The 230,686-nt window shown below is 58.0% G+C and carries 153 protein-coding genes, 2 tRNA genes and 1 other RNA gene (2 of these 156 cut by a window edge); 101 read left to right on the top strand and 55 right to left on the bottom strand.

Going from position 1 to position 230,686, the window contains the following annotated elements; genetic code table 11:
* A protein-coding gene (locus tag ACFQY0_RS02715; RefSeq protein ID WP_379708830.1) for a hypothetical protein crosses the window boundary here: on the top strand, nucleotides 1–73 show its end. Its footprint begins 377 nt before the window's first position; the window shows 73 of its 450 coding nt (coding positions 378–450); its start codon lies off the left edge, out of view; its stop codon occupies nucleotides 71–73.
* A gap of 53 nt (nucleotides 74–126) precedes the next feature.
* Here the strand turns inward: ACFQY0_RS02715 and ACFQY0_RS02710 are convergent, their stop codons facing one another.
* Both ACFQY0_RS02710 and fabG read right to left on the bottom strand, forming a co-directional pair.
* A complete protein-coding gene (locus ACFQY0_RS02710) occupies nucleotides 127–603 on the bottom strand; it encodes a SixA phosphatase family protein (protein WP_379708828.1) in 477 nt (158 codons plus the stop codon).
* 4 nt (nucleotides 604–607) lie between these two features.
* Nucleotides 608–1,354 (bottom strand): 3-oxoacyl-[acyl-carrier-protein] reductase, encoded by a 747-nt coding sequence (gene fabG / locus ACFQY0_RS02705; protein ID WP_379708826.1) that lies wholly within the window; start codon nucleotides 1,352–1,354, stop codon nucleotides 608–610.
* A gap of 109 nt (nucleotides 1,355–1,463) precedes the next feature.
* Between fabG and ACFQY0_RS02700 the strand changes: the two genes are divergently transcribed.
* Together ACFQY0_RS02700 and ACFQY0_RS02695 are read left to right on the top strand one after the other, a co-directional pair.
* Nucleotides 1,464–2,720, top strand: a complete 1,257-nt coding sequence (locus ACFQY0_RS02700; RefSeq protein ID WP_379708824.1) for a M48 family metallopeptidase — start codon at nucleotides 1,464–1,466, stop codon at nucleotides 2,718–2,720.
* 11 nt (nucleotides 2,721–2,731) lie between these two features.
* Nucleotides 2,732–3,739, top strand: coding sequence for an aldo/keto reductase (locus ACFQY0_RS02695; RefSeq protein ID WP_379708822.1), 1,008 nt, complete (start codon nucleotides 2,732–2,734; stop codon nucleotides 3,737–3,739).
* A gap of 14 nt (nucleotides 3,740–3,753) precedes the next feature.
* On the opposite strand, the gene ACFQY0_RS02690 is transcribed toward ACFQY0_RS02695, so the two are convergent.
* The gene (locus ACFQY0_RS02690) at nucleotides 3,754–4,578 is read right to left on the bottom strand and encodes an LpxI family protein (RefSeq protein WP_379708820.1); all 825 of its coding nucleotides are present in this window, start codon (nucleotides 4,576–4,578) and stop codon (nucleotides 3,754–3,756) included.
* A 29-nt stretch (nucleotides 4,579–4,607) separates the two neighbouring features.
* Nucleotides 4,608–4,687: transfer RNA gene (locus ACFQY0_RS02685), tRNA-Leu, on the bottom strand.
* 314 nt (nucleotides 4,688–5,001) lie between these two features.
* Between ACFQY0_RS02685 and nadD the strand changes: the two genes are divergently transcribed.
* Both nadD and ACFQY0_RS02675 read left to right on the top strand, forming a co-directional pair.
* The gene (gene nadD, locus ACFQY0_RS02680) at nucleotides 5,002–5,580 is read left to right on the top strand and encodes a nicotinate (nicotinamide) nucleotide adenylyltransferase (protein WP_379708818.1); all 579 of its coding nucleotides are present in this window, start codon (nucleotides 5,002–5,004) and stop codon (nucleotides 5,578–5,580) included.
* Nucleotides 5,581–5,643: 63 nt separating this feature from the next.
* Complete coding sequence (locus tag ACFQY0_RS02675) at nucleotides 5,644–6,429, top strand: tetratricopeptide repeat protein (RefSeq protein ID WP_379708816.1); 786 nt, start codon at nucleotides 5,644–5,646, stop codon at nucleotides 6,427–6,429.
* 2 nt (nucleotides 6,430–6,431) lie between these two features.
* Here the strand turns inward: ACFQY0_RS02675 and ACFQY0_RS02670 are convergent, their stop codons facing one another.
* The 5 genes from ACFQY0_RS02670 to ACFQY0_RS02650 form a co-directional block, all read right to left on the bottom strand.
* Nucleotides 6,432–6,842, bottom strand: coding sequence for a cytidine/deoxycytidylate deaminase family protein (locus ACFQY0_RS02670; protein ID WP_379708814.1), 411 nt, complete (start codon nucleotides 6,840–6,842; stop codon nucleotides 6,432–6,434).
* A 61-nt stretch (nucleotides 6,843–6,903) separates the two neighbouring features.
* The gene (locus ACFQY0_RS02665) at nucleotides 6,904–8,163 is read right to left on the bottom strand and encodes a VWA domain-containing protein (RefSeq protein WP_379708812.1); all 1,260 of its coding nucleotides are present in this window, start codon (nucleotides 8,161–8,163) and stop codon (nucleotides 6,904–6,906) included.
* 2 nt (nucleotides 8,164–8,165) lie between these two features.
* Complete coding sequence (locus ACFQY0_RS02660) at nucleotides 8,166–8,780, bottom strand: RNA polymerase sigma factor (RefSeq protein WP_379708810.1); 615 nt, start codon at nucleotides 8,778–8,780, stop codon at nucleotides 8,166–8,168.
* Between the two features lie 10 nt (nucleotides 8,781–8,790).
* A complete protein-coding gene (locus tag ACFQY0_RS02655; RefSeq protein WP_379708808.1) occupies nucleotides 8,791–9,411 on the bottom strand; it encodes a redox-sensing transcriptional repressor Rex in 621 nt (206 codons plus the stop codon).
* 144 nt (nucleotides 9,412–9,555) lie between these two features.
* Nucleotides 9,556–9,870, bottom strand: coding sequence for a hypothetical protein (locus tag ACFQY0_RS02650; RefSeq protein WP_379708806.1), 315 nt, complete (start codon nucleotides 9,868–9,870; stop codon nucleotides 9,556–9,558).
* A 514-nt stretch (nucleotides 9,871–10,384) separates the two neighbouring features.
* Between ACFQY0_RS02650 and ACFQY0_RS02645 the strand changes: the two genes are divergently transcribed.
* The 6 genes from ACFQY0_RS02645 (at nucleotide 10,385) to ACFQY0_RS02620 (ending at nucleotide 19,556) form a co-directional block, all read left to right on the top strand.
* Nucleotides 10,385–10,720 carry a hypothetical protein gene (locus ACFQY0_RS02645; protein WP_379708804.1) on the top strand — a complete coding sequence of 112 codons (336 nt, stop codon included), beginning with the start codon at nucleotides 10,385–10,387 and terminating at the stop codon, nucleotides 10,718–10,720.
* Between the two features lie 228 nt (nucleotides 10,721–10,948).
* Nucleotides 10,949–12,535 (top strand): sulfatase family protein, encoded by a 1,587-nt coding sequence (locus tag ACFQY0_RS02640; protein WP_379708802.1) that lies wholly within the window; start codon nucleotides 10,949–10,951, stop codon nucleotides 12,533–12,535.
* Nucleotides 12,536–12,814: 279 nt separating this feature from the next.
* Nucleotides 12,815–15,259 (top strand): beta strand repeat-containing protein, encoded by a 2,445-nt coding sequence (locus ACFQY0_RS02635; protein WP_379708800.1) that lies wholly within the window; start codon nucleotides 12,815–12,817, stop codon nucleotides 15,257–15,259.
* A gap of 130 nt (nucleotides 15,260–15,389) precedes the next feature.
* Nucleotides 15,390–16,946, top strand: coding sequence for a 3-keto-alpha-glucoside-1,2-lyase-like domain-containing protein (locus tag ACFQY0_RS02630; protein ID WP_379708798.1), 1,557 nt, complete (start codon nucleotides 15,390–15,392; stop codon nucleotides 16,944–16,946).
* Nucleotides 16,947–17,043: 97 nt separating this feature from the next.
* Nucleotides 17,044–17,913, top strand: a complete 870-nt coding sequence (locus ACFQY0_RS02625; RefSeq protein WP_379708796.1) for a sugar phosphate isomerase/epimerase family protein — start codon at nucleotides 17,044–17,046, stop codon at nucleotides 17,911–17,913.
* A 74-nt stretch (nucleotides 17,914–17,987) separates the two neighbouring features.
* Nucleotides 17,988–19,556, top strand: coding sequence for a sulfatase family protein (locus tag ACFQY0_RS02620; protein ID WP_379708794.1), 1,569 nt, complete (start codon nucleotides 17,988–17,990; stop codon nucleotides 19,554–19,556).
* 48 nt (nucleotides 19,557–19,604) lie between these two features.
* On the opposite strand, the gene ACFQY0_RS02615 is transcribed toward ACFQY0_RS02620, so the two are convergent.
* Entirely contained in the window at nucleotides 19,605–20,699 is a 1,095-nt protein-coding gene (locus ACFQY0_RS02615) for a DUF418 domain-containing protein (RefSeq protein WP_379708792.1), read from the bottom strand.
* Between the two features lie 200 nt (nucleotides 20,700–20,899).
* Nucleotides 20,900–21,379, bottom strand: coding sequence for an SRPBCC family protein (locus tag ACFQY0_RS02610; protein WP_379708790.1), 480 nt, complete (start codon nucleotides 21,377–21,379; stop codon nucleotides 20,900–20,902).
* A gap of 286 nt (nucleotides 21,380–21,665) precedes the next feature.
* Between ACFQY0_RS02610 and ACFQY0_RS02605 the strand changes: the two genes are divergently transcribed.
* The 10 genes from ACFQY0_RS02605 to ACFQY0_RS02560 all read left to right on the top strand — a co-directional run bounded on the left by ACFQY0_RS02605 (nucleotide 21,666) and on the right by ACFQY0_RS02560 (nucleotide 39,245).
* A complete protein-coding gene (locus ACFQY0_RS02605) occupies nucleotides 21,666–22,655 on the top strand; it encodes a hypothetical protein (RefSeq protein ID WP_379708788.1) in 990 nt (329 codons plus the stop codon).
* A 40-nt stretch (nucleotides 22,656–22,695) separates the two neighbouring features.
* The gene (locus ACFQY0_RS02600) at nucleotides 22,696–24,087 is read left to right on the top strand and encodes a Gfo/Idh/MocA family oxidoreductase (protein ID WP_379708786.1); all 1,392 of its coding nucleotides are present in this window, start codon (nucleotides 22,696–22,698) and stop codon (nucleotides 24,085–24,087) included.
* A 572-nt stretch (nucleotides 24,088–24,659) separates the two neighbouring features.
* Complete coding sequence (locus ACFQY0_RS02595; protein WP_379708784.1) at nucleotides 24,660–28,019, top strand: hypothetical protein; 3,360 nt, start codon at nucleotides 24,660–24,662, stop codon at nucleotides 28,017–28,019.
* 13 nt (nucleotides 28,020–28,032) lie between these two features.
* A complete protein-coding gene (locus ACFQY0_RS02590) occupies nucleotides 28,033–28,710 on the top strand; it encodes a hypothetical protein (RefSeq protein WP_379708782.1) in 678 nt (225 codons plus the stop codon).
* Between the two features lie 503 nt (nucleotides 28,711–29,213).
* On the top strand, nucleotides 29,214–30,305 hold the full coding sequence (locus tag ACFQY0_RS02585; RefSeq protein ID WP_379708780.1) for a hypothetical protein: 1,092 nt from the start codon (nucleotides 29,214–29,216) through the stop codon (nucleotides 30,303–30,305).
* A 54-nt stretch (nucleotides 30,306–30,359) separates the two neighbouring features.
* On the top strand, nucleotides 30,360–31,706 hold the full coding sequence (locus tag ACFQY0_RS02580) for a hypothetical protein (protein ID WP_379708778.1): 1,347 nt from the start codon (nucleotides 30,360–30,362) through the stop codon (nucleotides 31,704–31,706).
* A 114-nt stretch (nucleotides 31,707–31,820) separates the two neighbouring features.
* A complete protein-coding gene (locus ACFQY0_RS02575; protein WP_379708776.1) occupies nucleotides 31,821–33,761 on the top strand; it encodes a sulfatase-like hydrolase/transferase in 1,941 nt (646 codons plus the stop codon).
* A gap of 192 nt (nucleotides 33,762–33,953) precedes the next feature.
* On the top strand, nucleotides 33,954–34,754 hold the full coding sequence (locus ACFQY0_RS02570; protein ID WP_379708774.1) for a PEP-CTERM sorting domain-containing protein: 801 nt from the start codon (nucleotides 33,954–33,956) through the stop codon (nucleotides 34,752–34,754).
* Between the two features lie 79 nt (nucleotides 34,755–34,833).
* Nucleotides 34,834–37,794 (top strand): arylsulfatase, encoded by a 2,961-nt coding sequence (locus tag ACFQY0_RS02565; RefSeq protein ID WP_379708772.1) that lies wholly within the window; start codon nucleotides 34,834–34,836, stop codon nucleotides 37,792–37,794.
* Between the two features lie 227 nt (nucleotides 37,795–38,021).
* A complete protein-coding gene (locus tag ACFQY0_RS02560) occupies nucleotides 38,022–39,245 on the top strand; it encodes a SpoIIE family protein phosphatase (RefSeq protein ID WP_379708770.1) in 1,224 nt (407 codons plus the stop codon).
* 24 nt (nucleotides 39,246–39,269) lie between these two features.
* Here ACFQY0_RS02560 and ACFQY0_RS02555 read toward each other — a convergent pair whose 3' ends face one another.
* The 8 genes from ACFQY0_RS02555 to ACFQY0_RS02520 all read right to left on the bottom strand — a co-directional run bounded on the left by ACFQY0_RS02555 (nucleotide 39,270) and on the right by ACFQY0_RS02520 (nucleotide 49,876).
* On the bottom strand, nucleotides 39,270–40,019 hold the full coding sequence (locus tag ACFQY0_RS02555) for a 3-keto-disaccharide hydrolase (RefSeq protein ID WP_379708768.1): 750 nt from the start codon (nucleotides 40,017–40,019) through the stop codon (nucleotides 39,270–39,272).
* Between the two features lie 39 nt (nucleotides 40,020–40,058).
* Nucleotides 40,059–41,465, bottom strand: coding sequence for a sulfatase family protein (locus ACFQY0_RS02550; protein ID WP_379708766.1), 1,407 nt, complete (start codon nucleotides 41,463–41,465; stop codon nucleotides 40,059–40,061).
* A 623-nt stretch (nucleotides 41,466–42,088) separates the two neighbouring features.
* Entirely contained in the window at nucleotides 42,089–42,424 is a 336-nt protein-coding gene (locus tag ACFQY0_RS02545) for a PEP-CTERM sorting domain-containing protein (RefSeq protein WP_379708764.1), read from the bottom strand.
* Between the two features lie 49 nt (nucleotides 42,425–42,473).
* Nucleotides 42,474–44,285: a DUF5060 domain-containing protein gene (locus tag ACFQY0_RS02540; RefSeq protein WP_379708762.1), complete on the bottom strand. Its 1,812-nt coding sequence runs from the start codon at nucleotides 44,283–44,285 to the stop codon at nucleotides 42,474–42,476.
* A gap of 511 nt (nucleotides 44,286–44,796) precedes the next feature.
* Entirely contained in the window at nucleotides 44,797–46,275 is a 1,479-nt protein-coding gene (locus tag ACFQY0_RS02535) for a hypothetical protein (RefSeq protein WP_379708760.1), read from the bottom strand.
* A 73-nt stretch (nucleotides 46,276–46,348) separates the two neighbouring features.
* On the bottom strand, nucleotides 46,349–48,037 hold the full coding sequence (locus tag ACFQY0_RS02530) for a hypothetical protein (protein WP_379708758.1): 1,689 nt from the start codon (nucleotides 48,035–48,037) through the stop codon (nucleotides 46,349–46,351).
* Between the two features lie 28 nt (nucleotides 48,038–48,065).
* Nucleotides 48,066–49,352 carry a FecR domain-containing protein gene (locus ACFQY0_RS02525; protein ID WP_379708756.1) on the bottom strand — a complete coding sequence of 429 codons (1,287 nt, stop codon included), beginning with the start codon at nucleotides 49,350–49,352 and terminating at the stop codon, nucleotides 48,066–48,068.
* A complete protein-coding gene (locus ACFQY0_RS02520; protein WP_379708754.1) occupies nucleotides 49,349–49,876 on the bottom strand; it encodes a sigma-70 family RNA polymerase sigma factor in 528 nt (175 codons plus the stop codon). Before ACFQY0_RS02520 ends, ACFQY0_RS02525 begins: the two co-directional genes overlap by 4 nt.
* Nucleotides 49,877–50,040: 164 nt before the next feature.
* Here ACFQY0_RS02520 and ACFQY0_RS02515 point away from each other — a divergent pair, with 164 nt between their 5' ends.
* From ACFQY0_RS02515 to ACFQY0_RS02450, 14 genes are all read left to right on the top strand, one after another.
* The gene (locus ACFQY0_RS02515; protein ID WP_379708752.1) at nucleotides 50,041–50,190 is read left to right on the top strand and encodes a hypothetical protein; all 150 of its coding nucleotides are present in this window, start codon (nucleotides 50,041–50,043) and stop codon (nucleotides 50,188–50,190) included.
* Between the two features lie 212 nt (nucleotides 50,191–50,402).
* The gene (locus ACFQY0_RS02510; protein ID WP_379708750.1) at nucleotides 50,403–53,252 is read left to right on the top strand and encodes a sulfatase-like hydrolase/transferase; all 2,850 of its coding nucleotides are present in this window, start codon (nucleotides 50,403–50,405) and stop codon (nucleotides 53,250–53,252) included.
* A gap of 29 nt (nucleotides 53,253–53,281) precedes the next feature.
* The gene (locus ACFQY0_RS02505) at nucleotides 53,282–54,034 is read left to right on the top strand and encodes a DUF1559 family PulG-like putative transporter (RefSeq protein ID WP_379708748.1); all 753 of its coding nucleotides are present in this window, start codon (nucleotides 53,282–53,284) and stop codon (nucleotides 54,032–54,034) included.
* A gap of 92 nt (nucleotides 54,035–54,126) precedes the next feature.
* Nucleotides 54,127–54,825, top strand: a complete 699-nt coding sequence (locus ACFQY0_RS02500) for a prepilin-type N-terminal cleavage/methylation domain-containing protein (protein ID WP_379708746.1) — start codon at nucleotides 54,127–54,129, stop codon at nucleotides 54,823–54,825.
* Nucleotides 54,826–55,067: 242 nt separating this feature from the next.
* Nucleotides 55,068–57,137 (top strand): histidine kinase, encoded by a 2,070-nt coding sequence (locus ACFQY0_RS02495; protein ID WP_379708744.1) that lies wholly within the window; start codon nucleotides 55,068–55,070, stop codon nucleotides 57,135–57,137.
* Nucleotides 57,134–57,781, top strand: coding sequence for a response regulator (locus tag ACFQY0_RS02490; protein ID WP_379708742.1), 648 nt, complete (start codon nucleotides 57,134–57,136; stop codon nucleotides 57,779–57,781). The genes ACFQY0_RS02495 and ACFQY0_RS02490 overlap by 4 nt, the downstream gene beginning before the upstream one ends.
* A gap of 545 nt (nucleotides 57,782–58,326) precedes the next feature.
* The gene (locus tag ACFQY0_RS02485) at nucleotides 58,327–60,264 is read left to right on the top strand and encodes a hypothetical protein (RefSeq protein ID WP_379708740.1); all 1,938 of its coding nucleotides are present in this window, start codon (nucleotides 58,327–58,329) and stop codon (nucleotides 60,262–60,264) included.
* 93 nt (nucleotides 60,265–60,357) lie between these two features.
* Entirely contained in the window at nucleotides 60,358–61,971 is a 1,614-nt protein-coding gene (locus tag ACFQY0_RS02480) for a sulfatase family protein (RefSeq protein ID WP_379708738.1), read from the top strand.
* Between the two features lie 50 nt (nucleotides 61,972–62,021).
* Nucleotides 62,022–63,863, top strand: a complete 1,842-nt coding sequence (locus ACFQY0_RS02475; protein WP_379708736.1) for a sulfatase-like hydrolase/transferase — start codon at nucleotides 62,022–62,024, stop codon at nucleotides 63,861–63,863.
* Nucleotides 63,864–63,924: 61 nt separating this feature from the next.
* Complete coding sequence (locus ACFQY0_RS02470) at nucleotides 63,925–65,469, top strand: sulfatase (RefSeq protein WP_379708734.1); 1,545 nt, start codon at nucleotides 63,925–63,927, stop codon at nucleotides 65,467–65,469.
* 2 nt (nucleotides 65,470–65,471) lie between these two features.
* Nucleotides 65,472–66,437 (top strand): hypothetical protein, encoded by a 966-nt coding sequence (locus ACFQY0_RS02465; RefSeq protein ID WP_379708732.1) that lies wholly within the window; start codon nucleotides 65,472–65,474, stop codon nucleotides 66,435–66,437.
* A 516-nt stretch (nucleotides 66,438–66,953) separates the two neighbouring features.
* A complete protein-coding gene (locus ACFQY0_RS02460; RefSeq protein ID WP_379708730.1) occupies nucleotides 66,954–68,579 on the top strand; it encodes an arylsulfatase in 1,626 nt (541 codons plus the stop codon).
* Entirely contained in the window at nucleotides 68,576–70,039 is a 1,464-nt protein-coding gene (locus ACFQY0_RS02455) for a glycoside hydrolase family 28 protein (protein ID WP_379708728.1), read from the top strand. Before ACFQY0_RS02460 ends, ACFQY0_RS02455 begins: the two co-directional genes overlap by 4 nt.
* A 129-nt stretch (nucleotides 70,040–70,168) precedes the next feature.
* The gene (locus ACFQY0_RS02450) at nucleotides 70,169–71,248 is read left to right on the top strand and encodes a vWA domain-containing protein (RefSeq protein WP_379708726.1); all 1,080 of its coding nucleotides are present in this window, start codon (nucleotides 70,169–70,171) and stop codon (nucleotides 71,246–71,248) included.
* An 80-nt stretch (nucleotides 71,249–71,328) separates the two neighbouring features.
* Here the strand turns inward: ACFQY0_RS02450 and ACFQY0_RS02445 are convergent, their stop codons facing one another.
* Nucleotides 71,329–72,288, bottom strand: a complete 960-nt coding sequence (locus ACFQY0_RS02445) for a glycoside hydrolase family 5 protein (protein ID WP_379708724.1) — start codon at nucleotides 72,286–72,288, stop codon at nucleotides 71,329–71,331.
* Between the two features lie 37 nt (nucleotides 72,289–72,325).
* Nucleotides 72,326–73,918 (bottom strand): arylsulfatase, encoded by a 1,593-nt coding sequence (locus ACFQY0_RS02440; RefSeq protein WP_379708722.1) that lies wholly within the window; start codon nucleotides 73,916–73,918, stop codon nucleotides 72,326–72,328.
* A 322-nt stretch (nucleotides 73,919–74,240) separates the two neighbouring features.
* On the opposite strand from ACFQY0_RS02440, the gene ACFQY0_RS02435 reads away from it, so the two are divergent.
* From ACFQY0_RS02435 to ACFQY0_RS02375, 13 genes are all read left to right on the top strand, one after another.
* Nucleotides 74,241–77,819, top strand: a complete 3,579-nt coding sequence (locus tag ACFQY0_RS02435) for a sulfatase-like hydrolase/transferase (RefSeq protein WP_379708720.1) — start codon at nucleotides 74,241–74,243, stop codon at nucleotides 77,817–77,819.
* Between the two features lie 268 nt (nucleotides 77,820–78,087).
* Complete coding sequence (locus tag ACFQY0_RS02430) at nucleotides 78,088–80,568, top strand: sulfatase-like hydrolase/transferase (RefSeq protein WP_379708718.1); 2,481 nt, start codon at nucleotides 78,088–78,090, stop codon at nucleotides 80,566–80,568.
* A 52-nt stretch (nucleotides 80,569–80,620) separates the two neighbouring features.
* Nucleotides 80,621–83,080, top strand: a complete 2,460-nt coding sequence (locus ACFQY0_RS02425; protein ID WP_379708716.1) for a hypothetical protein — start codon at nucleotides 80,621–80,623, stop codon at nucleotides 83,078–83,080.
* 245 nt (nucleotides 83,081–83,325) lie between these two features.
* Nucleotides 83,326–84,066, top strand: a complete 741-nt coding sequence (locus tag ACFQY0_RS02420; RefSeq protein ID WP_379708714.1) for a PEP-CTERM sorting domain-containing protein — start codon at nucleotides 83,326–83,328, stop codon at nucleotides 84,064–84,066.
* Between the two features lie 158 nt (nucleotides 84,067–84,224).
* On the top strand, nucleotides 84,225–84,461 hold the full coding sequence (locus ACFQY0_RS02415) for a hypothetical protein (protein ID WP_379708712.1): 237 nt from the start codon (nucleotides 84,225–84,227) through the stop codon (nucleotides 84,459–84,461).
* Nucleotides 84,462–84,646: 185 nt separating this feature from the next.
* On the top strand, nucleotides 84,647–85,912 hold the full coding sequence (locus ACFQY0_RS02410) for an L-rhamnose isomerase (RefSeq protein WP_379708710.1): 1,266 nt from the start codon (nucleotides 84,647–84,649) through the stop codon (nucleotides 85,910–85,912).
* A 62-nt stretch (nucleotides 85,913–85,974) separates the two neighbouring features.
* Nucleotides 85,975–88,779: a family 78 glycoside hydrolase catalytic domain gene (locus tag ACFQY0_RS02405; RefSeq protein ID WP_379708708.1), complete on the top strand. Its 2,805-nt coding sequence runs from the start codon at nucleotides 85,975–85,977 to the stop codon at nucleotides 88,777–88,779.
* A 5-nt stretch (nucleotides 88,780–88,784) separates the two neighbouring features.
* Nucleotides 88,785–90,725 carry a sulfatase-like hydrolase/transferase gene (locus tag ACFQY0_RS02400; protein WP_379708705.1) on the top strand — a complete coding sequence of 647 codons (1,941 nt, stop codon included), beginning with the start codon at nucleotides 88,785–88,787 and terminating at the stop codon, nucleotides 90,723–90,725.
* Nucleotides 90,726–90,734: 9 nt separating this feature from the next.
* The gene (locus ACFQY0_RS02395) at nucleotides 90,735–93,455 is read left to right on the top strand and encodes a family 78 glycoside hydrolase catalytic domain (protein ID WP_379708703.1); all 2,721 of its coding nucleotides are present in this window, start codon (nucleotides 90,735–90,737) and stop codon (nucleotides 93,453–93,455) included.
* Between the two features lie 11 nt (nucleotides 93,456–93,466).
* A complete protein-coding gene (locus ACFQY0_RS02390; RefSeq protein ID WP_379708701.1) occupies nucleotides 93,467–95,050 on the top strand; it encodes a sulfatase in 1,584 nt (527 codons plus the stop codon).
* 17 nt (nucleotides 95,051–95,067) lie between these two features.
* Nucleotides 95,068–97,104 carry a DUF5722 domain-containing protein gene (locus ACFQY0_RS02385; RefSeq protein WP_379708699.1) on the top strand — a complete coding sequence of 679 codons (2,037 nt, stop codon included), beginning with the start codon at nucleotides 95,068–95,070 and terminating at the stop codon, nucleotides 97,102–97,104.
* A 304-nt stretch (nucleotides 97,105–97,408) separates the two neighbouring features.
* Nucleotides 97,409–98,746, top strand: a complete 1,338-nt coding sequence (locus ACFQY0_RS02380; RefSeq protein ID WP_379708697.1) for a sulfatase family protein — start codon at nucleotides 97,409–97,411, stop codon at nucleotides 98,744–98,746.
* Nucleotides 98,747–98,805: 59 nt separating this feature from the next.
* Nucleotides 98,806–101,721, top strand: a complete 2,916-nt coding sequence (locus tag ACFQY0_RS02375) for a type III restriction-modification system endonuclease (protein WP_379708695.1) — start codon at nucleotides 98,806–98,808, stop codon at nucleotides 101,719–101,721.
* A 171-nt stretch (nucleotides 101,722–101,892) separates the two neighbouring features.
* Here ACFQY0_RS02375 and ACFQY0_RS02370 read toward each other — a convergent pair.
* Nucleotides 101,893–101,969: transfer RNA gene (locus ACFQY0_RS02370), tRNA-Pro, on the bottom strand.
* A gap of 111 nt (nucleotides 101,970–102,080) precedes the next feature.
* Between ACFQY0_RS02370 and ACFQY0_RS02365 the strand changes: the two genes are divergently transcribed.
* Together ACFQY0_RS02365 and ACFQY0_RS02360 are read left to right on the top strand one after the other, a co-directional pair.
* Nucleotides 102,081–102,881 carry an ATP-binding cassette domain-containing protein gene (locus ACFQY0_RS02365; RefSeq protein ID WP_379708692.1) on the top strand — a complete coding sequence of 267 codons (801 nt, stop codon included), beginning with the start codon at nucleotides 102,081–102,083 and terminating at the stop codon, nucleotides 102,879–102,881.
* Nucleotides 102,882–102,894: 13 nt separating this feature from the next.
* A complete protein-coding gene (locus ACFQY0_RS02360; RefSeq protein WP_379708690.1) occupies nucleotides 102,895–103,245 on the top strand; it encodes a hypothetical protein in 351 nt (116 codons plus the stop codon).
* Nucleotides 103,246–103,251: 6 nt separating this feature from the next.
* Here ACFQY0_RS02360 and ACFQY0_RS02355 read toward each other — a convergent pair whose 3' ends face one another.
* On the bottom strand, nucleotides 103,252–103,923 hold the full coding sequence (locus tag ACFQY0_RS02355; protein WP_379708687.1) for a lipoyl protein ligase domain-containing protein: 672 nt from the start codon (nucleotides 103,921–103,923) through the stop codon (nucleotides 103,252–103,254).
* Between the two features lie 64 nt (nucleotides 103,924–103,987).
* Between ACFQY0_RS02355 and ACFQY0_RS02350 the strand changes: the two genes are divergently transcribed.
* Nucleotides 103,988–104,812, top strand: coding sequence for a CbiX/SirB N-terminal domain-containing protein (locus ACFQY0_RS02350; RefSeq protein WP_379708685.1), 825 nt, complete (start codon nucleotides 103,988–103,990; stop codon nucleotides 104,810–104,812).
* Nucleotides 104,809–105,450: a DR2241 family protein gene (locus tag ACFQY0_RS02345; protein WP_379708683.1), complete on the top strand. Its 642-nt coding sequence runs from the start codon at nucleotides 104,809–104,811 to the stop codon at nucleotides 105,448–105,450. Before ACFQY0_RS02350 ends, ACFQY0_RS02345 begins: the two co-directional genes overlap by 4 nt.
* Before the next feature lie 19 nt (nucleotides 105,451–105,469).
* Here the strand turns inward: ACFQY0_RS02345 and ACFQY0_RS02340 are convergent, their stop codons facing one another.
* The 9 genes from ACFQY0_RS02340 to ACFQY0_RS02300 form a co-directional block, all read right to left on the bottom strand.
* The gene (locus ACFQY0_RS02340; protein WP_379708681.1) at nucleotides 105,470–106,201 is read right to left on the bottom strand and encodes a biotin--[acetyl-CoA-carboxylase] ligase; all 732 of its coding nucleotides are present in this window, start codon (nucleotides 106,199–106,201) and stop codon (nucleotides 105,470–105,472) included.
* A complete protein-coding gene (gene nadC / locus ACFQY0_RS02335; protein WP_379708679.1) occupies nucleotides 106,194–107,030 on the bottom strand; it encodes a carboxylating nicotinate-nucleotide diphosphorylase in 837 nt (278 codons plus the stop codon). The genes ACFQY0_RS02340 and nadC overlap by 8 nt, the downstream gene beginning before the upstream one ends.
* Before the next feature lie 59 nt (nucleotides 107,031–107,089).
* Entirely contained in the window at nucleotides 107,090–107,509 is a 420-nt protein-coding gene (locus tag ACFQY0_RS02330; RefSeq protein WP_379708676.1) for a secondary thiamine-phosphate synthase enzyme YjbQ, read from the bottom strand.
* 61 nt (nucleotides 107,510–107,570) lie between these two features.
* The gene (locus ACFQY0_RS02325) at nucleotides 107,571–108,875 is read right to left on the bottom strand and encodes a DUF58 domain-containing protein (protein WP_379708674.1); all 1,305 of its coding nucleotides are present in this window, start codon (nucleotides 108,873–108,875) and stop codon (nucleotides 107,571–107,573) included.
* Nucleotides 108,872–109,888 carry an AAA family ATPase gene (locus ACFQY0_RS02320; RefSeq protein WP_379709398.1) on the bottom strand — a complete coding sequence of 339 codons (1,017 nt, stop codon included), beginning with the start codon at nucleotides 109,886–109,888 and terminating at the stop codon, nucleotides 108,872–108,874. Before ACFQY0_RS02320 ends, ACFQY0_RS02325 begins: the two co-directional genes overlap by 4 nt.
* Before the next feature lie 26 nt (nucleotides 109,889–109,914).
* Entirely contained in the window at nucleotides 109,915–111,054 is a 1,140-nt protein-coding gene (locus ACFQY0_RS02315) for a DUF4350 domain-containing protein (protein ID WP_379708672.1), read from the bottom strand.
* Nucleotides 111,024–112,472, bottom strand: a complete 1,449-nt coding sequence (locus tag ACFQY0_RS02310; RefSeq protein ID WP_379708670.1) for a DUF4129 domain-containing protein — start codon at nucleotides 112,470–112,472, stop codon at nucleotides 111,024–111,026. Before ACFQY0_RS02310 ends, ACFQY0_RS02315 begins: the two co-directional genes overlap by 31 nt.
* Nucleotides 112,473–112,476: 4 nt before the next feature.
* Nucleotides 112,477–113,445 carry a stage II sporulation protein M gene (locus ACFQY0_RS02305; RefSeq protein WP_379708668.1) on the bottom strand — a complete coding sequence of 323 codons (969 nt, stop codon included), beginning with the start codon at nucleotides 113,443–113,445 and terminating at the stop codon, nucleotides 112,477–112,479.
* Nucleotides 113,442–114,173: an RDD family protein gene (locus tag ACFQY0_RS02300; RefSeq protein WP_379708665.1), complete on the bottom strand. Its 732-nt coding sequence runs from the start codon at nucleotides 114,171–114,173 to the stop codon at nucleotides 113,442–113,444. Before ACFQY0_RS02300 ends, ACFQY0_RS02305 begins: the two co-directional genes overlap by 4 nt.
* 133 nt (nucleotides 114,174–114,306) lie before the next feature.
* Between ACFQY0_RS02300 and ssrA the strand changes: the two genes are divergently transcribed.
* From ssrA to ligD, 15 genes are all read left to right on the top strand, one after another.
* Nucleotides 114,307–114,666, top strand: a transfer-messenger RNA (tmRNA) gene (gene ssrA, locus ACFQY0_RS02295).
* A 1,119-nt stretch (nucleotides 114,667–115,785) separates the two neighbouring features.
* Nucleotides 115,786–117,120: a protein kinase domain-containing protein gene (locus ACFQY0_RS02290; protein ID WP_379708663.1), complete on the top strand. Its 1,335-nt coding sequence runs from the start codon at nucleotides 115,786–115,788 to the stop codon at nucleotides 117,118–117,120.
* Nucleotides 117,121–117,126: 6 nt separating this feature from the next.
* Nucleotides 117,127–117,729 carry a tetratricopeptide repeat protein gene (locus ACFQY0_RS02285; protein ID WP_379708661.1) on the top strand — a complete coding sequence of 201 codons (603 nt, stop codon included), beginning with the start codon at nucleotides 117,127–117,129 and terminating at the stop codon, nucleotides 117,727–117,729.
* Nucleotides 117,726–118,472 (top strand): vWA domain-containing protein, encoded by a 747-nt coding sequence (locus tag ACFQY0_RS02280; protein WP_379708659.1) that lies wholly within the window; start codon nucleotides 117,726–117,728, stop codon nucleotides 118,470–118,472. The genes ACFQY0_RS02285 and ACFQY0_RS02280 overlap by 4 nt, the downstream gene beginning before the upstream one ends.
* 29 nt (nucleotides 118,473–118,501) lie before the next feature.
* Nucleotides 118,502–119,641 (top strand): PP2C family serine/threonine-protein phosphatase, encoded by a 1,140-nt coding sequence (locus tag ACFQY0_RS02275; protein ID WP_379708657.1) that lies wholly within the window; start codon nucleotides 118,502–118,504, stop codon nucleotides 119,639–119,641.
* 9 nt (nucleotides 119,642–119,650) lie between these two features.
* On the top strand, nucleotides 119,651–120,439 hold the full coding sequence (locus ACFQY0_RS02270) for a coiled-coil domain-containing protein (RefSeq protein WP_379708655.1): 789 nt from the start codon (nucleotides 119,651–119,653) through the stop codon (nucleotides 120,437–120,439).
* Between the two features lie 46 nt (nucleotides 120,440–120,485).
* Entirely contained in the window at nucleotides 120,486–122,510 is a 2,025-nt protein-coding gene (locus ACFQY0_RS02265) for an AAA family ATPase (RefSeq protein ID WP_379708653.1), read from the top strand.
* Nucleotides 122,511–122,515: 5 nt separating this feature from the next.
* Nucleotides 122,516–124,129, top strand: a complete 1,614-nt coding sequence (locus tag ACFQY0_RS02260) for a DUF2357 domain-containing protein (RefSeq protein WP_379708651.1) — start codon at nucleotides 122,516–122,518, stop codon at nucleotides 124,127–124,129.
* Nucleotides 124,126–126,801: a hypothetical protein gene (locus tag ACFQY0_RS02255; protein ID WP_379708649.1), complete on the top strand. Its 2,676-nt coding sequence runs from the start codon at nucleotides 124,126–124,128 to the stop codon at nucleotides 126,799–126,801. The genes ACFQY0_RS02260 and ACFQY0_RS02255 overlap by 4 nt, the downstream gene beginning before the upstream one ends.
* Before the next feature lie 341 nt (nucleotides 126,802–127,142).
* On the top strand, nucleotides 127,143–128,399 hold the full coding sequence (locus ACFQY0_RS02250; protein ID WP_379708647.1) for a hypothetical protein: 1,257 nt from the start codon (nucleotides 127,143–127,145) through the stop codon (nucleotides 128,397–128,399).
* Between the two features lie 368 nt (nucleotides 128,400–128,767).
* Entirely contained in the window at nucleotides 128,768–129,436 is a 669-nt protein-coding gene (locus ACFQY0_RS02245) for a hypothetical protein (protein ID WP_379708644.1), read from the top strand.
* The gene (locus tag ACFQY0_RS02240; RefSeq protein WP_379708642.1) at nucleotides 129,433–130,467 is read left to right on the top strand and encodes a hypothetical protein; all 1,035 of its coding nucleotides are present in this window, start codon (nucleotides 129,433–129,435) and stop codon (nucleotides 130,465–130,467) included. Before ACFQY0_RS02245 ends, ACFQY0_RS02240 begins: the two co-directional genes overlap by 4 nt.
* A 1,053-nt stretch (nucleotides 130,468–131,520) precedes the next feature.
* Complete coding sequence (locus tag ACFQY0_RS02235; RefSeq protein ID WP_379708640.1) at nucleotides 131,521–132,036, top strand: glycine zipper domain-containing protein; 516 nt, start codon at nucleotides 131,521–131,523, stop codon at nucleotides 132,034–132,036.
* 58 nt (nucleotides 132,037–132,094) lie between these two features.
* A complete protein-coding gene (ku, locus tag ACFQY0_RS02230) occupies nucleotides 132,095–133,027 on the top strand; it encodes a non-homologous end joining protein Ku (protein WP_379708637.1) in 933 nt (310 codons plus the stop codon).
* Nucleotides 132,981–135,305 carry a DNA ligase D gene (ligD, locus tag ACFQY0_RS02225; RefSeq protein ID WP_379708634.1) on the top strand — a complete coding sequence of 775 codons (2,325 nt, stop codon included), beginning with the start codon at nucleotides 132,981–132,983 and terminating at the stop codon, nucleotides 135,303–135,305. The genes ku and ligD overlap by 47 nt, the downstream gene beginning before the upstream one ends.
* Nucleotides 135,306–135,368: 63 nt before the next feature.
* Here ligD and ACFQY0_RS02220 read toward each other — a convergent pair whose 3' ends face one another.
* A complete protein-coding gene (locus ACFQY0_RS02220; RefSeq protein ID WP_379708632.1) occupies nucleotides 135,369–135,797 on the bottom strand; it encodes a YidH family protein in 429 nt (142 codons plus the stop codon).
* Between the two features lie 118 nt (nucleotides 135,798–135,915).
* On the bottom strand, nucleotides 135,916–136,098 hold the full coding sequence (locus ACFQY0_RS02215) for a DUF3008 family protein (protein ID WP_379708629.1): 183 nt from the start codon (nucleotides 136,096–136,098) through the stop codon (nucleotides 135,916–135,918).
* 101 nt (nucleotides 136,099–136,199) lie between these two features.
* Here ACFQY0_RS02215 and ACFQY0_RS02210 point away from each other — a divergent pair, with 101 nt between their 5' ends.
* A complete protein-coding gene (locus ACFQY0_RS02210; protein WP_379708627.1) occupies nucleotides 136,200–137,018 on the top strand; it encodes a TIGR02587 family membrane protein in 819 nt (272 codons plus the stop codon).
* Nucleotides 137,019–137,025: 7 nt separating this feature from the next.
* A complete protein-coding gene (locus tag ACFQY0_RS02205; RefSeq protein ID WP_379708625.1) occupies nucleotides 137,026–137,418 on the top strand; it encodes a hypothetical protein in 393 nt (130 codons plus the stop codon).
* Here the strand turns inward: ACFQY0_RS02205 and ACFQY0_RS02200 are convergent.
* On the bottom strand, nucleotides 137,415–139,217 hold the full coding sequence (locus ACFQY0_RS02200) for an FAD/NAD(P)-binding protein (protein ID WP_379708623.1): 1,803 nt from the start codon (nucleotides 139,215–139,217) through the stop codon (nucleotides 137,415–137,417). The two genes, ACFQY0_RS02205 and ACFQY0_RS02200, sit on opposite strands and share 4 nt — an antisense overlap.
* Nucleotides 139,218–139,330: 113 nt before the next feature.
* Here ACFQY0_RS02200 and ACFQY0_RS02195 point away from each other — a divergent pair, with 113 nt between their 5' ends.
* The 5 genes from ACFQY0_RS02195 (at nucleotide 139,331) to ACFQY0_RS02175 (ending at nucleotide 143,690) form a co-directional block, all read left to right on the top strand.
* On the top strand, nucleotides 139,331–139,825 hold the full coding sequence (locus tag ACFQY0_RS02195; RefSeq protein WP_379708621.1) for an MOSC domain-containing protein: 495 nt from the start codon (nucleotides 139,331–139,333) through the stop codon (nucleotides 139,823–139,825).
* Nucleotides 139,826–139,964: 139 nt separating this feature from the next.
* Nucleotides 139,965–140,465, top strand: coding sequence for a ferritin-like domain-containing protein (locus ACFQY0_RS02190; protein WP_379708619.1), 501 nt, complete (start codon nucleotides 139,965–139,967; stop codon nucleotides 140,463–140,465).
* 119 nt (nucleotides 140,466–140,584) lie between these two features.
* On the top strand, nucleotides 140,585–141,382 hold the full coding sequence (locus tag ACFQY0_RS02185; protein ID WP_379708617.1) for an SDR family oxidoreductase: 798 nt from the start codon (nucleotides 140,585–140,587) through the stop codon (nucleotides 141,380–141,382).
* Nucleotides 141,379–141,867, top strand: a complete 489-nt coding sequence (locus ACFQY0_RS02180; protein ID WP_379708615.1) for a hypothetical protein — start codon at nucleotides 141,379–141,381, stop codon at nucleotides 141,865–141,867. The genes ACFQY0_RS02185 and ACFQY0_RS02180 overlap by 4 nt, the downstream gene beginning before the upstream one ends.
* A 227-nt stretch (nucleotides 141,868–142,094) precedes the next feature.
* Entirely contained in the window at nucleotides 142,095–143,690 is a 1,596-nt protein-coding gene (locus ACFQY0_RS02175; RefSeq protein ID WP_379708612.1) for a glycogen synthase, read from the top strand.
* A gap of 113 nt (nucleotides 143,691–143,803) precedes the next feature.
* Here ACFQY0_RS02175 and ACFQY0_RS02170 read toward each other — a convergent pair whose 3' ends face one another.
* The 3 genes from ACFQY0_RS02170 to ACFQY0_RS02160 form a co-directional block, all read right to left on the bottom strand.
* Nucleotides 143,804–144,460, bottom strand: coding sequence for a 3-keto-disaccharide hydrolase (locus ACFQY0_RS02170; protein WP_379708610.1), 657 nt, complete (start codon nucleotides 144,458–144,460; stop codon nucleotides 143,804–143,806).
* Nucleotides 144,461–144,503: 43 nt separating this feature from the next.
* Nucleotides 144,504–145,859, bottom strand: coding sequence for a Gfo/Idh/MocA family protein (locus tag ACFQY0_RS02165; protein ID WP_379708608.1), 1,356 nt, complete (start codon nucleotides 145,857–145,859; stop codon nucleotides 144,504–144,506).
* 241 nt (nucleotides 145,860–146,100) lie between these two features.
* Nucleotides 146,101–146,256: a hypothetical protein gene (locus tag ACFQY0_RS02160; protein WP_379708606.1), complete on the bottom strand. Its 156-nt coding sequence runs from the start codon at nucleotides 146,254–146,256 to the stop codon at nucleotides 146,101–146,103.
* A 216-nt stretch (nucleotides 146,257–146,472) separates the two neighbouring features.
* On the opposite strand from ACFQY0_RS02160, the gene ACFQY0_RS02155 reads away from it, so the two are divergent.
* The 6 genes from ACFQY0_RS02155 (at nucleotide 146,473) to ACFQY0_RS02130 (ending at nucleotide 161,942) form a co-directional block, all read left to right on the top strand.
* The gene (locus ACFQY0_RS02155; protein ID WP_379708604.1) at nucleotides 146,473–148,284 is read left to right on the top strand and encodes a family 78 glycoside hydrolase catalytic domain; all 1,812 of its coding nucleotides are present in this window, start codon (nucleotides 146,473–146,475) and stop codon (nucleotides 148,282–148,284) included.
* A 262-nt stretch (nucleotides 148,285–148,546) separates the two neighbouring features.
* Nucleotides 148,547–152,596, top strand: a complete 4,050-nt coding sequence (locus tag ACFQY0_RS02150; RefSeq protein WP_379708602.1) for a cadherin domain-containing protein — start codon at nucleotides 148,547–148,549, stop codon at nucleotides 152,594–152,596.
* Between the two features lie 45 nt (nucleotides 152,597–152,641).
* Nucleotides 152,642–154,714, top strand: coding sequence for a hypothetical protein (locus tag ACFQY0_RS02145; RefSeq protein ID WP_379708600.1), 2,073 nt, complete (start codon nucleotides 152,642–152,644; stop codon nucleotides 154,712–154,714).
* A 67-nt stretch (nucleotides 154,715–154,781) separates the two neighbouring features.
* Nucleotides 154,782–155,591, top strand: a complete 810-nt coding sequence (locus ACFQY0_RS02140; RefSeq protein ID WP_379708598.1) for a PEP-CTERM sorting domain-containing protein — start codon at nucleotides 154,782–154,784, stop codon at nucleotides 155,589–155,591.
* Between the two features lie 318 nt (nucleotides 155,592–155,909).
* Nucleotides 155,910–158,273, top strand: coding sequence for a hypothetical protein (locus ACFQY0_RS02135; protein ID WP_379708596.1), 2,364 nt, complete (start codon nucleotides 155,910–155,912; stop codon nucleotides 158,271–158,273).
* A 222-nt stretch (nucleotides 158,274–158,495) separates the two neighbouring features.
* Nucleotides 158,496–161,942 carry a glycosyl hydrolase gene (locus ACFQY0_RS02130; protein ID WP_379708594.1) on the top strand — a complete coding sequence of 1,149 codons (3,447 nt, stop codon included), beginning with the start codon at nucleotides 158,496–158,498 and terminating at the stop codon, nucleotides 161,940–161,942.
* Nucleotides 161,943–161,982: 40 nt separating this feature from the next.
* Here ACFQY0_RS02130 and ACFQY0_RS02125 read toward each other — a convergent pair whose 3' ends face one another.
* Both ACFQY0_RS02125 and ACFQY0_RS02120 read right to left on the bottom strand, forming a co-directional pair.
* Complete coding sequence (locus ACFQY0_RS02125; RefSeq protein WP_379708592.1) at nucleotides 161,983–164,226, bottom strand: LamG-like jellyroll fold domain-containing protein; 2,244 nt, start codon at nucleotides 164,224–164,226, stop codon at nucleotides 161,983–161,985.
* On the bottom strand, nucleotides 164,223–164,759 hold the full coding sequence (locus ACFQY0_RS02120) for a sigma-70 family RNA polymerase sigma factor (protein WP_379708590.1): 537 nt from the start codon (nucleotides 164,757–164,759) through the stop codon (nucleotides 164,223–164,225). Before ACFQY0_RS02120 ends, ACFQY0_RS02125 begins: the two co-directional genes overlap by 4 nt.
* A gap of 348 nt (nucleotides 164,760–165,107) precedes the next feature.
* Here ACFQY0_RS02120 and ACFQY0_RS02115 point away from each other — a divergent pair, with 348 nt between their 5' ends.
* The 12 genes from ACFQY0_RS02115 to ACFQY0_RS02060 all read left to right on the top strand — a co-directional run bounded on the left by ACFQY0_RS02115 (nucleotide 165,108) and on the right by ACFQY0_RS02060 (nucleotide 193,299).
* Nucleotides 165,108–167,792 carry an Ig-like domain-containing protein gene (locus tag ACFQY0_RS02115; protein WP_379708588.1) on the top strand — a complete coding sequence of 895 codons (2,685 nt, stop codon included), beginning with the start codon at nucleotides 165,108–165,110 and terminating at the stop codon, nucleotides 167,790–167,792.
* A 180-nt stretch (nucleotides 167,793–167,972) separates the two neighbouring features.
* Complete coding sequence (locus ACFQY0_RS02110) at nucleotides 167,973–170,738, top strand: sulfatase family protein (protein ID WP_379708586.1); 2,766 nt, start codon at nucleotides 167,973–167,975, stop codon at nucleotides 170,736–170,738.
* Between the two features lie 331 nt (nucleotides 170,739–171,069).
* Nucleotides 171,070–171,843 (top strand): LamG domain-containing protein, encoded by a 774-nt coding sequence (locus ACFQY0_RS02105; protein WP_379708584.1) that lies wholly within the window; start codon nucleotides 171,070–171,072, stop codon nucleotides 171,841–171,843.
* A gap of 235 nt (nucleotides 171,844–172,078) precedes the next feature.
* Complete coding sequence (locus ACFQY0_RS02100) at nucleotides 172,079–174,433, top strand: alpha-L-rhamnosidase-related protein (protein WP_379708582.1); 2,355 nt, start codon at nucleotides 172,079–172,081, stop codon at nucleotides 174,431–174,433.
* Between the two features lie 197 nt (nucleotides 174,434–174,630).
* The gene (locus ACFQY0_RS02095) at nucleotides 174,631–179,259 is read left to right on the top strand and encodes a LamG-like jellyroll fold domain-containing protein (RefSeq protein ID WP_379708580.1); all 4,629 of its coding nucleotides are present in this window, start codon (nucleotides 174,631–174,633) and stop codon (nucleotides 179,257–179,259) included.
* Nucleotides 179,260–179,329: 70 nt separating this feature from the next.
* Nucleotides 179,330–180,421, top strand: a complete 1,092-nt coding sequence (locus tag ACFQY0_RS02090; protein WP_379708578.1) for a hypothetical protein — start codon at nucleotides 179,330–179,332, stop codon at nucleotides 180,419–180,421.
* A gap of 35 nt (nucleotides 180,422–180,456) precedes the next feature.
* Nucleotides 180,457–183,975, top strand: a complete 3,519-nt coding sequence (locus tag ACFQY0_RS02085; protein ID WP_379708576.1) for a LamG domain-containing protein — start codon at nucleotides 180,457–180,459, stop codon at nucleotides 183,973–183,975.
* 403 nt (nucleotides 183,976–184,378) lie between these two features.
* On the top strand, nucleotides 184,379–185,818 hold the full coding sequence (locus ACFQY0_RS02080) for a sulfatase (RefSeq protein WP_379708574.1): 1,440 nt from the start codon (nucleotides 184,379–184,381) through the stop codon (nucleotides 185,816–185,818).
* Nucleotides 185,819–185,950: 132 nt separating this feature from the next.
* A complete protein-coding gene (locus tag ACFQY0_RS02075; RefSeq protein WP_379708572.1) occupies nucleotides 185,951–188,728 on the top strand; it encodes a family 78 glycoside hydrolase catalytic domain in 2,778 nt (925 codons plus the stop codon).
* On the top strand, nucleotides 188,725–189,450 hold the full coding sequence (locus tag ACFQY0_RS02070) for a 3-keto-disaccharide hydrolase (RefSeq protein WP_379708570.1): 726 nt from the start codon (nucleotides 188,725–188,727) through the stop codon (nucleotides 189,448–189,450). Before ACFQY0_RS02075 ends, ACFQY0_RS02070 begins: the two co-directional genes overlap by 4 nt.
* Nucleotides 189,451–189,702: 252 nt before the next feature.
* Nucleotides 189,703–190,641 carry a hypothetical protein gene (locus tag ACFQY0_RS02065; RefSeq protein WP_379708568.1) on the top strand — a complete coding sequence of 313 codons (939 nt, stop codon included), beginning with the start codon at nucleotides 189,703–189,705 and terminating at the stop codon, nucleotides 190,639–190,641.
* Nucleotides 190,642–190,680: 39 nt separating this feature from the next.
* Nucleotides 190,681–193,299, top strand: coding sequence for a family 78 glycoside hydrolase catalytic domain (locus ACFQY0_RS02060; RefSeq protein ID WP_379708566.1), 2,619 nt, complete (start codon nucleotides 190,681–190,683; stop codon nucleotides 193,297–193,299).
* A 197-nt stretch (nucleotides 193,300–193,496) separates the two neighbouring features.
* Here ACFQY0_RS02060 and ACFQY0_RS02055 read toward each other — a convergent pair whose 3' ends face one another.
* The 6 genes from ACFQY0_RS02055 to ACFQY0_RS02030 all read right to left on the bottom strand — a co-directional run bounded on the left by ACFQY0_RS02055 (nucleotide 193,497) and on the right by ACFQY0_RS02030 (nucleotide 205,901).
* On the bottom strand, nucleotides 193,497–194,150 hold the full coding sequence (locus tag ACFQY0_RS02055) for a hypothetical protein (RefSeq protein ID WP_379708564.1): 654 nt from the start codon (nucleotides 194,148–194,150) through the stop codon (nucleotides 193,497–193,499).
* A gap of 113 nt (nucleotides 194,151–194,263) precedes the next feature.
* Nucleotides 194,264–197,644, bottom strand: a complete 3,381-nt coding sequence (locus tag ACFQY0_RS02050) for a hypothetical protein (RefSeq protein WP_379708562.1) — start codon at nucleotides 197,642–197,644, stop codon at nucleotides 194,264–194,266.
* 295 nt (nucleotides 197,645–197,939) lie between these two features.
* The gene (locus ACFQY0_RS02045; RefSeq protein WP_379708560.1) at nucleotides 197,940–200,966 is read right to left on the bottom strand and encodes a glycoside hydrolase family 2 TIM barrel-domain containing protein; all 3,027 of its coding nucleotides are present in this window, start codon (nucleotides 200,964–200,966) and stop codon (nucleotides 197,940–197,942) included.
* Nucleotides 200,967–201,006: 40 nt separating this feature from the next.
* Nucleotides 201,007–202,884, bottom strand: coding sequence for an endo-1,4-beta-xylanase (locus ACFQY0_RS02040; RefSeq protein ID WP_379708558.1), 1,878 nt, complete (start codon nucleotides 202,882–202,884; stop codon nucleotides 201,007–201,009).
* A 6-nt stretch (nucleotides 202,885–202,890) separates the two neighbouring features.
* Nucleotides 202,891–204,369 carry a sulfatase gene (locus ACFQY0_RS02035; RefSeq protein ID WP_379708556.1) on the bottom strand — a complete coding sequence of 493 codons (1,479 nt, stop codon included), beginning with the start codon at nucleotides 204,367–204,369 and terminating at the stop codon, nucleotides 202,891–202,893.
* A 47-nt stretch (nucleotides 204,370–204,416) separates the two neighbouring features.
* Entirely contained in the window at nucleotides 204,417–205,901 is a 1,485-nt protein-coding gene (locus ACFQY0_RS02030) for a sulfatase family protein (RefSeq protein ID WP_379708554.1), read from the bottom strand.
* Nucleotides 205,902–206,261: 360 nt separating this feature from the next.
* On the opposite strand from ACFQY0_RS02030, the gene ACFQY0_RS02025 reads away from it, so the two are divergent.
* Entirely contained in the window at nucleotides 206,262–206,954 is a 693-nt protein-coding gene (locus ACFQY0_RS02025; protein WP_379708552.1) for a PEP-CTERM sorting domain-containing protein, read from the top strand.
* A 461-nt stretch (nucleotides 206,955–207,415) separates the two neighbouring features.
* Here the strand turns inward: ACFQY0_RS02025 and ACFQY0_RS02020 are convergent, their stop codons facing one another.
* The 4 genes from ACFQY0_RS02020 to ACFQY0_RS02005 form a co-directional block, all read right to left on the bottom strand.
* A complete protein-coding gene (locus tag ACFQY0_RS02020; protein WP_379708550.1) occupies nucleotides 207,416–213,154 on the bottom strand; it encodes a PKD domain-containing protein in 5,739 nt (1,912 codons plus the stop codon).
* 165 nt (nucleotides 213,155–213,319) lie between these two features.
* Nucleotides 213,320–217,195 (bottom strand): LamG-like jellyroll fold domain-containing protein, encoded by a 3,876-nt coding sequence (locus tag ACFQY0_RS02015; RefSeq protein WP_379708548.1) that lies wholly within the window; start codon nucleotides 217,193–217,195, stop codon nucleotides 213,320–213,322.
* 13 nt (nucleotides 217,196–217,208) lie between these two features.
* Nucleotides 217,209–218,324 carry a FecR domain-containing protein gene (locus tag ACFQY0_RS02010; RefSeq protein WP_379708546.1) on the bottom strand — a complete coding sequence of 372 codons (1,116 nt, stop codon included), beginning with the start codon at nucleotides 218,322–218,324 and terminating at the stop codon, nucleotides 217,209–217,211.
* On the bottom strand, nucleotides 218,321–218,842 hold the full coding sequence (locus ACFQY0_RS02005; protein WP_379708544.1) for an RNA polymerase sigma factor: 522 nt from the start codon (nucleotides 218,840–218,842) through the stop codon (nucleotides 218,321–218,323). The genes ACFQY0_RS02010 and ACFQY0_RS02005 overlap by 4 nt, the downstream gene beginning before the upstream one ends.
* 390 nt (nucleotides 218,843–219,232) lie before the next feature.
* On the opposite strand from ACFQY0_RS02005, the gene ACFQY0_RS02000 reads away from it, so the two are divergent.
* From ACFQY0_RS02000 to ACFQY0_RS01990, 3 genes are all read left to right on the top strand, one after another.
* Nucleotides 219,233–219,568, top strand: a complete 336-nt coding sequence (locus ACFQY0_RS02000; protein WP_379708542.1) for a hypothetical protein — start codon at nucleotides 219,233–219,235, stop codon at nucleotides 219,566–219,568.
* Between the two features lie 119 nt (nucleotides 219,569–219,687).
* Nucleotides 219,688–220,395 (top strand): succinate dehydrogenase cytochrome b subunit, encoded by a 708-nt coding sequence (locus tag ACFQY0_RS01995; RefSeq protein ID WP_379708540.1) that lies wholly within the window; start codon nucleotides 219,688–219,690, stop codon nucleotides 220,393–220,395.
* A 5-nt stretch (nucleotides 220,396–220,400) separates the two neighbouring features.
* The gene (locus ACFQY0_RS01990) at nucleotides 220,401–222,377 is read left to right on the top strand and encodes a fumarate reductase/succinate dehydrogenase flavoprotein subunit (protein WP_379708538.1); all 1,977 of its coding nucleotides are present in this window, start codon (nucleotides 220,401–220,403) and stop codon (nucleotides 222,375–222,377) included.
* A gap of 12 nt (nucleotides 222,378–222,389) precedes the next feature.
* Here ACFQY0_RS01990 and ACFQY0_RS01985 read toward each other — a convergent pair whose 3' ends face one another.
* Nucleotides 222,390–223,232 (bottom strand): EF-hand domain-containing protein, encoded by an 843-nt coding sequence (locus tag ACFQY0_RS01985; RefSeq protein ID WP_379708536.1) that lies wholly within the window; start codon nucleotides 223,230–223,232, stop codon nucleotides 222,390–222,392.
* Between the two features lie 132 nt (nucleotides 223,233–223,364).
* Between ACFQY0_RS01985 and metF the strand changes: the two genes are divergently transcribed.
* Nucleotides 223,365–224,276 (top strand): methylenetetrahydrofolate reductase [NAD(P)H], encoded by a 912-nt coding sequence (gene metF / locus ACFQY0_RS01980; RefSeq protein WP_379708534.1) that lies wholly within the window; start codon nucleotides 223,365–223,367, stop codon nucleotides 224,274–224,276.
* Here the strand turns inward: metF and ACFQY0_RS01975 are convergent, their stop codons facing one another.
* Entirely contained in the window at nucleotides 224,277–225,902 is a 1,626-nt protein-coding gene (locus tag ACFQY0_RS01975) for a hypothetical protein (RefSeq protein WP_379708532.1), read from the bottom strand. It lies immediately after the preceding gene.
* Nucleotides 225,903–226,013: 111 nt separating this feature from the next.
* On the opposite strand from ACFQY0_RS01975, the gene ACFQY0_RS01970 reads away from it, so the two are divergent.
* Complete coding sequence (locus ACFQY0_RS01970; protein ID WP_379708530.1) at nucleotides 226,014–226,796, top strand: segregation and condensation protein A; 783 nt, start codon at nucleotides 226,014–226,016, stop codon at nucleotides 226,794–226,796.
* A 544-nt stretch (nucleotides 226,797–227,340) separates the two neighbouring features.
* On the opposite strand, the gene infA is transcribed toward ACFQY0_RS01970, so the two are convergent.
* The gene (gene infA / locus ACFQY0_RS01965) at nucleotides 227,341–227,568 is read right to left on the bottom strand and encodes a translation initiation factor IF-1 (protein WP_379708528.1); all 228 of its coding nucleotides are present in this window, start codon (nucleotides 227,566–227,568) and stop codon (nucleotides 227,341–227,343) included.
* A 315-nt stretch (nucleotides 227,569–227,883) separates the two neighbouring features.
* Between infA and rplM the strand changes: the two genes are divergently transcribed.
* From rplM to ACFQY0_RS01950, 3 genes are all read left to right on the top strand, one after another.
* Nucleotides 227,884–228,315 (top strand): 50S ribosomal protein L13, encoded by a 432-nt coding sequence (gene rplM, locus ACFQY0_RS01960; RefSeq protein WP_379708526.1) that lies wholly within the window; start codon nucleotides 227,884–227,886, stop codon nucleotides 228,313–228,315.
* Nucleotides 228,316–228,341: 26 nt separating this feature from the next.
* A complete protein-coding gene (gene rpsI / locus ACFQY0_RS01955) occupies nucleotides 228,342–228,740 on the top strand; it encodes a 30S ribosomal protein S9 (protein WP_379708524.1) in 399 nt (132 codons plus the stop codon).
* 94 nt (nucleotides 228,741–228,834) lie between these two features.
* Entirely contained in the window at nucleotides 228,835–229,596 is a 762-nt protein-coding gene (locus tag ACFQY0_RS01950; protein ID WP_379708522.1) for an exodeoxyribonuclease III, read from the top strand.
* 5 nt (nucleotides 229,597–229,601) lie between these two features.
* On the opposite strand, the gene ACFQY0_RS01945 is transcribed toward ACFQY0_RS01950, so the two are convergent.
* Entirely contained in the window at nucleotides 229,602–230,180 is a 579-nt protein-coding gene (locus tag ACFQY0_RS01945) for a lysophospholipid acyltransferase family protein (protein WP_379708520.1), read from the bottom strand.
* Nucleotides 230,181–230,216: 36 nt separating this feature from the next.
* Nucleotides 230,217–230,686 carry the 3' portion of a (d)CMP kinase gene (gene cmk, locus ACFQY0_RS01940; protein ID WP_379708518.1) on the bottom strand. The gene runs 187 nt beyond the window's last position, so 470 of the gene's 657 nt are visible here — the last part of the coding sequence; its start codon lies off the right edge, out of view; the stop codon is at nucleotides 230,217–230,219.

Below are 230,686 nucleotides of genomic sequence, written 5' to 3'. Positions count from 1 at the left end.
CCGGAACTCAACAGAGTATCGCGTCGTCTTGATGGATGAGAGGATTTTGAAACCGCGCCTGGAGAAACAGTGATCCACGCGACTTCAAGTCGCGTTCCCCATGGCGCTCGAAGCAAGCGCCACTCCCTATCGCTTGCCGATCATCTTCGGCGGAATCACAAACATCAACACAGCATGCCATGCCGGTGGATGGATTTCGATGCCGACGAGCGATCCCTTTTTCACCTCCACCGAACTTCCCGAGCAACCTAACAGCCACTCGACCAGGGAAGAAAAATCAGGTTCATGACCTACGATCATGACGCGATCAAAATCCGAGAAGGCCCGCAATTCCTGCAAGGCCGTTTCCGGGTCCATTCCGCAGTCGAGCCATCCCTGCATGACGGGTCCGGGTATCTCCGCCGCTTCGCAGAAGGTCTCGGCGGTCTCGCGGGCACGGAGCCGCGGACTTGAGAGAACAATATGCGGCAGTCGATCGATGGCATGAAGCAGGCGCGCGGCACGTCTCGCCTGATCATGCCCCTTCTCAACCAATGCCCGCTGCGCATCGCCGCCCGGGTTTGAGTCCTCGGCTTTGCCGTGTCTGAGAAGAATCAATTCCATCATCTCACATGGTCATGCCTCCATCGACCGCCACCACCTGGCCGGTAATGTAGCGGGCGTCGGGACTGGCGAGGAAGAGGGTGACCTTGGCGATGTCGCTGACAGAGCCAAACTCACCGAGAGGAATCGAGCCTTTGACTTCCTCGCGAAGCTTCTCCGGAAGTTCGTCGGTCATGTCGGTGGTGATGAAACCGGGAGCCAGCGCGTTGCATGTCACCTTGCGACCGGCGAGCTCCCGCGCCACCGACTTTGTGAATCCGATCAGTCCCGCTTTGCTGGCGGCGTAATTGGCCTGCCCGGCATTTCCGATCAAACCGATGACCGAGGCGATGTTGATGATTCGGGGGTCCTCCGCCTTCATCAGGACGCGCATGAAGGACTTCACCGTGTTGAAGGCGCCTTTCAAGTTCGTGTCGAGGACCGTCATCCAGTCCTCCTCCTTCATCCGCATCAGCAGACCGTCACGGGTCACTCCGGCGTTGTTGACCAAAATGTTCACCGTCCCGAAGTCCGCGACGATCGTCTTTCCGAGCTCCTGGACCGCAGCGTGATCCGCCACATCGACCGCATAGGCCTTGGCTGCTCCCGGGTACTCGGCGTTGATTTCCTCGGCGGTCTTGCCGCAGCTCGACTCACTCCGGCTGACCACTGCCACCTTCGCGCCTTCGGCTGCGAAGGCCTTGGCAATGGCTCCCCCGATACCCCGGCCACCTCCGGTGACCACCGCGACTTTACCTTCAAAGCGTTGCATGTGCGGCCAGCCTGTCCTCCCGGGCCGCGCCTGCCAAATCCAAATTGCCTCACTGCTTTCTCAGCCCGTCCTTGCCCTGCCCCGATCGCGGTGCATTCTCTCCGTCGACATGGAATGGAACGCCGTAGGACTCACGATTCTCATCGCTCTGGTGATGCTTTGGAACATCGACTTCATCGTCACCTTGCTCAACCTCAAGGCGCTCTCTCCCGAGCTTCCCGAGGAGTTTGCTGACGTCTTTGACGCCGAGACCTACGCCAAATCCCAGCAGTACACGCGGGAGTCCGCCCGGTTTGGCATCATCGAATCGGTGGCCTCCCTCTTCATCCTTCTCGCCTTCTGGCTCATTGGCGGGTTCGGCTGGCTCGATCAGCTGACGCGCTCGTGGACCGACAACGAGCTGCTCGCCGGACTTTACTTTCTCTCCCTGCTCTTTCTCGGCCACTACCTGATCAGCCTGCCGCTTTCCCTTTATTCCACATTCGTCATTGAGGAGAAGTTTGGCTTCAACAAAACCACGCCGGCCACCTTCGCAGGCGACCAGGTGAAATCACTGCTTCTCAGTGCCATTCTTGGTCTGCCGCTGGCAGCCGGTTTGATTTGGATTTTTGGCAATGTGCCCCATGCGTGGCTCTGGGCCTGGGTGCTCTTCACTGCCGTTCAGCTGCTCCTGATGTGGCTCGCCCCGGCCGTCATCCTTCCGATGTTCAACAAGTTCGAAGCGATGAAGGACGGTCCGCTTCGCGAGTCGATCGAACGCATGGCAAGAAAGTGCGAGTTCCCTCTAACAGAGATCTCGGTCATGGATGGTTCCAAGAGATCCACCAAAGCCAACGCCTATTTCACCGGCTTCGGAAAGACCAAGAAGATCGCGCTCTACGACACGCTCGTGGAGGAACAAAGCGAAGACGAACTGGTTGCCGTGCTCGCCCATGAGATCGGGCACTTCAAGTGCAAGCACATCGTCCAGCGGCTCCTCGTCGCGATCGCCCAAAGTGCCGCGCTATTCTTCCTGCTCGGACTCGTGATCGATCCGGACGGCACCTTCGCGCGAATGCTCTTCGATTCGTTCGGCGTCGAAACGATCTCCCCACACGTCGGTCTCGTGCTCTTCGCCATCCTCTTCAGCCCGGCCAGCCGGATCCTGGGCATTTTCTCCAACGCCTGGTCGCGCCGCCACGAATTCGAAGCGGATGCCTACGCGGCGAATGCCATGGAGACCTCCGAGCACCTCATCAGCGCCCTCAAGAAGCTCTCGGCGAAGAACCTTTCCAATCTCACCCCTCATCCCATGCGCGTGATGCTCGATTACTCCCATCCGCCCATGCTTGAGCGCATCCATGCACTCCGCGCCCGCAACCATTGATTCCCGAAACCATGTACGCACCCGATCCCCAGCGCTACGACGGCCGCATGCCCTACCCGCGCTGCGGTGAGTCCGGCTTGAAGCTTCCCGCCATTTCGCTGGGATGCTGGCACAATTTCGGACACATCGACGACCAGGAGGAAGCTCGTGCCATCCTTCGTCGCGCCTTTGACCAGGGCATCACCCACTTCGACCTGGCAAACAACTATGGTCCTCCCCCGGGAAGCGCCGAGGAGAATGTCGGACGCTTTCTGGCGGAAGATTTCGCAGCGCATCGCGACGAGCTCATCATTTCCACGAAGTCAGGCTATCTGATGTGGGACGGCCCCTACGGCAATTGGGGTTCACGGAAGCAGATGCTCTCGTCGCTCGATCAATCGCTGCGTCGGCTTCGGCTCGATTACGTTGATATCTTCTACCATCACCGCCCCGATCCCGAAACACCTCTTGAGGAGAGCATGTCAGCACTCGCGACGGCGGTCCAACAGGGGAAATCCCTCTACGTCGGGCTTTCGAACTACCCCTACAAACAGCTGAAAAAGGCGGTGCGGATGCTCGATGCGATGGGTGTCCCCTGCCTCATCTATCAGCCCTCCTACTCGATCCTCAGAAGGGATCCGGAACCTCGGATTCACCCGTGGCTTGAAGCGAATGGCATTGGTTCGATTCCATTCAGCCCACTCGCACAGGGCATGCTCACCGCAAAGTATCTCGAAGGCATTCCCGCCGGATCACGTGCCGACCGCGAGGAAGGTTTTGTGCAGAAAGAGCAGATCGATGCGCAGATGGAGACACTTCGATCCTTGAACCAGATTGCCGAAGGCCTGGGCATGCCCCTTCATCACCTTGCGCTGCGCTGGGTGATGGACCAGCCTGCCGTGACCTCGGCCCTGATTGGCGCACGCACCGTGGCCCAGCTCGATGACTCGCTTGCGGCCGTCGAGCGTGAGCCGCTCGATCAGCAAACCCTCGTCGCGATCGACAAGGTCGCGCCGCTTCAGAAATTATCAGGAGCCTAAAGCGAGCCGTCTCTTCACTCGGCTTCGACCGCGTGGAGAGTGACTTCAAGTTCTTCGCACAATTCCTGAATGCGCTCGCGCTCGAGCAGCAAGGTTCGCCCTGCCTCCACGGCAATCGCCATGACTCCTGTCTTGGCACAGACCTCGATGGTTTGAGGCCCGATCACCGGAACATCGAAGCGGAAGTCCTGATTCGGCTTGGAAACTTTCACCAGCATCACGTCCTTGCCGTGGCCAAGTTCGCCGCCACGGCGAACGCAGTTGTTCGTTCCCTCGAAGGCTTCCACCGCGAGCACCGTGCCGTGCCGGACGACCACCGTCTGGCCGATATCCAGACGACTGGTTTCCTTGGCGATCCGGAACCCGAAAGCCGCGTCATCGAGCTGTCGTTTCTTGAAAACGGGTCCAAAAACATGCCCCGCAGGAGGGAGCAGATCTTCAAGAAAGGTCGTTGCGGGAAGCAGTTCGATCGACTCCTTCTCAAGCTCGTTCGCCACGGCTCCGAAAAGCGTCTCGGCATTGCGCTCCTTGATCTTCGCGAGAACCATCAGCGTGCGGAGATCAGGTCGGAGGTCGAAGAGGTTCTTCGGCGCCACCTGGCCAACCATGATCACTTCCTGAGCGGCCTGTGATTTGAAAAATTTGATCACCTTCCCGAGCTGCCCGACGCGCAACCACGAAATCGCATCGACCTGATCCGCGAGTTCGGGACTCGCCTCACCCTCCACCGCAGCGGCCACCAGACGGATTCCCGGGGACTTTGCGCGTGCCGCCCGAATGAAAATTTCAGGATAAACTCCCTTTCCCGCAATGATGCCGATCGTCCTCGTGTCGTCCATGCCTCTTCACCTCTTCCAAACATTGAAAATAGCGGCTGTGGGACTCGAACCCACACTCCGAAGAACTCGATTTTGAGTCGAGCGCGTCTACCAATTCCGCCAAGCCGCCTTGGGAATGCGGCGGATACTGCGCACCCATGCGGACTCACGCAAGCGACAATTGAATCCTAATTGTCAAAAGCTGTCCGGGGGCAATTCCGGGCAGAAATGACAAGACCCCGCCCCGGGCAACTCCGGGCTCTCCCCCCAGATCACCTAGAGCCACACCAGAGCGAGGCTCGCGGAGTATGCAAATTCTTCGCGTCTGAGCAATACCGGATCTAAACGATTTGAGAAATCGACTCGGCCGCGATCGATGCCAACTCACCGGCTTTCGATCATTGCTGTCCCCGGTCTCCCCTGATTAGCTGAGTTTAGCGATCGATGAGCAAACCTGGACGCATCGCCCTGTTTGGCGGCACATTTGACCCCATCCACCTCGGGCACCTCAAGATTGCCCAACTGGCGGTTCAGGCCTTGGGTCTCGATGAAGTCCGCTTTCTCCCGTGCCGGATCTCTCCTCATAAAACCGACACCCCCCCGACTCCGGGACATCACCGCCTCGAAATGATTCGGCTCGCCATCCGGGATCTGCCCTGGGCCGTCGCTGACGACTTCGACCTCAAGGCACCCGAGCCCTCCTACTCCCATCTAACTGTCGCTGCGGTGAGGCGAGATCATCCGGACGCGCGGATCTTCTGGATCATGGGTCACGATCAGTGGGAGGCGCTGCCCCGCTGGAAAGAACCGCAAACGCTCGCCTCCGAACTGGAGTTCATCGTCTTCTCGCGCGACGGCAATCCCCGAGCTCGGGAGGGCTGGCAGCTCCATTCGCTCGAAGGCACCCATCCGGCCTCGGCGTCGACGATTCGCGAGTCCTTGCGCGCGGGAGCTCCCTGGACCGAATGGATACCACCGGCCGTCCTGAGTTACATCCGCAAACACCATCTCTATACATCCTGAACGACGGCTTGCAGACGCTGCATTTCGCTCATAAGCTCCGCTAAGCAATCCATTTCCCCACTCATGAAATCCCACCTGATTTTCCTCCTTTCAGCCAGCTTCTGCGTCAGCGGCCTTTACGCCCAGAGCGACTCGAATTCAGCACCTGAAGCCGCGTCGTCCGATCAGGCGATGCTTCCATGGCAGAAGGAATTCCTCAACCTGCCAGAAGATCAGCGGGTGGAATTCGGAAAACACATGAACAAAAGCCGTGAGCTTTTTGGTCAGAAGCGTGTCTTCGAATGCATTGAGGAACTCGGCAAGGCCCAGGCGATTTTCGACAATTCGCCCGATGTGGAAAACCTTCTCGGTGCCTGTCAGGTAGAGTTCCGCGCCTTTGACAAGGCCATGCAGCACTTTGAGCGGGCCAACGAACTTCAGCCCGGCGAGAAGAGCATCCAATTCAACATTGCCGAACTCTACTTCGTCACCAAGCAATGGGAAAAGGCCGAGGAAACGCTGGCGGCCCTCGTCGAGCGCTCAAAGGCCGAAGAGAGCAAGGGGCGCAGCCTGATGATGCAGCGTCTGGTGGAATTCAAGCTAATGCTCACCCGAATCAAGCTCGGCAAAATGGAGGAAGCCAAGCAGATGGCAGAGCTTTACGATCACCTCGATGACTCGCCCTACTGCTACTTCGCTGAGGCCGCGATCGCTTACCAGAATGAGGATGAACTGACCGCCGAAATGGCCATGGCTCGGGCGGGACGAATTTTCCGGGACCCGGCGATCATCTCTCCCTGGCAGGACACCATGATGGAGTTCGGCTACATGAAGAGCTTCTTCGGCGGCGATCTTCCCGAAGAGGAATAAGCTCAGTCTTCCGAAGGGCCCGGCATGAGCGGATAGCTTGTCACCTGCTCAAGGTGGATGCCGTAGAGTTCCGCAATCTCCTGCGCATCCGAAGCGTGGTAGATGTCGCGAAAGTAAATCTCACGCACTCCATAGGCGCAGAGCGTCTGCATGCAGGAGGTGCACGGCATGGTCGTGCACGCCACCAACTTGACCTCACCTCGGCGAAAAAGGCTGCAGAGATTCACCTCCGCATGGAGCATGTATTTTTGCCTCGCATCCCGGTCATCCCAGAAACCTTTGCTGGGATTGAAGCCAGGGGCCAATCCATTGTAGGCGGTCCCGATCACCCGATTGTCGAAATCGAGCGCGGCAGCTCCGACTTTACGATAAGGATCTTCGGATCGGAGCGATGCCACGTGCGCTAAGGCCATGGCATATTCTGGAATGGATAAGCGGGACACGCGCCGACTCAAACCATCCCTCGCCCCGTGGTCAACGCTCTGAGTGGGCGAGTTTGAGCGCCTCGGCCATCATTCGCCGAACCTCCGCTCTTACCGGGTCCTTGTCGGCCGCTGCCGCGGCAAGCATCGAGCGAAGTTGATCGTCGCCCACCCCTTCTCCACGCAGCCACATGCCGAAGCCGGCGAGTCCTGCCGCATGGCGCATTCCGAAGCTCGGCTCCTGCTGGACAGAGGGCACCTGAAACTCCGATTTTTTTCCATCCCGACGAACCACCACCCGACCAGGATCCCCGCTTCCGGCTTTCACCTCCAGCAGACTCAGTGTCCGGCGCTTTGCCGGGAGAACACGCGGGAGCTCGGCGTCACTCTGCTGGGAAAAGGAACCTAACACCCGACGACGGGTGTTCGCTTCATAAGTCATCTCCAGATCCACTGTATCAGCCCCGCCGCCCTTCAGCTGCACGCCAACGAGCCACGAATCCGGATTCCACGGGCACTTCATGGTCTCGATCGAAAGTCTCATCCCTTCGAACTCCATTCCCCCCGGAAGAACGGCGTTGTTGATCAACTCCTCGACCCTAACAGCATCTCTCGGCGGAAGCTGCTGCTTTTCCCGAACCCATCCACTCACCCAGCGAAGACTCGAAAAGCCGAGGACGACCGGCAGTCTCGTCGCAGGCCCCTTTGAAAAGTCGGACTGAGGACCCGTCTTCGGGAGATTCGCGGGTTCAGGCAGTGGAGCTCGATCCAGATGTCTCGCCACCTCACTCAGGAATCCGCCCGGTCGGGCTTCCAGGCTCTTGGCCTGTTCCACCATCGACTGGCTCCGGCTGGCGACGCTCGTCGAGTGCCCCACGACTCCGCTGGGGCCCGGCATCGGTAGGAGAGCAATCTCGTGGGTCACGATCCCGGCCTCGGCGATGCCGCCAGATCGGTCGTGCTCGACTCGACTCATGAGCACGGCGGCAAAGGCGACAGCGGCTGCGGCGCCCAAGCCGGTCAGCCATGGTTTCCAACTCCGCTGAGCCGAAGCGAGGGGCACGATCTTGCCAATCGAGTCGGCATCACGACCTGCCTGACGAATCGCTTCCCGCTGGGCAGGCAAGAGCGTTTCCCCCGCCGCACCACCCAAGACCTTGTTCAGAAATCCCAGGGTCTTTTCCAGTTCGGAAAGACTCATCTTGATGGCAGGATCGGCCGCGGCGGCACGTTTGATCACTGCGGCCTCTTCCGGAGGAAGTTCTCCCAGCAGGTAGGCGCTCAGCCTTGGATCATCGGGTGTTACTTTCATTCTTATTGTCCCTCCATCAAATCTTCAGGCAGTAGCTGTCTTAGCCGCTTGACCCCTTTGTGAATCAGGAAACCCACGTTGCCTCCGGACAATCCGGTCGCCTTGCTGATCTCCTTGTAGCTCATGCCATCTCGAAATTTCATCAAGATGACATCTCGTTGGTTCTCCGGCAGCCTTTCCATATAGCTCAGCACTTGCTCAATGCGTTCGTTGAAATCCACTTCGCTGTCGGGCGCCGCGAGACTTGAAAGCGTGCGTTCGTGGCTTTCCTCCTCCAGCGCTGTCATTCGCGATTCCTTGCGCAAGATATCCAGCGCCCGATTCCGACAGACGGTGAAGAGCCAACTCTTCAGGCCCCCTCGAACTTTCTCGATGTCCTGTCGGCATAAGCGGATGAATGTGTCCTGCACCACGTCCCTGGCGCGATCGAGATCGTGGACGAATCCCATGGCGTATCCGACAAGCGGCGACTCAAAGTCAGCCATCGCTTGTTCGATAAATTGCTCACGGGTCTCAGGCATTCCCTCTGGGTTGGCAGCCGCGCTTTCGGACGTCACGGTTTCCTCTTCAACGTCGCGCCTCCCCTTTTCTTGGGCTTTTCCTCCCTTCTTGCTCATTTTGATCCTCTCAGCGGACAAAAAAGCTCAGATGCTCAAGTTCCAGAGCGAGATCGACATTATTCACCACCACCTCGGCCGGCACTTCCAGCATGACCGGCGAGAAATTGAGAATGCCCTGAACTCCAGCGTCCACGAGCCGGTTTGCCAAGGATTGCGCGATCACCGCCGGAACGCAAAGGATCGCCAATCGCACCTGCTCGGCGATGATCCTCGCCTCCATTTCCTTCTCAGAATACACGGGAACGCTCACGCCCCGCGCCTTGGCCCCTTCCGGATCGGCATCGAAGGCCGCTACGACCTCGAAGCCTTCCTTCTGAAATCCCTGATAATGGAGCAGTGCCGACCCGAGATTACCCGCCCCCACCAGAACCACGGGCTGGAGTTTCTCCCGCCCCAGAGCATCGCGGATCATCGTTGCCAGCGTTTCCACCGGGTAGCCGAGACCACGGGTTCCAAACTGTCCGAAATAGGCCAGATCCTTGCGCAGTTGCGCCGACTTTACTCCAGCCGCTTTGGCTAAGGCGGTGGAACTCACCGTTTTCTGCCCGTTTTCCACCAGCCGCTGCAGGCAGCGGTTGTAAATGGAAAGGCGATAAATTGCCTTCTTGGGGATGTCGATACGTTCCACGGGCGCTGGAGGAAACGCTCGGAACCTTGGCGGGTCAAGCTCGGAGCCTATCTGTGCCCCGTCATAACTCCATTCCCCGAGAGCACATGAAATGGTGTCGATGGCTCTGCCGATCCACCTGCCGATCCACCATCAACGTGGAACTCAGCGGTAACTCACCCGGTAGGCGTTCCCCTTGACGTTCTGATCGTAACCCCAAAATCGTGGTTCCCGATACCACTTGTCGATGACGAGATGAGATGCCCCGAGGGCCTCGGCCTGGAGCATCGCTGAATCGAGCGCTTTCTTATAGGTGTGCTGATAGACGAGAGAGCCCACCCCCTCTTCGGTCGCATATATCCGCCCCAGATCCACCGCCCCCGGAGGTCTCTGATCCACGATTTTTATCGGACCATCGTTCGCCGGCACCGCGCAGGATACCACGAAAGCGCTAAGAAGGATCGAGATGAGACGCACCATGACTTGTTGGAAAACCGAGTTCCTCCAGCGTCGCCAATATCCCCCCCAGGCGCGAACGAAAAAAGCCGGGATTACGAACACGGCGATCAAGCTAGGGAGAAAATCGACGCCTCTCCGTCTATTTGGACCGAGATGCATAGGATGGGTCGGATCGGGACTCCGAAACCCTCGACGGATTCCATTTTGCTTTCAATACGATGCTGGCTGAGATGACTTGTTCCCCTCCCTTCGCGGATAAGTTCATGAAACCCTTGCTCTGGCTCCTTCTGCTCGCCTCCCCGCTTCTGGCGGAGAAACAGCGTCCTGGCACTTACCAGTCGTTTCTGGACGAGCAGGCCGCGGGAACCCTTCGGGAATAGATCGGCATCACCGGGGATCGATCCCTCCGGAGGGCACCCGCCGCACCGGACAACGAATGGGAAAACCGCCACCACTCGTAGAACCGGCACCCCCCCTCCTTTTCCAGCAAACTTCGGCGACAAAACTACCGCCCGTATCCTCCGTTCGCCCGATCTTGCGAACGGTTCCGCCCTCCAGCAACCCACTCGACGTGATCGACGCACGGCAGTCCAACAAGCTACCGAATCCCGCGATCAGTTTCCACGCGGCTTACGCCGGAAACGCCAACTCCGCCGACGTCGCACCCGCAGCGGCGCTTTCATCACCTCCACCTGATGTCCTCTTCCCAGACGACTACGGGAACCAACACCATCACTCTAACAGACGTAGCGATCCTCTCGAATATGTCTGTTTGGATGACGGCAGCGATTCCTCTACATCAAGGCACATATACGTGTGTCTTGATGGGATGCTCGGCGGCGTCGAAAACTTCCTCGTGGCTTCCCATTGAAAGTTGCAGACGCCCAACCGAAGCAAACTTCAGGCGAAATGGCAACGAGGTGGTTGGTTTCAGCTGCCCAGAATCCCCAAGAAGCAGACAGAACCTGCTCCAACGCGAATCAGACGAAAGCAACCCGATAAAAACCAAGATGATGAAAACCCTCTCGGCACCGGTCTTTCTGTTGGATGGAAAGACGAGTGCAAAAGAAGCAGCAACCGGCGGGATCACGAAACTTCCATGAAGACGTTCACCCGCATCCTATCGTTCACCCTTACGCTGCTTCTCGCCGCCATCCCCGTCTGCGCGGACCTCAAGCCCAACGTGATCGTAATTTTCACCGATGACCACGGATACGCGGACCTGAGCTGTCAGGGGATTTTTGACGACGTGAAGACACCCCATATGGATTCACTGGCGACCGGAGGCGTGCGCATGACCGAGGGCTATTCCACCGCTCCCCAGTGCGGCCCGTCACGAGTCGGCCTGATCAGCGGCGGCTATCAGAACAAAATCGGTTATGAGGACAACGGAAGTTTCGCCGACAAGGAGGTGCTCAAGCGTTTCCTGACGATGGAGACCCTCCCCAAGCGATTGAAGAAGGCGGGTTACGCGACCGGCATGGCCGGAAAATCCCATCTCGGCACGGACGAAAGTGATGGCCTCGCCCAACTCGGATTCGACAAGGCCTTCCACAAGAAGAATGGCGGCGCGGGCCACTGGAACATGGACCTGAACGGCAAGGACATCGAGCCGCAGCCGCAGAAAGGCGGTTATCATCTCGACATGGTTTCATCCTTCGCCTGTGCCTTCATTGAGCGCTACAGGAACCAACCCTTTTTCTTCTACGCCGCCTACCGCGCGCCGCACACCCCGCTCGATGCTCCTCCAGAATACCTCAAGCGCTTCCCGGATGTGAAGCCGGAGTCCCGCCGCCAGGCGCTCGCGATGCTTTCCGCTGTGGACGATGGCGTGGGTCGAATCATGGAAACGCTTCGCAGGAACAAGCTCGAGGAGAACACTCTGATTTTCGTAATCGGCGACAACGGCGCACCGCTCAAGAAGCGCCTTCCGGGCTCGATGGAGAAAACCCCCAGTTGGGATGGTTCCCTGAACGATCCCCTGAATGGCGAAAAAGGAACTCTGATCGATGGAGGGATCCGCACCCCCTTCGTGGTCTATTGGAAGGGCACCATCCCCGGCGGTCAGGTCTACCAGCACCCCGTCATTTCACTGGACGTGGCCGCGACTGCGAACGCACTGGCCGGCAATGAGAGTGATCCGTCACTCGATGGCGTCAATCTCCTCCCCTATCTAACAGGCGAGAAAAAGGATGCTCCTCACGAAGCACTGTTCTGGCGATGGAATGGACAAACCGCCGTCCGCGCCGGCAACTGGAAATACATTCGCGGCGGCGACCGGGAGTATCTCTTCGACATGCAGAATGACATCTCGGAATCCAAGAACCTGCTCTCCACAAATCCGGAGATCGCCAGGAACCTCCATGCCCAATTACAAGGTTGGAGCGAAACCCTGCTCCCCCCTGGAATCCCCTCTTCCATGCCGAAGGCCGGAGAAAGCTACTTCGACTGGTATCTCGACGGAAAACGCCGCGGCCCATCCCAGGCGGAGACCGAAGAGTCGAAGAAGAAAAGAGCCGCAACGACGGCGAAGCTCTTCGACAGGTGCGACGCCAACAAGGACGGCGTCGTCACCTTCGAAGAGTATTCCGCGACCCGGCCGGGAGACCGAATCGGCAAGATCAGGCAGGCCTTCAAGAAACTCGTCCCTGAAGGTCATCGTGTCTGGAAGAAATCCGATTTGTGAAAACGGCGATCGTAGACCACCTCGATTGAGCAATAGGAAAGCACAACAGAAATTGCGACGGAATCTGGTTTCCGTCCACGATTCGCTTGACCCCGGATGGTAATGGCGGCGATGCGGATGATCTTCGCGATCCGATGATCACCAATCCCGAGCGGCGGACACATCTTCGTGTCTCATGACAAGTTTCATCGATCTTATTAGGAACTCTTTGAGGTGTTCCGGTTTTGGAGGAATAACCATCCATCCGTCCACCAACCCTAGATTACCCAAAAAAGCCTGATGAAAACCCACCGCTCGAGATCATCACAGTCCCCTACCCCTACCACGCCCCTATTCATTTCCACCACCGCGTCGCTCGCCCTATTCCTTGGTGCCACCAGTCCACTACAGGCAGCGAGTTACTTCTGGGACAGCAATGGAGCCAGCTCTGGAGGATCCGACACGGATGTCGCCGACGGAACCTGGGGTAGCGATCTCTTCTGGTCCTTGGACGCCACCGGCGACACCGATACTACGCCCTTTCTCGCCTCGGTGACCATCGACGACTCCGTTTACTTCAGCGCGGGCACCAATGTGACCGGTGCATCCAGCATCACCGTCGACGGCACGCAGAGTGTCGACCGCATTTACTTTGAAGAGGGCAGCGTCGACCTGAGTGGCGGCACCATCTTGATGAAAGACCTGGGGCGCTTAACCACCAGCGGCAACCCGGTGACGATCAGCTCGATTCTTGATGGCCAGGAAATCCGCAAATTCGGCGCGAGCTCGGTGACCCTCACCGCAGCCAATATCGCCACCGGGAGAATCCAATCCAACGCTGGCACCCTGGTGCTGGCCCGCCCGGGAGGAGGCACCTTCCCGAATACCATCGGCCTCCGCCACATCGACGGCGACATCGAACTCGCCACTGACCAGACCGTCGGCCTTCTCCGCCTCAATGGAAATGGAAGCATCCTCGGTGCCGGCACCTTGACGGTCACGGACGCCATCGAGTCGAATTTCCCTTCAGCCAAGACCGCCACTCTCAGCGCCACGCTTGCAGGCACCTTCACCTCCTTTAAAAAGGACGGTGGCACCCAGATCATTACCGGCGACAACACCTTCAGCGCACCGATCGAGATCTTGGCGGGCTCCATCAGCGTGCCAAGCATCGGTAATGTTGCCGATCTCAGCGGCCCCCTCGGACTTGGCAGCAACGCTATCCAGTTTGGCTCGGCGACGGAAGATGCCGGCGGAAAGATCACCTACACCGGAGCCGGCGAAACGAGCAACCGGATCTTCAATTTCCTGGGAGCGGCGGGAATGGCGGGCATCGAGCAAGCCGGCACCGGACCGCTGGTCCTCAGCGCCAATCTCGCCCAGACCGGCACCGGAGACACCTCCTTCAATCTGAGTGGCTCGTCAGACGCCGACGCGACCTTCTCCGGATCGATCACCGACGGGCTGGGCAAGACCTCGCTCGTCCGTTCGGGCAGTGGAACCGGATCCTGGTTCGTCACCGGAGCCAACACCTTCACCGGCACCACCACGGTTGCCGAGGGACGTCTGGTCGTCGAGACCATCAACAGTGTCAGCGGCGGCTCGGCCTCCAGCCATCTCGGAGCTCCGACAACCATTGCCGACGGCACGATCACCATCGGAACCGGCGGCATCCTGGTCTACGAAGGAACCGGTGAGACCACCGACCGCGTGCTCAGTCTGGACGGCAACCTCGACCGGACCATCGTCCAGAACGGAACTGGATTGCTGAAATTCACCAGTGGCGTCGTATCCTCATCCGGGAACAACCGGAACCTCATTCTCGACGGCTCGACCGCCGGAACCGGAGAAATCGACGGAGAGATCACCGATGCCGACGCCACCAGACAGGTCGGCATCATCAAGAACGGCACCGGCACTTGGACTCTCTCAGGTATCAACACCTACACCCGCAATACCACCGTCAACGACGGGTCGCTGATCCTCGCCGACGGCGCCCAACTTGTGTTCACCACGGGTGACGCCAGCGAAAGCGGACACAATGTCATCAACGGCACGGGAGCGGCCATGATCGACGGCGATTTCCTTATCGATACCACGGTCACCGACGCGAGCGCCCTCGCTGCCGGGTCATGGACGATTGTCAACAACGAGAACGTCGCATTCAGCGACACCTTCAGTGTGGTCGGCTGGAATGACGACGGCGGCGGCATGTGGAGCAACACCGTCGGACCCAATTCCTACACCTTCGACGAAGGCACTGGAATGGTCCTGCTCAACGGCGGCGACCCCTATCTGTTATGGATCGACAGCTTCTTTCTAGGCGAATCCGATCTCGCGATCGTCGGACCTGACGCTGATCCGGACAAGGATGGCGTGAGCAACCGCGTCGAGTATGCGCTCAACGGCAACCCCGATGACGGATCGGATCTCGGGCTCCTAGCAATCATTTCGGAAACCAACCTCTCGCTCGTGGTCGCGGTGCTCGATGGCACCACCTTCACCGACGGCGCGGGCGGCACCCAGACGGCCACCGTCGGGAACATCACCTACAACATCCAGGGGGCGCTCGACCTGGCGACTTTCGACAGCGCGGTGAGCCAGGTGGGCGGGGCCTCCGACACAGCAGCCGATCTTCCGGATCTCACCGGGACCGATTGGGAATACAAGACCTTCAAACTCGATGACTCAGAAGGCCTCTCATCCAAAGGGTTTCTAAGAGTTGAAGTAAGCGCCGTTCCATGATCCGGCCGCTGTGACAACTCCACCACGGAGGTCTATTTAAATCCCCTTCGACCACCGCCTTTTTGATATGCCGACCAGAAAGTAAAACGGCCGACGTCCACAGAAGCAGCCTCTCATGATTCACCGATTAATGCCCTCCTTACTTTCGAACTCCGCCACAATCGCCCTGTCACTCGTCTCCTCCATCAACACGTTCGCTGACCAGTTGGTTTTCACCTCCTTCCGCAGCAATGGCGAAGATGGCCTCCATCTGGCCTTCAGTGAGAACGGTTTGAATTGGAAAGCCCTCAACGGCGACATGCCGCTTCTGAAGCCGGAAGTCGGCGGCAAGCTGATGCGCGACCCCTGCATCATCCAAGGTCCGGACGGATTCTTTCACATGGTCTGGACGACGAGCTGGTCCGACAAGGGGATCGGCTATGCCAACTCCAAGGACCTTATCCACTGGTCGAAACAACAGTTCATCCCGGTGATGGAGCACGAAGCCGGGGCGCGGAACTGTTGGGCGCCGGAGATCACCTGGGATCCGGATGGCCGCCAGTATGTCATCTATTGGGCCACCACCCTGCCGGGAAAATTCACCGAAACCCTCGCAGCGTCGGAAAAGGGCAACAATCATCGAATCTACTGCACCACTACCCGGGACTTCAAAACTTACACGCCGACCGCGCTGTTCTATAACCCCGGATTCAACGTGATCGACTCGACGATTCTCCGGCATGGCGATTCCTGGCTGATGATCACCAAGGACGAAACCCACAAGTCCCCGGCCAAGAACCTCCATCTGGCGAGCAGCGACAAGGTCACCGGCCCATGGGAAAAGATCTCCGAGCCCTTCACACCGGAGAAACTCTGGGTCGAAGGAGCGACCGTTAGCCAGGTCGGCGAATACTGGTATGTCTATTTCGATTGCTACCGGAAGCATCGCTACGGGGCGATGAGGACGACCGACTTCAAGCATTGGGAAGACGTGTCCGACCAACTCGTCGTGCCCGAGGGCATGCGGCACGGCACGGTGGTCTCCGTCCCGGACGAAGTCGTCGCCAGGCTTCGCAAGCTCGGCGAAATACCAGAGCCTCCCGCAGCGATTGAACCGTCGGGCAAGACGCCACTTTTCAACGGCGAGTCGCTCGACGGCTGGATCGAGTTCATGCCCAAGGACGACCAAGGCCTGCCCGCCTCACAGGATGTTTGGTCCGTCCGCGACGGAGTGATCCAATGCACCGGCGTCCCCAACGGCTACATCCGGACGGCGAAGGCTTACACCAACTACAAGCTGCACCTCGAATGGCGCTGGACGGAAACGCCCTCGAACAGCGGCGTCCTCCTCCACATGGTTGGCAAGGACCGCGTCTGGCCCACCTGTGTCGAGGCCCAGCTCGAACAGGAAAAGGCCGGCGACTTCTGGTTGCTGACGAATGGCAGCATCAAAATCGATGGCAAACAGGTCGGACCGGCGAGATGGGTGAACGTCCCAAAGAAGCATCCTTCCTCCGAAAAGCCACCCGGCGAGTGGAACCGCTACGACATCGTCTGTGATGGCGGGAGCATCGAACTGACCGTCAACGGCCAGCTGCAGAACACGGGCACGGACGCCTCACCGTCCCGCGGCTGGATCTGCCTCCAAAGCGAGGGCGGCCCCATCGAATTCCGAAACATCTATCTCGAGCCGATCATTCGGCCCTGAAAACCCAGGAAAAATCGCATCGGCGACATTTCACCCAACCGGTGCTCCGGCACTTCACCGCATCTCATACCTGACGAATACCCAACACTCCAAATTCATGAACCTCGGACTGCGAACACTCATCTGCCTCTTCTGTACCCTAACGAGTACCGGATCCCTCGCCGCTTCACCTCTGGAGAATAATCCTTTCGGTGTCTTCGACTTCAACCTGCGAGGCAAGACCCCCGCCGAACAGATCGCCAGTCTGGATGGCCTCGGCTACGACGGGCTCGCCATGCAGCTCAACACGCCGCAGCGCCTCCGCACCCTCGAGGCCTATCAAGCCGCGCGCCCCGATTTCCCCCTGCTCGTCGGTTTCATGGCCTTCAACTTGGATCAGCCCAAGAAATCCTCGCCCGCACATCTGGACCGCGTGCTCGCCGCTCTCGCCGCACGCGAGGCACCCCTCTGGATCATCGTGCAAGGTCCGAAAGACCGCCGCGACGACATCCTCAAGCTTCTCAGAAAGACCGTCTACCGATGCGAGAAGGCCGGCGTCCAGCCGGTTCTCTACCCCCACGACAACACCGCCATCGAGTCGGCTGAGGAAGCGCTCGAGATTCTCAACGAACTCGATCGCCCCGAAGTAAAGCTCACCTTCCACCTCTGCCATGAACTCCGCGCGGGCAATGGTGACCGGCTCGACGAAATCGCCGAAAAGATCGCGCCCCACCTTGTGCTTGCCTCCATTTCCGGAGCCGATGCGAAGATGCAGGAATCTCCGCCCAAAGGAGACTGGTCCGAAGCCATCAAACCGCTCGACAAGGGCGACTACGATGCCGCCCGCTTCCTCCGCGCCCTTGCCGCCGTCGACTACAAGGGCCCGATCATCCTCCACACCTTCGGTCTTCAGAAGGAACCTGCCAGCCACTACCGCAGATCCGCTGAAGCCTATCGCAAGATGATCGCGAAACTGAACCAGAAATGAATGAGACCCTCATTTTCCTTTCCCAAAAAAAAACCATCGTTGAGGCTTGAAGTCTTCCCTCAAGCACCGCTCTCATGAAACCCATTCTCTGGCTCCTTTTTCTTGCCTCCTCCCTCACTGGAGCGGATAGCCGCCCGAACATCCTGTTGCTCTTCGCCGATGACCTCGGGCGCTACGCTTCCGCCTACGCCGACGAAAACCAGCCGTCCGCCAACGACATCATCTCGACGCCGGTGTTCGACCGAATCGCCCAGGAGGGGGCGCTGTTCGAAAATGCCTTTGTCTCCGCGCCCTCGTGCTCGCCCTCGCGCGCCTCGCTCAACACCGGTCGCCATTTTTTCCGCAACGCCTCCCATTCCCAGCTTCACCTCCCGTGGCAAAAGCGCACGCCAGATCCCTTCGACTCCATCCACGGACTCGCCCCCACCCTGAGGGATGCCGGCTACCACATCGGCTGGTCGCTCAAGACCCACATGCGAATCAGCCTCATCGGCGGCAGAGAATGCCTCTACGACCAGGCGGGGAAAAGCATCAACAACTACTCCCAGGTACTTAGCAAGGCCAACGACAAGGAGGCTGCCAAATGCAAGGTCCTCGACGAGGTCCGTGGCAACTTCCGCAAGTTCACCAGCACCCGGAAATCCGGGCAGCCCTTCTTCTACTCCTTCAATCCCACCAACACCCACCGCCAATGGATCCGCGGTTCCGGAAAGAAGCTCTGGGGCCTCGATCCCGATGCGCTCAAGGGCAAGCTCCCGCCCTTCCTGCCGGACAATGCCCTGATCCGCGAGGACTTCGCCGACTACCTGGGCGAGGCCATGGCCTTCGATGCAGCCTGCGGAGCGCTCATCGAGGAGCTCGAAAAGATGGGCGAGCTGGGCAACACGCTCATCTGCATCTCCGGCGACCACGGTGCGCCTGGATTCCCGATGGGAAAATGCAACGTCAACGATTTCGGTTCGAGCGTGCTGCTGGCGATGCGCTGGCCGAAACACATCGCAGCGAAACGCGAAGTCGAGGTTCCCGTCTCACTCATCGATCTCGCCCCGACCTTCCTCGCCGCCGCCGGCCTGGAGTCGAAGGACGACCCCGATGGCCAGAACCTGCTGCCCGCCTTGGCTGAGAACGGCATGGACGAACAGCTCCGCGGCTGGGCGTTGATCGGTCGCGAAGTCCACGTCGCCGAAGCTCGCGAAGGCCGCTTGCCCTACCCCACGCGCGCACTCCGCACGCCGGACTTCCTCTACATCATCAACTTCAAGCCGGATCGCTGGCCAATGGGCGATCCGCTCGCAGTGAGCGCCGACTCCGCACCGTCCTTCGCGGCGCTTTCTAACAACACCCGCCTCGCCTTCGCCGACATCGACGCCTCGCCGACCAAAGCTTGGATTATCGAAAACCGCAACCAAGAGGACATGGCTCCCTTCATCGGGTTCGCCTGGGGCAAGCGCCCCGAGGAAGAACTCTACGATTTGCGCAAGGACCGCTTCCAGATCCACAATGTCGCCAAAGACCCGTCCTACGCGGAAAGGAGTTCCGTGCTCCGCAAACAACTCCTCGCTGAACTAACGTCGGGAAAGGATCCGCGCCTCGAGAACGACGCCTTCGACCGCCCACCCTATTGTGTCCCCGCGAAGGAATAGTTCTTCCGGGAAGGTTCGTTCCAAATTATTTCTTGCCCAAGCTCTTCGTCAAGCCGCCCTTCGTGGCGCCGTCAGATACGACATGAACATCTCAAGAGGTCCCCGCTTGAATCGGCAGCTCCAGCCCCAGGCGAAGGCGACGCTAGCGGCGAAGAAGCCGAAGGAGAAAAGGAGGGAGAACCCGAGGCTCTGGTTCTCCAGCCTCCCGATCTCCTCAAGGGGCCCCATGCCGACAATCACATGGGCCACATACAGAGTCAGGGACAATTGGCCGGTTGCGACGAAGGGGCGTATCCACCGGCTGTTCCGACAACGGTTGCCGATACCGCCGCACAGCGCGATCACCGCCACCGCCCAAGCTGCACCGGCGAGCATATACAGGGGCATCGGCGGCATTGGCCCCGTCCCAAACATGGCCTCCAGCGCCTCCCGGCCAGCAGGATCGGCCCCGGCGGACAAGGTGTGGATCAACAGTCGGCTGCCCCCCTCGGCGGCGAGTGCAACCAGCAGGCCCGTCAGGAGAAGTCGACGTCGGATTGCGGGATCGGTCACGTCCCACCGCCCGACAACCATCCCGAGGAGAAAGAAGGCAAGCCAGGGTAACACGGGATGAAAGCCGTTGAAGAAGAGGTTCCGAAAGAACCCCTCCGGGGTCCAGTAGCCTGAGTATTCCAAGGTCTTCCAATTCCATTCCCGCTCGTAGTCGAGAGAGAAGAAGGTCGGAACGAAAGCAGTCACGATCAGGAGACCAAGGATCGATAGGGTGCGGGTTGAGCATCCCAGAAAAACCGCCCCAGCCGCAATGTAGACCCCGTAAAAATGGAGAATATCCGCCGGCCACAACGGAGTGTAGAGCATACCGACGACGAACAGAAAGAGAGCCCTCTTGAGAAGGGTGTTCCGGATCGCGGAAATGGCTTTCGGTTCGCCGGACTTCAGGGCCCCGCCGGAAACCAATGAGACGCCAATGCCCGCCAGGACAACAAATGTCGCCGCGGCGCGGCCATCCAGAAGACCCGCTAGGCTGACCAGCCAGGCCGAGCCATTGTTCGCGGCTCCCATCACGAGCTTGTAGTTCACAATGATCATGCCGAGCAGCGCCATTGCCCGGGCGAGATCGAAGCCAATGATCCGGTCCTTCACGGTGTGCTTTATTCGGCATGATCCAATGGCTAACAAGCCGACTAAATCAGCCAGGATTCGAGGATAACTTCAGTGGTCTTGCCGCAAGGCCGCATGCAATGGACGGACCGTAGTTCTCGGACCGCTTCCATACATGAGAGCCTGCTTCCCCCACACCCAAGCTTGTGGACGCCACCCGCTCCTGCTGCGGGCCCGTGACGCTATTTCTTGCTGAGAACCTTCGTCACGCCGTCGAAACAACCCTGATAGATCGCCTTGGCAAGGGCATCGCCTTCTTCATCGCTCGCTCCCTCGACCGTGAACTTGCTGCCCCAGTTCAGACGGCATTTCCCCTCGCCGAGGTCCTCCACCCGCACGAAGGCCTGGTAGTTCCGCAACGGAAAATCGCAATCTATCAATTCGGTGATCTTATAGCTGAACTCCTTCGTCTCGTCGTTGAAGTAAACCAGCCGCTCGACCACGTAGCCGCCGCCCGCGTCCTCGGTCAGGCCGATCTTGCGCACCGTGCCGCCTTCAAGCAGCTCGCTCGTGGTGATCGAGGCGTGATAGTCTGGCAGGGTGTCGAAGCCCGCAATCAACTTCCACACGGCATTTGCCGAAAAATCCAGCTCCGCCGAAGTCGCCACCCGAAGCGGTGCCTTCATCACCTCCATTTGATGTCCTGTTTCTCCCTTTTTCATATCTGCTGTCTCTGCAGGGGCTTCCAATGAAAACATTGTCATGGCTCCGGCGGCTGTAACGATTCTTTTAATCATGCCCAAGCAGTGGAGAGCGGCATGCCCCCTCCCGCAAGGCACATGAACGTGTGCCTTGAAGCGAAATACCGCAGAATTGATCCTCTCACTTTCGTTTGGACTCTCGCACGCATCGATTCCATCGGATCGGACTACAAGAACCATCCCAACATGTCATCCAACAGGATAGGACACTTCACCAACACGACATTTCTAGCAGCCGCATTCATTCATGAGATTCAAAGCTCAGGCCCTCTGCCTTCTGATGTCCTGCGCTTCGGCCGCAGGCTACCAAGTTTACACCGCCCTGCCCTACATGCCGACCGACGCGGCGCAGAACGCCAGCCTTTGGAAAGGCGTCGCCGCGAAGAGCCAGGGCTTGAACCTCAACACCAGCGACACCCAGGCCGCGAAGCGGAACAGCCCCGAGACCTGGAAGGCCACGGTCTCGACCTACCAGAAGGCGAGGACCCGCGGAATGATCGCCATCCCACGGACCTCATGGAACTTCGGCAAGTCGACGAAAAAGGGAACCCTGGAGGATCGGTTGGCTAAGCAGTTCAAACAGGAGAACAAGCTGGATGCGGAAATCCGATGGGTCATGCTCTACGGTTCGCAGCCGGGAGAAGACCGGAGCAAGGATGCCTATGGCTACACACGGCAGGAGATCCAACGGGCACGAGTCTGGCTCGATAAGCTCGAAAAAGGCGGCCACTCACCCGTTCGCCTCTGCTGGAACGTCCGCAACTCCAGCAAGGACGAGAAAGACAAATGCGAGGATCCCAACGTGGATGCGGTCCTGATCGAGGGCTCTCCCGAGAAATGGTACGACAACAAGGGCAAGCGGCAGGAATTCCTCAAATGGGTGACCACCAACCCGAAAACCCGCACCAAGCCCCTCATTTTCCAAGTCCCCTTCAACCGGAGTCCCGGTGAAGAGGACATCTTCCACGAACTCCGTCGCTTCGTCTGGTGGATCAGCAGCGACTGCATGATGGGTAGCGCCGAGCTCCTGCGCCGGAACGATGTGATTATCCTTCCGATCACCTACAACGCCAAGGTGCCATTTCTCCCGGAGACCAACGAGGCTGGAAACCGGTATCAGAACACGCTCGCGGGAGCCGCCCTGTCGCTGATCGAACAAAGACCATTCTTCGAAGGTCGCACCGGCTGGACCCTTGGCGCACAGAACTTGAAAGACCGGAAACGCATCGCCAAGTGAACCTTCCGATCGCCCATCCCAATCTATGATCAATCAATTCATGAAATCTAACACCCGCCGATCCTTCCTCAAGACTTCCACTCTGACCGGAGCCGGTGCGTTCATTCTCCCGCGCATCAGCATCGCCCGTCCCGGCGACTCCGCGTCGAAGCGGGTCAACCTCGCCTTCGTCGGCTGCGGCGGCATCGCCCACACCTACATCGGACAGAAGGACCTGAACGTCGTCGCCATGTGCGACGTCGACTCCGGCATGATCGCCGAGACCAAGAAGAAGTTCCCTTACTTGGAAGCCGCCAGGGAGTTCGCCGACTTCCGCGTGATGCTCGACAAGATGGAGAAGGACATCGACATCGTGGTGATTTCGACACCGGACCACACTCATTTCCCCGCCACCATGGAGGCCATGCAGCGGGGCAAACACGTCTTCACCCAGAAGCCACTTACCCACGACATTTGGCAGGCCCGGACTTTGGTCAAGGCGGCGGAGAAATACGGCGTTCACACCGTCATGGGCAACCAAGGACACACCAGCAATGGCATCCGCCAGATGCGCGACTGGTATGACGGTGGCTTGCTCGGTCAGATCAACCAAGTGAACGCATGGTTTTCAGGCGGGCTGAAGCGGGTGGGCGGAAACCTCTTCCCCCTTCCCAAGCAAGCGGTTCCCGAGGATTTGGACTGGGACCTGTGGCTCGGCCCCGCTCAGCAGACTCCCTACAACAAGGCCTATGCACCTTTTTCCTGGAGACAATTTCAACGCTTCGGCTGCGGCAAGCTCGGCGACTGGTTCTGCCACATCTGCGACGGCCCGGTGTGGACCCTAGACCTCTACGAACCGACCGTCATTGAGGCCGTGAAGCTCGATGAGGAAAGCCCGGGTCGCTATCCGGGAGGGAGCATCATCCAATGGGACTTCCCCGAACGCGGAGATAAGGTCGCCTGCACGCTTCGCTGGCACGATGGCAAGAACCTCCCCACGGCTCCGGCCGATTACAGTTCCGGCAGCCCGAGTGAGAAGGCGGGCAAACCGAAGATCCCGAAATTTGGTTCGTTCTGGGAGGGCGACGGCGACTCGTTCTACCTCGACCACCGCTCCAGCAACCCCCGCTATGCGAGTCGCGATAAGATGATCGAGGCAAAGAAAGCCAACGCCTTTCCGCCGGAGAAACACCCACGTGTGGAAAAGGGCGGACCGCTGCTCGAATTGATCCGCGCTGTCGCCGGAGAAGGCCCCGAACCCGGCTCCAACTTCGCCTACGCCGCCCGCCTAACCGAAGTCGGCTGCCTCGGCATGATCGCCCAGTGCGCTGGTGGCCGCATCGAGTGGGACAGCAAGAACATGAAGATCACCAACCGCCCGGAACTCAATGCCATGGTCAAGCAACCCGTCCGCAAGGGCTGGAAATACGGCGAGGACCTCTGGAAATCCTGATCGCGACACTTGCCCAAAAACTCGCAAGCTGGACCGCCGTGGACGTAGTCTTTCCATCCGCAGTTAAGACCCAAGACTTTACCGACACCCTTCCGGAGGTCGCGACGTCCTATCCTATCGAGATCATCCGGAACTTCTGAGTTCCGGAGACATGCCCGATGACACCGTATCAAGCATAATGTGGTAATGCGGCGCCGACTACGAAAACGACAACGCCCCCGACCTCGCCGCAGCCGCAGCAGACCGCGACCCCTACAGCAACATCGAGTCCACCCTCAACGACCGCCTGTCGGAGGCCTCCTCGTTCGATAAACCGGAGGACATCTGGGACTACTGAGCACCTTCACCGCTGAGCACCTTCACCGATTCGTTCGGTATCATATCCTTTGGGATCCCATTTGGCAATTGCTTCTCCATAGGCTGACAGCCTAACAGGCTAATGATCCCGACTCATCTCAGGACACATAATTGTGTCTCATGACAAGCCTCCTCAGCCCTGCCATGTATTAACCAAGTATATTTCAGATATAACATATTACCCTTTCCGGTCAGACACCCAAGCAACCAATTTCATGAATCAAAAGAAGCTCCTTTCTTCACGCTTCCGCGCATCCAGACCACGAGGCTTCGCCTTGATCATCACTATTTCGATGATGATCCTGCTGGCGCTCCTCGCTGTTGGGCTGCTCACCCTTTCTTCCATCAGCTTGCGGAGTTCCGGCCAGGGAGAAGACCGGCAGATCGCGCAAGCCAATGCCCGCCTGGCCCTCACGCTTGCGCTTGGCGAACTGCAGACCACCCTCGGCCCCGACGCCCGCATGAGCGCCCGCGCCGAAACCCTCGGCAAGGATCCGCGTGCTGGAGGAACGGTCTCTCCGAACACGCCCGAAGCCTGGTGGGTCGGCGTTTCCCATACCGACGGCGAAACCGCGATCGATTCGAAGCGGGACATCGCCTGGCTTGTCTCAGGCCTCAAGGGCACGGCTCCCGACAGCGGCCTCACCGACCCCGTGCCCATGATCGACCAAGGTAGCCTCGACCTCACCCTCACCGGAAACCAGCCTATCCAGGCCGGTCGAGTTTCTGTCGAAAGAGAGGGCAAGACCACCGGTGCCTACGCCTGGTTCGTGGATGACAACGGCATGAAGGCGCAACTCGCCGCCTCCCACCAGTCCGTCCACAACGACAACCCGGAAAATGCTTCCGGAGGTGTGCTCCCCGCATCCTACAAGCCCGATATCCTCGAACAAATGAGCCCCATCGGGGCCGCCTCTGATGAGGAAATCTTCCGTCTCGGATCAAACAAGGACCTTGAGCTCATCGATCTCCCGAGAGCCACCGTCCGCAACAAGTTCTTCAGCTACACCACCTGCTCCCAGGGCGTCCTGTCGGACACCAGGAACGGCGGCCTCAAGAAGGACCTCACCATTGCCTTCGAGAACGACAGCGTCTTCTCCAAGGTCTTCCCATCCAACAGCCCGGACAAGTATCTGCTCATCGATCCGGATAAACGTCCCAAGGAGTTGGACGACAACGGCTACATCCATTGGGCGATTTTCAAGGACTACTACAATCTCAAGAAGAGCATCAAGAAAGTCCAAGGCAAGGATAGCCTCCACATCAACACCTTCGACAAGCGCACCACCGGGTTCCTCAATGGCAACACGGCCATCGCCCGGGGAGAGAGCGGCCCCCACTCCCTGAACCACCGGGGTCTCATCTATGACAAGCCCGACTACTTCTCCGATGGCAACGAATATGGCAACAACCCCATCTTTCCCCTACTCGCCCATCTCCAACAGAACTCCTGGATCCAATACAACGCCGCTGACAGATCGATCGAAACTCACGTCCAGCTCTGGACCTCCCACTACAACCCCTACAACATCGGCATCCGCGTCTTCACGGATAGGAAGAACGGCAGGGATACGGGTCCACGCGTCATCAACTACCCCCTGCCACTCGTCAGCGTCTCCGGCCTTTTCACCCGTGTCGACACGCTGAACCGCAAGCTCCAGGCCCACGCTCCGGGAGACCTCGTAATCCCGCCCGGCCGCAGCCAGGTTTTCGGCTTCAGCACGAACGAGGAAATCGGTCAGGAAATCGACGACCGCCTCTACAGCGAGAAAGTCAAGGACCTCACCGTAGAGAGCGTCAAGGGAACGTATTCGCTCAGATCCTCACCACCCACCACGGTTTCGGTCACCACCGAGTTCTACAGCACCCAGCCTGTCTTCGTTCACGGTTGCGACCATAAGGGAGGCGACTACGAGGCGGCGCAGGCGTTCTACGCTCCCCTCGCTTGGGACAAGATCACCTCAGGTGCCGGGTCCCTCAGCACCAACGTCCGCAAAGCCACCCCCGCCGCCTCCCTCGCCGGAGTCCCGCGGGAAAGTCCGGGCAAGAGAATCGTCCAGTCCCTCAGCCTTTCCGAGCTCAACAGCAACAGCATGGTCTCGCATGCCTTCAGCCTGCGCACGACCCGCGAACCTGGCTCCCGACTCCGCCCGCTCGTCGATGGAAACATCCGCGCCCAATGGAACAACCCGCGCTGGGACTCCCCGCTCAACATCGGCACCCTTGCCACCTACTCCGATAATACCGGAGTCGCCGAGGACAGATTCGTCCCGATGAATAACTCCAACCCGCCACTCGGCTACTCCTTCCTCGGGGCCGGGCGTACCCCTGCAGACGGCACCGATCAACTCATTCTCTTCGATGTGCCGCGCCGGGATCTCGTTTCACTCGGCCAGCTCCAGCACGCGGCCGCCGGCCGTTTCAGCTACGAGCCTTCCTACATCGTCGGGAACTCCTATGCCAACCCGCGCATCCCACTCGATCAATGGGACACATCTGTCAGCGACACCTTCAGCACCGCCGACCGCGGGCTCTCCAACTCGAAAATCTCCGGCAGCTTCAGCCTCTACGACGCCTCCTACCTCGTCAACGAGACCCTCTGGGACTCCTACACCTTCACCACCATCCCGCAGGAGGACGACAACTATGGCGGCGGCGACGTCTCCAGCAGCAACCTCGCCGAACTTCTGGACCGCAGTATCCTGCTGCCCAATCCTCGCTTCATCCCCTACGAGCCCGCCGGGTCCAAGTTCGACACCGCCACCCTCAGTGATGCGGGTACCGCCGACACGGGCTCCTTCTTTCACAACGCTGGCCATCTGCTCGTCGATGGCGCGTTCAATATAAACTCTACCTCCGTGGATGCCTGGGAGGCGTTCCTTACCGGAACCTACAAACTCCCCATCGCCAAGGTCGACGAAAACGGCCGCCTCATCTCCGGATTCACCCCCACCGACGGCGTCCGCTTCCCCCGCTGCGCCCGCACCTATGGCGACGGCATGAAAACCGCCAGCATCGATGAGAACTACTGGATCGGCTTCCGCGAACTCACCCAGACCGAAGTTCGCGACATCGCTACCGCCCTCGTGGATGAAATCAAGGAGCGCGGCCCCTTCCTCACCCTCAGTTCATTCGTCAACCGCAGCCTTGAGAGCAACGATACCGGAAAATCTGGCCCCCTGCAGGCAGCTCTCGACCAGACCGTCAACAAGGACCTCGACAACGACTACGAAGACCCTGCGGACACCACCAAGTTCCCCAATATCGCCGACGGCAGCACCCAAGGCGCGGGTTTCCCTGGCCAACTTCTGCAAGGCGACATCCTGCAGGCCCTCGGACCCTACATGACCGTCCATTCGGACACCTTCACCATCCGCGCCTATGGCGAAGCCCAGGATGCTGCCGGCAATGTCACCGCCTCCGCATGGTGCGAAGCCGTCGTGCAACGCCACCCCGAACCGATGGCGGTGATGGGGGCCAAAAGCGCCAACGAAGAACTCGCCAATCCCACCAGTCCCTTCGGCCGGACATTCCGAGTCATCTCGTTCCGCTGGCTTAATCCCAAGGAAGTCTAATCTCCAACAATCCATGATCTCCCGCATTTTTCCCATCATATTGCTCACCGCCGCCCTCGTCTCCCCTCTTCCGGCCCAGAACGAGAAACTCGACATCCGCACCCTCTCACTCGGCTCCTCCAACTTTCCAGAGCTCTGGGTCATGGAAGATACCGCTCCGGTCGCCGTCAAGTTCTCCAGCATCCAGCCCTCCGAACCGCTCCGCATCCCTCGCAGCAATCCGCTCAGGATCTTCAAGGGCGAACTCGACGAGAAGGGCCTGCCCAAGGACACGACACCTACCTCGGTCAAACTCCCTAACAACTCCTCCATCCTGCTGCTCGCTTGGATGAATGGAGAAGCCCCGCGCTTTCTACCCATCCCCGATCCCTTCAAATCCGCCAAACACGACGACTGGCTCGTCATCAACGGATCCGCCCAACAAGTAGCCATTCAGATCGGAGCCAAGTCAAAGCCCGTCAGCGTGGCCCCGTCCTCGCACTCCCGGGTCCGGGTCACCGCACCGGTGAACGAAGGAGCCGCCGTCACCGTCGCCACCCGGAACAAAAAGGCATGGAAAACCATCTACTCCACTTACTGGCCCATCTATCCGGATAAACGCTGCCTCGTCATCATCGCCCAAGATGGCCGTAAAATGCGCGTCAAGGTCATCTCCGACGAGTATAAGGAACCTGAGGAGGAGAAACCCTAGATTCGAATCCGCGCGCTTTCCCAGCCGATCAGAAACTCATTCTCCAGGAAACAGACGATCATCGCCGCTCGCCAAAGATAACGGAGTCATCGCATTCCAGCGCACGGGCTTCGACTACGGTGAAGGCAAAAGTGGAGTGACCCTGCAGGAAGCGACTGAAAGGAAGTTCCAGGCCGAGAGCAATTTGAGAGCCAGCGTCAAATGGAAACTCTTCGACATCGAGTCCAGCACCACGGACGGCGCAGTCATCCTTACCAACAACCTCTAGGACCAAACAGGCTTCTATCGGATCGAAATTATCTGGGACTACTAGAAACCCCGTCGAATCAACCTCAAGAACAACCTAACAGACTTTCGCTGACACCAAACGGATTCCCCGACGGAAGGTGGACCACCAATGAGTATGCAAGCAGATCGACAGAAAGAAGAGCGGCGGTGCCATACTTCAAAATGAGCCTCCCTACCTCACAGCCCTCCCGCCCGGGATGGCCGACATAAGCCACATGAAAAAGCCGCTCCCCACGATCACCGTCGCATGCGTGCTGTGTCTTGTTGGACTCGGTCTGGTTCTTGCAATCAAGATCACCGGCTCCAAAGACACCCGATCCGGAGAGACTCATGATCCATTCAACAACCCGAACGCGACGGACCGCAGCGGTGGATCCTCGCTGACCAGCCCGAAGCCCCCCCAATCGCTTGAGGAGCGCCGCGCCTCGCTGACCCGGAAACTGGAAGAGGTCTTCGGCCACGAGGATTTCCGGGAGCATCCTGCGATGCTTCACGATCTCCTGTTAGATGCCTCGGTCGCGGACCTCCAGCTGGCCCTTGAGATCAGCCGGGGTCACCCGCAGTTCACCCCAGGCTTCATAGACTCGTTCAGCGCGGCGGTTTACGAGCGCTGGTTTGGAATCGATCCGGTAACCGCCATCTCAGAGGTGGCTCAATCCGACCTAACAGAAAACCGGAAACGCACTCTCATCGAGAATCTTCTGGAGGATTGGGCGAACAGATCGCCGAAAGAGGCGCTGAGCTTCTTCCTGAAAGAGGGGTCGCTCGGAGTCGAATCCGACCATCTCTACGGAGCCATTGCGAGGGGAAGCTCCTCGAAGGGCGATCTGAATGTCCTTGAGCAGATTCTGGATCATATCGCCGACCCGAAGCTCCGTTCCTTTGCCGTCCGGCAGGCCGCCCGCAACCTTCAGCAGCACCACACCGCCAAGTTCGAGGAATGGGTCGGCACCCTTTCCCCAGCAGACCAGCCGCTGGCAATCGGTGAGAGCGCCTGGCTCCTAGCTGCCGGTCAGGATATCGATCAGGCTCTCCACCAGCTCACCCGCCTTGAGGACATGAGCGCGGACAACCATGCCCTCGTCCGCCGCAGGGTTCTGGCCGAGTGGGCGGAGCACCAACCTATCGCCGCCGAGTGGTTACTCCACCAGCGCGTGCAGGGTGAAGAGCGCGAGGTCCTGTTTGCCAATCTCTTGAGTCACTGGCTCTCGCAGGACCGCGGGCTCGCGTCACGCTGGCTCGAGGATCAGGTCGCGGCGGGAGCACTCGATCACGACTTCGTCAACCGCGTCGCGGAGAGACTCTGAACTATTTCCAGGAACCAAAAAACACGAAACACAAAACCTAAAACACAAAACCACATGAGAAAAAATCCAATCATCCTCTGCCTACTGGCGGCGCTCTTCACAGGTGCCGGCCACTGCTATGAAGTCTGGTACGGACTGCCCTACATGGAGAAGGGAGCAGGCGACAGCAGACTGAGTGAATGGGAGCTTACCGCCGGATCCCTGAAGGGCCTGAACCTGAACGACACCGACAACCAACGACCGGACGACGAGCAGAACACCCGGTCCGACTGGCAGGACATCGTTGCGAGCATGCCGCTGGCCAAGGACAACGGGATCATCGCCTTCCAGCGAACGAGCTTCGACTATGGTGAGGGCAAAGTGGGGGTAACACTCGTGGAAGCGGCGGAAAGGAAGTTCCGAGCCGAAAGCAATCTAGGAGCCACGGTCAAATGGGTGATGCCCTTCGGAAACCAACCCGGGGAGAATCGGGATTTGCCGGTCTACAACTGGAGTGATTCCGAGCTTCAGGAACTACGGGACTGGCTCGACTCGACCGGCCGGTCCAACGTCCAGATGATGGCGAATATCCGTAATTTCGGTATCGCCCAGCAGAACCTCGCGAAGAGCAGCTTCATGAGCGGCGTCAGCATCGAAGCCAAGGCCTCGATCTGGTTCGAGAACGGCGGACGTCGCCAGAACTTCCTTCATTGGGCCCTCGAGCAACCGGAGACAATGAACGACCAGTTCGTGTTCCAGATGCCTTTCAAGACCTACGGTGCGCAGACCGAATGCCAGGCCATGCGGTCCTTCGTCCGTTGGCTGAGCACTCCCGAAATGCTCAACAGCACGGATTTCGTCCAGAGGGATGACGTGGCCTTTCTCGTGATCACCTATGAGGATCAGGCCGACCACCTTCCCGAAAAGACAAGCAACGGCCGGCAGTACGTCAACACCCTCACCAGCACCGCCCTCTCGCTGATCGAACAAAGGGACCTGTTCGAGGGCCGGAACGGACTGATCTCGGCGGCGGAGGCGGACAGTGACCGTCGCTTCATCCCCCTTCAGGTCGAAGACAGCGATCCGGGCCTGGTCTATCAGGGAAATTGGTCGACCAAAGGCGGCTCCTCAGACAGCGGCGGCAGCATGACCGTGACCAAGGTTTCCGGCGACAAGGTTTCCTACACCTTCACCGGAGACAGGGTCGCCGTCGGCATGCGCCTGGGCAACTTCGGTGGCCGCTGCAACATCAAGATCGACGGCAAGGTCGAAGGTCGCCAGCTCAGCACTCACGCCAGTGACACCCAGTATCAGACGGTGATCTACGACAGCGGCATCATTGACTACGGAACCCACACCGTGGAGATCGTCGCCAAGGGCGGCGGCAACACCATGTTGGACTTCCTCTACATCGAGCAGTAGCCGCACAACAAGGGCGTAAAACCGAAGGCCTCGCCCCGGTTTGACGCCACTTAGATCCTCCTCCCGACATCTGTCCGATTCGCCCGCCACCCTTCAATGACCTACACCAATCCCATGAAAGCACCGATCCAACGCATGCCCTTCAGGGCAACACCTCAATTGTCCGGCATCCCGGTACTGCGCCTTGCAGCCCTGCTGCTCGCCTCCCTCACCTTACAAGCTTTCGGCGCCAAGCAGCCAAACATCCTCTGGCTGTGCGCCGAGGACATCAGCCCCCACTTCGGATGCTATGGAGATCCGCATGCGATCACGCCCCACGTCGACACGCTGGCCTCGCAGGGAGTGCGTTACAGCCACGCTTTCACCACGGCGGGTGTCTGCGCCCCCAGCCGCAGCGCGATCATCACGGGCATGTACCAGACGACGCTCGGAACGCAGCACATGCGAGGCAACGCCCGGCTTCCCGATTCGGTTAAACCGTTCCCGACCTACCTCCGGAACGCCGGCTACTACTGCTCTAACAACGGCAAGGAGGACTACCAGTTCAAAACCCCGACGAGCACCTGGGACGATTCCAGCGCCAAGGCGCACTGGCGCAAGCGCCCGGACAAAGAGCAGCCCTTCTTCGCGGTCTTCAACTTCACCGGCTGTCACGAGAGCGGGATCGCAAACGAGGGCAAATACAAGTCGGTCACCGCCAAACTCACGCCGGAACAACGCCAGGACGCCAAGGCTCTAACCACTCTTCCCCCCTACTACCCCGACACTCCCGTGGTAAGGGAGGCATGGAAGCGCAACTATGAACTGATCACCGCCATGGATGCCTGGGCTGGCAATCTGATCGACCAGCTAAAAAAGGACGGATTGTATGAGGATACCATCATCTTCTTCTGGTCCGACCATGGCATTGGTCTTCCGCGGGCGAAGCGTTGGCTCTACGATTCGGGAACCCGCGTCCCGCTCGTCATCCGGATTCCGGAGAAATTCAGAGAGAAGGATCAGGCCGCCCCGAACACCGTTTCCGACCGACTGGTCAGCGGGATCGATTTCGGACCCACGGTCCTCAATCTCGCAGGCCTCGACATTCCCGGGACCATGCAAGGCGAACCCTTCCTCGGACCTGATCTTCCGGCAGCGCGGGAGTATGTTTTCGGCGCGCGCGACCGCATGGACGAGCGCTACGACATCATCCGCATGGTACGGGATCACCGGTTCAAATACATCCGCAACTACGAGCCTCTCAAGCCCTACTATCAGTTCATGAACTCGGCCGAAACCGGTGCGACCATGAAAGAACTGCGCAAAGGTCATCTCGCCGGCACCCTCCCTCCCGCAGCCGAGTACTATTTCTCCCCGACCAAGCCGGTCGAGGAACTCTACGACACGGAAACCGACCCTCACGAGATCAACAATCTTGCGGAGAACCCCCGCTACCGGGAAATCCTGCTTCGCCTGAGGAAAACCCATCTCGAATGGGTCAAAGAAACCCGTGATACCGGCCTGATCGCGGAACCTATCCTGGTGGCACGCGAGAAGGAGATCGGAAATCGCTACGAGATCCTGCGGCAAACCAAAGATGAGACACTTCCCGCCCGTCTCTCCCAAACCGCCGATGCCGCGTCCAGCGGCCCGGATCACTTACCCGAACTCCTCAAGGCGCTGGCCGACCGCGATGCGGCCGTCCGCTACTGGGGTGCCACCGGAATCGGAAACATCGGCCCATCAGCCAAGAAAGCGCTGCCCCAGATCCGAGAGCGCCTCAAGGACGACTCGCCGGTGGTCCGAATCGCGGCAGCCCGCGCCCTCGCCCGCCTTGGCCTGCCGCAGGAAGCACTGCCAACACTTACCCAGGAGCTGGACAAAGGCGAGCAATGGGAACGCCTGCATGCCGCCATCGTTCTCGACGAGATGGACGAAGAGGCACGCCCGGTTCTGGAAGAAATGCGCAAGGCCCTCACCCCGAGGAAAGGCCTCTATGCCAACGGCAAATACGTCGTCCGAGTCATCAACCGGGCTCTCAACCAGCTTGAAGGCACCTCAAATCGAGTCCCATGATTCCAAGGGATTTCCGGATCTTTTGATCTTGGCTTCCCTACTCAGACTCCGAATGCATCCGAACGACACACGAACGTGTCTCATGACAGCCTCGCGTTGAACTGTGCAATCTTACACTAAGACAAGCAACGAGAGCCGTCCGGTCACCCTTCCTTCTTGTCCATAAAACCGACTGAAATCCAACCTCTACCTATGAAATCAACGATCAATCGAGCGGGCATCCTGATCCTCTCCGCCATCATCGCCCCATCCGCGTCCTCGGCCATTCTATTCCAGGACACATTTGACCAGTCTGATCCTGCAGACGGAATCAATGACAACCTCGTTGCGCGCCAGGCGGGGGGAACCGTGACTTCCACCTACACGACAATCGGGGCTGTTGCTACTGCTAACCCTACGATCACCGGTAATGTTCTCGAGATCAACGGAACAGGCGCAGGTGACGGCATCCAAACAGACACCAACTTTTACGGCAATCTGGCGGCCACAGATTTTGACCTTTCCGCCAACATCGCGGCTTCGGGGGGCCAATCCTTTCTCTACATCTGGAGCGACGTGTCCGGCACCACTGCTGTCAACAGCGCCTTCAGCCTCGGGGTTGCGTCAGGCGGGATCACCTTCCGAACCGGAACAGCAGGTAGCGCTACCCAGAACAACTACAGCGTGGCCACCATCCAAGGCATCGACGGCTTGGGAGGCTTCGACATCGGGATGGCGAATCTCTACACATTGAGCGCCACCGGAGGCCTGGACAACGGCACAGTGAGCTTCTTCATCAACAATGTCGAAGTCTCGAGTGCTCTTACAAACGAAGGCAACGCCTTCGACTCTACCGTCGATTTCGGTGACACGGATAGCGCCTACCGAATCAGGATCCAGCGTGACGATGCGACCTACGACAACCTTACGCTGGATGTCGTTCCCGAGCCGTCATCGATTGCTCTGCTCGGACTCGCGTCCATGGGCATGGCGTTCCGCCGTCGCAGGGCGTGACGCTACTTCTCCAGATCGTGGAAACAGGCCGACCCTCAGGGGGCGGCCTGTTTCTTTTTGAAACCATTGCCGTCCGATCATGAAACCCGCATTGTTCCTATCCATCGCGTTCCTTCTCGCCACTCCCCTATTGGCCAGCCAGCCGAACATCGTCTTCGTTTTCGTTGACGACATGGGCTACAGCGATATCGGCTGCTTTGGCGGCGAAATCGACACCCCGCGCATCGACAGCCTTGCCGACGCCGGTCTAAGGCTCTCGAACTTCCGGGTCACTCCGATGTGCGTGACCTCGCGAGCCAGCCTGATCAGCGGCATGGAATACAGTGCCGCCGGCTTCGGCAACGTCAGCAACGGACTGAGCTTCGCCCACCTGCTGCGCGACGCGGGCTACCACACCAGTATCACGGGGAAGGTCCATGCCTTCGGGAATCTTTCCACTGGGAATCCCAACACCGATTACGGTTTCGACCGCTTCTTCGGCTTCCGCGACGGCGCCACCAACAACTTCAAGGGCGACGATACCTGGCGTCTCGACAATGCCGACTTCAACAACTTCCCCCCCGGCTTCTACGCCACCGATGCGATCACCGACTACACGATCGATTTCATCGACCAAGCGCTGAGCCAGGGAAAGCCTTTCTTCAGCTGGGTCTGCTACAACGCCCCGCACGGCCCTCATCAGGCGTTCGAGGCGGACATCCGGAAATACTACGACACCGAAGTCTATGCGGCAGGCTGGGACCAGTTGCGGCGGGAACGTTTCGAACGCCAGAAAGCGATGGGACTGGTTCCGGCGGACATGGTGCTCGCGGAAACCGGCGCCGAGGTTCCCGAGTGGAATTCGCTCCCGGAAACATCCACCGACGAGTGGGTCCGCCAGAAGGACTTCGAGGCTCTTTGCATGTCGGCCTACGCCGGAATGGTCGACAGCGTCGATCAAAACGTCGGTCGGATCATCGACCATCTTTCCGATCCCGACGGTGACCCGATGACCGACGACTCGGTCCTCGAAAACACCCTGATCATTTTCTGTTCCGACAACGGTGGATCCTACGCCGGTCAATGGACCGACCGCAGTGCACTTCCCTGGGATCCGAACTCAAATGTGCGCTTCAACACCGGCTACGGCTGGGGTGTGTTGCAGAACACGCCTTTCCGCTCCTACAAGCACTCGAGCTATGGCGGTGGCGTGCGCAGTCCCTTCGTCGCCCACTGGCCGGATGGCATCAGCTTGCCCGCCGGAACGATCCTCCACCAGGCGAGCAACCTCTGGGACTTTTACCCGACCTTCCTCGAACTCGCCGGCGCGACCTACCCCGCCAGCTACGCTGGCAAGTCGACCAAGCCGCTGATGGGAGAGAGCATCGTGCCGCTCTTCACCAATGCCTCCTCCACCGCCGGCAGCGATTTCTTCATCAGCCACTTCACCGACCGCTCGAAAGGCCTGTTCGACGACGGCTGGAAGATCGTGCGCTACTTCGACGGCCCTTGGGAACTCTACAACTTCGACGCCGATCCCGGAGAGCATCACGACCTCGCGGGCGTCCGTCCTGATTTGCGGGATGTGATGGTCGCCCAGTGGGACGCCCACTTCGCCATCAATCCCCCGAGCGGCGGGAACGGAAGCGTCTGGAATCTTCCACCCGGAACCGAACACCGCGGCTGGGGCTTCGACAATATCCGCACCGGACTGGTTTCCTCCGTCCCTGAATACATGTCGGGCGGCGTGCCCACCGACACTCCGCTCACGCTGACCTTCGTGGGGGCGATCGACTTCAACGGCACCGAAGGCAAGAAGATCCGGCTCCAGCGTTTCGGCAATCCCGAGATCCTCTGGGAGGCTGACCCCGACACCTCCCACCCCGCTCAGGGTAGCAACACGATCACCTTCACCGACTTTCCCGAGCTCGAACCGGACGCCCACTACTATATTACCTGGGACACCGGCTGGGCGCGGTACCGCGACGGAAACCTGAAGAATATCAACGCCGTCCTGGAATCTGCATTCGCCTATCGCTTCAAGACTGCTTCGAGCTACGGCAATGAGCTCGAGAAAACCCTGACCGTGCCACCTGGCGGCACCGCCCTGCCGGAAGACGACAACACTGGCAACGGTGTCCCCGATTTGCTCGATCATCTCTTGGGTGCCGGCATGGACTCCGTCGAGCCGCGGATCCGGACCGGCTTCGACCAGACCACCAATCCGCCCACCCCGCTGCTGACCTTCAGCGGCAGGAATGCTTCGAGCGGCTCGACACTTGGAATCGAGTATTCGCCCGACCTCGTCACCCCATTCACCCCCCTGTTCTCGATCAACGGATCGAACCACAACCCCGTCGGCGGAACCGTCACCCAGTTCTTCGAGCGAACCGGCGATGATCGGACCGACTACACTCTGCGACTGGACCCGTCCGCGTTTCCAGACGGTCACGGCTTTTTCCGCGCAGCGGGCACGATTGCCGGTGAGGTTCCCCTTTCAATCTGGACCTTCCGTGAAAGCTCCTTCTCGCCGGTAACTCTCTCAACCCTGGCAACTTCGCAGGATGCCACCATCAATGGCGCGAACTCCGGTATCATCAGCAGCGCCGGAAGCTTCACCTTCGATGATCCTGTCGTCGCATGGAGCGGTGCCCAGCTGCCGGCCAGCGGAATCAGCAATCAACTGCGAACCGCCATCACCGCGACCACCGACATCGAAGTCACCCGCATCACCTACACCGGCTATCTTTGGAGCGACCGCCCGAGCGGCGCGACGACCACCGTCCAGGCCGACGTCGTTGCCTTCCTCAACGGCTCGCTCGACTCCCCGGGAGTCGTCTCGCCTAACAAGACTCTCGTCACCGGAAACGGCGGCAAGCGAATCACCCCCTTTGAGATCTCGCATCCCATCAACGGCAAGACCCTCAACGCCACCGACAACTGGGAGCTCCGCCTGCGTCTCGAGGATGACAACGGAGCGGCTTACTCCCTAGGTAATCCAGGGGACCAGGAGGGCTTCGGCATCGATACCGTGCTCATCTACGGCAAGGCGCTCCCATAGTACCGCCAATTCCCCTGCATCACCGACTGAGGAAGGCGGGGAGCGCCCATTTTTCAGCGCGCGGGAACGGCTCCATCACGTTCAGAAGGATTGCTGAATCGTGGGAGCTGATGCTCCCTCAGCAAACGTCCGGAAGCGGAAATCTGCGTGGGACAGCTTCCAGTATTGCAATCAACGATTGGGCCGCATAAGCATTTCAGATTGCCGGGAATCTCCGGTCTGCCCACATGAAGAAGCCCGAGCCAAGCCTGGAACTCACCCAAAGTGGAATGCTCCGGCAGCTGATGGATCACATTTCCGACAACATCTACTTCATGGATCGTGATGGCCGCATCACCCTCATCAGCCAATGGGGTGCGAAATGGCTGGGTTTCGACTCTCCGGAGGAGGTCATCGGAAAGACGGACTTCGATCTCTTCAGCGAGGAGCACGCCCTCGCCGCATCCGCCGATGAACAGCGCATCATCCGCACCGGAGCCCCGGTCATCGGGATCGAGGAAAAGGAGACCTGGCCCGACGGAAGAGTCACCTGGGTGTCGACCACCAAGATGCCGCTACGGGACGACGACGGAGAGATCATCGGGATCTTTGGAATCTCCCGGGACATCACCGCACACAAGGAAAGTGAGCTCCTGATCAGCCGGATGAAGGAACAAATGGAGTCCGAGCTCAGCCGCGCCAACAAGGTCCAACACTCATTTCTTCCGGCGAAACAGCTCAACTTTCCGAAGATGGCTTCCGAACGATCCGGATCCATCGAGGTTGTCCATGACTATCGCCCCAGCGGACCGGTCGGCGGCGATTTCTTCTGCCTGCTCCCCTTCTCAGATTCGAAGATCGGAATTTTCATCGCGGATGTGATGGGGCACGGCGTCGGCGCGGCGCTCACCATGTCCGCTCTCAACGCGATGGCGCAGAGCAAAGCGGCCCGGCTTTCAAAGCCGGAAGAGTTTCTCGAACGCCTCAACCGGCGCCTGTGCGAGGTGATCTCCCGGGACGACGATTCCGAATTCATCACGGCCTTTTACCTCGTCATCGACACTTCTGACGGCTCCGTCACTTTCGCCACCGCCGGCCACCACTCACCTCTGATCAGAGAACCCGCCACTGGCGCCGTCCGGGAACTCTATGAGCGCGGTGAAGTACGGGGCCCGGCGTTGATGCTGGTCCCAAATCCGGCATTCGTAACCGGCGAGGCCCGTCTAACGAATGGGGAGCGGATCCTGCTTTACACCGACGGCCTGACAGAGATGCCGCCGGAGCCGGGAAGCGGTGAGGAACTCGGCAGCGGCGGATTGAGGCGGATTATCGAAGGTCTGGACCAGATCGAACTCTCAACCTTCGTCGAGAATATCACAGCGAGGGTCCTCTACCAATCAGGCGCACAACGCTTCGAGGATGACGTCTGCCTGATCGGCATCGAGTACCGCGGGACGGAGGAGAATATTTGAAGCGACTGAAATTCCCGGGGGAGCTCAGCCCGCAAATTCCTTTACACGAATGTTCCGGAACCAGACCTCGCCCTTCTTGGCCTTGTGCACCTGCAGGCCGAAGAAGCCTTTCGAATAGCTTCCGTCGTCAACCCAGTGAGCAGCCGGCACGCCATTGAGCCAGGTTTTCACCTGTCCCCCTTTCGCTTGAACGGTGAGCCGGTTCCACTCCTTCGGTTTCAATGCCGACCGGACCTTTTCATGTTCCTTGAGCCAGAGTGGATAGAAGTAACCGCCGCAGGATTGCCCATAGATCCCTCCGGACCATCGCCGATTCCCCTGGACCCCTTCCATCTCGGCCTGAGGACCGAAGACCTCCTCGGTCTTTCCCTTCTCACGTGCAGCGGCACGAAACATCACCCCCGAGTTCAAGTTGACCACCCACTTTAATTCGCAGGTGAAGATGAAGTCCGCATAGTTCCGGTCCGTGCAGAGATAGGTGCTCGGCGTGTCGGCAACGACCGTTCCCACGATCATCCCGTCCCTTGCTTCGAATACCGACTCGCCGCCCTTCACCGACCAGCCGGTGAGATCCCTTCCATTGAACAATGCCACGAATCCGTCCTTCAAGGCGGGCTCCGGGTCCTCATTGAGGAGCATCTCTGCGGGCTTGGGGGCATTTTCCTGCTTCTTGTAGCGCTCGTACCAGCCACCCTGTGCCGGATCGATCGTTCCGGCACTGGCGGCGGCTCCCAGCAGAAGTAGTCCCGCCGCATTCACTATTGCTTTGTTCATCATGATACTCGATTTCACTATTCGATCCTGTTCGACTCCTCACTTGATCCTGGCGTCGAAATACTCGCGATACCACTCGACTTCCTCGTGATCCGCGTCCCCATGTGGAACTCCCGGCGGTTTCAGTTCGGCAGCCCAGCTGGTCGCTTTCTTCTGCAGTTGCTTGAGCACTTCAGGGTTGGCTTCGGCGAGGTTACGCTCCTCGTGAGCCGGATCCTCGAGGTCGAAAAGGAACTCCGCCTGCTTGTTCACGTTCAGATATTTCCAGCGACCGTCACGCACCGCAATCTGCTTCCAGAATCGCCAGAACAGCGGGCGCTCCGCGGCCTTACCTTCCCCGAGCAAGGGCATCAGATCAACGCCATCGAGCCCCGGATCAGCGGGAAGCCCGGCAACACTGCGGGCCGTCGCCGCGATATCGAGAGTCGAGACCGGATGCGGATAGACCATCCCGGCCGGCAACTTCTCCGGCCAGTGGATCAGAAAGGGAACTCGGATGCCGCCTTCGGAAAGCATGCCCTTTTCACCAACCCATGGAGTGTTGAGCGATCCATCCCAGCCTCCCATGTCCTTGTCGAGCGGTGAATCGCGACGTTTGTGGACCGGAGCGCCGTTGTCGCTGGTGAAAAAGACGATCGTGTTGTTGTCGATCCCGTGGCGCTTGAGAGATTCCATCACGCGGCCGACGCCGTGGTCGATGCCGTGGATCATCGCTAGCGCCGCCCGACGGCGGATCGCCATATCCTCTGAGAAGTGATCCGCGTAGGGCTCCGGTGTGACCAGCGGAGTATGAGGCGCATAGTAGGACAAGTAGAGGAAGAAGGGTTTGTCGTGATGCCGATCGATGAAACCGATGGCCGCATCGCTCTGGATATCGACGCGAAACCCCTTCTCGTTGAGGTGCGTCGGTTCGCAGTCCTCGCCATCGCGTCTGAAGTTGGCGCGGTAGTGGTTCATCTCTCCGCAGAAATAGTGATCGAATCCCTGCGACTCCGGCATGTAGGGGATCTTCTTGCCAAACGGAATGGTGACGAACCCCCGCTTGTCGGGCTTGGCCTTGGGAAGGTGTTTACCAATCCAGTCGCGGCAGATGACGTTCGGTTCGAGATGCCACTTGCCGACCATCGCCGTGGTATAACCGGCGGGCTTGAGCATTTCCGGGATGAGGACCTCCTCATTGGCGAGTGGCAGATCCGGGATCGTGTCGATACCGAGTCGCTGCTGGTAACGACCGGTGAGCAGCCCGGCCCGCGACGGCGAACACTGCGGCGCGGTGGCATAGCCTGCGGTGCAACGCACCCCTTCGGCAGCCATTCGGTCGAGATTCGGCGTAAAGAGATCCTTTTCCTGTTCCTGCACCGCAAGGTCCGCATAGCCGAGGTCATCGGCAAAGATGACGATGACGTTTGGCTTTGCCGGTTCAGCCCTGAGCACGGGCCAGAGCATGGCAAATGCTACGAAGGTAACTAGAGTCTGAGCATTTTTCATATCGTTATTAGCCGATCCCCTGAGTGCCGGAGAACCATTTCCTGCAGGGAGGATTGAGGTGAATCAATTATTTGAGGTGAAGATTGCGTTGATGATTGAAGCGGCGTGCCAACCAAATGAGCAAAGAAGCACTTGGTCCCCGAGACCGCTTCCACGGTTCGGAAAACTGCTTTGGCTCTACTCAGTGCTGACCTTGTCGATATTCGATCAAGCCCTGTTCCCATCCAGCTGTCATGAGACACGATGATGTCTCAAACCCCGGTATGGCCAAAATCCGGACTGTGAAGCCTTCCCCAGATTCTCCTCCGCCAGCAATCCGCCGCCTACGGCGCGAATGGCGGATGGGCGTTGGTCACCAGTTCCTCGAACTGCGCCTGGAACCAGCGTTCGGAAGCCGGCGCGTTCGGCAGCCCCCCGGTGAGCTTGTTTCCGCTGAGGGCATTGCCGTGCTGAATCGCCCCCCGTCGGCCAAAGCCCCATGCCAGCCGGATTCTCGTGACCCACGGAGATCAGTAGGTACTATCGGACTGGCCCGATGCACCAAGCCGGGGTGCCGGATCATCCCGTCAACGACCAGGCCGTCAGCGACGACGGCGGCGCAGAAGGAGGGCGGAAAGTCCTCCGAGCGCCAGAACCGATGATGACGGCTCGGGCACGTTGACGGTGACGGTATCGAAGGGGGCGAATGCGAGGGTCAGGTCACTCAGATCGACCAGCAGGTTTCTCGTATTCCAGTTCTCACTGTAGGCACCGGCGTGTGGCCAACCCCAGTCGTCTGCCATGCAGATGAGGATGTTCGGGCGCTCGGTCGGTTTCGCATCCCGGGATCCTCCGTGGGCCGGGACGGCACCGAGGGCGACCTGAAGCGAGACCAAGGTCAGGCCAAGGTGTCGGGCAAACATGGTTGGTTTAGTCATGATCATTTTATTTCGCGAAGCGCGGCGGGACAAAACTCGTCCGCTCAATTCAGCCGCTCTTTCTTACCAACAGGACCCAGTCTTCCCCGCTGTTATCTGGCGGAGGTCCGCAGGGATTGAGTTTGCCGCCCTTGAAGCTGGACGATTCTCCGGCGAACACCCCGTTGCGGGGATCGAACCACCGGCCGGTGAACTTCCCTTCTTCGTCGCGAAGATCCAGATTCCCCGTATCCGTCGCCGTCGGGAAGTAGATCGCATAGACCTCCCCCTTCTTCCGGAACACCTGGGCTTCGAGATCGGACGGTTTTCCTCTCCCGTGACCTACCGGAAGCGTGCTCTCGTCGACCACCAGCTCGTCGGCGGGCTCCATCTCCCAGAAGGGAAGGTTTTCCTCCATGAAGCGGCGGGCGGTCGCGACATGCTTCCAAAGCGCCTGGAGTTTCGGGCTCTTGAACGATTCCACCCACAGCAGGCCCTCGAGAATGAACTCGATCTGGCCACCGGAGAAATAGGTCGGCCAGAGCTTCTGCTTCCGATGCAGATCGGGGCGGTCAAAGGGCTTCCACGATTCCTTCTGTCCGACGTCGAGAATGAACTCATCCATCGAGATCGGCAGCGGCCGGTCGGCTTCGGCGGTCGCCTTGCGAAAGTCCTCTACCAATGTATCAATCCGGCTCTTGTTGAGCTGGATCGAGGTCAGGCTGAAGCGTTCGTCGCCAAAGCTGAACGCGAGTTCCTTCAAGGGATTGCCGGCGGTGTGGACCGAGATCGGGTGGCCGTAGGGATCGACGGCCCGGAAGTAGTCGGCGTAAGCGCGAATCCGATCCGGCCCCAGATCGAAGTCCGCATTGAACTCCTCACAAAGATTCCAAGACAGGGCCAGATGGTGGCCGAAGCGGGCGATCATCTCGCGATAGTAAAGTTTCCGCTCCACTCCGAGTTCGCCGTTGTCGAGCTCGCGCTTGTTCGCCGTCTCGGCCTCGTTGAACACGCAGTGGAGGGCAATTCCCTTCCGCTGGGCGTGGGCGAAGACGGTTTCCCACTGCTCGAGTTTCCCATGGTCGAAATGCAGGTTGTCGTTGTCCGAATGACCCTTCGGGTCTGGAGTTCCGGCAAAGGGCCAGACGTCCTTGCCGTCGCCACCGATGTTCATGACCAGGAAATAGATGCTGTTCACGCCTTGCGCGGCGAGGCTGTTGATTGCCCCAATGATCGGCTTCCCCTTTCCGTCTCCCCAGTCGGGGTCGCCCTCCCGCCAGTCGTCAAGGTGCGCGGCATAGTGGTGCTTCGCCGGTGTGTTGTCGAAACCGGCGAAAGCGAGGAAGTTCTCCGGACTGTCCACACCTCCGCGGATCCAGTGCGGACCATTCCGGAACTTGAGATAGTGCCCGCCGACGTATTCGAGGCGTCCCCATTTGTGAAAACCCGGAGCGTTGGGATCGAGGGGCTGGACCACCATGCTGCCTTTCCGTCCGTCGAACCCAACCGCCGCTCCGGCATCCGGATCGAGAGACACTGCGATCTCATGGCCCTTCCTGAACGAAACCGCGTAGCTCCACTCGCCCGGGCGATCCGGCGTGAAGCGCAGCTTCCACTTTCCCGGTCCGGATTCCCCTACCGGACCATCATAGTATCCAGGCACCTGAAAAACCTCACCCGTCGGGCTTTCGAACCGAACTTGCAGGCGGTAGTCGAGAGACGGGTTGTCTCCCTCTTCGGGCGCTCTTGCCCCGTCGAACTCGAAGGCCATGGTCGACGCCTGCCAGACCACCGCACCAATATCTCCGTCTTCAGCGGAGAGCCCTTGAAATGGCGACCAAAGGGCCGACGCGGCCGCCAACGATAAAATCCCTCTACTCACGCGAACAGACTACCCCGTTTGCCCGAGAGTCGTCTTGAGACACGTTCATGTCTCCACCGCCATTTACGAGGGCCTAACTCCAGACCTAGGGCAACCGGCGCACATTCGTGTGTCATGACAAAAATGGTCGACCCAATGATTGTGATTACCGACATGATCTCGACGCAAAGCCCTTCATCCACCATCGAGCAGATTAGGATGCTGGCCGGTATCGGAACTATCCTTACTCCTTCCGCCCAGAAACTCCTGAAGGAAAGGTGCCGCGACAAGCGCTTGCTCCCGACTCAAAGGGCCAGATCAACCGTACATCCAGAAGTTTCGAAACTCGCGGCTCACCACTGTCGCTTGGAAGCGTTTTTCAAAGATGACCGCCACCTCCCCAATATTCCATAAAGGCCATTTTGCAGCGCGACGAACCGCGCCTCGTCGTCTCCTGCCGCTCGAAAATCGCACGAATGCGAGAAATGAACCAGCCGGTCTTCCACGCCAGCACTTTTCAGCAATGCCAGAATCACCGGATTGGCACACATGTCGTCCGTGTCCCGGTTAAATCATTCAAATCGACCGTGCTATAACGAAAAATGATACGGTCGAGATTGAAGCGCTGCGAGCGCCCGGAGACGATGAAGGTGTAGGTTTCACCTGCGACAAGCTGATAAATCGCTGGCACACGGTGCGCGTCCGCAGAGTCGAGCTTGAGCGCCCATCCCCAGTTATTTTCATTCCCGCCATAGAGCTTGGTATCCACCCGCAGCACATTGACATCGTAATGCGCGGACCCGGACGTGAAGTTACCCTCCATGCGCACGTAGCAGTCATTGGTCCAGTCTGGATCGCCTCCTGCCAATCGCTTGCGAGCGCGCATATTCAGGTGATATTTACCGCTTTGGTTGACCTTGAATTTGTAAACAAGCGGCGAATCCGCCGGCCCACCAGTCTGGCTGTTTCCTCCAAACTCCAAGTGAACGCCACCCGTCGCTCCGGAAACATAATTGGTGTCACCCTCCTCAATCTTGATCCAGTTCCCAAGCGGCGACTGAGTGCTCTCCATCTCCATGATGACGAGTCCTTCCGACTCCTGGAAAACCTTCTCACCATCGGTACCCCCGCCGCCGGAACTATCCGGATCATTGACAATGAACTTGTCCCACACATTCGCGACGCTGCCCTCAGTGGTCGTGTTCATTCCAAGAATCCACCACATTTCAACGGTATCCGTAAAATCAACGCCACCGTTCGCTAGAGTCGTATTCCCAGTAGTCGGGATATGAGGGGCCAACGCCGTTTGCAATGCCTGAAACGCATCCCGCGCATAGGTATTCGGATTACTGGCGGCCGCAGCGGCAGGAAGAAAGTCGGTATTCGTGCTCAAGTATTTCGGTGTGTTACTCCGATCAAAATCCAATTTCCCTTCGCCTATCTTATAGTAGTCGGTGTTGTTCTGGACGAAAGTCAGGTCGGCAGGATCCGTGTTTTTTTCGTTACTGAATCCGTGTTGCACCACGACGACGTGCGAGGTGAGTAGCGAGTTGTTCACCTGCGCGTCATTCTTGAGCATGTTGACCCAATCACGCGTGAAGTCGGAAGTACCCGCTTCGACCACCCAGACACGACCGCCATTGAGCAGGACCGTCTTGACCTTGCCTTTTACGATATCGAGCGATGCGGCCCATTGCGCCTCGGTTTCGGCATCCGTCCAGAGGGGTCCTTTCGCTCCGAACAGTTGGGCCATTAAAGCCCGGCACTCGTCGATCCAACCGAAGTGGCCGCTGTAGAGATTACGCGTTCCAACCACGGCATAGAAGTCGACGTCATCATAGTCGGGATGCTGCAGCATGCAGGCCTCAACAGCCACGGCATTCAAGTCGTCCGGGTCGTTGCCCATGTCATGTTGCAACAACAACAGGTCTTTGGAACGGTTGAAGGGAGCATCCTGTGCCAGAGCTGCATTGGCCAGACAGAAAGTAAAAACCAGCAATAGGGCTTTCATGAGCAAGCGGTTTAAATGATACATAGCTTGGGGTATTCGTTTAATTTTGATCTCGATTAAGGGCGTTTGCACCTTAAGGGGCCTTCATTTCGATATAATCAATCTCGATGGTTCCACCGGCAAACCCTTGGGGATCCAATCGGAGCTTGGAAATCGTTCCGGCATAACCAGGCGCGCCTTCCAAATCGAGGGTTATCGTCTGCCAATCACTATTTGCTGTGACTGCAAAGTCTTGGTAATTCCCCTGGAAGGAACCACCCACGGGTGCGTAGTACAGTCGCCATGAAGTCCCGGAAGTGCCGTTCCTTACACGCAGTTCAATCTGGCTATTACTGGAATCCACATTTGCCTCTTCTAGCACGATGAATGGATCGTTGTTCGCAGCATCCAATGCGAGTGTAATCACCCCATCGCTCACCGATGATGTCATTTGCTTGAGCGTAATCAGTTCGTCCCCGTCATCCCAGGCATACCCCTTCGCGACATCTGACTCCCCACTCTCAACGTAGAAAAAGTCAAACATCGCATAAGAGCGATTCGACGCCGTATTTTTCTGACCGGTCGCTTCGAGACGCACGGTATGTGAGCCTGAGCTGAGGTAGGCTTCGGCAATCACGGCCTGATGAACCTTCTCAGAAGAATAGGTATCCACATCATCCACAACCAAATTGCCATCAATATAGACGTCAACGATACCGCCACTGCCGCCCATACGAACACCGACCTGAACATAATTACCGTCAAACGTCGCTTCGACAAAATCCCCAGCGTCTCCGCTATAGTCCATCGAGCCCGAATAGTCATCGGCATTGTCCTGACGTCTCCAGTTTCCTGAATAGACCACGGAGGCATCTTCATTATCGATGTGACTGACCACTGCAACCGACTCATTTACAATATAGTTATTCCAAACGTTATCAACGGAACCAGCGGGATCGCCCATGTCGAGGATCCACCACATTTCAACCGAATCAGTAAAATCAACCCCACCAGGGTCGAGAGTCGGATTGCCCGTGGCCGTAGTGAGCGCGGTTTCCAGTGCCTGAAACGCATCCCGCGCATAGAAATTGGGATTGCTTGCCGCAGTCGCAACCAGACGATAGCTCGTGCTCCTGCTCAGGTATTTCGGCGTATCACTTCGATCGAAATCCAGTTTTCCTTCGCCGATCTTGTAGTAGTCGGTGTTGTTCTTGACGAAAGTCAGGTCCGCCGGATCCGTATTGTTCTCGTTCGTGCGACCGTGCTGCACCACCACAACATGCGTGTTAAGCAAGGAATTGTTCACCTCCGTGTCACTCTTGAGCCTATTGACCCAGTCACGCGTGAAGTCAGAGGTGCCCGCTTCGACCACCCAAACACGTCCGCCACTGAGCAATGCCGTCTTGGCCTTGCCTTTGACAATATCAAGCGAAGCAGCCCATTGCGACTCAGTCTCGGCATCGGTCCAAAGCGACCCCTTGGCACCGAAAAGCTGAGCCACTAACGGTCGGCATTCTTCGATCCAACCGAAGTGGCCGCTGTAGAGATTACGCGTGCCAACGACTGCATAGAAGTCGACGTCGTCATAATCAGTATGCATTAGCATGCAGGCTTGCACGACGATCGCACATAGGTCGTCGGGGTCATTGCCCATATCGTGCTGCAGCAGTAGCAGATCCTTGGAGCGGTCGAATGGAGCGGGCGGTTCGGCGGCAAAGCCATGCTCAATGGCGATGACTGCCACCAGCAGGGCCGGCAGGATATTCTTGATTAGCTTTTTCATAGCTTGAGGTAGGTTTTTCTGAGGTGGGTCAGTTTCTTAGTTTGAGATTCAGTGCAGGCGGGTGGTCTTTCGGATTCGCCGAAAACCAGAAATCATTGCCTCCCTTATCCAGCGTAATCAGGAATCGGTTCACGCCGGGCCTGAGATCAGAGGCCTTCAAATCAAAATCGAGATTCATCCCGGCGGATACCTGGCCGGTATAGGATGAGATCTGCTCGAGCCTGCGGGTCGGAATCCTTGCTAAAACCCCTTGCTCCCGCTGATCGGCCTTGTACAGGCGGACCGTCCCGCTTCCGCCTCTTTCCGATGCCCCCGACGATTTGACTCGCAGACGCAAGGTGGCATCGAACAGCCGATCGGCATAGTCGACGTCATCCAAATTGAACTCAATGAAGCCCCGCTTGTTACCCACGGGATCGACCTCGATGAAACGTCTCCGGTCAGGGTGTTCCTGATTCAGCGTCTCTGCTCGACCGGACTCATGCTTCCTCTCAGCGAAAGGTCGCGGAGCCTGAAACGAATCTGCCCTCGCTTCCGCGTAGTAACCACCCTTCACCAGCACGCTCTCCTCCCGCTCCAAGGCATTCATCCGTACTTTGCCGGAGACTACCGACAGTCTCGTGCTCTCATCGTCCGAGACCTCGAACACCGTTCCCAGCACGACAATCTCCGAGTCATCCGTAACGATCCTCATCGGAGTTTCGTTCGGCTGCCTCGCGACCTCGGCGCGAAGGCTGCCCTGCTTTAGGCGAAGGCGCTTTCCCTCATCGCCCCCTAACAGCTCGAAGGAAGATCCCCCATCAAATGCCACAAAAGTCTCCTCCGTCCGGTAGCCGATCGTCAGCCGACAACCAGGAGGAACAACAACCACTTCACCGGAGGCCAATTCGGATCCGGACGTGATCGTGCGTTTTTCGCCCCCAATCGTTGCGAAGACCGCAGCATCTTCGACGGAATAGATTTCCGAGACATGTGCCACCTGAGCGGGTCCGCTTTGACTCATGGAGCGGGTTCCCTTCTGGTTCAGGAATACCAGGGTGGCACTGAGAAGAATGAGCGCAGCGACTGCGAACCAGCGCGCAGGATCACTCCGCTTGGATCCAAGCAAACCCATGACCGGCAGGGTGCTGATCCTGCTCTCCCGATGCGCCTGATACAACTGGATCTCATCGTAAGCGGATACCACGAATCCCTTCATCAATTCCTGATCATTCTCGAGAACGTCGTTCAAAACGTCCACATCCTCGCTGGACAGCCTGTCCTGGAAGTATGCTTCCAACAGCTTCTCCGGATCACTCTCCTGCCTATCACTCATCGCGCGACCTCCTTCAGTTGATTACTCACACAGATGCGGAGTCCCTCTTTCGCGCGCTTGATACTCGCGTAGATGCTCTGGACAGATCGGCTGAGAGTTGCAGCGATCGATTCACAATCGACGCCGTCTCCGTACCGAAGATCCATGATGCGCCTCTGATCTTCCGGAAGCTTCCGGAGACAAGAGCGCAAGGCGAGAACACGGTCTGGCTCTTCATTCACCTGTGTCACGAGTTTGTTAGAAAAGGCTTCATCAAGAACATCGAAGCTCACATGGACGGCCTTTCGACCCTTACTCTGGAACCAGCGCAGAATCAGCCGCTTCGCGACCCCGACGAACCACGGCCCCGAGGGCTGGCTGAAATCAAATCCCGAAGCTTTGGTGGCGATGACGATCGCCATCTCCTGAAGGATGTCTTCGGTCGAATGATAGTCGCGAATCGCTGCGAACACGTAGCCCCGAAGCATCTCATGCTCCGCGTAGAACTCGCGCAGCAGTTTCTCCAGTTTTTTCGCGTCAGTCATCTGTGGGCACAAGCAGATCGGCTCGTCTTTTCCCATATCTCTCAGTTGCTGGCGAAATTAGGCAGAAAATCTCATATTCCTATCGAATACCTCGGTATACTCCGCCCTTTGAGACACGATCATGCGTCAAGACAGCCGGGGACGCACCCAGCACGATCTAGAGAATGAGCCCACACAAAAACCCCAGCGATCCGCAGATGGAGAAGCGGAGACTTCTAACATTCTTCTCTCCCTTCCTCTTCGCTGCACTCGCCATCGGTTCAGCTCAGGCTCGTGTCGTCAATTTTGACTTCGCATGGTATCGCTGTTTGTGAATCAGGAGCTCCACCTGGATGCTGGAGAGCGGACTAAACTTTCCGAAAACCCGCATCCATCGGCAACAGAGGCCATGAGACATAAACGTGTGCCATGACAAATTGGGCAAGCCGGAGATCCTTTTAAGGACGTTCCCATCCCATCTTATCTCCACTTGGGTGGTGCGGAGCTCAAAACCTTTCACAAACTGTGCTCATCCAAAGCCCAAACGATGATTTCAACGATTTCCAGAATCTCATTCACCCTCCTGACTGTAACCACTCTTGCTGCTCAAGGAGTCGACGCGAATGAGAACGGAATCAGTGATGTTTGGGAAAACCTCTACCCTAACGCCGCCGCAGACCCGTCGGCGGATGATGACCGCGATGGATTCAACAATCGGGTCGAGGGACATTTCTGGACCAACCCGAATGATCCGACATCTTTTCTCAAACCTGAAAATTTCGAAGCCGGATCCGGAACCGACCGCTTCGATTATCGGACCGAACGCTGGATGCGCGACAGCGTGCACGAATCCAATGATCTCGTCGCGTGGACGCACCAATCCGAACCGGTGCAATCCGATGGCACCACCGCCGGATCCGTAAGCGTAACGACGAGTGGCTCCAAGAAGTTCTACTCCATCGCCCGCTACAAATCTCTGAACTCCGATACCGACTCCCTCACCAACAAAGAGGAAGAAGCTCTGGGAACTGACCCCGAAAAGTGGGACACCGACGGCGACAGGGTGGCTGACGACATCGAATTCCTTAACGGAACCGATCCGCTTGTGCGCACCGATAGCGACGGCGACGGCATCGATGATGATTTCGAGCGCTGGTGTATCCACTCCAAGCTCGATGACGCGGTGACTGACCTCACCCACGTCACTGCCATTACTGATTTCGACGACGACGAGATCAGCGACTTGGACGAGTTCAAGCTCGGCACCTCCCCCGTCACTCCGCTGCGCAACGTCCTCTTCTTTATTACCGAGGATCAGAACATCCATCTCGGCCTTTACGACACCAATCCCGCTGACGGCTATGCCGGGGACAGCCCGAACCCGGACAACAACCGGACCCGCGGGCTCGACACGCCCCATCTCGACACCTTCGGTGAAAGTGGCGTGGTCTTTGATCGCGCCTTCTGCCTCTCACCCGTCTGCAGCCCTAGCAAGATGGCGCTCTACACAGGCACTTTCCCGCACACTAACAGCGCCCACCGCAACGTCATCAACTACGGCATCGACTTTCCTCTCACCGGCCCCGATCCCTCCAAACTTAATAATGGCGGCGTCCATGAGGACCTTCCCACCCTGATCGAAATTTTCCGAGACCGTGGCTGGCACACCGCCGTCTCCTCCAAGAGCCACGTTCAGCCTGTCCGCAAGTTCCCCTACCACGAAGGACACCCCAATCTCAGCACTCCAGCCATCGCCAAGGCCGAGATGAGCAAGGTCATCGACGACGCAGGTGACCGCCCGTTCTTCTTCTGGGCCAACCTCGGTTCGCCCCACCTCCCCTTTAAGAAGGTGCCAACCGAAAACGGCCAATGGACAGGTCCGCAGGACAGCTCCGGAAAAGTCACCAACATCGTCGCCGCCGACATTGATGTCCCGGACTGTTACCCCGATGTTCCCGGCGTTCGGCAGGACTTCGCCGACTACCTTGGCAATATTAGAATCATCGACGGCATCTTCCAAGCCTGTGTCCAGGAACTCGTCGATGAGGGCATCGATGGTGAAACGGTCATCTTTTTCACCTCCGACCACGGCATCGGCCTTCACCGCGCCAAACAGAGTATCTACTCCACCGGTCTGCATATTCCCTTCCTCGTCGCCGGTCCTGGCATCTCGGGAGGCCGCCGCCTGCGCGAACCCGTCAGCCATCTCGACCTCGCCCCCACCCTGCTTGATCTCGTCGGCAGCCCCAAGATGCCCTCCCACCTCGGCAAATCCCTCTGGCCGATCCTTAGCGGAACACAAAATGATTTCCCCGATCGCGACACCATGCTCACCGCCTGCCACCGCTACTACAATGCCCGGGCGGTCTGTGACGGACGCTACTACTATATCAACAACCTCACCCAACCGAGCGGCGGCAGCCTCGCCAATCCCAGCCAGGTTCTCAACGCGGACCAATATACTTCCGGTGCCCCTTGGCACAACCGCACCTACGATGCGACGGTCGCCGCCACTGGCACCCCGCAACACGAGCTCCTCAAGCAGATCGTCGAAGGCGGCCTTCCCTCCGAGGAACTCTTCGACCTCGATGCCGATCTCTGGTGCACCAACAACCTCGCTGATGATCCGAGCCTCGCGGCCATCAAAATGAAGTTAAAGGCGGAACTCGGCAAATGGCGTCGCGACACCGAGGACTACAATCTTGATCCCAGCGAGATGACCCGAAGGACCGAACGCTATGTGCCTTTAGGCCCTGCCACCGGAGTCACCAGCTACAGCAACGATTTCGGCGGCAAATCAGGTCCTCTTGATGCCGATCCCGATTGGTCGCTCGATCTCGCAAGCAAAAATGGTGACGACTTCACCCACGCTTCCAATCGCGTGCGTGCGCCAGGCGGTCCGCTTGCTCTCGTCACTCTGGCCTCCCATCATCTCCCATCCGGGGCCTCATTTGAGGTTTCGGTAAAATCCGGTTTTGATGGGACCGGAGTAGGTTCTGGGATTGCATTCGGAATTATACCTGGTGGTGGCAACTTTAACTTCTGGCAGTTTCTCCTAACCGACGGCCGGAGCAATCCTGGAGGCACCGATAAGGACGTGAGGCTGTATCGAATCGATCAAGGTTCCAAGAATGGAGGAGCCTTGATTGCAGAAGACTCACTTGAGAATTACCCGACATCGGGTTTCGCCGCCGGTGACCTCTTTAGCTTACAGGTGAGCGGCTCAGCTGGCTCCGCCGTGGTCGATCTCCGGATCTTCGACCCTGCAGGTGGACTTTACTTCGAGCGAAAGAGCTTCGACCTTGGCACCCCAATTCCATCTAACAGTATCTTTGGAATGACCTCATGGTCATCTGGTAACTCCATCTTCGACGACTTCGAACTCGATTTTGATTAACCGCACTCCAAAACCCAAACCCACAACAAATGAAACCCAATGCATTAACCACTCGAATCCGGCACCATCTAGGATTCACGCTAACAGAACTCATGGTTGTTATCGTCATCGTTTCCATTCTTGCCACTCTTGCTTTCATGGTAGGAAACAGAGTGAAGGAAAAAGCGACTACGGTCACCTGCACCAACAACCTCCGCCAGATCGGTCTAGGCCTGGCTGCCCACCAAGCGGATTTCAGGCGTTTCCCTGGAAAAAACGACGGGAAGGCCTGGGACCGGGCAATCCTGCCCTATCTTGGCTACGCGGGGAGTGACAACCTTAAAGGCAACAGCGGATTGTCGAAATCAAAGTTTCCCGATCTCGTGGATGCTGCCGCCTACTTCGCCTGCCCTTCAGATAAAAAGATGCGCTCAAGCGACAAATTTCCTCGGAGCTACTCCATCGTTCCGTGGACCACCAACTGGTCCAATGGCACCCAGTTTCGAGGATGGAGGGGCCGACCGTTCAACGAAGGCGTACCCATGTCGATAGTGAAGAACCCGACCACCGCAGCAGTGGTCGTCGAGTGGCATGCGGGAACCGACGACGGCACCGAGAATGTCGTCGGCCAAGGTGGACACGCCTATCATGATCGTGGCGGACCGGACGGACCGGACGACGACCTCCACAACAGAAACCAGATCGTCCTTTTCGCCGACGGGCACACCGAAGTCCTCCCATTCATGAGCAACTCGGACTTCGTTGAGAAATACTGGCCTGGAAAGATCGGCAGCACCGACTGATCCGGGAGGTCCCCGCCCAGAGGCACGGGCTCACGCCCCTTGCCCCGATCTGCTCCGCGAAAAACCAACAAACCAAACCCTACTCCAATTCCATGAAAACTGATTCTCAACGCAAATCCCTCCATCGTCCAAAAGGATTCACCTTGACCGAAGTCATGGTGGTCATCGTGATCGTGGCCGTCCTTGCTTCGATCTCGTTTTTTGTCACCAAGAGGGCTATGGCTTCGGCCAACAAGGCCACCATCACCAACAACATGCGGCAACTCAGCCTCGCAATCCTGTCGAACGTGAGCGACGAAGGGAAGTTCTTCGACCGCAGCAAGGACCCACGCTGGGATCGGTGGATTCTGCCCGCCCTCGGAGCCGGCGAGCTGCCGGAGAACCGGGATGCCCTCAACACGGAGAACGCCAGCGATCTGGCTTCCTTGGCGGAAATGTTCCAGGCACCGGACGACAAACCGAAGGATCTTGAAAAAGGATCCTACAAGTGCAGCTATGGGGTGACCGCTTGGCTTTCCAATGCGAACGGCTTTCCCTACGGCCAGGAGACCAAGGACCTCGGCGTGAGAATGGCTCGGATCAGGAAGCCCTCGAAATGGTGCATGATGTACCAGAACTACAAGTCCGACAATCTGCTGGGCAAGGGATTCAATTCCTACACTCAGGAAGGCACCGGGGTAAACACCCCTTCGATGTTCATCTCCTTCGTGGACGGCCATGTGGAATCGGTCCCAAACAATCTTACTCGGGATGAACTCCGCGAGCGCTACTGGCCCACACGGAATGACTGAAAGGGCTTTGAGCCGACCCTTTCAGACACCGGGAGGCTGATACCTCCCTCCCTTCAGCCATTCCAGAGTACCATGCCGAAGTGTCGATCCCGCGCGAGAGACGCTCAGATGGAAGCAGATCGCGTTTTGTCCGAACTCAACTTGAACGAATCATGCGGGAGCGCCCTATCCCGCCCGGAGCCGCCGCCGGATGATGCTTGCACTCCGCTACTCGCCCCGCGCATCATCCTAGTGCTCGCCTGATGCACACCATCTTTCGCAAAGCCACCGTCTCGGCGACTCTCTTCACCTGCCTCGGCTCGGACCTGGCTTCCTCCGAGTCGCTGGCCGGAACCCACTCTCCGCGACTGAAGGAGATTCGCGCAGAAATCGACCGTATTTGCCACGAACTGTCCCTGCTTCCTGAGATTCCGCTCGAAAACCTGGGAGGCGACGGAGCCTACGGGCGCTTGTTCGCTCTCGAAAGCCGGGACATGAACCTGAAGCTCCGTTTCACTTGGCCGGAAGACGCCCCCGTTGATTTCATTTCCCTGATTCCCGCACGAAAGTTCACCGCAACCGGGCTCGCACCGGAGTACGGCTTTCCTGAGGATTTCTCTATTTCTCTGATTACGTCAGACGACGACCATCTCGTGTCGATCGTCGAGGCGAGGGACACGAGTTCCCATCCCGTTCGGCGGGGCCATCCCTACAATTTCGAACTCGACCTTCCGATCAAGGCGAGGGGCTTGGAGATCAATGTGAGCCGCCTCCGTATCCCCTCGGGTGAGAAAGCCGACATCCTGGTTTTCGCGCTCGCCGAAATCTTCTGCTTCGCAGGCGAGCATAACCTGATGGAAAACGCCTCCATCACCACCAATCCGCGACCGGTCAAATCGGAAACCCCCTACTGGACAACCCAGTTCATGATCGACGGGCATACTCCTCTGGGGCTGCCCGAGATTCCCCTGCCTTACGGCGCGGAATGGAACAACATCGGCTGGGTGTCCCAATCTCATCCTTCCGAAGAGGAAGTCGTTTCAGTTACAATCAAGCTTAAAGAGGCCATGACCCTCGATGGCATGAGCATGTTTCCGGCCCGCCGCCCCTCCGTCGCCGACTTCCCCGGATTCGGTCTTCCCAGCCGCTTTCGGGTCGAAACTTCGATGACCGGTGGGGCGAAGACATTTGAAACCGTCTACAGCACGCGGGACGGAGACATCATTAACCCTGGAAGCAATCCCCTCACGATCCGGTTCGAACCCGTCACCGCCCGAGTCGTCAGGCTGAGCGCCACCAAACTCTGGAAAGACTACGACCACTACCCCGCTTTTCTCGCCCTCAGCGAGATCCAGATCCTCAATGGTCACAGTATTCTCTCGAACGGAGCGAGGGTCGCCACCTCAGAGTTGACAGAGTCCATTCCCGCTCACGGACACAAGAATTGGAGTCCCGCCGCCCTCACGGACCGTCACGGTCCGAGTGGAGAAATCGTAAGCCGCAAGCAGTGGCTCCGATTTTTGGATCGACGGCTCGCGCTACAGGTAAACCTCCACACCCTCAGACTTGAATCCGAGGCGATCGAGAGGAAATGGAGCCGGAGCATCATCATTATGCTGGGGGCCATCGGCATCTCAGGCCTTCTCGCCGCCCTGATCCTTCCATTTCGCTACCGCCGCCTTGAGCGAAAGCGCCTCCGTTCGATCCGCGACCGCATCGCCGGAGACCTTCACGACGATGTCGGCAGCAACCTGGGCAGCATCCAACTCCTCTCCGAGATCGCTAAAAGCAAAACCGAGAGCCAGGAAGAGCTCATCTTGATTAATCAGGTCGCCGCCGAGACCGTCACTTCAGTCCGTGACATCGTCTGGCTGCTCAGACCCCGGAACGGCTACCGTGCATCAACCATCGCCCACCTCCGGGACACTGCATCGATTCTCCTCGAATCAATCGAATGGACCTTCAACGCGGAAACCGAAGAGTTCGCACTCAACGACGAAGACGGGCGCCACCTCGTCCTCTTTTTCCGTGAAGCCCTGCACAACTTGATCCGACACTCGAAGGCCGCTCACGCCTCCATTCGCCTCAGTCGGAAAGACACCCTGATACTACTCGAGATTCGTGACGATGGGCGCGGCATCGCCCCCGAGTTACTGGATCGCCCGGAAACCCTCCGTGCCCTCAAGCAGCGCAGCATCCGGCTCGGAGCCTCGCTCGAGATCAACTCGGAAATCGGTAAGGGAACCTTCCTCCGGCTCGCTTTCACGCCCCAGGCCCTCGACTTCTACAAAGCCCCCCGATATCCTTTCTCAATCAAAACCGGTCACTCATGATTACCCATCGCATCATCCTCATCGAAGACCATGCGATCTATCGAAAAGCCGTCTCGACCACACTTGACAACCATGCCGACTACAACTGTGTCGCTCAGTTCTCCAACATGGAGGATGCGCTTGAAGCCATTGACAAAGGACTGGTAGGAGACATCATCCTGCTTGATCTCGGTCTGCCGGCGATGGGCGGCATTGACGGCATCGGAGCGCTTCGCGGGCAGTTGCCGGATGCCAAGATCATCATTCTCACTGCCCTCACCGATCGGGAAAAAGTCTTTGCAGCCCTAGAGGCCGGTGCTCACGGGTATCTCGTCAAGGCCGGCTCGCCCGCCCGCCTGCTCCAGAACCTCGCGGAGGTGATCGCCGGCGGCACCCCCCTCGACCCACAAATCGCCGGCATGGTCCTCAGGACTTTTCAGAAGCTAAGCCCAATTGCAGAGGAAGACAAACTGGCACCGCGAGAAAAGGAGATCCTCCAACTGGTGGCTCAAGGTCTAACAAAACTACAAGTCGCCGACGAACTGGGCATCAGCCCCCATTCCGTATCCGGCTATCTCCGCCGCGCCTTTGACAAGCTTCACGTTCACAGCCTCCCCGCTGCAGTCAGCGCGGCGATCCGCAGGGGGCTCCTGGACCTTTCCTGAAGCCCTCGTCCGGCCAGGCACTCAGCCCTTCCTGACGTGGTCCCCGTGAGACACGAATGTGCCTCGTGACAACTGGCGTCATGCGGGCCAAACCTTGTTGAGCAAACCACCAAGTGGCCCGGGGTATCCACCGTCCACTCGCTCGTTTCGGATTCCTAATGAGAACTCAATCTTCAGGAGAAAAACGAAAGGCCGGTCCCTTCGAGGTCCTGTTCCTCCCCTGATCCGCTTTCCTTGGGTTAATGGGTTTTCCCAGGGAATCCCAGAGGGACCGCCGATATGGGTTTCGGCGGTCCCTCCACCTTCCTGGCTGCTCACCGGCGCTGGGGATGGCTGGGCAACCTCGTCCACGATTTCCCTCTGGCCCTACCACAGGTCGTAAATTCCGAAGATCACATCAACGCCAGAATCGCTCCATCAATGGCCTCCCCTCCCCGCCATGGGACACGAACGTGTCTCATGACAAAACACTCTCGGAAGCCAAGATTTTGAATCACGAAACGATACATTTCATCGCGTTTCCTCCACAGAAAAACCACCGATCCATGAAAAAGAACCCATCGTTAACCTCCCAGCTTGCGGCGCTGAGCCTGCTGGCCGGAATGAGCTTATTGAACGCGCAAACCATCTACAACGAGGAGTTCGACGGCCTCGGCAACGGCTACAATTCCGACAGCGCCACCGCCGTGGCCGGGGACGACGACTGGGTGGACTTCAACAATCGGATCACCACCGATTTCAGTGGCAACGAGGGATATTTCACGGCAGTCGGTGGGACCGAAACCGTCCTCACCGGAGCCTCCAACGCGCAGAACGACCCGCAGGTCCGCAGCGACTTCTCGCCGGGACTCAACCAAGCGGACATCGGCCGGGTCGAGCTCCGCATCCGAATCGACACCGACCTGGACCTCGACTACGATGCCGATGACAGCATCGCCGCTGAATTCGTCGAGCTCAGCTGGGGTTTCGCAGGCTACGTCAGTCCGGGCGCAGGCAACATCGGCGGCAACAACACCGTATTCGGCCTTCCCGACACGATCGAGGTCCAATCGGACGGCTGGCACCTGCTCATTTGGGATGACAACGGTGGGCTCGGCTTTGGAACCGTAAATTCACTGCGTATCGATCCCACAACGGGAGCCGGAATCAACACCGCCTCTTTTGAGATCGATTACCTGAGGATTGAACAGGCCACTGCCACCCCGGAAGTCGAACTTGATCCCACCACACCAATCGGCGCCGAGTTCACCCTCCGCCAGGAGTGGAACTGGAACACCGACGGAGATCAGGAAGGTTGGACCCCCGGAGGAAATGGCCACTTCACAGTTACCGGTGTCGCAGGAGGCCTTCTCACCGGAGAAAGCAGCGACAACGACGCTCAACTCAACTCGCCCGCTTTCGAAGCTCTCGACGTCGAGACTGGGCGTTTCATCATCGAAATCGGCATCGTCTCCGATGTGAACGACACTTCATCCAAGCGGCTCTTCTGGGGTCTCGACGGTGATGGTGTGACTGCTGACCAATCGCGTGTTATTTCGAACGTTCCAAACGACGGCCTTTCCCACGTCATCCGTCTCAATCTCAACGACGTGATCAACGATCGGCTCACCAGCCTTCGCTATGATCCCAGTTCGACATCCGGTATCACCTCGAACCTCGATTACATCCGAATCTACTCGGAGGGTCCCGAGATCACCCCGATTCCTGATCCGCTCGCGGAGCTGGACCCTGCGACCCTCAGCCCTACCTTCCAACTTCAAGAGGAGTGGACTTTCGAGAATGTCGATGATGCCGAAGGGTGGACAGGCATCCAAGTCGCCATCGCCAATCCAAACGATGGCTTTACGGGTGTCTTCAACGGCAGCCTCTTCGTTGACACCACCGGGACCGACTCGAGAGTCGTCTCTCCGGGCTTCGCGACCAACGCCTCCGCCAGCGGCGTGTTCGTGGTCGAAATCGACTATCCGGCGGATTTCACTCCCGACGACAATGGACAGTTTTTCTGGAGCAATGGAACCGGCGGATTTGGCGGAAATCTCGTCAACACCCCGAACGTGCCGAATGAGGGAGCCCCTCACACGGTTCGAATCACCCTGACCAGCGATCACGTCACGGACGGCGTCCTCACCGGACTGCGCTTCGATTCGACCAACGGCGAGTCCGTCTACTACGGAGTCGAGGCCGTACGCGTCTACACCGATGGCCCGCCGGTCAGCACCGAAGCCCCAAGAATCACTTCGTTCAACTATGATCCCTCGACCGGTAACTCCGAAGCCTCGTTGGTCGGAACCCCGTCGACAGTCTACAGCTTCGTCAGCGCCACCGACCTCGACTTCACCGGATCCTCCACGATCGCACTCACTGGTGCCACCGTTGGCACGCTGTCCGGTGGTGGCGTCCAGACCGACGGCGGTGGCAACGCGACCGTCCAGTTCAATCTGGGAACCACCGCCACGAAAACCTTTGTCCGTGCTGAAGACTGAAATCGCCTAGCCCTTTCCTGCTGAAATAACCGAAAAGCAGGGCCCGTCAGCCTCCTCGGAGGTCGGCGGGCCCGACTCTTGACCATCACACCCATGCTTACCTCTCAAAGTTTCACCGCAGCCTTGTTCTGTTCCGCCGCCATGCTGACTCCGCTGGCATCCAGCGCCGCTAACAAGTCCCCCAACCTGATCGTCATCTACACCGATGATCACGGCTATGCCGACCTGGGTTGCCAAGGCATTCTCGAGGACGTTAAGACACCACACATCGACTCGCTCGCTGCCGGCGGCGTGCGAATGACCGACGGCTATTGCACCGCACCACAATGCGTTCCATCCCGAGGAGGCCTGCTCAGCGGTCAGTATCAGAACAAGTGGGGCCTCGAATCAAATCCCGAGTTCCAGGACGCCTCGATCATGGCGAATTTCGACAAACTCGAAACCCTGCCCGAACGCCTGAAGAAGGCCGGCTATGCAACCGGCATGGCCGGAAAATGGCACCTTGGCCCGAACGAGAAGATCTCAAGCCACGGCTTTGACAAGGTCTTCCACAAGAACAGCAACGGCAAAGGCTTCTGGAACATGGATCTCGCGGGCAAGGACCTTGAGCCCCAGATCCAGAATGGCGGCGGCTACCACCTTGACCTCATTTCCGACTTCACCTGCAGCTTCATCGATCGTTTCAAGGACCAGCCGTTTTTCTTCTACCTCGCCTACCGGGCTCCCCATGTGCCGCTTGATGCCCCGAAAGAATATCTCGATCGTTTTCCGGGTGAAATGCCGGAGCGCCGCCGTCAGGCCCTCGCCATGCTTTCCGCCGTCGATGACGGGGTCGGACGCATCATCAAGACCTTGGAGAAACATGAGCTGAAGAAGGACACCCTGATCTTCGTGATCGGTGACAACGGGGCCCCCTACAAGATCCACAAGGTCGACGCTCCCGGCGGCGGCCCCGGTTGGGACGGCTCCCTCAATGATCCGATGAATGGTGAAAAGGGCATGCTCACCGAGGGCGGCGTTCGCGTTCCCTTCGTCGTCCACTGGGAGGGCACCATCCCTGGCGGCCAGGTCTACCGCCAACCCGTGATCGCCCTCGATGTCGCCGCCACCGCGGTGAAGCTCGCGGGACTTCCTGATGATCCGGTCCTGGATGGCGTGAACCTGATGCCCTATCTAACAGGCAAGGAAAAGGGAGCACCCCACGAAGCTCTCCACTGGCGATGGCTCGGTCAGTCGGCCATCCGCAAGGGCAAGTGGAAGTACCTGCGCAGTAATGAACGCGAGTATCTCTTCGACATGGAAAACGATTTCGAGGAGACCAACGACCTGCTGAAAAGCCACCCCGAGATCGCCGCCGGTCTGCATGCTGAATTGAAGAGTTGGAGCGACACGCTCTCCCCTCCCGGCATTTGGGTCATGAAATCGGAGGGAATGAGCAAAACTGCGGAAAAATACTTCGATTGGTACATCGACGGGAAGCGGAACGTGACTCCTCCGAAACGCGACGAAAAGGGCTCCGAGCCCAAAGAAGACTCCTCGGCTGCCAACTCGAAGTTGTTCAAGCAACGGGACGCCAACCAGGACGGCAAAGTCACCTTGGACGAATTCATCGGAGGGAGAACGAAGAACCGGGACAGGATCGAGCAGAATTTCAAACAGCGCGATGCCAATACCAACGGCATCTGGGAAGCGTCCGAGGCCCGGTAGGTCGAAAACATCTGTCCACGGGCGTGAAGCGGCACCTACAACCCCACTCCATGAGCTCCATCCATTCGCTTGCCAGGATTATTGGAGCAAGCACCCTGCTGATTCAAGGACAGCTCGCTCCAGCACAGTCGTCCCCCGAGAACAACGGGCGCCCGAACCTCCTGATAATCTGCACGGATGACATGGGCTTCAATGACCTCGCTTGCTTCTCCTTCCCCGGGCTTTTCGGCGAGGACCGGAAACCACCGGCTCCCTTTCCCGAGTCCTCGGCCTTCGCCGCGCCCGATCAGGCGGTGGCGACGATCGACGGCAAGTCCGTATCCCTCACCCCCCATATCGACCGGCTCGCCGCCGAGGGTGTGAGGTTCTCGAACTACCACGCGCCGGCGGCCATTTGCACGCCGTCCCGCGGCGGACTTCTCACCGGCATGATCCCGGCACGCCTCGGATTCACCGGCGCCATCTCCCCCAAGCATGACTACGGGCTCAACACCCGCGAGGTGACCCTGGCCGAAGCCCTCAAGGATCACGGCTATGCGACCGCCGCCATCGGCAAGTGGCACCTCGGGAACCATATCCAGCAACTTCCCACCCGTCACGGATTCGACCGCTTCTGGGGCATTACCCGAAGCAACAACCAGAACCCGAAACTCTACGACCAGGAGACGCTCGTGGAGACCGTCAAGGACACCAATCAAGCGGATCTCCTGGAAAGAATGACCGGCGAGGTGCTCGAGTTCCTGGATCAATGCCAGGAAGAACCTTTCTTCATCTACTTCGCCCCCCACGCCCCCCACGCGCCGATGATTCCCCATCCCGATTTCGTGGGCAGCAGCACCAAGCTCCTGGGCAAGCGCAGCTTCCTCAAGGGCAAGGGAAACAGGGAGATCCACGAGATCGGGGAAAGCCCGTTTCATGACGTCATCCACGAGCTTGATTTCCGGGTCGGCCGGATCATGGCGAAACTCAACCAGCTCGGCCTGTCCGAAAACACCATCGTCGTCTTCACCTCCGACAACGGTCCGTGGACCGGCTGGCCGCCGGCCAAGAAGGGCATTGGGGGTGAGATCGGCAGCTCGTTTCCCTTCCAGGGCGGCAAGGCATCCCTGACGGAAGGGGGTACACGGGTTCCCGCCATCATTCGTTTTCCCCGTGAAATCCCGGCAGGCGTCGTTTCCAACGAACTCGTCTCGGGGCTCGACTGGTTCCCGACCTTCGCGACTCGCTGCGGCGGATCGCTTCCGGAGAACCGGGGTACCGATGGTTACGACCTCTGGCCCTTCCTCACCAAATTGCCGGAGGCGAGTTCACCAAGGCCCTACTTCTTCCATGTCAGGGCTCTTCCCGGCAAGGTCCAGACGGTGAGCGACGGATCGCACAAGCTGCATGTCGGCGGGCGCATGGGCAGGGTCGTCGACCTCAACAGCGATTTCGTCGAGGAGACCGATGTATCGAGGTCCCAGCCCCCCCTCTCGAAAGAGCTCTCCAAGCAGGCGGGCAAGACCAACGCGAGCCTGCGCTCGGACCACCGGGGATATGAGAACCTCTCGGATCAGGAGCTGGTCATCGCCGGGGAACTCCATCCCTTCCTTGAACTCGGAACGGAGTCGGAGGCCAGCTTCACTGTCAGACTGAAGAAGGCTCCGAAGGGCGACCTCGAGGTCGAACTGAAGCAGCGCTCCGGATCCGTCGCTCTCGAATGCGAGCCGTCGAAACTCATCTTCAACCCGTCCAACTGGAAGGGTGGGCTCACCATCCGCGTAAAGGCACCATCATCCTCACCCACGGAGCGGACTTCCCACGCGACTCTCGAACTCCGGCCACGGGAATCGATGCCAATCCGCGAGGTCTTCGTTCGCTGCTCTGATGTCAAAGCTGCCGCCAGGCGGTAAATCGGGACCCGCCCGGATACCGGCAACACCAACCGTTCCAATTCACAAAGTCACTCAAATCATGAAGCCACTGCGTTCCATCCTCACCACCCTGCTCATCATCGCTCCGGCCCTACTCCAGGCGAAGGATGCGAAACCCAACATCGTGTTCATCCTGGCCGACGACCTCGGCTGGGCGGATACAACGCTCTACGGCCACACCAAGCTCTACGAGACGCCGAACATCGAGCGCCTCGCCAAACGCGGCATGACCTTCACCCGCGCCTACTCCGACAGCCCGCTCTGCTCCCCCACCCGCTCCGCGATCCTGACCGGCCTGAGCCCGGCGAGGACCGGCTTGACCACCCCCAACTGCCACACCCCGCCAATCGTCCTTAAGGCGACTCCCGGAAAGAAGGCGGCCGCAGGGCACAAGTCGATTCAGCCAACCCCAGTGAGCCGTCTCAACACCAAATATCCGACTCTTTCCAAGACCCTCAAGGCGGCAGGCTACGCCACCGGACACTTCGGGAAATGGCATCTTGGTTCCAAACCCTACTCGGCCCTCGAACATGGATTCGACGTTGACATCCCTCATTGGCCCGGACCCGGCCCGGCCGGCAGCTTTGTCGCGCCCTGGAAGTTCAAGGACTTCGACCATGATCCGGACATTCCCAACGAACACATCGAGGATCGCATGGCCAAGGAAGCCGCTGCGTTCATGGAAGCAAACCGGGACAAACCCTTCTTCCTCAACTACTGGATGTTCAGTGTCCATGCCCCCTTCGATGCGAAGAAGGAGCTGATCGCCAAGTACCGCAAGCGGATCAACCCCGACGAACCTCAGCGATCTGCAATCTACGCCGCCATGATCGAAAGCATGGACGATGCCGTCGGAACCCTGCTTGACACCATCGACCGACTCGGCATCGCCGACAACACCATCATCGTGTTCTACTCCGACAATGGCGGCAACATGTACAATCAGGTCGAGGGCTCGACTCCCACCAGCAACGCCCCGCTGCGCGGCGGAAAGGCCAACGTCTATGAAGGCGGCGTCAGGGTGCCCTGCATCGTCGACTGGCCGGGCCTGGTCAAACCGGAGACTCGGAGCGACTCGTTGATTCAGGGTGCCGACTTCTACCCAACCTTCGTCCAGGCCCTCGGACTACCGGTCGAGCCGAACCAGCAATTCGACGGCGTCAGCATCCTGCCCGCTCTTGAGGGCAAACCGCTCGAACGTGAGACGATTTTCAGCTATTTCCCCCACAGCCCTCCGATTCCCGGCTGGCTGCCTCCCTCGGTCACGGTCTGGCGCGGCGATTGGAAGCTGATCCGTCTCTTCCATCAGGGAGAGGACGGCGCCCATCGCTGGCTACTCTACAACCTTCGCGAGGATATCGGCGAAAAGAACGACCTCTCGCAAAAGGAACCCGAACGAGTGAAAAGCATGGATCTCCTGATCGAGGCCTTCCTCAAGGACACCAATGCGGTGACTCCCGTCCCCAATCCGAATTTCAAACCCTCGGCCTACCACCCGGAACGCGAAGGCGTCGCCAAGCTCAAGCCGATCGCGAAAGGAAAGCCGCCAGCGGACAAGAAGCGGCCCGTGAAACCTAAGTCTTAGAAATGAAGGCATTCCTTCTTCCTGCGGCCGCGATAATCCTCGTGGCGCTGCTCATTTCCTCCCTGCAAGGAGTGGAGGAGCCACCGGCTGTTCCAGATCCCGAGAACATGCTCTTCCTCCAAGACGGTGATCTCCGGATCGGTATCGACAGGAGCAAGGGAGCCTCGATCACCTGGCTCTCCTGGAACGACTACCCGGAAAACACCGTCAACATCTACGATCCCGGCAGACTCATCCAGCAGTCCTACTATGCCGGCCGTAGGATTGACCGCAGGGCCGACGGGCAACACCACGACTGGAGCCCGTGGAGCTGGAATCCCATTCAAGGCGGCGGCGTGGGATCCTGGGCAAGGGTCACCCACTTTGAGAAAGACAACGACGGTGCGCTCTTCGGCGAGACGATTCCCAAACTCTGGGACATGCCGGACGAGGAAGCGACCGCGCTGATGCGCCAGTGGACCACCCTCGAACCAGGGGTGAAGAACGTCGTCACCGTGCGCTGCGAATTGATTTCGAGACGCGGGGAAAGCGATCGTTGGGGAGCCAAGGCCAGAAACCCGCAAGAACTTCCCGCCACCTACTTCACGCGCAACTTCGACACCTTCAAGAGCTACCTCGGAGACGGAAAATGGAAAACCGAGACCACCGCGCCCGGCCCTCCCTGGGGACGCACCAAGATCCAGCGCAAGGCCATGGCTTGCTTCGATGCCTCGGGTCAAGGCATCGCCATTTTCAGTCCCAACGCCGAGTCATGGAACTTCGGCCCCCACGCGAAGTCCGGAACGAGTGATCCACTGGCGGGACCTTGCGTCCACATTGCTCCCGTCGCCTTCGTCCCCCTCGGCCCCCGCTCCACCTTGCGCTACCGCTATTGGCTGGTCGTCGGTACCGATGCTGAGATCGCCAAAAGTCTCGATTTGCTTTGGCAGCGGCACTCTACGGAGCGGCTTCAACTCTCCCCTCCCTAAGCAGCATTCCGCTCCCTCAATCATCGAAGCGGGCTCCTCCTCCGTCCCTCCCGTGAGGCTGTTCGAATGCCGCAGTCCGACCCCTAGGTGAGACACATACGTGTCCCTTGAACCAACCCACTTCCAAACGCACTTTAACCCTATCTAATGAGACGTTTCTTAGATTACTTGGAAATTACACCATTAATCCATAGCCCTCACTCAACCTCAAGGAAGCCAGGCAGTTCCCGTCGGCAGAACGGTTTCGCCCTCATTGCGACGCTATTGATCATAATTCTCCTGTCTTTGCTAGCGGCAGGGCTCCCGAGCTTTTCGAAAACGGACCTGCGAAAGTCGAGTCATTCAAAGGACCAGTCAATCGCGCGAGCCAATGCCCACCTTGCGCTGATGATCGTGCCCGACTGGACGAACTCCAGTGCCGGTATCCCCATCCGATGCATGACTTACAAGGACAACGGCGAAATCCAAGGCCGAGGATCTGAATGATCGCATACCCTCCGACCTCGCACCAAACTCATGACGACCTATCAGCTTTCCATGCTCGCACCGGGGCTATTCGCCTTCGCCGCATCGGTTGCCGCACTTCAAGCCGCACCGAAGTTGGACGCCACATCTTCAAAACCTAACATTCTCCTCATTCTTGCCGATGATATGGGTTACTCCGACCTTGGATGTTACGGCTCCGAGATCTCGACGCCTCATATTGACCAGCTTGCCAATGAGGGAATCCGCTTCACCCAATTCTACAATTCCGCGAAGTGCGAGCCGACCCGGGCCTCGCTCATGAGCGGACAATACTGGCAGACCAGCGGGCTGGGTGTTAGAAACGGTATAACCATGGGTCAAGCCATGAAGCTGGCAGGCTACGACACCTTCGCCGTCGGCAAATGGCACATGCAGGGCAACCCCGTGGACCGTGGCTTCGACCGCTATTTCGGCCATCTCAGCGGCGCCACCGACTACTTCCGGGGCAACAACTCATACCGTCTTGATTCCAAGCCATTCGATGCTGAGAAGGTCGAAGGATTCTACGCGACGGACGCGAACGCGGACTATGCCATCAAGTTCATCGAACAGGCGCACGGCAAGGATCCCCGGAAACCATTCTTCATGTATCTGGCCTTCAACGCCCCCCATTCGCCCCTGCACGCATGGCCCGAGGACATCGCGAAGTATCGTGGCAAGTACCTCAAGGGCTGGGACCGGATTCGTCAGGAACGATTCGATCAGCTGAAGAAACTCGGTCTCGTCAAGCCCGGCTGGACCCTTCCCCCCCGCCCCGCAACCATCCCGGCATGGGATAATCTCAGCGAGGAAGAGAAGGACTTCGAGGACATGCGCATGGCGACCTACGCCGCAATGATGAACCGGATGGACCGCGCCATCGGCAGGATTCTGGCAAAGGTCGAGGAGCACGGTGAGGCCGACAATACGTTCGTCATCTACCTGAGTGACAACGGTGCCAGCCCTTACGACCATGGCCAGCGCTCGGTCGAGCAGTTGGAAAAGGGTGTCGGCAACATCCACGTCGGCCTCGGCTGGGCTCACATGAGTGCCACCCCGTTCAAGCACTACAAGCGGAACATGTACAACGGAGGAAGCTGCTCCCCCTGCGTGATTTCCTGGCCGAACAGAATCAAGGATGCCGGAAGCATCACTGATCAGGCCGGACACATCATCGATCTGATGGCCACCATCCTCGACGCCGGTGGGGGCGAATGGCCAGCCGAGTCCGACGGCCAGACCCTCAAGCCACTCCCCGGGAAAAGCCTGCTCCCGATTCTTGCGGGCGAAGAACGAGAAGGTCACGAAGCGCTCTACTTCCAGCTCTTCGACCACCGGGCGATGATCGCCGGCGACTGGAAACTGGTCTCGGACTGGGAACGACCATGGGCGCTCTACAACCTCAGGGAAGACCGCACGGAAATGCGGGACCTCTCGTCATCCGAACCGGAGCGCTTCAAGCAGATGCTCGCCCAGTGGAAAGTCTGGGAGGATGAACACGTGAGGCAATTCAAGGACGCAGGGGGAGAACCGGTCTATCGACACTTGCAGGACGCCAAGGCGCAATACGTTGGCAAGGATGGGGAATACTTCATCCCCGAGCCGAAGAAAAGACCCGCAAAGCGGAAGAACAAGTGATCTCCAAAATTCAGATAACACCCGCTGAGTTCCGAGTCGCCGCCGTCATCGTCGCGATGGCCATGAGTTCACAGGCCGCTGAATTCTCCCTCGAAAGCGCACGCGATGCCGAAGAGGCGGGGTGGGCCCAGATGGACAAGATCCTCGATCGCATCCAGCCGCCGGTGTTTCCCGACCATTCCGTCGGAATCGCCGACTTCGGTGGTGTGGGCGATGGAGAAACCGACAACCGGAAAGCCATCGCGAAGGCCATCGACTCGGTGAGCCAAAAGGGCGGCAAGATCGTGTTTCCAGAGGGCGACTACTTTGTCGATGGCCCGATCCACCTGAAGAGCAACATTCATCTCCATCTGGAAAAGGGCAGCCGGATATTCTTCAGCTCCAAGGCGGAAAGCTACCTTCCGGCGGTGAAGGTCCGCTGGGAAGGCACCATGTGCTACAATTACTCGCCTCTGATCTACGGCAACGGACTCAAAAACATCGCCATCACCGGCGAGGGCGTCATCGACGGTAATGCCGTCAAATGGAGCAAGACCTGGCGCAATAAGCAAAAGCCGGACAAAGCAGTGCTCCGCCAGATGGGCAACGACACCATCCCAGATGAGCAGCGGGTGTTCGGCAATGGGTTTCTGGATCTGGATGGTGACGGCAAGGATGATGGATACGGCGACGGAAACCCCCATTATCTAAGGCCGTGCCTGTTCGAGGTCCACGAATGCGAGAATGTGTTGCTCGAAGGGCTCACGCTCAAGGACAGCCCGTTCTGGACGATCCACCCGGTCTTTTCGAAGAACATCATCATTCGCAACTTGAACGTCCGGGGAGGCACGCTGAACGACGACGGGATCGATCCGGACAGTTGCGAGGATGTACTGATCGAGGGATGCACGGTGAAGACCCGCGACGATGCGATTTCGATCAAGGCCGGACGCGACCAGGATGCCTGGAAGCGCCCACCCATCCGGAACATCATCGTGCGCAACAACCGTCTGCAGGCTAACACGAATGCCTTTTGTATCGGGTCCGAAATGTCCGGCGGCGTGGAGAACGTGTTCGTTGAGAAGAACGTCATTATTAACGCGAGGTTTGCGGTGAACTTCAAATGCAACCTCGATCGCGGCGGACAGGTGCAGCGTGTCTATATCCGGGAACTGGATATCGAGTCCTGCCGCGACAACATGATCCTGTTCACCATGGACTACCACAGTCATCGGGGGAACGACTTCCCCACCAAGTTCAACGACTTCTACATTTCGGACATCCGTTGTCGAACGGTGGAGAAGAAACCTTTCGAAATCGTCGGAGTCGAGGAAGCGCCGATCCGCCGGATGTTTCTCTCCGACATCCAGATCGATTCCGCCGGAGCAGCCAGCACCCTGAAGCACGCCAAAGACATCGTCGCCGATCGCGTGACGATCGCGGGCAGGGTGTTCGAACCCGAACATCGTGACCCAGGATAAATCGCCTGCCGTAGGCCTGCGAATTCAACTTCAGACCAAGCAGCCCCTGGCATTCTTCATCCAAGAAACTCCATATCGATCCAACACCCTCGCTCACGACAACCGATATCACTAACTAGAAAGTTTCTCATGTCTCACATCTACATCCCACCTTCACCCGAACAGGAAGTAATCCTCAGGAAACAGAGGCGCAATTCCGCGGCCACCAGCATCATTGTTTCGTTTCTGATCATCATCCTCATCGGCCTGATCTTCGTCTTTATCCTGATACCCGGATTCACGAAAGAGACCACGACCATGGTCGCTTACAGTGCTCCCATGAAAAGCGAGGAAAAGATCCAGCAGCAAAAGAAGCTCAACATCTCGAAGAAACCGACGGCACCATCCTCGTCTCAGGCACGCGTCATCGCTGCGAATACCACTTCGGTCACGGCAATCCCGGTACCGGAGCTTGATATGGACCCGGTAGACATCTCCCTTGATTTCGGCAGCGGTGACGACTTTGGTGCGGGCTGGGAAGCCGGAAACGAGAGTGATGCGGGTGGTGGTGCGACCACCTTCTTCAAGCAGGAAGTTGTCGCCCAGCGCGTGGCCTACGTTATCGATGCATCAGGATCCATGAACCAGGATGGCCGCCACAAACTGATGCGTGAGGAACTCACGAAATCCGTCAAACAGCTCAAGGCACCCATGAAGTATCAGATCATCTTTTTCTCGGCACCTGCCTGGGTCGCGGGAAGCGAGGTCAAAATGCGCTACGACGACGGCCGCGCGACGATCAAGGACGATAGTGGCGAGTATGACTGGGTGGGACCAGCGGGCAAAGTCAAAGGGTGGAAGCAAAAAGGAAAGAAGCAAGTGGTGCCGTGGTTGGAATACAGCGCTAAAACCCGGAGGGAATCCATCGATCACATTGAGGAACAAAAGCTGGTCATCGGTACTGATTGGATTCCCCCCCTTCAAATGGCGCTCGAGATGGAACCTCCTCCACAAATCATCTTTTTCATGACCGATGGAGCGAGCGGCAACTCGACGAAGTTCCTTGAGGACATCCGGAGGCTCGCGAAACGCAACAAGACGATCATCAACACCATTGCACTCATGGAGCCCAAGGCCGTCGATAATCTGATCTATCTTGCGAAAGAGACCAAGGGTCAGTTCACCATCGTCGACAAGAACGGCAAAGCCGAGGTTCAGGACATCAAATAGAGTGAACTCAGACGACTTTTCCAACTAGCGAGATTCAGCTGGAAGAGCGGTAAGCGTTCAGTCGCTACGCCCCGGGTCCTTCACTGATTTTCATTCCATGTCGAGATGATCGAACGTTCGAGCTCTCCCGCAGGCCGCAGATCACCAGGTTTCCACCCGCCTTCCGGATCAGCGCCCTTCCTGACGATCGAATAAGGCTCGTCCTTATCGTTCACGGACCACACGCAGTGGGAAATTTTGTTTTTCCGGCACCATGCCATCCATTTCTCGGTCTCGGGATCCTTCCCCCGCTTTCCGACCGGGCCCCATTCCGTGACGAAAAGAGCAATACCCTGAGCCAAGGCCGCATCCGCCCGATCCCTTAGTGATTGGCCGTGCTTGTCGGAGTAGAAGTGAAGCGTGTAGGCGATGTTCGGCCATTGGGTGATCGGATCCGCCGCAGGCTCGTCGACCTCCTGTGACCATTCACCCGTCCCGACGACGATGAGCTTGTCCGGATCGATGCGTCGGATAGCGGCGATCACGGTTTCCGCATACTCCTTGATCTCGGACCACTCCGTCTTCTTCGGTTCGTTGTAGATCTCGTAGATCACGTGATCCAGCCCGCCATAAGACCTCGCCATTCTCTCGAAGAACTCAACCGCCTCCGCCGTCGACTTTTCCGCGTAGTGCGAGTGCCAGTCGATGATCACATAGACCCCTTCGTTCACCGCCGCCTGCACCAGGGTCCGAAGCTTGCGCTCGTTCTCCTCCGGCTTCTCAAGATAGCCACCCGGTTCTTCGACACCCATGGGTGCCCGGATGATCGCACTGTTCCAGTCGTCCACCAGCCAAGCCACGCACTTGGGATTCCAGAATCCGGAATGATCCCACTGGCTCCAGAAGAAGCTGTTTCCGGCCAGCGAAACGGCGGTTCCTTCACGGTTGACGATCCGACTGCCCTTCACGCGAAGAAGGCCGTTTTCGGCCACTACGGACTGCCCGACAAGAGGTGAGAGCAGGAGGGAAAGGACGATGGGAATCAAGTTGGTTGGGCTCATGAAAAGAGAATCTTTCAAGGGTCTATGAAGGCTTCCGTTAGGGTGCGGGAAGCACGTTGGCCCGCTCGGCCCAAGCCTGCCACTTCTTCGTGAGAACCTCGACCTTCTCAGGCTGTTCGGACGCCAGGTTGTGGGTTTCTGTCCCGTCGGTTTCGATGTCGTAGAGTTCCCATTTCCCGGTCTTCAGCTTGCGCACCAGTTTCAGGTTTCCGCTGCGCAGTGCGGCATTGCCTTGGTGCTCCCAGTAAATCTCGTTTCGATCAAGCGACTTGTTAGAAAGAGCAGGGACCAAACTGACGCCCTCCATTGGTTGAACCGCGTGACCTTTGAAGTCTTTCGGATAGGTTGCCCCACAGACATCGACCAGAGTGGGCATGAGATCGATCAAGTGACCGGTCTGCTTCCTCAGCTCTCCTTTCGTGTCGATGCCATCCGGCCAATAGACGATCAAGGGAGTGGCGATACCGCCTTCGTGATTGAAGCGTTTGTGGAGGAAAAACGGAGTGTCCTGAGCATAGGCCCAGCCAGCTCCGCTCAGCCAACGTGAGTTTGCCTTCGTCGGATCGCCCTTGAATGCGCCTTTCGCACCAGACTCGCCGCTGCCGCCGTTGTCGCTCATGAAAAGGATCAGCGTGTTGTTCAACACCCCGCGCTGTTTCAATCCCGCCACCAGATCGCCCACCGACTTGTCGAGCCTCGTCATCACGGCTGCATAGACGGCCATCACATGATCCAATTGATCCCTCTTTTCCTCACTGAGCGAGTCCCATGCCGGAACCTCCTTTGGGCGGGCCGACAGCTCCCAGTTTTCACCAATCACCCCGAGTTCCTTTTGCTTCGCGTAGCGCTTCTTCCGCAATTCGTCCCATCCCATCCGGTATTTTCCCCGGAACGCGGCGATGTCTTCCGCCGGTGCCTGCAGCGGAAAGTGCGGCCCACAGTTCGCCTGATAGAGAAAGAATGGCTTCTTCTCCGAGATCGCCTCGTCGACGAACTTCAATCCATACTCGGTCCACAGGTCGGTGGCGTACCAGTTTTTCGGAAGGCGGTGGTCCTTTCCATCGATCTCCTCGCCATTCAGGTACAATTTCAAACCTTTTGCCGAGCCGAAATAGAATCCACCTGTTGGCGCGTTCAGTCCGCGCTCAAAACCCCTCATCCACGGACCGGGTTCGAGCCCGTCCTCGCCTCCGACATGCCACTTGCCGGTGATTGCTGTTAGATAACCCGCCGGAGCCAGCACTTCCGCCAGGGTCACGCAACGATCATTCAGCCCGCCGCGGTAGCCCGGTAGCTTCTGGTCCTTGACCAGCCGCCCGACGCCCGCCTGATTCGAATAGAGCCCGGTAAGCAGCGAAGCCCGGCTCGGGCTGCAGCGGCCCGCATTATAGAAACGGGTGAAACGCAGCCCTCCCGCCGCAAGCGCGTCGATATTCGGCGTCGGAATCTCACCACCAAAACAGCCGATGTCCGAGAAGCCCATGTCATCCACCAGGATGACCACGACGTTCGGCTTCTCCGGCAACTTGGCGGACAACCCCTGCCCCATCAGCACACCGACGACGCACACGATCGGCATCCAATATTTCGTCAACGTCATCGGGCTTCTCGCCCGGAGATCTTGAATCATGGGAAAGCCTATTCGGAAACTCCCCTCCTCGACCTGACACACAATCGTGTCTCTTGAGATCATCTTAACCTCGGCCCTTAATTCTGAGCAAAGAGGGTCTGGACGGGTAGGGAAGTCCTAGAACAGGGCAGCATGTCCTGTTTCTCAAACCGTTCCACTGATGGAGAGGCTCTCCGGAATCCTGGCTCCTATTTTGGTGTTGCACACGTCTACTGATCTCTCCCTCTCCGCCCCCTAAACCTTCCAGACAATCTCACCACCACTGGCGTGGCTTAGGCCGAAGCCACCGGACGACCAAACCAGTGTGAGAAAAAACCCACCCATGAAGTCCGTCAAAATCATCTATCCGGTAGTGCTTCTTTTACTCAGACTGCAAACCGCTCACGCAACAGACATCGCTCATGAAGACTTCGACTATCCTGCCGGAGCAGCTCTGAACTCACAGAACGGAGGTGCCGGGTGGAGCGGAGCCTGGGCGGCTCCCGCAGGAGTCACCGTGGCAAATCCAGCAGCCGATCTGACCTATCCCAACCTGCCGACCAACGGCAATTCCTTATCGAATCCGGTGGGAGGCAATGTGCAGGGAATCACGCGCGGGTGGAATGCATCTGGATTCACCGATGATGGGGATGAGGTCTGGTTTTCACTGATGGTCAACGCCACCCCAGGTGACTCGAATGGTGACGAATTCCGCTTTCAGCTTTTCCAAGGCGGCGGCGATGCTGTGATTCGCAACAATGGAAGCGACACCATGCTCGTGATCAATGAACTGGGTGGGGTCGAACTCTGGGGTATGTCCGGCACTTCCGCCAACGGCACCACAACCGTTTCCACCGGGGCCAACCACCTGATCGTCGGACAGTATGTCTTTTCCGATACGGCGGGTTCCGATGTGTGGAAGCTCTGGATCGATCCGGATGTCACCGTTGCTCTAGGCGGTGCAAATCTCACGGCCACCGGTGACATTAAGTATGACGGTGGTGCTGCTCTCGCCTCGGAGAACATGGACATGCGCTTTCTGCGCGCCGGCATGAAGGTCGATGAGCTGCGCATCGGAACGACAGCCGCCGATGTCGGAGTGCAGCCCCCCTCCCCGCCATCTCCGCGTCCCAACATCCTCTGGATTACCAGCGAGGACAATGGCCGCTTCCTCGGATGCTACGGCGACCCCGTCGCACGCACCCCCAACCTCGACACTCTCGCCTCCACCGGCGTTCGCTTCACCTCAGCCTTCTCAAATGGAGCCGTCTGTGCAGTGGCGCGCAACTGCTGGCTAACCGGCGTACCCTCGGTTGCACGGGGCAATACGCCCATGCGCAGTCGCTATCGGATCCCCCAGCAGTTCACCGCAGACTACTACCCGAAACGACTCAGCGCAGCGGGATACTACGTGACGAACGACAACAAGGATGATTTCAACATTGCCTTAAGCCAGGTGAATCCGGCGGAAGTCTGGAATGACATGGGCCCTAATGCGCACTATAAGAATCGCCCCACCGCCGACACCCCGTTCTTTTGCATCATCAACATTGGAACAACCCACGAAGGGCAGATCAGCAGCACGCAGAGCGCCTTTAACAATGGGGACGCCCTTCCCACGCAGTCCGCAATCAATGCAGTCCAGCCGCCCTATGAAATGAAGACGACCGCAAGTCTTTCCGACTGGCAACAGATGTATGCCGACTTGGAAGACATGGACGATGAGGTGGGCGCACTTGTCGCGGAATTGACAACAAGGGGCGTGGCGGACAACACCATTGTGGTCTACTGCTCTGATCACGGCGGTGTTCTTACCCGATCGAAGCGCTATCTGTATGATTCCGGCACGCGGGTTCCCATGATCGTATATGTGCCACCTGCCTTGCAGCATCTGGCTCCCGCAATCACCGGCACCGATGCGGACGGCGCCTATACCGACCGGCTGGTGGAGTTTCTCGACATGCCCTACACTTGGTTGACTTTGGCAGGAGTCACTCCTCCGGCAGAAATGACCGGCACAGCCTTTATGGGCGAAACGCCGGGTCCCGCACCCGCAACTGCCTTCCTCTTTATGGATCGCGCTGACGAAGCCATCAATTTGGTTAGAGGTGTCACCGACGGGCAGTACAAATACATCCGCAACTACAATCCGGATCGCCCGATCTTCAAGTTCAACGAATTCTCCCTCTCTCGACAGCCTGGCCAGGAAGGGCAGTGGCACGAATACGCCAAGGGAAACACCTCGCCGGAACATTCCGCACTGTTCGAGCAGCGCCCCTCCGAAGAGCTCTACGATACCAATGCCGACCCGCACGAAGTCAACAACCTCGCAGCCAATCCTGCCTACGCATCCACCTTGTCGTCGATGAGGAGCGCCCTTGACGGCCACATGCTCGCCAACCGTGATACGGGCCTCATCCCCGAACCGATGATGGAGGTCATCGACGGTTCCGGAAGCGATACGATCCATAGCTGGGCGCAGTCCAATGGCAATTTCCCCATCGCCACCATCCTGCCCCTCGCCAATGCCGCCAGCATGCGAAACCCTGCCAATCTTCCTCTATTTGTATCGGCGGTGCAGGATCCAAACGTCCTTATCCGCTACTGGGGCGCCATGGGTTTGCGCATGCTCGGAAGAAATGCGCGTCCGGCCATCGCCGCGGTGGAAACCGCCTTGGCAGATCCTGACCCGAACGTCCGCTTGGCCGCCGCCGTTGCCCTCGCCCGACTGGGCCAACGCGATCGCGCCTTAAACAACTACATCATTCCCGAACTGACGAACGGCGCCTCCCACTTGGAATTGGCGGCTCTCGATGCCATGACGCTGCTGAATGCGAATGAAGAATTCCTCGCATTACCGGCAGGTGATCGTCCAACCGGGGATGTTCAAACCCGGCTGGGCGAGCGCTTGCTTTTCGGCGGAAGCGCCTACAATCAGAAGCTGGTTCAATATACTGCTGATGATTTCTACCCCGGAGGGGAACTCTATCCCGATCATGATGGTGATGGAGTGGTGAGTTACACGGAATATCTGGCACATCGAAACCCCCACGACGCTTCAGACTACGGGTTTGAGTTTCAAACGAATGACAACTTTGAAGGCTGGACCGTCTCGGGAGTCACTGGTCAGCAAGTGAACGGAGGCAAGCTCTCCGGCACCAGTTCATCCGGCTCGGCATATCTTCAGAGAGCACAATTATTCTTCGGTTCCGGAGAATTCAGCCACCTGCTATTACGGATCAACGCCTCGGCAAACGGAACCTGCAAACTGCGGTGGATTACCGATCAGGATGGAACGTATGACATCACCAAGGAGGTGACGGCAACGTATACGAGCGCGGGCTCGGATCAGCTGATTTCCTTTGATTGCGCGGCTGATTCCGACTGGTCCGATTCAATCACCGGAATGCGGATCTACCCCTCCGACCTGTCGGGAGCCTCTTTCCAGCTGGAATGGGTGATTGCCTCCTCCGGGGATCAGGATGGCGACGGTCAGGCTGATGGTGCGGAGGGACTGAATGATCCCGATGGCGATGCCCTTGAGAATCTGCGCGACCCCGATTCCGATGGGAACGGTCTTCCGGATAACATCGAGGTGGAGAACGGCCTCGATCCGTATGTGCTGGAAGCCAACATCGATACCGATGGCGACGGCGTGCTGGATTTTGACGAGATGATTGCAGGCACTTCGATCTTTGACCCGTCGGAATTCTGGAAATTACAGATAAGGGATGAGCGCGAGAACAAAGTTCTCTCCTTCCCCACAGTGAGCGGCCGCTCGTACTTACTGGAAGTCTCCTATGACCTGGACACCTGGTTTCCCCTTGAGGATTTCCTAGCCGACACCTCGGAAACAACTGAGTTGACGGACCCCCTCCCTGCTCCGGGAGGCTCAGGCTTTTATCGAGCGCATGCGAAGTAACCAGTCAATCATGCGATCGTAGAGTGTTCCCCTGAAGAACTGGACAGTGAGTGAGGAACACGCGGAGCGACGGGATGGGCAATGACACCGTTATTCCTACCCGGCCTATGACCCGCCAGCGAATCACCCGCGCGGAGGAAACCTAAGAACCGCCCTTCTCGGGCGAGCTTGCAAGAAGGTGACACATCTTCGTGTGCCGTGACAGCACCCGACAATCGCCGAAGCTTCTGGGCGAAGGCTACGCCCACCAGCCCTAAGAACCCACCAAATGAAGCAAACCCTCCTTAGTCTCTCAGCTGCGCTTTGTTGCAACTGCGCTCTCCATGCGACACCCATCAGCTACAACGGCGATTACAACGAGGGGGCAGTCCTCGGCGTCGATCTTGATCTCGCCGATGACTGGTGGATGAACGGGCCGGACGAGCTTACCGATACCTTTGCAGAAAAAATTGATAGCACCATCGCACTCACGGCGCAGGGCGGTGGCTCGGCACTCGCACAAAACCGGACCGCCCATACCTACACTTGGAGCGATGGAACCGGCACCGTGAACAACCCCAGCGCGCCGACGGCGCATGATCCGGATGACTATCGGCGGAGGGAGTATTCGATCGGTCTTCTCGGAGGAGCTCCCACCCTCGATCTCACGAAAGGCGCCTACTACAGCGTGGATACCACGGTCGGAAGCACGGAGATAAGGCATATGACCGTCTATGGCATGGCACGCCGGAACGACGAAATCTACTGCGAGGCCATCCTGCAGGACGGTACGAAAACCACCACCCGCGCTTCTCTTTCCCCGGTGCTGCTCGGCACACAGGCCAACGATTCCTCTCCAGTCTCCTTCAGCTTCTCGCTGGAGGTCCAGGCCGAGGCCGAGGACGACATCCTGAGCTTCACCATCGCCTCATACAGCGCGGCGGCATCCACCGACCGCTCGCTCGCCATCGATGCCGTCACGGTGGGACCTCCTCCCCTTCCCCCGGAGCCCAAGGTTCCGAATACCACCATTCCCAACGTCATCATCATCTTCACCGATGACCACGGCTACACCGACCTCGGAATCCACGGCGTCGACACCAATGTCCAAACACCCGCCATGGACCTGCTGGCGGCAGGCGGTGCCCTCATGCGGCACGGCTATTGCACGGCCCCCCAGTGCGTTCCATCCCGCGCTGGACTGATGTCAGGACGCATTCAAAATACCTTCGGCACTCGGCAGAATGGACCCATCTGGGGAGCCAACCCGATGCCTCTGGATATCCCCACCATCGCCGAGAGAATCAGCGCCCTCGGAACCTACCAAACCGGCATGATCGGAAAGTGGCATCTGGAACCGCACAATGAGGCCGTTGAAGGCACGGACTTCCCCGGGACCCGATCCGCCTACAATCCGGAGAATCGCGGCTTTCAGGAACACTGGCGGAACTCCATCAGCCCCTATGTCGCCAATTTCGACCTCGCGGGCAACACCGTCGACCCGGTGCAATCCATCGCGGACTCGCGCAACCGCGTGATCGTCCAGGGCGAGGCCGCCGAGGCCTTCATCGAGCGCAACTGCGACCAGCCCTTCTTCCTCTACCTCTCCCTCTACGGCCCACATCTGCCGCGCATGAGCACCAACGACCCCTACTACACCAACTTCCCGGTGCTGAACTATCCCCACTACTCGGCGGAGATGAACGACATCCGCCGCCTCGGTCTCGGACTCGTCCTCGCCATCGACGACGCCGTCGCGGGTGTCATGCAGAAGCTGCGTGAACTGGGTATCGAGGAAAACACCCTGATCCTGTTCTCAGGCGACAATGGTGCCCAACCGAAGTTCTTCAACGGCATGCCCGGCAGCGGCACCCTCGGCGCCTGGACCGGCAACGAGAACCTCCCCCTGCGTGGCGAGAAAGGCTCGCTCTGGGAAGGCGGCATCAAGGTGCCCATGTTCGCCTATTGGAAAGGGACGATCCCCCCGGGACAGGTGATCGATGAACCAGTCTGGACCCTCGATTTCACCGCCACCGCCCTCAAGCTGGCAGGCGGCACCATTCCGCCCGAGTTCGACGGCGTCGATATCCTCCCCCGTCTGAAGGGAGACGAAGCGCTGCTCACCCGACCCCAGCCGATGTTCTGGGACTGGGGCAGTGAAATCGCCATCCGGGACGGCGAGTGGAAGTACTATCGCAATGGATCGCTCGAAGCGCTCTTCAACCTCGCGCGCGATCCGATGGAACTCTACGACGTGAAGGCGGATCACCCCACCAAGTTCGCGGCTCTGAAAGCGGAGATGATGGCCTGGTACAATGCGTTGCCGGCAGAAGGTCAATCCCCGCTCAACGGCGACGGCATCGATTTCTATGTCACCGGCAACCCCTCCACGGAAACGGACGCCCGCTACGTGCTCCCCTTCACCGACGGAGCTCCTGCTGCCTACCCCGCCCCGCTGCAATACGGCACCCCGACCTACAACGGAGATGGCGACCCATTCACCGACTGGGAAGAACTGTTGGCTGGTTCCGACCCGGGCAACCCCTCCGACTTCTTCCAAATCGAGTCAGGAGCCCTGCTCAGCGACGGATCCTATGCGGTAGAATTCCGAACGCTCATCGGCCGACGCTACACCCTCTGGCATTCCGATGACCTGAAGGACTGGGACCCCGTCGACACCACCGGCACGGTGTCGACCGCCGAGCCTGCCTCGCTGATCCACCCCAACAGCAGTTCACCGTCCTTCTACCGCTTGGAGGTCACCGACTAAAGCACCCGTCGACATTCTCCAGGCCTTTCAGCGGTCCGGGCCATCCATTCTCATGAAGATGATCTCTCTAGGACGCGCGATCCTGCCAAGCTTTACGCTACTCCTAATTCTACCTTCCTCCGGCGCAAACTACACTTACCGTGGTGCCGGCTCCGATCCCAACGACTGGCTCGACGGCGCCAACTGGGGCGGCGGCGGGGGTGCCGCCGATTGGCCGACCTCGGAGGACAATGCCTTGTTCCAGTCGGCTCAAGGCATGAGCATCTCTCAGGCGGTTCCGGTGCATGGCCAGTTACAGGTTGGTCGCGGTATCGCCAACGAAGTGAGCATCGTCTCCGGAGGGGTGGTAACAAATACCAACCAAACCATCGTCGGCATCCAGAACAATGGTGAAGGAAGCTTGCTCGTCGACGGCGGCTCACTGGTCACGAAAGCGCTTCGGCTCAACGTGTTCGGCAGCGGATCCGTGCTGAGCCAGAACAGCATCGTCCGGCTGACGGGCGGATCGATCCATGTGGACGCCAGCTTCGGCGGCGACAACGCTGGCGACCTCGACTTGGGTCTGGATGAGTCCGCCACCGTGGAGGTGTCAGGCGGTTCGCTGCTCGTGGATAACAATCTCGATTTCACCGCTGGCACCCTGAAGATCCAGGGGACGGCCGGCACGATCGACATCGGCAACAGCCTCAACCTGGAAAACGAGGCGGGCATTTCATACATCACCAACACCGCCGGGGAAATCACCACCATCACGGCCGATTCCTTCAACTCGTCAGGAACACCCATCATCACGGTCGACGCCAGCCTGGCGGCACCGGAGACGATTCAGAATCTCGTCCTCATCGATCTCGGCAATGATACTTTCTCGGAAGCTGAACTCGCGGCACTATCTAGCAACCTGACACTGGTCAACATCCCGACCGGCTCGCTGTCCCTGAATGCCACGGGCGACCAGCTTCTCTTTACGAACGCTCCACCGCCTCCACCTTCCACCATCGTTTCCAGCGAAGTGATCGGGGAGACGATCCGGCTGGTGATTGATGCCAAGGATCCGCTCGAGGACCTGATGCTGCTCCGCAGTGAGGACCTGAGCGCCGACAGCTGGACTCTAACACCGTTCTCATTGAGCAGTAGCGGCCCGTTTCTTCAGACCAACCTCTCCGCCGCCCTCCCGAATAACGGCTACTACGAGATCTACGTTCCGATCATCGGCGAAAAGAGTTTCTTCACCCTCGACTCTACCCCACAGTCCAGTTGGTTCACCGTCGTCGCGAACTCGGACGAATCGGCGGTCACCCACCGACTCGTCTCGGGAGCCATGACGGTCGGAGTCTCCGAGCTTGGGGGTGGTTTCATCAACGAGATCTCCCTACCCGGTATCGGGGACATCATGGGGCCTCAGGCGGACCGCTTCGGTCGCGGTGGCCAGTCGGCGATGCGCGACCGCCTGCACAACCTGGTCTACAACCCGACCCAAGCCGGCTACAGCGACCCGGCGGGCACCATCTGCCGCGTCGTCCCCTCAGCTGACGGCAAGACCCTGGTCGTGGCACCACGTCCCGCCACCCTCTACAATGGCGACGGTCAGTATGACTTCAACCAGTGGGAAAACCTCGTGGCGGACGCCTACAAGGACGACGGAGGCTTTTCGGACGAGGATGGCATCAACGAGACTACCTTGGACGGCCAGCAAGCAACGGAGCTCACCAGCGAATTCGACTACTACGGAACCTACGAGGACATTCTCGGCACCACCGGCACATCCTATCTCGGCACGTGCGAGATCACCATTCCCGCCGTCCGCCACTACTTCGAATACCGCTACGTCCGCGACCCGGGCCACGCCCTCAGCCAGTTCGGCCCCGGAACCTCCGAGTACAAGCCTAACAACGGCACGGTCACCGACTTTTCCGTCGCTCAGCCTGCCGGCGTCCATGCATCGGGCCCCAACGACATGGGGGTGATGATCTACTCAATATCAGTCCGGTATGACCGCGAGATCTGGGCGCCGCCCTACGTCGGCCTCGTGACCGGACCCGCCATCGGGGACATCAGGATGCTCGAGCGCCCGTCCGACGGAACCGGCCTGACCTTGAGGGACATCCACTACAACACTGTCCTCCAATCACGGATTCCCAATCCGGAGGATGTCCACGCCCCGGTGGCGGTTCCCCTCTTCATGATCGCGGAAAACGATGACATCGATGCTCCCGGCGCGCTAGGCCTCTACTACCCTCATAGTAGAACGAACCAATTCAGCGTGATTGGTGCCGACCGTCAGACCGGCGCGGTCATCTATGAAGACGACCGGCGACTGCAGGTCGACCTGCGCGACGTGTCACGCCGAATTCCATTGATGTCCCTGAGCGGATTCCGCGGCATCCACCTTGGGCTGATGAACCCGACCCGCCTCCCGTCCACCCAGTATGAGGCGATGCGTAGTGAGTTCTACATTCTTTACGGCTCACCTCGGGAGATTTTCGAGAATGCCAAACGCATTCATCCGTTTTGAACTCCTTCCCGCTCCAAAGGCATTCGGAAGCCCGCCCCTGAGCCTAGGTCCGGGCCGATCAGTGACACACAAACGTGTCTCATGACATCCATGTCTGCTTGTTTCACCATCCGACTCATTACTGCAGAAATGACTGCCTTTTTCTACTCCGAATCCCCTGTGTTTGTAGCCTTCTAGTTTTCCCAAAAACGGAGGATTCGAACCGTATTCTTAGCAAAATCCCAACAAATAACCCACCACAGCAAATGAAGATAACTCGCCTCCTCTCAACGGCTTCCTTCGCTACCATTCTCACGGCTTTCTGCCTTACCTCGGTCAACGCCGCGCTCTTCGTCGAGGAATTTGACGGCACCTTCAACTACGAAGCCGACGGCGACGGAGTTGCCGGTGATTGGGTCGACTTCAACGGTGGCACCCGAATCATTGGTGCCACTGTCGGTTCCACCGCCTTCACCGAAGGCTACACCACCGCAGCAGGCGCGAACAACGAGTCGGTTCTTCAAGGTGTCGTCAACCACGGCGATCCTCAGGTCCGCACGAACGGGAGCTTCTCGACAAATTGGGCCACCATTAACCTCGCCGACATCACCACGATCACGCTGCGTCTGAGAATCGACATGAATAAGGATGGCCTGTTTAACGACGCCCTTGCTGCCGGCAATTTCAATGTGTTTTGGGGATCCGCTGCATACGATACCCCTGGGGCGGCGAACCCGGCTGCTGGTAGCTACAACAACAGCCTTGGCGATCCGACCACCCTTGCAGCGGACGGAGCCGGCAATTTCTACCTGGCCACATGGAGCGGCCTGGATCTCGGCACTGGCACTCTGGAGTCCCTCCGCATCGACGTCCGCGATGGTGGCACAGCCGCCGAAAGGATCGGCACCCCCTTTGAACTCGACCGGCTTGAGGTCATCCCGGAACCATCCAGCGCCCTACTGCTGTTGACGGGAGCCGGCACAATGCTCCTTCGCCGACGCCGATAATCGAAGCTGCGTCGATCATTCCAGGTTTTTTGATAGGGGGGCTTGCGTGAAATCTCGCATGCCCCCCTTCTATATTTTTTCTCCGTCGTTCAGTTCGGGCGTCCATGCATCGGGCCCGAACGACATGGGGGTGATGATCTATTCCATATCGGTCCGCTATGACCGCGAGATCTGGGCGCCTCCCTGTCGGCCTCGTGACCATCGATGCTCCCGGCGCGCGAGGCCTCTACTACCCTCATAGTAGGACGAATCGGTTCAGAGTGATTGATGCCGACCAGACGACCGGCGCGGTCATCTATGAAGACGACTGGCGGCTGAAGGTCGACTTGTGCGACGTGTCGCACCGAATTCCATTGATGTCCCTGAGCAGCTTCAGGGGCATCCATCCGTTCTGAGCGGTTCTCGTCAGAGGTGGTGACGCACATTCGTGTCTCAAGACAAGACCAGAAAATCATCAACACTCCCCGTATAGAGCTCTTCATTTAGGTCTTCTGGTTGAGTAGTCCTAAAGTGACTCAGTAGGATTTAGGGGGATGTATGCAGGCGAACCCTCCGATTCCGAAGTCGAAATCTGATCCCCATGTCCAATCCCACACTTAATCCACCGTCCACGATGTACCCCGAAGCCCGCGATGCCTACGCTGCTTGGGGAGTCAACACTGAGGCCGCCCTCGAGCGACTGGCCACCATCCCCATTTCGATCCATTGCTGGCAGGGTGACGACGTCGGCGGCTTCGAAAACACCGACGGCGACCTCGGATCGGGACTCGCGGTCACCGGCAACCACCCCGGCAAGGCCCGCACCCCGGATGAACTGCGCCAGGATCTGGAACAGGCCCTCGACCTGATCCCCGGCAGCCATCGCCTCAATCTCCACGCCATCTACCTCGAATCCGACACGCCTGTCGAACGCGACGCCATCGAGCCCAGGCATTTCCAAGGCTGGATCGACTGGTGCAAGGACCAACACATCGGGCTCGACTTCAATCCCTCCTGCTTCTCCCACCCGCTCGCCGACAACGGCCTGACCCTGTCCTCTCCCGACGAGGGAATCCGTCGATTCTGGATCGACCACTGCAAGGCATCCCGCGTCATTGCCGACGAGATGGGAAAGCAGATCGGTTCAAAAGCCGTGACCAACATCTGGGTTCCCGATGGCTACAAGGATGTCCCCGCCGACCGCATGGCTCCGCGCGAGCGACTCAAGGCCTCGCTCGACGAGATTCTCGCCACCCCCACCCCTAACAACATCGATGCGGTCGAGTCCAAGCTCTTCGGCATCGGTTCGGAAGCCTTTGTCACCGGCTCCCACGAGTTCTACATGGGCTATGCCATCGAAAAGCAGATCGCCCTCTGTCTCGACGCCGGACATTTCCATCCGACCGAGATGATCTCGGAAAAGATCTCGGCCTGCCTCCTTTACGTTCCGGAACTTCTGCTCCACGTCTCACGCGGCGTGCGTTGGGACTCCGATCACGTGGTCACCCTCAACGACGAACTACTCGCCATCACCCGCGAGATCGTCGCCAACAAGGTGGAGGATCGCGTCCACGTCGGACTCGACTTCTTCGATGCCTCCATCAACCGGGTCGCCGCCTGGACGATCGGTGTGCGCAACACGCTGAGGGGATTGCTCACCGGTCTACTTGAGCCCACCGAGGAACTTCGCGCCACCGAACTGGCCGGCGACTACACCACCCGCCTCGCCCTTCAGGAAGAAGCGAAGACCATGCCGATCGGCGCGGTCTGGGATGAGTTCTGCCGACGCCACGACACCCCGGTCGGCCGCGACTGGCTGAAGGATGTCCGGCGCTACGAAAAGGACGTCCTTTCAACCCGGGGCTGAAGCGCCCCGACTAACCCTCTCTAATTAAACCTTCGTGCTTCGAAGGCCGCACTCTATTCTCCATGATCCGCATCCTCTTTGCCGCACTACTGACCTTGCCACTTCAGGCGTACGAAACCACCGGCCTGCAAGTCGAACACCGCAGCAACCCGGTCGGTCTCGACGATTCCGAGCCCAGATTCCAATGGCAATTGACGGGTGACGAGCCCGGCCTCAGCCAAACCGCTTACCAAATCCTCGTTGCAAGCTCAGCGGAAATCCTGGCCGGCGGGAAAGCCGACCTGTGGGACAACGGCAAAGTCGCCTCGCCATTTTCCCATGTCACTTATGCGGGCAAAGTCCTACCATCGACCACCGGAATCCACTGGAAAGTCCGGACCTGGAATGCGGACGGCGAAGCCTCACCCTGGAGCGAGGATCAGCACTTCACCACCGCTCTGATCGGCTCCCAGCCGAGTGCCCCTTGGATCTCCTTCAAGGACACCACCCCATTCCACAAGGATCGTCAGAAGCTCCACCTACCCGCGCCTCGCTACTACCGCAAGCAGCTCAGCACCGACAAGAAGGTAACCCGCGCCATCGCCTATGCCTCCGCGCTTGGCATCTACGAACTCCACCTCAATGGCGAACGGGTCGGCGACGCCTACTTTGCCCCCGGTTGGACGAACTACCGCAAGCGCGCCTACTACAACGCCTACGATCTGACCTCGCAGTTCCAACAGGGTGAGAACACCCTCGGCGCGATCGTCGCCGACGGATGGTATGCGGGCTACGTCGCCTACGGCAAACTGGTCGGCTACGGCCCCTTCAAGACCGGCCGGAACATCTACGGTAAGACCCCGGCACTAATGGTGCAACTTGAGCTCAGCTACGATGACGGCAGTACCGAGACCATCACCACCGATTCCTCCTGGAAAGTCGCTACAGGTCCCGAGTTCGAAGCCGACTTCTTGATGGGCGAGGGCTACGATGCCCGCAAGGAACTGGGCGCATGGTCCGGCAACGGTTACGACGACAGCAAATGGCAGAACGCCATCCCCGCCGCCGACAACGGCTCGCACAAGCAGGTCTTCATCGACCGCTTCAAGAAAGAGGAGCAGGAATTCGGTTTCGTCGAACCGCCCGTCCTCCAGGCCTATCCCGCCCAGCCGGTCCGTATCACCGAAGAGATCCCTGCTGAATCTGTTAGCGAGCTCAAGCCAGGCACCTTCGTCTTCGACCTCGGTCAGAACATCGCCGGATTGATCCGGCTCCAGATCAAGGGAGAGGCCGGCCAGAAGATCACCATCCGCTACGGCGAGATGCTCCATCCCGACGGACGACTGATGACCGAGAACCTCCGCGAGGCCCGCTCGACCGACATCTACATCTGCAAGGGAGATTCCAAAGGTGAAAGCTGGTCTCCTCGCTTCACGTCCCACGGATTCCAGTTCGTCGAGCTCTCAGGATTAAAGGAAAAGCCTCCGCTGACCGCCGTCACCGGCCTCGTCATGCATTCCGACACCCCCTTCTCGTCCGGTTTCGAATGCTCGGATCCACTTGTCACTCAAGTCTACAACAACGCGGTCTGGACCCAGCGCGGGAACTGGATCGACCTGCCGACCGACTGCCCGCAGCGCGACGAGCGCATGGGCTGGACCGGCGACGCGCAGATCTATGCCGCCTCCGCCGCCTACCACGCCGATGTCGCGGCATTCTTCAAGAAGTGGCTGCGCGAGCTCGAGGACGCGATCACCCCAGAAGGTTACTACCCTTCCTACGCCCCCTACCCCTTCGGTCACGGCGGCGCCATCCACGGCACCGCTTGGTCCGATGCCGGCATCATCGTGCCCCACTCCCTTTGGCAGGCCACCGGCAACACGGTCTTTTTCGACGCCCACTGGCCCGCCATGACGCGCTACATGGAGGCGCGGAAAAAACATGATCCCGAACTGGAAGGCTCCGCCTTCGGTGCTCCGTGGGGCGATTGGCTCAACGTCGACGACGAGACGCCCCACGAGTACATTGACCTCTGCTATTTCGCCAAGATCTGCCAGCAGATGGCTGAAATGGCCGAGGCTGGAGGACATGGGGATGAAGCCGCGCGCTACCGCGACTGGCTCGCGACCTTGCGGGCGAACTTCCGCGCCCACCACCTGCAGGAAGACGGATCGATCGAGCCCTCTTCGCAGTCGGCCTACGTCCTCGCCCTTGATTGCAACATGCTCACCGATCCAGCCGAACGACGCGCCACCGCAGATCATCTCGTCAAGCTTCTGGCATCCAAGGCCGGCCCGGAGAACACCGGCATGAGCACCGGATTCCTCGGCACCAAGCCACTCCTTCCCGTCCTCACCGACACCGGACATCACGACCTCGCCCTGAGTCTCATGCAGTCCCGTAAGTTCCCCTCCTGGGGCTACGAAGTGAAGAACGGCGCCACCACCATCTGGGAACGCTGGAACTCCTACACCGAGGAACACGGCTTCGGCGGAGCAGACGGCAAGATGAACGCAGCGATGAACTCCTTCTCCCACTACGCCTTCGGCGCGGTGACCGAGTGGATGATGTCGACCCTCGTCGGCATCGCTCCCGCCGAACCCGGCTACTCGAAAATCCTCCTCCATCCCCATTTCCCGACGAAGTCTTCCGACGACACGGACCAAGAGCCAATCTCGTGGGTGAAGGCCCATCATGATTCCCCGCAGGGTCGCATCGCGGTTTCCTGGAAGCGTCAGGACGACGGCAGTCTCCTCTACGAAGCCAGCGTGCCTCCGAACACCACCGCAGAGCTGATCCTGCCCGAGACCTCGCCTTGGACGTCCGACGAGCCTCAGACCAAGTCGCAGGAGGTCGGGCCGGGGCAGCATCGATTCATCGTCAAATAAGTGTGATGCCTCCAAACGCACCATCCTCTCTCAGAGCTCTAGGCAAGGTCCGTAAAGCAGGTCTCCGACAACATCGATGGGCGGCCCTGCTCACTGGGATCTTGCTATCATTTCCCGCGATCGGCTCCTCGCAAGGGGCCCGTCCCAACATCCTCCTCATCATGGCCGACGACCTCGGCTACTCCGACCTCGGTTGCTACGGGTCCTCGATCGAGACTCCAGCCCTCGACCGCCTCGCCTCCCAAGGCACCCGACTTGCCAACTTCCGCGTCGATCCGATGTGCACGGTCACGCGCACCTCGCTCCTGACAGGACACACCCACACACAGTCCGCCAACTACCGCCGCTCGTTTCCGCTTCCGAAGGCGCTCTCCATTGCCGGCTACCAGACCTCACTTTCCGGAAAATGGCACCAGCCGAAGCATCCTCTCGACCAGGGCTTCGATCATTTCTACGGATTCCTTCAGGGGCAGATCAACAACTTCACCGGCGACGACTCGATCCTTCGCCAACGCAAGAAGGCACCGGTACCCGAGGACTGGTATGCCACCGATTCCTTCACTGATCACACCATCGAATGCATCGACAGGGCGATCGATGACGACAAGCCATTCTTCGCCTTCCTTTCCTACAATGCACCGCACACGCCGCTCCATGTCTCCCGCGAGCTCGTCGAGAAACACCGCGGACGCTTCTCAACCGGATGGGGCGAACTGCGCCAGCAACGCTTCAATCGACTGAAGGAGATCGGCCTGATCGACGAGCGCCATGTCCTCAGCGAACCCGGCCCCGAAGTCCGCAGGTGGGACGAACTTCCGGAAGAGACCCGCACCCTCGAGGACTTCCGCATGGCCACCTACGCCGCGGTGATCGACCGCCTCGATCAGAATGTCGCCCGCCTGCTCCGGCATCTCGACAAGAAGGGCATCGCCGACAACACGCTCGTCATCTTCCTTTCCGACAACGGTGGCGACTACGGAAACGGCAACATCGCGACGGACGCAAAACAGCTCCCCTGGGACAAGAGTTCCCTCCCCTACATGTCGAACGGCTGGGCCTCGCTGAAATGCACGCCATTCAAATACTATAAAACCAGTGCCTATGAAGGAGGCCTGCGGGTTCCCTTCATCATGCGCTGGCCGAAGGGACTGAAGCACCAACCCGGCACGATTCTCTCCCATCAGACCCACGTCACCGACCTCTATCCCACGTTCCTCGAGCTTGCCGGCACCAGCTATCGGCCCACGGGCAAGCAGGCGCCCCTCCACGGCAAGTCGTTCCTTCCCCTCATCCGGGACGCGGACCTTCCCAAGGAAGCGACCCTCCATCCCACCTTCTGGGCGCTTGATTCCACCACCCGGGGCTACCTCGACTACCCGTGGAAGGCGGTCTCCATCCACAACGGACCGTGGCAACTTTACCACTTAGAGAAGGACCCCGCCGAAGCGAACGACCTGGCCGGATCCCACCCCGAGCAACTCGCCGAGATCGATGCCCGCTGGAACCGCTTTGCCGCTGAAGAAACCGCCATGCCTCCGGACTGGCGTCTCCCCTTGAAAGAGACCTCCCAGGGATGGGGATTTCACCGTCTCGTTCGGATCTGGAATGTGGAAGACTCGATTCCGCGCAGTTCCGCCGCCGAGGTTCCCGTCGACACGGAACTGTCGTTCACCTTTCGCCATCCGCTCGACTTCAAGGGCACGGGAAACAAGACCCTTCGCCTCTATCGCGTGCAGGATCCCGACACGCCCGTGTGGACCGCTGATCCCGACGCCAGCCATCCCGCCCAAGGAAAGAAGACCATCACGTTCACGGACCTTCCCAAGCTGAAGCCGGACACCAGCTACTTTCTCCTGAGCGACCCGGGCTGGGCCCGATCTAACAAGAAGCCGCTACCACCACTCAATGACGGTGCCTACTGGTTCCGCTTCCGCACGGCCAAATAGCACGACCCCATGAATCCCCTGCAATCCGTCATTCTCTCCCTCCTCGCCGTCGCTTCCACCAACGCTTCGCCCGTCGAATCGATGCGCGTCGAAGGCCGCGAGGCCTGGGTGGTGACCGACCACTCCGCCCCCCGACTCGAATGGACTCCGGCGACCAGTGACGTCACCAAGTGGGAACTCCAGACCGTGGTGGGCGACGAGGACTACTCCGGACCGAAGTCCTGGAAACCCGAACCTTTCGCCGTCTCAGAGGGACCATGGAAAGTCTGGCAGGGTCCGACCCTCGCCGACGGTGACAAGGCCCGCTGGCGGGTTCGCGCCATCGACAAAAACGGCGAGCCCGGACCATGGAGCGACGAGCAGCGCTTCGAACGCGGTCATCCCGGAAAATGGATCACGCCGTGGATCGGAATGGATCCCAAACTTCGCGGTGCCGCCGCCCCGATGTTCCGCAAGGAATTCAACTGGACCGGCACGACGAAGGACGCACGGCTCTATATCAGCGGACTCGGCTACCACGAAACATGGCTCAATGGCGTGCGCTTGGGCGATGGAGTCCTCGAACCCGGACAAACCGACTACGATCAGCGCGTCTTCTACGTCACTCATGACGTCGAAAAAGTCCTCCACACCGGCGTCAACATCCTCGCGGTGCGCGTCGGCGACGGGTTCTACAACCAAGACAAGGTCTGGGGAACGGATGGAATGAGCTACGGGGAACCTCGTCTGTGCGCCCGGCTGATCGGATCCGGCACCGACGGAGCGCCGATCGAGATCAGAAGCGACAGCAGCTGGAAATGCCGCACGGGTGCCATTCTCTCGTCGAACATCTACCACGGTGAAGTCCACGACGCGCGCTTGAGGGTCGATGGCTGGACCAAAACGGGTTTCGATGACAGCTCCTGGCACCCGGTGGTCGAAGTGCCCGCCCCGGGCGGTGTCATGGAGGCAGAGTCACTTCCTCCCATCGTTCGTCAGCCTGCGCTAGCGGCGAAAAGCATGACTGAACCAGCACCCGGCATCCGGGTTCTCGATTTCGGCCAGAACTTCACCGGCTGGTGTCGCCTGAAAGTCCAGGCCCCCGCCGGAACCAGGATCAACCTGACCTTCGCCGAACGCCTCGGTGACGATGGCCGGGTCGACACACTGAGCACCGGCACAATCCATACGAAAGCGGATCAACGCGACGTCTATATCTGCGCGGGCAGAGGCACGGAGATCTGGGAGCCATCCTTCACTTGGCACGGATTCCAATTCGTCGAAATAGCCGTCGAAAACGGTGAGGCTACATCCTTGGAGCTGGAAGGAATCCCTCTGCACACCCGCCTGCCGATCCGCGGCGAGTTCCAATCCTCCGACCCGCTCGTCAACCGCCTGTTAGACACCGCCCACTGGACCCAGGTGAGCAACGTCCTCGCCCTCCCTATGGACTGCCCGGCCCGCGAACGCTGTGGATGGACCGGCGACGCCCACCTTTGCGTGCCTTTCACCATGTACCGCTACGACTCGATGGCGATGTGGCGGAAATACGTCGAAGACATCAAGACCACCGCCGAACGGACTCAAAAGATGCTCACATTCGGCGCAGGCATGGGGGACCGCAAAGTACGGGCGAAGGTTCGGGGAATTCCGACCATGGTTGCCCCCGGCAAGCGCTTCATCGGCGAAGCGTCTCCCGACTGGGGCTCCGCGATCGTTTTCATTCCCTGGGACCTCTATCAGTTCAGTGGCGACGAGCGGGTTCTCACAGAAAACCTCGAACACATGCGCCTGTGGACCGACCACGTGGCGGCGCTTGCCGACGACAAGGGCATCGTCAATGCCGGCCTCGGCGACTGGTGCCGTCCTCGCCAACCCGGTGAAACGGGGCGCAAGGAACCGCGCGACTACTACGGCGAGGTCATCCCGATGCTCTCCACCGCATGTCTCTTCCGATGTGCCGACATCATGGCTGACACCGAAGCCCTCGTCGGTGATCCCGCCAAGATCGACAAATGGCGCTCGATCGCCTCACAGAGCCGCGAAGGCTTCTTCCTTGCCATGGACCAGCACGAGGGCTGGACCTACCAGACCATCATGGCCATTGCCATCGAATGGGGCGTCGCCCCGCCCAAGCGCCGCAAGGAGATCGCCGACCGCCTCGCCGAGCAGGTGAAGGCCGACGGAAGCCACTTCATGACCGGCGTGTTCGGATCGCCTTCGCTGTGGCCCGCCCTCGCCGACCACGGCCACGAGGACCTCGCCGACAGCGTGCTCCGGATCGAGACCGCACCGGGCTTCAAGTATCTCTTCGCTCAAGGTGCCACCAGTTTCTGGGAAGTCTGGCCAGACGAAGGCGACAAGGGCCAGCGCTGGGAGCGCTCGATGAGCCATCCCTTCCAAGGTGCCTTCGCCCACTGGTTCTACAGCGGTCTGGCCGGCATCCGGATCGAAGAACCCGGATTCAAAAGCTTCCGTCTACAACCGGTCATGACCGGTCATCTCGACAGCGTCGACTGCCGTTTCCGCTCCGCCATGGGTTGGATTGAAAGCTCGTGGAAACGGAACGACGGGACTCTCAACTGGACGATCGAAGTCCCGCCCGGTGCCAGCGCCACGCTCGTCCCGCCGGGAGAAGTCCTCGCCTGGGCCCATGATGAAAAGGAAGCAAAGGTCTCCGGCGGAAACTACACCCTACCCTCCGGCCGCCACAGCTTGCGCATCCGCCTCGATGCCTCGGTCACCGAATAAGCCATTGTCCCATGAAAGCGCTTCTCTGCTCCCTCGTCCTAACAGTCCAGCTTCTCGCGGCTGCGGAACAACCGCCCAACATCGTCTTCATCCTCGCTGATGATTTGGGCATCACCGACATCAATGCCTTCGCCACCCACTTCACCGGCGAAGCTGCGGAGAAGTTGTTTTATGAAACTCCGAACCTCGACAAACTTGCGGCGGACGGCATTCCCTTTTCCCAATCCTACGCCAATCAGCTCTGCTCGCCCACCCGTGCCGCGATCCTGAGCGGCAGGATCGCATCGACCCTCGGCATCACCACCGCCACGCCGAACACCCGCACCTACTACAATCAGGGCATGAAGGTCCCGGAGGGTTGCAGCCCCCATGACGCCTTCGCCCACAAGGACAAGATCAGTAGTCCTCAAGCCTGGATCAACGCCAACTCAAACACGGCACTCGACCCCGCCTTGCCGACCCTGCCCCGGGTCCTTTCCACCCACAGCTCCGCTTTCATTGGCAAATGGCACCTTGGAGGCCACGGCGTCGCCGAGCTCCAACCCGCCGCCCACGGTTTCCGCGAGCTCGCCTTTGCCGACGTCGGAGGATCGCAGTACTTCGACTGGCAAAGCTCCTGGAACCGCACCAAGCCTTTCTTAAAAACGATGCCCGGCAAGTTTCGCATCGGCATGTCCGGGCCGCCCACCGGTCACGACTACCTTACCGATGATCTCAACGCTCGCGCCTGCGCCTTCATCAAGGAGCAAGCCGGTCTTCCCGAAGATTCCAAACCATTCTTGCTCTACTACTGCCCATTCGCCGTCCACACGCCGATCGAGGCGCCGGAGGCATCCATCGCCCACTTCGCCAAAAAGCCCCAACGCGGACACCTCGGCCACGACAATGCCACCTACGCCGCGATGCTCAAGCACCTCGATGATTCCATCGGCGCGATCCGCAAGACACTCGAAGAAACCGGTCTCTCGGAGAACACCATCCTCGTCTTCACCTCCGACAACGGCGGTGTCGAATTCACCGACCCGGCGGCCACCGACAACCAGCCCTTCAAGGGCGGCAAGGCCTGTCTCTACGAAGGCGGCATCCGCGTCCCGACCATCATTCACTGGCCCGAACATTTCGAAGGCGGGACTTGGTGCGACTCAGTCATCGATGCCACCGACTTCCTTCCGACGCTCGCGGAACTAACGGGAAACCGCATCCCCGACAAGATCGACGGACGGAGCGCCGTGTCCCTACTCAAGGCTCCCACCAAAGCCCAGCCCCCACGCACGCTCTACTGGCACTATCCCTTCAACGTCATCGTCAAGCACCCCGACCACGGCACGCCCCTCACTCCCCATTCCGCCATCCGCGTCGGTGATCACAAGCTCATCTGGGACTGGCACGGAAGCCTCGAACTCTACGACATCGCCAAGGACCCTTACGAAAAGAACAACCTCGCCAAAGAGTCGCCTGAACTCACCACCCAACTTCATCGCCAGCTTAAGGAATGGCTGAAAAAAAACGTCGCAGCACCCTACTTTCCCAAACGCAACCCCGAGTTTGGCCCCGACGCCCCGGGCCAAGCCTTTCCTTTCGAAGACCTCCGTTGATCTAAACCCGCACCATCATGTTCCTTCGTCTCCTAATCGGATGCTTTCTCGTGCTACAGCTCGGGGCGGAAACGCCCCTTTCCATCACCCAAGCCAACGGCTCTCCCGGATCACTCAAGCCCAGCGGTGACGGAAGCTACGAACTTCAAACCGGCGGCGGCATCTCGCTTTATGCCAATCTAACAGCCAAAACCCCCGCTGGTCCGCTGGTGCTCGAGTTCGAATACTTCTGCCTCGGCGAGGTTCCCCGCTTTGCCCTCATCCCCGGCCCGCCCTTCGACAACAAGGCCGCCCGTTGGTCACAGCCGCTCGGCCACAGCGAGGCATGGACGCCGCACCGAATCCGGCTCAGCGCCCATGATCAGCCCCTCCCCGCGAATTGGAAACAACTCCGTCTCGACCTGCCCATCAAACAGGACACCACCCTTCGCCTCCGGAACCTGCGACTTAGGCGCGAACGCCCCGGCGAATTTTCCAGATCCAAATCTTCTGCAGCCGAAACCACGGCCACACTTCGAACTTACTTCGATACCGCCTTTCCCGCCCGGATCAACTCCGTCCGCGTCACTTCGGAACAGGTCATCCTTCAAGGGAACGTCGGTAAACTACGAGGGCCCATCGCAATCGCGGAACTCCCGATCCACAAGCTCCTTTCCGACCCCAATCGCTTCGTCGACACCAGCCCGATCAAAGCTGCGGAAGACGGCAGCTTTTCGCTCACCATCCCCCGCCTCATTCAAAGAAACGGAAGAGAACAGGATCGGCTAACATCTCGTTGGCAGGTGGTGGCGACTTCTGGAGCCCGACCCGAACCGCGATCTCACGCCCGTTTCCCGGACGAGGTCATCTGCCGTTCATCCGAGCTGCCGCCAGCCAAGCCGAAATCCAAGAAGGGACTCGGCGGCTGGAGCGCCGACCGCGGACCCAAGGCAGAACTCGAAGCCCTCGATATCGCCTCCGTCACCGTCAACGTCCGACTCGAGCAACTGCTCTCAAGCACCCCGTCCAAAGGCTCCTTCCCGGTCGCTTGGCAGGACCGGACCTTCCACGCGAACCCGCGGGCTCTCGAGAAATACGACGCCACCTTCCGCGAAGCCGCGAAGGGAGGCCGGATGGTCTCCGCCATTCTGCTCATCGCCAACCCCGCACGATCTAACAGTCCCACCGTGCAAACTCTGGGACACCCGGATGCCGTCGCCGAAGGCACCTATGCCATGCCGAACGTGACTTCGAAGGAGGGCATCGAACTCTACGGCGCCATCCTCAACCTCATGGCCGAGCGCTGGACACGACCCGACGGCAAGTTCGGCCGCGTTCACCACTGGATCGTCCACAACGAAGTCGACGCCGGCTGGACCTGGACCAACTGCGGAGAAAAGGAACTCCTCCCCTTTGTCGACCTCTACCATCGCTCCCTGCGGATGGTCCACCTGATCACCCGACAGTATGACCCTCACACACGGCCATTCGTTTCCCTGACCCATCACTGGGCCAAGACCGCGAATCCGAAGTTCCATCCCTCGCGCGACATCCTCGAGACCTTGGCCCTGTTCACCACCGCCGAAGGCGACTTCCCCTGGGCGCTCGCTCATCACCCCTACCCATCATCGCTCCGCAAGCCAAGGACCTGGGAAGACAAGGACGCTACGGACTCCTTCGACACCCCGAAGATCACACCGAAAAACATCGAGGTGCTCGACCGCTGGATGAGAACGCCCGCCATGCGATACAGAGGCACCGAAGTCCGCCCGATCCACCTCAGCGAGAACGGCTTCAACTCCCCGGACTACAGCCGAAAGTCGCTCGAAGACCAGGCGGCCGGCATGGCCTACGCATGGAAAAAAATCGCACCCCTCGATTCGATCGAGGCCTGGCACTACCACAACTGGATCGACAACCGCAAGGAAGGCGGACTGCGCATCGGCCTGCGGAAGTTTCCCGACGCCCAAGGCGACCCATACGGCAAGAAACCTATCTGGCATCTCTATCAAGCCCTCGCCACGCCGCGAGAAGACGAGCTCATCGCCCCCTACCTTCAACATGCTTCCGAGTAGCCCATGAAATCATCGAGAAACAGCATTGAGGTTAGGCAATTTGCAATTCCTTAAGCTCCAGCAACGATAATTCATGATTCTCGATAAGAGTTCAGCTTGGAATCCTTTCAAAAGTAGTAGCACTCCAAACGAGCCTCGAACTAACTCCGCAAACCCCAAAAAAAGTTCCGAAAGACAGACGCACCTCAGCAGATGGAAGCGCATTGATTTCTCCAGACTGGCGTCCCTACGGGCTCGGCAGGCCATTCTCCGAAGTTCTTGAAGAAAGCCAGCGAAGCACCATCCAACCTCAAGAATCGACAACATGATCCGAACATTAATCTGCACTCTTGCACTCGGCAGCCTCTGCTTTGCCAAGCCTAACATCGTTCTCATCCTTTCCGACGACCAGGCGTGGACGGACTACGGGTTCATGTCCCATGAGCAGATCGAGACACCCGCGCTGGACAAGCTCGCCGCCGAGTCGCTGACCTACACTCGCGGCTACGTCACCGCTCCGCTCTGCCGCCCTTCGCTCGCCTCCATGTTCACCGGCGTCTACCCTCATCAGCACGGCATCACTGGCAACGATCTGAGGGATGGAAAAAAGTTGGTCTCCCGCAGTGACCCGAAGGGAGCCAAACTTCATCAGACCCTCTATGAGCGATTCCGCATGTATCCCGGGCTCGCCGGCGAACTCGGCAAGGCAGACTATCTCTCCCTTCAAACCGGCAAGTGGTGGGAGGGCGACCCGAAGCAATCTGGCTTCACCCACACCATGTCCCATGCCGATCCCGAAAGGGGCGGTCGCCATGGGGACGCCGGACTGGAAATCTCACGCAACGGCATCACTCCGATTCGCAAGTTTCTTGATGAGGCCGAGGGACAGGAAAAGCCCTTTTTCATCTGGCACGCCCCCTTCCTCCCCCACACCCCTCACAATCCACCCGACGAACTCTTTGAGAAATACAAAGCGATGGTCGATTCCCCTCATGTCGCCCGCTACTACGCAATGGTCGAGTGGTTCGACCAGACCTGCGGCGAGCTGATCGACGAGCTGGACAATCGAGGACTCAGCGAAAACACCGTCGTCCTCTACGTTACGGACAACGGCTGGATCCAGAATCCGGAGAAAGGCAAATACGCGCCCCTTTCCAAGCAGGACGTCCACGAAGGCGGCGTCCGCACCCCGATCATGGTCAAGTGGCGCGGCCACATCAGTGCGCTCCTCGATGAAAGCACCCCGGTTTCCGTAATAGACCTCGCTCCCACCATTCTCAAAGTCGCAGAGCTCGAGGTTCCCGACACCATGAAGGGCATCGACCTTCGTGATCGCGATGCCCTCAAGGCCCGCAACACCGTCTTCGGTGCCGATCATTCCCACGACATCCGCGGCATCGACAAGCGGGCCGACAATCTCGAGTCACGCTACGTCGTCCACGGCGACTGGAAGCTCATCCTTCACAACCACGAGAACTTCCCGCCACCGGTCTACGGCGGAACCCGTAACGGCAAGGAGAACAACCCGAAGGGCGATCCCGAACTCTACAACCTAATCGCCGATCCTCATGAAACGAAGAACCTTGCCGAAGAGAACCCGGACAGGGTCGCCGAACTCACCAAGCTTCTCGACGCCTGGTGGGATGGTTCCGAAACCCGATAGCCCGATTCCCGTGCGGTCTTTCCTCATCCTGCTAGCTTCTCTCTCCTGCCTCTCCGCTCATGCAGACGAGCCGGCGGTCCGAAATGGACTATGGCACCGAGGCCTTCCGCAACGCGCCCATCGCCCTCACCAGCGAATCGATTCTCGCCAACATTCAGCGCGTCCAGCGCCAGCAGAACCTCCCGCAATCCACCAAGCTCATCACCACCAAGAGCGCCGAAGTGAATCTCGATGTCGAGATGGAAACAGGGACCGGGAAGACCTACTGCTACATCAAGACCATGTTCGAGCTGAACCGCCGCTACGGCTGGAGCAAGTTCATCATCTTCGTCCCCAGCATCGCCATCCGCGAAGGCGTCCAGAAGTCCCTCGAAATCACCGCCGAGCATTTCCTCCAGGACTACGCCAAGCGCCCTCGCTTCTTCACCTACGATTCCAAGCAACTTCACAACCTGGAGAGCTTTTCATCCGGTGCCGGAATCAACGTGATGATCATCAATGTCCAGGCCTTCAATGCCACCGGTAAGGACAACCGCCGCATCTACGAAGAACTCGATGACTTTCAGTCACGCAAGCCCATCGACGTCCTCCGGGCCAACCGCCCCATCCTGATCCTCGACGAGCCTCAGAAGATGGAGGGTAAGAAGACCACCGACGCACTGGCCAAGTTCGATCCCCTCTTCGTCCTCCGCTACTCCGCCACCCACGAGGCCGAGCACAACAAGATCCACCGCCTCGACGCCCTCGACGCCTACAACCAGAAGCTCGTCAAGAAGATCTCCGTTCACGGCATTGCCCAGAAGGGCCTCAGCGGGACTAACAGCTACCTCTACCTCGAAAACATCCTCATATCCAAACAGGCCCCTGTTGCCCGCATGGAGATCGAAGTGATGACCCAATCCGGTCCCAAGCGAGTGCTCCGAAAGATCGCCAAAGGAGATAATCTCCACACCCTCTCCAACAGCCTCGAACAGTATCGTGGTTACGTCGTCGCCGACATCGATGCGGTGCACGACACCGTGAGCTTTCTCAATGGCATTGAGATCGCAGTCGGCAGCGTCACCGGGGACGTCAACGAAGCCGACCTCCGACGGATGCAGATCCGCGAAACCATCCACGCCCATTTCAAGAAAGAGCGCGAACTCTACGACCAGGGCATCAAAGTCCTCAGCCTCTTCTTCATCGACGAGGTGGCGAAATACCGTCTCTACGACGAGGACGGAGAAAAGGAGCTCGGAGAATACGCCCAGATCTTCGAAGAGGAATACACAAACCTCCTCAATGACTTCCTCGAAATCGAGGACACCCCCTTCCAGCGCTACCTCGAGAAAATCGAGGTCTCCCGCACGCACAACGGCTACTTCTCCATCGACAAAAAGGGCAAGCTCACCGATCCAAAGGTCAAAGCCAAAGGAGAGGGCGCGGGGACGACTGACGACGTCAGCGCCTACGACCTCATCCTCAAAGACAAGGAACGCCTCCTCTCCTTCGAGGAGGACACCCGCTTCATCTTCTCCCATTCCGCCCTCCGCGAAGGCTGGGACAACCCCAACGTCTTCGTCATCTGCACCCTCAAGCACAGCGACAACACCATCTCCCGCCGTCAGGAGGTTGGCCGAGGCATGCGCCTTTGCGTGAACCAGTTCGGTGAGCGCATGGACAACCCCGCCACCGCTCACGAGACCAACATCCTCACCGTCGTCGCCAACGAGTCCTACGAGGACTTCGTTAAAGGTCTCCAGACCGACATCAGCAAGGATCTCTCCTCCCGCCCGCGCAAGGCCGACGAGAAATACTTCACCGATAAGATCGTCAAGGATGCCGAAGGCGTGGAGAAAACCATCGACGGAACTATGGCGAAGAAACTCCATCGCTACCTCATCAGAAACGAATACGTGGACGATGATCACGACACGATCACCGAGGCCTATCACAAAGCGAAGGCCGAAGGCACCATCGCCGAGCTACCAGCCGACCTCGAACCCTACACCGCGTCCATCATCGAACTGATCGACGCCGTCTACTCCGACGCAGCCCTTCCTCAAACCGAGGACAGCCGGAAAGCGAAACAGAACCCACTTAACGACAACTTCAAAAAGAAGGAGTTCCAGGCACTTTGGGAAAAGATCAACCGCAAGGCCGCCTACACCGTCGAGTTCGACAGTGCCGAGCTTGTCCAGAAGGCCATCAAGGCCCTCAACAAGGAGCTCCTCATCAGCAAGCTTCAGTTCCACATCAAGCGCGGACAACAGCAAGACGAGATCGGGCATGATGACCTCACGGGAGGCACCAGCTTTTCCGTCCAGGATCAGAGAACCGAGTATAACACCGGCAGCATCCGCTCCAATGTCCGCTACGACCTCATCGGAGAAATCGCCGAAGGCTCACAGCTTACCCGTCGCACCGTCGGAGCCATTCTCAAAGGCCTCGAACTCCCCGTCTTCACCCAGTTCCGCGACAACCCCGAAGACTTCATCGCCAAGGCCGCCCGTCTCATCAAGGAGCAGAAGGCCACCATGATCATCGAGCACCTCAGCTACGATCCCATCGACGAGCTCTGGGACTCGGACATCTTCACCAAGGAGAAGGGCAAGGACGCCTTCAGCAAGGCCTTCAAAGCCAACAACCACATCTACGACTACGTCTTCACCGACTCCAACATCGAGCGAGCCTTCGCTGAGAACCTCGACACCAGTGCCGAGGTCACCGTCTACGCCAAGCTCCCCCGTGGTTTCTCCATTCCCACCCCCGTCGGCGACTATAACCCTGACTGGGCCATCGCCTTCGAGGACGGGAGAGTGAAGCACATCTACTTCATCGCCGAGACCAAGGGTTCCATGTCCTCCCTGGAACTCCGCGAAATCGAAAAGGCCCGTATCCAGTGCGCCAAAAAGTTCTTCGCCAAGATCTCCACCGACCAAGTGAAATACGACATGGTCGACAGCTACGGGAAGCTGATGGATATCGTGAGCTAGGGGGGAGGAACGAGGTATCAGAGGATTCCGACTTCTTCGCGCTGGAGAAGACGGGCCGTTAGACTCCTGTTAGGGAGGCCACAATGTGCCATTTCGGGCCTTAAGGGCAGAGAAAAGGCAGGAAAGGTTCCCCTCGCCTGCCTTGAATCTTCGTAAGTTATTGAGAAAGAGTGGTCGGGGCGGCCAGATTCGAACTGACGACATCCTGCTCCCAAAGCAGGCACTCTACCAGGCTGAGTTACGCCCCGGACGCGCGGAACCTCCATGGCCGGAGGACTTTTGGCAAGTAGGAAAATGCAGGTTTTTTCAATTCTTTCACTCGGCTTGCCAGACAGCCCTCCTCAAGCCACTCTTTTGACGTGTCCTACTTGGAAATCGATAGCCTCCACACTCACTTCACGAAGCGCTCCGCCAACCCGTTTTCATCCAAAACGGAAACCATCCGGGCGGTCGATGGAGTCAGCCTGACCGTCCAAAAAGGCGAGATCCTCGGATTGGTCGGCGAGTCGGGCTGTGGAAAGTCCACTCTTTCGAGGACGGTCATGCAGCTCGTCCGCCCCACTTCAGGAAGCATCACGCTCGACGGCTGCAACCTAACAGACCTGCCGGTCAGCCAGATTCGCCGCCGGAGGCTCGACTTCCAAATGATCTTCCAGGACCCCTACGCGTCCCTCAACCCCCGCATGACGGTCTTTGCGACGCTCGCCGAGGCGATCAAGCAGCGCCATCCCAAGTCAAGGGGCAGCGCTCTCAGCCAAAGGGTCGCTGAGCTGATGGAAACCGTCGGCCTCGATCCTCGACTTCAGCGAAAGTATCCCCACGAATTTTCCGGCGGCCAGCGGCAGCGCATCGCCATTGCCCGCGCCCTGGCACCAGAGCCAAAGCTGGTCATCGCCGACGAGCCGGTCTCGGCACTTGATGTCTCCATTCAATCCCAGATCCTGAATCTGCTGAAAAAACTCCGGGCCGATCTGGACCTCACGATGATTTTTATTTCCCACGATCTTGGCGTGGTGCGCTACCTCGCCGATCGCATCGTCGTCATGTATGAAGGCAAGATCGTCGAAGAAGGTGAAGCCGAGGCACTCTTTAGAAACCCTCAGAACGACTACACCAAGAAGCTCCTCGCCGCGATTCCAAGCCTCGCGGAATCGCATTGATCCCACGGCTCGGATGGCGGGAGGACGAGGGCTGTTAGGAGCGCGGCTCTGGATGATCGCCCAGATCCTTCTCTCCGTCGGCCTTCTCGGAACTCTCATGGTTTCCTCTCTCGGCTCTGAGATGGAACTTGCCGATGCGTCTTGGCTTCAAGTCAGCCTCCAGCTTCTCACGGTCGCGATGTTTCTAGGAGCCCTACTTCTTTGGCTCTTCGCCTGGAAATTCTATATCCGCGTCTATCGACAACGCAGTGTCACTCGTGACGCTCTCTACTTTGCAATCCTTCTCGGACTCACCGTCCTTGCGCCGCTCGCCTTCATGATCATCGAAGGCAAGGACTCCTTCTTCAACGAAGCGTTCGCCTGAGGATACTCACCGACGTTCCTGCCACTCTTTCGCCGTGTATCGCAGTGACATCAGGTCGGCGATACGAGATTCGTCGGCGTGAATCTCGGCAACCTGCACCTCGCGAGCCAGGCAGCCTGCCAGCCTGAGCCCCAGTCCTTCGTCGGCACTCATTCCGAGCGACCCTTGATGCAGGAGTCCCCTCACCGTCCGGCGCTGTCCGGCACCCGCGATCTTTTTTCCTGCCGCGCCGATCAGATCGAATTCCACAGGCCGTTGAAAGCAATCGCCTCCCGGTGTCGAGGAGCGCGCCCCGGCGACGGCGCACTCGACTCCGCCGGCCTGCAGGGCATTCGCCAGTGCCTGATGGATGACGCGATAGCTCTCTGCTCCCTTCATTCCCGCAAGCAATTCGCCGCGCGGAATCAGCAGGGTATAAGTCCAATCACTCCGGTGATCGACGATTCCCCCACCCGTCCACCGCCGCACGCGCTTCAGCCCGATCAGCGACTGCGCCGCCTCTGAATCCGGCACGAAATACCCGTAGCTCCCCCAGTTTTCCTCCCAGCGATACACCCTGAGAAGCGGGCCTTCCAAGGTCTCGAGCAGCCACTCATCCACGGCCATGTTCGCAGGCCCGCTGCGTGCCACGTCGTCCATCCACAAGCTGAGCCCTTCGATCACGGCGGACATTCTCATCGGCCAGACACATTCTTCAACCCTTCGCTCTTGCATCCCTCCATCTCCTGCACAAGTTCAGCCCATGCCGCTCGCGCCGAAACCGGATGCCGCCCTGCTAATCGTCGGGCATGGCTCCACCGAGAACCCGGATTCCTCCACCCCCTACTTCGATCACGCCGAGGAGATCCGCTCCCGCGGGATCTTTGGGGAAGTCCACTGCTGCTTCTGGAAAGAGGAACCATCGCTCCGTGAAGCACGCTTTCTTATCGACGCGAAGGAAGTCTACGTCGTCCCGGATTTCATCAGCGAAGGCTACTTCACCCAGGAAGTCATCCCCCGCGAACTGGAACTGAGCGCTGCCACCACCAGCGTGCACGGAAAGTCCTGGCACTACACCAAACCCGTGGGTGTCCACCCTTCCATGACCGAGATCCTGACCCGGCGGGCGCTTGAGGTCGCACCCGGAGTCAATCCGCAAGAGACCACCGTCTTCATCGTCGGACACGGCACGGGTCTCAACCAGAACTCCACCAAGGCGGTCCGCGATCAGGCCGAGCTGATCAAAAACTCAGGCGTGGGCTATGCCGACGTCATCGATACCTACATGGAAGAGCAGCCTTTCATTGCCGACTGGGCGACCCTCGCCAAAACTCCGAATGTCGTCGTCGTGCCCTTCTTCATCGCCGACGGACTTCACTCCTATCAGGACATCCCCGTTCTCCTGGGCATCGAGAAGGATGAAGGAGAGGCTGCGAGTCAGCGCGAGGTTTTCCGGCAGAACCCCTATCACCTCCGGGAAAAGACACTCTTCTATTCATCCGCCATTGGCACGGGACGCCTGATGGCCGACGTCATCCTCGATCTCGTCGACGACTTCGATCAACACCAACTCACTGCGCTCCCATGATCAGGCAACGATTGGAAAACGCCCTGAATGAAGGCATCCGCCAGATCGGGGAGATCACGATTCACCCCGATACCGCTGGCGCGGCTTATGCGCTCTGCCATACGGAGGACTCGAACTCCCTCGATCTGTTAGAAACCCACCGCGGTCCGTCAGCGGCCCGTGAAATCTCGACCTGGGCCGAAGACGGGCACTACCGCTTCACCAAGGGTGAGCTTTCGTTAAGGCGCGGATGGCTTCTACTTCTCGACGACACGAACGAGCTCCGACAGGCGCTCGACCTCTTCTATCCCGCTTCCCTCGGCCTGTGGCTTGCGGAGAAGGACGGGAAAATCGACGTTCAGAATCTCCGGGAGAAGTTGAACCGCCAGACCGGCATGTACAAGTTCGCCAAGAACATCAGCGATGCGGGTGCCCAACGTCTCGTTCGCGAAGTCTGTGGTCCCGGCAATTGCTGTGTTAAGAAAATCCTCTGGCAGATCGATGAATCGACCGCGCTGGAAGACAGCGAGGCGAGTCGCTTCAACGGCATCGTCGGCGATCCCGAAAGAGCCATCCCGCTGCTCTGTCGGGAGGCCTGCAATCATTTCGTCGCCGAGACCAGGAAGGCGTCCAAGGCCGAGCAGGAAGCCGGCAAGTGACGGCCTGACTGACAGGCGATCAGCGGCGAATCCTCACCTCGTGGGCCTGCAGGAACTTCTCTTCGCCGTCGTCGGTGACGACAAGCAACTCGCCCCCCTCACCAATCCCCGAGACCACTCCGCTCACCGAGCGCTCACCGCTCATCAGGCTGACGCTTTCTCCGCTCAGGGCACAGCGTTCGCGTACCCGTTCCAGCAGATCCGGAAATCCCGAACCAATTTCACCGGACCATCCGACCAGTGACTTCAGCACCTGATACAGGACATCAGACCTCTCGATCGGCGTGCCCAACTCCAGGGACATCGAGGTCGCCTCGAGCCCATCAGGAAACTCCCGCGTCCCGACATTCAAACCAATCCCGACAATGACATGCTGCGCCGCCGCTTCGACAAGGATTCCACAAATCTTTCGGCCTCTAACAAGAACATCGTTTGGCCACTTGATCTGTGCCTCCACGCCGAACCGACCCAGGGCCTCCGCGACCGCCAAACCGGTCGCCAGCGACAGCCTCGGCCAGAATGCCTTTGGCTCGTTTGGACGCAGCAGCACCGAGAACGTCAGGCTTTCTCCCGGTGCCGACAACCACGCGGCACCGCGACGCCCACGCCCCGCCGTCTGACGTTCGGCGAGCAGCACCAGCCCGTTTGCCTCATCCCCGCACGATCGGAGCTCATCATTCGTCGACCCCGCCTCCTCAAGCACCTTCAGACGCCAGCCGTCCGGCAGGCATGGATCCTGCCACTCACTCATTTTCAGGAGGAACGAAGTCCAGTGCCAGGTCCAGCGCCACGGCTGAGTGCGTGATCGCTCCTACGGAAACGAAGTCCACACCGGTCTTCGCAATTCCTTTGACCGTTTCCATATTCACCCCGCCACTCGCCTCGAGACGCGGCCTCGTCCTTCCACCCCTCATTTCCACGGCTTCCCGAAGCTCGGCAAGGCTCATGTTATCTAACAGAATGTGATCCACGCCCACAAAACCCAGAAAGCTCTTCACCTGTTCGAGTCGATCCGCTTCCAGCTCCACCTCCACCCCCGGGTGCTCGGTCTTCAGCCTGCGGATCGCCGCCTGTAGTTCCTCGGGGTCATGCTCCGCGACCAGATGGTTGTCCTTCACCATCACCCGGTCGTAGAGCCCCATCCGATGATTGGTTCCACCCCCATGCACGACCGCCTGCTTCTCCAGCCAACGCCAGCCCGGGGTGGTCTTGCGGGTATCCAAGATTCTCGCCGATGTGCCGGCGACCTCATCCACGAAGCGCCTCGTCGCGGTTGCCACGCCCGAGAGCCGTTGAAGAAAATTCAGTGCCGTCCGCTCGGCTGTCAGGATCCCTCTTGCGGAACCCTCTACGGAAATCACGTGCGCCCCTTTGCCGACTCGTGAGCCATCCGAAACCATCGACTGCAGCGCGATCTGAGGATCCACCCGACGGAAGACTTCCAGGGCGATCTCGACTCCCGACAGGCAGCCGTCTTCGCGGGCCACGATGAAGCCGCGAATCCGTCGGTCGGCCGGAACGAAATACTCCGAGGTCAGATCGCCCGCACCGATGTCTTCGGCAAGAGCGGCGTCAATCAATCGCGATACAGATTCTTCCACAGCCCGATCCTCCATGCAGATGCCTGAAACGACAATCCTCAATCCCCGACCACACTCACCACAATCTGCCGCTGATGAGGTGCGTCTCGATGTTCGAAAAGAAAGATCCCCTGCCAGGTGCCGAGCGCCATCCGGCCATTCACCACCGGAATCACCTCGCTCGTCCGAGTCAAGGCCATCCGGATGTGGCTCGGCATGTCGTCGGGCCCCTCATAAGTGTGGATGAAATACGGCGTATCCTCAGGAACCAGATGATCGAAGAACGCTTCCAGATCCGTCCGAGCACTCGGGTCGGCATTCTCCATGATGACCAGGCTCGCCGAAGTGTGACGGACGAAGACCGTGACCGTGCCCGTTGAGATCCCACTTTGCGTGACAATTCCGGCAACCTCCCCGGTGATCTCGTAGGTTCCCTTGCCTCGGCTGTGGCACGTGAAGGATGCGGCATGTGCTGACATGCACGCCTCCTATCAAGACGGCACGCGCCAAACAAATCCAAAGCCGCGCCGCCGGCTGATCTTAAAGCCTGCCCGCCGCCTTGATGTCCAGGTAGCGGTTGGCAAGCGCCACCGGGAAATCCTGCGCCGGCACATCCAGGGTAAGAACCCCGAAGCCCCGCAAGGTCGCCATAACCTCCGAACGCTCGCTATCGTACTGCTCGGCAGCCGCGAACCTCAAAGCATCATTGAAGGACTCCACCGCTTGGTGCCGGGCATCCTCAATGGTCCGCTCGCGCAAGCTCGCCAGCATTACCAGATGACGTCCGCTCAGGATCCTCAAGGCAGGCACCAGCTCGGAGGCATCCTCGCCACGAAGATTCGTCAGAAGAACCACCAGGGCCCGCCGATTTTGCCGCACCATCAGCCGCTCGGCGGCGGCTGAGAAATCACTCGGCTCAGGCGTCGTCTTGTAGTCGTAGAGGTGATGAAGCAGCGTCGACATCGAATGCGCTCCCTTCACCGGCGGCAACCAGCGATGGGTTCCGCCGAACGACTGCACCCCCACCTGATCGCCCTGTCTCAGCGCAACGTAGGAAAGCAGTAGCATCGCATTCAAACAGTGATCAAACTGTGGCAAATCGCCGTCCATCGCCCGCATCCGTCGGCCGGTATCGGTGAGAAAGATAATCGTCTGATTTCGCTGCTCCTGATACTCGCGGCTGATCAGCTCGATTCTTCGCGAGGTCGCCTTCCAGTCGATCTGCGCCAAGGGGTCGCCCTCACGATACTCGCGGAGCTGGTGGAAATCGCGACTGCTCCCCGCGAGGGACCTTCTAACAATCCCCATCTGGTCCTGCCGTGACTGCATCGCAAGAAGCGCAAACCGGACCACTGGTTCGTAATCGGGATAGACCTTCACCTCTTCCCGTTCACCAACCAGAACCCGGCGGCGCCAAAACCCCAACTGCGAGATGATTCCAACATGAATCTGCCGGAACATTGCCGGTCCACGCTCGAGGATCCGGACTTCATGCTCGATCCTCGCCTTCCCCCCCTTGGGGATCAGACCTTTCCACGGCATGATCTCTGATTCGACCCCTTCAGGAATGCCATCATAGATCTCGACCTCGAGATTCCTTCCACTTCGGTTTACAAAATCCAGGCGCACTTCCCCGGCTTCTCCGACGGCGAATCTTCCCGGCAACTCCCTTGTTAGATCAAATCGGGAGCCGGCTTTCAGAAGTGCCGCATCGACCAGGATGATCAACAGCGCCACCCCACCCGTCATCGCCCAGGCCAGCTGCCAATCCGGACGGATCGACGCCGCGAGACCAAACAGGCCCCACGCGAAAATCAGATACAGGCTGCGGGCGGTCGGGGTCACTGGCGGGGGGCAGGAACGGACTCAACCAGGGACTTCAGAATCGCATCGATGTCCTGACCTCCAATGGCGACCTCAGGAGCAAGCTGCACACGGTGACGTAGCACCGGCAAGGATGCCGCCTTGATGTCGTCCGGAATCACGTAATCCCTCCCATGAAGCGTCGCGATCGCCTTGCCGATCCGCACCAGTGCAATCGCACCACGCGTGCCCGCACCCAGCGATACTGCCTTCGAATCGCGCGTCGCCTGCACGATGGCCACCGCGTAGTCGACCACTTCCTGAACCACGCGAACCGCAGCAGTCTCCGCCTGAGCCCGCACCACATCTTCCGGCGTCGCCACGGCTTCCACCGCGGCCACCGACGACTCACCCGGCACTTCAGCAGCCGAGCGTGTGACAATCTCCCTTTCGGCGCTGCGTTCAGGGTAATCGATGAGCACTTTCATCAAAAAGCGGTCAAGCTGGGCTTCGGGCAGCGGATAAGTCCCTTCATGCTCGATCGGGTTCTGAGTGGCCAGCGTCATGAAGGGCGGACTCAGGGGCATCGACTCACCGTCGATCGTGACCTGCCTCTCCTGCATCACTTCTAACAGCGACGACTGGGTCTTCGCAGGCGCACGGTTGATCTCGTCCGCAAGAAGCAGGTTTGTGAAAACCGGACCACGCCGAAGTTGGAAGGTCTGGCTTTTCATGTCGAACAATCGGAAGCCCGTCACATCCGAAGGCATCAGATCAGGCGTGAACTGAATGCGACCGAATTCGCCGGCGAAGCTCTTGGCCAGCGCCAGCACCAATTGGGTTTTCCCGAGCCCCGGCTTGCCTTCAAGAAGCACGTGCCCACCGGCCAGCAAGCCGGCCAGCACCTGATTGATGACTTCCTCCTGACCCAGCACCGAGCTCGCGATCTGCTCGCGCATTCTTGCGATCAGGCTCGCCGACGCCGACATGCTCGGCTGCGACGGCAGCTCGATCTCCTCAGCAGCAGCAGGAAAATCACCCTCGTTGGCGGGCATCTCCGGTTGAATTGGCTCTTCTTCGTTCATGGGATGGATAAGTGAATGGTTTGGAGGTCAGCGACAAGTTGAGTGAAGGTTCCGCCGTCTTTCGATCGTTCGAAGGTCATGGCTCGCTCGGCCCGTTCGCGCGTAATGCCCGCGCGCTCGGCAATGAGTTCGAAAAGGTCGATGTCGCGATTTCCCGTCGTCAGGGCGAGACGCTGAGCCCTTTCAATGAGGCTTTCCCGCAGGGGTCTCAAAAGCCCCTCGGCACGATCGAGACGCCAGTGAAAGTCGCCAAGCGCTTCCAAGTGGTGCTCATAAGCGCGTCCATGCGAAGTCGATTCCACGGAATCCAATGGCCCGACCCGTGGCAGGTTCTTCCACAGCCAGAAGAGCACGAGCACGATCAGAGCCGTCACGGCAGGCCAGGCGCGCGACCAGAGAAGCCCAAAGAACGACAGCGAGACATTCCGCACAAATGCCGTCGTTCCGTGGTAGGGCGACGCCTCGTGGAGAGCCAGAAACAGCTCCGCATGATCGTAGTCCCCGATCCAGCGATTCCGGAACGGTCGGGCGTCGGCCACAAACGTGATTCGGCCCTCCCGACGCTTCATCGAATGAATCATCACCGGCTCTCCCTTGCGATCTTCAGGACAGACTCGGGCTTCCATGAAGACCTCGTATTCCTCTCCGAGAAAAGTCAGCTTATCCGCCGACAGAGGTTTCCCCTTTTCTCCAGGGCTGTAGTCAAACATGACGCCCAATCGATTGAGCCACTCCACAAAAGGCTCGGACAAATCTTCCTCGCTATCGAAGGAGCCTAACAACGTCCTGCGCCAGTCGTTCAGGTAGGCCTCACCGTTGTTCATCAGCACGATCACGTGCCCTCCGTTCAGCGACCACTCATCAAGTTCATCGATGTATCCGCGAGCGGAGAGCGCCGACACCGGGATCACCATCGTGCTGATGTCACTCTCCAGGTCCGGCCACCCGGCCTTGTTCTCGACGCCGTAGTCGAATTCCTCAAGCAAACGTTCAGCCGCCAGATAGGGATTGAGCCGGGCTTTGCCCTTGTGACCGGTTTCCCTGGTCGACTCCTCGTAGCTGCACCCCACCAGCAGGAGCAGCGAAAGCAAAACCGTGTACCACTTCATTTCACCCTCCTTTCGGAAAAGGGCCACTCGCGACAAAGTCGTTCCCAATCGCTTTCGCTGGGCGCTTCGCGGGCGTAGGCAAGACTCATCCATCGCCGCGTCAGGCCATCGAAGTAACTCAAATGGCGAACCTCCGCCTGACCTGCCCTTCTCAAGCAGTCGCTCTCGGTATCGGACTCCGCGATTTCCAGCCCGCCCTGATTGATCATCCAGGAGATCGACGCCCGATAAAGAAGACTCATCGCCTCATGACGTTGGCCTTCATTCCACAGTCTCAGCGCCGTGTCCGAGACATCTTCCGGGAGACTCTCGGGTGCCACCGCCATCCCCATGACCACTTTCGCCTGTGGCTTGGCAATCCGACCACCGCCACCGCTGCCTCTGCTGAAAACATGCCGATAACGATAAATCAGCCACGCCAGCAGTACAAGCAAGCCCCCGATCAGGCCGACCTTCAAGATCACGGCAAGTCCTTCCAAAAGTCCACCGCCGACACCCGATCCCCCCCCTGAGCCTGAACTCGAACCGCTTCCGGAGCTCCAATTTTCCAGCCAGTCCCACTTGGGCGTTCGAATCGTCTCCTTGTGAACTTCGAAATCCTCATGGTCGAGCACCTCCTCAATCACCTCAGCGCCATTGGCCGCATCAGCAGGCATCACCAATGATCCCATCAGTCCGAACACCAGCAGACTGGTGATCCCCAGCAAACGATTCCCCAGTCGCCGGAACGCCAGCTCGACGTCCCAGCCCTCGATCCAGGTACGATGGTTCACGTAGATGCCGAATCCGGCTCCGATCGAAAAGATATCCACCAGTCCAAGCGCGCAGCAAATCGACCCGATCACCATGATCGACAGGCTCGTCGGCGGCACCACTTTCTCTCCCTGAAGCCAGAGGGTGATCGACTCGGACCAGCCCTGACCTGATCCGTCGGGAATGAATAGCGCGACGGTGAATAGGATCGTCACCGCCATCCAAAAGGACAGAAACAGGCGCCACATGGCCAGGAGGATGACGCTCGAATCCCCACGCCTCATCAGCACCCGGCAGCGGGCCGAGTAGGCCTTTCCTTTCAGCCCTTCGAGATCCTCGACGGGCATCGTCAGCGGCCGCCAGGGAGACAGGCGCGCCCAAAACATGCGGAAAAGGAACCGCCGCGAAATCGCTTTGGGAAACTCCCTCAAAACTTCGCGTTTCGACGGATCATCACCGAACAACCTGCGACTCAACTTGAAGAGAACCAGACGGGAGGCCACCGGAATCCACCACCAGAAGACCAGGCAAAACCAAACTGGATGCTCTGGAAGCAGCCAGATAGCCGGAAGCAGCATTGGAGACATGCCGAGGAGCCAGATGCTCGACAGACTCCAGAAATCACGCCGGACAAGCGCCAATCCCAGATCGATCGCCTCCCAATCGCTTCTCGGACGGAGCTCTGCCGTCACCGCCTCAAGCCTCACGCTCCCCCCTTCCTAACAGCATGAAATAGGCGATGTGCAGCACCCACATGGCGATTCCAAATCCATACTTCACCATCGATGGCAAATCCTGTCCGGACCAGAAGCCCTCCACCACAGCCGCCAGCGTGGTCATTCCCGCCGCTCCGAAGATCAGCGGCAAGGATTGCTTGGCCGAAGCTGCGATTGCCTTGCCGCGCGACATCCGACCCGGCTTGAGCACGCCCATTCCCAACCGCATGCCCGCCATTGCCGCGACCACCAGACCTAACAGCTCAAAGGAAGAATGCCCCGCAACGAAGGTCCAGAAGGACTCGGGATTGCAGGCGTAGTTCACGTATCCGGCGGAAGCACCGAGCATCAGCCCGTTATAGACCGTGAAAAAGATCGTCCCCAGCCCCGCCACAATCCCCCCGGCAAACACCCGGAAATCGATCCCCACGTTGTTCTCGATGTAGAAGGCGAACATCCGGAAATTCGATCCATACTCCGAGCGCAGATGCGAGATCTGCTCTTCCTTGCCACCATACATCTGCTCCATGCCGGCCATGCCCTCGGGTCCGAGAATCGACTGCACCCAGTCGATGTTCACCTGCGCCATCCACATCATGCCGAAGAACGGCACCCAGAACATCGCACTGCACAGCCAGAACAAACGCCACTCCCGGCGCACCGTCGCCGGGAAGGTCACTCCTACGAATCGGACAAAGGACTCCGAGCCTTTCCTGCGTGATCGGTAGAGAAGTTTATAGCCGCGGATCACCAGATCATTGAGACGGGCGATCACGCTGCCGCCATACATCCGGTGATTCGCCAGCGCCAGATCGGAGCAGGCTTCCCGGAATTTTTTTGGAAGCTCCTCGACTCCGGGCATCGGTTTGCCCGTCTCCACGCTCTCGATCATCTGATCGAGTTCCTGCCACGCCTTCTGACGCCGATCCTGGAAGTTTCCCGAATTCATCTCCGCTCCTGCAACCAGTGGGCCATCGCCATCAATCGCGACACCCCCGCCGCCCCCTTGCTTCCACTCAACTCCCGCGCGTGGTCCGCGATCTCCTGACGGCGCGCATCCGACCAGAGACCTGCCCGATCACGAAAGGAAGAGAGCGCTTTGACCTCCTCGGGACGCAGTGCCACGGCCGGCTGGATCGATTCCATCGGCGGCGGCGCGGACACGACCGGCTCCGGCGGAATCCGATCGTAAATCACCACCGTTCCGGCCGCCAGATCACCCAGGCGCTGAAAGCGCTTGGTCGCCAGCGACGAGGCGATCGCAAATCCGAAAGTTGGAATCCCCATGATACCCGTGGACGTCCCGATGTAGGGCATCCCATCCGCATAGCGCAGGAAGTTCCGCAGCACCGACTGGGTGAAGGTGATCGGCGACCCGGAGGTCTGGACTACCCGCAGACCGACGATCTTTTTCCCCGGCGTCGCCCCCCACTTTCCGGCCTCGAAGAAGACCGGATACCACCACCAGGTGAAAAACGAAGCCAGCGAGATGAGACCCATCGCCGTCATCCCGCCCGTCACCAGCCCCGTCAGACCGAAAATGATCGAAAGCACCGTGATCAGAAGCCCTTGGATCAGCACATCCAGGGCCAGCGCTCCCCCACGAAGCAGCGGCCCCGCGATGCGCAGGCGCACCTCCACTCCTTCGGCCAGCTCGATTGCCTGCAAAGTGTCCAAACGCGTCCCTGATTCCTCCATTGATTCGAGTCCCCCGAAGCTAGTCCCCCTCACTCATCCGTAAATTCCGAAGTTCGTAAGTTTCCCGGTTGATATTTTGCCGGAAGAGGGCAACTTGTCGGCGTTCAGTGAAGGGGGCGTTCTGGTTTCGACGGGATGTTCGACGCACTGGCTGCACGTCGAGGTTGGTCGGTTGGCCTCGTTAAAAAGCCGCCCAAAACAAATAATTGCAGACTCTAACGAGCTCGCACTTGCTGCTTAATTGACAGCAACGCCTGAACCCCGACGCCTATTGAGGGGGATGGCGACTACCTAATAGGCTAGTTCCCAGACCGGGTGACCGGGTCCGGAGACGAAATCAAACAGGTCTCTAGGTTGAGGAACGCTGCAAGCGAGCCGCTCTCATCCGAAACACCTTGAACGCTTGCTAAGCGTGTAGATGCCAATGTTGAAGACGTCGCGGACAGGGGTTCGACTCCCCTCGCCTCCACCATTCTTGAGTCACTCGCAATCCGCTGAAAAATCGCAAGATAAGGATTTCACTCGTCCATTCTATGAGTCCAAGAGTGGCTACAAATGGCCGGTTTTTGGCGAAGAGTCCGTGTGTTTCCCCCGAGTGCTTTCCGCTACCAAGGCCTATCGCTCCGTGCCCCCCATTCTCCTCTCGAAGGACTATTGAGACCGCCGGAACGCGCGGCTTCTAGATGAAAACACGGGGCGTAGCAGTCCTGGAGGGTGAAACAGGCGCGTTTCGGATAAATCCCACTTCGGATGAGCTGCTCAAGATCGCGGACAAACGGGACTACGCTGGCCTCGTCGACGAGGCCCTCCGGTGGCAACCCTTGCAGAGACAGCAGGCTCGCGATGACCGCTTGCTGACAGGTGCAGGCCGCTGAGCGGTTGGACTGCGGTCGGCGACCCCTCGACAAACTTGTCCCGATCGACAAATCCCCGCCCATTTGATTGATGGACGCTATCGCTTCGACAAAACTTAGATTCTCAGGGAAACGCAGCTGAGGCGATGATACCGCCTTCATCGACTTCAGACCTGCTCATCGAGAAACACTCACGTTTCTCCCCCGCACGAAGTCCGTGTGAATTGTCAGGGCTCGTCCAGTGCTCGTCGGATAGCTAGACACCTCGCCCCCCCCCTAAACTAAGGATGGCGATCCCGAAGAGATTGCCGTTCAACGCGTTCAGCCCCTTGTCTCCGAAATCGAGGTGCAGGTGCCGATGGAGGGGGACCCGCCACTCCTCTTCGGGAATCAGAGCCCGGGACTCCTGAGCAACGTCGAGCAGTCCACATTCGATGCTACAGACCAGTTGCGGGGCATTCTTTGGATCGAAGCCAACCATGCAGCTACCCTGTCCGATCTAATGCTCTGGGGCCACATGTGCGGTCTCACTCGGAGAACTTACTTCTCGGGGAGGCTCCCGGGCACTCATCGAGCTCCCACTGTTGCCCCAGAATCAACCGAATATCCTTCCCTCTCTAACCGCCACCCGCTAAGAAATCAGCGAAAGTAATGGCCCGATACGTTCGCAAGAATGCCCTGCTAGGGACGACCAGTTCCTAGTGTAGAAGCCCCCTCACCCCAAGAGAAAAACAAGGATGTCATTGAAGCTTGGAGACGTTGTCAGAGCCCGTGTCTCGGGAAATGAGCTGACGGTGAAGAAGAAGCTCGGCGAAGGCACTCAAGGAGTCGCCTATCTGGTCGAAGCGCCTGACGGGCAGGAAGTGGTGAAGTGGTACTTCCGCACCCAGGCCACGGCGGACCAACGAGAGGCGATCGAGCGACTGGTGAACAGGGGGAAGCCGCGAGGAGGCGGTGGCGAACGCTTTGTCTGGCCCAAGGACATCGTGACCTCCTCGGGTGACACGGCAACTTTCGGCTACCTGATGCCGGTGATCGACACCTCGCGCTTCGTCGAGCTAAACGCCATCCAGGCCAAGCGTCATCCCCAGCCGAACATTCCGGAGCTTTGCCGGATTTCCTACAATATCGCCGACAGTTTCAGCGACCTTCACCTCAGTGGTTATTGCTATCGGGACATCAGTCTTGGCAATCTTCTTTTCGACCCGCGAACCGGTGAGGTTCTGATCTGTGACAATGACAACGTCGGGATCGACCGACAGTCCGAAAGCGCGATACTTGGGACCCCGGAATTCATGGCGCCTGAAGTCATTCGAGGCGAAGAGACACCTTCCACGATTACGGACCAGCATTCGCTCGCGGTGCTCCTGTTCAACTTGTGGATGTGGCACCATCCGTTTCATGGGATCAAAGAGTATCAGATTCGATCTTGGGACATCCCCGCCAAGACCAAGATTTATGGAACGGAGCCGGTGTTCATCTTCGACCCAGAAGACGCAAGCAACCGTCTCCCTGACGAGCCCGGATATATCACGGCTCTCAAGAGGTGGAAGATTTGCCCGCCGAGCCTGAAGAAGGCTTTCACCACAAGCTTCACCCGCGGACTACGCGAGCCAGGCAGCAGGGTCACCGAGGGAAATTGGAAGGCCATCTTTTCTTCGCTTCACGACAACCGGCTCAAGTGCGGTGGCTGCGGCGCGATCAACTTGTGGTCAGAGGGTATCCACATGATGCAGTGCTGGAACTGCGACGAGGGGATTGCCATCCCAATGCGCATTGTAATCAACAACGGCATGACCAGGAGCGCTCTCCTCGTCGATGAGGGACGCAATGTATTTGTTAGGCATGTCCGGCCGACGGAGGAACAGCGTTCGAAAGAGCCTATCGGCGAGATTGTGCGAAATCCCAATGATCCATCGATGCTTGGACTTCGGAATCTCACGGAACTTCCTTGGATTGTTTCTTTCGGCGACGATGTGCAAAAGGAAGTTCCTCCCGGCCGCTCCGCCCCGCTGAATCGCTCTATGCAGTTGAATCTGGGTTCAGGCGCCTCCGCGTCTATCGAGCACTAAGCAAAGATGACCATCGCAGACGCCATTCGGAGAATTCTTAATGAGAATGGGCAATCCATTCTCAGGGATCACGGTCGCTTTCGCGCGCTGATTCAGGACCACTGCTACGACGCGCCAAGGGGAGAACTCCATGTCACCTGTTTTCTTCTCATCGAGAACCACGTCGAGCGGTTTCGAGTTGAATCTCTATCATTGACTGAACGAGAACGCATTCAGAACCTGCTCTACGTCGACTACGGTTTCGACCGCGAGATTGTGTCGCGTGCGATTGCCAACTGGTCCAGTGTTTTGGGATCGGTCTCGAGGGCGCCGATTGATCCGGGAGATGCTGAGCCAGAGACCATCGCTGAGGCCGCAGAAAGTCTTAACGCCAAGGGCTCTCATGGTGCTGCAGAGGATTTGCTGAGACAGGCGATTTCTGTCCACTCTTCTAGTGCCCTCCTGCATGCCACACTCGCCGAGATCCTTGCTGCCAATGGGCGTTTGCGGGATGCATCCTCCTATATTAAAAAAGCGAGGGAGCTGGATCCTAATAATGTCGATTATGTAGTTTACGATGCAAAACTATCTTTGCAGCATCGAGAAAACAAGAACGCCCACATGAAATGAGCCCTGAACCAGTACTTCCAGTTGATGAGATCGCCAAGCGAGACCTTGAGTTCTTCTTGTTGGCAGATTGTTCCTCCTCGATGAGTGGAGAGAAGATGGCAACCCTCAACCACGTGATGCGTGAAGTCATCAATACAGACCTTCCAAGTGCGCTGGAGAACCAGCCGAATGTCCAGTTGAACTTCAGGGTTATTGCGTTTGGAAGCGATGCACGCTTCTCGATTGGCCCAGATCCTGTCCCGTTGGAGAAGGTGACATGGACGGATCTTTCAGCAAATGGTCTCACGGCAACGGCCGATGCTATCAACCTTCTGTGCACGCAACTCGCGACCGAGCGAATGCCCAAGAGAGGTCTTCCTCCCGTCTGCATTCTGATTTCCGATGGTATGTGCACACAAGGCGCGGAGGTGTATGAAAAGGCGATTAACAATCTCGAGTCCCTTCCATGGGGAAAGAAATCAATTCGGCTAGCGATTGGGCTTGGGAAGATGGGAGTCGACCTCGATGAAGACGAGCTGAAGAAGTTCGTAATGCCTGCCTTCCGTGATGAGATCGGAGTCCTCAATGCGCAGAACAAGAGCCAGTTGGTGAAGATGTTGAGGTGGGCAAGCGTTTCCGCATCGGTTGCTTCAAGTATCACGAAAAGCAAAATGGGCGCCCCGGGTGATCCTGGAGCCCATGTAGTCATGCCTCCTCCGCCGGATGATGTTGTCGAGCCGACCGACGGAACCGACATTTTCTGAATTCTGATCACCGGCTATTTCCAGCGCGAATGACTGATGAGAACACATGGAGCGTTGCTGCTGCGAGTCGTCGTGGCGTAAGCCATCTCCAAAGCAAGGCCCCTTGCCAGGATGCCTTCGGATGTTGGTCGTCCTCTCTTGCGGGAACGCCCTGCTCAATCCTCGCTGTTTCCGACGGACATGGAGCGGAGGACTATCATCATAGCCATTTCGGCTCATTTCTCGCGATCCGGGCAGCTTATGAGGAATTCATTGAGTTCTTCCAGTGGTATGCGCTCGTCAAGACGGGCCCTTCTAGCTCCGCCGGTGTTCAGCCCACGGGTCTGGAACGGGACTTTAAGGCAAGTTTCGGTCGTCGAATCGTGAGACGGTGGAGGGAGAACGTGAAGGTGTTCCGTGAGGAGGTGCTGAGGTCCAACCTTCCCTTTGACGAGTCGGAAGGCAACGAGTTCAAGCCTTTCGGATGCACGCTTCTGGCCGCTATGATTACGAGCGACCGTGCTTTCTTTTTCCAACTCGGAGACGGCGGCATCTTCGTCCGGAGAAATGGCGGAGAGCTCCTCTCGCTATCAGAAGATGACGATGGGCCAGGCGAAGCGACGGATTCTCTGGCTTCTAGTGACCCGGAGAAAGCCGCGGTGACCTCGGTGCTCACGCTTGAAGAAGTCAGTGCTGTGATGCTCGCTACAGACGGCCTCACGAAGTCTTTTTCGAAGGGTGACGAAGAGCCCGTCCCGAAAGGAATCCGCCAGACCGTCGATTGGTTGTTGAACCGTGTTTCCGTCGAGAAGCTCGACGTCGAGGGTCCGGTATTCGACCAGTTCCTTGACAGATGCTCCAAAGGCGGAACCGGGGACGATGTTACGGTGGCCCTTGCTTTCTCGAGGGGTGCCCTCTTTGCAGATGAGAAGGCCGAGGCTGCAGAAGAGACTCCCCAGAAGGCTGACGAGTCCGAAGACGCTACGAGAATCAATGAGCCAGAGGCAGATGAATCAACTCGTCCGTCCGAGAGTGGCACTTCCGCCGATCCTCCCGAAGACCAGAAGAGTGATCGCGCAGAACACGGTGGGGACACACTTGCCAACCAGGCAACTGAGTCGGAGGCAGGTCGGCCAATCAAGCCGCTCGACAAGGAGGAACCACCAACCGAGGCGAAGGATGTCTTTTAGGCGTAACAGATGAAGGCGGGCATTCTTATCGGACTCATCGCACTCCTTGTGCTTCTTTCTCAGGTGGGTATCGGTCTGCTTGCCTTTCGAATGGAGTCTGAAAAGGAGGCTTTGGCTGAGATAAAGCAACTCGAGCAGAGCCGCCTCGAGGAGTTGCGGGCGAAGGCGACGGAGTTGGAGGCTTCCTTGGAGGTCCTTGAGCCGAAGAAGCAGTCCCTTTCGGTCGATGTGACCGCTCTCAGCAAGGAGGTTGAGGACGCGAAGGCCGATCTCGAGAGCACCTTGGACGAGGTTCGCAGACTCAAGACCGAGGAAGACCGCCTGAGAAGCATCACCGATAGCACCGAGAAGACCGCCCAGGAACTGGCGGCCCTCGAAGCTGAGGCAACCGTGGCCCAGGAGAGCCTGACTGCGAAGAAGAAGGAAGCGGCCGTGTTGGAAGAGAGGGTCTCCAGCCTGATGGAGAACTTTGAGAGACTGACCAAAGACGCCGCCTTCGTCGAAACGGCTGAATCGGTAGCCAAAACGATCAATGAACGGCTGCTCAAGCTTCAGGAGACTCTTTCCACCCAGGAAGAAGCGGCAAGAGCCAGTGCGGAGAAGGCCGCCAAGGCCAGTGTGACACTGGAGCACGCCACGAAGGAACTCGCCGATCTTGAGGAGAAGAAGTCCACGCTTGAGGAACAGATCCTCGAACGCCGCCGAGAGTTGGCAAGCGTGGAGGGCTCTCTTTCGCAGAAGCGTGACCAGTTCAAGAACTCAGAGGAGGAAAGCGAAGGTGCCTCTGACTCAGAGTAGTGGATGCACCTCGGAACGCAGAAGGGATATGATGGAAGATACCGGAATGATACTGTGGATCGTGAGCCTGGTGCTGAGCGCGCTCGCCTTGACCGGCTTGCTGGTTTCTTTCCTTCATTTCTGGGCCCAGCAACAGCGGATCCCCGAAGCTGCCAAAAGCAAACACCTGGAGGCAAAGGTCGCCGAGTTGGAGGTGGCGTCATCCGGACTTAAGCAGGAGATCGACGAAGGCCAGGCAAAACGACTGCAGCTTGTTGAAGAGATGCAACTCGCCCGGGTGGAGAACGAGAGACACCAGCGGGAGAAGAGCGACGCCCAACAGTGGCTGCGAGAGAATGAACAGAAGGTACGCAAGATCGATGAGTGGCGGACCCTGATCGAGACCTACGAGGGCGAGGCTGAGAAATGCCGGCTAGAACTGGAGAACAAGCAAGACGGATTATCGGACCTGAACGTCGAGCTCAAAAAGCGTGAGCGGGAGTTACGTGAGATCGATGAGAACTACAACGATCTGAAGCAGCGGAGAACCGTGATCCAGTCCGACGTCGAGAGAATCGAAAGCGAGAAGAACGAGTCGCAGGCGAATCTCAGTCAATTGAAGAGCGAGCTTGCGAAGGTCACCGACGACCTCGCTGCCATCCGGACCAATCGCGAAACGGCCCTCACCGACCTGCAAGAAAGTCGTGCGGAGTTCGAGAGACTTCGGAGCGAACGGGACAATCTGAAAGCTGACATCGTCGAGACCACTTCGAAGCTGCGGCAGCTCGAGCGGGAAAAGCAGATCACCGAAGAGAGCGTCCTGACTTTCAAGGAGGTGCTCAACAATCTCTCGACGAGGGTCGATACGTTTCAGAAGGCGATTACTCCCCCCTCTGCAAAGGAACGGCTGCAGGATTTCGAGAGGCCCGTCCTTGGCGCATCCGCTTTGGGGGACGCCACCCTTGAGGCTTCGGGCGAAAGTGGTGAGAGAAGCATGCTCGAGCGCCTCGCGTCGGAGCTCGATTCGAGAGCGCTGGTTTTCCACCCAAGAACGCTGCATGCGTTCCACACGTCACTGAAGATTGCCGAAGTGTCTCCCATGGTTGTTCTCGCGGGTATTTCGGGAACCGGGAAAAGCCTTCTTCCCCGGGTTTATTCAGAGGTCATGGGAATGCACTTCTTGAATGTCGCGGTTCAGCCGCGCTGGGATTCGCCCCAGGACCTTCTGGGCTTCTACAACTACATGGAGCACCGCTATAAGGCCACCGATCTGGCTCGGGCGCTTCGCCAGATGGACGGCTACAATTACCCGGCCGAAGGTGATGAGGCGGAGAAGGTGCAGAAAGGCATGCTGCTCGTGCTCCTGGACGAGATGAACCTAGCCCGGGTGGAATACTACTTCAGCGACCTGCTGAGCAAACTTGAGATGCGTAGCCGCAACATTCTCAATGACCGGTTCAAGCGTGACCTCGCCTCCCTAAGCGTGGAGCTGGGATCCGTCGAGGAGGGCGATGCCCACAACGTCAGGCCCCTCTTCGTTGGATTCAACGTCCTCTTCGTTGGAACGATGAACGAGGACGAGACGACTCAGAGTCTTAGCGATAAAGTCCTCGACCGGTCGAATCTTATAAGATTCGGGAAGCCGGATCTCGGCCAAACCAAACATCCTTCGGAGGGGAAGAGTACGATGCAAGGGTCTCTCACCTCCGTTGATTGGTCGTCGTGGCAGGAATCGAAGCTTGCTCCCGGAGACGAGGAACAGTTCGGATCGATTGTGGAGCGTTTGAATGATGCGCTCGATGGGGTCGGAAGACCCTTCGGTCGCCGAGTTTTCAACGCGATGTATCGATATGCAGCGAACTATCCTGCGTGGGCAGACAAGCGGTTTGAGTGCGCGCTTTCCGACCAGTTGGAACAGCGAATCCTGCCTCGATTGCGCGGGCTCTCCGAGGACACCGATGAAGGGGCCGGAAAGACGTTGGACCAGGTGGAGCAGGTTGTCGCCGAGATCGGTGATGGAGCGCTCATTGCCGCCTTCGAGCAGGCAAGGGATGCGCCCGTATTCCACTTTCAGGGTGTCCCCAGAAACTAGTACCCGTGAACGAGGATCCGCCTACCAAGGAACACGCGCTACTCGTCCGGAGGGAACTCAGCGAGGCGGATTCAGAGCAGCCGGAACTCGTGTGGCAGGCCGCCGCCGATCATGGCGGTTCAACACGACTGCCGGTTGTCTGCTCTCTCGCAGGGGCAGAACACCCTCAGAGCCTCTGCCAGAAGCCCGCAAGCAGACTGCCGAGACGACTTGTCGCGATGAACCCCGCGACGCGCTCAGCGAGTGATGACGAAGAGTTCCTGCTGGCGGGCGTTTCGAGCATTCTGAGCCTCTGGCAGGAACTGTTCCGTTTTGGTGAGCACGTGTGCGGACGGGGCGCTTCGCAGCGCGATGACGCGTGGCCGCCAGGTATCCGGACCGAGTCCGGGAGACTTAGGGGCGGGCGCATTACGAGCGTTTGGTTGCCTTGGTCCGCTGTTTTCGGGTTTCTTCAGCATGGCCAGCGGGATGCGCCAAGTTCCCTGATCCTCTCGATCGCTGAAGATACCGCCCGCGACCTCGAAATCCTGGTGAGAAAGCCGCGAATGTTCCTGCGAAGAGTTCGACGGAAGGTTCCTCTGGGGCGGGCCCAGCAGCTCGACGCAGCCTGTCTGAGCTGGCTGATCAAGCGCCCCGGAAGGACGGCCATCGAAAAGGCCGGAAGCGCCCAAGAAATCCTCGCCGTTGTTCGCGAAGAGTCGTTCGACACGCTTGAGAACCGGGTCCTGAAGGACTTTCTACGACGTGCCGTGCGCGCCTGCGGCGATTACCTCCGCGAGAATACCGATTTTCGCACCTCCCCCCGCTACAAGTGCGTCGAGCATTTCAGTCGGGCGCTCGGGCGCTACACCCAGGAGGAAGTCTTCGCCGGAGTTCGCAGCGTCGCGCGAATCTCCAGCCCGAATTACGTGCTCCAACACGACGAGCACTACTCGGCTATATGGAAAGCCTACCAGGATCTGGTCCGCAGGCAGGCTTCGTTGGAGCATCTCTTCGAGTGGAGATTCCGGGCCTATCGGGATCTGGTCCGGCTGCTTTTCTGTAGCGCGGCGTGGAGCTTGTCCTCCGACGGGGACCGAGCCTCGCGCTCCGCCAACGGACAGGGGCTTTGGATTCGACAGAAGCCGGAGATGGGTTCGATTTTCGAAGCGACCGGGTGGCCGGGCGCGGTCCAGAGTGATCAGCCGGATGGCTGCTGGCTCACCTTGGTGGCGCCAGAACACCTCCGGAGGGACACCTACATGGGCGTGCCAATCCGTGAAGTGATCGCTTCGCTTGGCGCCGACCTTGCGGTGGTCGCAACTCAACCCGACACAGACCAATTCTCGCTATGGGTGGTCTGGACGTCATTCGGAGCTGCTCAGGCCTCGTCAGTGGGTTCTTCCGGGCGACGCTTGAGCGAGACTGACGCGCTGCTCTCGAGCATTGCGGGCAGGCATCCCACGATGCGAGGATTGCATGGAATTCTCGTCACCGGAACGCCCGACGAGTCACGCCACATCCAGGGAGGCGAGGTCAGGTCTTTGACGGTGTCGCACGATTACCACTCATGGAGAAAGAATGAGGTTCCAAAGACACGGGAGCTTTTCCGCGAACTCATACGAAACGACCAGTGGTGAGTGCGAAACGACAATCTGTGGGAATCAACGTGCTGGACTTCCGTGTCCACCGTGAAAGGTGGACCCGCTTTCCGAAACCCCGTGCAGCGGCCTCCCGCCTGCGCCTCTCGGTCCCTAGCGTATTCGCTGGGGCCGCAAACAACTCGGAGTCAGTAGCCTTCGGCAACGAGGCATCGCATCGTGCATGGGGCAACGGCTGGTGGGATTTTCATTCTGATACCGAGGGAAACGCGCAGCGAATTCCCAGCTGGTTGCTGTGGGACAAGCTCTACCGCGAGGGAGGGCGCGCGGAGGTCGTATTCAGCCGGGCGGACGGCTCGGACGCCTCAGAGACGGTCCAGTCGCTATTGGGGCTGTATTTCAAGGAGCGAGGCGGGCTGGAGAGGTCTGGTGCCGAAAGAAGGTACGTGATCGGCATGCCGGACAGCTTTCGAGAAGAGCATCAGGAAACCCTGTTGCGACATCTGCCATGGGGGCGCCAACGCACTCAGTTGCTGTGGCGTTCGGTGGCCTCGGTGTTGGGGGCCAGCGCCTCTGCAGATGACCTTGGCGTGACCGCGTTCGAAGCGGACGACGAGGTTCTCGTCGTGGATATCCAGAATGAGTATGTGGAGGCCACCGTTCTTAGGATTCTGGATTCCGAGTCCGGTGCCACTTATCCTTCTGCTCTCGTCCCCATCCGGTCGGTTCCCTCGCCAGAGTGCCACTGGCGAAGTGAGCACTCGCCGGTCGACCTATTGTTCGGCGCCCGTCTGTTCGCAGATATTCCGGGCCTTAGTGCCGAGGAATGTCTCTCGCTTGTATGGGGCCAGAACGGAGTGCCCCGTCTTTCCGACCCTAACCGCCTGCCCACGCACGAGTTCGTGATTTCAACCGAAAACGGGTTGCGCGAGAGGTCGTTCGACCAGGAGCTACTGGCGATGACGATGGAGGATGCCGTCGGCACGTCGCCTGACTCAGAGGAACGCGTTGTCCTCAAGCGGATCAAGGAAAAGGTCGGTTTCGGAGCTCCCTGTACTAGGTCGGTTGCCGAATCACTCAACGAACTCTGTGCGTGGGCTTGTGACCTGAAACGGAAGCCTCAGAAGATTCTCCTCAGCGGGGCAATCACCCGTCTCGTCGGCACATTCTCCGGCGAGCTTGACGTGCTTACCTCGGCGCTCCGGCCGTTGATTCAGCAAGGCGCAAAGATCGTGAATGACTCGGTGGACCTTGAGGCAGACCTCGTTTCAGTCGGCTGCGCCCATTGGGGAGCCTTGGATGAACGGGGTTTTCCTGGCTACTTCGAATACCTTGAGCCTTTCTCGATTATCGGCCGGGGCAGATCGGGGAAGAAGGTTGAATACAGCCTCCTTAAACTTGAGAACGATGAATGCCTTGCAACCGGCGGCAAGGAATACCGCAATACCGACCTGATGGACGTTGCGCTCATCAACAAGGGGCAGCCGCTAGTTCGCTTCTGGTTCAAGAAGGGCGAAGACCACAAGAAGGTCGACCAGAGGTTCGATCCGCCGCCAGATGCAGACTGTAGACTCTCTTTCGACATCACGATGGTGCCCTCTCAGGGATTTGCTCGGGTCGAAATCATCCCTAGCGTCCCGGACGTCTTCAAAGGACGCCGTCTGCTTCTGGACTGGGACCGGATGGTCGAGCTGACGAAAGAAGAAATGGAGGGCCAGATGTCCTACCCGATAGTCATGCCAGTTGCCGCAGATCCGGACAAACTGACACGCAAGCTCTCTTTGATCAAGAACTACATTAGGGCTGGGAAATTGGGCAAGTCTGCGAGTGTCTGGAGTCCTGCCGAAGGGCTACTGAGCTCGCTGGGCAAGGCTCTTCAGAATGGTCGCGTGCTGGGAAGTACCCCCTCACATCCCTTGGTGGGCGAGTTGATCGAAGTTCTGAGCAACCACTATGGCATGTTCGGAAACTTCCGGATGTCCGATTGGGAAAACGATGAAATCGGCAAAGCCCTGCTTCGCACAGCCTCGTCTCTATTCCACCGGACGCCGGAGTGGGCCCGGGTCATTCTCTTCGACTACATGGCCAAGAAGCGGAAGGAAGACCCCGGCAACCCGCGCCCTCAGGTGGTGCTCCTGAATTGTTGTGGACGTTGCTTTTCCAGTGAGGAAGAAGTCCAGGTCTTCGTGAAGTCGATGATCGCGCGCTTCGCCCACCAGCTCGACGACTACGATGCAAACCCGGGCGCCTCTGGAGTAGGCATGGACAATTGGTGCCGAGGCTTGCAGACCATTCTGAGAATTAATGAAGAGGCAAACCTCTGTATCACCCTGGATCAGGCGGAGGAGCTTCAGTTTCTGCTTCGGCGCCTAATCGAGTTGGAACGAACCCGGAATTACCGAGGCCCACGCCGCCCGGGGGTATCTAGACCGTGTCAGAATGCGATGCTTTCCATCTTCTACCTGCTGAGAGTTCGCGGCCGGGGCGATGGAGGAGAGTTTCTTGCTCCCGGCACGAATTCAATGGAGGCAATCGAGGCTGCTGTTGAGGCCGTCAATATGGGCCAGTGGAAGTGGGTGCCACGGGGAGTGCCCGTTGGGGAGGACCAGTCGTTCCAGGGTTCGCTTCTGAAGTTCATCAGGATGACCGCCACCATGAAAGACGTTCGGATCATTGCCAGCGGGGAGGAGGAGATGGAAGGTTCGGACTGAGCTTCGCATTTGGCTGGCTGGTCGCTTTGGAGGGGAAGGCATTCTCCTCGTGCCTACTTCGTGCGGCCCGCCCCCTTCGAGTGGGGACACCCCGCAACGCCCCGCGCTCCGCGCCCCCGCACCGTGGACAGATGCTGAGCCACACGTCAGCTCGTCGTGCCTCCTCGCTTCCTAGGCTGGGCTCACCAACTGTCCCTGCCGCCTCCTGCCGCAAGTCAGCACCCCGGAAGCATTTTCCGTCTCGCCTCCGCTACGCTCCGGCAAGACCGGGCTTCCGGGACCATTTTCAGAGATCAAATAGAGAAGTCACACTCGAGCCCGGCAAAGCCTCTTCTCGTGAGATGAGTGACAACCACAATTCAGACAAAGTGGATTTCAGCAACATCGTTAAGGCAGGTGCCATCAGCGATCTCGATGAACTCCACATCGCAAAGAATCGAGTTCTCCAAGGGGAACTCATCCCGGCAGCCGAAACCATCGACATTTCTGATGGGGAAGCAAACTCCATTATGGAGTCGCTGGCAGCCTCGCGGGCCAAGCGTGTCAAAAAGGCTGTCCGACGTGCATTCGGCAAGCCTGTTCCAGAAGCAATTGCCGGAATACTCAAGGATTTCGCGCTCAGTCCCTCCCAGTCCAAGCTTGGCGATAAGTACTTCTGGGGACGGCTTCTTGAAAAGATCGATTCGCTCACCGTCGATGGCCAGCCGTTGACGATGGCGCTCCCGATGGGCGGTGGAAATATAGGGTCGAGCATCAAGACAGGTGGGCGGATTCTTCCGGACCTCTCGGAATGGCAAGCTTGGAACTCTCTTGCCGGAATCTCGATGGCGATCAACGAGATCTATGCCCCCGGAGCTTTGATGATTGCCGTGCCAGACGCAGCTCTACACACAGCGGATCTTGGATTTGCCATCGAAGATGTGATCTCCCATGGACGACAGGCCAATTTGGACCTGATGCGTCTCGGACTCGGGGGGCACCTATCCATTCCGGATGTTCTCTCCCACTTGCCCTCGAATTGGTCATCAATCGTCGATGAGATTGTTCCCGTCCTGGATCTATCCAAGCATGATTGGTCACTGATCCGTTCCTTGGTTTGGTCACTGAACACCAAGGTTCACGGAATGCCAATCGAGCGTGAGATCCTCATCGCCTCAGCCCTTTCTGGGAACCTCAACGACCTGCCCTCATGCCTTCGTGCGGAGGCGCATGCAATCTTTCAGCGGGCAGAATTTGTTGTTCGTCACTATTCGGCCGTGAACATCGCCATTCGTCGCCTGGGACTCATTGAGAATGTCGTTGAGGCACTCACCGGTTCGTCCAATTTCCTTAGGCTTTCAGTGCATGCCAAGGCCATCGAGGTTCCAGAAATCCGGCCGCATCTATTTCCCACGAACCGAATTGTCCAACATCCCGCACTCTTGCCTATGCACGGAGTTGGGGTCGTTCGCCGGGAGGGCGCAAACACTGATTTTGGGATTACGTTCAATCTGGCTGCGCTTATGCGTGGCTATAAGAGGCTTGTTTGGAACAGTCGTCAGATCGGATTCGAGGCGCATTCTGATGCAGCAGAGCTCAGTAAAGAATTGGCTGCATAACGACTTCCGCATCGTATCGGTCACGATTTGTATTAGCTTCCAGCGACAGAACGACTGGAGACTTTGGCGACTATCTGACCCAGTCGCCCGAATCCTAACGCCGACTATGGTAAATTCGAGATTGTCAAGGAGAATGCCAGAATTGGCAAAGCAGCTTGCTTTTCTTTTTGTCAAGGTTGGTTTCGCCATCGTGTCCCGGCGCACCCAGCTCCCAAAGGAGGCTCCATCTCATTTGGAACTTTTGCCGATTGAACAAATCCCGGCCTGCAACTCGCGGATTGTGAGGCGTTTAGGAAATCGCCGAAAGTTTCATGAAGTTTTTTGAGGGTTTCGCGTCACATTTGCCGATGGGTTTGCCTCCATTGTAGATGCACCAGGATTCCTTCACATTCGCACTCGACGAAAAGACCCCAGCTCAGGCTGCGATGCTTGAGCTTATCAATGCTCACTTCGTACTGACCGAACGCGAGAAGGGGGCCGAACACGGATCCGTCGAACATCAGTCACTTAGCCAGGAAATTGCTGCCTCCAAGAAGACCCTTGAGGATGAACTTCTGAAGTTCTCCGAATTTAGCGGCCACAGCAACCACGAGTGGAGCGTTTTCACGATGTATTCCGTCGTCTCATCAACCCTCGGAAATATTGAGCAGGCGATTGCCTACGAGTTCAAGGCCATCGAGAAGGCGGCGAGTGACCTCCAACGGGCGAAGAACGCGAACAACCTTTGCGAGTATTTTCGCGAGTCGGGTCTCCTTGAAGAGGCGCTCCACTGGGGCCACGCTGCGGTGGTGTGGAGTGAGTGCAAGAATAGCGGGGCCATTCTGAACTACGCGTGTTCGCTCCATGCTGCTGGCCAGCAGGAGTATGCTGACGACTTGATCCGGGAACTAAAGAATCGATCCCAGTTCGGCAGCAAAGGTGACGTCCTGACGTCTCACGTTGCCTATGAACCCTATTTTAAGCAGATGGACGACCTGCCCACAGTGAAGAAGCTGCTTCGGCTCATTTCAAAAACCCGCAACACCAACAACCAATGAAGACCATCTACGCTACCCCAAGCAATCTCAACGAGCTTTTGGAAACGCAGCGGGCCTATGCCACTTCGATTTCTCGTAAATCAGAAAAAATGGTCGATGCCGAATTCCTGCTTGAGACCGCCCGCAAACTGTTGCTCGAAGAGACGGGAAAAGGTTCTCTTCTGGTCGCCGCAATTCGAGGCACTCTGAAGCACAACAACCCGAAGAAAACGAAGGATCCAGAGTCCCACGAATATCGAATCAAGGTTCCGCGAAAGCGGGCAGATCGATTGAAGCAGCTCTCATTGCTCTTTTGCTCAAACCCCATGCCCAGTGAGGAAGTCGATAGCGCTGTGCGGTGGCTGATCGACCGGGCTGCCGTTCATCTGAAACGAGTCCCAACGGTTGGAGTCGGCAACTACGACATTTTGCTCGAAACTACGCCTTCCGAATTGTCTCTCGATGGACTCGTCGGTGATGTGGGCGCCCTCACTCATGATGCGCAGCTGCTGTCACGTCCCATGCAGATTCGAACGGCGCTCTCCAGTATTCCTCAGTCGTCAAGAATCTGGCTGATAGCGGCGTCAGTTCACAGGGGGAAGATTTCGCTCGAAGCAGCTGGAGAGTTGCTGGAAACTGAAGATGAGCACAAAGACTTCGACCAGGCCCTGAATGATTTGCGGGTCGAGGGGAATGCCCTCTGCGCTTCCACTCGGAAGAAGTTTAGCAACTCAAAGATAAAGCTGGAACAAGTCCTCAGGAGAATTGGATTCCACCTGCGTATCGTGCTCTTTGCATTGATTCTCGGGGGTATGTCAGCTGGCATCGGGATCCCTCGAGAGCAGGATCTGAGTTCACGCCCTGTACCAATGGACCTCATTGTCAGCGCAGTGGCTCCAGTTGCGCCACTGATTGCATCCAAGCAGATCCTCGATGCAGAAATTGACTCGAAGCAGCTGCACGTTGCCATTCTCGAATCCAAGCAGATCCTGGGAGCAAGACTTAATTCCAAGCAAATCTATCTAGCCGCGCTTGGTTCCAAGCAGATCTGAGCGCAAGAGTTTCGCAGCGTTCTGAATGGTCGATAGTGATGGGGATGCCCAAAATTCGGGGAATTCCGAAGATTTTGAAGCCGTGTGTTATGCGTGTGTTTTTTCGTTAGGGCGCTGGGATACTGATGTTTTATGGGGCTGGATGAGGGTTCGACTCCCCTCGCCTCCACCAGCCTTCGCCAAGGCTTCGACTGGCAAGCCAGCGGCTTGACTGACGGAGCCTTGGCGAAGGCTGCTCACTATAGTCGTCAGGCGACGAAGGGTCCGCGCCTTGCCTAGGGTGAAGGTCGTCTGATGGGTAAATTGGACATCTTCAGATTTCGGCACCAGTTGCGTGAAACTTTGCCGGAAACGATGCACATCATACGGAAGTTGAAAGACTCCGCATCCGACGCACCTGGTCGCTCTACACAAAAGCTCGCCGCACGACCTCTTTGGTCAGCCGCTGCACTTCTTCATCGAAGCAAGCCGCCAAGTCCGCCTGAACCAGGGACGAGGCTCCCTTGAAGTCGTCGCCCAAACCCGCCAATTGAAACGCAGCCATCATCGCAGGCAGGTTCTTCCGAATCGAGATCGAACGCGCACTTTCCGAAGGACCCCCATCGCGTGGCGCACTCTCAGATGGAACGGTGTCCGGGAGAACCAGCGGGACCCGGCACCCAGGCCTGTCCGCCCGGTAAGGAACCGCTCTCGGCCAAGACGACCAGCAACGTCCAATTGCGATGCCACGCTGGCTCCATCACGCCGGCTCCTTGAAACGTTCTAATCCCGCCACACCTTCTCGCGTGCCGACGCGCGAACTCGTCCGCTAATTCGTCAATCGATGCAGGACGATCGATCCACGCGGAGATGAGTCAACTCATCGCCATTTTCCCCCGTCCATTGCTGATGCATTCCGCAATTTCGGCTGATCCACATTGCAACGAATGATCGCCCCGTTGGTGGCCAAAGATCCGCGAAATGCTGCTGGGACGGGCGAAATTCATGCAGGCACTCGGATTGCTAGAACGAATGAGTTCATGCTCCGATGCGGAACACAACCAATCAAAAACCATGAAGAAAGATCACTTATCAAAACGAGATGAAGATGCCCGGAATGAAGACCCTATCACCGGCGAACCCGGTTCACATCCTGTGGGAGTGGGCGTAGGCACGGCCGGTGGTGCCGCAACCGGTGCCGCTATCGGCGCGGCGGGCGGGCCAGCAGGGGCCGCGGTGGGAGCGTTGGTCGGAGGGATTGCGGGAGCCTACACCGGAAAAGGAATCGCCGAAGAACTCGATCCCACCCTCGAGGAGGACTACTGGCGGAAAAACCACAGTTCCCAGGATTGGGCTAACGATCCGGATAATACCTACGACGACTATGAACCCGCCTACCGTTACGGTTATACCCAGGCGGCGGCACGGCGTTCGAAGTGGGATGAGAACGAATCCGAACTTGAGAAGGATTGGGATCAGTTCAAAGGAAAGTCGCGCCTCAAGTGGGAGAAGGCCAAACAAGCGACGCGGGCCAGCTGGCACCGCATCGAATCGAAACTTCCCGGCGACGCCGATGGCGACGGGATCTAGTATCTAACAAAGATGAAGGGCGCCGCAAGGTGCCCTTCATCTGCTTCCAATCATACCCATGGCTCGCGCAATTTGGAAAGGTTCGATCGCATTCGGCCTGGTCAACATTCCGGTGGCGCTGACAAGCGCTGAAAGCCGTCCGGATGTGCAGTTGCACATGGTGGACAGCTCGAACCACGCCCGCATTCGCTACGAAAGGGTGAATGCGGATACAGGCGAGGAAGTGCCATGGGACAGGATGGTCAAAGGCTACGAGCACGAAGATGGGAAGTTCATCCTCCTTTCGCCTGAGGAATTGGAATCCGTTCAACCAGAACTGACAAAGACCATCGAGATCAGCGAGTTCGTCGAGCTTTCCGAAATCGATCCCATCTTATTTGACAAGCCCTACTATCTCGAACCGGAGAAGCGGGGTCGAAAGGCCTATGCCCTCCTGCGGGAGGCTTTGAGGAAATCCGGAAAGGCGGGCATCTCGCGAGTCGTCATCCGGACCCGCGAATATTTGAGCGCGATGTTCGTCCGGGATGATGTTCTGGTATTGATGCTTCTGCGCTTTCCCCAGGAAGTGAAGGCGATCTCCACGCTTGAACTCCCCGCATCAGACGACAAGCAATGGCATGCCGCGAAGAAGGAGATGGATCTTGCCCTTCGACTCATCGACGACATGACGGAGGACTGGAATCCCGATGACATTCACGATGAATACCGGGAGTCGTTGATGGCCTTCATTGAAAAGAAAATCTCCAAAGGTGATTCCGTTTCCGACGTCAAGGACCCCGAGGAGGATGAGGACAAGGGAGCTGGTGAAAACGTGGTCAATCTGGCCGCCTACCTTGAGGAAAGCGTCAAGAAGGCGGGCAAGACGAAATCTGCAGCGAAGTCCGCAGCGAAATCGGCAAAGAAGAAGTCGACCAAGAAGTCGACCAAGAAAACCACCAGGAAGAATGCCGCGAAAAAGTCAGGAAAATCCAAGTCCAAGCGCTCGGCTTAGCAGCTATCGGAGCAAACGGAACTTTGGAAAGACCTCCGAGCCGAGCGGTGCTTCAGCATCGGGGTCGGGCAACAGTTATGTCGTTCAGGAGCACCACGCAAGATCCCATCACTACGATCTACGGCTGGAGATGGGCGGCGTTCTGGTGAGTTGGGCCGTTCCGAAGACGATCCCGGAAGAACGTTCGGAAAAGCGTCTCGCGATCCACGTCGAGGATCACCCTTTGGACTACGGCACCTTCGAAGGGGAAATCCCCAAAGGCAACTATGGTGCCGGCACCGTGACCATCTGGGACGCCGGCGAGTGGCATCCTGTGGAAAGCGACTGGGAGAAGCGCTTTGAGAAAGGAAAGCTGAAGTTTCGTCTCAGAGGAAAGAGACTTGATGGCACCTACCTCCTTGCCCGCATGGGCGAGGAGCCCAACTGGTTACTCCGGCGGCTTGCCGAGGATCGGAAGGGAGTCGCTCCCGAGACGGTAGCTCGCGAAACCGCTTCATTCGTCGAGCCCCAGCTCGCCAGAGTCGTTTCATCCGTTCCCACCGGTCAGGATTGGTGTCATGAGCTCAAGTTCGATGGCTACCGCCTGATCGCGGTCAAACACGAAGGTCGGGTGCGTCTTCTCACGCGCAACAGTCACGATTGGACAGATAAGTTCGGAAGACTGTCCGATCACCTCTCGAAAGTCTCTCAGGATGACTTTGTTCTCGACGGTGAAGCCGTGGTCTTCGACGAGCATGGAGCCACCAGCTTCGGGGGTCTTCAGGAGGCGCTGAAGGGCACGCCGGAAGAGGTGGTCTTTGTCGCTTTCGACTTGCTCCACCAGGCGGGTAGCAATCTTCGCGAGCTGCCCCTATCAGAGCGGATTCGACGTCTGGAAATCCTCATTCCCAAAGATGGCTCCTACGTAAGGCGATCACATGTCTGGCCAGGAGGTGCCGGCAAAGCGCTCTTCAAGCAGGCCGCTGATCGCGGGCTTGAGGGGATCATCAGTAAGAAGCTGAGCTCTCGCTACTCTCCAGGCAGCCGAAGGGACTGGGTGAAGTCGAAATGTCGAGCCCGACAGGAATTTGTGATCTGCGGCTACACACCGCCCAAGGGATCACGATCAGGATTTGGAGCGCTGGTGCTGGGGTCCCATGAAAATGGAAAGTTGGTGCCCCGGGGAAAAGTCGGCACCGGCTTCAGCGATCAGAAGATCCAAGAGATGATGAAACGCTTCAAGCCCCTGATCATTTCGAAGCCGCTGTTCGCCGTCGATGAAAAGGAGGTCACCTGGCTGCGCCCCGAGCTGGTCGCCGAGATTGAGTTTGCAGAAATCACGCGGGATGGATCCATCCGCCAAGGAAGCTTCATGGGAATGCGGGAAGACAAACCGGCAGAATCAATTCACCTGGAAGCGGCCGCACCGCGTATGGGCTCCGAAGTGTCCGGCATCACCATCACCCACCCCGACCGTATGGTCTTTCCGGACATGGCGATCACGAAGATCGGTGTGGCCCGTTACTACGAACAGGTCGGGGATTTGATGATGCCCTTCATCGCCCATCGCCCCCTGGCAATTCTCCGCGCTCCCGAAGGACTGAATGGGGATCAATTCTTTCAGAAAAGCTTCTCCAATCACCTGCCAAAGGGTGTCGATCAGCAAAAGCTGCCGGACGGTAATACCGTGTTCTCCATCGCGAATACTAGAGGACTAGTGTCTCTGGCTCAGTATGGAGCAATGGAGTTTCACCCCTGGGGGAGCACGATTGAGAAGCCGGATCTCGCCGAGTTCCTCACCTGGGATCTCGATCCGGACCCCGCAGTTTCCTGGAAGGAAGTTCTTGGTGCCGCCTTCCTGTTACGGGACTACCTGAATGGGCTCGGACTTTCCCCCATGGTCAAAACTTCAGGCGGCAAAGGCCTCCACCTGATGCTGCGGATCCGTCGGGTCCACGACTGGGATGTGATGAAAAAATTTGCGAAAGACGTCTCCCGGAATGTCGCAGCCATGAATCCGGGGCGCTTCGTGATCGTCTCGACCAAGGCCAAGCGGAAGGGCAAAATCTTCATCGACTGGATGCGGAACGGCAAAGGGTCAACCTGCATCGCGCCATGGTGTGTTCGCGCGCGGCGCGGAGCCAAGGTCTCCATGCCCGTCGACTGGGCTGATCTGCCCGACGTTCCTCCTCAAGGATTCTCCATGCACGAACCCGTCGTAGTTCCCGATGATTGGAAGAATCCCAAGGCGCAGTCGATCAATGCCACGATGATCGAGAAAGCCGCAAAGCGCGGTTGATTGAGTCGCCGCTCTCCGATGAAACGAGGATTTCCTCAAATCCGCCCTTCCCCTTCATAAGGATCATATCAAAAACCAGATCGAAGCGATCAACACCAGTCCGCCTACAGTGACTGAGATGGCAAGGAGAAGGAAGGTTCTGGGTGACGTCAGATTGACGTGGTTGCCGTTTCTTTCATTCAGGAGTCCGACGGCCCTGCGTTCGGCCAGCCAGATCAAGGCAATCCCCAATAGGATGAACAAGGTGGCGACACACTTGGGGACCCAAACCGGTTCGGCTCTCCGAAAAAGCGCTTGGAATCCCAGTCCCAGAGCGATCGCGGCAAATGATGCCTTGGCCCATCCGGCAAATGTTCGCTCGTTGGCGAGGAGCGTGCGGTCTTCAGCGAATGAAGTTCTTTCTTCTGCCAGGTCGCTCCGCTCCTTCGCCTTCTTTGTGCGCTTCTCGGCAAGTTTCTCTGATCTTGGTTTCTTCCGATCCGGGTCACTCATAACTGTGAAAATATTCTAACACGCTTGAACCAATGAGCGGAGGCGCGGGCCTCCTCCCCATTGCGAAATTCACGGAACCTTGTTGTGCAAGGGGCGAATTGCGACAGTTTCCGACCTTTCACTCTTTGGATTTCGGGAGATTTTTCCGCTTTGTGGAGGCCATGTCTTCGAGTTCCTCCTCACTCATTGAGTCGGCCATTTTCTTGGAGGCCCCTTTAAGTTCGGATTTGTTTGTCTCTCCACGCTTTGCGGAGAGCGCGGCTCCGGCTGCCTTCTGTTGTTTCTTCGATTTCGCTTTCATGGGATTTGATTGAGTTTCAGTTCATTCTTTTAGCCGATCACATGCCAATCATCGTAGCTGGCATTCTCTCTGCGATAGGATCCCCTTGTTCATTGCCGTCCATGGATCGAGATGCACCCCGACAGTTTCGAATCGCGCTGGGAAGAGCCGCAGGTGGTTCCATCCTCTTCAGCGTCCCAATGCTCATGACGATGGAGATGTGGTGGCTGGGATTCTATATGGATCCGCTACGGCTCCTCCTGATGCTTCTCGCTTCGATTCCCCTACTCGCCGGGCTAGCCTACTATTCCGGATTTGAAGAACGGTTGTCGTTTGTCGGTATCGCCGTGGATGCCTTTGTCGCCTATGCGGTGGGCCTCGTGACCTCAGCGGGCATCCTTGCCCTTTTTGCCATCATTACTTTCGAGATGTCAGCGATGGAGGTGATCGGGAAGATTACCTTGCAGGCAATCCCCGCAGGAATGGGTGCCGTTCTGGCCTCGAGTCAGCTTGGCGGAAACGATGAACAAAAGAGAGACGAGCGCAAAACCAGCTACTGGGGCGAACTTTTTCTCATGCTGGCGGGAGCGTTGTTCCTCTCCTTCAACATGGCACCTACGGAAGAAATGGTGGTGATTGCGCACGAGATGTCCGCCTGGCACTCCCTCATCCTGATATTGCTGACCATTGGCATCATGCACGCCTTCGTCTACAAACTCGATTTCCGCGGACAGGAGAGCCACCCGCCGTCGCATTCTTGGTGGGCCGTGTTCAGCAGGTTTACCATCGCCGGGTATGCCATCGCACTTTTCGTCAGCTACTCCTGTCTGTGGTGCTTCGGTCGGAATGACGGCAATGACGCCGCCGTCGTGATCACCCAGACGATTGTTCTTGGATTCCCCTCCGCCCTCGGTGCCGCCTCTGCGCGACTTTTACTCTAATATCCCCATGAAGAACGAAGCTCCGGAAGCCTCTGCTGAGGAAACCATCCCGGCTGCCGAATGGACGGTGGCCGCCATCGGACTGGTCCTGCTCTGCCTGTGCGTGGCATTCCTTGTCTACAAAGCGTTCTTCGTGGATGACGGGGTCCCTGAGATCGCTTTTGAAGTGGAGCGCATCGTTCCGCAGGACGAGGGTGCCCTCGTCCTCGCGAATGTCTCCAACAGTGGCGGACAAACAGTTACGGAACTTCAAATCGTGGGGTCGTCCCAACTTGAGCGCCATGAAGTAAAGGTCGATTTCCTGCCAGCTCGCTCAACGCGAAGTTTCGGCATGTTCTTCAGCCATGTCCCAGACAAGGCTTCCCTGAACTTTGTGCCCGGGGGATATCAAGAGCCCTAAGTACGGTCGCCATCGTAGGTCCTGCTAACCTCCCTCAACGACGCCTCTTCCGATTGTCCAGCGCCGATGTCATCCCTCCAGGTTCTCACGACGATTTCCGCGGTCGCATTGCATGCCTGCAGTCCGTAGGAATAAGGCCGGACTCCGGATGTGTGAGGGAAGGACAGATCGAAAATCCGAGGGTTTGCAGTGCCATCCTGTCCAATGATGTGGAAGGCGGCATCGACATCGATCCCCCCAATCCGCAGTCGCCTAACACCATCCTCCAGCAGAAGCTTCTCGTCATCGATCTCCTTCGCCTTCACGGGATTCAGGAAGTCGGCCCTGGCTTCCCTTACGGCACCCTGCTTTGCCAGAGATTGAAACGGAAAGGCATCCAAATCCATGGGCTTCTGGCCACTGCAGTCGACAAACATGCGGTATTCGATCTCCTCTTGACCGCGATCGCTCTCGACACTCACGCGGGTGGTTCCAGGCTCCCTTCCCTCACCCTCGATCTTCACCTTGCCGGTCACCAGCCTGATCTTTCCGGCATCATGAAGTCCCAACAGCATCGTAGCCGATTGAAGCGGCATCGCCGCGATGACATTCATGAGAAACGGCATCACCGATCCTTTAAGAAACACGTGGTCCTCCGCCGGGAGGAGTTCAGCATGGTAGTTCAGGCAGTACATCAGGTCGTCCAGCGTCTCCTTCCAATGGATGGGTCGGTGATTCTCGACCGAATCCCTCGCCTCTTCCAACTCCTTGCGCATGCCCTCAAACGAATCGACGTAATCATGCCGTTCGGTCATTTCATCGACAAAATCCTCGAATCCGAACGCCTCATCACGGAGGAGCCTAACAAGCTCATCCATTTCGTCCTTTTCGAAGGCATCAATGAGCGCCGGCCGACAAACGCGATCGAAGTAAGTCGCAATGCGCAGAGAGCCGTCCTGTTCCCGGAGGGATAGCATCGCGTCCCGGGAAACATGCCGGTAGATTTCCCGAAGGGGTTCCTCCTGATCCCATTGGAGGTGGGGAAGCCATCCTTCTGCGGCATGCATCACCAGCTCAAATCCTTCGGCACCTTCGTAAGCCTTGAAGATCAGGCCTCGATCCGTTGAGAGAAATTCACCATGGCGATGGGAAAGCGAGGAGATGACATCGAAGGCACTGAGTGACGCGCCCAACGTACCCACCGGATGGTTGAGAAACTCCCCCGGTGCAGGCAGGAGCTTGAAGATCGGCCATGGCGAACTGAAGAATCCCTCTTCGGCCCTGTCTTCACCCTTCCACGAGTGTCCCGTCGCAATTACGACCGTATCGTAGAGTTCGGCTCCGTCCGTGCATGTCCGGAGCCTCGTTCGACGGTTCTCCTCCTCTTCCTCGATATCGTCGACAGAGCATGAAGTCCGCACATCGACGGGAATTCCCGTATTTCGAAAGAGCTCGACAATCCTCTGGAACTGCTCGCTGAAATATTTTCCCAGCGCCAGCCTGCAATAGACCTCGGATTCGCTAATCTCCTCTTCAACAATGCCCCAGGTCTCCAACTCCGCGTGATTCCGCTTTCTTAACCACGCCACGAAGGTCTCCGGCAGCTCTGGGAGTTCCTCGGAGGAAATGTTGGCGCGGTTGTAGCGATCGGTGGTCTCGGGATGGTATGGCATCCCATACCCCGCCAGAGAGGTTTTTTCGAAAACCGTGATCGAATCGAGCGAGTGACGGAAGTCCTCCGCACTTTGGGAGAGATGATACAAAAAATAGAGAGCTGAAGGTCCACTTCCGATCACTGCCAAACTTCCGATTTCTTTCATTACTACCTATCTCGTAGCACACGCGGCCAAGGTCAATGGCAGGATGAACAAAAAGCGATGTTCGGGTTCCCGATTGATAATTGTTGGATCCATGCCAGAGGTTCCCGTTCATCATGCTGCCATCCATCCAGCCACGACTCCATCACATCTACATCTCCACAGGACACGACTACTGGGGTCGCCAGGGTGAAGGTCGGCTTCAAAATGGGATCATCGAATGTGAGGAAGTGGAATGTGTCGCAGGCATGGGCCTACGGGGAGACCGCTACTTCGGCTATCGCCCGGATTTCAAAGGACAAGTCACCTTTTTCGATCAGGAGGTGGTTGAAGCGATTCGGGAAAAGTTCAAACTCCCCAAGCTCCCCTCTTCGGTTTTCCGACGCAATCTCGTCGTGTCAGGGGCCGACCTGAAGTCATTGAAAGGGCGGAGGTTCCTATTTCAAGGCATCGAATTCGAGGGTACCCAGGAATGCAAACCCTGCCACTGGATGGACCGGGTGATCGACTCGGGAGCGGAAGAATTCCTCAAGTTGAACTTCCGCGGTGGCCTTCGTGCCAGGATCCATACCAGCGGCATGCTCCGTGTCGGGATCGGGTGTGGGCTGTGATAAATCGCACCCGACACCATGCTTTTTGCATCACCTGAAGCTTCGCCTCCTTCGAAAACCCCGCAATTCCGGGCAAACATCAGCTGGCATCCTTCATGCGAAGCACACGCCGGTTCAATACACCTCAAACCCCAAAACCATGTTGAAACTAACAGATCTGAAGAAGCTTCTTGAGCACGACATCAAGGACCTTTACAGCGCGGAAACGCAGCTCGTCAAAGCCCTCCCTAAAATGGCAAAGGCTGCAAACGCTCCGGAGTTGAAGGAAGCGTTCGAGTCCCACCTTGAAGAAACCAGAGATCACGTGGAACGACTGAGTCAGGCCGCCGAGATCCTCGGATGCAGACCTGGTGGACAGAGCTGCAAGGCGATGAAAGGTTTAATCGAGGAAGGCGAGGAAACCATCGAGGAAGAAGGCGATGCCACGATCCTCGATCTCGCATTGATCACCGCCGCTCAAAAGGTGGAGCACTACGAGATCTCAGGATACGGATCCGCCCGGAAACTCGCTGAGACCCTGAAGTTAAGTGAGGTGGTCAAGCTTCTGGACGAAACGATCGAACAGGAGGGAGCCGCTGATAAGAAGCTGACGACCATCGCGAAGTCATTGCTGAAATCAGCACCAAAGCCTCAGAACTGATCCCCAAACCCGCCCATTTCACCCACCGTCGTCCTCCTTCGATTCATTTCCGGCAGACCGGATAAGTTGAGATCGAGGACGACAAACTTTAACGAAGCTTAGGAAGCTCGAATCGACTGATGAAACGAAGCAAATTTGATATGAATGGATTTCGTGCGCTCGTCACCGGAGCGGGTTCCGGGATTGGGAGGAGCACGGCGATTTCGCTGGCGAAAGCGGGGGCAAAGGTCGCACTGCTAAGCCGATCACCCGAGGAGTTGGAAGAAGTCGCCTCACAAATGGGTGGTGAGAAGGCCGGCCACCTTATTCTCTCCGCTGACATTTCGAAGAACGATGAGATGCAGTCCGCTTTCCGTCAGATCGAGGAATCCTGGGGGCGTCTGGATCATGTCGTTGCGAACGCGGGCATCAACGGAGTGTGGGCACCGCTGAGTGAGATCAAGGTCGCCGAATGGGAGAAAACCCTCGGCATTAATCTGACGGGAACCTTCCTGACTGTTAAGCTCGCGCTACCCTTCCTTAAGAAATCCCGCGGCGCGGTGGTCATCGTTTCTTCGGTGAACGGAAACCGCATGTTCAGTAATTCGGGCGCCACCGCGTATGCCTGCTCGAAAGCCGCACAAGTTGCCTTCTCGCGGATGACCGCTTTGGAATTCGCCGAGCACGGGATCCGGGTAAATGCCGTTTGTCCGGGCGCGATCCGCACCCAGATTGACGATTCCACCGAGCTTCGTGACATTGGCGAGCTGCATCTACCCGTTGAGTTTCCGGAGGGTCAGGTGCCGCTGAATGACGGCAGGGCGGGATCATCAGAGCAGGTGGCCGATGCCATCCTCTACCTTCTATCCGATGCGGCCAGTCACGTGACCGGCACTGAGATCTATGTGGACGGTGCTCAATCTCTTTTCCAAGGATGAAAGAAGATCTTGAAATCTACCTGAATGATCATTTGGCGGGTGCGGCGGGCGGGCTCAGTTTGGTCACTCACCTGGCCGAAACGGCTACCGAAGCTATGGAACGGAGTTTCTTTGAAGATCTCAAGCGGACGATCAGTCGCGACCGGGATACCTTGATGCAGATCATTCAGGAATTGGGCTTTTCTGCGGGGGTCGTTCGCCAGGCTGTGGGTTCCGCGAGCACTCGGGCTGGGATATGGCGGATGGAGATCCACGGGATGAATATCGGGGAGCTGGGGCGCTTCGAGATGATCGAACTGCTCGCTGTCGGGATTCACGGAAAATGCCTACTATGGAAAACTCTCACCTTGCTAGCCATGCTCCGACCTGAATGGAAAAGCATGGATTTCCAAAGTCTCGTGCGAAGCGCAGAAGACCAGTCACAGCAAATTGAAGAGTATCGCAGCCGCGAAGCCATGATGCTTTTTTCCTCGGCTGATAGGTGAGCGTCTCTGGCTGCGACTTCGTCGATTAGAAGGCGTCCCGCGATGCACAATGAGTGCATTCCTGCACCCCCGTCGGGGCAAAATTCACGATTCCGGACAGGACGAAATTGGGGGCAGATCGCCTTGATGCCCAAAAACCCGCTATTTTCAGACGAAGCCGCGCACGGCTCGAATTGGAACAGCAACTGCGATGAAGTTCCATCCTCCAAAACCCGAAAAGTTGCGTAATGCCCAACGATCCACCGGATGTGAAAACCCTGATTGATAACCAACAAATCAAGATTCCCGCCAAGCGCACCAAGGATAGGCCGGGAATGATTGCCAGCGTGGGCAGTTTGCCATCTCAGAAACCTGGCTCAAAAAGGAAGCGCCTCAAAGTGCTCCTCGTCACACCGGAAATCAGCGAGAGCAGTTTCCTGGCAACGAATGGGAAGCATGCCCCGTGCGTCAAAGCGGGCGGTCTCGCGGATGTCAGCGCCCTGCTTCTCGACTCCCTTTCTGACGCTGGTGCAGACGTCCATCTGGCACTCCCGCATTTCCGCTCCCTTTTCGAGCCAGGTCCGAAAGGTCACTCCAGGCGGCTCCATCTCTGCAAGGACCGGGAGTTTTTTTACAGGAAGTCCGTCTACGACGGCTGCCAGCATTCGAATCTACGCGCGTCGCTGGCCTTCCAACGGGACGTGATCATGTATGTGATTCCAAAGATCCGCCCGGATATCGTTCACTGCCACGATTGGATGACCGGGCTCATCCCCGCTGCGGCACGCAGCATGGGCATTTCGTCGATCTTCACCATGCACAATCTTCACGATGAGACCACAACCTTGGCGGAGATTGAAGACCGGGGAATCGATTCCGCAACTTTCTGGAGCCATCTTTACTATGGCCACTACCCTCACTCATACGAGGAAACCCGAAATCATAACTCCTTGAGTATGCTGGGCTCGGGAATACTCGCCGCTGATCGAATCAACACGGTGAGTCCCAGCTTCCTGAGTGAACTGGCCGACGGCGGACATAACACGCCGTGGCAGGTCGCCGATGCGGTCAAGGGAAAGATCGGGGCGGGCCATGCCGCGGGAATCCTGAATTCGCTCCCCGATCGCTGCTCCCCCCGCAAAGACCGCTTCATCTATCGCCAATATCATGCTTCCTCCCATATCGCCGGGAAGGGCGAGAACAAGGTCGAGTTGCAACGCATTCTAGGCCTCGATCAGAACCCCGAGGCTCCCCTGCTCTTCTGGCCCTCTAGGCTCGATCCGATGCAGAAGGGTTGTCAGCTACTGGCCGAAATCCTCCAGCAAGTGGTTTCGGACTATTGGGACTCAGGACTTCAAGTGGTCTTCGTGGCAGACGGGCCATTCGCGAGACACTTCGAAAATATCATTAAGATCGGCGGACTTCATCGACGAGTTGGCATCCGAAGCTTTCATGAGCCGATCTCCTGTCTCGGGTACGCGGCTTCCGATTTCCTTCTTATGCCATCATCCTTTGAGCCATGTGGATTGGCTCAAATGATCGGTCTTCGCTATGGGAGTTTGCCAATTGCTCACCGCACCGGCGGTCTCAGGGATACCATCCAATCCTTGGACGCAACGAATCAGAAGGGCAATGGCTTCCTTTTTGAAGTTCACGACTCAGGCGGATTGCGGTGGGCCATCGATCGTGCCATGGAGTTCCACCAACTTCCTGAAGAGATCAGGTTTGCCAATCGCTGCCGAATCATGAATGAGGCCGACCAAGCATTCTCCCCGCGAAAAATGATCGCGGAATACCTGAACCTCTACCGGAGTTTGATCCCTCTCCATGCGCCGTCACGGTGAATATTTCGATCGCCCAAAAGCCAACTCCATCGCCACTCCCGACTCATCCATTGAACCGAAGCTTTCATAAGATCGACCAGGGAGGCCGACCTTTGGCAGTGGTCCAAGCCCACCTAATCCAGTGGCTTGATTCTTAGGTTCCGGTAGTAGACCGGGGCCTTCTCCTTGCCGTGGAGACCCTGCAATCCGATGGGTCCCTTTCTTGCATAGTTCCTGAGCGCCACCGAAAACTTGTTGGCCGTGCCATCGGGATTCTTGTGCGCTTCGCGCCACTCATCGAGGTTCGCGTCCAGGACCTCCTCGCCATTGAAGATCAGTCCGATGTGTGGCCCCTTGCAGGTGATGGTGAATCGGTTCCACTTCCCGATAGGCTTGGCGACCTGCTTGCTCGGCGGACAAGCGTCATAGATGGCCCCGACCATTCCGAAGGGACTTTTATCAGATGATTCGTGCACTTGAATCTCCAAGGCTTTCAGGACGTTGTGAATATCGCTGGAGCGAAGGAAAACCCCGCTATTGGAAGATTTTTCAACCTTGAACTCCAGATCGAGAATGAAGTCACCATAAGACTGCTTGGTCCATATGGTCTCATGCCCGCCGGCAACCAGCACTCCGTCCTTCATCTTCCACTTGCCGGCCTCCACGGCATTTGAGAGGTCGGGACTAAAGAGCAAGTTCCAGCTCCCGGTATCCGGATGTTCGGCAGCGAGGGAGATGAGCGACGAGAGGTTGAGCGCTGCAACAACGCAGGTGAGAGCACGAATTTTCACGAATTCAAATGGGTTTGAGGCGAGAGGCCTTCCAGATAACAGTTCAGGCAAGCTTGGGTTCCCACCCGGCACGGTATTCCCGCTTCAAAAATCTTTTCAGTTCCGGCAATCCCCGCGCTTCCAAGGCCTCACTGTCCCAATCGATTTTCTTGCCAGACCTGACAGCAAGATTTCCGACAAGCACCATTTCCGTAAGCGGTCCGGCATGGTCTTCAAAATTCGATACCGGTTTCGGACCATCTCCGCGAATCGCTCGGCAAAGCTCCTGAGTCGGACCACCCTTCACCCGCGGATAGACTTTCTTGATCTTTCGCGCCTCCTGCATCAGAGACTCGGGAAACAGGATCGGGGCACTGCTGCAGTAGGCGTCGTTGAAAAAGATGATCCCCTTGGTTCCGACGAATACCTGACCGAATTCCTTGTTGAGCTCGAGGTCGTCCGGGATTCCCGGAGGTCTGACAAAGTTCTTATCAGTGTTCGGATTCCCAATGCCATCCTGCCAAACGACCTTCACAGGCCCGCGATTTCCTTTTGCAGGGAAATCATAGACAATTGTAGCGTGCTTCGGGGCCATATTCTCGTCGAATTCCGAGACCTTGCTGGCCTCGACCACGAAATCACCCTGCAGATCCAGCGCCCAAAATGCCGAGTTCATGCTGTGGCAGCCGATGTCGCCAAGAGCCCCGCACCCATAGTCCCAGAAACCACGCCATTTGAAGGGGTGAATGTTAGGATTGTAGGGTCGCTCGGTGGCACAGGTTCCCTGCCAGACGTCCCAGTTGATCGTCGGAGGCACAGGCTCGGCCGGAAACTCAAGTCCCGGCCCTTGCGGCCAGATCGGCCGATTCGTCCAGTAGTGGACCTCCTTGACCTCACCGATGAGCCCCGCCTCGATCCACTCGCGCAGCAGACGCGTGCCTTGCAGGGTCGCCCCTTGATTTCCCATCACGGTCAGCACGCCCTTATCTTTGGCATAATTGGCCAAGGCGCGTGTCTCCCACAAGGTGTTGCACATCGGCTTCTGCACCATCACAGGCTTACCCCGGCCAATCGCTTCGCAGGCAATCGGAAAATGCATGTGGTCGGGCGTGGAGACCGTGACGACGTCGATCTGATCTCCGACCTTTTCAAACATCTCTCGGTAGTCGGAAAATATCTGGGCATCCGGGAAACGTGCGCTGGCTTCCTTGATCCGATTCGCGTCGATGTCGCAAAGGAATGCGATACGGTTCCCCGGGGCAATCTCGGAGATATCGCTGAGGCCCTTGCCGCCGCATCCGACGGCCGCAACATTGAGCATTGCGACCGAATTCTCCTGGCCCAGTAGGAGATTCGGAGCGAGGGCGGTTCCAGCAAGGGCCGTCGCTGACTTGATGAAAGTTCGGCGGGATGAGTGCATGATGAGTGGAGGGGGTTGAGAAAAATTTTAGCCTGAAAGGTGCCGCCCCCATTCAGAAGCGGACACCCTGCCAGCGCTCTCAATACAAAGGCTCTGGCGATTGATCTTTCAACAAGATTCGGATTCCTCCGCACTCCCTGGAACCACTGCCCATCCATCACCAGCAAATCCAGGTCCCAGCTTTAGAGGCGGCCAGATCCGCAGGCTTGGACCCCAAGCAAATGCCCTATGAATCCTCCGTTCAGGAGATGACTTCCCATCCGACCACGATCCTCTGATCGGCTGTCGGAATCACCCGGATACCTCTTGGTGAGATTCGCTCAGGAGCAGGCAGGTCCATCAGACCTGCGGAACCGAAGGATCCGGGATCGGGCTGTGTCACACGAATACGGGACATGACAGATGCCGGCTGATCCTTAGGCTCTCGGGCAGGTTCCAGGCACTGCTTGCAGCGTCGCTCGGCCATGTCGGACACGAACCCCTTACATCAGATCTCAATAAACTTTCCGGAGTTAATGGGTTATCTTCGGATCCAGGAGTCCGCTGAGCGGCTGCTCAGCGGACTCTTTTTTTAGGGTCTTCTCGAGAACCCTCCCTCTCAACGCCTCCATCAATGAGCAACAACAGCTGGCATCCCTCGCTTTCCCTCTCCTCACCATCCGGCAGACTAACAGGTATCCTACTCTGCCTTGTCGCCCTCGGAACCCAGGCGGCCCCAATCAAGCTCGTCGAACAGGCGCCGCTCGAAATCACGCGCGCAGATGCCGAGACGATCCTTATCGACTTCGGACGGGTGGCTTTCGCAAACCTCCAACTCAAGCTTCCCGAAAACGCGGACCAGGAAATCACCGTTCACTTCGGCGAGTCCCTCAAGAACGGACGCATCGATCGCAAACCACCCGGCACGGTCCGCTACAACCTGACCACAATCGATCCCACGGGCAAAAGCACTGTTATTGCCGAACCTCCAGCTGATGGACGCAACGACCAGCTTACCCATTCAAATGGGCGCATCCACCCTCCCGCCATTCTCACCCCCAAGGAATGGGGGCGACTTTATCCTTTTCGCTGGGTCGAAATCGAAGGCTGGAGCGGCGAGCTGAAGCCTGAACAGATCGTCCGCCGATCGTCTTTCCTTGCCGCATGGGATGACGATGCGGCTTCGTTTGAATGCTCGGACGAAACGCTCAATCGCATCTGGGAGCTCTGTAAGTATTCGATCAAAGCCACCACCTTCGCCGGCATTTATGTCGACGGTGATCGCGAGCGAATCCCCTACGAGGCGGATGCCTACCTCAATCAGCTCAGCCACTATTACACTGACAACGATATCGAAATCGCACGCGACACCATCGACCACCTTCTCCTGAACGGCACTTGGCCGACCGAGTGGGCACCGCACATGGTCTTCATGGTTTACGCCGACTACATGCATACCGGTGATCTCGGGTGGATGGCTGGCCGCTATCAGGCGCTGAAAGCCAAGACCCTCATCGACCGCAGAACTGATGACGGGCTGATCGAAAGCAAGAAAGCCGACATGAAGCGGACCGACATCGTCGATTGGCCACAAAAAGAACGAGACAACTACGTCTTCACTCCACGCAACACCGTGGTCAACGCCTTCCATCTCGAAGCGATCAAGCTGATGGGCATCATGGCAAGTGAACTTGGATGGAAAGACGAAGCCAAGCAGTTTGCTGCCGATTTCGCGGCCAGCCACGAAGCATTCCAGAGAACCTTCTTCGACACGCAGAAAGACTTGTACCGTGATGGCATCGGCACCGATCATACCGCCCTTCACGCCAACCTCTTTCCCGTCGCCTTTAATCTGGAGCCAGAGGGCAGAGGAGCAAGCATCTCGAGATGGATGGCTGAGCGGGGCATGCGATGCTCGGTCTATGCCGCGCAATATCTCATGGAAGCCCTATTTGAAAACGGACAGTCCATCGCCGCCCTGCAGCTCATGACGGCTGACAACGACCGCAGTTGGAAGCACATGGTCGAGAGCGGCACCACGATCACCTGGGAGGCCTGGGACATGAAATACAAGCCCAATCAGGACTGGAACCATGCCTGGGGCGCCGCACCCGCCAACCTTCTCCCTCGCTATGTCCTCGGAGCCGAACCGATGAAACCCGGCTGGGAACTCGCCTCCGTCAAACCACACCCAGGAGACCTGGCTTTCGCCAAGGGAAAGGTGCCAACCCCTCGAGGCCCCATTCTCATCGAGTGGGAAAATGGAGTCTCGTTCAAATTGTCCATCGAATTACCCCATGGACTTGAAGCAGCTGTTAGCCTGCCTGCGGCCGATGCCTCACGCGCGGTCTTCCTTGACGGTGTTGAGGTTCCCGCTCGCCGCCAGGGCTCGCGCTGGATTCTCGAGGAGAACATGCGAGGAAGCGGCGAATTTGAGGTGAGGTAAAGACCCTGACGCACCCTCAGCAGGTTTCTAACAGGACCACAGTTTACTCAGCTCGAAAACCCTCGTGTCACGAAAATACGTGACATTACAAGAAACGATTCTTTCCGATAGATTGGCATCCGGTTGGGGCACTCTTGCCCCCCCCTAATCCCAATCGACTTTGAGGAGACTTTTACATCCATTCCCCCGGCCTGGACAAGGTGGTCGGCGTATCGCGCTCATCACCAGCGTCGTTCTGGCGGCATCACCTGCGGCATCCGCGATGCGCTATTTGCAGGAATTCACCGCTTCGGGAAACACGCCTTTCGAGAATTTCGGTTGGTCCGCTTATCTAAGCGCAGATGATTCTTCGGTTGTCGACTGGAGCGATGCCGGCTCCGAGCCCGCCTTTATCGCCAGTGGCAACTATGCGTTCTTCGCTCCTGGTCGGAATGCTGACTTCAATGATGCCGATGGCCCCGGACTACTTTTCACCACCGAACCCGAACCATTCCATATCGGCGACCTTCTATCACTTTCGCTGGATGAGACCATGGATGGATCTGCAGGCGATCCGGCGCTTGGACGTTTTGCTGTCCGAATCGGTGAACAATGGTATGCCTCGACGTTCAGCTTTTCCAGCACGACGAACAATGGTCCCGGTGGTGCGTCCACTGAAGTCTCGCTCAGCGGGATCAGCTTCAGTGATGGCCGAAATTGGCAGAGATTGGACGTCGCGTTAGGTGGCCCAGGAGAGGGAATCCTCCGTTTGGATCAGTCGACGATTGGAGGAACCCTCGATGGCGCGGTTACCGGCGTCGGTGTCTACGCGGAGCCCGGCAACAACGGCGACCACTTCCGGATCGATAACTTTGAAGTATCGACACGACCGGTGGTGCGCGCAGTCGAGGATGCGCTTGAGGTCAGCATCGGAGGTGCCCTCTCCTTCGATCCCACCGACAACGATACCGGCCCGGTTGACACTTCCACGCTGCTGCTCGTTTCCGCACCGTCGCAGGGGACTGTTGAGTGGGATCCCTCCAGCGGACACCTGATCTACAAGCATGAGGGTGCCCTCGCCGGGAGCGACTCCTTCCGCTACCGCATCGGCGACGCGGCCGCCTCGATGACCTCCGAGGCCGAGGTAAAGGTGACGGTCAACGGGGCCCTTCGTCTCGAGAACCAAACCGTCAACATCCCTCTGAATCCCCCTCAAGCAGGCTCGGGCGAGTTGGCCATGGAAGTCGGACTGCCGGATCTCACCTTTCCCCAGGCGGTCGCCATGAGCTCGGTCCCCGGGGCACCCGAAGCACTTCTCGTGGCATCGATCAACGGTGCCGTCTGGTACGTTCCTGACACCACCTCGCCTTCACCCACGAAGCACAAGGTTCTGGAGATCACCGACGCGCTCTCCAACCCCTCATCGAACGGACGGCGAATCCTTTCGATCACCTGCTATCCGGACTTCGCGACAAGCGGAAATATCATCCTCAACTACCAGGGCGACCAATCCCGCCTGCCGCCGGTCGCCCACATCCCGAATCTCGACCGCAACGGGAACCCGAACACGACGATTCTCAATGAGCTTCGTGTCTCACGCTTCACCCTCAGCGCGGCCCACATTGCGGATGTTGTGGCGAACGGAATGTCCACTGCTGAAAACAACGCCGTTCTGCATACCGAGTTCCCGTTCATCAACATGGCGGAGCAGAATCAGATCCACAGCATCAACGACTGCAAGTTCGGACCTGACGGTTACCTCTATCTGAGCTTCGGTGACGAAGGTGGTCAACCCGACCCCCATCGCAATGGTCAAACCATCACCAAGGACTACTACAGTTCAATTCTTCGCATTGACGTCGATCCAGCTTCGACCCATCCCAAACCGAACCCCCACTATACCATTCCGGCGGGTCCTCTGAGTGGTGGCAAGTTTCCGATCTTCAGCAACGCCGCCACGCAGAACCCGAATTTCAGGGTCCCGGCTGACAACCCATTCATTCACACCACGCTCGGCGGCAACTGGGATGGCGACATGAATGGCACCGACTACTCAAGCCGTCTTTCCTCCGTTCGAACCGAAATCTGGGCCCTCGGTTTACGGAACCCCTTCAAGTTCCATCTCGATACCGAAGATGGAACTCCGGACGGAGAGGTCGAAGCGTGGATTGGTGATATTGGTTACAACGACCGCGAGGAGGTCAACCGCTTCACCAAGGGTGACAATGGAGGATGGTCCTACTTTGAAGGTGAACTCCCTGGCGCCACCACTCATGCCAGCATCCCAGCTGGTTCGACTCCTCACCAAACCGCTCTATTCACCTACGAGACAGGTAGTAGTACGGGAAACTCGGTGATCGGCGGGATTTTCTATCGGGAGACCGCCCTCAGCGAGTTGACGGACACCTACGTGTTCGGCGACTATGGATCCGGGCGGATCTGGAGCCTCACACGGAGCGGAGAAGTTTCCGAGCTCAGTTCCCTTCAGTTGGGTGGCACTTCGATCGTGGATTTCGAACTGGACCGGGCGAGCGGTGACATCTTCGTGCTCGAGCATGGACCATCGGCCCGCGTCATGCGCATGACCAAACAAACCGGGGGGCCGTCCAGCTATCCGGAAACCCTTTCGGCCACAGGTCTTTTCGCGGACCTAACAGACCTAAGTCCGAACACCGGAGTCATCCCCTACACTCCGAATCTCACATTCTGGTCAGATGGAGCCGACAAGAGCCGCTGGTTTGTCATCAAGAACACCAGCGACACCATCGGCTATTCCCAAGACGGGAATTGGGACTTTCCCGAGGGGATGATCTGGGTGAAGCACTTCGATTTCGACCTCGACCAGCAGAATCCCGGCACTCATGTGAAACGTCTGGAGACCCGGGTGCTGGTTCGAAATGACCATGGGTCCTACGGCGTGTCCTATCGCTGGCGAATGGATGGCTCAGAGGCTGATCTCGTCGACAACACCGGAGACCGCATTCCGATCGATTTCATCGATGAGACCGGCAGCAGCCAGAACTTCATCTGGAACATCCCTTCCAGGGCGGAATGCACGACCTGCCACACTCCCGACGCAGGACATGCGCTGAGCATGAACAGCCGCCAATTCAATCTGGAACAGATGATCCACGGTCAATCCGGCAACCTTCTGGAGCTACTCTCTGCGGGTGGCTATCTGAGAAATTTCTCGGGCCGTGCCGACGGACTCCCGCGACACCATCGGCCTGAAGAGTCGGACGTTGATCTCGAAACCCGCGTCCGATCCTATCTCGCCGTCAACTGCGGATACTGCCACATGGAAGGCGGTAGCGCGCCGCCATCCTTCGATGCCCGAGCTCATCTAACAATCCATGATACGGGACTCCTCTACGGCCAGCCGATGAGCGAAGGCACTCCTGACGAAAGTGACCACATCATCCGCCCCGGCGACAAACCCAACTCGTCGATCTGGAACAAGATCAACGCCCGTGCGGCGATCAACGGTTCGTTCAACGGCTACTCTCAGATGCCCCCCATCGGAACCAACCGATTCGACACAGTGGGTATCGCTCTTCTCGCGGAATGGATCGATAATCATGCCAACCTCGCCCCCACCCCGGCCGAAGGAAGCCCCAACGGAGCCCGCGTATCCGAAAATGCGGCCGTCGGTGAGATCATCGCCCAGGCGAACGCCGAGGACCCCGATGTTCGCAACGGCATCTCGGATCAAAGCCAACTTCGCTACTCCATGGTCTCGGGAAATGATGCCGGGCTCTTCACACTCGACCCACTCACCGGTCGGCTCACTCTCAACGGCTGGCTGGATTTCGAACGCAATCCGCATCACGTTCTTCAAATTGAGGTAAGCGACAACTTCGGTCCCAATGAAGGCGTTCTGACTCGCACGCTGGTGATTGAGCTCATTGATGAGACATCCCCCGACCTCACAGAGGACCTCGATGCGAACGGCATCTTCGATCACTGGGAAAAATCTTTTGGCGTCACCCGACCTGATGAAGACGAGGACAAGGACGGCATTCCCGCGATCTTTGAGTTTCTCAGCGGAGGTGATCCACGCGTCCCCGATTCATCCCTCTCTCTCGCGGTCCAACCGGTTGATCCTACTTCTCCGAATCAGATCGAGCTCAGCTGGAATATCCGCAACGGCTTCCTTCTCGATCTCGATTACCTGATCCATCAGTCCGCCAATCTGGTTTCTTGGTCGCCCCTCAATCAAGGGGCCGACTACGAAGTCATTTCGGTGAGCCCGATTGGCACCGGCGTCTCTCGCATCGTCGTGAGAGTCCCCAAAAACAGCGCCTCTTCATTCCTAAACCTCTCCGCTCCTTAGAGCCCCGGAGAGGCGATACAACCAAATGCAAACCCAATAGACATCATGATAAAAACGACACCACCGGGAATCGCCCGGACCCTCACGTTTCTGACAGGAATCAGCATGGCCGCTTCAATTCACGGCGCGGAAATCCTGAACGAAGACTTTAACTCCGCGAGCAACTCCGCTTTTGCCGATATCGGTTGGTTTGCCTATTTCACGAAAAATGACAGCTCGGTCGTCGATTGGAGCAATGAGCCGGCCGTCTCGCCAGGGTGGGCGCACGCTGGCGACTACATCTTCTTTGCCCCGGGTGGCACCAGCGATTTCGATGTCGTCAATGGTCCGGCCGTGATGTTCACCAGCCTGGAGAGTCCCCACGACATCTCAACCATTGCCTCCATCGAAGTGGGAGAACGAATGGATGGCACGCCGGAAGATCCGGCGCTCGCCCGCATTTTGATTGAAGTCGACAACCAGTGGTATGCTTCGGACTTCAGCTTTGAAAGCACGGCGAATGTCGGTCCTACGGGAGACTACAATCCCGTCACCCTCGATGGCATCGATTTCGCAGACGGCTCCAACTGGAGACTTGCGACCCTTGCTGTCGGAGAAGCTGGAACCGGTGGCATCACCGTTGCCGCAAGCCCGATTGGAGGCACCTTGAGCGGCAATCTTCAAGCTGTTGGAGTTTACTCGGAACCGGGCGGAGGAGGCGATCACTCCCGCTTCGGAAGCTATATCGTCAACGACAACAACGCCGGCCCTCCCCCACCACCCGCGCCAATTTATGTGGAGGAATTCACCAATGAAGGAGGCGACACCAACTTTGAGGCCTTCGGTTGGACTTCTCTACTCACAGAGTTTGATACGATTGTCAGCTACGCCCAAACGGGCGTCGGTTCAGCCGCGGGTGTCAGTTCGGGCGACTACGCGTTCTTTGCCCCCAAACAGGATGCCGATGTCGCCAATGCTCCCGCGCTCATCACCACTTCCGAACCCGGTCCGATCAGCATTGAAACCCTTCATTCCATCGCATGGGAAGCGAGTGCTGACAACACCGACGACGAATTTCGGGTCGCCATCCAGGTCGGCGGCGTCTGGTATGCCAGCAACCCTGCTCTCAACGACGGTCAGATCGATTCTGGAGCCGCAGGAATGACTCCCCTCTCCTTCGAACCTGCCTCGTTCTCAAACGCCTCAAACTGGCTGACCATCGACAACGCCACCGTCGGAGCGACCGCCCCCATTTCGCTCGGTTCGGCTCCTGCCGGAAACCTTTCCGGCGCGGTGACCGCCTTCGGGCTCTATCTCGCTGCCGGGACCGACGATGAAGCCGATGGCGATCATGTTCGCTTCGACAACTTCACGATCACCACGCAGGAGATTGTCGATACTCCGACACTGAAGATTGAGAGCGACGGAACGGACCTCGTGTTCCGTTGGGACAGCGAAGACGGCAAACTCTACAATCTCCGCAGCGCAACCACGCTCAGCGACCCGACTAGCGAGTGGCCGATCTATGATGGCCATGGAGACATCGTTGCGACATCACCGACCAACACGCTTAGGGTCGCACAGCCGGCCAACCCGACCCGCTTCTTTGTCATCGAGGAATTCGATGCGCCTCCAGTCACCGTCTTCTCAGATGATCTCGAGAGCGGTTCGTCGAACTGGTCGACATCCTCCATTGGAAACTCCGGGACCGACTGGCAACTGGGAACTCCTACAGAGGTTGGACCTTCGTCAGCAAATAGTGGATCTAACTGCTTCGGCACAAATATCTCTGGCGACTATGGTTCGAATGCCGACGTCAGTCTGAGGTCGACGCTAATTGATCTGAGCTCGGCACGTGGCGCCACGCTGTCCTTCTCCTACTATCTCGAGGGAGATCCGAACCCCGATGGAGCCCCCTTCGACACCGCCACGCTGAATATCCTTGACTCGAACGACGATGTCCTCGCTGTCGTGGAAGTTTTGGGTAACGAAACGACTTCCGATTGGACCTCATACTCAAAAGCCCTTCCCGCCAATGTCCTGGGCCAACCGGTGAAGATCGAGTTTCGATTCGTATCGGATGGGATCATGAATGCCCCCGGCTGGTACCTTGATGACGTAGCGGTTTCCGTCCCTTGATCCACCAACCGCAATCAACCTCTCCGAGGAAAAACAAAAACACCGAGAAACAAAACACACCAATCCTATGAATAGAACCAACCTTCTAACAGCGATAAGTCTCTTGGGCTCGCTGGCGACAAGCCAGGCCGCATTCACGCTTCTTGATGACTTCGAAAGCTACAGCAACGGGGACATTAGCAGCGCAAGCAACTGGTCGTATGATTCCAGCGCCGGCCTCGTCGACGGACAAGTCGGCGGCGATGCAACGAACAGATACCTCATTCAAAAAGGTGCCAACACGGGAGGCGCAAATGACTCTCACACCAAATTCGACAACAACACCGTGTTGATCGCGAACAATGCAATTGGCACCTATTTTTTCCGCGCTTACATGACGGCCGACACCCACATGGGCACGGGTCTTTCGCCTCTCACTTCCGCGGCGGCAAGCAACCATTGGAATGACGCCAAACCCATCATCCGAATTGGCAACAGGGTCGGCACTGGAGCCAACACCGAGATCTACGCCTACAACGACACAACTTACTCAGGTCTCGCCTCCAACACCACCGACGGACATTGGTACAACTTCTGGGTCCTGATCGACAACACCGATGGGGCCGATAGCTATGAGGTCCATATCCAGAGTGATACCGACACCAACTATTTGTCGCAGACACAAATTGGTCCAACAGGACTCGGCTTCCGCAACGGCACAGCCGATGGTGACCTTAAGTCGCTCTTCTTCCGGACCGCCATCAACTCGGCCGATGTCTACTTCGATGATCTCTACATCGACAGCACCAGCCACAACCTGGTCAACCCCGTTCCTGAACCGGCCGTCTCACTCCTGGGAGCGCTTGGTTTGCTCGGTCTTCTCCGCCGCCGCCGCTGAGTTGGCCGATCTATCCTGAGTCGATCGTGGACGGCTACCGAATCGGTAGCCGTCCTTCGGCTCTCTTGCTCCCAACGGAGTATTTCCGCGGCATTGAGCCCCCCCCTTCACGTCGGCATTCCCCCCAGGCATGCCCGAGATCGACGTCTGGTTTCGAAGTCCTCTCCGAGGCGGCAAAAGCGTCAGGTGATTCCCACATCCCCCTTTTGGGGGAGTAGACAAGAATCGTTTCCTTAATCATGATGTCGACGATCTGGTTTAGGGAATTCCACGGAGTATCGTTCACCACCAGAACCTAACAGGCCAGACATCAGACTCATGAAATCCAAAAAACCACCTATCTATCTGGGCACGGGCAGCACCGCCGGTGCGGTCGCGCTACTATTGGGCCTATTGTCTCCATCTCCGAGCTCAGCCGAGGTCATTGCGGGATGGGACACCTTTTCCGGAACGGGAGCCGTCACTCCGGTCCCCGCTCCTGTGACAGCTACGGACATCTCCGCCAGCTTTGTCACGACTACCGAACAGCAAGCCTGGAACACTGTCGACGAACGGGGTGCCAGCAGTGACGGAACTTGGGGAACAAGTGTGGGACCTCCCGCGGCAGACACCACCGTCGGAACCGACAATGATCAGAACCTTGAGCTGCCGAATGCTACCACCGGGGGCACGATCACCATGACGATCACCAATAGCTCCGGGACCGATATTCAGTTGGACCAATTCCATATGGACACCTTGGCGTTTCGTCCCAAGGCAGCCAGAACATACACCTTGGAGGTTCTGGAAGGCGGCGCGATTACCGCTGGCAATGTCTACTCATCAGAGTCCCAAGAAATCAAATCGCAAGGTGGTCCTCCACCCGACAACGATCAGGGTGATGATGTCGACCTTGATCTCACCTTCCTTGAAGACTCAACCCTCGAAGCTGGCGGAACCGTGCAATTTCTTCTCAGTTTCTCAGGGGGAGACGGCGATGGCAGTGGTGGTCACGATCTGTGGGTCGACAATCTGGCCGTCACCTCGAGTAGCGCCGACTCTAACAAGCTGGCCGTCACGCTAACCCCATCCAACGCGACGGCAGGCACGGACTTTTCCGTCACGGTAGAAGCCCAGGACGGCAGCGGCAGCCCCTTGGCTGGCGGACTCAGCCAAGACACTCAGATTCTCATCACACCTTCGGGTTCGGGTATCCTTAGTGGAAAGAACGCCACCATTCCCGCCGGTAGCAATTCCGTAGAACTCACTCTTCAGTATACGGTGGCTGAAGACATCACGCTGGTCGCTTCACAACTCAGCGGTGATCTGCTCGCCCCCAGTGCGGAAAGTTCCACGATCACCATCAATGCCGGACCTCCGAGCGTACTCACTGTGGAGTTCAGCAATGATCCAGAGATGAATGATCCGGTCGGCAATGTCTCGTTCCGAGTCAACGACCCGGCCGACGTGCTCGAGGTCTTTGCCATCTCGCGCGATTCGGTTGGCAATTTCATCGCCTTCGAAACAGGTGCATCTTTCAGTCTGGAGAATATTTCCGGCGGGCTGATGGCATCCGACCTCGTCGACAACATGGATGGCAGCGCCACCTTCACTGCTGCGGCACTCGGAACAGCGAACATCCGCGCCAGTGTCAGCGGACTTCCTGATGGAAATTCCGGTCTCATCACTGTCGAAGAACCTCAGTTCCGCTGGACCGCAGGCAATGGGGCTTGGGGCGTCGGGGCCAATTGGCTCGATGGAATCCTTCCGACTTTCGACAACACGACCGACCTCTATTTCTATGACGAATATACTTCAGCCGATCAGATATTCCTCAGTGGAAATCGTATCGTCCGCTCACTGAATTTCACGCAATTCGTCGACCCGACAGCGGCTGGGGGCTTGGGCATTCGCTATGTGCAAAACAACGGTGCGCAGGGTGGTCCCAGGAATCTGACCATCGACACCGATTCCGTCGAAGATCCTGCTATGATCAACGTGGCTGCGGGAGCTGAAGCCAATATCAATCTGGGGAACGTGAACGATGCCTTCATCCCTGACAACTCCGAGAACTACGGCGACACGATCCTCGCAGACGATCTGTTGATCACCCATTTGGGAACCGGCAACCTCATCTTCTCCCGCCCGATAGCCGAAACGGAAGGATCCAAGGGAGTTACCATTGACTCGACCAGCACCGGCACAGTGGTTTACGGCGGCGCCAACACCTACACCGGCACGACCACCGTGAATGGTGGTGTCCTACGTCTTACCGGAGATTCCATCGCAGATGCAGCAAGCCTCGTCATCGACGGTGGAGTTGTCGATGTCGCGATGGATGAAAGGGTCGCTGGCCTGACCCTCGGTGGCACGGCTCAGCCCGATGGAGTCTACGGCAGCTCCAACTCTGCTGCGCCTGTTCCTGACGATGTCAACTTCTCCGGAACAGGAACAATCACTGTTGGCCCTCCTCCGGTAGATGAAGGGATTGTCATCTCCGACATCTCCTTCACCAATGTGGGAGAGATCACCATCACCTTCACTTCACCCACAAATGTCGATGTTTACGGATCGATTGAAGAAGATGGCTTCGACTGGGTCCTTTATGACGAGGACCAGCCACCTGGAACCTACGTTGATCCCTTCGCCACGACTCCCAAAGGCTTCTACATCCTGGTTCCGACCGGAGACCCTGCCCCATGATCATCCAGACTGAGAGTGTCCCCCTTTGACCTCAATCCCAATCGGCCCGGCGGCTCCATGCTTCCGGGCCGATTTTTCGAAATGGAACCATCGTCAACCGGATGAATTGCTTTCAAATGAGCATCGCTCCATGGAGCCATGGACGTCGCTCAACCTTGATCCTCAGTTCGAAGAAATCCACCGCAAGCATGCGATCAGCTAACCCATCCTTTTAATCCGAAATTGAAACCATTCTCATCGCGACTCCTAACCATCGTCATCGGGACACTCGTTCATTCCGTAAATGCGGATCCCATCTTCGAAGGCTTCCAATCGCCACCATTGGAAAGCCGACCTGAAACCTGGTTTCATCTGATCAGCGGCAACGTCAAGCAATCTGCCCTCACCACCGATCTGGAAGCGGTGAAGGCCGCCGGGCTCCAGGGCATCCAGCTCTTTCACGGCTCCGGTCGTCCGTGGCCCGGTGTGAAGCCGCAGATCCAGACCCTCAGCCCGGCGTGGGACAGCATGATTTCCCATGTCGCCGATGAAACCCAGCGCCTCGGGCTGAAGTTCACCATGCAGAACTGCCCCGGCTGGGCGATGTCCGGCGGCCCATGGATCACGCCGGACAAGGCGATGCGCCACATCGTTTGGAGCCGCAGCGAGATCACCGGAGACAGCGAGCTCAGCATCGATCTAACAAAACCCCAACCGAGCAAGGAGGACTGGCGCAACTATCAGGACATCGCCGTGCTCGCGTTCCCCACCCCGGAAGGCGACACCGGAAATTTCCTTTCTCCACGCGCAGTCGCGAGCAACCTGAAGGATGTTTCATGGAACGATCTTCTCGCGGAGAAGAAGGACAGCTCCGTCAAAATCCCTGTCGGACGAGAGCACACCTGGATCGCGTTCGAATTCGACGAACCGACTTCCCTGCGCTCTATCGAACTTCCGCCCATCGAGCTACTCATGGCGCGACGGAGTTTCGTTCCTGAATCACGCATCCGCATTCAGGCCATGAAGGGCTTGAGATGGCAGGATCTTGTTTCCCATGAAATCCCCTACGGAAACTGGCAGGATCGCCAACCCGAACATCCATTCGTCCTCTCGGTTCCCGATGCGCTATCGAAGAGGTATCGCATGGTTTTCGAGAACAAGCACCGGATGAATCTCAGCTACCTCCGGCTATCCTCAACCGCCCGAGTCCATGACTGGCGTGCCCAAGCAGGCTTCGCTCTGCGAAAGATCCATCGCAGCAGTCCACCCGAGAACGACCCGAAGACGATCATAGCTCCAAGCTCGATCATCGATCTAAGCAACAAGCTTGAGGCCGACGGCAAGCTGGCCTGGACCGCGCCACCCGGCCAGTGGACCATTCTCAGATTCGGCCACGTCAACACGGGCGTGAAAAACAAGCCCGCCCCTCCGGAAGCCACCGGTTTCGAATGCGACAAACTTTCAGCTGCCGGAGCCGATCAACACTTTGCCGGCTACATCGGCCGCATCAGTGCCGATGGTGGACCCGCAGACCAAGGCAGACTCAAAGGCATGCTCATCGATAGCTGGGAATGCTACACCCAGACTTGGACACCGGCGATGGAGAAGGAATTCACCGATCGCCGCGGCTACCCGCTGCGTGACTGGCTGCCCGCTCTCGCAGGCTATATCGTTCACGATCGCTCCAGCACCGAACGTTTCCTCCGGGACTGGCGAGCCACCATCAGCGACCTGTTAGTCGACAACTACTTCGGCCGTCTCGCCGAACTCGCCCGTGAACGCGACATGAAGCTCTCCTTCGAAACCGCCATCGGCGATGTTTCGCCGGGTGACATCCTCCGTTACCAGGGCAAGGCCGACATCCCCATGTGCGAGTTCTGGAAACCGAATGATCCTCACTGGGGCGGCTACGAAACCAAGCCGGTTCACCCAACCGTCTCCGCGGCTCACATCTACGGCAAGGCACGCATCGCCGCCGAGGCCTTCACCAACATCGACCACGACTGGAGTGACCATCCATTCAGTTTCAAGCACATGGCCGACCGGAACTTCGCCCTCGGGATCAATCACCTTGTCTTCCACACCTACACCCACAATCCCATGGACGAATTACCCGGCACCTCATTCGGCAGCCGCATCGGATCTCCCTTCATCCGCGGCCAGACCTGGTGGAATTACATGCCCCTTTTCACCGACTACCTCGCCCGCTGCCAGCACCTGCTCCAGCTGGGCCAGCCGGTCGCCGACGTGCTCTGGTACCTCGGTGATGACCTCGACCACAAGCCTCGCCAGGATGCTCCATTTCCTAAAGGATACGACTTCGACTACCTCAATCAGGACGTCCTGCTGAACCGACTCGAAGTCGTCGATGGCACGCTGCGCACACCCGAAGGAACAAGCTGGCAGCTTATCTGGCTGCCCGAAGAACAATGCCGTCGACTCAGTCCCACTACCCTTGAGCGGCTCAAACAGCTCATCACCGACGGAGCCACCATCATCGGCGGCCCACCGCTTGAAAATCCAAGCCTCGTCGGGGGAAAAACTGCCGACTCACGCTTCAAGGCACTCGTCGATGAACTGTGGGCTGGCCAAGACACCGGCGACCGCCAGATTGGAAAAGGACGACTCCTCTGGGGACAGGACCTTGAGGAGGGCTTGGCCACCCTCGGCATCCAACCGGACCTCAAGGGCCTCCGGAAGCTCGCATGGAACCATCGTCGAAGCGACGACACCGAGATCTATTTCATCTGTGCCGACCGAGCCACGTCCCTCGATGCGACCCTCGATTTCCGCGCCACGGGTCGCCCGGAGTTTTGGGATCCACTTACCAACACCACGACCCCCGTCGCCGTCTACGAGAAGTCGAAAGGCCGCACTCAGATCCCCGTCCAGCTTCCCGCAGCCGGGTCCCTTTTCGTGATCTTCCGACCAGTTAAGTCGCAACCCGCTTTCACCAAGATTACACACAACGAATCCACCCTGATCGATGCCACTGACACCACCCGAAGGGATCAAGCCGCACCCTACCCTCACCTCGCGCTCATGCCCGACGACTCCGTCCAACCGACCGTGTCACCCCAGCCTCCGAAGATCGAATTCATCAACGAAGGAACCAAAATTCTCATCTACGATAACGGCATCTATCAATTCACTCGTGCGGATGGCACAACTCACGAGATCACCAGCACAAAAGCCGTGCTCATTCCCATCGAAACCCCGTGGACCCTCAGCTTTCCTGAAGACCGGGTAAAACAAGCCCACCACGATCTCGCAAAGTTGGCACCATGGTCATCGCTAGCGGCACCCGACGCCCGAGCCTACTCCGGAACCGCCACCTACCGCACCGAATTGGAGTCACCCGAACTAACAAGCGATCGCCGTACCATCCTCGACCTCGGACAAGTTGAGAACATCGCCGAGATCATCATCAACGGAAACCTTGCAGCAATCCTCTGGGCACCGCCCTTCCGCACCGACATCACCGACCACCTCAAACCCGGAAAGAACCGCATCGAGATCAAGGTCACCAACACCTGGCACAACCGCCTCGCCTACGACGAGTCCCTTCCCAAAAATCAGAGGAAAACCTGGACGCTGAGCGGTCCGAAGAAAGACAGCCCGATCAAACCCGCCGGTCTCATCGGCCCCGCCGTGATCCGCATCGCGGAGTCCACACCGATCGCCCCCTGAATCCTCTCTCCGCTAGAAATCTCAACTCGGCGGAAGTCACTCACTTCGCCCTCGCCGAACGATACTGGTGGGCCACTTCTTCCGGCGTCAGCGCCCGATCCCAAAGCGCAATCTCATCAGCCCATCCGTTGAAATTGTCGAAGTCCGAATCCGGCGAACTACTTCCAAAACGAAGCTCGCGCATGACGCCCTGCTGAAGTCCACGGTAGTCGGAGTCACTCGCCACAACTCGACCATTTAGATAAAGATGAACGGCCGAGGGACTCCAACTAAAGGCGAGGTGGTGCCAAGCGCCGTCATTGACGGACTGCTCGGAAGCCACCAACACATCATAGCGGCCGTTCTCGATGAAAAACCCGATACGACCATCTGCAGTGAGGTGGGCACGAATCGACTCATCATTGCCTCCCTCACCTGCGGTCCAGATTATCTCCTGATGTCCTCCACTCGGCTGACAACGGAGCCAGAAGGACATCGCCCCTTCCTTTCGTGCCACGTTCGCCGGACCTTCGACAGGATTCACGACAAGCGGCACGGCAGTCGTTTTCTTATCGGCCGTTAGAGAGAAATTCTCCACTGATGCCGACAACTTGCGCCCAATGATGCTCAGTCCCGCTGAAGTGATCGACTCATTGATCAGCAACTCGGTCCCCCGGACCATCTGGTAATCTATATCCGTCGGCCGTTTGGCAAACCAGGTCGCGGTCCATCCACCCGCCCCTTGAGTGGTGTCCAACACAATCCGCAGATCCATGGTGCCTCCCAATGGCGAAGCACCCGACCAGTTCCAATCGCTCACCGAGGCACTCATCCAAGCCTTGTTCTCCGGCTTGGTCGTGTCGGCCCCGCGATGCAGCATCCATACCCTGCCTGCCATTCCTCCGTAATCGAATCGAGCCGCCGAAACTGCCTGGCCCTGCGCAAAGCCCAATCCAATCCAATCCTGACTGGGTCCGCTGCTCGTCGTCACGGTGGCATCGAGGGTGTAGATCACCCCGTTCACCGGCTTGAAGGCAAGTGTGGCACTCCCAGTTTCGTTACCCACCGACCCGTTGTTCTTGAAAATCGGCGATGCGACCCACTTGGCTCCAGCAGTTGTAACATCCGGTGTCGACCCATGCAGTTCATCACCAGCACCGTTGAAGTTGTCCTGAAAAATCACCCCATTATGGACGGGAATGGCACCAAGCGAGATTGGCACCGGACCCGCGGCGTCAGAAATATGAACGCAGCGATTCTTCTCCTCAAGTCCCTCGAAACCACTTGATGAAGCAGGGCCCCCTTCATCCGTCAGCACCTTCGGATCGAGGCGGCCAACGAGACCTCCAGCAACCTCGTTGAATAGGAAGCCCGGCTCGGACTCCGCCATTCGCCAATATCCTGCCGGATTTTGGCTAAGCACGGTGGTTGGATAACCCGCCTTTGCCGCCAAAAGCTTTGCCAAGCCCGGAAAGGGATCACCAGCAAGCGCCAGTACTTCCGACTCCCCCGTGGGTGAAATTATGAACCCCTGCTCTTCCGGCACCAGCGAAGCCACCTTCTTATTCGTTTCCTTCGCAAACACTTCGACCTTTCCGTTGAGAAGATGGACCTCTGCCGGTTCATCTTTGCCAACCCGAACGGCAAAGCGCGTTCCGATGTCACGGACCTTCAAGTCCGGAGTTTCGACAACAATGGGCTCACCCAACTCATCGGAGTCAACCCACAGCCAACCATGATGAAGAATCGGCCTGTCGAGTTCGGGAAAAGAGACATGTGCGGGCCCTTGGATCACATAGTTGACGCCCGACTCAAGGATCAGCTCCATGGTTCCCGACCGAACCTTCACCGAAGAACCCACTTCCACCTGAGTTCCGGACTCAGCAGGATCCTGAATCACCCCATTGATCGTCCATTGCGCATCGGCAGTCACTGAAACGGCAAGGTGTCCGCGCCCCGACTCCGGCTGCCGGACGATGAGGAGCGTCGCCACAATTGCGGACAGCACGACCAGTGCTGCGGCAGCCAACAGCGATTGCCGGAACACCTGTCTCGCCCGCCATCCCTGACCCACCACCACCGGCAGCCTGCTTTGCTCGGCAAGAGTGGATGCCTCTGCTTCCAGCATCGCGGTCATTTCGAAATAGGCCAGGTAAGCATGCTGTGCTGCCGGCGAGCGCTCGACCAACTCCATCAGTTCGTCGCGCCGTTCCGGAGCCAGATCATTGGCTTCCAAATCTTCAAGCTCACGCCACAAGGCACTAAGATCAATTTTTCCGTCCGGTGATTCGATCCCACTTATCATGACGTCTCCTCCGATTTGATTCTTCTCCCGACACAGCCTCTGAGCAGCATGCGGATCCGGTGCAGGGAAACCTTTAGGCTATCCGCACTCCTCCCGACGTCTGTAGCCAGCTTCGCCAGCCCGCACTCTCCGATGTAGCGCCGTAGAATCAGCCCCCGGTCCACCGGCCGCAGTTGGGCGAGGCAATGACGCAGCGCTTCCTGCTTCGTTTCCGTCTCCCCGAGGCTTCCCATTTCAACCCTCTCAACCAACTTCACCAAAGTTTCTTCAGGAACGGCCCACTCCTTTCTTCTCTTCCGATCCCGCCAAGACGACATCACCTTGAACTTGGCCACGGAAAACATCCACGACTTGAAATTCGTACCGATCCGAAAGTCGCCACGTTTCTTCCAAATTTCGGCATTCGTCTCCTGAATCACATCGTCAACTTCCGGACTCCCCGGCAGCAGCGACAACACGAAGGCGCGCAGTGCAGGCTGATGGGTTACCACCAGTTGCACGAAGGTCTCTTCGGCGTCGGGTTGAGGAGTCATGCGGCAGCTTTCGTCAGGTCTATTCCGAAACTCCATCCGCGGTAATCGGATAATTTAGGAAAGTTCGGTTTCTCCCAGCATCGGATGGGATTCCACCGGCCACTCCAGCAGAAAATCGCCCTCCGAGGGGCTTTCCCAAAAAAGGACCAAAACCCCGTTAACCATCAGGCAACTGGCGGAATAGGAACTCACAGCAGGGAAAGTCTGCTCCTCGAGTCCGTGAAGACAAGATTCCCGGACTTGTTGCCGATCCTTGCCGATCCTTGCCGATCCTTGCCGATCAGGGATCAAACCCACGAATCCCATCCTGCCTCCGAATTACCAAAAAACGAAGCATCAAGCAGTACCATGAAAAAAGCCCACTTCCCTAAACCTTCACTGAAAATTCTCGCAGGGCTGACGGCTCTGTTAGGAGCTACTGCCTCCGCCGCCGACTTTGAGACGACCGTTGCCACTTCGGAATTCCCCGACTCCCCAGGGCCCACAGTCTCGAATTCCGACCTACTCCAGACCGCCTTCGAATCAGTCATCGATACCGGCCTCGCGGACCTTGGCGGCACCACAGAGGGCGAACCAAGCCTGCGCAACGGGATCTGGGATAACAATGGCCAAAGCCGAGCCGCCGCGGCAGTCGACAACGACGACACCGCCGAATACACCCTCGACCTCACCGCCAGCCCGGGCGGCTACACCATTAACGGCGTCGATCTCTACAGCAATTGGGGGACTGGTCAGGGGCGCGATGAAATCCGCGTCAAAGTGAGTTTCGCCCTCGTCGGTACTCCAGATGTCTTCGATCAGGTTCTCGTCGCAAATACGGAACCTCTCTTCGTCTACAACCCACCCACTCAAACACAGGGCAAAATGTCCCTTTCTGGTTTCAGTATCGAGGGCGTCGCCGCCATTCGATTCGAATGGCCATTTATGCAGGAAAGCAACGGCGTCGGCTACTCCGAAATCGACGTCTTCGGCACCTCCACCGGCAACGATGTCGATCCCCCAACACTCTCCAGCAGCGACCCGATCAGCGGTGCCGTCAATGTGCCGACCATTCAAAATCTGACCTTCACCTTCAACGAAGACATTCAGGCTGGTTCAGGAACCATCGATCTCCGTACCACTGAGCCCGATGCCTCCGTCGAAACCTTCGATGTCACCTCTTTACCACTCGACGCTTTCAGCGGAAGAACTCTCACCATTGATCCGACCAATCCCCTGACACCCGGAGTCGAATACAACCTGGTCATTCCTGCGGGCGCGGTCGATGACACTTCCGGCAACGACTTTGCAGGACTCCCGCCCCTCCCGGACGCCGAGGCTTTCGTCTTCACAACGGATGATACTCCTCCGGCGCTGACCGGAACCGAACCATTGTTCAACGGCTTGCCGACTTCCGATCTCTACCTCGTGTTCGACGAGGCGATCCAGATCGGTGCTGGCAGCGTCACCCTGCACGCCGCCGGTGGTGCCGTCTTGCAGACCATTGATGTCAACGGTGGAGGCGTCACCATCAGCGATCGAACTGCCATAGTTGAAATCGCCGATCTTGAGTTTGGCACAAACTACTACGTCAACTACCCGGCGGGAGTCTTCGCCGACGTCTCCGGCAACGAGGTCGCAGCGGTTTCCGACAACGCCACCATTGCCTTTAGCTCGGTCGCCACGAGCTTGATTCATTTCTGGGAATTCGAGGACAATGCCACCGACACCGTCGGCACCCATGACGGCACACTCCGAGGCGGAACCGAATTTGGAGAAGGTCAATTCGGCAAGGCCCTCGACGCCACCGGCTCCACCAGCGGCATGAACGTCAACCAGTCTTCCCTCCCAGCGACAAACTTCACCCTCGCCTGCTGGATCAATCCGACACTGCTCACTGGTAACCGCCACGTCGCCGGAACCCGCCGTGGCGCGACGGAGGGAGCGCGAATTGTCCTTCAGGCTGGCGGCACGCCCACCGTGCACCTTCAGTCGGAAACCAATGTCGTCCTTGGAGCTCCTGAAAAAGTTTCCTCTGAAGCATGGACCCACCTTGCCTTCTCCGTCGATGAGACCAATGGACTGACGCTCTATGTCAACGGCTCACCGGTCGCAAGCGACGCGACTGGTGTCGGACATACTCTGGTAGACAACTTCACCGTCGCCACCCGACCCGATGTCATCGGCGACAACTACGTAGGACGCATCGATGACCTGCGAATCTACGCCGAAGTTCTCTCCGATTCCGATATCGCAGCCCTCGCCGCTGCTCCGGGGGATCGAGAAGCCCCCCTGGTGCTGGAGATCTCGCAAAACGGCGGCAAGCTCGACTTCGAATGGAACAGCATGGCAGGCATGCAGTATGATCTGGTCAGCGCGCCAGACCTCTCCACTCCTACATCGAGCTGGTCGATCTATAATGACGGCATCAACCCCGCCTATGAGAACATTCCCTCAGCCGGAATCTTCACGTCCTTGAACGGTGTGGCAAAAGTCGGACCAACCCGCTTCTTCGCGTTGATCGAAGAACCCGTCCCACCCCTGCTTTCCGAAGACTTCGAAGCTGCTGCCAGTATCCCCGCAGGCTGGGTCGCGGCCGACAATGGCAACGGCACCGCCTGGGAAGCGGGCCCGCCAACACTTGGTATCCCGGAAGCCGCTGCCAACGGCTCCAACTGTGCAGGCACCAATCTTGGAGGAAACTACGGCTCCAGTGCGGACGCCACGCTCACCTCACCCGCGTTCGCGGCCCCTGCGGGAGGTGCCACCCTGAGCTTCCAGCGCTTCATCGACACCGAAGGCGGCGCCGGGGACGGGGGACCCGACTTCGGAACCATCCGAATCCTCGATGCCGACAATGCCGATGCCGAGATCATCAATGGCGACTTTCCGGTCACCTCCCTTGAAGGAATTGAGCTGGGCTGGGATCAGCTCTCTTTCCCGCTTCCAGCGGCCGCACTTGGCAAGAACATCAAGATCCAGTTCCAGTTCGTCAGTGATGGCAGCACAGAATTCTCCGGCTTCTACATCGATGATGTGACGGTGACTCCATGAGGCGACCAACTCTCCGACGCTCTGAAACAGAGCACATGGATTTTCCCTCTAACAATGAATTCTCCTGCGGAGGGGCTGGTCGGCCCGCCATCTGGCCCCAGCCCCTCCGACAGGACCCCGATCTCCTCCCCCCTCCTTTCGGGCACTATCCCTGAAGAACCAACCCTCTGAATCAACATCGTGAATCTGACCTCACCTGACACATTCCGGCTCATATTCGGCGCCCAGCTCTTTTCACTCGCCCTGAGCAACCTCTCGGCAACCGAGAAACCTAACATTATCTTCATCCTCGGCGACGACCAAGCCTGGTGGGACTACAGCTTCATGTACCGGAACGATGTCGAGGGACCGGCATTCGATTCGTCGGTTCCCAAGAACCACACGATCTATCCGGCGGCTCAGACACCCGCGATCGACCAGCTGGCCGACGAAGGCCTTGCCTTCACCCACGGCTACACCGTTCCCCTCTGCCGACCCTCGCTCCAGGCGATGATTACCGGCACCTTTCCCCATCAGAACCGCATCAGCGGCAACGACATGGTCGGCAAGGTCGATGACGAAGCCGCCGACCAGCGGATCCTGTTCGACCAGTCGATCGCCCGCACCCTGGTGAAACGCTACGGCTACCGCGCCTACCAGACGGGCAAATGGTGGGGCGGCCACCATTCCCTCGGGGGATTCACCGAGGGCGACACCCAGGACAGCGCCGCCGCAGGCACCAACCCACCCCAATACACCGGATCACGACCGGGCTACGCCAACCAGGGAAGACATGGTGACTGGGGTCTCATGATTGGCCGCGTGGACTACATCAACGACATCCAGAACCCGGCCCACCCTATCAACTACGCCGACACCATCGTCCCCCTGACCGACTTCATCGACGACTGCGTGGCCAATGACGATCCCTTCTTCGCATGGTACGCACCTTTCCTTCCGCACACCCCCCATGATCCGCCGACCGGCCTCCGGAACAAGTACGACGCTCTGATCGACGAACCCGACGAGTCGGGCAACTACCACGCGAAGTACTACGCCAACATCGAACGCCTCGACGGAGGTATCGCGGCAATTCTCGATCACCTGGACGCGAAGGGCATCGCCGACAACACGATGATCATCTTCATCTGTGACAACGGCTGGGTGAATCTGGACGACCGAAGCCATCACACCTCGACTTCCAAGCGCTCTCCCCGTGAGGCGGGCGCCCGGACGCCGATCATCGTCCACTGGCCCCGTGCGATCAAGCCGGGCGGCCCCATCGAACCCCAGATCGTGACGCAACCCGTCAGCGTGATCGACATGGTTCCCACCGCCCTCGCCGCCGTGGATCTTGAGCCTTCCGCCGAGCAGCACGGGATCAACCTGATGGACCTCGACGCCGTCAACACCCGCGACACGATCTACTGCGATGTCTACGCCCACGACATGGCCAGCCTGGAGGACCCCTCCGCTTCCATTGTCGCACGGTATGTCGTCAAGGACGGCTGGAAACTCATCGACTACGACGGCAGCCCGGCGGAACTCTACCATCTCTACGACACCACCACCGGAAACCCCGTCGATCCTTTTGAAATCAACGACCTTTCCGGCGTGGAACCCGCCAAACTTTCGGCGCTCTCGACCCTGATCGACACCTGGTACAACGAACCGAAGGAGATGGTCTGGTCGACGTCAACATCACAGACCAACGCCACGGACACACTGCCAATCCCGGGTGAACTAGGCCAATCCTTCACCGTCAGCGGAGACGGTTTCCTAACAGGCGTCAATCTTCCCTTCGAGCAATCCGACCCTGCGGAGTCCATCACCGTCGAGCTTCGCCAGCTTGATGGAAGCGGCGCCCCACTCGGCGCTTTGATCGCCGGCACCACGATTCATCCCGATCCGGTCTATCAGGCCGGCTTCCGCTGGAGTCTCTTCCAGTTTGACACACCGGTTCCGGTTACAGACGGACAACAGCTTGGCTTTCTGGTGAAGAGTTCAAGCCAGCCGAATACCGGCTTCTACGTCGCCTACAACGATTCGGGCGGATACCCTGGCGGAGCGATGTATTACTCCGGCCAGATCGGAGACCTCACCTGGGACTCGGCCAACCTCGACCTTCCCTTCCAGATCTTCACTAGCATCTACCCCAATCGCTCCAACACCCGCATCATCCGTGATGGCAACGGCGTCACCGTCTCGGCCGACCTCGGCGTCAAAGGCCAGCCTGCCGTGATCGAGACCTCCACCGACTTGAGCCATGGAAGCTGGATCAGCGCCGCGACCGACGACAACTTGGACGGCCTCGTTGCCCTCAACGAAACCGCACTCGTGAATCGTAAGTTCTACCGCTTCGGCCTCTCCACCATTGGAGATCCCTTCTCGATCGATAATCCTCCCGCGGGTCTCACCGTCACCAACTCCGAAGCCGCGAGCTTCACGGTCTCGAACACCGACCTGCTCCAGACCGCATTCGATTCATACAATGGCTCCCCCTTGGACGATGCTCCCGGCGGCACTGACACGACTTACCTGCAGGGCTTGACGCCAAGCGGCGAAGCGTCACTCCGAGATGGCGTATGGTTCAGCAATGAAAATAGCCGGGGTTCCGCCATGGTCCAGAACGACGAATTCGCGGTGTTCAACCTCGACCTCACCGCCAGCCCCGGCGGCTACAACATCGACCAGATCGACCTCTACTCCAACTGGGGAACCGGCGACGGCCGCGATGAAATCAAGGTGACCATCACCATGTCCCTCGTCGGCACCCCCACCGTCTTCGACCAAACGGTCGTCACCAACGAGGCCTACAACCCGCCTACCGAAACCCAGGGCAAGATGAGCATCACCGGCATCGGAGCATCCGGCATCGCCGCCATCCGCTTCGACTGGCCCGGCGCGCAGGAGAACAACGGCGTCGGCTATTCCGAGATCGACGTCTTTGGCTCACCGACCCCGTAGCATTCCCCTGCTACGTTTCTGGGGCTTCGCAACCTGCTCCTACTGGGTCATCGCAGAAGTCTTGCTCACCGTGTCACAGCCACCTTCGCGTTGATTACCCGTGATCGAGTTCACTCAGTTATTCCAACAAGATGCGCCACCCGACCTTCAGCTCATTCAATGAGTCCTCAATTCCCGATTCTTGCCAAAATTGGCCCACTTGAATCAATATTTTTCTAAAAAAGACATTAACCCAGAGTGAATAACCGGAATCGGTAGCAGCAGAAAGTTCGATCAATCCATCGACTACTGTCACTCCAACTCCCTGGCAAAAACCGAACCCCAGAAAAAAATGCAACCATCCCTATTAACTAATTTAACCACCGGACGCCTGCTTTCAGGCCTCGCCATCACGGCACTGCTTCAATGCAGCGTAAATGCGGCCCTCATCCACCTTTGGGATTTCAACGGCAACGCGAACGACAGCGTGGGTAGCAACAATGGCACCGTCAATGGAACCGCCACACTTGTCGCATCTGGAGGCTTCGATGGATCGGGCTATTATTCGGGTACTGGCGACAGCGGCGCCTATGTGAGCACTGGCTTGACCTACGATCCGGACTCCACATTCTCATGGTCGGTCTGGGCCAGGAGCAAGGAGGACGCGGACCTCCAGTCGATCATCGTCGGCAACCGCCGCAATGCCTCTGGCTCGGACTTCAGCCCTCGGGAGTTTGCCAAGCTCACTCCAGGGTCCACCATTTTCCGTCCGAGTGATACTGCGAATACCCTCGGCCACACCCCTCTCGCGATTGCCGGAGGATGGACCCATTTCGCGGTCGTCAACGATGGTTCCGGTAACGTCACGACCTATGTCGATGGTGTCGCGACAGGCCCAGCTACTGCGCTTTCTGGCCCCTTCACCGCGTCCGCCTTCCCGTTCTCGATTGGTGGTGATGCCAGCAGCCAAGGCATCGAATTCTTCAATGGCGACATTGACGATGTGCGCATCTATGACAACGCGCTGACCGCTGGCGAAGTTGCGGCTCTCGCCGTCCCTGAGCCTTCCTCGGCACTACTCCTTGGCGTGGGTGGTTTGGCCCTTCTTCGTCGCCGCAGGAAATAAGATTCCCGGAAAACGATTCTGCCCGGATGCAGAAAACCTCTGCGCCTCGTCTTCGTGTTCCGGAGACGAGGCGCTTCCCTTTTCAAGCCAGAACCACTCGACAGTGAACGCGACGGCCCTCTCCACCACGATGACGCTGTTGATGACGACCTGATGATCACCGTCGAAGCAGTGACATGAAATTTTGATGTGAAATAGTGATTCTAACGACAGAACAATGAGAAGATTAAGTTTGATGATTATGGTCTGCCTCGGTGCTTTGTCCACCATGGCGGCGGGTGAGGACCGGGTGGACTGGAAAGCGCAATGGATCTGGCAAGAGGAGGACGGACCGGCGAATGCCTGGGTCGCCTTTCGTCGCACAATTCAGTTGGAAGAAGTCCCGGACAAGGTGACGGCAAACATCTCCGCCGACAGCAAATACTGGCTCTGGATCAATGGTGAGATGGTCGTTTTCGAGGGCAGCGTGGCGCGCGGGCCGAGCCCTCACAAACCTTGGAAGCGGGTGAAGGAAATCTGGAATCGTCCGCCGGAAGACAAGCCTTCGAACACCTGGTATGAAGAGGTGGACCTCAGTGGTCACCTGAAGAAGGGTGAGAATACGATCGCGGTGCTGGCATGGTATTGGGGACGCGAGACCCACAAGGGCACTCACATTGACAGCGGCAAGGGCGGCTTCATTTTTCAGGCGGATCTGGGCGGCGAGCTGCTGGTTTCGGATCGGCATTGGAAGGCGAAGGCAAATTCCGCCTATGCCCTCGATAGTGGTGATGTCGGAAAGAATATCGTGCAGGAGAACGTGAAATACGATGCGCGTAAGGAACTGGAAGATTGGACGGCACCAGGTTTCGAGGATTCCTCGTGGGAACCTGCGACCGAAAAGGGTGTGCCTCCGACAGCCCCTTGGTACGAGCTGGAAAAGAACTACGTCCCGGCTCTGGTGAATCATGGCCTGCAGGACTACATCAGCCACCCGGCGAAGACCTTTCCCTTCGTGAGCGACGGTGAGGAGATCCGCTGCAAGCTGCCTTTCAACAAGCAGATCACCCCGTATCTGGAGATCGAGTGCGAAGCGGGAAAGTCGATCGAGATCGGGACCGACGACCGGCACAACGTGATCCAGGCCTACTACACGAGCAAAGAGGGGCGGCAGACATTTGAGTCCTTCTCGTGGATGAATGGTCACGAGGTCATCTACAAAATCCCGAAGGGGGTGAAGGTGCTCGGACTAAAGTATCGCTGGATGAGCGTGGGTGAAATGGCCGGCAGCTTCGAGTGCGACGATCCCTTCTATCAGCGCATCTGGTGGATGGGACGCAACACGCTGTTTGTCTGTGCGCGGGACAATTTCATGGACTGCCCGGACCGCGAGCGGGCCTGCTGGATCGGTGATGTGGCGGACCAAGCCAGCTACCTGTTTTACTGCATGGATGACGCCGGCCGTCAGCTCCTCAAGAAGGCGATCCGGGTAACGATGGCCTATAGTCATGACGGGGTGTATGCCGCGCTTGGCCCCTTGCGTTTGCGCGAGCTTCCCAGCCAGAGCCTCCAGTTCGTCGACCAGTGCATTTGGCAATACTACCTGAACACGGGCGACGAAGACACTCTGCGCTACACCTACCCTTATGTGCGCGAATACTTGGGTCTTTGGAAGATGGAGAAGGACGGACTTCCTGCCTATCGCCGGGGAGCCAGCCACGATAGCTGGGATTGGAGTGACTGGGGTGAAAAAGGGACCTTGGATGCGCCGGTAATCCAGCCGGCGCTTTACTTCATGGCGCTCAACAGCGCGAGGAAGATGGCGGAGACTCTGGGCGAGACGAAGGACATCGCTTGGTACGACGACAGGATCGGAAGCATGCGGGAATCCTTCGACAAGAAATTCTGGAAGGGGAAATTCTACAGCAGCAATCCAAAGAAGTTTCAGGATGACCGGGCGAACTGCCTCACGATCCTATCGGGCCTGGCGAGCGCGGACAAACACGAGGCGATCGCGCGGAATGTTCTGATTCCAAACTACTATTGCAGCCCGCACTTCGAGTGGATGGTCGAAGAAGCCCTGTGTCAGGCGGGCATGCCCGAAGCGGCACTGAAACGGATGAAGGATCGCTACAAAGGACAGGTTTCACGCGAAGGCATGAGCACCCTTTATGAAATGTTCCCGAACGGAGGAACCTACAACCATGCCTGGAACGCACCCAATACGATCCTGTCCAAGTATATTGTTGGCATTGCTCCGACGAAAAGCGGCTGGAGCGAATATCAGATTCTCCCAGACATGGCCCATCTCACGACGATGAAACAGGTGGTCCCCAGCGTGAAGGGCGACATCACCGTCGAGATCAATCGGACGGACAAATCCTACCGCATGCACCTGATATCGCCGCAAGGCACCACTGCCGTGGTCGGAATTCCGAAGTCGTCCGTCACGCCAAAGACGATCAAGGTCAATGGCTCGGTGCTTTGGAACGAAGGCAGCGTGGTTGGCAGCGTTCCCGGTGTGAGCCCGAACGGTGAAGACGATAAACACATCAAGTTCAATGTCGCGCCCGGAACGTGGACGTTTTCCGCTGAAGGTCAAAACCCCTAGGCATCGAGAACAAATCCCTCTGTCACGTAAACAAGCGACAAAATCCCACATGCCCTTTAGGCGGGTTTGTTCGTTAATTAGGTAACGGTGGATGACTCCATTCCGAATCCTCACAAAAAACCCCAATCCATCCTCCTGAAACCGTCTCCCGGATTCCCCAAGAATTCCCGGCCACGTCTTCAAAGCGCACAAGCTCCATGGAAAGAACCCATCTCATCGCAGCGATCCTCTCCCTCGTCCTTGGGCTGATCAACGCCTCCGCCTACGAGGTCTGGATGGGAACCCACTTGATGACCCACACCGACGCCAACGACCTTTCCACTTGGTCCACGGTCGCGCCGAAGGTGGAGGGCCTCAATATCAACCGAGCCCCTCACGATACCGATCCGGCCACGAACAACGACTGGCGGCAGATTTTCGCGCAGTTCACCGGATCCCGCAATGCCATTCATGGATTCGCGCGATCCGAGGCCACCAAGGACCCATCCAAGACGGACGAACTTGCTTTCCCTGCCATTGCCCAGCGACTGGAGGAACTTTTCGGCTTCGAGAGCACCTATGGCTACGATCTGACCGATGTCATGTTTTACGACGAGCGGGGGACCTATCAAGGGACGGAATATCTCTACGTGTGGACGGACATCGAGATCCAGTACATGCGTGACTGGCTCGACACCAACGGCCATTCCGACGTGAAGCTGAAGTGGAACGTGCGCAACAACAGCCAGCGAAATCGGGAGGTCGCGGCCAAACCGTTGGTCGACTCCGTGGAAATCGAGGCCAGCACCACCGCGCTGCTCAACAACACCAACAACCAGATCACCTTCTTCGAGTGGTTCTGGGACAATCCGGCGACGGCGAACAAGCCGATCGTCCTGCAGATCCCGCGCACCTTGGATTCGCTCAACCAATTCAAGGGAACCCGCCGCGTCGCCCAAATGATCGGCGGCATCATTGGCTACGGCGAGGACGGCATGCGCAGCGACCGGCTGATCTTCCTCCCCGTCACCTACAATGACAAATACCCCTACACTCCGGAGTTCATCGACGGCGGCACATCCTATACCAACACCCTGACAAGCATCGCGCTGTCCCTGATCGAGCAACGCGAACTTTTCGAAGGTCGCCTGCCGCAGCTTCCCACGGTGGCCGATGCCGACGATCTCACGCGCACCGTACCGCCGACCGTCAGCCCGATGATCGACCGGGTGGTGAACAAGAACGCGTCCACCCCGGCGATCCCCTTCACTGTCGGCGACACCGACACGTCGGTAGGCTCGCTCACGGTCTCCGCCACCTCGTCCAACACGCTGGTCGTTCCCACCTCCGGCATCGTCTTCGGTGGATCCGGCGCGAACCGTACCGTCACCATCACCCCCGCCGCCGGACAAAGCGGCGTGAGCGAGATCACCATCATGGTGAGCGATGGAAAATGGAGCGACAGCTCGACCTTCACGCTCACCGTCGGCGGCGTGCTCGTCAGTCAAGCGGCCGATGCCGCCATACGGGACACGGCCGGTCCCTCCGAGCAATCGGCCTCCACCACCGTGCTCGGCTCCGGCGGCAGCTCGCCTTTCGTGGATCGTAATACGGTCTATGTGTTCCAACTCCCGGACCTCGGCCTAGTTTCCGATCCCTTCACCAACGCCTCGTTTGCGTTCAACTATATTTCAAAGGACGGCACCGTGCCGAACGTCGACCTCTACGGCCTCGGCCGCCGGGATGACGCGACCGTGCTCGCCAGCGACTACTACGGCCAGACTTCCACCGCCGATCCCAGCGACGCTACGCGTTTGCAAACCAGCATCCTTACCAATGCCACGCCGCTCGGTGCGGTGAGCACATCCGCCAGTGGGAATACGGCGCTGTTGAACTATCTCAACGCCCAATACGCCTCCGGTGCCGGCATCGGCGAGTTCGTCTTCCTGCGCCTCAGCTCCACCGTGCCGAAGAACAGCATCAACCGAGCCACGGTCACCATGTCCGAGGGCGGCGTCTCCAATCTCACCACCGACACCCGCCCGCGCATCGCCTACACCTCGGCTTCGGACCCCGGCATCGGCGGCCTCGCAGCCACCTCGATGCGGCAGGACACCAGCACCGTGATTCCTTTCACCATCAACAACATGTCCGCCACCTCACTGGTGGTGACGGCAACTTCTTCTAACACCACCCTCCTGTCTAACAACGGCATCGTCATCGGTGGCTCCGGCCTCAACCGCACGCTCACCATCACCCCGGCGGCCGGTCAGAGCGGCCAAACCGACATCACGGTCACGGCGAACAACGGCACTCAATCCGCCAACGCCACCTTCAAACTCACCGTGCTACGCACCCTCCTCGCCACCAACGGTGACGCGGAAGTCCAGCCGACGCTGGGCACTCCTACCTACGAAGTCATCAACGCATCCGCCGACACCTTGTTGGTCGGAACCGCCGGAGGAAACACCGGCAAAGACCGCTGCGTGGTGTTCCCCTTCCAGCTTCCAGACCTTGGCGCGGTCGCCAATCCCTTCAACGCGGCATTCTTCACCGTGAACCATGCATCCAACCAGAGCACTCCGCTCGGCAACGTCTCGCTTTATGGTTTGGGCAGTCGCGCTTCGGAAACCGTGATGCCGGGTGACTACTGGTCCGCGACACCCGACATCGACAGCACTGATGCGACTCTCCTGCAAGAGGTTCTGGTTCAGGCAGGCAGCGCCAGCTTCGGTCTGAAAACCACTGACGCTGCCAACAGCGGAAACCTGGTCGCCTACCTCAACGCGCAATACGCCGGAGGCGCCGGCATCGGCAACTATGTCTTCCTCCGACTCAGCGCCGATGCCGCTCAGACCGGCGGAGCCAACCGCTACGTCTTCACCGGTGCGAATGGTGCCAACTCCAACACCACCATCCATCCGCAGATCAATTTTCTGACCAACGACCAGGTGCAGACGCCCGTGGTGACCCTCGTGGCGCTGGGTTCTCCGGTGGACCAGACCGCCGGTTCCTCGTGGTCTGACGGCTTGGCTCCTCATGCCAACGCCAGGTACATCATTCCAGCCACCGGCAACCTCCGCGGACCCTCGGGCACCTCCACTTTTCCCGGCTTCTCCCTCACTGTGGAAATGGGCGGACGCTATCAGATTCGTGCGCTCGATGGCTCCGGACAGGTGGCGACTGTTGGACAACTTCTTCTCGAAGGCGGGTCCAGTTTCGCTTCCGGCGAGTTCGCCGAACTCGCCGCGGGCACCGGCACGAATGCGACCAACGTCATCGATGGCATCATCACGAACTCCGGTCATAGCCGCTTTCTCACCTTCGGCACTGTCGGCGGCAACCTAACAGCCCGCAATCTCCGGTTCCTCTCACTGGTCTTCGGCTCAGGTCACATCCAGGCCCTCGAGGGGTCGGCACTCCGCCAAAGCTCCGTCATCGTCGAAAACGCCGGCAACTCTTTCTACGGCACCTGGGAGGTGGCGGAGGGGAGTTCGCTGGTCTTTGAGAACGCCGGAGCCGTCGGAACCGCCGACATCGAGGTGATGGACGGTGGCGTCCTCGAAATCAAAGGCAACTGGAACACCGGCGCCATGCTCGCCGTTTCCAGCGGCCCGGGAACCGACATCAAGCTCGGAACTTACGGCTGGAAAGTTTCGGCCCTGATCGTCGGTGGCTCGTTTGTCGCAGACGGCGTCTATACCGCCGCCGAACTCAATGCCCTCGCCGGGACCTCCGTCTTCAGTGGCAACGGCACCATCACCGTCGGAGCCGGTCTGCCCGGCGGCCCGATCGCCCACTGGAAACTCGACGAAGCCAGCGGCACCACCGCCATCGATTCGTCCGGCGGAGGAAAGGCAGGCTCGCTCCTTCACGGCGCCACCTGGGACAGCGATGGCACTCGCGGCTCATTCGTCTCCTTCGATGGCTCTGACGACCGCATCAGCACTCCGTTCAGGTACGCCCTCTCCAGCAGCGACGATTTCACCTGGTCCTGGTGGGCGAAGTCCAACCTCGCCACGGCCAACACCTCGATCATGGTCGGCAACCGCTACGGCGGCAGCGGATCCGAGTCGCTCGAGTTCATCAAGTTCATGCCACAGAAGGCGACCTTCGTGAACGGCGGGCTCGATGACCGGGAAGATTATGACTACACGGACATCACCAACGACGGCTGGCATCACTACGCGATGGTGAAATCGGGAACGGAGTATCAATGGTATGTCGATGGCGTGGCGCAGGGCGCACCGGTCACCATCCTCTACACGGAAAGCGATCTCATCCAGGTCAGCATCGGCGGTGACGACGACGATGCCACTCCCGGCGGACGCGAAGGCGAGCACTTTCAAGGAGGCATCGATGATGTCGCACTCTACGACCGTCCACTGACGCAGGCCGAAGTCCAGGGTGTCCGGGATGGCAACTACGGTTTCCTCCCGCCGAACACCGCTCAGGAAGACTGGCGCGACCTCTACTTCGGCACGACCGAAAACTCGGGCACTGCGGCGGATGACTACGATGCGAACTTTGACGGCGAGGACAACCTGCTCGAATTCGCCACCGGACAGGACCCTTTCGCCAACACCTTCGCCGACATCTCCCTGTCGCTCGAAGCCGGATCGATCGAATTCCGCTATGTCCGGAGCAGCTCTGCGATCGGGGACGGTATCCAGTTCATCGTCGAGTGGAGCGACACGCTCGCCCCTGAATCCTGGTCGAATGCAGGCGTCACCGACATCGTGGATCCCTTCGATCCCGGTTCGGGAGATTTGCAAAATCGAATCGCCACCATTCCCGAGGGAAATACGGGTCGTCGCTTCGTCCGGCTAGCCATCGTCAGTCCCTAATCGAACCCCAGAGACACCAAAGCCCATTCGTAAAATCCTTCACGGCGCTTGTCGCCCTGTCATTCAACCCATGTCCTCCGGCAAGCATAGTAAATCCGTCCTGATCGGTGTTTCCGCACTGGTGATCGGCATGGCCGTGCTTGTCTTCATGCCGGGACCTCAATCGGATGTGTCTCAGACAAACTCCGGCTTCGGCAGCCATACGGATTCACCACCTGCCCCCCCCGCCTCCGATCGGGGCCCATTGAAATCTGAAGGTGGAGACAAGCATTCGCACTTGGCGGAAAAGCTGGATGCGCATCTTGCGGAGGCCGACGAGAGGGATTGGCTGGAGGTGCTCTATGATTTGATGCGTGAAGCATCGATTGAAGACGTTCAGGCGCTGCTGGCCCTGAGTGACGGCACGCCGGAGTATTCCGTGGGTTTCAGAGATGAAATGAAGCTGGCGGCGTTCGAGCGGTGGTATCATCTTGATCCCGCCGCCGCCCTTCGCGCGATCGCCGCTTCGTCACTGTCTGCGGATCGGAGGGAATCCAGAGTGGAGCTCTATCTGGAAGATTGGGCGGGGCGGGCGCCACGAGAGGTTCTGGCGTTTCTGCAACAAGGGGAACTCGCGGGTGTTTCGCCGGATGTGATCTACGGAGCCCTTGCGCGAGGCGGTGCCGCGAGTGGGGAGCGGACTGTGTTCGAGGATGCCTTGGGCAGAGTCGAGGAGCCGAAGAGGCGGAATTTCACTCTCAAGTCGCTCGCCAGAACCTTGCAGCGTGATCACGAGATTCTGTTTGATGCCTGGGTCCCGACCTTGCCTTCGGATGATCAGGCCATTGCAATCGCGGAAAGTGCCTGGATGCTGGTGGATCAGGATCCCGACCGGGCATTGGCTCGATTGGATCAACTGGAGGAACTCGGTGCCGATGAACTGTCGGTCACCCGGTCCCGGGTGGTGGTGAAGTGGACCCGCAAGGACCCCGTGAAAGCCGGCCAGTGGGTGTTGGCGCAGAATCTCGTCGCTGAGGAGCGCGAAGAATTGGTTTCGCTCGCGTTCAAAGTCTGGTTGTCGGAGGACGACGAGGCGGCGATGGCTTGGGCGGAAGATACGATTGAAAAGGGGGCGATGGATGAAGCCCTCATGAACCGGGTGGTCACACGCCTGCAGCCCTAACTCTGACCACGAAGCGCATGACGATAATGAGGAAGATGAAAGCCGCCGTCGCGATGTTCTTGGCCGTGTTCGCCGCCCAAGTGAGCTTTGGTTACGAAGTCTGGTTCGGCCTGCCTTACATACCCAAAGGCTCCCACGACGAGTTCAAGGATCAGTGGGAAATGGTGGCGGAGCTGATGGAGGGCATGAACACCAACACGAGCGATGCCCAAAGGCCGAGCGCCGAAAGGAACACCGGGACCGAGTGGAAGGCGATCGTCCAGTGCATGCCCAAGGCCAAGAACGAGGCCGTGCTGGAGTTTCCGCGCACGCATTTCCAGTATGATGGTTTCGGCGGAGCCGGAAAGGATCCTCTGCCGGATGCCTTGGTCACGAAGTTCAAGAGGGAGAGAAATCTCGGCTGTCAGATCAAGTGGATCATGCCCTTCGACAACCAACCGGGGGAAGACCGGACTCTGCCTGTGGAAGAGTGGAGCGATCAAGATTTACAAGATCTGCGCGACTGGATGGACAATAACGGCCATGCGGATGTCCGGATCATTAGCAACGTGCGCAACAACGGAGCACGCGCCCGGAGTTTCTCGGAGAAGGCCATTGTTGACGGAGTCTCCATCGAGGCTCGGGCGGAGCTTTGGTTCGAAAACAGCGGGAGCCGACAGGATTTTCTGGACTGGGCGCTGGCGAATCCACAGGTGAGAAGCAAGAGCTTCAAGTTCCAGGTGCCCTTCGGCAAAAATGGCAGTCAGAGTGAGTTTCAAGCGATGCGTGTCTTCATGCGCTGGCTTTCCACCGATATGGTGGGAAACACCGACTTCATCCGCCGGGATGACGTTGCCTTCATGGTGATCACCTACGGCCCCCAGCCGGATTTCCTGCCGGAGACCTCCCCCGATGGATCCGAATATGAGAACACGATGTTCTCGCTGGCCCTCTCGCTCATCGAGCAACGGGATCTCTTCGAGGGACGGACTCCCGTTGGGCTGATCAGCGAGGAACAGGCCTTGAGCTATGATCGAGTCCTGGTCACGCCGGGACCCACCGCCGGACTGGTGGCGCACTGGCCTCTCGACGAGGGCTCGGGCACATCGACGGCTGACGTTTCCGGATTCGGCTCCGAAGCCTCGCTGTTGAACGGCGCGTCCTGGGGAAGCGACGCCACTCGCGGCAGCCATGTCGTCTTCGATGGCACCGACGACCGGATTCAAACGGCTTTCAACTACTCTCTGAGTGACACGGATGATTTCACCTGGGCATGGTGGGCGAAGAAGGCGCCCGGCTCGCATTCAGGTTCGATCATGGTCGGCAACCGCTATGGAGGCACCGGGTCGGAGACCCTGGAGTTCATCAAGTTCATGTCGAGCAAGGCGGCATTCGCCAATACCGGCAGCGCGGCGGGTATTGAAGACTACATTTATCCCAATCAGATCGCCACTTCGAGTTGGAATCATTATGCGATGGTGAAGGAAGGCACGAGCTATCGATGGTATGTCGATGGCGTGGCGCAGGGAACTCCGGTCACGATCAACTACAACGAAAGCTCGCCGCTTCCGTTCTTGATTGGCGGCGACGACGATGGCTCGGGCTCGAAGGTGAATGAGCACTTTGAGGGCTGTATCGATGACGTCGTGCTCTATCGCAGTGCGCTGAGCGCGGCCGAGGTGGCAAATGTCATCGGTGGAACTTACGCGCTGACCATCCCGATGGCCACGGCAGCCCTGGGTAGCCCGGTGAATGTGGGGGACGGGAGCACCTGGGAGGATGGCCAGCCACCGCACGCGGGATTCAACTACCTGGTTCCGAACACCGGCAACCTGCGTGGCGAGGGCGGCAGCTCGACCTTTCCCGGGTTTTCGCTGACGGTCGAGGCGGGGGGAAGATTCCAGGTCCGGGCGATCGAGGATTCCGGCCAGTTGAACACCATCGATCAATTGGTTCTCGAAGGCGGAGCGAGTTTTGATGCGGGGGACTTCGTGGAAGTAACATCCGGAACCGGATCGTCAGTCACCAACGCGCTTGGCGGAGCCATCACCAACTCCGGATTCACGCGCTTTCTCACCTATGGAAGTTCGGGGGGCAGCCCCATTGACCGGAGTCTCAAGGTGTCGTCGCGGATCGGGGGAAGCGGTCGGATCCAGGCACAGGAAAGCGGCGAGGGTCTCAGCTCGATCACGATTGCGAATGGGAGCAATACCTTCTCGGGCACGTGGGAAGTGGCGGAAGGCAGCACCTTGATCTTCGAGCAAGGCGGCGCGGTCGGCAGCGCGGATGTCGAAGTCGCGGCGGGTGGCATTCTGGAGATCCAGGGAGACTGGGATGAGGATGCCATGCTCAGCGTGGCGGATGCTCCCGGAACCGAAGTCAGGGTGGGTTCGAATCGTTGGACGATCTCCGGACTGAGTCTGGGTGGCTGTGCGGTCGCCGATGGGATCTACACGCCTGCGGATCTCTCCGGGCTGGGCAGCGCCGACTTCACCGGCACCGGAACGATCACGGTGGGCAACCCGGCGTTCGGTATGCAAGTGGTCGCGGGATGGGACCATTGGTCCAGCGGAACGGCTCCGGTTGCGAGCGTGACCGCACAAGGGATCTCGACCACGGTCACCACGTCTTCCACTGATGGGAACTGGAGCAACAGCGACCAGAGCAACGATGGTCGTGGCTCCAGCGGCGACGGCACCTGGGGGACTTTTGATGGCGGAGGTGCGTCCGCCAGCAGCGCGACATCCGGAGCGGGAGCGAACATGACGGCCCTCAATGGTGTGGAAGAGGCGGAGATCACGCTCACCCTGACGAACAACGGTTCGACTGCCTGGAATCTCGATGGTTTCCACATGGATGTGCTCGCTTTCCGTCCCAACGCACCGAGGAGCTACGAGCTGGTGGTCGTGAGCGGTGACATGACCACGGGCAGCGTGTTCGAGTCCTCGGCTGAGGAAATCAACCACGAAGCGGGAACGCTCCCCGGCACCCATGACACTCATGACCAGATCGATCTCTATTTCACGGAACTCGCCGACCGGACGCTCGAGGTCGGAGAGTCGGCGGCCATCAGGATCACCTTCGAAGGCGGTGTGGAAGACAGTGCGGGACACCATCTGTTCCTCGATAATCTCGCGATCTCCGGATTCACGGCGCCGCTGTCCCTGTCCGCGATTGAAGCCTGGCGCGAGTTCTACTTCGGCCCCGCCTTCATTTCGGGAACGGGCATCGCCGCAGATTCCTACGATGCGAACTTCGATGGAGAAAGCAACCTGCTCGAGTTCGCGACTGGCCAGGATCCGCATGCCAGCACCTTGGTTTCCACGCCATTGACCATGAAAGGAGGCAATCTCGAGTTCCGCTACTCCCGCAGCAAGGCTGCGCTTGCCGATGGCATGACCTTCACCGTCGAGTGGAGCGACGGCCTGCTGCCTGACTCATGGAGCTCCGCAGGAGTCAACGATTCACCGGATCCTGCGAATCCAGGAAACAGTGAAATGGAGAACCGCGTCGTAACCGTCCCTGCCGCAAGCAATGGCCGCCGCTTCATCCACCTCCAGGTGACCGGGCCATGACTCGACCAATAACTCAGACCACCATTAATGCCACCGAAACCAAGCCTGCTTTACAGCGCTTGCTCGTATAAGCCGCCCGTTGGAGAGCAATTTGAAAAACAAACCCAAAACCAAAAAACCAAATCAAGCATGAACATTTGCTAGCAAGGGTGAAGTCACTGAAGGTGGAAGGGTGATTCCGCGCTCTGAATTAAGCAGGCGGATGGCCGCATGGCACATCGTGTCGGATCCGGCTCCTATAATTTTTCTGGGCAGAGGGCACTTAAACCGGGTGCTTGGTCCGACAATGAAGAACTTGGAAAAATAAACAGATACCTACCGCAGACTCCACACAATGCCCGGAGCGCGAATTCCTGATGAAGGAATCAAACGCAGAGCTGTCTAAAAGAAGGAAAAAATTGTGATGAATATAAAACACTCGATATGCTTAATCTTACTTCTGGTTGGGTCTACCACGGCGCAGGCCGGAAAACCCAATATTGTATTCATCATCGCGGATGATTTGGGCTGGGCGGATGTGGGCTATAATGGGGCGGAATTTTACGAAACCCCGAATATTGATGCACTGTGCAAGTCGGGAATGGAGTTTTCAATGGGCTACCCCGGGGCGGCCAACTGCCTGCCCTCCCGATCCTGTATGATGAGCGGAATGTATACGACCCGCACGAAAATGTGGCAGCCCGGAATGGTGGCGAAGGGCGAGCCGGAGTGGATGCGGCTTCTGGTGCCGAATCGATCAAATAGAAAGGGTGATGGAACCATTGCATCAACCACCAGTCTAGATCCGTCGGTGATGTCGCTGGCCGAAATGCTGAAGCAGGTTGGCTACAAAACCCTTCATCTTGGAAAGTGGCACCTTGGACGTGATGGCCAGGGATTTGACCAGAATAATACGGATGGGCGGGGTGCTGGTCTGGAAATGGACAACAGGCTCTACGGAGACGAGAACGTGGCCGAGTGGATAACGGATGCAGCGGTGGACTATATTGCTGAAAATAAAGACAATCCCTTTTTTCTCTACCTCTGCCACTGGGATGTGCACGTCCCGATCAATGCGCGCAGAAACGTGGTCGAAAAGTATCAAAAAAAGAAGGATTCCAAAACATGGAGTCAGGATTGGAATCCGGTGTACGCGGCCATGGTTGAGGCGGTGGATGTCTCTGTCGGGCGTATTTGGCAGGCCCTGAAGGAGAATGGACTGGCCGAGAACACCCTGCTTATTTTCACGTCCGATAACGGAGGACTTGGTGGTGCAACCTGGAATTCACCGCTCAAAGGTTCCAAAGGAGGCTTCTATGAAGGAGGCATTCGCGTACCGCTCGTGATGAACTGGCCGGGATCCATCAGGCCGGGGACGGTTTGTGATACGCCCGTGTCGGGCGTGGATTACATGCCAACCTTTGCTGAGTTGGCGCGAGCTTCGTTGCCAGATGCAGAACGTCAGCCGCAGGATGGGGTCTCACTCGTTCCGCTGATGAAGGGAAAGGCGATTGCCCAGCGGGCTATCTACTGGCACTACCCGATGTATCTGAGCGGCTCTGTGGAGGTAAAGCCGGTTTACGGCACGGACAGAATGCACTGGCGCGCGACTCCATGCAGTATTGTGCGCAAGGGTGACTGGAAACTGATGCAGTTTTTTGAGACCGGAAGCGTGGAGCTATACAACCTTAAGGAGGATATCGGGGAAAAGAACAATCTCGCCGATCAACATCCAGAGCGAGCAAGCGAAATGTTGAAATCCTTGAGGAAGTGGCAAGTTGAAACGGGCGCGGATATTCCTTCCACATTGAACCCTGATTTTGACCCGAAATTCAAACCGAACCATAAAAAGCGACCCGAGTGAAAGCAGTATGACCAAGCAATAACAGAATTACATCCTACCCTCCAGTTACCCCTAACACAAACCCACTTCTTCGACGTGCAATTAAGACAACGCTCCCACCTCCTTCCACTAGTCTTGATATTTTCCATCATCATGGCCGCTGCTTCAGCGACACCAGTCTATATCCATGACTTGAAAGTTGAGCATTTGGTAAACCCCATCCATCTCGACACCAATACGCCGCGTTTCAGTTGGATGCTCAAATCGAACGATCCAGGGGCACGAAATGTATCTCAGAAGGCCTACCAAATCCTGGCGGCCAGCAGCCTGGATCTGCTCAATGGTGAGCAAGCCGACCTTTGGGACAGTGGCCGGGTGGAGTCGGCGCAATCGGTTCTCATCCCGTATGCCGGATCCCCGCTCAAAAGCCGCCAGCGTTGTTTCTGGAAAGTCAGAGTCTGGGATCAGGATGGACAAGTGGGCCAATGGTCCGAAACCGCATCGTGGGAAATGGCCCTGCTCGATGCCCGAGACTGGGCAGGCTCGGAGTGGATCGGGCATGACGGGGACACCCACCATTCGGAGCACACGGCGCGCGAGCAGCTTCAGACAAAGAAGACCTTCGATTCCCACCCCTCCCCCCTGCTGCGCAAGGAAGTCGCCCTCGACAAGGAAGTCCGGTCCGCCAGAGCCTACGTCAGCGGCGTCGGCTACTTCGAACTTTACATCAACGGCAGCAAGGTCGGCGAAAACCTGCTCGATCCCGGTCAGACGAACTACAACAAGCACACGCTCTACGTCACCCACGACATCACGAAGCATCTCACCTCCGGAACCAACGCCCTCGGCATCTGGCTCGGCAATGGCTTCTACGGCCAGAACCTCGCTTTTAACCCCGCATTCAAATACGGTAAACCTTCGGTGCGGGCCAAGTTCGTGATCGACTATCAGGACGGCAGTCGCGCGGAGTTCGCCACCACCACCGATTGGAAGACCGCCCAAAGCCCGATCATCTTCGACAACATCTACTGGGGCGAAACCTACGACGCCCGCCTCGAGATCCCTGATTGGTCGAAACCCGGTTTTGATGACTCGAGATGGCAGACCGCCATCAAGCAACCATCCCCCTGCCCCGACGACAAACTCCGCTCGCAGTTGATCCCGCCGATTCAGGTGATGGATCGTCTGGATCCGATCAAGGTGATCCCCATCGGTGAGGACAAATACATCGTCGATTTCGGCAAGAACATCGCGGGCTCGGTTAGGATCACCGTCGATCAGCAGGCCGGCGACCTGATCAAGATCGTCCCGGCGGAAGTCCTCAACAAGGACGGCAAAAGCCTGAACATGCGAACCATGGGCGGCGCGCCGGGAAGCGATCACGAACTTTGGTATATCTGCAAGGGCGGCGGCCCGGAATCATGGTCGCCCCGCTTCACCTACACCGGATTCCAGTTTGTCGAAATCAGCGGACTGAAGGAACCACCGACGAAGGACAGCATTCAGGCCCTCATGATCCGCAGCGCAATCCGCCGCACCGGCGATTTCTCCTGCTCGGACGAGATGCTCAACAAGCAGTATCAGGCCAGCCTGCTCACTTTGGAGGACAACTGGCACTCAATCCCCGAGGACTGCCCACACCGCGAAAAATGCGGCTGGCTTGGCGACGCCCACGCCGCCGCCGACATCAGCTTCTACAGCTACGACATGAGTCGTTTTTTTACCAAGTTCATGTGGGATATCGAAGACAGCCTGACTAAGGATGCACGGGTCCGGAAAGTCCTGAAGAATCGTCCCGGCGTGCCCCCCATGGTCTCCCCCGGCAAGCGCGCCAACCGCGTCGGCAACATCGACTGGGCCGTCGCCTACGTGATCGTCCCCTGGCGGATGTATCTGCACACCGGCGAACTCGATGTCTTCAAGCACCACTACTCTAACATCAAGGATTTCATCACCTACTACGGGAGCTTCAAGAACAAGGACGGCATCATCGCTGATGGCCTCGGCGACTGGTGTCCGCCACGCTGGGATCGAAAAGCCGCTCCGGAATACATGGAATGCCATCCCCACGTTTCCGGCACCGCCTTCTACTACGAAGCCCTGCAAATCACCGGCAAGATGGCTCGAAAAATGGGCGACACGAAGTATGCGAGTTGGTGCTTCAAGGAAGCCGAAGACATCAACCGCGCCTTCCACAAGACCTGGCTCAAGCCCGTCAAGGGCTCGAAGCACCAGCACTACGGCAGCCAGACCGCCACCGTCATGGCCCTGCGCTTCGGCATGACACCAGAGAACCAGGTCGCCGACCGCATGGCGGCGCTGCTGCACGACATCGAGGAACTCCACGACGGACACCATTCATGCGGCATCCATGGCCTGCGCCATTTCTACACCGTCCTCGCGGAGAACGATCAGGAAGTCCTCGCCTACCGCATGCTCACCGACACCACCTTCCCCGGTCCCGCGTACATTCTCAGCCAGGGCCTCTCAACTTGGCCCGAGCGGCAATTCGAGTGGGACAAGGAGATCTATCGCAACTCCTTCAACCACCCCATGCAGGGTGGCTTCACCGCCTTCATGCACGAGTCCGTGGGCGGCATCCAGCCGACCTTCGAGCAACCCGGCTACAAACACTTCACCTTGAAACCCCACCTGACCACGGAACTCAAGTGGGCGAAGACAAGCATGGAGTCGCCCTATGGCAGCATCCGAAGTGACTGGAAAAGCAGCGCCGATCAATTCGAGTGGACCGTCGAAATCCCTCCGAACTCGAAAGCAACGCTCTACTTCCCCTACAAGAAAGACCAAGTGCTCAGCGAAGATAATAAAGTGTTAGAAACGGAAATCAACATCATCAAGGAAGGCAACCAGACTTGGCTGAAGCACGAAGTTGGGTCCGGACTCTACCATTTCACCATTACTCAATCATGAAACGACAACTCGCAACACTCGCCCTTCTCGGCGTGATCGCTGGCTCCACAGGATTGCTCACCGCCGACCCGGTCAGAAAGCAGGCATCCACACCAAAAGTGGAAACCCAACTCATCAACACCGACCCGGAACCCGACCTGAAGGAGGAAGGTTTCGTTTCTCTCTTCGACGGCAAGACGCTGAACGGATGGAACACCAAGCAGGGAACCATGAAGTTCGAAGTCAGGGATGGCCTGATTGTTGGAACCTGCAGCAAGGGCCCCAGCACCTTCCTCTGCACCGACAAGGACTACGCCGACTTCATCTTTACCTGTGAGAGCAAGTGGGAGGTCGATGGCAACTCAGGCGTCCAAGTGCGCTCGCGCATCCGCAAGACCAATCAAGGAGAGGTGGTATTCGGGCCACAGGTGGAAATGGAAGACTTGGCCAAGAATGGTCGCGGCTGGTCCGGCGGCATCTACGGGCAGGCATGCGGTGGATGGTTCTATCCGCTCAAATCCCCCGAGCACAAAGCCCTCAAAAACATCATCGACCGCAGCGGCTGGAACCGCATCACCGTCAAGGTCGAGGGAAACGTCTTCAAGACCTGGATCAACGGCAAGCCTGCCGCCCACTGGGTCGATGAGAAGAACGAATACCCCAGAGGCTTCATCGGACTCCAAGTTCACGGCGGGAAGCAAGGAACCATTCTGTGGAGAAACCTGAAACTCATGGAACTGTAGCCAGCCTCCTTTCGGCGGACTCCTCGAAGTGTCACGTGATCCTGTGACATGACCTCTCTGAGACGGGTCCGCTATACTCATTGAAAATACCAGCTTTCAAAAAATCCTACCCAGCCGATGAACCGTTCCAACCCTCGCATTTCAAGGAGATTGAGCTTCTTGCTAGGGCTATTCTTTCTGATCGAAAGAGGGCACACTGGCACAGGGGACTTCTACACACAAAACGGCTCCGATTCGACCTTCGAAGAGGTGATGAAAAGCGGCGATCTGCCCCGAGGGAAGAACTCGGCAACCGGATTCGAGGGCGCAAAAATTTCGATCAACCACGAGCTACTCAAGGATGGCCCGAATGCCCGACGCCCCTTGATCCAGGACATCATGATCCACACCCTGGGCAACAGCGTGATTCAACGGAAGGATTTCTCCAAGTGGTCGAGATGGTATCAGGAGGATGGAAACACCCAGATCTTCCGACTTTTCAAGGACGAGGAAAATGTCCGCAACTCCCGCGGACTCGCCGCCCGGATCGAGGCTTTCAGCGAGTTCAAATGGAAGAAAGGAGACGGCTGGCAGGAATGGGTCGCCACCTACACAATCATCAAGCCGCACAACTGCTCGATCTTCCAGGCCAAGAATCCGATCAACGACTGGTCTGTCATGATCAACATGAACAAGAATGGCGATGTGAACCTCAACCATCGCCGCGGCGAAGACAAACGGCTGGCAAGTAACATGACCGGCAAACCCTTCCACATCCGGATCCGCGAGAACGGCCACGATTACGAGGTTTACTTCAACGGCAAGCTGGAGGGCGCTGGAAGCTACGATCGCCCCAAGGGCGAAACCGGCTTTCGCTGGGGCATGTATCTCGGCGCCAAGCCGGTCACCCACGACGCCATGATCCTCGTCACCGGTGCCGCGATCAATCCAAAGGATTCTGGAGAACTGCTCGTAGACGAGCCCGAGCCGGACCCCAAGCCAAGCCCGGAGCCCGAACCCGGCATCCCCATTCCGCTCCGCAGTTGGAAGAACTACAATGGAGAAACCATCAGGGCCGAAGCCCGCTTCCAAGCGGGAAGCGATGTCATCAAGCTCAAGGTGCGCGGCCAATGGGTTCCCTACCCTCTTACAGAACTCTCAGACAGCGACCGGAAGGAACTGGCCAAGGCCATGGAGGTTCTTCCTGATTGAACCATCCAGATCAACAAGCTCACCCTAACAGGCTACTTCATGAAGCTCAGCAAAGCCACCACTCTCTTCATCTCCCTCCACGCGGGTTACGCACTTGCCGGATCACCCGCCATCTCCCTAACAGTCGGCGAAGGCTTCACCAATCCGATTGGGTTTCATGATGCCACGCCGACTTTCTCGTGGAAGCTGCCCGATGGAGTTAAGAAGCAAACAGCCTATCGAGTCGAAGTTCGAGACCATGAATTACTATGGGACAGTGGCTGGATCGAATCCGATCAGTCGGTCTTGGTGCCCTACGCGGGCAAGCCGCTGAGTTCCCGCCAGAGCTTGAGTTGGCGCGTCGACTATCGGGATGAAGATGGTCAGCCATCAGGATGGAGCGAGCCAGCCAGCTTCGAACTCGGACTCCTCAGTTCCAAGGACTGGACCGCCAAATGGATCCGACCAGGCGCCGATCTTCCGGAGCTGGAATCCACCTCCTTGCTGCGCCGCAGCTTCCCTATCACGCAGGAGGTCACGCAAGCCCGACTCCATGTCACCGCTCGCGGCTTGTTCGAAATTCATCTCAACGGTGAGAAGGTCGGACGTGATGAGTTTGCCCAGGGTTGGACATCTTATCAGAAACGAATCGACACCCTGAGCTACGACGTGACCTCATCTCTCAAGAAGGGTCGGAACGCCATCGGAGCCATGCTTGGAACCGGATGGTATGCAGGAAAGATCGGCTTCCGTGGAGAGTCCAACCGCTATGGCAGCCAGCCGGAATTGCTTCTTCAGCTCGAAGTCCAATACGCCGACGGATCCTCATCCACCTTGATCTCGGATGAAGATTGGTCATCCACCTTCGATGGCCCCATTCGCTCGTCCAGCATCTATAATGGTGAGAACTACGATGCCAACCTGGAGATCGATGGATGGAGCACTGCCGAATTCAACGACGGGTCATGGGCCAAGGTGAAAGCAAACCCTGATCTCGGTTCCGCCGTTCTTTCACCCAAGCCATTCGCACCTGTTAGGGTGATCGAGGAAATTGCAACCCAGAAACTGACCGAGCCCGAACCGGGACGCTTCATCTTTGATCTCGGCCAAAACATGGTCGGCTACCCCGAGATCCGCATTCCGGTTACGAAAGGCCGGACGATCACCATGCGCTTTGCCGAGATGCTCAATCCCGACGGCACGATGTACACCGACAACTACCGTGCCGCCAAGTCGACGAACCAATACACCGCTGCCAGAGATGGCACTATTACTTGGAAACCTACCTTCACCTTCCACGGTTTCCGCTACGTCGAGCTCTCTGGCTTCGAGAAGGACATCAGTCCTCAGAAAGACTGGGTGACAGGTCTCGTCCTTCACAGCGACCTGCCGAGGATCGGCAAATTTGAGTCGTCGCACCCCAAACTCAACCAACTCCAGTCAAACATCCTCTGGGGACAGCGCGGCAACTTCCTCGATATCCCCACCGACTGTCCTCAACGGGACGAACGCATGGGTTGGACCGGTGACGCCCAGGCGTTCTGCTCAACCTCGATGTTCAACTACGGCTCCCATGCTTTCTGGAAGAGCTGGTTGGGATCGATGCGCGACGACCAACTGCCCTCGGGAAAAATCCCCTGCGTCATTCCCGATGTCTTCGCCGGCCCCGACAGTCCTGGCTGGATGGATGCCGCGACCATCATTCCATGGAACGTCTATGTCCGCACCGGCGACAAGGAGATCCTTTCCGAAAACTACCAGATGATGGAAGGCCTTGTCGGCTTCTATCGAAAGAAAGCGAAGAATCACCGGATTCACAAGATCAGCGCCTTCGGGGACTGGCTCCAGCCCTACGCGAAGGACAATAAGGGAAATACTCCCTTTGAACTGCTAGGCACCGCCTTCTACGCCTACAGCACCCAGATCCTTGCCGACTCCGCGAAGGTTCTCGGAAAAACCGCCGACGCGGAAAAGTATCAGACCGAAGCCAAGGCCGTGAAGCAGGCCTTTGCCACGCACTACTTTGATGAGCAGGGCAAGCTGAAGAACGCCCCGGAAACACAGACCGCCTACATCCTCGCCTTCGAGTTCAATATCATTCCCGAGAAGTTCATGAAAGGTGCCGAAAAGAACCTGCTGCGATTAATCAATGAGGCCGATGGCCACTTGCGAACCGGTTTCCTCGGCACCCCCTACATCGCTCAGGTGCTTGAAGAGACCGGCAATCCGGAAGTCGCGTTCGACCTGCTCTTCAAGGAAAGCTATCCGTCTTGGTTCTACTCCATCAATCAGGGTGCCACCACCATGTGGGAGCGCTGGGATAGCTTTACGCTGAAGGACGGATTCCACCCGGAGGGCATGAATTCCTTCAATCACTATGCCTACGGTGCCATCGGCCAGTGGATGTATGAGCGCGTGGCCGGGCTTGCTCCGGATCCAACCCAACCGGGATACAAGCACTTCTTCGTCCGTCCCCTTCCCGGTGGCCCCCTGACTTCAGCCAGCGCCACACTTGAGACCGCCTATGGCACAGCATCGAGCTCGTGGGCGCTCACCGGTAGGACGCTTGAAATGAATGTCCGGGTTCCACCTAACACTTCAGCCACCATCGAGTTCCCAAACGGTCGTGAGAAAGAAAATGTGGGGCCAGGAATCCACCGATACAGGCTTCCGATGTGAACCCTACTCGAAAGCATCGGGTCTAAATGCCCCATGGACTCGCAGATCACGCGCACCGCGTGCCACGGGTGTTCCCTCTCAATTCCTTCGGCTCAGTTCGGCTGCAAGTTCCACCCTTGTCACGGCCAATCAAAGCGCGCGACGCCGAACAAACGGACCCTATCCCCACGGCATGGTCGTAAAGCTGATCCATCGGCTCAGCTTCCCTTTTTCTCCTGTTTACGGAAATCAGGGACGCCCATCAGGCGGGGTACGCGGACTCCTTCCTCGGGGATCACGAACATCACGACCCGACCATTGGGATTGTGAATCCACTTGGTTTCACAGAGTGGCCAGACGTCCTTGTCCCCGGGCCTCTGATAGTAGAGTTCGACCGGAAAGTTCCCCGCCTTATCCGTCGGAGCTTTGGAAATCAGACGTGAGTTTGGCTTCAAATCCAACTTCTCGTCACCGAGCTTCCCTCCGATCCGGTTGTTCGTCAGGTTGAACCACAGCATCTCTCCCATGCGGAAGCGGCTGAAGTCAGCATCAACGACCTTCATCGAGAGCGGCAGCAACTTGTTGGCAGGGTCATTGCTGACGAGGAGATAAAAATCCCCGGCGGATTCCGACAATTTTGCACCGGGAGCTCCCGATGGAATCAGCTCAGGGCTTTCCACCTGTTCTTTAAGCAAACGAAGTGAGACTTCGCCGGCGGCAACCTCATAAACCGGAGAGAGGTTCATGGTCGGCAACTCAACCTTCTGGAAGCCTTTGCCGTCGAAGAGCGTCACCTCTTGGGGAGCGTCCTTTCGATCTCCGACAAAGAGAATTCGACAGGTCCTCTGGGCATTCGCGATACTCGAAAACACGAAGAGGAGAGTTAGAAGGACAGCGAAATTAGCAGATAGTGAAGGACGGGACATCGGAATAATTCGTGGGTTTTTAATAGAGAAGCGCTGGGGATCTTTGTGGGAGGAAGTCCTTAGATTTCGTCTGAAGAGAGCCAACGGAAGCTGACGATGTTGAATCGACGTCCGAACAGTTTGTTCTGTTCTGATTTGGGAGCCGTCACGATATCAGCCTCATCGGTGGGGTCTACGTAATCGCGGGTTCTTCTAACAGTCGCCTCACAAATCGCCCGCGCGGTGATGGTGTTGTTCTTATCGCGAGCATCGCCGTAGGCACGAATTGTGAAGGTATCATCTCTGGCCGTCATGATCGGCGCGAGCGGACGGAGGACGTCTGCCTGCCGAGTCCATCCTGGAAGCCCGTAGGTTCCCTCCCCTTCGGCGGCCTCGGGAAACTCGTAATCAGATTCCACATTTCCGGGGTTCTTCGATGCCGGACGGGAGATGATGCTCGTAATCCCCTTGTATGGATTGGTGGCTTGGGAGCGGGCGATCTCATTGAGAGCGGTCTGAATCGCGCCGGCAAGGGCCAGATCACCATCGGTGAGCTGGCGGTTGACAAACTCTGCAAGCGACAGGAAGGGCCCACGAAGGCGGACTTGCTCGACGATCTCTTCTGCCAATGCATCGATCATTTCCTCGTCTAGATTCCGGTATCCGGTGAACTCGTTGGCGCCAGGGAAGGCTCCGGAAGATCCATTGGACGACGTGTCGGATTCGCCCGAAATACTGAAACGAGACGTGGCAAAGTCGGTCTCGTCGGAGAGTTCGACGACCGTTCTGCCGCTACCTTCCTTCAGGTAGGGAACCTTCTGGTTGCGGGCGTGGCCAAGGATGGCGCGCCATGCCAATTGCGAAGTCGAGTTGACGTTGAACATGCCTTCGACTTCGAGACGCGACGCAATCTTTTGCCAGGCGTCGCTTGTGTTGACATACTCCGAGAAGGCCTCGTTCGCATCCCCACTGGAGTCCGCCGTGATGGGACGGTAAGCGGCATTGGGCAGATTCTCCGTACCCTCGACAAATTCGGTGAAGACCTCCCTGAGCGTCCGCCCGTTGGTCCCCAAATCATCCGGATCAGGAGCAATCGAGGAAAGGAACCAATCATCAAAGAGCACGTGATTGGCACAGTAGGAGTCGTCGTGCTGCAGGTTCACGCCGTCGCTGAAATTCCCCACCACTTCGTCGGATCCGATCAGCGGTGTCGCATCGCTGTTTCCGATGAGATTGAAGGCAAATGGCGGGATGGGATTCTCGTAGCGCAGGTCCCAGTGCTGGAGTTCGCCAAGAGACTGCAGAGGGCGGGTCGGAATTTCGGCAACCACACACCGTGACAGGCCTTCACTCTTCTGGAAGCCGGTGACGATGAAGCCACGGTTGCTACTGCCATCCACATCGGGGAGGTTGGTATCATTGACCCCGACGGTTCTGAAGCTGTAGTCGAAGGGGGAATTCACCGGGTGGTCCGTGCCACGATACTCTCTGGCAATGGTTCGTTCCGATTCGTCCTTGTCTCCCATCGCGGTGTAGTTCACGAGCGGGCTCGACTGGAGAAACCCTTTAGCAGGAATATGTGTCCGGCTGGCCATTCTCGCGCCGAAAACGGTGGTGAGAAAAGGTGTTGGCGTGGCGGTGAGATCTCCGAGCGCTTCCGATGCAGCGATGTTGTCCTCGACCGGATAAACCGCATTGGCGACTTCCGGGGTGTAGACCATGCGGTAGACCAGATGAGGCCCACTGGAGTTGTTCACGCGCATGTCCAGATAAATCCCGACTCCATCGCGGCCATCCGTGTAAGTCGTATCAAACGCTGCCTCCAGACTTATGTTGGATTGCCTGCTGCCGTAAATCGGATCACCGGCATCGTTCACCAGTCGATAGAGATGCCCTTGTCCGGGCTCATAGCCAGGCTGGAGGATCAGATCATTATCCTCCTCCCTCCGCGTCGGTCCAAAGACCCGCGTCTCCCCAGGTTGGAGCGTGAAGCCCTGGTTGATGCGGTAGCGCAGCACATCGCCGTCCGAAATGCTCGGGGCCGGATAGTTTACCGAGCGCTTGGGATCCGCCGTGATCGCCTGAAATTTGGCATTGCTCGTCCCACCTGCCCGGAATCTGAATGCGGTAGGAATGGGGCGAGGGATGTCGAAGCGGAGATTCTGAGTCGTGATTCGAAGATTGTAAGGATTCCACATCGTGATGACAGGAGTCAGAACCATGCATGGTTGAAGGGAGTCTTTAGGAGGAGCCGGGGTCGCGCGCCGATCCGGAGTAGCAGCAAAGTAGGAATAGACCCACTGGATCCGTGCAATGACGGGAAGAATTCTGACCTTGTGCAGGAAGTTGTAGGTATTCGCCGTATCGTTCCATGCATACGATGTTGGCGAAATCGAGACCCCGCTGCCGACATTCTTGTAGAGCAGGGTGTAATCCAGCAAATTGTTCCAACTTGCGACTGCGGGATGCTGGTAGATGGGTTGATCCGCCGCGCTTCCCCGATACTCCGACCATGGATAGAAAGCTGACTTCGTCCCTCGAACGTTGCCCCGAGAAGCAAGATTGACAGCCACCTCATTTTCCGGACTCAGGCGGAACAAAGGCAAGCGCGTGGTACTGTTAGGCCCAGAGTTTATCGATGAGTTCTCCGAAAATAGCGAGAGGTCCTTCTTCCATCCACCCGTCGCCATATTGGTCTGAAGACCTACGGAGGTAGCGGATAGATCATGGAAAAATTCACGCGAAACTTCGAGACTCGATTCCTTTGCTATGAAGTCTCCCTCCTTCAGCGTGATGGCCTTGTCTGCGAGTGAAAAGTCATTGAGCACTTTGTCCATCCGGAAAACTTCCGGATCGGCGACGGCGTGGGACTTCATGTGCGAGGCCCACTGACCACCCTTGTCGTCTTCAGGTTCGTAGGGTTTTGGAATTCGTGCTTTCTGATTCTCGCCGCTGACCCACCAGGCTACTCCCCCATTGAGATCTCCGTCTTCATCCTTTACTTCCAGCGGATCAAGATGGACCTCCAGTTCGTCCCGCCCTTTTCCTTCTCCCACCGTCCCCGGCCCAACCAGGGTCACCTTGCCATTCGCGGAACTTGTGTCTGGAAGTTGATTGTCATTTGCCGATACCAACCAGCCAAGAAAGCGATCTTCCTTTTCCTGATCGTAGTCAACGCTGATCGGCCTTCCCGCGGTCGAGCCACTTTGTTCGTGGTTTTCGCCTTCCCAGCTACGCCACACGCCCGTGACGGGTGGATTGTCATCCTTGAGAATGTCGGCTCGCGCAGTCGCCCGCGTGTCCGGACCCGCATATTTCTGGAGATCGCCCAGCGCCATCATCAGGGCAAGCCGTGCGTTGGCCTGCGCCACCGCAATCGATCCCCCCTGACTCGATGCCCTGAGGGACACCGTGCTCAAGCTGAGAAGCCCCACCGCCAGCAAGGCGAGCAGAACCATCATGCTGATCGTTACAAGCAGAGCAAATCCTCGGTCTGAAACTTTGGGGGTTCGCGGGCAATTCATGGAAGTCGTCGGGTTTGATTGGGTTCTTGTGATTCCTAAACGCCGGAAACGAAACGTTTCTTGTTTTTCGGCGAAGGAATACCATAAAGTGCACAAGCCCCCCTTCCTGTCATGTCACGTGAATGTGTGACAATCGACGAGGAGCAAGCATTCAGCGATGCCCGGAGAACTTCTCGGACGAGCCAGATTGACTCTTCTCAAGCCGTTCCTTTTTCAGGGCTAATCGCTTTTTTCAGGGCTTCTTGAAATCCACCTCGTCGAGAAGGAGTCCCCGAGAGTCCGCAAGAACGAGGCGAATCGCGTTCGCACCTCTCTTGAGCGTGATCGGCACTTCGACCGTCCTCCAGTTGTTCCCCCAGTTCGCCGACGGCTGAAGCGAGAGCTCCTTCCCCTCATCATTCACCTCGATTCGAAGCTTCATCGGCTTGCGATCCGCTGGCTTGCCGCCATAGCGGATCACCAACTTCATCTCGGCGGTGTCGCCGTCGTTCTCTCGATACCATTCGACATACGATCCCTTCTTCCTTCCGAGATCAACAAAGGCAGATCCGTTGTAGTTCTTACCTGCATTGGAAATCTTCCCGCCCGATAGTTCCGCGTCCTCTGCCTGCTCTCCCCCGAAGTCACCATCCTGACCTCCGCCCTCCCAGACCAATCCAACGTCTTTCGCGAATCGCTCCTCCATGACAAGGATGCGCTTCTCTCCATCGGTCACCAAAGCCTTGACCGTCGTGCCGAGGGGAATCTTGAAACCACCATCATACCTCTTGGATCCGGTCGTCGGCGTCGAACCATCCGTCGTATAGAAAACCTCAAAGCTTGCCGGTTCCGACGTGCCCCGTAGGTCGATCTGCTGCACGTCGATGTAAACCTTGTTCGAAACCACGAGCTTTTTGTCGCCGAGGATCGCTCCTGCAATGAGAGCGATTTCGCCTCCTTCATCTTGGGATTCAACGTAGGCGCGTGCGAGACCGAAGAAGCCGGTGCGATCGCTTGTGCCATAGAAGGGCTCGACGTCATTCGGCTTTCCATTGTCGAGTGCTTTGATGCGCGCCGGACCGCCAAGGTGGAAGAAGATTCGATTCTCGCCATAAGGATAGAACTCATCTTTGGCATCGAGGAAGGTAGCCCGCACTTGGACGATGTCATTCCCGCGTTCAGAAAGCGCCTCACCATCGACGGAAAGATCCAGTTTCGTCGGTTCGTCGGCGGTTCGGATGAGCTTCTTCGCGACCTCCACATCATCATTGTAGGCGACGGCCATCAGCTCACCCGGAGACCAGCCCACCATCCACTGGCACTGCATTTCCTGCCACTTCGTGCCGGGCTTTTGTTTTCCAAGCGATTTGCCATTGAGGAAAAGTTCCACCTCGTCGCAGTTGGAATAAACCCAGACAGGAATCTCGGTGCCGGACTTCATGACTGGATGCGTCCAATGCGGGAGGATGTGCACCATCGGTTCGCTTGTCCACTGGCTCTGATAGAGGAAGTAGAGATCCTTCTCGAAATTCGCGAGGTCGCAGGTCCCTCCGGAGAAGAGCTTGAACGGCCAGGCACCGCTGGCGAGTCCCGCCTCGCCAAGATAGTCGTGACCTGTCCAACGATACATCCCGGCATTGTTCGGAATGTCGCGAATCTGAGCAATCATCCGTCGGGCCGGAGAGCGCACCGTCGCATTGTCATAACTCGACTTGTAGAACTGCTTGCGGTTCGTGCGCTTCGAATTGTCCGCCCAATCGTAGGTGAAGACTTCCTTTTCCGTCAGATCAGGAATGGAAACCGCTTCGGGAAGTAAGCCGTCGCGATACCAGGTTTGTGAGCGATAATAGCCGCGCGTCTGCCAGGTGTGCGTGTTCTCCGTGCCAATGAACACGCGGTCGTCCGCGAGCGTATCGAACCATCCCTTTCCCTCACTGGCCCCATTCACCCCCAAGATGTCCATGAACTCCGATCCTGATGCCCCGGAGGTCACGGGGCGTGTCGGGTCAAGTTCATGACACCTTGCCACCAGTTCTCTGACGACATCGCCGTGGGTTTCGTTTCCAACACTCCAAAGGAATACCGAGGGATGATTGCGATCGCGCTTGATCCAATCGGTGAGATCACGCTTCCACCATTTGACGAAATCGTGAGCACCATAGTCGTGACGAGCTTTCTGGTTCCAGCCATCGACAAACTCGTCCATCACAATGATGCCAAGTTCATCACAGATGTCGTAGAACTCGGGAGTGTGAGGATTATGCGCCGTCCGGATCGAATTCGCTCCCATATCCTTCATCTGTTGGACGCGGTAGCGAATGATCTTTTCCGGCACCGCCGCCCCAAGCGCACCGGCGTGCTGGTGCTGGCAGACGCCCCGCAGCTTCACGTTCTCGCCGTTTAGCCACATGCCCGACCCCGGTTTCCACTCGATGTCACGCACCCCGAAGCGCGTCTCCACGCGATCCTGCAGCTTCTCGCCAACCAGCACCTCGCTCACCGCATGGTAGAGGTAGGGACTTTCCGGCGACCAGCGAAAGGGATTCGAAAGCTCGATGACCTGCGCCACCGACTCCACTTCTCCGGGCTTCACAGCGATTGAATCCCGCCGGCTTGCCACGGCCTTACCGTCCGCATCGAGGATCGTCGTCCTCACCATGCAATCAGCGGCTGTTTCCGTTGTATTCTTTACTTCCGTGTCGACGGAAACGGTCGAGCCTTTCGATCGAATCCAGACCCCGGAAGTCGGGATATGAATGGGTTCACGAACATTGATCCAGGTATGCGCATAGATCCCTGATCCCGTGTACCAACGCGCCGCTTGTTGCAGCTTGTTGTCCACCTTCACCGCAAAGGTGATGCTCTGCGCATCGTTGGCAAGCTCACTGATATCGTATCCAAAAGAGATCCAACCATAGGGCCGGGTCCCGAGTTTCCTCCCATTCGCCCAAACGGTGCTGTTGCGAAAGACGCCATCGAACTCAATCGCGACGCGCTTTCCTTTCCACTCGGCAGGCACGTCAATCGATTTGCGATACCATCCGATGCCGGTTGGCAGGTAGCCGCTTCGATCCGAGCTCGGATTCTTCTGACTGAACTTCCCCTCGACACTCCAATCATGCGGCAGGTCAAGCTTACGCCATTTCGCATCGGAGAAGCCTGCTTCTTCTGCCCCTTTCGGGTTCCCTTCGAAAAATCTCCAATCCGCATCGAAGAGCACCCGCTCCGCCAAACAAATCCCCGAGTAGAGGACAAAAAACAAACTCAGTAATACTTTCATTCCATGTTAATTCTCGATTCAACCATGCACCGGTTTTCTGTTAGTTGAGCTGTATCCGAGCCTCAGTGCCATCCGCGTCCAACGACACCTTCTCTGTCATCGTCCTGCCGTCGTGCTCCACCGTCACCTTGTAGTCACCGAGGAACCCCCGAACCTTGCAGGTTCCGACACGATCGGTTAGGACCGTTTCTTTGGTCCACCACTGCCTCTTCACCAGATCGACGAAGACTTCTCCGGCCGGCTTGAGACTCCAGTCAGCCCTCCACAGTGCGGCATGGGGTTTCCAATGAGCATTCTCCCAGAATCCCCACTGAATGATGGCCTCGAAATTCGGATGACTGAAGCTGGCAATCATCACGTCGCGGTAGAAGTCGGCCTGAAGATTCTCGTCGTCTCCCGTCTCCACGTCGAACTCGCTCAATTGCAGGCGGGGTGCGATCTCGGCAAATTCATCGTACACTCGGAGCAGTTCCTCCGGCGGAGTCAGCGTCGTGAGATCGAAGTGGGCCATGAAACCGACCACGTCCGGTGCCTGCCCCTTCTCATTGAGGAAGCGGATCATCCGCAGGTAGGGCTCGCGCTTGTAGCCGTCAGGAAGCACCTTGCCCTCGTTGATCGCATGCCTCGCATTGGGTGCCAGGCGACGTGCCTCCTTCATGATGTCCGCGTAGATCTCCAGCCCACCGTATTCGATCTCGTAGGTGTGTTTTCCCCAGGCCACGATATGGTTCAGCGTGTCCCACTCATCCACGAAGTCCGAGGTTCTCGGCAGCACGTCGGCCATGTGCTGCCAAAGCCACTTGCGGTGACCTTCAGGGTCGCCGACAAACTGCTTTTCGACCGCGTTGTAGTCGATCGCGCCCCAGGCGATGTAGTGCCCTCGGATTTTGATCCCGTTTTCCTGAAGCCACGGCACCGCCTGTTCGGTGAAAACCCGAAACTTCTCCTGCCAGGCCACATTTCCACTTGTCTGAAGTTTCCAAACATGCGGACGCAGCTCGCTTTCGAAAGTCACCGCAGCGCAGTAGTCCTTCACCACCTGTCGATACCTCCGCACATCCTCAGCCGACACCCTAACAGGACCGCCGTTGGCATCCTTGGTAATAGGCAGCTTGTCTTCCGTGGCTCCGAGAATCGCCGAACGCACGGTGTTGCCGAAGAGAAACGAATGACGCTGCATTTCCACCTTCACCTCCGCACCCTTGATGGGATGTCCCTCGGCATCGACCACTTCGATCTTGAGGTCGCCTTTGCGGATCCTCTCGATCCGTTCCAGCGCCTGCTTCCGCCATGCCGCGTCGGGCTCCCGCCCGATGTAGCTCACCGATGACTTGGGAAGGTCCCCCACCGCGACGTGGGCCCCGTAATTCAGCAAGCGCAAATCGCCGATCTCGATGGACGGTCCTGCGGCCCCCAGATGAATCCCGACATTTCCCTTTCCCCTATCATAGTCCGCAGGCGCTTCAAAGGCCCTCACGTGCTGCTGCCACGGTCGGTATGCTGAGAAACTGTATTCGTAACGGGGCTTTCCACCAGCCTGTTGGAGGAACACCGAGACCGGACCCGGTTCACCACCGGACTCCGGCCGACGGATCCAGAAAGAAATCAGCAGGGTATCCCCCTTGTTCACCGCCTGCTGGAGCGGGACTATCAATTGCACATCCTTCGCCTCTTTCGCGGCACCTTTGCCAAAGCTCACCTGAAAAGCCCGGGCGAAAGTTGCCTCGTCGACCGTTTTCCAGTCACCTTCCGCCTCGACGTCCGGCATCCGCACCCGGGGCTTCTCAGATGACCTCCACGCAATCGAGTCCTTGCCACCTTCGGGCGGAACGATCGGCTCAGCGCCAAAGAGGGCCCCAATTGTTAGAGACAATGCCATCAACCCCCACCCCGCCATCAATAGTCTTCGTTCAATCATATTGCCCTAATTTTTCTCATATACCTTGCTGCTCCCGACGCGCTGGGCGGCATTCATCTGCTGCGAAAGCTTGGAGACCAACTCCGCATGCTCCGCTTCATCTGCTAGATTCTTCTGCGGCGTTTCCGATTCCCTGTGATCGTAAAGTTCCTTGAAGACGACCTGTTTCGTATCGGACTTGATCCACTCGGTGTATCGCCAGCGGTCGGTCCTCAGGCTGTAGCCCATCGTTGAACCACGAGGATACTGACTCAGCGCGAAGGGGCGGAAATCCTTACCCGGATCCTGTAGCAATGGCTCCAGGCTCTTCCCTTCGCGCCCACTCGGGATATCACCTCCCGACATCTCCGCCACCGTTGGGAAAATATCAATGATCTCCACCAGCGCCTTCGAGCGTTCACCCTTGGCATGCCCAGGAGCCGAAATAATCAACGGAACCCGCGTGTCGAGTTCGAGGTTCGTGTGTTTGCACCAAAGCCCGTAGTCCCCCAACTTGTATCCGTGGTCACCCCATAGAACGACGATCGTGTTTTCACGGAGACCGAGCCGATCCAGTTCCGCCATGACTTTTCCGACCTGCGCGTCCGCAAAGCTCACACTTGCCGCATACCCATGCTGGAGCTCCCTCGTTTGTTCATCCGTTAGATCCCCCTCTTCCGGGATTCCCAGATAGCCGCGGAGTTCGCCCCATACCGTAAACGCCAGCGAAGGGGCACCTTCCGGAAGTTTCCGCTCGGGCACAGTGAACTGCTCTCGCTTGTAGAGGTCCCAGTAGCGCTTCGGCGTGGCAAATGGCAGGTGCGGTTTGGCAAAACCGACACACATGAAGAAGGGTTTGTCCTTGTTCCTCCGCAGCGATTCGATCGCCTCCTTCGCGACCTGGCCATCCGCATAGGCCTCATCTTCCACCTCCGCGATCTCAACCGCCGGGCCTTTCCCCAGAGTCCGAAGCTCATCCACGTCAGCCCCCTTCCTCCTTCCCTCCGCAACACGCTCCTCGATGCCCTTCAGCGTTTCCGGACTCGCATACTTGATAGCAGATTTCGGACCGAGCTGGGACCAACTGGGTTTGTCGTCGCGGTTATGGTGATAGACCTTTCCAAATGAGCTGGTGACATAGCCTCTTTTCTTGAAATAGCCCGGGAGAGTCACCGCCTTCGGGTCCACCTTCAACAGCGGCGTGAACAAGTCCGCAATCCCGTTCGTATCCGGATACTGCCCCGTCATCATGCTGATCCGCGAGGGCGCACAAAGCGCTTGCTGGCAGTAGGCACTTTCAAACAACACGCCTTGGGAGGCCAGGGAATCGATCGCCGGGCTTTTGATGTAATCGGCTCCATAGCAATGGAGCTCCGGCCTCAGGTCGTCGATGAAGAAAATGAGCACGTTCTTCTCGCCAGACTCCGCGAGGAGGGGTGAGGCAAACAAAGCCGCGGCAAAGATCCCTTGAAGCGCGAGCCCGAGGGTTTTCGTGGATGGTATCATTTTGAGTAGGGCTACTTTCGGGTTTCGATAAAGTTCGTGATGCGAGTCTAACGATCTGCCTTCGGCGCGGTTGCATCGTGAGGATTGATCGTCTTCCCTTTCAGGCAACCGACCAGACCCTTCGGAATCGGATTGAGTTCCGCATCGTATTGATCCAGGGCGAATCTCTTTCCCACCTGCAGAAACGGGACGGAACCGCTCTCCGTGAGGTAGTCATTTTGCTCCCGCATCCAGCGGAAAAGCTCACTCTTCAGTCGCTGCTTGATCTCAGTCAGCTTCGGATCACCCGCTAGATTATTCATTTCGTGCGGGTCACTCTGAGTATCGAAGAGCATCTCTTCGGGCAGATCCTTGTGCTTCTCCGCCCCCATCTTCAGGAAAGGGTGGATTTCCTTGCCTTCCGATTCGTCCCGTTTGATGCGTTCGAGACTATTGAAGTTATGAATGTAATGATACCGACCGTCGTGAACCGAACGTTGCGGGAAGACGTGGCGATCAAGAATACCCTGGTTGACCGTGACGCCATAAACGTAATCGTGGATTTTGCCTCCGCCATTCTCGAGAATGGGAAGCAGGCTTTTGCCATCGAGTTCCTGCGGTGGATTTCCACCCGCGAGCTCAATCATGGTCGGCACAAAGTCGGCAAAGCTGACCAGAGCGTCGCTGCGCCCCGCCTTGACCTTCTCCGGCCACCGCACCATGAAGGCTACATTCAGCCCTGAATCATATGCCGTAAACTTGCCACGGAACAGTCCGTGATCGTCTGCATAGAAGACGATGGATTTGTCCTTCTGCTCATGTTCTTCCAGCAACTTCAGAACGGCGGCCAGTTCCTTCTCTTTCTCCACGATATTGGCATAAAAGAACGCTGCGTTCTTCAAACTGCGCTCCGACTTCGAGATGAAAGGTGCCAAGGTCACGTCGTCAGCCGTATACGGAGTGCTCTTCATGTAGGGAGGATGAGGAAACTCACTGGTGATCAGCAGGCAGAAGGGCTTGGTCCCCGGATCGGCTAGAAACCCGTCGATCTCATCCAGTGGAATTCCAGGACGGGATGCACCCTCATTCTCCACCGGTGGAAACGACTTCGACCAAGAAAACTGCGCAGCGGGACCGACATGCGATTTCCCCGCAAGAATCACATTGTAGCCAAGCTCCTCCAAATACACCGGCAAGGTCTTGACCCCCGCGCGAATCTTGGTGTGATTGATGAAGCACCCGTTCCTCAAAGGATACAGGCCGGTGTAGAGCATCGAGCGACTCGGTGCGCAGATCGCTTGTCCGGTGAAGGCCTTGTCGAAGACCAGCGACTCCTTTGACAAAGCATCCGTGGTCGGAGTCGGAACCGTCGGATTGCCATAGGCGCTGTGATCAAATCGGCTCTGATCGTCGCCGAGGAAGAAGACCACATTTGGCCGAGAACCGCTCATCCCCCCGTTTCCCGAGTCCGCGCATTTAGCGTCGACGAGACCGGCTAACAACACGACGGCGATGACCCATGGTCCCTGATGCTTCACGATTCGGCTTTTCACGTATTCTCTTAATTGGAAGCCTGCCACTTCTGCCGGATTCACAGACTTCAGCCACCTTCACCTATTTCGGGCTCGATCGCATGTCACGTGTTTGTGTGACAGCGTCCTCTTCTCTGACTTCTCCAGATCCACTCCATTTCCGAGATGTCACGTGTTTAGGTGACATGACAGAGAGTCCATTTCCGCCATAATCCAAACCGTCAAGAAAGAAACCCCGGATGGGTGCCGACCGACTTCTCCCACATTAAGGGGACTAGTCGGAAGGCCCACATTGATAGTATTTAGAGAGTCTAGGCTCTCCGTTAAGCCTGCCATCCGGCACCTATCGAAAACCTCCCGACAAAAACCACCTAAAAACCAATGAAAGAAAAATACGCAATTCTTATCTGCGCCCTTGCCGCAAGCTCCATGACCTCCTCCGCCGCGCTGATCGCTGGTTGGGATGCTGGTGACGGCGCTGCCACATACACCAACGGGGTAACTGCCACCGCAACGGTAGCCACCGGAACTTGGTCTGGCACAGGTGATGCAAGTTTGGGAGCAATGGGATATAGTCCTGACCAAACATGGGGAACTCTTGGCGTTCCAGCGGCCAGCATCAATACGAGTGCACTCAGCTTGAATAACGGAACTGTTGGCTCGATCGCTTTTCTTGTGACGGATACCACAGGAATCGACAGTGACTTAACTACCTTTCATTTTGACACGGGCACTTTGCGTCCAAAATCAGCCGTTAACTGGTCCCTGGATATCACCGCAGGCGATCTTACGGTTGGGAATGTAACTTCAGGGGCTACAACGCCGAACACAGGAGGATCTTGGGATTGGTTCAATTACGATATCGATCTGACCGGTTTGGCTGACAACACGCTGGATGCAAACGGATCCGTCACCTTCACTCTCTCGTTTACTGGTGTCGACGATGGTGCAGGCGGACATAACCAGGGGCTTGACAATGTCGGCGTCTCAAACAGTTTGCCAGTTCCCGAGCCATCCGCATTGGCTCTCGGACTGCTCGGCACTGGATTTTTCTTCCGTCGCCGTCGCGCATGATCTGAATCTCTTTGATCACTGATCGGAAGAATGACTTCAATCGCCGGACCGGAAACGGTCCGGTGTTTTTGTATCTGGTGTAGTCCGACCAACAGACTGCACATGATGTTTTGATAAGAGCGTATGGGGGAAAGTGCCGCTTTGCGGTTGACGTAGAGGGCGCCACGATCTTTTTCCCAATTTCTGGCGCTCCTGAGAATTTAGAGGGTTGAAGGATGAGAAGTTATGATTTCAAGGCCGTCGGCGATCCAGTAGGCGATGGCTCGGAAGTTCTCGAATCGACGGTATCCGCGAGCCCTCCTTCGGGCGAGTTGGAGGTGGCCTTCAGTCGAAAGATTTGCCACAATGCCGCACCGGAAACAGGCCGGCGTTCTGTGCTTTATACTTACTGGCGACAGGACAATTCCGTCGTCGGCCCTACCAACGCGCTTTCAGTGCCGATTTGCCATTCAGACCACCCCTTACTCGACCGCCCTAATCTGAACAAACAGCCGTGCCTCAGAAGGAGGCGATGACGACAAGGTGACCGTAACTTCCTGGATCTCACCATTGCCATCGGGAATCTGAGTGGCGGTGCGGTCGTGAAACCAGTTAGAGAGATCCTCGGAATACCAGACCTCAAAGTCTGAGACTCCCGTGAGTTCCGGGTTTCTGCGGGTGTAGCGGAAGGATCCAGTGGGCGCTGAAAGCCCTGCGGTCATCGGTGACAAAGATGCCGCATCTGAGGGATCAAGGCCGAATAGATACTCAAACCAATTACTTCGACCGTCCCCATCCGCATCCCCCTCTGGCGAGCCATCAGCGCCGGGCGGGAAAGTGAATCCTTCATACCAAAGGTCAAATCCCTGCAACTCGGCCGGCGCAAGGGTCACATAAACCACCCAATCTGAAGTGGCTGCGGCCGGTGCCGAACCCAAACTAACGGTTCCTCCGCCGGCAACCGTCGTGACCGAACCCATCTGGAGAGTTCCTCCATTCCGAGGATCATACCAACGCACATCGAAGTCACCCGTGGCGCCGCTGAGGTCGAGGTTGGTGGTGCCTCCGTTTTTCAGATAGACCACGTAGTCGGTGCCGGTCTTGCGCAAGCACCAAGCCCCGGAGTTCGAAACCAGCGCGTCCTCGTTGGCCATGTCTTGGAAAGGAACCTCATTGTTCTCGAAGAACTCGAGCATGTAACGGCAGTAGTCCCAGAAACCATCACGGGAGGCATAGTCCTGACAGGTGAGGTCGGAGTTGGCATGCTGGTAACCAAAGTAGAACTCCACTCCTGCGCCACCGGCCATCACGTTGCCCCAAAGGGCGTTCTTCCGCCCGTCGGTCCAGCTGTTTCCAGCGTCGCCCGCCGGACGCAGCGCGTGCTGCGCGTCTCCCGGTTCGTCGCAGGCGACCACCCACGGCACGCCCGCCCCCGCGGAATTCTGCACCCACGCGAGGGTATCCGCAAAGACATTGGCAAAATCGGCCTGATTCGTTTGAAGCGACAGCCCCGTGAGCTTGGAAGCGGTTCCCAGCAGCGGAGTGTAAACAGCGTCCTTCTGCCAGGGGTAGGTGTGGAGCACCACGTGGTGTTGGTAGGGGTCGTTGTCGTGGAACCACTGGGCGAAATCCTGCTGTTGGGCCGTGGTATTGGTGTTCTCCTCTCCGAGATTCCAATTGAGGGCCAGATGATGGCCGAAGCGGGCCACCAGCTCGCGATAGTAGAGCGTGCGCTCACGCCCGAGAGCCCCGCCGTCCATCCGGTCGTCATTCTCGGTCTCCTGGGTCTTGAAATGGAGATACATCCCCTGCTGCGTGCCGTATTCGAAGACCCTCTCCCACTGCGCCATCTTCGAGACGTCGAAGCGGTCATGGTGCACTCCATTCGCATGCGCCCATCGCGCATCGTCCGCCACACCCTCGTAAGCTGCCACGGTGGACTTTAGACGGTGCGGGAAGACATTATCGTCATCTCCGTCGACATTGAAGGTCAGGAAGGAGAACGAGTTCAGCCCCTCCTGCGCGAGATAGCGCACCGCGCCAAGGATCTCCGTCCCCTTGCCGGACTGCCAAGTGAATTGCGATGCCGAGGCCGCATGATAATCCCCGGCATGGGGACTCCACGACTTGCGGTTGTTCGGCTGGTTGTCCTGGTCATTCGGGGTGTCGTCGAAATCATCGTAGGCCAGGAAGTTTTCCGGTGCGTCCGGTCCGGCCTTGAGGAAATACTCGCCGGTTGCGGCAAACTGCAGATGGTGCTTGCCGACGTACTGGAGCCTGCCCTTGCCACGCAGGTCGCGACCGGTCTTGTCCGTGGCGGCAACCTGAATAACGCCTCCATCTCCATCAAAGAAGCCGCCAGAACTTCCCGCATTGGCCGCGCTGCTCACCGCCACATCCGGTCCGGTGCGAAAGGAAACAGAATAACTCCACTCACCTTCCTCATCCGGAGAAAAATGAGCCCGCCAGACGTTACCCGACTGAGCGGAGCTCTCCGCTGCATTGCCATCCGCCGCGAAGTAGCCCGGCACGGTGTAGCTCTTGCCGCTTCCCGCGTGATTGAAAACCACATTGAGTCGATAGTCGCTGAAGGGATTGGTTCCGGCCGTTTCGCTGCTCGTCGGTCCGGTCCAGGAAAAGGTGATCTTGTGCCACTTCTTCAGCTCACCGGTGACTGCTGCGTCCCCACTCCCCTCAGGAAGCACGTTCACGGTGACTTGATCGAAGGAACTGTTGCTCTCGTCATCGGTGGCAGTCAGACGGAACACATAAGTTCCCTGGACTAGTCCGGAGGCGGTCAGGTTCAGGGTGGTTTCGCCGCTGAGCGTTGCGGTATTGGGACCTGATTGCTGGCTCCAAACGGTCGACACAACCGCACCGTCATCACTTGCGGTGCCGGTCAACTCAACCTGGTTTACCGGAAGGATAATGGATACATCATCACCTCCATTGACCTGTAGACCAGATGGTGGGATTGCCGGAACCGCGTGCGTGACCGCGACATTATCCACGAACAAGTGATGCCCGCCGCCACTGCCAGTCCCACTTGAGAACGCTAATTGGAAGACCACCGACCCACCGACCTCAAGGGTCGAGTCAGCAAGCCCGGTGAGGTCAATGTCGATATCGTCGTGCTGATCGTGCGTCTCGGGATCTGAATCCTCCGTCTTCAGGCCACCTCCAAGACTGGTTATCGCATCATCAGCGGAGGTGAAGACCGGACCATTGGTAATATCACCGTCGATCACACTCAATTGATAGGATCTCGCGGCATTGGGTCGGAATGCGACCGCATCAAAGTGAAACGCATTCAGCTCCAAATCGGTCGTGCCATGATTGGTAATCGTGAACGATATTTCTCCGTCGGTTTTGCCATTGGTGAGGGTGAGGTTGCCATCGCCCCCCGTAGTCACTGCGCTAGCGGCGGGAGGCCCCGCGAAGGTTCCCCAGGTCGTGTCTTTACTTGCACCCCGGCTATCCGTTTCACCGGCAGCCCAACCGCCCGCAGCAGAGGCTGTCGCTGAAGCAGCAACATCCGCTGCGAACACGGTGGCAGTGGGAACCGTCCCGCTATCCCAGGCATCCCATCCCGCAAGAACCTCGATGACCGGAGGAGCTGGAAAGTAGATTCCGTTCTGAACATCCATCAGCTCGCTCGCTGTTAATGCCCGTCGATAGAGCACGACATCGTCGATGCCGCCTGCGAAGTGTTCGTTCACCTTCGTCCCGCTGCCATCGTCGTCGCCGCCGATCAGAAGCGGGATCGTGGAACTCTCGCTGTAGGAGAAGACCTGCGGCGCTCCCTGTGCCACCCCATCGACATACCACTGGTAGTTCCCTCCCGATTTCACCATCGCATAGTGATGCCATTCATCGGACGGCAGATCCGCGTAGTCGTAATGCTCGATCGACCCAGCGACATCCGTGTTCGCAAACTGCGCCTCGTGCTGCATCAGCTTGATGAACTCGAGGTTCTCCGAACCCGTGCCGCCATAACGGTTGCCCACCATGATCGCTCCGGTCGAGTTGCCGGGCTCCACCTTCGCCCACCAGGCCCAGGTGAAGTCGTCGCTGGAAGAAAGCGCGTAGCGGAACGGCGTGGCAATGCGGTCGTCGCTCCCGTCGAACTCGGCATAGTTACCGCGGGTGCCATCGCTTCCCCAGCTCACGCCGTTGAGCAGCGTTCCGTGATGACCGTAATCCGAGGAATCCGCAGCCGCCGTGCCCGTGCCTTCGTCCAACTTCCAGTGGCCCACCGGACGAAGCGGATCGACCGGCCCCGGAGCTCCCTCGTAAAGAAGCATGTCCTTGATCTCAACCGGGGTGGAATGCTTGTTCCCTCCCGCATTGGCACCGGTGATCCACCAGTAGATCATGCCCGCGTCGGAGCAGTCGTACTTGTTGTTCTGGAAAGCGACCACGCCGTCCGCTTCAGCGTATTTGAGCTGGTCAAGGATCCAGACCATCGCCGGGTCGCTGTGACCCTCGGCCCAGTCCCAAAGCCCTGAACTGATCAGCACCTGGAGTCCGACGTTCTGGTCCCCGATCTGGTGTTCGGTCACGCCGAAGGCAAGAATCTGCGCCCAGGTGTAGAAGTCGCCGCTGTTGTCATTGGCCGGGTGATGGGAGATCACATGGACGAATTGCCGCTTGGACGGGGTGGCGGCATCGAGTGCGTAACCAATGATATCGGGTTCGCCTGCTTCAATGATCCAAAGCGGATCGCCGGCCGAAGACGCGTTGATGGCGTCGCGCAGGTCGTTGACGGCGGCGCTTTGCTCGCTGCGGCAGTTGTAGTAGTTGCTCAAATTCGGGAACGGCCCGAAGAAGCCAATTCCCTCGCCGGTGGTCTGATGCAGGTAGTTCTGGCGGCGCTGTTCATTGGCAGCGTCGATACTCTGGCTGCCGCCCGTGGCGAGCGGATTGAGATCGCAGGAGTGCGAGAAATGGACCAGCCGATCCTGAAGCCCGGCACCCTTGAGCAGTCCGAACACGACCGCATTGGCGCCGATGTCATCTGGATCTGGCGAGTTGCCGTCGGCGACATAGGCGATCCGGCCGGCCGGCGGACGGACCAGCGAGGTGCTGGAACAAAGCTCGATCTGCTGCCAGCGGCCGCGCCCCCAGGCGGTTCCTCCGTTCTCCGGAATCTCACCATTGGTGTCGGCATTCGACTCGATCGCGATCGTCGCGCCGTTCGGGATCGAGATCCCGCTCCAAGCGTGGGTGTGCGGCTGGAGATCGAGGGGGGAGTTGCCCTGCTCAACGAAAACGTAGGGGTTCGTATAGCTGGCCACCTGCACGCCATTGACTAACAGCCGATAGGTCGACTCCCCGTCTTCCTCGGTCATCGTTGTGATCGTCACGTCGTAGGCTCCCGCCGGACCGTCAAAGGTGCGCGAGGCGCGGGCGAAGCCGACCCGGTTCGCCTCCACATTAGCGGCGATCGCCAGCGCGTCGTTGCCATTGTCTCTGTAGTAGGGCACGTCTCCGGAGGTGATGTCCGGAAAATCGGTCGTGGCGTCGTAGATGTAGCAGGTCTCCCCGACGCCAGTCTCCGACTCGGGTGTGCTCAGGTTCTGCGCCGTGCTCTGGGGCGTCGAGGTGTGACGAAAAACGATGCGATTGATGCGGAAGAACTTCGAACGTCCCGAAACGACCAACTTGTAGGTCTCGCCCGCCTTGAAATCATAGACGGCCACTCGTTTGTTGGCATGACCACCGGGATCAAGATTGCCCGCGCCCCCGGATGAATTCTGACCGTTCTCCCATTTCCACGAGTTAGTCGCACCACCGAAGTACTTCGTATCGCTCTGCAGCAGTGACAGTGAGGCGTTATCGCCGTGACCCGTGTAAGGCCCCGGTCCCGCGTTGTAGTCGCCTTCCACCCGCACATAGCAGTCATTCGCCACATCGGTTCGCCCGTCGTGGGTTTCCTTCGCGCAGTGCAGATGCAGGTAATAGAGGCCAGCCTTGTTGATTTTAAAAATGTACTCCAGGGGTGAAGTGGCCGGACCCGTCTCGTAGTTATTCCCCAAGAACTGGAGGTAACCGCTACCTGAGTAACCCGACAGCGAACTCTGCTCCTCCCACTGCCCGAGCGAAGAGGACGTATGCTCCATCTCCATGACAACCAGTCCCCCGCTTTCATGGTACGTCTGAGCGAGCGCAACGGCGGCGGTGCCAAGCAGGGCAAGAATTGCTAGAAAGGAGGTTTTCACGATATCGATTGAGTTTTTGTTAGAAAGCTGAACGAAGCCCTCAGGCCTGAGGACCGTCCGGTGATCCATTAAGATAACGAGCCATGCCGACAAAAGGGCACATCCACTTTTGTCCCCTCTTTACGTGACATGATCAAGTTGCGGACGACTTCCGCATGATGCGCGTCAGAATTGTCTCACTTTAAGCCGAACGAACCGGCACTCGCTTCCCGCGGGAACCGTGGCAATCCGATGCTCGACTTCACTGTCTTCGGAGTTCTCCGGATCGGTCACTTCCGTGACACCGACCACGCTCCAGGACTCGGCCTGCAGGGTGTCGCTCCATTCGACCTCGAAGCTGACTCCGTCGGCAAGTGCCGCTTTGCTGGCAGTGTAGCGAAACTCGATCGCATCACCATTCATCTCGAGTGCTGTGCTGAGTCGAGTGGCTGCATGAGGGTTCTGGCCCGTTGCAAACTCCATCAGATTACTTTCTCCGTCGGAATTTGCGTCCTTGGAATCGGATGCGGAGCCGCTGTTTTCCGTGGTCCCGAAGTGAACCAGCCGCCAATCCTCAATCCCGGTGAGTGCCGGGGAAATGTAGATACCATCGCGGAGATTACGGATATCACGGGCGTTCAGAGCTCGATCGTAGAGCACGACATCATCGATCGATCCTGCAAAGTGCTCATTCTCCCTGCCGCCGGGCGTGGCGTCATTGTCATCGCCTCCGATATTGAACGGAAGTGGAACGGACCCGCCGTAGCTGTGGGTGATTGATGAGCCCTGAGGAACTCCGTTCACATACCACTGGTAGTTGGTGCCATCCTTGACCATCGCGTAGTGGTTCCAGCCACCCACGGGAAGATCCGTGTAGTTGTATTTGTGGAAGGATGAGATGTCCGCAGAATGCGCGAAGCTGGCTTCGTTGGGCGTGAACTTGATGAACTTGTAGACCTCGGGAGAAGCTCCCACCGGATAGCGATTGCCTACCATGACAGCCTGCGGATTCACCGCAGCGCCGCGTTTCGCCCACCAGCTCCAGGTGAAGGCTGAACTACTACCCAAACTGTAGGTGAAGCTTGTCGAAATACGGTCATCGATGCCGTCAAAGGTAACGAACGAACCACGAACCGCATCACTCTCACGAGTTGCTCCGTGCAGGAGGGTGCCGCGATTGCCTTGACCGGAAGAATCGATCGCGAGGTTGCCGCTGGCTTCATCGAGTTTCCAATGAGCGATTGGAGCAGCTCCGTCGCTCTCACCAATGGATAGCGTCCCATTTCCAATAAAAACAGGGTTCGAGGCGATGGCATTCAGCTCAGCCGCCGTGTAAATCCCGTCTGCGACGACCCTTTCCCCAAGCGTCAAACCGATAACCGACCACGCGAAATTCCCCAGATCCACTTCCGATCCCACCTCGTCACTGACCGCGAGAGTGCCCTCCGTGGACCAATTTCCCAGAACCTTCAGCCGTCCGCCGCTTTTGACATCGATGCTGGAATCGCCGACGGCTCCCGCGTTCTCGAAGATCAAGCGACTCTGATCGCTGACTTCCCACAGACCGGAGAAGGTATTCGAATCGTTGGTGAATCTAACAGAGCTTATACCTGACGTCAGACTCTCGTAGATCTGGATGTTACCTGAACCCGTCACCTGCGAATCCACTTTCAAGCTGCGATCAACCGTTCCGTAACTCACGATGCGACCGTAGCCCGAGACATCAATGGCGCCATCAAGGACATTGGTGACACCGCTTCCGGTTCCTGCGGTGATTTCCGCATACTCTCCAGGTGTGAAACTCTCACCGCCCCGTAGATTGATCTGGCCGACCTTGGTGACCTGGCCTTGGGACTCGATCGCACGCACCTGGAATTTGCCGCCGGGCTCGATCGTCATGGCGTCCCCGGGGAAAGTCCAATTTCCGGTCACGCTTCTCAAGTTCCCCGTCGCCGGGATCTGATAGATCGCGCCTGAATGCGCGGGAAGACCATCCAACCAGGTCGCGCCGCTATCGACGTCTACCGGAGACCCGAGCGCGACCATCGGAATCGTGAGATCGTAGTCGCCGTCCATCACGCTGGCGAGATGGTATGAGGTCAGGGCATTTCGATAGAGCACCACGTCGTCGATGGAGCCTTGGAAATGTTCATTCGCTTTGTTGTCTCCGTCGCCACCGATCATGAAGGGAATCGGAGTGGTTTCCGAGTAGCTGCTGGTGAATGGAGCGCCCTGTGCCACGCCATCGACATACCATTGGTAGCTCGTCCCGGATTTCACCATTGCATAGTGGTGCCAGCCGTCCTGAGTGATGTCGGCGTAGTTGAGGACACTGATTTCAGCGACGTCGTTGGTGTTGGCCAATTGCACGCCGGTCGGCGTGAATTTGATATACTCATAAGTCTCGGAGCCGGTGTTTCCATAGCGATTCCCCACCATGATGGCTCCGTTGCCGGTCCCATTAGCACTCTGCTTGTTCGCCCACCACGCCCAGGTGAAATCATCCGTGGCTTTCAAGGCATACTTGAAGGTGGTCGCGATGCGATCGTCTGTTCCATCGAAGGAAACGAACGAGGCGCGGGTCGCATCACTCCCCCAGGTGGCACCATTCTGAATCTCTGCGGTAAAAGAAGTGCCCGCCACATTCGCCACCTCGGTTCCCGTGCCCTCATCCATCGGCCAGTGCGCCACCAATCCAGAGGACGGCCCCAGATCTTCGCTCGGCAGCTGGAAGACGTAGGAATAGATGTCCTTTTTGTCCGACTGCTTGTTCTCGGAAACGATCAGCACCAGCTTCCCATCATCGATGTAGCTGGCCGAGACGCCGAAACTGCGGCTGGTGTTGTGCACCAGCTCGGTGACGTAGTTGGTCGAGCCCGGCTCACCACTAGTGATCCGGATGGAACTGCCCGAGGCGTTGATGGTGTAGAAGCGGTTGTTCCAGGACAAACCCGTCTTCCGCGTGCCGTTGTGCTTCGTGAAGCTCGTCTCCCCCGCCTTTCGCGTGTAGGTGTATTCGTAGGTGGATCCGCTCCCTCTTCCATCATAGGTGACATGCACGTCGCCCTCCTCACTCACCACCAGGCCGGGGCCACCCGAGGAGCCCTTGCCGGCATTTGAAGCCGGGAGATCGATGAGAAACGGGGCGTAGTCCTGGATCGGCAACGCATGTTTGACGCCATTGAGATCCTCCCACATCGAAGTCATGTCCGGCCCGCACTTGGCCAGATAGACGCCTTCATTCAAGACGCCTTGGTCCTTTTTCGCAGCCCATCGCACCGACCACGCGTAATACACATTGCCGTTGTTGAAGTAGGGCACGCCGTAAGCGTAGTTCTTGTCCTCTTCGGCGACATGGGGCAGTCCGCCTCCTCGGGTGACCTGCTTGTTCGAGCTCCACGACGCCCCATTGTAGACGTGAACCATTTCATTGCCGCCCACCGCCGAACCTTTGCGGTAATTCAGAATGATCTCACCATCGGCGTTGGTGGTGATCTTGGGGTAGGTGATGGTGATGGGTTGCCCTGGCACCAGATACCCGCGAGTTGATTCGAAGTTGGAAAGCTTGAAATCAGCATCAGGAGCGAAGGCGATGTTCTTCTTGGTAACAATGTACTTCAGCGGATCATTGTGATGGTCGTAAAAAATGTGGACGGTCCCGTCGATCTTGCTGACTCCCACGGAGATCGTGCTGTGAGAATCGCCCCACTTGTTTCCGGGTTGGATCAAGGTGTTCTTGTGGGGAAGCTGGACGGTCACCCAGCCCCCGGAGCCGATCTTCTTGCGCGAGATCATCAGGTTCCGGTTGGTCATGCCGCCTTTGTACCAGCCGAAGAAAATGTAGCCGTTCACCACCGCCACACAGTCACCTCTGGGACTGATGTTGGCATTGTAATGGTAGGCCTTGGAGCCATCCGCATACCAGAAGTAGAGCCCTTCATTGGTGACGGTGCTTTCCTCTAGAAACTCCACCTGGGCCGTCAATGGAGCGACGACGGAAAGCCCCAGCGCAGCCAACAGAATTTTGATGGTCCATTGCAGGACACGGAATGGTTTGTTCATGATAGGAATGCAATCAATCGGTAATGGTGAAATGAATCTCCAGAGCTTCGCCGGGGCTTTCCTTGCGATCATCGGAATAGACCGCTTCCGCTTTCAAACGGTAGATCCCCGGGCGAGGTGTCCAAGCGGCGCAGTCGTTAGGGCGGCCATCTGCCCAATGGTCGCCGGCCACGAAGAACGGCGGGTGCTCGTGCGCGTTGACCGCGTGGGGTGGCAGCCCGGTCGGCCTGCCATCGTGACGACTGAGGCTCATTATCGCAGACGCAGGCGCAGCGCCTTCGTAGTCAGCCCGGATATTGATGTTTCGAGTCGGCAGCGACGCCAAGGCAATGCGTGACCCATCGCCAAGATCCACCTCACGAATCGGCTCGTCGCTATCCGCATTCATGAGCGTAAAGCCGATGATCCCAGGAACCGGGATTTTCTCATGCAGGAAGCCCGACTTTCCAGACTCGGCAAAGTGTCCCTCTTTCACCAGCGCTTCCCTGTCAGCACGTCGGGAAATGAAACGAACCGCTCCCTCGCTCACTTCAAGACGACTCCGGTCTCCTCTCAGGTCGAACGAAAATTTCGTGCCGACAACTTCTGCGTGAGCGTGTTTCGAAGCGACAACGAAGGGATTGCCGGCCGCCTGCGGCGTCACGTCCGCTTCTATCCCACCTGCCACGATCTCGAGCCCCTTTGCTCGATCCCAGCGCGAACGCTCCGTGACGACGACCGTCGATTCCGGAGAAATTGCAACCTTCGTTCCATCCTGATAGCTTACGGTGGCTGTGGAATTTGAGCCCGTGCTCAGGCTTCCGCCAGGAGGGATGGCACCCAATGGGCGACTCACGCTTCCCGAGAGCTCACTCAGCATCGGCGTCCGCGCGGTCGAGATGTGCTGCAGTTGGATCAGCACAGCGGCAATGCCAAGCAGTGTCAGAATCGCGGCCATGGCAAAAGCAGGAGCTTTCGAGCGCTTTACAGGCGGCGCCCAAGGAACCGGCCTTCTCAAGGGTGCTGCCACACGGGGAAGCTCATCCGCGGCCTTGAGAACCCGCTCGCGCACATCAGGCGGTTCCTTCCCTCCGACGGACTCCGACAAGAGGAGGTCCACAAGACGGTCATACTTGTCTTCCTGCTTCATGCTTCTGAAAGTCGGTGTTGAATGCACTCGCCAAGAGCGGTCCGAATGCGGCGCAGAGCGGCTTTCACGCCGCTGGATGAAATCCCGAGCGAGCTCGCAATTTCATCGCGTGACTTCCGCGCCGCGTAGAAGGCGTCGATCAGCTCCCGCTGACTCGTGCTCAGCTTCTTCATGCACTCTTCCAGCGCCTCCATGCACCCGAAGCCTTCGTTGTATCGGTAAAAATTGCTTTTCCAGAATACCTCTGCGGTTTCAGCCTCCTCGCTGCTGAAACTAACAGGTGAACGACTGCGCCTCCGGCAGTGATCAACGAAAAGATTGTGGGCGATGCGCCGCAGCCACGCCCGCCGGTGATTCAGATCGTCAAGACCCGGAGCCGCCACGGACTTGAAGGCGCGCAAATAGGTCTCCTGGAGCAAATCCTCGGCAAGCGCGTAGTCTGCGCCAATGAACCTCAAGTAACGGAACAATTCCGTCTGATGAGCTTCAACCAATTCTTCTAGATCATTCCTTGTCATGGATAAGGTCCGGCGACTCCTCGTCGTGTCCATCAAAATACACGAACGGAACGCCCAATAGGGCACTCTCAATTTGTCCCGCCTTTACGTGACAGCTGTGACAGCCGTGACACCTCTCGCCAGATCATCAACCAAGCCCCCCACCAACTCCCTCCCTTCTCCTGCGGCATGAGCCTCACACCAACTCTCCAGACTTCGGTCCGCGCACCCATCTGCGCGATGACGCCATCCTTCGGAGGGAGTACCGGAACGGGTTGCGACATGCTCGGATTTTCCTCCCATCCCCTGCCGACCTCGCAAATCGCTCACAGCGCCTCAGAGTCTCCGTGCCGGCGTTTGAGAAGTTCGGTTTCGCTTGCTCAAAAAGCAACTCCCGCCAGAGTTCCGCGCATGGATCCTTTCCTTCTCAAGACCCTGCACATCGCTGGAACCTTCGGTTTCTTCGCAGCCCTCGGTGCCATTGCTCTCGGTTCCGGTTCATCAAAGACCGCTGCCTCGATCCTCCACGGAATCTCGGGTCTCCTCATTCTGCTCGTCGGCTTTGCCATGCTCAGGAAGCCACCGATGGACTCCTACTGGTGGATGGTGAAATTAGGTCTTTGGTTGGTTCTTGGAATCGCCCCAGCCTTGGTCAAGCGCAAGGTCCTGCCCGCGCCAGTTGTTCTCACGATCGCGATCGTCTGCGGGGTCATCGCAGCCTACCTCGGCCTCGCCAAACCATTCTGAGTTGTCCTCATTTGACTCATTCGCCGCATATTATCTGCTCCGGGGATTCTCCTCTTGCGCGTTTCGGGTCACCTCCTTAAAGCTCTTCCGACGCTTTTCCTGACTAAGTTTCCAGCCCCATGAACGACTCCACCCGTAGTTGCCCATCCATCTGCCGCATCTGGACATCCAGCATCGGCCGCAAGATGCTCGTCGCTCTAACCGGTATTGTGCTGACGCTCTTTCTCGCCGGTCACCTGGCAGGAAACCTTCTGGTTTTCGTCGGGCGTGAGGCGTTCAACGACTACGCCGAGTTTCTCCACCACATGCTTCATGGTGCGGGCGTCTGGATTGCCCGGATCCTCCTCCTTGCCACCCTCGTCATCCACGTGGCCGCGACCATTTCGCTCACTCGCGAAAACAGGGCCGCCAGGAATGCCTACGAGCACAAGGCGGTCATTCAGGCGAAAAAATCCTCGCTCATCATGATTTGGAGCGGCCTCACCATCCTCGCCTTCATCATCTTCCATCTCCTCCATTTCACCGTACGGGTTAGCTACAACGATGTCGACTTCGTTGACCCCCTCGATCCCGAGCGCTTTGATGCCTGGAGAATGGTGATCGTCGGTTTCACCAACCCACTGGTGGTGCTCTTCTACATTATCGCGATGAGCCTGCTCTGCTCCCACTTGAGCCACGGGGTGCAGTCGATGTTCCAGACCCTCGGCTTGCGCTCCAAGAAGACCGCAGGCCTCCTCGATAAGCTGAGTCTTGGCTACGCATGGCTCATCTGGCTCGGCTTTGTCTCGATCCCCGTCGCTATTCTCATTTTCAAATTCGGCCGCTAATCATCATGTCATCCGACCTCGACAGCAAAGACCCCGCTGGTCCACTCAAAGAGAAGTGGTCCAAGCACAAGCAGGATTCGAAGCTCATCAATCCGGCTAACAAGCGGAAGTTCAACATCATCGTGATCGGCTCCGGGCTCGCAGGTGGCTCGGCTGCGGCCACGCTTTCCGAGCTGGGCTACAAGGTGAAGTGCTTCTGCTACCAGGACAGCGCCCGCCGTGCTCACTCGATCGCCGCTCAGGGGGGCATCAATGCCGCCAAGAACTATCAGAACGACGGCGACTCGATCCATCGCCTGTTCTACGACACGATCAAGGGTGGCGATTTCCGCTCCCGCGAAAGCAATGTCTATCGCCTTGCCGAAGTCTCCAACAACATCATCGACCAATGCGTCGCCCAGGGAGTTCCCTTTGCCCGCGAATACGGAGGACTCCTCGACAACCGATCCTTCGGTGGCGCTCAGGTAAAGCGGACTTTCTATGCAGCCGGGCAGACCGGCCAGCAGCTCCTTATCGGCTGCTATCAGGCCCTCAACAAGGAGATCGCCGCCGGTGGGGTCGAGATGTTCGAGCGCGCGGAAATGCTGGAACTCGTCGTCGTCGACGGCCATGCCAAGGGTGTCGTCGTTCGAGACCTCGTCACTGGAGAAATCACCACCCATGCCGGCGATGCCGTGATCATGGCGACCGGTGGCTACGGCAACGTGTTCTTCCTCTCGACCAACGCGATGGGCTGCAACGTCACCGCCGCGTGGAGAGCCTGCAAGAAGGGCGCGCACTTCGCGAACCCTTGCTACACGCAGATTCACCCGACCTGCATTCCGGTCAGCGGCGACTATCAGAGCAAGCTCACCCTGATGTCCGAATCGCTTCGCAACGATGGACGCATCTGGGTTCCCAAATCGAAGGAAATTGCTGCCAAACTCCGCAAGAAGGAGATGCTTCCGGCTGACGTTCCTGAAGAAGAGCGCGACTACTACCTTGAGCGAAAGTATCCTTCCTTCGGTAACCTCTCCCCGCGCGACATTTCCTCTCGTTCGGCCAAGGAGGTTTGCGATGAAGGTCGTGGCATCGCTCCGACTGGCCTCGGCGTCTATCTCGACTTCCGTGATTCCATCGCCCGCCTCGGTGAAGACACCATTCGCGCCCGCTATGGAAACCTCTTCCAGATGTATGAGAAGATCACCGGCGAGAACCCCTACCAGACCCCGATGATGATCTACCCGGCCGTCCACTACACCATGGGCGGACTCTGGGTGGACTACAATCTGATGTCGAACCTCCCCGGGCTCCATGTCCTTGGAGAAGCCAATTTCTCGGATCACGGGGCCAACCGCCTGGGTGCCTCCGCCCTGATGCAGGGCCTCGCGGACGGCTACTTCGTGATTCCTACGACACTCGCCGTCTACCTCGCTACTCAAAAGCCCGGGAGCGTCACTACCGACCATCCCGAGTTCGTCAAAGCACGTGCCGAAGTCGAAGAGCGGACCAAGAAGCTGCTATCAATCCAGGGCGACCGCACGGTCGATTCCTTCCATCGTGAGCTCGGACAGGTCATGTGGGACAAGTGCGGGATGTCCCGCACCCGCGAAGGCCTCACTGAGGCGCTCGAGCAAATCCCAAAAATCCGCGAAGAGTTCTGGAAAAACGTCCGAATCACCGGAAGCGGTGAAGCACTTAACATGGAACTCGAAAAGGCTGGCCGCGTCGCCGACTTCCTCGAATTCGCTGAGATGATGTGTCTGGATGCCCGTGAACGCGAGGAATCCTGCGGCGGTCATTTCCGCGAGGAGCACCAGTATACCGAGGCCGATCCTGAAGTTCAGTCGGGATACCTGTCACCGGGTGAAGCCAAGCGCGATGACGAGAACTTCTGCCACGTTTCAGCGTGGGAATTCAAAGGCGTCGGAGTTCCACCCGTCCTTCACAAGGAAGTACTTAAGTGGGAAACGGTCAAACCATCGGTCCGCTCGTATAAGTAAGCCCCCGAGGGCTCAGCAATCTCCACCTGGTCTTTTGGGGCCTCGCGGAGATTGCTCCTCATCCTTGCAATCCGGATCCCGCTCCTTGTCATCCACAGGCTGAAGAGCTCCGTTCTGACGAACCTCCGGGCGTGGCGAACCGCCGTTTCGCAATTCTTTTGGCTCCAGCTTGAGATTCCCATTCTTATCGAGCTTTTCAAAGTGATCCTCTTGCTCATCTTCGCTCTTTTCCTTCAACCAGGGCGCTTGCCGAAATTCGTCAAAACTTAGCACCCGATCATCGTTTCCATCGAGCATCTCGATCATCTTCGCGGGGTCCCTCGGTTCACGACCACCATCCTTGGACCGATCACGGGAGCGACGTTCCTCCGGCTTGTCTGCAGGCGAGAGCTTTCCATCCTTGTTCCGGTCCAGGCGGGCGAAGAATTCCTTCAATCGCTCCTTCGGAATCCGCTTGGTGAAGGGACCCGCTTCAAATTCCGCGAAGCTAACCGTTCCATCCCTGTCGGAATCGAGTTCGTGCAGCTTAGGGAACGGACGATTGCCCCCATCCGGTCGCGGAGGTGGACGCATCTCGGGAGCTTGGATCAGTCCATCATGATTCTTGTCAAAGCGCTTGAAAATTTCCCTCTGGGACTCCTCAGGGAGCTTCGAAATCCGCTCGAGCGCTGAAAACTCATCGAAAGAAACCACCCCATCCCCATTGGCATCGGCACTCTCGAAAAACCCTTTGAAATTCCGCCCCTTTTCCGCGCCACCATCCGCCTGCGAGGCCCTCTCGTCACGGCGAGGAGACTCCCCGTACAGACTTCCCGCGCCGACGATGGCAACGATTGCAATTGGGATGATATTCATGTTGGTGAAGTAGAGCTCGGCACTGGCCTGCCGCCAATTCGGAAAACCCCACCGCTCGGCGGAAGTTGCTGGCCGCGCGGTTTTTGTTGGCCGTTTCGGCGATCTCATCCAATTCTCTCGCCGACACCTCTCATGCACATTCTCGACATTCTTGCGCATCGCCGCCCGTCATTCTCATTTGAGTTCTTCCCGCCGAAATCCTCAGCGGCTTGGGACGAACTTTACGCCACCATTGTCGACCTCGAAACCTTTAATCCATCTTTTGTCTCAGTCACCTACGGTGCCGGTGGTTCGACGCGTGATGCGACGCATGATCTCGTTGTCCGGATCAAGGAAACCACGGAGACCCCGCCGATCCCCCACCTGACCTGTGTCGGTCACAGTGAAGAGGAAATCGACGCCATCCTCACCCGCTATGCTGAAGCGGGTGTCTCCAACATCCTCGCTCTGCGGGGCGATCCCCCTCGAGATTGGCCGGATTATGACTGGTCGGATTGCGCTTTTCCTCACGCCGGGGACCTCGTGCGTTTCATCAAGGCCTTCAATGACAGCGGTCGACATCCCGATCCGCGGGGATTTGGAATCGGAGTGGCCGGCTTCCCTGAAGGCCATCCGAGCACCCCGAACCGACTGGTGGAGCTTGAGCATCTGAAGTCCAAAATCGATGCCGGTGCCGACTACATCTGCACGCAGTTGTTTTTTGACAACCACGACTTCCTCGACTTCCGGGACCGCTGCCGTCAAACGGGAATTGATGTGCCGATCATAGCCGGGATCATGCCGGTGACCTCAACAAAAGGCATGCGCCGAATGGCTGAACTCGCGGCAGGCGCGAGATTTCCCGCAAAACTCATGCGAGCCCTTGATCGTGCCGGCGATGATCCAGCTGCTGTCGAAAGAGTCGGCATTCATTATGCCGCTCAGCAATGCATCGAGCTCCTCGATCACGACGTCGACGGCATTCATCTCTACACGCTCAACAAAAGCAGTGCCACCCGTGAAATCTATGCCAACATGGGCATGATCCCTTCGGTCGGGGGATGATCATTCGTTGCTGCGCCCGTCTTCCACAATTTCCTCGGCCAGCGGCAAGGTGAGTTCAGGCATGCTTCCACTGAGACGGACGTCGATTCCAATTCGCCCGGTGGCTGGATCGACCGGGTAGCGATCTCGAAGAATTCTCGATCTGTCGAAGGCATCGCCGGGAATCGTCAATCGAATGCCTCCTTCGAAATTCAAGATCGTCCGTGCGCGTCGTGCCGCAGCCCGCCTGATGGTCTCCTCATCCCTTTTCGATGCCAAGCCCGCGAAGAACTGAGTGTTCTCGCCGAGGTTTTCTTTGCTCTTGTCATCCTTGGCTGCATCTCCAGCCCTCTTCAAAGTGATGTCCTTCTTTCTCTGCGCCTCCTTCTCTTCACCATCCATTTGCTCCAGCATGCTGGCCGCATTCTCGCCGATGGACTTGGCAATCTCCTCATCCGTCGGATACCGGGCCTCCAGTCTGCCCTCGATTGACATGAAGTCTCGAGCTTCCAGATTCATGCCAGCGATCACCATTTCCCCTCCCCCTGTCTTCAGATTGAAGGAGCCCTGCTCAAAGACCACTCGCTTATAGCTATTGAAGTTATCCACGAGATCCAGAGCTTCGAGGATGGGAAATTCATCACGAATCTGGATTGAATCCCTCTCTCCCAGAGTAATCGGTCCCTGCAGGGACAGCCCTTCGGTGGTGTTTGTCGAACCACTCAGCTCGAGTTCGCCCGAAATTTTTCCCGAGACCCTTTCCAGCACGTTCTCTGGAACCAGTTTCTCAATCGGCACGCTCGTGAGAACCAAGCGACCGGAAACCTGGGGCAATTCCCCTCCTTCGATTTTCACATCCTTCAACTCCACCCTTCCATCATCCGCCAGAAGGATTCCCTTCTCGATGATCAGTTCGGTCGGCGTACAAAGCATCGCGATCTCTTCGATCTGAAAATCATGGATCCAGTTCTGAGTGAAGCGCCCGCCCTTGAAATTGAATCGCCAACCTTCGCTGACCCGGTTGGCCGTCAGTTTGCTTCCCTCGATTTCGCCTACCCGCTTGTCATACCCCCATGTCACTCGTGCCGTCGAAAAATCCAGACCCATGACCTCAAATTGCCGCCGCCTCTTGAAGAGAGACTCTGCAGCAGCTGAGGCTTCTTCACCCGAATTGGCCCCAGCCTTGACCTGCACATCAATCCAGTTCCCCTCAATGATTCCGGCATCCCAGTCTCCAGAAAACCCGTCGAGGTAACCCATCTTGAAGCTCAGATTCCCTGCCTCAAGCGTCTGGAAAAAACTTGAGGGCGTTCCTTCCGCTCCAATTCGGCGGATCTTCGCCCGTCCCTGGACACGCTCGAATCCCACGATCTCTGCATCCGAAGCAGACATTTCCGTGATAAAGCGCTCGCTGAGTTTCTCTTTGAAGCCCTCCGAATCGATCCGTTTGCTGAGATAAAACGCGAAAATGACCGCAACGACGAGCAGCAGCACCAGAACACGGGCCCCAAGCTTCACCAAATGAAACACAGCCACCGACCATCCTGAGCCACTCGACATCGAATAGCGCAATTGAAACCAGAACCCCTGGCTCGCGATCCACTGGCTGAGTCGATCATTAAAAGTCTGCGAATTGTCAATGTTCATGGATTGAATAAAGCCCCCCTCGAGGAGGCCGGATTACAGCCCCCGCAATCATATCAGGCGAGGCCAAATTTCCCCTCGCCGACAAAGGGCGGATCGCCTACCCACTCGGGCGTGGAAGGTACCGATTACAAAGTGCGACTCGAGATTTTCGAAGGCCCCCTCGATCTTCTCCTCTATTTGATCAAAAAGGATGAAGTCGACATTCAGAACGTCTCGATCTCGCGAATCACCGGGCAGTATCTGAAATACATCGAAACCTTTCGGATGCTGAACATCGACCTCGCGGCCGAGTTCATCGTCATGGCGGCGAACTTGATGTATCTGAAAAGCCGCACCCTGTTGCCCCGCCAGGAGCAGCCACCCGAAGAGGACGCGGAAGAAGACGATCCTCGCTGGGAACTCATCCGCCAGCTCATCGAGTACAAGAAGTTCAAGGACGCCGCGAATTTCCTCAGCTTGAAGGAGATCGAACAAGAAGACACGTTTGCCCTCAAGTCCGAGCAACCGGAAGTCGATGACAGCCCGGCACCACTCGCCGAGGTCTCCATCTTCGACCTGATTCGGGCGTTTCAGAATGTCCTCAAACGATTTGAGGAATCCCACGATCTCGGTGACATCGTCGATGACCGCTACACGGTATCCGACAAACTCGAAATGCTGCTCACCCGCTTCAAGCCAGGTGAATCGGCGCCCTTTGATACCTTGTTCGCCGATGCCGCCACCAAGGCAGAAGTTATTGTCACCTTCCTCGCCGTTCTGGAGCTCATGAAGATGAACCAATTCGTCCTGCGTCAGGGCGAACTATTCGGCCGCATCGAAATTGAGCGAAAGGATCACGGAGCGCCTCTACCGCCACTCGATGAGGTGCTCGACAATATCGAACTGGCTGGATAAGTCATGGCCATGGCTGAGCGGACTCACGATGGATGCCCGCGCTACGCCATTTCGAAAATCGTCCCATAGCCTGACGACAACGCCCCCCCGCTCCCGGATCCGGATCCGGCATGCAGAATCCAGGGCTAGCTCACTTTGAAAATGCGGATTCCGATCTATATCCCGATAGGGATGACAGCCTGTAGCCCGGGGTCGAGAAGCGGCACCGACGAGCACCCCGGGTTTGAATGGGTTCTTGAATCGGCACCCTGATAGGTGTGCCAGCCAAGTCGGATCCGCTACTGACATCCGCGCCCGCTGCAACCCGCTACCGGGGTCAAATTGATTCCTCTACGCGGGTCTCCGGGTGGTCGTCGCCAAGACTCCTCGACCCGGGGCTCCAAGCGATGATCCCTGCCGGGATCGAGATGCAAGATCCGAACATCGAATCCACAAAGGCATTGGGCTGAAGCCGGAGTTCCCATGAGGATCTGCGGTCTACCAAGCCGCTTCAAAGCGAGGTCGTCCTGCAGAACATCCGAAGCTGCTGGCCTGGCTTGGGAACTTAACCCAAACGGAAAGTAATCCGCGCCTTGGTGACGTCGTATGGCGACATCTCCATCTTCACGCGGTCACCGACGACCAGGCGGATGAAGCGCTTGCGCATCTTGCCGGAAATGTGGGCAAGAACCTCGTGACCACTTTGCAACTCAACACGAAATTGAGTCCCTGCGAGGACCGAAGTAATCGTACCCTCGATTTCAACAGCCTTTTCCTCTCCGACGCTATTCATCTTCGGAGATCCTTTTAATCCGCGACGACCGCCACGGCGTCCACCCCGGCGTCCACCACCACCTCTGTATCCGTTACTCATATTCAGAATCCGGAATTGTGCCAATTTGATGCACGCCTCCGCACGGACCATCACCGATTAACACCCCCGCTTCAACCGCAAAAATCGCTTGTTTTGGGAAACTTGAGAAAAAGCTTCGATTTCAGCGGGGATTTCCGGTTGACACCCTGATATTGGCTACCTAGTTTCGCCGCCCTTCCGCACGTAGGCCTTCGGTCCCGCAGGTTGAGCTACGACGGAAACACTGACGAAAACATGAAGACCTTTTCTGCCAAGCCGGCTGACATCGAGCGCAAATGGTATGTAATTGATGCCGAGAACAAGATTCTCGGTCAAGTTGCAGTTGAAGCAGCGCGCCTACTCCGTGGTAAGCACAAGCCAATTTTTACTCCTCACGTTGACACTGGCGATTTCGTCATCGTGATCAATGCCGACAAGGTTCGCCTCAGCGGCAACAAGGAGAGCGAGAAAATCTACACCAGCTTCTCGGGTTGGGTCGGCGGTAAGAAAGTCGAGACTCCTCGCATGATCCGCAAGCGCCGTCCCGTTCTGCTCGTCGAGCGCGCCGTCCACGGCATGGTTCCAAAGAACCGCCTCGGCCGCGCCATCCTCGGCAAGCTCAAGGTCTATGCCGGCGCCGAGCATCCCCATGAAGCCCAGGCTCCAGAAGTCTACGAAGTCGCCTGATTTCCCATACTGAATCTTTTTTTTACATGAGCGTAGCCACCAAATCCATGTCCGCCACCGGACGCCGCAAGAATGCCACCGCCCGCGTGCGGATGAGCGAAGGAAGCGGCACCATCACCATCAACGGTCGTCCGTTTGATGATTATTTTGCCACCCTGCCCCTTCAGAACGCGGTGCTCGCCCCGTTTCAGCAGGCCAATCTCCTGAATCGCTTCGACCTCGACATTACTGCCAAGGGTGGTGGTCTCCACGGTCAAGCGGGTGCCATTCGTCTTGCCGTTGCCCGCGCACTCACTCTGTTTGACGGTGAGCTCCGCAAGGAACTGAAGCCAGAAGGCTTCCTTCGTCGCGATCCACGCATGAAGGAGCGCAAGAAGCCAGGTCAGCCTGGAGCCCGCAAGCGCTTCCAGTTCTCCAAGCGCTGATATCAGGCGATCCAGATTTCAAAGAACCGCGCTTCCCTTGGGTTGCGCGGTTTTTTGTTGCAGCGACTTTCGACACCCTCATCAGAATTCTCCCATGAAACTCATCTCTTGGAACGTGAACGGGATTCGCGCCTGCCTCAAGAAGGGGCTCGGCGACTTTCTCTCCGCAGAGTCTCCCGATATCCTCTGTCTTCAGGAAACCAAGGCGCGTCCCGAGCAGGTCGATCTGCCTTTGGAATTCGGAAACTACCACGCCGAGTGGAACTCCGCCCAAAAACCCGGCTACTCGGGCGTCGCCGTCTTCTCCCGCACCAAGCCCCTATCCATCCACCATGGGATTGGCATGGAGGAACACGACAGCGAAGGACGTGTTCTTACCCTTGAATTTCCCGAGTTTCGTTTGGTCAATGTTTACACGCCCAATGCCCAGAATGAACTCCGCCGGCTTGCCTACCGGATGTCGTGGGATCAAGCATTTCGCCAGTATCTCCTCGACCTCGAGGCGCTGGGCAAACCCGTGATTTTCTGTGGCGATCTCAATGTCGCCCATCAGGAAATCGATCTCGCCCGACCGAAACAGAACCGTGGCAGCGCCGGGTTCTCCGACGAAGAGCGAATGGGATTCAGCCAACTCCTTGATGGCGGCTTTATCGACACCTACAGGCACTTCCACCCGGATACCGAAGGAGCGTATTCTTGGTGGAGCTATCGCGCCGGGGCTCGCGGCAAGAATGTGGGTTGGCGCATCGACTATTTCGGAGTTTCCAAATCTCTCGAGGATCGGCTCCATTCTGCCAGCATCCTGCCCCAGGTTCTAGGCTCGGATCACTGCCCAGTGGCCTTGGAACTAAAGTGAGTCCCTCACAGTTCGCCGATCGCCTTCATGATGCGGTCGGCGACCATCTGGTAGCCCTCCTTACCTGAAGCCCGTTTCAGCTCGTCAGGGGTAAAGGCCAGCGGGTGTCCGACGTGAACATCAATGCGCGCAAAGCGAACCCGCCCAGAGCCACGCGGCAGAGCCTCGCGCGCGCCACGAATCCGAATGGGTTGAATGACGGCTCCGGATTTCAGGGCAATCAGCCCAACACCAGGCTGAGCCTGCCCCAACGCACCATCACCGGTCCGCTCTCCTTCGGGAAAGACGAGGACCCGGTTTCCTTGTTTGAGCAGACGGATGATCGTCTTGAGACTCGCCATATCAGGCCGGTCCTGATCAACGGGAATGGCCTTCCACTTGGTGTAAAGCCACTTGGCTGGCCCACGAAACAAGGTCTTGCGGGCAAGATAGTACATCTCGTCCTCGTAAAGTCCCCCGATGAGAGGAGGGTCGAGAAAGCTCTGGTGATTTGAAACCACCAGCACCGGACCTTCCGTCACGAGACGCTCCTTACCACGCACGCGCAGTCCAAAGAGCCCACGGAACGCACTTCTGAGTGTCATCCACCCCATCCAATATACCCACCTCATCATGATCTACTAGATTTCTCGTATTTCCAATCCCTGCGACCGAAGAATCTCAAGCGCAGCGTCCACTCCACTCTCGATGGTATGATCCGAGGTATCAAGGATGACGGCGCCCTCCGCTACTTTGAGCGGGGCCGTTTTTCGCTGACTGTCATCACGGTCGCGGTCCGCGACGGAATCCACCTCACCAATTGCCACGCGTCTCTGGGCACGCACGGCCTCATCCGCATCGACATAGATCTTATACGGACTGTCTGGAAATACCACGGTTCCAATATCCCGTCCCTCCATGACAACGTCGGCCGTTTTGAGATAATCCCTCTGCAGGGCAACCAGACGCTCCCTCACCGCAGGAACCGCAGACACCTGGGACACCTTGCCATTCACCTGTTCGCTTCGCAGCGCCTCGCCGGGATCGACACCATCGATGCTCACCGTCGAGGAAAGCCCGTCGACTCCACAATCAATTTCCATTGCCTCCA

It is taken from the genome of Haloferula chungangensis, assembly GCF_042664875.1.
In the GTDB taxonomy this organism is placed as follows: Bacteria; Verrucomicrobiota; Verrucomicrobiia; order Verrucomicrobiales; family Akkermansiaceae; genus Haloferula; species Haloferula chungangensis.
This window is presented reverse-complemented; position numbering and strand designations above follow the sequence as displayed.

Bases quoted from the DNA above. Each gene is read 5' to 3' on its own strand.
- ACFQY0_RS02710 (WP_379708828.1), bottom strand. From the start codon at position 603: ATGGAATTGATTCTTCTCAGACACGGCAAAGCCGAGGACTCAAACCCG.
- fabG (WP_379708826.1), bottom strand. From the start codon at position 1,354: ATGCAACGCTTTGAAGGTAAAGTCGCGGTGGTCACCGGAGGTGGCCGG.
- ACFQY0_RS02700 (WP_379708824.1), top strand. From the start codon at position 1,464: ATGGAATGGAACGCCGTAGGACTCACGATTCTCATCGCTCTGGTGATG.
- ACFQY0_RS02695 (WP_379708822.1), top strand. From the start codon at position 2,732: ATGTACGCACCCGATCCCCAGCGCTACGACGGCCGCATGCCCTACCCG.
- ACFQY0_RS02690 (WP_379708820.1), bottom strand. From the start codon at position 4,578: ATGGACGACACGAGGACGATCGGCATCATTGCGGGAAAGGGAGTTTAT.
- nadD (WP_379708818.1), top strand. From the start codon at position 5,002: ATGAGCAAACCTGGACGCATCGCCCTGTTTGGCGGCACATTTGACCCC.
- ACFQY0_RS02675 (WP_379708816.1), top strand. From the start codon at position 5,644: ATGAAATCCCACCTGATTTTCCTCCTTTCAGCCAGCTTCTGCGTCAGC.
- ACFQY0_RS02670 (WP_379708814.1), bottom strand. From the start codon at position 6,842: ATGGCCTTAGCGCACGTGGCATCGCTCCGATCCGAAGATCCTTATCGT.
- ACFQY0_RS02665 (WP_379708812.1), bottom strand. From the start codon at position 8,163: ATGAAAGTAACACCCGATGATCCAAGGCTGAGCGCCTACCTGCTGGGA.
- ACFQY0_RS02660 (WP_379708810.1), bottom strand. From the start codon at position 8,780: ATGAGCAAGAAGGGAGGAAAAGCCCAAGAAAAGGGGAGGCGCGACGTT.
- ACFQY0_RS02650 (WP_379708806.1), bottom strand. From the start codon at position 9,870: ATGGTGCGTCTCATCTCGATCCTTCTTAGCGCTTTCGTGGTATCCTGC.
- ACFQY0_RS02640 (WP_379708802.1), top strand. From the start codon at position 10,949: ATGAAGACGTTCACCCGCATCCTATCGTTCACCCTTACGCTGCTTCTC.
- ACFQY0_RS02635 (WP_379708800.1), top strand. From the start codon at position 12,815: ATGAAAACCCACCGCTCGAGATCATCACAGTCCCCTACCCCTACCACG.
- ACFQY0_RS02630 (WP_379708798.1), top strand. From the start codon at position 15,390: ATGCCCTCCTTACTTTCGAACTCCGCCACAATCGCCCTGTCACTCGTC.
- ACFQY0_RS02625 (WP_379708796.1), top strand. From the start codon at position 17,044: ATGAACCTCGGACTGCGAACACTCATCTGCCTCTTCTGTACCCTAACG.
- ACFQY0_RS02620 (WP_379708794.1), top strand. From the start codon at position 17,988: ATGAAACCCATTCTCTGGCTCCTTTTTCTTGCCTCCTCCCTCACTGGA.
- ACFQY0_RS02610 (WP_379708790.1), bottom strand. From the start codon at position 21,379: ATGAAAAAGGGAGAAACAGGACATCAAATGGAGGTGATGAAGGCACCG.
- ACFQY0_RS02605 (WP_379708788.1), top strand. From the start codon at position 21,666: ATGAGATTCAAAGCTCAGGCCCTCTGCCTTCTGATGTCCTGCGCTTCG.
- ACFQY0_RS02600 (WP_379708786.1), top strand. From the start codon at position 22,696: ATGAAATCTAACACCCGCCGATCCTTCCTCAAGACTTCCACTCTGACC.
- ACFQY0_RS02595 (WP_379708784.1), top strand. From the start codon at position 24,660: ATGAATCAAAAGAAGCTCCTTTCTTCACGCTTCCGCGCATCCAGACCA.
- ACFQY0_RS02590 (WP_379708782.1), top strand. From the start codon at position 28,033: ATGATCTCCCGCATTTTTCCCATCATATTGCTCACCGCCGCCCTCGTC.
- ACFQY0_RS02585 (WP_379708780.1), top strand. From the start codon at position 29,214: ATGAAAAAGCCGCTCCCCACGATCACCGTCGCATGCGTGCTGTGTCTT.
- ACFQY0_RS02580 (WP_379708778.1), top strand. From the start codon at position 30,360: ATGAGAAAAAATCCAATCATCCTCTGCCTACTGGCGGCGCTCTTCACA.
- ACFQY0_RS02575 (WP_379708776.1), top strand. From the start codon at position 31,821: ATGAAAGCACCGATCCAACGCATGCCCTTCAGGGCAACACCTCAATTG.
- ACFQY0_RS02570 (WP_379708774.1), top strand. From the start codon at position 33,954: ATGAAATCAACGATCAATCGAGCGGGCATCCTGATCCTCTCCGCCATC.
- ACFQY0_RS02565 (WP_379708772.1), top strand. From the start codon at position 34,834: ATGAAACCCGCATTGTTCCTATCCATCGCGTTCCTTCTCGCCACTCCC.
- ACFQY0_RS02560 (WP_379708770.1), top strand. From the start codon at position 38,022: ATGAAGAAGCCCGAGCCAAGCCTGGAACTCACCCAAAGTGGAATGCTC.
- ACFQY0_RS02555 (WP_379708768.1), bottom strand. From the start codon at position 40,019: ATGAACAAAGCAATAGTGAATGCGGCGGGACTACTTCTGCTGGGAGCC.
- ACFQY0_RS02550 (WP_379708766.1), bottom strand. From the start codon at position 41,465: ATGCTCTGGCCCGTGCTCAGGGCTGAACCGGCAAAGCCAAACGTCATC.
- ACFQY0_RS02545 (WP_379708764.1), bottom strand. From the start codon at position 42,424: ATGACTAAACCAACCATGTTTGCCCGACACCTTGGCCTGACCTTGGTC.
- ACFQY0_RS02535 (WP_379708760.1), bottom strand. From the start codon at position 46,275: ATGAAAGCCCTATTGCTGGTTTTTACTTTCTGTCTGGCCAATGCAGCT.
- ACFQY0_RS02530 (WP_379708758.1), bottom strand. From the start codon at position 48,037: ATGAAAAAGCTAATCAAGAATATCCTGCCGGCCCTGCTGGTGGCAGTC.
- ACFQY0_RS02525 (WP_379708756.1), bottom strand. From the start codon at position 49,352: ATGAGTGATAGGCAGGAGAGTGATCCGGAGAAGCTGTTGGAAGCATAC.
- ACFQY0_RS02520 (WP_379708754.1), bottom strand. From the start codon at position 49,876: ATGACTGACGCGAAAAAACTGGAGAAACTGCTGCGCGAGTTCTACGCG.
- ACFQY0_RS02515 (WP_379708752.1), top strand. From the start codon at position 50,041: ATGAGCCCACACAAAAACCCCAGCGATCCGCAGATGGAGAAGCGGAGA.
- ACFQY0_RS02510 (WP_379708750.1), top strand. From the start codon at position 50,403: ATGATTTCAACGATTTCCAGAATCTCATTCACCCTCCTGACTGTAACC.
- ACFQY0_RS02505 (WP_379708748.1), top strand. From the start codon at position 53,282: ATGAAACCCAATGCATTAACCACTCGAATCCGGCACCATCTAGGATTC.
- ACFQY0_RS02500 (WP_379708746.1), top strand. From the start codon at position 54,127: ATGAAAACTGATTCTCAACGCAAATCCCTCCATCGTCCAAAAGGATTC.
- ACFQY0_RS02495 (WP_379708744.1), top strand. From the start codon at position 55,068: ATGCACACCATCTTTCGCAAAGCCACCGTCTCGGCGACTCTCTTCACC.
- ACFQY0_RS02490 (WP_379708742.1), top strand. From the start codon at position 57,134: ATGATTACCCATCGCATCATCCTCATCGAAGACCATGCGATCTATCGA.
- ACFQY0_RS02485 (WP_379708740.1), top strand. From the start codon at position 58,327: ATGAAAAAGAACCCATCGTTAACCTCCCAGCTTGCGGCGCTGAGCCTG.
- ACFQY0_RS02480 (WP_379708738.1), top strand. From the start codon at position 60,358: ATGCTTACCTCTCAAAGTTTCACCGCAGCCTTGTTCTGTTCCGCCGCC.
- ACFQY0_RS02475 (WP_379708736.1), top strand. From the start codon at position 62,022: ATGAGCTCCATCCATTCGCTTGCCAGGATTATTGGAGCAAGCACCCTG.
- ACFQY0_RS02470 (WP_379708734.1), top strand. From the start codon at position 63,925: ATGAAGCCACTGCGTTCCATCCTCACCACCCTGCTCATCATCGCTCCG.
- ACFQY0_RS02465 (WP_379708732.1), top strand. From the start codon at position 65,472: ATGAAGGCATTCCTTCTTCCTGCGGCCGCGATAATCCTCGTGGCGCTG.
- ACFQY0_RS02460 (WP_379708730.1), top strand. From the start codon at position 66,954: ATGACGACCTATCAGCTTTCCATGCTCGCACCGGGGCTATTCGCCTTC.
- ACFQY0_RS02450 (WP_379708726.1), top strand. From the start codon at position 70,169: ATGTCTCACATCTACATCCCACCTTCACCCGAACAGGAAGTAATCCTC.
- ACFQY0_RS02445 (WP_379708724.1), bottom strand. From the start codon at position 72,288: ATGAGCCCAACCAACTTGATTCCCATCGTCCTTTCCCTCCTGCTCTCA.
- ACFQY0_RS02440 (WP_379708722.1), bottom strand. From the start codon at position 73,918: ATGATTCAAGATCTCCGGGCGAGAAGCCCGATGACGTTGACGAAATAT.
- ACFQY0_RS02435 (WP_379708720.1), top strand. From the start codon at position 74,241: ATGAAGTCCGTCAAAATCATCTATCCGGTAGTGCTTCTTTTACTCAGA.
- ACFQY0_RS02430 (WP_379708718.1), top strand. From the start codon at position 78,088: ATGAAGCAAACCCTCCTTAGTCTCTCAGCTGCGCTTTGTTGCAACTGC.
- ACFQY0_RS02425 (WP_379708716.1), top strand. From the start codon at position 80,621: ATGAAGATGATCTCTCTAGGACGCGCGATCCTGCCAAGCTTTACGCTA.
- ACFQY0_RS02420 (WP_379708714.1), top strand. From the start codon at position 83,326: ATGAAGATAACTCGCCTCCTCTCAACGGCTTCCTTCGCTACCATTCTC.
- ACFQY0_RS02415 (WP_379708712.1), top strand. From the start codon at position 84,225: ATGACCGCGAGATCTGGGCGCCTCCCTGTCGGCCTCGTGACCATCGAT.
- ACFQY0_RS02410 (WP_379708710.1), top strand. From the start codon at position 84,647: ATGTCCAATCCCACACTTAATCCACCGTCCACGATGTACCCCGAAGCC.
- ACFQY0_RS02405 (WP_379708708.1), top strand. From the start codon at position 85,975: ATGATCCGCATCCTCTTTGCCGCACTACTGACCTTGCCACTTCAGGCG.
- ACFQY0_RS02400 (WP_379708705.1), top strand. From the start codon at position 88,785: ATGCCTCCAAACGCACCATCCTCTCTCAGAGCTCTAGGCAAGGTCCGT.
- ACFQY0_RS02395 (WP_379708703.1), top strand. From the start codon at position 90,735: ATGAATCCCCTGCAATCCGTCATTCTCTCCCTCCTCGCCGTCGCTTCC.
- ACFQY0_RS02390 (WP_379708701.1), top strand. From the start codon at position 93,467: ATGAAAGCGCTTCTCTGCTCCCTCGTCCTAACAGTCCAGCTTCTCGCG.
- ACFQY0_RS02385 (WP_379708699.1), top strand. From the start codon at position 95,068: ATGTTCCTTCGTCTCCTAATCGGATGCTTTCTCGTGCTACAGCTCGGG.
- ACFQY0_RS02380 (WP_379708697.1), top strand. From the start codon at position 97,409: ATGATCCGAACATTAATCTGCACTCTTGCACTCGGCAGCCTCTGCTTT.
- ACFQY0_RS02375 (WP_379708695.1), top strand. From the start codon at position 98,806: ATGCAGACGAGCCGGCGGTCCGAAATGGACTATGGCACCGAGGCCTTC.
- ACFQY0_RS02360 (WP_379708690.1), top strand. From the start codon at position 102,895: ATGGCGGGAGGACGAGGGCTGTTAGGAGCGCGGCTCTGGATGATCGCC.
- ACFQY0_RS02355 (WP_379708687.1), bottom strand. From the start codon at position 103,923: ATGAGAATGTCCGCCGTGATCGAAGGGCTCAGCTTGTGGATGGACGAC.
- ACFQY0_RS02350 (WP_379708685.1), top strand. From the start codon at position 103,988: ATGCCGCTCGCGCCGAAACCGGATGCCGCCCTGCTAATCGTCGGGCAT.
- ACFQY0_RS02345 (WP_379708683.1), top strand. From the start codon at position 104,809: ATGATCAGGCAACGATTGGAAAACGCCCTGAATGAAGGCATCCGCCAG.
- ACFQY0_RS02340 (WP_379708681.1), bottom strand. From the start codon at position 106,201: ATGAGTGAGTGGCAGGATCCATGCCTGCCGGACGGCTGGCGTCTGAAG.
- ACFQY0_RS02330 (WP_379708676.1), bottom strand. From the start codon at position 107,509: ATGTCAGCACATGCCGCATCCTTCACGTGCCACAGCCGAGGCAAGGGA.
- ACFQY0_RS02320 (WP_379709398.1), bottom strand. From the start codon at position 109,888: ATGCCCGCCAACGAGGGTGATTTTCCTGCTGCTGCTGAGGAGATCGAG.
- ACFQY0_RS02305 (WP_379708668.1), bottom strand. From the start codon at position 113,445: ATGAATTCGGGAAACTTCCAGGATCGGCGTCAGAAGGCGTGGCAGGAA.
- ACFQY0_RS02290 (WP_379708663.1), top strand. From the start codon at position 115,786: ATGTCATTGAAGCTTGGAGACGTTGTCAGAGCCCGTGTCTCGGGAAAT.
- ACFQY0_RS02285 (WP_379708661.1), top strand. From the start codon at position 117,127: ATGACCATCGCAGACGCCATTCGGAGAATTCTTAATGAGAATGGGCAA.
- ACFQY0_RS02280 (WP_379708659.1), top strand. From the start codon at position 117,726: ATGAGCCCTGAACCAGTACTTCCAGTTGATGAGATCGCCAAGCGAGAC.
- ACFQY0_RS02275 (WP_379708657.1), top strand. From the start codon at position 118,502: ATGACTGATGAGAACACATGGAGCGTTGCTGCTGCGAGTCGTCGTGGC.
- ACFQY0_RS02270 (WP_379708655.1), top strand. From the start codon at position 119,651: ATGAAGGCGGGCATTCTTATCGGACTCATCGCACTCCTTGTGCTTCTT.
- ACFQY0_RS02265 (WP_379708653.1), top strand. From the start codon at position 120,486: ATGATACTGTGGATCGTGAGCCTGGTGCTGAGCGCGCTCGCCTTGACC.
- ACFQY0_RS02250 (WP_379708647.1), top strand. From the start codon at position 127,143: ATGAGTGACAACCACAATTCAGACAAAGTGGATTTCAGCAACATCGTT.
- ACFQY0_RS02245 (WP_379708644.1), top strand. From the start codon at position 128,768: ATGCACCAGGATTCCTTCACATTCGCACTCGACGAAAAGACCCCAGCT.
- ACFQY0_RS02240 (WP_379708642.1), top strand. From the start codon at position 129,433: ATGAAGACCATCTACGCTACCCCAAGCAATCTCAACGAGCTTTTGGAA.
- ACFQY0_RS02235 (WP_379708640.1), top strand. From the start codon at position 131,521: ATGAAGAAAGATCACTTATCAAAACGAGATGAAGATGCCCGGAATGAA.
- ku (WP_379708637.1), top strand. From the start codon at position 132,095: ATGGCTCGCGCAATTTGGAAAGGTTCGATCGCATTCGGCCTGGTCAAC.
- ligD (WP_379708634.1), top strand. From the start codon at position 132,981: ATGCCGCGAAAAAGTCAGGAAAATCCAAGTCCAAGCGCTCGGCTTAGC.
- ACFQY0_RS02220 (WP_379708632.1), bottom strand. From the start codon at position 135,797: ATGAGTGACCCGGATCGGAAGAAACCAAGATCAGAGAAACTTGCCGAG.
- ACFQY0_RS02215 (WP_379708629.1), bottom strand. From the start codon at position 136,098: ATGAAAGCGAAATCGAAGAAACAACAGAAGGCAGCCGGAGCCGCGCTC.
- ACFQY0_RS02210 (WP_379708627.1), top strand. From the start codon at position 136,200: ATGGATCGAGATGCACCCCGACAGTTTCGAATCGCGCTGGGAAGAGCC.
- ACFQY0_RS02205 (WP_379708625.1), top strand. From the start codon at position 137,026: ATGAAGAACGAAGCTCCGGAAGCCTCTGCTGAGGAAACCATCCCGGCT.
- ACFQY0_RS02200 (WP_379708623.1), bottom strand. From the start codon at position 139,217: ATGAAAGAAATCGGAAGTTTGGCAGTGATCGGAAGTGGACCTTCAGCT.
- ACFQY0_RS02195 (WP_379708621.1), top strand. From the start codon at position 139,331: ATGCTGCCATCCATCCAGCCACGACTCCATCACATCTACATCTCCACA.
- ACFQY0_RS02190 (WP_379708619.1), top strand. From the start codon at position 139,965: ATGTTGAAACTAACAGATCTGAAGAAGCTTCTTGAGCACGACATCAAG.
- ACFQY0_RS02185 (WP_379708617.1), top strand. From the start codon at position 140,585: ATGAAACGAAGCAAATTTGATATGAATGGATTTCGTGCGCTCGTCACC.
- ACFQY0_RS02180 (WP_379708615.1), top strand. From the start codon at position 141,379: ATGAAAGAAGATCTTGAAATCTACCTGAATGATCATTTGGCGGGTGCG.
- ACFQY0_RS02175 (WP_379708612.1), top strand. From the start codon at position 142,095: ATGCCCAACGATCCACCGGATGTGAAAACCCTGATTGATAACCAACAA.
- ACFQY0_RS02165 (WP_379708608.1), bottom strand. From the start codon at position 145,859: ATGCACTCATCCCGCCGAACTTTCATCAAGTCAGCGACGGCCCTTGCT.
- ACFQY0_RS02160 (WP_379708606.1), bottom strand. From the start codon at position 146,256: ATGTCCCGTATTCGTGTGACACAGCCCGATCCCGGATCCTTCGGTTCC.
- ACFQY0_RS02155 (WP_379708604.1), top strand. From the start codon at position 146,473: ATGAGCAACAACAGCTGGCATCCCTCGCTTTCCCTCTCCTCACCATCC.
- ACFQY0_RS02150 (WP_379708602.1), top strand. From the start codon at position 148,547: ATGCGCTATTTGCAGGAATTCACCGCTTCGGGAAACACGCCTTTCGAG.
- ACFQY0_RS02145 (WP_379708600.1), top strand. From the start codon at position 152,642: ATGATAAAAACGACACCACCGGGAATCGCCCGGACCCTCACGTTTCTG.
- ACFQY0_RS02140 (WP_379708598.1), top strand. From the start codon at position 154,782: ATGAATAGAACCAACCTTCTAACAGCGATAAGTCTCTTGGGCTCGCTG.
- ACFQY0_RS02135 (WP_379708596.1), top strand. From the start codon at position 155,910: ATGAAATCCAAAAAACCACCTATCTATCTGGGCACGGGCAGCACCGCC.
- ACFQY0_RS02125 (WP_379708592.1), bottom strand. From the start codon at position 164,226: ATGATAAGTGGGATCGAATCACCGGACGGAAAAATTGATCTTAGTGCC.
- ACFQY0_RS02120 (WP_379708590.1), bottom strand. From the start codon at position 164,759: ATGACTCCTCAACCCGACGCCGAAGAGACCTTCGTGCAACTGGTGGTA.
- ACFQY0_RS02115 (WP_379708588.1), top strand. From the start codon at position 165,108: ATGAAAAAAGCCCACTTCCCTAAACCTTCACTGAAAATTCTCGCAGGG.
- ACFQY0_RS02105 (WP_379708584.1), top strand. From the start codon at position 171,070: ATGCAACCATCCCTATTAACTAATTTAACCACCGGACGCCTGCTTTCA.
- ACFQY0_RS02100 (WP_379708582.1), top strand. From the start codon at position 172,079: ATGATTATGGTCTGCCTCGGTGCTTTGTCCACCATGGCGGCGGGTGAG.
- ACFQY0_RS02095 (WP_379708580.1), top strand. From the start codon at position 174,631: ATGGAAAGAACCCATCTCATCGCAGCGATCCTCTCCCTCGTCCTTGGG.
- ACFQY0_RS02090 (WP_379708578.1), top strand. From the start codon at position 179,330: ATGTCCTCCGGCAAGCATAGTAAATCCGTCCTGATCGGTGTTTCCGCA.
- ACFQY0_RS02085 (WP_379708576.1), top strand. From the start codon at position 180,457: ATGAAAGCCGCCGTCGCGATGTTCTTGGCCGTGTTCGCCGCCCAAGTG.
- ACFQY0_RS02080 (WP_379708574.1), top strand. From the start codon at position 184,379: ATGAATATAAAACACTCGATATGCTTAATCTTACTTCTGGTTGGGTCT.
- ACFQY0_RS02075 (WP_379708572.1), top strand. From the start codon at position 185,951: ATGGCCGCTGCTTCAGCGACACCAGTCTATATCCATGACTTGAAAGTT.
- ACFQY0_RS02070 (WP_379708570.1), top strand. From the start codon at position 188,725: ATGAAACGACAACTCGCAACACTCGCCCTTCTCGGCGTGATCGCTGGC.
- ACFQY0_RS02065 (WP_379708568.1), top strand. From the start codon at position 189,703: ATGAAAAGCGGCGATCTGCCCCGAGGGAAGAACTCGGCAACCGGATTC.
- ACFQY0_RS02060 (WP_379708566.1), top strand. From the start codon at position 190,681: ATGAAGCTCAGCAAAGCCACCACTCTCTTCATCTCCCTCCACGCGGGT.
- ACFQY0_RS02050 (WP_379708562.1), bottom strand. From the start codon at position 197,644: ATGATGGTTCTGCTCGCCTTGCTGGCGGTGGGGCTTCTCAGCTTGAGC.
- ACFQY0_RS02045 (WP_379708560.1), bottom strand. From the start codon at position 200,966: ATGAAAGTATTACTGAGTTTGTTTTTTGTCCTCTACTCGGGGATTTGT.
- ACFQY0_RS02040 (WP_379708558.1), bottom strand. From the start codon at position 202,884: ATGATTGAACGAAGACTATTGATGGCGGGGTGGGGGTTGATGGCATTG.
- ACFQY0_RS02035 (WP_379708556.1), bottom strand. From the start codon at position 204,369: ATGATACCATCCACGAAAACCCTCGGGCTCGCGCTTCAAGGGATCTTT.
- ACFQY0_RS02025 (WP_379708552.1), top strand. From the start codon at position 206,262: ATGAAAGAAAAATACGCAATTCTTATCTGCGCCCTTGCCGCAAGCTCC.
- ACFQY0_RS02015 (WP_379708548.1), bottom strand. From the start codon at position 217,195: ATGAACAAACCATTCCGTGTCCTGCAATGGACCATCAAAATTCTGTTG.
- ACFQY0_RS02010 (WP_379708546.1), bottom strand. From the start codon at position 218,324: ATGAAGCAGGAAGACAAGTATGACCGTCTTGTGGACCTCCTCTTGTCG.
- ACFQY0_RS02005 (WP_379708544.1), bottom strand. From the start codon at position 218,842: ATGACAAGGAATGATCTAGAAGAATTGGTTGAAGCTCATCAGACGGAA.
- ACFQY0_RS02000 (WP_379708542.1), top strand. From the start codon at position 219,233: ATGGATCCTTTCCTTCTCAAGACCCTGCACATCGCTGGAACCTTCGGT.
- ACFQY0_RS01995 (WP_379708540.1), top strand. From the start codon at position 219,688: ATGAACGACTCCACCCGTAGTTGCCCATCCATCTGCCGCATCTGGACA.
- ACFQY0_RS01990 (WP_379708538.1), top strand. From the start codon at position 220,401: ATGTCATCCGACCTCGACAGCAAAGACCCCGCTGGTCCACTCAAAGAG.
- ACFQY0_RS01985 (WP_379708536.1), bottom strand. From the start codon at position 223,232: ATGAATATCATCCCAATTGCAATCGTTGCCATCGTCGGCGCGGGAAGT.
- metF (WP_379708534.1), top strand. From the start codon at position 223,365: ATGCACATTCTCGACATTCTTGCGCATCGCCGCCCGTCATTCTCATTT.
- ACFQY0_RS01975 (WP_379708532.1), bottom strand. From the start codon at position 225,902: ATGAACATTGACAATTCGCAGACTTTTAATGATCGACTCAGCCAGTGG.
- infA (WP_379708528.1), bottom strand. From the start codon at position 227,568: ATGAATAGCGTCGGAGAGGAAAAGGCTGTTGAAATCGAGGGTACGATT.
- rplM (WP_379708526.1), top strand. From the start codon at position 227,884: ATGAAGACCTTTTCTGCCAAGCCGGCTGACATCGAGCGCAAATGGTAT.
- rpsI (WP_379708524.1), top strand. From the start codon at position 228,342: ATGAGCGTAGCCACCAAATCCATGTCCGCCACCGGACGCCGCAAGAAT.
- ACFQY0_RS01950 (WP_379708522.1), top strand. From the start codon at position 228,835: ATGAAACTCATCTCTTGGAACGTGAACGGGATTCGCGCCTGCCTCAAG.
- ACFQY0_RS01945 (WP_379708520.1), bottom strand. From the start codon at position 230,180: ATGACACTCAGAAGTGCGTTCCGTGGGCTCTTTGGACTGCGCGTGCGT.